The sequence below is a fragment of the Flavobacterium sp. MK4S-17 genome (assembly GCF_009848495.1).
Taxonomy (GTDB): domain Bacteria; phylum Bacteroidota; class Bacteroidia; order Flavobacteriales; family Flavobacteriaceae; genus Flavobacterium.
Genome location: NZ_WWEP01000001.1, coordinates 57,295 through 279,915, shown reverse-complemented (window position 1 = coordinate 279,915; position 222,621 = coordinate 57,295). Strand labels below are relative to the sequence as shown.

At 38.8% G+C, this 222,621-nt stretch carries 221 protein-coding genes and 2 pseudogenes (1 of these 223 only partly in view); 93 read left to right on the top strand and 130 right to left on the bottom strand.

Going from position 1 to position 222,621, the window contains the following annotated elements:
- From GSF09_RS01400 to rlmD, 12 genes are all read right to left on the bottom strand, one after another.
- Nucleotides 1-773: DNA translocase FtsK 4TM domain-containing protein (locus GSF09_RS01400; RefSeq protein WP_201309308.1), on the bottom strand; the 773-nt coding region annotated here is incomplete at its 3' end.
- 28 nt (nucleotides 774-801) lie between these two features.
- Complete coding sequence (locus tag GSF09_RS01395) at nucleotides 802-1,179, bottom strand: diacylglycerol kinase family protein (protein ID WP_159799134.1); 378 nt, start codon at nucleotides 1,177-1,179, stop codon at nucleotides 802-804.
- Nucleotides 1,180-1,183: 4 nt separating this feature from the next.
- Entirely contained in the window at nucleotides 1,184-1,684 is a 501-nt protein-coding gene (tpx, locus tag GSF09_RS01390; protein WP_159799133.1) for a thiol peroxidase, read from the bottom strand.
- Nucleotides 1,685-1,793: 109 nt separating this feature from the next.
- Nucleotides 1,794-3,194, bottom strand: coding sequence for a hypothetical protein (locus tag GSF09_RS01385; RefSeq protein ID WP_159799132.1), 1,401 nt, complete (start codon nucleotides 3,192-3,194; stop codon nucleotides 1,794-1,796).
- Entirely contained in the window at nucleotides 3,145-3,657 is a 513-nt protein-coding gene (locus tag GSF09_RS01380; protein ID WP_159799131.1) for a hypothetical protein, read from the bottom strand. The genes GSF09_RS01385 and GSF09_RS01380 overlap by 50 nt, the downstream gene beginning before the upstream one ends.
- Nucleotides 3,658-3,784: 127 nt before the next feature.
- Entirely contained in the window at nucleotides 3,785-4,045 is a 261-nt protein-coding gene (locus GSF09_RS01375) for a hypothetical protein (protein ID WP_159799130.1), read from the bottom strand.
- Complete coding sequence (locus tag GSF09_RS01370; protein ID WP_159799129.1) at nucleotides 4,026-4,340, bottom strand: co-chaperone YbbN; 315 nt, start codon at nucleotides 4,338-4,340, stop codon at nucleotides 4,026-4,028. The genes GSF09_RS01375 and GSF09_RS01370 overlap by 20 nt, the downstream gene beginning before the upstream one ends.
- Nucleotides 4,341-4,359: 19 nt before the next feature.
- A complete protein-coding gene (locus tag GSF09_RS01365) occupies nucleotides 4,360-4,998 on the bottom strand; it encodes a peroxiredoxin (RefSeq protein ID WP_159799128.1) in 639 nt (212 codons plus the stop codon).
- Between the two features lie 159 nt (nucleotides 4,999-5,157).
- Complete coding sequence (gene nhaC, locus GSF09_RS01360; RefSeq protein ID WP_159799127.1) at nucleotides 5,158-6,615, bottom strand: Na+/H+ antiporter NhaC; 1,458 nt, start codon at nucleotides 6,613-6,615, stop codon at nucleotides 5,158-5,160.
- Between the two features lie 125 nt (nucleotides 6,616-6,740).
- A complete protein-coding gene (locus tag GSF09_RS01355) occupies nucleotides 6,741-7,466 on the bottom strand; it encodes a DUF6048 family protein (protein ID WP_159799126.1) in 726 nt (241 codons plus the stop codon).
- Nucleotides 7,438-7,992, bottom strand: coding sequence for a DUF6452 family protein (locus GSF09_RS01350; protein ID WP_159799125.1), 555 nt, complete (start codon nucleotides 7,990-7,992; stop codon nucleotides 7,438-7,440). The genes GSF09_RS01355 and GSF09_RS01350 overlap by 29 nt, the downstream gene beginning before the upstream one ends.
- 11 nt (nucleotides 7,993-8,003) lie before the next feature.
- A complete protein-coding gene (gene rlmD, locus GSF09_RS01345; protein ID WP_159799124.1) occupies nucleotides 8,004-9,416 on the bottom strand; it encodes a 23S rRNA (uracil(1939)-C(5))-methyltransferase RlmD in 1,413 nt (470 codons plus the stop codon).
- A 99-nt stretch (nucleotides 9,417-9,515) separates the two neighbouring features.
- Between rlmD and GSF09_RS01340 the strand changes: the two genes are divergently transcribed.
- From GSF09_RS01340 to GSF09_RS01310, 7 genes are all read left to right on the top strand, one after another.
- A complete protein-coding gene (locus GSF09_RS01340) occupies nucleotides 9,516-10,067 on the top strand; it encodes a DUF1697 domain-containing protein (protein ID WP_159799123.1) in 552 nt (183 codons plus the stop codon).
- 107 nt (nucleotides 10,068-10,174) lie between these two features.
- Nucleotides 10,175-10,591 carry an OsmC family peroxiredoxin gene (locus tag GSF09_RS01335; RefSeq protein ID WP_159799122.1) on the top strand — a complete coding sequence of 139 codons (417 nt, stop codon included), beginning with the start codon at nucleotides 10,175-10,177 and terminating at the stop codon, nucleotides 10,589-10,591.
- Between the two features lie 83 nt (nucleotides 10,592-10,674).
- The gene (locus tag GSF09_RS01330; protein WP_159799121.1) at nucleotides 10,675-11,646 is read left to right on the top strand and encodes a YafY family protein; all 972 of its coding nucleotides are present in this window, start codon (nucleotides 10,675-10,677) and stop codon (nucleotides 11,644-11,646) included.
- A gap of 103 nt (nucleotides 11,647-11,749) precedes the next feature.
- Entirely contained in the window at nucleotides 11,750-12,994 is a 1,245-nt protein-coding gene (rocD, locus tag GSF09_RS01325; protein ID WP_159799120.1) for an ornithine--oxo-acid transaminase, read from the top strand.
- Nucleotides 12,995-13,032: 38 nt separating this feature from the next.
- Nucleotides 13,033-13,491 carry a hypothetical protein gene (locus GSF09_RS01320; RefSeq protein WP_159799119.1) on the top strand — a complete coding sequence of 153 codons (459 nt, stop codon included), beginning with the start codon at nucleotides 13,033-13,035 and terminating at the stop codon, nucleotides 13,489-13,491.
- A gap of 75 nt (nucleotides 13,492-13,566) precedes the next feature.
- A complete protein-coding gene (locus GSF09_RS01315; RefSeq protein WP_159799118.1) occupies nucleotides 13,567-13,749 on the top strand; it encodes a hypothetical protein in 183 nt (60 codons plus the stop codon).
- Nucleotides 13,739-14,296: a Smr/MutS family protein gene (locus GSF09_RS01310; protein WP_159799117.1), complete on the top strand. Its 558-nt coding sequence runs from the start codon at nucleotides 13,739-13,741 to the stop codon at nucleotides 14,294-14,296. The genes GSF09_RS01315 and GSF09_RS01310 overlap by 11 nt, the downstream gene beginning before the upstream one ends.
- 49 nt (nucleotides 14,297-14,345) lie before the next feature.
- Here the strand turns inward: GSF09_RS01310 and GSF09_RS01305 are convergent, their stop codons facing one another.
- Nucleotides 14,346-15,287, bottom strand: coding sequence for a hypothetical protein (locus GSF09_RS01305; RefSeq protein WP_159799116.1), 942 nt, complete (start codon nucleotides 15,285-15,287; stop codon nucleotides 14,346-14,348).
- Nucleotides 15,288-15,384: 97 nt separating this feature from the next.
- Here GSF09_RS01305 and GSF09_RS01300 point away from each other — a divergent pair, with 97 nt between their 5' ends.
- Nucleotides 15,385-16,521: a cysteine desulfurase family protein gene (locus tag GSF09_RS01300; RefSeq protein ID WP_159799115.1), complete on the top strand. Its 1,137-nt coding sequence runs from the start codon at nucleotides 15,385-15,387 to the stop codon at nucleotides 16,519-16,521.
- 50 nt (nucleotides 16,522-16,571) lie between these two features.
- Here the strand turns inward: GSF09_RS01300 and GSF09_RS01295 are convergent, their stop codons facing one another.
- The 4 genes from GSF09_RS01295 to GSF09_RS01280 all read right to left on the bottom strand — a co-directional run bounded on the left by GSF09_RS01295 (nucleotide 16,572) and on the right by GSF09_RS01280 (nucleotide 20,062).
- Nucleotides 16,572-17,258 carry an OmpW family protein gene (locus tag GSF09_RS01295; RefSeq protein WP_159799114.1) on the bottom strand — a complete coding sequence of 229 codons (687 nt, stop codon included), beginning with the start codon at nucleotides 17,256-17,258 and terminating at the stop codon, nucleotides 16,572-16,574.
- A 133-nt stretch (nucleotides 17,259-17,391) separates the two neighbouring features.
- Nucleotides 17,392-18,096, bottom strand: coding sequence for a 7-cyano-7-deazaguanine synthase (locus GSF09_RS01290; protein ID WP_159799113.1), 705 nt, complete (start codon nucleotides 18,094-18,096; stop codon nucleotides 17,392-17,394).
- Nucleotides 18,097-18,165: 69 nt separating this feature from the next.
- Complete coding sequence (locus GSF09_RS01285; protein ID WP_159799112.1) at nucleotides 18,166-18,732, bottom strand: hypothetical protein; 567 nt, start codon at nucleotides 18,730-18,732, stop codon at nucleotides 18,166-18,168.
- A gap of 124 nt (nucleotides 18,733-18,856) precedes the next feature.
- Nucleotides 18,857-20,062: an aminotransferase class I/II-fold pyridoxal phosphate-dependent enzyme gene (locus GSF09_RS01280; protein ID WP_159799111.1), complete on the bottom strand. Its 1,206-nt coding sequence runs from the start codon at nucleotides 20,060-20,062 to the stop codon at nucleotides 18,857-18,859.
- 160 nt (nucleotides 20,063-20,222) lie between these two features.
- On the opposite strand from GSF09_RS01280, the gene GSF09_RS01275 reads away from it, so the two are divergent.
- From GSF09_RS01275 to GSF09_RS01250, 6 genes are all read left to right on the top strand, one after another.
- Nucleotides 20,223-20,681 (top strand): Lrp/AsnC family transcriptional regulator, encoded by a 459-nt coding sequence (locus GSF09_RS01275; RefSeq protein WP_159799110.1) that lies wholly within the window; start codon nucleotides 20,223-20,225, stop codon nucleotides 20,679-20,681.
- A gap of 36 nt (nucleotides 20,682-20,717) precedes the next feature.
- Nucleotides 20,718-22,325 (top strand): carboxylesterase/lipase family protein, encoded by a 1,608-nt coding sequence (locus GSF09_RS01270; protein WP_159799109.1) that lies wholly within the window; start codon nucleotides 20,718-20,720, stop codon nucleotides 22,323-22,325.
- 103 nt (nucleotides 22,326-22,428) lie between these two features.
- Nucleotides 22,429-23,835, top strand: a complete 1,407-nt coding sequence (gene lpdA, locus GSF09_RS01265; RefSeq protein WP_159799108.1) for a dihydrolipoyl dehydrogenase — start codon at nucleotides 22,429-22,431, stop codon at nucleotides 23,833-23,835.
- 69 nt (nucleotides 23,836-23,904) lie between these two features.
- Entirely contained in the window at nucleotides 23,905-25,212 is a 1,308-nt protein-coding gene (locus tag GSF09_RS01260; protein ID WP_159799107.1) for an anthranilate synthase component I family protein, read from the top strand.
- Nucleotides 25,213-25,247: 35 nt separating this feature from the next.
- Entirely contained in the window at nucleotides 25,248-26,558 is a 1,311-nt protein-coding gene (tilS, locus tag GSF09_RS01255) for a tRNA lysidine(34) synthetase TilS (protein ID WP_159799106.1), read from the top strand.
- Complete coding sequence (locus tag GSF09_RS01250) at nucleotides 26,558-28,522, top strand: protein-disulfide reductase DsbD (RefSeq protein WP_159799105.1); 1,965 nt, start codon at nucleotides 26,558-26,560, stop codon at nucleotides 28,520-28,522. Before tilS ends, GSF09_RS01250 begins: the two co-directional genes overlap by 1 nt.
- A gap of 13 nt (nucleotides 28,523-28,535) precedes the next feature.
- Here the strand turns inward: GSF09_RS01250 and GSF09_RS01245 are convergent, their stop codons facing one another.
- From GSF09_RS01245 to GSF09_RS13720, 9 genes are all read right to left on the bottom strand, one after another.
- Nucleotides 28,536-30,254: an ATP-binding protein gene (locus GSF09_RS01245; protein WP_159799104.1), complete on the bottom strand. Its 1,719-nt coding sequence runs from the start codon at nucleotides 30,252-30,254 to the stop codon at nucleotides 28,536-28,538.
- Nucleotides 30,255-30,257: 3 nt separating this feature from the next.
- On the bottom strand, nucleotides 30,258-31,379 hold the full coding sequence (locus GSF09_RS01240; RefSeq protein ID WP_159799103.1) for a sensor protein KdpD: 1,122 nt from the start codon (nucleotides 31,377-31,379) through the stop codon (nucleotides 30,258-30,260).
- Nucleotides 31,379-32,482, bottom strand: coding sequence for a porin (locus GSF09_RS01235; protein WP_159799102.1), 1,104 nt, complete (start codon nucleotides 32,480-32,482; stop codon nucleotides 31,379-31,381). Before GSF09_RS01235 ends, GSF09_RS01240 begins: the two co-directional genes overlap by 1 nt.
- Nucleotides 32,479-33,039, bottom strand: a complete 561-nt coding sequence (locus tag GSF09_RS01230; RefSeq protein WP_159799101.1) for a K(+)-transporting ATPase subunit C — start codon at nucleotides 33,037-33,039, stop codon at nucleotides 32,479-32,481. Before GSF09_RS01230 ends, GSF09_RS01235 begins: the two co-directional genes overlap by 4 nt.
- Before the next feature lie 11 nt (nucleotides 33,040-33,050).
- On the bottom strand, nucleotides 33,051-35,090 hold the full coding sequence (gene kdpB, locus GSF09_RS01225) for a potassium-transporting ATPase subunit KdpB (RefSeq protein WP_159799100.1): 2,040 nt from the start codon (nucleotides 35,088-35,090) through the stop codon (nucleotides 33,051-33,053).
- A gap of 18 nt (nucleotides 35,091-35,108) precedes the next feature.
- Nucleotides 35,109-36,806 (bottom strand): potassium-transporting ATPase subunit KdpA, encoded by a 1,698-nt coding sequence (kdpA, locus tag GSF09_RS01220; RefSeq protein WP_159799099.1) that lies wholly within the window; start codon nucleotides 36,804-36,806, stop codon nucleotides 35,109-35,111.
- Nucleotides 36,807-36,809: 3 nt separating this feature from the next.
- A complete protein-coding gene (locus GSF09_RS01215) occupies nucleotides 36,810-36,887 on the bottom strand; it encodes a potassium-transporting ATPase subunit F (protein ID WP_159799142.1) in 78 nt (25 codons plus the stop codon).
- 2 nt (nucleotides 36,888-36,889) lie between these two features.
- On the bottom strand, nucleotides 36,890-37,222 hold the full coding sequence (locus tag GSF09_RS01210) for a hypothetical protein (RefSeq protein ID WP_159799098.1): 333 nt from the start codon (nucleotides 37,220-37,222) through the stop codon (nucleotides 36,890-36,892).
- A gap of 175 nt (nucleotides 37,223-37,397) precedes the next feature.
- On the bottom strand, nucleotides 37,398-37,766 hold the full coding sequence (locus tag GSF09_RS13720) for a hypothetical protein (protein ID WP_201309307.1): 369 nt from the start codon (nucleotides 37,764-37,766) through the stop codon (nucleotides 37,398-37,400).
- Nucleotides 37,767-38,165: 399 nt separating this feature from the next.
- Here GSF09_RS13720 and GSF09_RS01200 point away from each other — a divergent pair, with 399 nt between their 5' ends.
- Nucleotides 38,166-38,537, top strand: coding sequence for a hypothetical protein (locus tag GSF09_RS01200; RefSeq protein WP_159799097.1), 372 nt, complete (start codon nucleotides 38,166-38,168; stop codon nucleotides 38,535-38,537).
- A gap of 110 nt (nucleotides 38,538-38,647) precedes the next feature.
- On the top strand, nucleotides 38,648-39,667 hold the full coding sequence (locus GSF09_RS01195) for a TQO small subunit DoxD (RefSeq protein ID WP_159799096.1): 1,020 nt from the start codon (nucleotides 38,648-38,650) through the stop codon (nucleotides 39,665-39,667).
- 66 nt (nucleotides 39,668-39,733) lie between these two features.
- On the opposite strand, the gene GSF09_RS01190 is transcribed toward GSF09_RS01195, so the two are convergent.
- The 4 genes from GSF09_RS01190 to GSF09_RS01175 all read right to left on the bottom strand — a co-directional run bounded on the left by GSF09_RS01190 (nucleotide 39,734) and on the right by GSF09_RS01175 (nucleotide 44,788).
- Nucleotides 39,734-41,419: a T9SS-dependent choice-of-anchor J family protein gene (locus GSF09_RS01190; protein WP_159799095.1), complete on the bottom strand. Its 1,686-nt coding sequence runs from the start codon at nucleotides 41,417-41,419 to the stop codon at nucleotides 39,734-39,736.
- Nucleotides 41,420-41,588: 169 nt separating this feature from the next.
- Entirely contained in the window at nucleotides 41,589-42,503 is a 915-nt protein-coding gene (locus GSF09_RS01185) for a T9SS type A sorting domain-containing protein (RefSeq protein ID WP_159799094.1), read from the bottom strand.
- Nucleotides 42,504-42,588: 85 nt separating this feature from the next.
- Nucleotides 42,589-43,653 (bottom strand): S9 family peptidase, encoded by a 1,065-nt coding sequence (locus GSF09_RS01180; protein ID WP_236564830.1) that lies wholly within the window; start codon nucleotides 43,651-43,653, stop codon nucleotides 42,589-42,591.
- A gap of 46 nt (nucleotides 43,654-43,699) precedes the next feature.
- Nucleotides 43,700-44,788: a M42 family metallopeptidase gene (locus tag GSF09_RS01175; RefSeq protein WP_159799093.1), complete on the bottom strand. Its 1,089-nt coding sequence runs from the start codon at nucleotides 44,786-44,788 to the stop codon at nucleotides 43,700-43,702.
- Nucleotides 44,789-44,868: 80 nt separating this feature from the next.
- Between GSF09_RS01175 and GSF09_RS01170 the strand changes: the two genes are divergently transcribed.
- The 3 genes from GSF09_RS01170 (at nucleotide 44,869) to GSF09_RS01160 (ending at nucleotide 48,408) form a co-directional block, all read left to right on the top strand.
- On the top strand, nucleotides 44,869-45,522 hold the full coding sequence (locus GSF09_RS01170; RefSeq protein WP_236564829.1) for a DUF4294 domain-containing protein: 654 nt from the start codon (nucleotides 44,869-44,871) through the stop codon (nucleotides 45,520-45,522).
- Between the two features lie 74 nt (nucleotides 45,523-45,596).
- Complete coding sequence (locus GSF09_RS01165; RefSeq protein ID WP_159799091.1) at nucleotides 45,597-45,956, top strand: hypothetical protein; 360 nt, start codon at nucleotides 45,597-45,599, stop codon at nucleotides 45,954-45,956.
- Between the two features lie 85 nt (nucleotides 45,957-46,041).
- Nucleotides 46,042-48,408 (top strand): T9SS type A sorting domain-containing protein, encoded by a 2,367-nt coding sequence (locus GSF09_RS01160; RefSeq protein ID WP_159799090.1) that lies wholly within the window; start codon nucleotides 46,042-46,044, stop codon nucleotides 48,406-48,408.
- 127 nt (nucleotides 48,409-48,535) lie between these two features.
- Here the strand turns inward: GSF09_RS01160 and GSF09_RS01155 are convergent, their stop codons facing one another.
- From GSF09_RS01155 to GSF09_RS01145, 3 genes are read right to left on the bottom strand one after another with little or no spacing between them, the layout of a single operon-like run.
- Nucleotides 48,536-49,300 (bottom strand): TIGR02757 family protein, encoded by a 765-nt coding sequence (locus GSF09_RS01155; RefSeq protein WP_159799140.1) that lies wholly within the window; start codon nucleotides 49,298-49,300, stop codon nucleotides 48,536-48,538.
- A gap of 25 nt (nucleotides 49,301-49,325) precedes the next feature.
- Complete coding sequence (locus tag GSF09_RS01150) at nucleotides 49,326-50,948, bottom strand: hypothetical protein (RefSeq protein ID WP_159799089.1); 1,623 nt, start codon at nucleotides 50,946-50,948, stop codon at nucleotides 49,326-49,328.
- A 4-nt stretch (nucleotides 50,949-50,952) separates the two neighbouring features.
- Nucleotides 50,953-51,612, bottom strand: coding sequence for an ABC transporter ATP-binding protein (locus GSF09_RS01145; RefSeq protein WP_159799088.1), 660 nt, complete (start codon nucleotides 51,610-51,612; stop codon nucleotides 50,953-50,955).
- A 256-nt stretch (nucleotides 51,613-51,868) separates the two neighbouring features.
- Between GSF09_RS01145 and msrA the strand changes: the two genes are divergently transcribed.
- A complete protein-coding gene (gene msrA / locus GSF09_RS01140) occupies nucleotides 51,869-52,414 on the top strand; it encodes a peptide-methionine (S)-S-oxide reductase MsrA (RefSeq protein WP_159799139.1) in 546 nt (181 codons plus the stop codon).
- Nucleotides 52,415-52,469: 55 nt separating this feature from the next.
- Here the strand turns inward: msrA and GSF09_RS01135 are convergent, their stop codons facing one another.
- The 5 genes from GSF09_RS01135 to GSF09_RS01115 all read right to left on the bottom strand — a co-directional run bounded on the left by GSF09_RS01135 (nucleotide 52,470) and on the right by GSF09_RS01115 (nucleotide 56,512).
- Nucleotides 52,470-52,775, bottom strand: a complete 306-nt coding sequence (locus GSF09_RS01135; RefSeq protein WP_159799087.1) for a DUF6787 family protein — start codon at nucleotides 52,773-52,775, stop codon at nucleotides 52,470-52,472.
- 29 nt (nucleotides 52,776-52,804) lie between these two features.
- On the bottom strand, nucleotides 52,805-53,248 hold the full coding sequence (locus GSF09_RS01130) for a DUF6146 family protein (RefSeq protein ID WP_159799086.1): 444 nt from the start codon (nucleotides 53,246-53,248) through the stop codon (nucleotides 52,805-52,807).
- Between the two features lie 78 nt (nucleotides 53,249-53,326).
- Nucleotides 53,327-54,289, bottom strand: coding sequence for a D-2-hydroxyacid dehydrogenase (locus tag GSF09_RS01125; protein ID WP_159799085.1), 963 nt, complete (start codon nucleotides 54,287-54,289; stop codon nucleotides 53,327-53,329).
- A 16-nt stretch (nucleotides 54,290-54,305) separates the two neighbouring features.
- Nucleotides 54,306-55,379: a 3-phosphoserine/phosphohydroxythreonine transaminase gene (gene serC, locus GSF09_RS01120; RefSeq protein ID WP_159799084.1), complete on the bottom strand. Its 1,074-nt coding sequence runs from the start codon at nucleotides 55,377-55,379 to the stop codon at nucleotides 54,306-54,308.
- A 74-nt stretch (nucleotides 55,380-55,453) separates the two neighbouring features.
- On the bottom strand, nucleotides 55,454-56,512 hold the full coding sequence (locus GSF09_RS01115; protein ID WP_159799083.1) for an acyl-CoA reductase: 1,059 nt from the start codon (nucleotides 56,510-56,512) through the stop codon (nucleotides 55,454-55,456).
- 72 nt (nucleotides 56,513-56,584) lie between these two features.
- Here GSF09_RS01115 and GSF09_RS01110 point away from each other — a divergent pair, with 72 nt between their 5' ends.
- Complete coding sequence (locus GSF09_RS01110) at nucleotides 56,585-56,935, top strand: 4Fe-4S dicluster domain-containing protein (protein ID WP_159799082.1); 351 nt, start codon at nucleotides 56,585-56,587, stop codon at nucleotides 56,933-56,935.
- A gap of 72 nt (nucleotides 56,936-57,007) precedes the next feature.
- Here GSF09_RS01110 and GSF09_RS01105 read toward each other — a convergent pair whose 3' ends face one another.
- Nucleotides 57,008-57,541, bottom strand: coding sequence for a hypothetical protein (locus GSF09_RS01105; protein WP_159799081.1), 534 nt, complete (start codon nucleotides 57,539-57,541; stop codon nucleotides 57,008-57,010).
- Between the two features lie 158 nt (nucleotides 57,542-57,699).
- On the opposite strand from GSF09_RS01105, the gene ychF reads away from it, so the two are divergent.
- A complete protein-coding gene (ychF, locus tag GSF09_RS01100) occupies nucleotides 57,700-58,794 on the top strand; it encodes a redox-regulated ATPase YchF (protein ID WP_159799080.1) in 1,095 nt (364 codons plus the stop codon).
- A gap of 29 nt (nucleotides 58,795-58,823) precedes the next feature.
- Here ychF and GSF09_RS01095 read toward each other — a convergent pair whose 3' ends face one another.
- A complete protein-coding gene (locus GSF09_RS01095; RefSeq protein WP_159799079.1) occupies nucleotides 58,824-59,378 on the bottom strand; it encodes an AAA family ATPase in 555 nt (184 codons plus the stop codon).
- Between the two features lie 105 nt (nucleotides 59,379-59,483).
- Between GSF09_RS01095 and GSF09_RS01090 the strand changes: the two genes are divergently transcribed.
- The 5 genes from GSF09_RS01090 (at nucleotide 59,484) to GSF09_RS01070 (ending at nucleotide 66,342) form a co-directional block, all read left to right on the top strand.
- Entirely contained in the window at nucleotides 59,484-60,026 is a 543-nt protein-coding gene (locus GSF09_RS01090) for an NADPH-dependent FMN reductase (RefSeq protein ID WP_159799078.1), read from the top strand.
- Nucleotides 60,007-60,693 (top strand): TIGR02117 family protein, encoded by a 687-nt coding sequence (locus GSF09_RS01085; protein WP_159799077.1) that lies wholly within the window; start codon nucleotides 60,007-60,009, stop codon nucleotides 60,691-60,693. Before GSF09_RS01090 ends, GSF09_RS01085 begins: the two co-directional genes overlap by 20 nt.
- A gap of 45 nt (nucleotides 60,694-60,738) precedes the next feature.
- Nucleotides 60,739-61,710 (top strand): transglutaminase domain-containing protein, encoded by a 972-nt coding sequence (locus GSF09_RS01080; protein WP_159799076.1) that lies wholly within the window; start codon nucleotides 60,739-60,741, stop codon nucleotides 61,708-61,710.
- Between the two features lie 114 nt (nucleotides 61,711-61,824).
- A complete protein-coding gene (locus GSF09_RS01075) occupies nucleotides 61,825-63,678 on the top strand; it encodes a DNA topoisomerase IV subunit B (RefSeq protein ID WP_159799075.1) in 1,854 nt (617 codons plus the stop codon).
- A gap of 27 nt (nucleotides 63,679-63,705) precedes the next feature.
- Nucleotides 63,706-66,342: a DNA gyrase/topoisomerase IV subunit A gene (locus tag GSF09_RS01070; protein ID WP_159799074.1), complete on the top strand. Its 2,637-nt coding sequence runs from the start codon at nucleotides 63,706-63,708 to the stop codon at nucleotides 66,340-66,342.
- A gap of 46 nt (nucleotides 66,343-66,388) precedes the next feature.
- Here the strand turns inward: GSF09_RS01070 and GSF09_RS01065 are convergent, their stop codons facing one another.
- From GSF09_RS01065 to GSF09_RS01040, 6 genes are read right to left on the bottom strand one after another with little or no spacing between them, the layout of a single operon-like run.
- Nucleotides 66,389-67,165: a TerC family protein gene (locus GSF09_RS01065; RefSeq protein WP_159799073.1), complete on the bottom strand. Its 777-nt coding sequence runs from the start codon at nucleotides 67,163-67,165 to the stop codon at nucleotides 66,389-66,391.
- An 8-nt stretch (nucleotides 67,166-67,173) separates the two neighbouring features.
- A complete protein-coding gene (locus GSF09_RS01060; protein ID WP_159799072.1) occupies nucleotides 67,174-67,551 on the bottom strand; it encodes a DNA topoisomerase IV in 378 nt (125 codons plus the stop codon).
- Nucleotides 67,541-67,768: a DUF6095 family protein gene (locus GSF09_RS01055; RefSeq protein WP_159799071.1), complete on the bottom strand. Its 228-nt coding sequence runs from the start codon at nucleotides 67,766-67,768 to the stop codon at nucleotides 67,541-67,543. Before GSF09_RS01055 ends, GSF09_RS01060 begins: the two co-directional genes overlap by 11 nt.
- On the bottom strand, nucleotides 67,755-68,570 hold the full coding sequence (gene murQ / locus GSF09_RS01050; protein ID WP_159799070.1) for an N-acetylmuramic acid 6-phosphate etherase: 816 nt from the start codon (nucleotides 68,568-68,570) through the stop codon (nucleotides 67,755-67,757). The genes GSF09_RS01055 and murQ overlap by 14 nt, the downstream gene beginning before the upstream one ends.
- A 20-nt stretch (nucleotides 68,571-68,590) precedes the next feature.
- Nucleotides 68,591-69,310 carry a ZIP family metal transporter gene (locus GSF09_RS01045; protein WP_159799069.1) on the bottom strand — a complete coding sequence of 240 codons (720 nt, stop codon included), beginning with the start codon at nucleotides 69,308-69,310 and terminating at the stop codon, nucleotides 68,591-68,593.
- A gap of 4 nt (nucleotides 69,311-69,314) precedes the next feature.
- Nucleotides 69,315-70,046, bottom strand: a complete 732-nt coding sequence (locus GSF09_RS01040) for a cyclopropane-fatty-acyl-phospholipid synthase family protein (protein WP_159799068.1) — start codon at nucleotides 70,044-70,046, stop codon at nucleotides 69,315-69,317.
- Nucleotides 70,047-70,181: 135 nt separating this feature from the next.
- On the opposite strand from GSF09_RS01040, the gene GSF09_RS01035 reads away from it, so the two are divergent.
- Together GSF09_RS01035 and GSF09_RS01030 are read left to right on the top strand one after the other, a co-directional pair.
- Entirely contained in the window at nucleotides 70,182-71,324 is a 1,143-nt protein-coding gene (locus tag GSF09_RS01035) for a THUMP domain-containing protein (RefSeq protein ID WP_201309309.1), read from the top strand.
- 11 nt (nucleotides 71,325-71,335) lie between these two features.
- Nucleotides 71,336-71,569: a hypothetical protein gene (locus GSF09_RS01030; protein ID WP_159799066.1), complete on the top strand. Its 234-nt coding sequence runs from the start codon at nucleotides 71,336-71,338 to the stop codon at nucleotides 71,567-71,569.
- 51 nt (nucleotides 71,570-71,620) lie between these two features.
- On the opposite strand, the gene GSF09_RS01025 is transcribed toward GSF09_RS01030, so the two are convergent.
- Entirely contained in the window at nucleotides 71,621-72,148 is a 528-nt protein-coding gene (locus GSF09_RS01025) for a hypothetical protein (protein ID WP_159799065.1), read from the bottom strand.
- Between the two features lie 98 nt (nucleotides 72,149-72,246).
- Here GSF09_RS01025 and GSF09_RS01020 point away from each other — a divergent pair, with 98 nt between their 5' ends.
- A complete protein-coding gene (locus GSF09_RS01020) occupies nucleotides 72,247-73,302 on the top strand; it encodes an oxidoreductase (protein ID WP_159799064.1) in 1,056 nt (351 codons plus the stop codon).
- 51 nt (nucleotides 73,303-73,353) lie between these two features.
- Here the strand turns inward: GSF09_RS01020 and GSF09_RS01015 are convergent, their stop codons facing one another.
- From GSF09_RS01015 to GSF09_RS01005, 3 genes are read right to left on the bottom strand one after another with little or no spacing between them, the layout of a single operon-like run.
- Nucleotides 73,354-73,800 carry a sensor of ECF-type sigma factor gene (locus GSF09_RS01015; protein ID WP_159799063.1) on the bottom strand — a complete coding sequence of 149 codons (447 nt, stop codon included), beginning with the start codon at nucleotides 73,798-73,800 and terminating at the stop codon, nucleotides 73,354-73,356.
- 4 nt (nucleotides 73,801-73,804) lie between these two features.
- A complete protein-coding gene (locus tag GSF09_RS01010) occupies nucleotides 73,805-74,218 on the bottom strand; it encodes a hypothetical protein (RefSeq protein ID WP_159799062.1) in 414 nt (137 codons plus the stop codon).
- A 30-nt stretch (nucleotides 74,219-74,248) separates the two neighbouring features.
- The gene (locus GSF09_RS01005) at nucleotides 74,249-74,791 is read right to left on the bottom strand and encodes an RNA polymerase sigma factor (RefSeq protein ID WP_159799061.1); all 543 of its coding nucleotides are present in this window, start codon (nucleotides 74,789-74,791) and stop codon (nucleotides 74,249-74,251) included.
- Nucleotides 74,792-74,943: 152 nt separating this feature from the next.
- Between GSF09_RS01005 and GSF09_RS01000 the strand changes: the two genes are divergently transcribed.
- From GSF09_RS01000 to GSF09_RS00990, 3 genes are all read left to right on the top strand, one after another.
- Nucleotides 74,944-75,261, top strand: a complete 318-nt coding sequence (locus tag GSF09_RS01000) for a four-helix bundle copper-binding protein (RefSeq protein WP_159799060.1) — start codon at nucleotides 74,944-74,946, stop codon at nucleotides 75,259-75,261.
- A gap of 72 nt (nucleotides 75,262-75,333) precedes the next feature.
- Nucleotides 75,334-75,990, top strand: a complete 657-nt coding sequence (locus tag GSF09_RS00995; RefSeq protein ID WP_159799059.1) for an HAD family phosphatase — start codon at nucleotides 75,334-75,336, stop codon at nucleotides 75,988-75,990.
- An 8-nt stretch (nucleotides 75,991-75,998) separates the two neighbouring features.
- The gene (locus tag GSF09_RS00990) at nucleotides 75,999-76,658 is read left to right on the top strand and encodes an HAD family phosphatase (protein ID WP_159799058.1); all 660 of its coding nucleotides are present in this window, start codon (nucleotides 75,999-76,001) and stop codon (nucleotides 76,656-76,658) included.
- Here the strand turns inward: GSF09_RS00990 and GSF09_RS00985 are convergent.
- Nucleotides 76,655-77,938, bottom strand: a complete 1,284-nt coding sequence (locus GSF09_RS00985) for a deoxyribodipyrimidine photo-lyase (RefSeq protein WP_159799057.1) — start codon at nucleotides 77,936-77,938, stop codon at nucleotides 76,655-76,657. The two genes, GSF09_RS00990 and GSF09_RS00985, sit on opposite strands and share 4 nt — an antisense overlap.
- A 7-nt stretch (nucleotides 77,939-77,945) precedes the next feature.
- On the bottom strand, nucleotides 77,946-78,407 hold the full coding sequence (locus GSF09_RS00980; protein ID WP_159799056.1) for an SRPBCC family protein: 462 nt from the start codon (nucleotides 78,405-78,407) through the stop codon (nucleotides 77,946-77,948).
- A gap of 151 nt (nucleotides 78,408-78,558) precedes the next feature.
- Here GSF09_RS00980 and GSF09_RS00975 point away from each other — a divergent pair, with 151 nt between their 5' ends.
- Nucleotides 78,559-79,413 (top strand): DUF2911 domain-containing protein, encoded by an 855-nt coding sequence (locus GSF09_RS00975; protein ID WP_159799055.1) that lies wholly within the window; start codon nucleotides 78,559-78,561, stop codon nucleotides 79,411-79,413.
- A 46-nt stretch (nucleotides 79,414-79,459) separates the two neighbouring features.
- Here the strand turns inward: GSF09_RS00975 and GSF09_RS00970 are convergent, their stop codons facing one another.
- The 9 genes from GSF09_RS00970 to GSF09_RS00930 all read right to left on the bottom strand — a co-directional run bounded on the left by GSF09_RS00970 (nucleotide 79,460) and on the right by GSF09_RS00930 (nucleotide 89,700).
- Complete coding sequence (locus tag GSF09_RS00970; protein ID WP_159799054.1) at nucleotides 79,460-81,160, bottom strand: sodium:solute symporter; 1,701 nt, start codon at nucleotides 81,158-81,160, stop codon at nucleotides 79,460-79,462.
- Nucleotides 81,161-81,331: 171 nt separating this feature from the next.
- Nucleotides 81,332-83,818 carry a PIG-L family deacetylase gene (locus GSF09_RS00965; RefSeq protein ID WP_159799053.1) on the bottom strand — a complete coding sequence of 829 codons (2,487 nt, stop codon included), beginning with the start codon at nucleotides 83,816-83,818 and terminating at the stop codon, nucleotides 81,332-81,334.
- A 16-nt stretch (nucleotides 83,819-83,834) separates the two neighbouring features.
- Nucleotides 83,835-84,362 carry a mechanosensitive ion channel domain-containing protein gene (locus GSF09_RS00960; protein WP_159799052.1) on the bottom strand — a complete coding sequence of 176 codons (528 nt, stop codon included), beginning with the start codon at nucleotides 84,360-84,362 and terminating at the stop codon, nucleotides 83,835-83,837.
- Nucleotides 84,359-84,949, bottom strand: a complete 591-nt coding sequence (locus GSF09_RS00955) for a Maf-like protein (protein ID WP_159799051.1) — start codon at nucleotides 84,947-84,949, stop codon at nucleotides 84,359-84,361. Before GSF09_RS00955 ends, GSF09_RS00960 begins: the two co-directional genes overlap by 4 nt.
- Complete coding sequence (locus GSF09_RS00950) at nucleotides 84,942-85,829, bottom strand: prenyltransferase (protein ID WP_159799050.1); 888 nt, start codon at nucleotides 85,827-85,829, stop codon at nucleotides 84,942-84,944. Before GSF09_RS00950 ends, GSF09_RS00955 begins: the two co-directional genes overlap by 8 nt.
- An 18-nt stretch (nucleotides 85,830-85,847) precedes the next feature.
- Nucleotides 85,848-86,375 carry an HAD family hydrolase gene (locus GSF09_RS00945; protein ID WP_159799049.1) on the bottom strand — a complete coding sequence of 176 codons (528 nt, stop codon included), beginning with the start codon at nucleotides 86,373-86,375 and terminating at the stop codon, nucleotides 85,848-85,850.
- A complete protein-coding gene (locus GSF09_RS00940) occupies nucleotides 86,359-87,120 on the bottom strand; it encodes a Rossmann-like and DUF2520 domain-containing protein (RefSeq protein WP_159799048.1) in 762 nt (253 codons plus the stop codon). Before GSF09_RS00940 ends, GSF09_RS00945 begins: the two co-directional genes overlap by 17 nt.
- A gap of 53 nt (nucleotides 87,121-87,173) precedes the next feature.
- Nucleotides 87,174-89,099, bottom strand: coding sequence for a M1 family metallopeptidase (locus tag GSF09_RS00935; protein WP_159799047.1), 1,926 nt, complete (start codon nucleotides 89,097-89,099; stop codon nucleotides 87,174-87,176).
- Between the two features lie 10 nt (nucleotides 89,100-89,109).
- Nucleotides 89,110-89,700, bottom strand: coding sequence for a hypothetical protein (locus tag GSF09_RS00930; protein WP_159799046.1), 591 nt, complete (start codon nucleotides 89,698-89,700; stop codon nucleotides 89,110-89,112).
- A 212-nt stretch (nucleotides 89,701-89,912) separates the two neighbouring features.
- Here GSF09_RS00930 and ccsA point away from each other — a divergent pair, with 212 nt between their 5' ends.
- The 4 genes from ccsA to GSF09_RS00910 are packed head-to-tail and all read left to right on the top strand — an operon-like array spanning nucleotide 89,913 to nucleotide 96,186.
- A complete protein-coding gene (ccsA, locus tag GSF09_RS00925) occupies nucleotides 89,913-93,038 on the top strand; it encodes a cytochrome c biogenesis protein CcsA (protein WP_159799045.1) in 3,126 nt (1,041 codons plus the stop codon).
- 27 nt (nucleotides 93,039-93,065) lie between these two features.
- Nucleotides 93,066-93,650: a glutathione peroxidase gene (locus GSF09_RS00920; RefSeq protein ID WP_159799044.1), complete on the top strand. Its 585-nt coding sequence runs from the start codon at nucleotides 93,066-93,068 to the stop codon at nucleotides 93,648-93,650.
- Between the two features lie 10 nt (nucleotides 93,651-93,660).
- Nucleotides 93,661-95,316 carry a 2-succinyl-5-enolpyruvyl-6-hydroxy-3-cyclohexene-1-carboxylic-acid synthase gene (gene menD / locus GSF09_RS00915; protein WP_159799043.1) on the top strand — a complete coding sequence of 552 codons (1,656 nt, stop codon included), beginning with the start codon at nucleotides 93,661-93,663 and terminating at the stop codon, nucleotides 95,314-95,316.
- Between the two features lie 39 nt (nucleotides 95,317-95,355).
- The gene (locus tag GSF09_RS00910; RefSeq protein ID WP_159799042.1) at nucleotides 95,356-96,186 is read left to right on the top strand and encodes a S1 RNA-binding domain-containing protein; all 831 of its coding nucleotides are present in this window, start codon (nucleotides 95,356-95,358) and stop codon (nucleotides 96,184-96,186) included.
- A gap of 20 nt (nucleotides 96,187-96,206) precedes the next feature.
- Here the strand turns inward: GSF09_RS00910 and GSF09_RS00905 are convergent, their stop codons facing one another.
- Nucleotides 96,207-97,406 (bottom strand): serine hydrolase, encoded by a 1,200-nt coding sequence (locus GSF09_RS00905; RefSeq protein WP_159799041.1) that lies wholly within the window; start codon nucleotides 97,404-97,406, stop codon nucleotides 96,207-96,209.
- Between the two features lie 214 nt (nucleotides 97,407-97,620).
- Here GSF09_RS00905 and GSF09_RS00900 point away from each other — a divergent pair, with 214 nt between their 5' ends.
- The 7 genes and pseudogenes from GSF09_RS00900 (at nucleotide 97,621) to GSF09_RS00875 (ending at nucleotide 103,168) form a co-directional block, all read left to right on the top strand.
- Nucleotides 97,621-98,463, top strand: a complete 843-nt coding sequence (locus GSF09_RS00900; protein WP_201309306.1) for a 1,4-dihydroxy-2-naphthoyl-CoA synthase — start codon at nucleotides 97,621-97,623, stop codon at nucleotides 98,461-98,463.
- Complete coding sequence (locus GSF09_RS00895) at nucleotides 98,451-99,014, top strand: PH domain-containing protein (protein ID WP_236564828.1); 564 nt, start codon at nucleotides 98,451-98,453, stop codon at nucleotides 99,012-99,014. Before GSF09_RS00900 ends, GSF09_RS00895 begins: the two co-directional genes overlap by 13 nt.
- A pseudogene (locus GSF09_RS00890) lies at nucleotides 98,986-100,419 on the top strand (PH domain-containing protein); the annotation flags it as partial. The gene GSF09_RS00895 and the pseudogene GSF09_RS00890, both read left to right, overlap by 29 nt.
- Nucleotides 100,407-100,496: pseudogene (locus GSF09_RS13820) on the top strand (hypothetical protein); the annotation flags it as partial. The pseudogenes GSF09_RS00890 and GSF09_RS13820, both read left to right, overlap by 13 nt.
- A gap of 25 nt (nucleotides 100,497-100,521) precedes the next feature.
- Nucleotides 100,522-101,430: a 1,4-dihydroxy-2-naphthoate octaprenyltransferase gene (gene menA, locus GSF09_RS00885; protein ID WP_159799039.1), complete on the top strand. Its 909-nt coding sequence runs from the start codon at nucleotides 100,522-100,524 to the stop codon at nucleotides 101,428-101,430.
- 23 nt (nucleotides 101,431-101,453) lie between these two features.
- Complete coding sequence (locus tag GSF09_RS00880) at nucleotides 101,454-102,131, top strand: metal-dependent hydrolase (protein WP_159799038.1); 678 nt, start codon at nucleotides 101,454-101,456, stop codon at nucleotides 102,129-102,131.
- A complete protein-coding gene (locus tag GSF09_RS00875) occupies nucleotides 102,131-103,168 on the top strand; it encodes an o-succinylbenzoate synthase (protein ID WP_159799037.1) in 1,038 nt (345 codons plus the stop codon). The genes GSF09_RS00880 and GSF09_RS00875 overlap by 1 nt, the downstream gene beginning before the upstream one ends.
- A 2-nt stretch (nucleotides 103,169-103,170) precedes the next feature.
- Here GSF09_RS00875 and GSF09_RS00870 read toward each other — a convergent pair whose 3' ends face one another.
- Nucleotides 103,171-105,474, bottom strand: a complete 2,304-nt coding sequence (locus tag GSF09_RS00870) for an acyl-CoA dehydrogenase (protein ID WP_159799036.1) — start codon at nucleotides 105,472-105,474, stop codon at nucleotides 103,171-103,173.
- A 199-nt stretch (nucleotides 105,475-105,673) separates the two neighbouring features.
- On the opposite strand from GSF09_RS00870, the gene GSF09_RS00865 reads away from it, so the two are divergent.
- The 3 genes from GSF09_RS00865 (at nucleotide 105,674) to GSF09_RS00855 (ending at nucleotide 107,299) form a co-directional block, all read left to right on the top strand.
- Nucleotides 105,674-105,865 carry a hypothetical protein gene (locus GSF09_RS00865; RefSeq protein WP_159799035.1) on the top strand — a complete coding sequence of 64 codons (192 nt, stop codon included), beginning with the start codon at nucleotides 105,674-105,676 and terminating at the stop codon, nucleotides 105,863-105,865.
- A gap of 11 nt (nucleotides 105,866-105,876) precedes the next feature.
- Nucleotides 105,877-106,293, top strand: a complete 417-nt coding sequence (locus tag GSF09_RS00860; RefSeq protein WP_159799034.1) for a hypothetical protein — start codon at nucleotides 105,877-105,879, stop codon at nucleotides 106,291-106,293.
- Nucleotides 106,294-106,357: 64 nt separating this feature from the next.
- A complete protein-coding gene (locus tag GSF09_RS00855; protein WP_159799033.1) occupies nucleotides 106,358-107,299 on the top strand; it encodes a cation diffusion facilitator family transporter in 942 nt (313 codons plus the stop codon).
- On the opposite strand, the gene GSF09_RS00850 is transcribed toward GSF09_RS00855, so the two are convergent.
- Nucleotides 107,300-108,136 carry an MsnO8 family LLM class oxidoreductase gene (locus GSF09_RS00850; RefSeq protein ID WP_201309305.1) on the bottom strand — a complete coding sequence of 279 codons (837 nt, stop codon included), beginning with the start codon at nucleotides 108,134-108,136 and terminating at the stop codon, nucleotides 107,300-107,302.
- On the bottom strand, nucleotides 108,093-108,293 hold the full coding sequence (locus GSF09_RS13715) for an LLM class flavin-dependent oxidoreductase (RefSeq protein ID WP_201309304.1): 201 nt from the start codon (nucleotides 108,291-108,293) through the stop codon (nucleotides 108,093-108,095). The genes GSF09_RS00850 and GSF09_RS13715 overlap by 44 nt, the downstream gene beginning before the upstream one ends.
- A gap of 146 nt (nucleotides 108,294-108,439) precedes the next feature.
- On the opposite strand from GSF09_RS13715, the gene GSF09_RS00845 reads away from it, so the two are divergent.
- Entirely contained in the window at nucleotides 108,440-108,832 is a 393-nt protein-coding gene (locus GSF09_RS00845) for an acyl-CoA thioesterase (RefSeq protein ID WP_159799032.1), read from the top strand.
- Here GSF09_RS00845 and GSF09_RS00840 read toward each other — a convergent pair.
- From GSF09_RS00840 to nfi, 4 genes are all read right to left on the bottom strand, one after another.
- On the bottom strand, nucleotides 108,829-110,073 hold the full coding sequence (locus GSF09_RS00840) for a mechanosensitive ion channel family protein (protein WP_159799031.1): 1,245 nt from the start codon (nucleotides 110,071-110,073) through the stop codon (nucleotides 108,829-108,831). The two genes, GSF09_RS00845 and GSF09_RS00840, sit on opposite strands and share 4 nt — an antisense overlap.
- A gap of 5 nt (nucleotides 110,074-110,078) precedes the next feature.
- Nucleotides 110,079-110,363 carry a DUF3817 domain-containing protein gene (locus GSF09_RS00835; protein WP_159799030.1) on the bottom strand — a complete coding sequence of 95 codons (285 nt, stop codon included), beginning with the start codon at nucleotides 110,361-110,363 and terminating at the stop codon, nucleotides 110,079-110,081.
- A 118-nt stretch (nucleotides 110,364-110,481) separates the two neighbouring features.
- Entirely contained in the window at nucleotides 110,482-110,853 is a 372-nt protein-coding gene (locus GSF09_RS00830) for a hypothetical protein (RefSeq protein ID WP_159799029.1), read from the bottom strand.
- An 89-nt stretch (nucleotides 110,854-110,942) separates the two neighbouring features.
- Nucleotides 110,943-111,656, bottom strand: coding sequence for a deoxyribonuclease V (gene nfi, locus GSF09_RS00825; protein WP_159799028.1), 714 nt, complete (start codon nucleotides 111,654-111,656; stop codon nucleotides 110,943-110,945).
- A gap of 165 nt (nucleotides 111,657-111,821) precedes the next feature.
- Here nfi and GSF09_RS00820 point away from each other — a divergent pair, with 165 nt between their 5' ends.
- On the top strand, nucleotides 111,822-113,372 hold the full coding sequence (locus tag GSF09_RS00820) for a DEAD/DEAH box helicase (protein WP_159799027.1): 1,551 nt from the start codon (nucleotides 111,822-111,824) through the stop codon (nucleotides 113,370-113,372).
- Here the strand turns inward: GSF09_RS00820 and GSF09_RS00815 are convergent.
- The 3 genes from GSF09_RS00815 to GSF09_RS00805 form a co-directional block, all read right to left on the bottom strand.
- Nucleotides 113,358-114,569, bottom strand: coding sequence for a DUF763 domain-containing protein (locus GSF09_RS00815; protein ID WP_159799026.1), 1,212 nt, complete (start codon nucleotides 114,567-114,569; stop codon nucleotides 113,358-113,360). The genes GSF09_RS00820 and GSF09_RS00815 overlap by 15 nt on opposite strands.
- Before the next feature lie 75 nt (nucleotides 114,570-114,644).
- Entirely contained in the window at nucleotides 114,645-115,232 is a 588-nt protein-coding gene (gene nudK, locus GSF09_RS00810) for a GDP-mannose pyrophosphatase NudK (RefSeq protein ID WP_159799025.1), read from the bottom strand.
- A gap of 109 nt (nucleotides 115,233-115,341) precedes the next feature.
- Nucleotides 115,342-115,845 carry a DUF2911 domain-containing protein gene (locus tag GSF09_RS00805; protein WP_159799024.1) on the bottom strand — a complete coding sequence of 168 codons (504 nt, stop codon included), beginning with the start codon at nucleotides 115,843-115,845 and terminating at the stop codon, nucleotides 115,342-115,344.
- A gap of 142 nt (nucleotides 115,846-115,987) precedes the next feature.
- Between GSF09_RS00805 and GSF09_RS00800 the strand changes: the two genes are divergently transcribed.
- Together GSF09_RS00800 and GSF09_RS00795 are read left to right on the top strand one after the other, a co-directional pair.
- Complete coding sequence (locus GSF09_RS00800) at nucleotides 115,988-117,907, top strand: DUF294 nucleotidyltransferase-like domain-containing protein (protein ID WP_159799023.1); 1,920 nt, start codon at nucleotides 115,988-115,990, stop codon at nucleotides 117,905-117,907.
- Between the two features lie 3 nt (nucleotides 117,908-117,910).
- Nucleotides 117,911-118,516, top strand: coding sequence for a PolC-type DNA polymerase III (locus tag GSF09_RS00795; protein WP_159799022.1), 606 nt, complete (start codon nucleotides 117,911-117,913; stop codon nucleotides 118,514-118,516).
- Between the two features lie 3 nt (nucleotides 118,517-118,519).
- On the opposite strand, the gene GSF09_RS00790 is transcribed toward GSF09_RS00795, so the two are convergent.
- From GSF09_RS00790 to GSF09_RS00780, 3 genes are all read right to left on the bottom strand, one after another.
- Entirely contained in the window at nucleotides 118,520-118,966 is a 447-nt protein-coding gene (locus GSF09_RS00790) for a DinB family protein (protein ID WP_159799021.1), read from the bottom strand.
- 37 nt (nucleotides 118,967-119,003) lie between these two features.
- Nucleotides 119,004-120,911 (bottom strand): acetate--CoA ligase, encoded by a 1,908-nt coding sequence (gene acs / locus GSF09_RS00785; RefSeq protein ID WP_159799020.1) that lies wholly within the window; start codon nucleotides 120,909-120,911, stop codon nucleotides 119,004-119,006.
- A 169-nt stretch (nucleotides 120,912-121,080) separates the two neighbouring features.
- Nucleotides 121,081-123,057 (bottom strand): thiamine pyrophosphate-dependent enzyme, encoded by a 1,977-nt coding sequence (locus GSF09_RS00780; RefSeq protein WP_159799019.1) that lies wholly within the window; start codon nucleotides 123,055-123,057, stop codon nucleotides 121,081-121,083.
- A 208-nt stretch (nucleotides 123,058-123,265) separates the two neighbouring features.
- On the opposite strand from GSF09_RS00780, the gene GSF09_RS00775 reads away from it, so the two are divergent.
- From GSF09_RS00775 to GSF09_RS00745, 7 genes are all read left to right on the top strand, one after another.
- Entirely contained in the window at nucleotides 123,266-124,201 is a 936-nt protein-coding gene (locus GSF09_RS00775; protein ID WP_159799018.1) for an AraC family transcriptional regulator, read from the top strand.
- A gap of 108 nt (nucleotides 124,202-124,309) precedes the next feature.
- The gene (locus tag GSF09_RS00770) at nucleotides 124,310-125,074 is read left to right on the top strand and encodes an SDR family NAD(P)-dependent oxidoreductase (protein WP_159799017.1); all 765 of its coding nucleotides are present in this window, start codon (nucleotides 124,310-124,312) and stop codon (nucleotides 125,072-125,074) included.
- Between the two features lie 112 nt (nucleotides 125,075-125,186).
- Nucleotides 125,187-126,137 (top strand): isopenicillin N synthase family oxygenase, encoded by a 951-nt coding sequence (locus GSF09_RS00765; RefSeq protein WP_159799016.1) that lies wholly within the window; start codon nucleotides 125,187-125,189, stop codon nucleotides 126,135-126,137.
- Nucleotides 126,138-126,207: 70 nt separating this feature from the next.
- Nucleotides 126,208-126,558 carry a translation initiation factor gene (locus GSF09_RS00760; RefSeq protein ID WP_159799015.1) on the top strand — a complete coding sequence of 117 codons (351 nt, stop codon included), beginning with the start codon at nucleotides 126,208-126,210 and terminating at the stop codon, nucleotides 126,556-126,558.
- A 32-nt stretch (nucleotides 126,559-126,590) separates the two neighbouring features.
- Entirely contained in the window at nucleotides 126,591-127,463 is an 873-nt protein-coding gene (locus tag GSF09_RS00755) for a nucleoside phosphorylase (RefSeq protein ID WP_159799014.1), read from the top strand.
- A gap of 110 nt (nucleotides 127,464-127,573) precedes the next feature.
- A complete protein-coding gene (locus GSF09_RS00750) occupies nucleotides 127,574-128,419 on the top strand; it encodes a substrate-binding domain-containing protein (RefSeq protein WP_159799013.1) in 846 nt (281 codons plus the stop codon).
- Nucleotides 128,420-128,446: 27 nt separating this feature from the next.
- The gene (locus GSF09_RS00745; protein ID WP_159799012.1) at nucleotides 128,447-129,379 is read left to right on the top strand and encodes a transglutaminase domain-containing protein; all 933 of its coding nucleotides are present in this window, start codon (nucleotides 128,447-128,449) and stop codon (nucleotides 129,377-129,379) included.
- Between the two features lie 2 nt (nucleotides 129,380-129,381).
- Here the strand turns inward: GSF09_RS00745 and ung are convergent, their stop codons facing one another.
- Nucleotides 129,382-130,047, bottom strand: coding sequence for a uracil-DNA glycosylase (gene ung / locus GSF09_RS00740; RefSeq protein ID WP_159799011.1), 666 nt, complete (start codon nucleotides 130,045-130,047; stop codon nucleotides 129,382-129,384).
- Between the two features lie 108 nt (nucleotides 130,048-130,155).
- Between ung and GSF09_RS00735 the strand changes: the two genes are divergently transcribed.
- From GSF09_RS00735 to GSF09_RS00725, 3 genes are read left to right on the top strand one after another with little or no spacing between them, the layout of a single operon-like run.
- Nucleotides 130,156-132,321, top strand: a complete 2,166-nt coding sequence (locus GSF09_RS00735) for a DNA mismatch repair protein MutS (protein WP_159799010.1) — start codon at nucleotides 130,156-130,158, stop codon at nucleotides 132,319-132,321.
- Between the two features lie 4 nt (nucleotides 132,322-132,325).
- Nucleotides 132,326-132,739: a thiol-disulfide oxidoreductase DCC family protein gene (locus tag GSF09_RS00730; protein ID WP_159799009.1), complete on the top strand. Its 414-nt coding sequence runs from the start codon at nucleotides 132,326-132,328 to the stop codon at nucleotides 132,737-132,739.
- 22 nt (nucleotides 132,740-132,761) lie between these two features.
- Entirely contained in the window at nucleotides 132,762-133,370 is a 609-nt protein-coding gene (locus GSF09_RS00725; protein ID WP_159799008.1) for a DNA alkylation repair protein, read from the top strand.
- Between the two features lie 116 nt (nucleotides 133,371-133,486).
- On the opposite strand, the gene GSF09_RS00720 is transcribed toward GSF09_RS00725, so the two are convergent.
- On the bottom strand, nucleotides 133,487-135,013 hold the full coding sequence (locus GSF09_RS00720; RefSeq protein ID WP_159799007.1) for a T9SS type A sorting domain-containing protein: 1,527 nt from the start codon (nucleotides 135,011-135,013) through the stop codon (nucleotides 133,487-133,489).
- A gap of 95 nt (nucleotides 135,014-135,108) precedes the next feature.
- The gene (gene aroC, locus GSF09_RS00715; protein WP_159799006.1) at nucleotides 135,109-136,161 is read right to left on the bottom strand and encodes a chorismate synthase; all 1,053 of its coding nucleotides are present in this window, start codon (nucleotides 136,159-136,161) and stop codon (nucleotides 135,109-135,111) included.
- Between the two features lie 135 nt (nucleotides 136,162-136,296).
- Between aroC and GSF09_RS00710 the strand changes: the two genes are divergently transcribed.
- A complete protein-coding gene (locus tag GSF09_RS00710) occupies nucleotides 136,297-137,142 on the top strand; it encodes a UDP-2,3-diacylglucosamine diphosphatase (protein WP_159799005.1) in 846 nt (281 codons plus the stop codon).
- Between the two features lie 128 nt (nucleotides 137,143-137,270).
- Nucleotides 137,271-137,768, top strand: coding sequence for a hypothetical protein (locus GSF09_RS00705; RefSeq protein ID WP_159799004.1), 498 nt, complete (start codon nucleotides 137,271-137,273; stop codon nucleotides 137,766-137,768).
- Between the two features lie 55 nt (nucleotides 137,769-137,823).
- Here the strand turns inward: GSF09_RS00705 and ettA are convergent, their stop codons facing one another.
- The 3 genes from ettA to holA all read right to left on the bottom strand — a co-directional run bounded on the left by ettA (nucleotide 137,824) and on the right by holA (nucleotide 140,822).
- Entirely contained in the window at nucleotides 137,824-139,518 is a 1,695-nt protein-coding gene (ettA, locus tag GSF09_RS00700) for an energy-dependent translational throttle protein EttA (RefSeq protein WP_159799003.1), read from the bottom strand.
- A 31-nt stretch (nucleotides 139,519-139,549) separates the two neighbouring features.
- Nucleotides 139,550-139,729: a CAL67264 family membrane protein gene (locus tag GSF09_RS00695; RefSeq protein WP_159799002.1), complete on the bottom strand. Its 180-nt coding sequence runs from the start codon at nucleotides 139,727-139,729 to the stop codon at nucleotides 139,550-139,552.
- A gap of 88 nt (nucleotides 139,730-139,817) precedes the next feature.
- Nucleotides 139,818-140,822, bottom strand: a complete 1,005-nt coding sequence (gene holA / locus GSF09_RS00690) for a DNA polymerase III subunit delta (protein WP_159799001.1) — start codon at nucleotides 140,820-140,822, stop codon at nucleotides 139,818-139,820.
- A gap of 36 nt (nucleotides 140,823-140,858) precedes the next feature.
- Here holA and GSF09_RS00685 point away from each other — a divergent pair, with 36 nt between their 5' ends.
- From GSF09_RS00685 to GSF09_RS00675, 3 genes are all read left to right on the top strand, one after another.
- Nucleotides 140,859-141,311 carry a type I restriction enzyme HsdR N-terminal domain-containing protein gene (locus tag GSF09_RS00685; protein ID WP_159799000.1) on the top strand — a complete coding sequence of 151 codons (453 nt, stop codon included), beginning with the start codon at nucleotides 140,859-140,861 and terminating at the stop codon, nucleotides 141,309-141,311.
- Nucleotides 141,308-142,315 carry a glycosyltransferase family 2 protein gene (locus GSF09_RS00680; protein ID WP_159798999.1) on the top strand — a complete coding sequence of 336 codons (1,008 nt, stop codon included), beginning with the start codon at nucleotides 141,308-141,310 and terminating at the stop codon, nucleotides 142,313-142,315. Before GSF09_RS00685 ends, GSF09_RS00680 begins: the two co-directional genes overlap by 4 nt.
- A 63-nt stretch (nucleotides 142,316-142,378) precedes the next feature.
- Nucleotides 142,379-143,212, top strand: a complete 834-nt coding sequence (locus GSF09_RS00675) for an OmpA family protein (protein WP_159798998.1) — start codon at nucleotides 142,379-142,381, stop codon at nucleotides 143,210-143,212.
- 45 nt (nucleotides 143,213-143,257) lie between these two features.
- On the opposite strand, the gene GSF09_RS00670 is transcribed toward GSF09_RS00675, so the two are convergent.
- The 3 genes from GSF09_RS00670 to GSF09_RS00660 all read right to left on the bottom strand — a co-directional run bounded on the left by GSF09_RS00670 (nucleotide 143,258) and on the right by GSF09_RS00660 (nucleotide 145,297).
- Nucleotides 143,258-143,527, bottom strand: coding sequence for a hypothetical protein (locus GSF09_RS00670; protein WP_159798997.1), 270 nt, complete (start codon nucleotides 143,525-143,527; stop codon nucleotides 143,258-143,260).
- A 475-nt stretch (nucleotides 143,528-144,002) separates the two neighbouring features.
- Nucleotides 144,003-144,467 carry a hypothetical protein gene (locus GSF09_RS00665; protein WP_159798996.1) on the bottom strand — a complete coding sequence of 155 codons (465 nt, stop codon included), beginning with the start codon at nucleotides 144,465-144,467 and terminating at the stop codon, nucleotides 144,003-144,005.
- Between the two features lie 341 nt (nucleotides 144,468-144,808).
- The gene (locus GSF09_RS00660) at nucleotides 144,809-145,297 is read right to left on the bottom strand and encodes a DNA-deoxyinosine glycosylase (RefSeq protein ID WP_159798995.1); all 489 of its coding nucleotides are present in this window, start codon (nucleotides 145,295-145,297) and stop codon (nucleotides 144,809-144,811) included.
- Nucleotides 145,298-145,481: 184 nt separating this feature from the next.
- On the opposite strand from GSF09_RS00660, the gene GSF09_RS00655 reads away from it, so the two are divergent.
- The 3 genes from GSF09_RS00655 (at nucleotide 145,482) to ligD (ending at nucleotide 149,602) form a co-directional block, all read left to right on the top strand.
- Nucleotides 145,482-146,093, top strand: a complete 612-nt coding sequence (locus tag GSF09_RS00655; RefSeq protein ID WP_159798994.1) for a ferritin-like domain-containing protein — start codon at nucleotides 145,482-145,484, stop codon at nucleotides 146,091-146,093.
- A gap of 134 nt (nucleotides 146,094-146,227) precedes the next feature.
- Nucleotides 146,228-147,007, top strand: coding sequence for a Ku protein (locus GSF09_RS00650; RefSeq protein WP_159798993.1), 780 nt, complete (start codon nucleotides 146,228-146,230; stop codon nucleotides 147,005-147,007).
- A gap of 3 nt (nucleotides 147,008-147,010) precedes the next feature.
- On the top strand, nucleotides 147,011-149,602 hold the full coding sequence (gene ligD / locus GSF09_RS00645) for a DNA ligase D (RefSeq protein ID WP_159798992.1): 2,592 nt from the start codon (nucleotides 147,011-147,013) through the stop codon (nucleotides 149,600-149,602).
- On the opposite strand, the gene GSF09_RS00640 is transcribed toward ligD, so the two are convergent.
- Nucleotides 149,599-150,213, bottom strand: a complete 615-nt coding sequence (locus tag GSF09_RS00640; protein WP_159798991.1) for a deoxynucleoside kinase — start codon at nucleotides 150,211-150,213, stop codon at nucleotides 149,599-149,601. The genes ligD and GSF09_RS00640 overlap by 4 nt on opposite strands.
- Complete coding sequence (locus GSF09_RS00635) at nucleotides 150,213-151,025, bottom strand: hypothetical protein (protein ID WP_159798990.1); 813 nt, start codon at nucleotides 151,023-151,025, stop codon at nucleotides 150,213-150,215. The genes GSF09_RS00640 and GSF09_RS00635 overlap by 1 nt, the downstream gene beginning before the upstream one ends.
- Nucleotides 151,026-151,107: 82 nt before the next feature.
- On the opposite strand from GSF09_RS00635, the gene GSF09_RS00630 reads away from it, so the two are divergent.
- Entirely contained in the window at nucleotides 151,108-152,298 is a 1,191-nt protein-coding gene (locus tag GSF09_RS00630; RefSeq protein ID WP_159798989.1) for a S41 family peptidase, read from the top strand.
- Nucleotides 152,299-152,343: 45 nt separating this feature from the next.
- Here GSF09_RS00630 and sucD read toward each other — a convergent pair whose 3' ends face one another.
- The 8 genes from sucD to GSF09_RS00590 all read right to left on the bottom strand — a co-directional run bounded on the left by sucD (nucleotide 152,344) and on the right by GSF09_RS00590 (nucleotide 159,840).
- Nucleotides 152,344-153,216, bottom strand: a complete 873-nt coding sequence (gene sucD, locus GSF09_RS00625; protein ID WP_159798988.1) for a succinate--CoA ligase subunit alpha — start codon at nucleotides 153,214-153,216, stop codon at nucleotides 152,344-152,346.
- A 191-nt stretch (nucleotides 153,217-153,407) separates the two neighbouring features.
- Entirely contained in the window at nucleotides 153,408-153,770 is a 363-nt protein-coding gene (locus GSF09_RS00620; RefSeq protein WP_159798987.1) for a nuclear transport factor 2 family protein, read from the bottom strand.
- A gap of 2 nt (nucleotides 153,771-153,772) precedes the next feature.
- Nucleotides 153,773-154,705 (bottom strand): UDP-3-O-(3-hydroxymyristoyl)glucosamine N-acyltransferase, encoded by a 933-nt coding sequence (gene lpxD / locus GSF09_RS00615; protein WP_159798986.1) that lies wholly within the window; start codon nucleotides 154,703-154,705, stop codon nucleotides 153,773-153,775.
- A gap of 47 nt (nucleotides 154,706-154,752) precedes the next feature.
- Entirely contained in the window at nucleotides 154,753-155,319 is a 567-nt protein-coding gene (gene efp / locus GSF09_RS00610; protein WP_159798985.1) for an elongation factor P, read from the bottom strand.
- Between the two features lie 34 nt (nucleotides 155,320-155,353).
- Entirely contained in the window at nucleotides 155,354-156,139 is a 786-nt protein-coding gene (gene lpxA / locus GSF09_RS00605) for an acyl-ACP--UDP-N-acetylglucosamine O-acyltransferase (RefSeq protein WP_159798984.1), read from the bottom strand.
- 11 nt (nucleotides 156,140-156,150) lie between these two features.
- A complete protein-coding gene (locus tag GSF09_RS00600) occupies nucleotides 156,151-157,539 on the bottom strand; it encodes a bifunctional UDP-3-O-[3-hydroxymyristoyl] N-acetylglucosamine deacetylase/3-hydroxyacyl-ACP dehydratase (RefSeq protein WP_159798983.1) in 1,389 nt (462 codons plus the stop codon).
- A gap of 10 nt (nucleotides 157,540-157,549) precedes the next feature.
- A complete protein-coding gene (gene lpxD, locus GSF09_RS00595; RefSeq protein ID WP_159798982.1) occupies nucleotides 157,550-158,572 on the bottom strand; it encodes a UDP-3-O-(3-hydroxymyristoyl)glucosamine N-acyltransferase in 1,023 nt (340 codons plus the stop codon).
- Between the two features lie 23 nt (nucleotides 158,573-158,595).
- A complete protein-coding gene (locus GSF09_RS00590; protein WP_159798981.1) occupies nucleotides 158,596-159,840 on the bottom strand; it encodes an HD domain-containing protein in 1,245 nt (414 codons plus the stop codon).
- Between the two features lie 438 nt (nucleotides 159,841-160,278).
- On the opposite strand from GSF09_RS00590, the gene GSF09_RS00585 reads away from it, so the two are divergent.
- Genes GSF09_RS00585 through GSF09_RS00570 form a run of 4 tightly spaced genes read left to right on the top strand, consistent with a single transcriptional unit; the run spans nucleotide 160,279 to nucleotide 164,337 of the window.
- A complete protein-coding gene (locus GSF09_RS00585) occupies nucleotides 160,279-161,832 on the top strand; it encodes a bifunctional response regulator/alkaline phosphatase family protein (protein ID WP_159798980.1) in 1,554 nt (517 codons plus the stop codon).
- Nucleotides 161,833-161,843: 11 nt separating this feature from the next.
- A complete protein-coding gene (gene tsaE, locus GSF09_RS00580) occupies nucleotides 161,844-162,251 on the top strand; it encodes a tRNA (adenosine(37)-N6)-threonylcarbamoyltransferase complex ATPase subunit type 1 TsaE (RefSeq protein ID WP_159798979.1) in 408 nt (135 codons plus the stop codon).
- Nucleotides 162,252-162,305: 54 nt separating this feature from the next.
- Entirely contained in the window at nucleotides 162,306-163,499 is a 1,194-nt protein-coding gene (locus GSF09_RS00575; RefSeq protein WP_159798978.1) for an alanine dehydrogenase, read from the top strand.
- 13 nt (nucleotides 163,500-163,512) lie between these two features.
- Entirely contained in the window at nucleotides 163,513-164,337 is an 825-nt protein-coding gene (locus GSF09_RS00570) for a sulfite exporter TauE/SafE family protein (RefSeq protein WP_159798977.1), read from the top strand.
- Between the two features lie 50 nt (nucleotides 164,338-164,387).
- Here GSF09_RS00570 and GSF09_RS00565 read toward each other — a convergent pair whose 3' ends face one another.
- The 3 genes from GSF09_RS00565 to GSF09_RS00555 all read right to left on the bottom strand — a co-directional run bounded on the left by GSF09_RS00565 (nucleotide 164,388) and on the right by GSF09_RS00555 (nucleotide 166,922).
- A complete protein-coding gene (locus tag GSF09_RS00565) occupies nucleotides 164,388-164,777 on the bottom strand; it encodes an ankyrin repeat domain-containing protein (protein WP_159798976.1) in 390 nt (129 codons plus the stop codon).
- A 190-nt stretch (nucleotides 164,778-164,967) separates the two neighbouring features.
- The gene (locus GSF09_RS00560) at nucleotides 164,968-165,915 is read right to left on the bottom strand and encodes a phosphoribosylaminoimidazolesuccinocarboxamide synthase (RefSeq protein WP_159798975.1); all 948 of its coding nucleotides are present in this window, start codon (nucleotides 165,913-165,915) and stop codon (nucleotides 164,968-164,970) included.
- 59 nt (nucleotides 165,916-165,974) lie between these two features.
- Nucleotides 165,975-166,922 carry a PhoH family protein gene (locus tag GSF09_RS00555; protein WP_159798974.1) on the bottom strand — a complete coding sequence of 316 codons (948 nt, stop codon included), beginning with the start codon at nucleotides 166,920-166,922 and terminating at the stop codon, nucleotides 165,975-165,977.
- A 103-nt stretch (nucleotides 166,923-167,025) separates the two neighbouring features.
- Here GSF09_RS00555 and GSF09_RS00550 point away from each other — a divergent pair, with 103 nt between their 5' ends.
- The 5 genes from GSF09_RS00550 to dnaN all read left to right on the top strand — a co-directional run bounded on the left by GSF09_RS00550 (nucleotide 167,026) and on the right by dnaN (nucleotide 171,806).
- A complete protein-coding gene (locus GSF09_RS00550; protein ID WP_159798973.1) occupies nucleotides 167,026-167,862 on the top strand; it encodes an S-adenosyl-l-methionine hydroxide adenosyltransferase family protein in 837 nt (278 codons plus the stop codon).
- A gap of 9 nt (nucleotides 167,863-167,871) precedes the next feature.
- A complete protein-coding gene (locus GSF09_RS00545; protein WP_159798972.1) occupies nucleotides 167,872-168,168 on the top strand; it encodes a putative quinol monooxygenase in 297 nt (98 codons plus the stop codon).
- A gap of 35 nt (nucleotides 168,169-168,203) precedes the next feature.
- The gene (gene gldF, locus GSF09_RS00540; RefSeq protein WP_159798971.1) at nucleotides 168,204-168,929 is read left to right on the top strand and encodes a gliding motility-associated ABC transporter permease subunit GldF; all 726 of its coding nucleotides are present in this window, start codon (nucleotides 168,204-168,206) and stop codon (nucleotides 168,927-168,929) included.
- The gene (gene gldG, locus GSF09_RS00535) at nucleotides 168,929-170,593 is read left to right on the top strand and encodes a gliding motility-associated ABC transporter substrate-binding protein GldG (protein ID WP_159798970.1); all 1,665 of its coding nucleotides are present in this window, start codon (nucleotides 168,929-168,931) and stop codon (nucleotides 170,591-170,593) included. Before gldF ends, gldG begins: the two co-directional genes overlap by 1 nt.
- Nucleotides 170,594-170,687: 94 nt before the next feature.
- Nucleotides 170,688-171,806 carry a DNA polymerase III subunit beta gene (gene dnaN, locus GSF09_RS00530; RefSeq protein WP_159798969.1) on the top strand — a complete coding sequence of 373 codons (1,119 nt, stop codon included), beginning with the start codon at nucleotides 170,688-170,690 and terminating at the stop codon, nucleotides 171,804-171,806.
- Between the two features lie 75 nt (nucleotides 171,807-171,881).
- Here the strand turns inward: dnaN and GSF09_RS00525 are convergent, their stop codons facing one another.
- The 10 genes from GSF09_RS00525 to GSF09_RS00480 all read right to left on the bottom strand — a co-directional run bounded on the left by GSF09_RS00525 (nucleotide 171,882) and on the right by GSF09_RS00480 (nucleotide 185,344).
- A complete protein-coding gene (locus GSF09_RS00525; RefSeq protein ID WP_159798968.1) occupies nucleotides 171,882-172,730 on the bottom strand; it encodes an alpha/beta fold hydrolase in 849 nt (282 codons plus the stop codon).
- 109 nt (nucleotides 172,731-172,839) lie between these two features.
- Nucleotides 172,840-174,612 carry a DNA mismatch repair protein gene (locus tag GSF09_RS00520; protein ID WP_159798967.1) on the bottom strand — a complete coding sequence of 591 codons (1,773 nt, stop codon included), beginning with the start codon at nucleotides 174,610-174,612 and terminating at the stop codon, nucleotides 172,840-172,842.
- A 78-nt stretch (nucleotides 174,613-174,690) separates the two neighbouring features.
- Nucleotides 174,691-175,254: a DUF1573 domain-containing protein gene (locus GSF09_RS00515; RefSeq protein WP_159798966.1), complete on the bottom strand. Its 564-nt coding sequence runs from the start codon at nucleotides 175,252-175,254 to the stop codon at nucleotides 174,691-174,693.
- Between the two features lie 13 nt (nucleotides 175,255-175,267).
- Entirely contained in the window at nucleotides 175,268-177,394 is a 2,127-nt protein-coding gene (locus GSF09_RS00510) for a DUF4838 domain-containing protein (RefSeq protein ID WP_159798965.1), read from the bottom strand.
- A gap of 1 nt (nucleotide 177,395) precedes the next feature.
- A complete protein-coding gene (locus GSF09_RS00505) occupies nucleotides 177,396-180,269 on the bottom strand; it encodes a tetratricopeptide repeat protein (RefSeq protein ID WP_159798964.1) in 2,874 nt (957 codons plus the stop codon).
- On the bottom strand, nucleotides 180,262-181,716 hold the full coding sequence (locus GSF09_RS00500; protein WP_159798963.1) for a glycosyltransferase: 1,455 nt from the start codon (nucleotides 181,714-181,716) through the stop codon (nucleotides 180,262-180,264). The genes GSF09_RS00505 and GSF09_RS00500 overlap by 8 nt, the downstream gene beginning before the upstream one ends.
- A gap of 35 nt (nucleotides 181,717-181,751) precedes the next feature.
- Entirely contained in the window at nucleotides 181,752-182,984 is a 1,233-nt protein-coding gene (locus GSF09_RS00495) for a HEAT repeat domain-containing protein (RefSeq protein ID WP_159798962.1), read from the bottom strand.
- 139 nt (nucleotides 182,985-183,123) lie between these two features.
- Complete coding sequence (locus GSF09_RS00490) at nucleotides 183,124-183,336, bottom strand: hypothetical protein (protein WP_159798961.1); 213 nt, start codon at nucleotides 183,334-183,336, stop codon at nucleotides 183,124-183,126.
- Nucleotides 183,337-183,443: 107 nt separating this feature from the next.
- Nucleotides 183,444-184,295, bottom strand: coding sequence for a hypothetical protein (locus GSF09_RS00485; RefSeq protein WP_159798960.1), 852 nt, complete (start codon nucleotides 184,293-184,295; stop codon nucleotides 183,444-183,446).
- Nucleotides 184,296-184,510: 215 nt separating this feature from the next.
- The gene (locus GSF09_RS00480) at nucleotides 184,511-185,344 is read right to left on the bottom strand and encodes a universal stress protein (RefSeq protein WP_159798959.1); all 834 of its coding nucleotides are present in this window, start codon (nucleotides 185,342-185,344) and stop codon (nucleotides 184,511-184,513) included.
- Nucleotides 185,345-185,511: 167 nt separating this feature from the next.
- Here GSF09_RS00480 and mnmE point away from each other — a divergent pair, with 167 nt between their 5' ends.
- The 3 genes from mnmE (at nucleotide 185,512) to GSF09_RS00465 (ending at nucleotide 188,864) form a co-directional block, all read left to right on the top strand.
- On the top strand, nucleotides 185,512-186,909 hold the full coding sequence (gene mnmE / locus GSF09_RS00475; RefSeq protein WP_159798958.1) for a tRNA uridine-5-carboxymethylaminomethyl(34) synthesis GTPase MnmE: 1,398 nt from the start codon (nucleotides 185,512-185,514) through the stop codon (nucleotides 186,907-186,909).
- Between the two features lie 426 nt (nucleotides 186,910-187,335).
- Complete coding sequence (locus GSF09_RS13765) at nucleotides 187,336-187,695, top strand: helix-turn-helix domain-containing protein (protein ID WP_236564827.1); 360 nt, start codon at nucleotides 187,336-187,338, stop codon at nucleotides 187,693-187,695.
- Between the two features lie 2 nt (nucleotides 187,696-187,697).
- Nucleotides 187,698-188,864 (top strand): site-specific integrase, encoded by a 1,167-nt coding sequence (locus tag GSF09_RS00465; protein ID WP_159798956.1) that lies wholly within the window; start codon nucleotides 187,698-187,700, stop codon nucleotides 188,862-188,864.
- On the opposite strand, the gene GSF09_RS00460 is transcribed toward GSF09_RS00465, so the two are convergent.
- The 18 genes from GSF09_RS00460 to GSF09_RS00375 form a co-directional block, all read right to left on the bottom strand.
- Nucleotides 188,851-189,177 carry a helix-turn-helix domain-containing protein gene (locus GSF09_RS00460; protein ID WP_159798955.1) on the bottom strand — a complete coding sequence of 109 codons (327 nt, stop codon included), beginning with the start codon at nucleotides 189,175-189,177 and terminating at the stop codon, nucleotides 188,851-188,853. The genes GSF09_RS00465 and GSF09_RS00460 overlap by 14 nt on opposite strands.
- Before the next feature lie 9 nt (nucleotides 189,178-189,186).
- Complete coding sequence (locus GSF09_RS00455; RefSeq protein ID WP_159798954.1) at nucleotides 189,187-189,471, bottom strand: hypothetical protein; 285 nt, start codon at nucleotides 189,469-189,471, stop codon at nucleotides 189,187-189,189.
- A 2-nt stretch (nucleotides 189,472-189,473) separates the two neighbouring features.
- Nucleotides 189,474-190,271 (bottom strand): hypothetical protein, encoded by a 798-nt coding sequence (locus tag GSF09_RS00450; protein WP_159798953.1) that lies wholly within the window; start codon nucleotides 190,269-190,271, stop codon nucleotides 189,474-189,476.
- A 15-nt stretch (nucleotides 190,272-190,286) separates the two neighbouring features.
- A complete protein-coding gene (gene traN / locus GSF09_RS00445; RefSeq protein ID WP_159798952.1) occupies nucleotides 190,287-191,117 on the bottom strand; it encodes a conjugative transposon protein TraN in 831 nt (276 codons plus the stop codon).
- A 16-nt stretch (nucleotides 191,118-191,133) separates the two neighbouring features.
- Complete coding sequence (gene traM / locus GSF09_RS00440) at nucleotides 191,134-192,390, bottom strand: conjugative transposon protein TraM (RefSeq protein ID WP_159798951.1); 1,257 nt, start codon at nucleotides 192,388-192,390, stop codon at nucleotides 191,134-191,136.
- The gene (locus tag GSF09_RS00435) at nucleotides 192,377-192,844 is read right to left on the bottom strand and encodes a hypothetical protein (RefSeq protein WP_159798950.1); all 468 of its coding nucleotides are present in this window, start codon (nucleotides 192,842-192,844) and stop codon (nucleotides 192,377-192,379) included. Before GSF09_RS00435 ends, traM begins: the two co-directional genes overlap by 14 nt.
- A 2-nt stretch (nucleotides 192,845-192,846) precedes the next feature.
- Nucleotides 192,847-193,467, bottom strand: coding sequence for a conjugative transposon protein TraK (gene traK, locus GSF09_RS00430; protein WP_159798949.1), 621 nt, complete (start codon nucleotides 193,465-193,467; stop codon nucleotides 192,847-192,849).
- A gap of 2 nt (nucleotides 193,468-193,469) precedes the next feature.
- Nucleotides 193,470-194,672, bottom strand: coding sequence for a conjugative transposon protein TraJ (gene traJ, locus GSF09_RS00425; protein WP_159798948.1), 1,203 nt, complete (start codon nucleotides 194,670-194,672; stop codon nucleotides 193,470-193,472).
- Between the two features lie 10 nt (nucleotides 194,673-194,682).
- A complete protein-coding gene (locus GSF09_RS00420; protein WP_159798947.1) occupies nucleotides 194,683-195,318 on the bottom strand; it encodes a TerB family tellurite resistance protein in 636 nt (211 codons plus the stop codon).
- Nucleotides 195,315-195,932 (bottom strand): hypothetical protein, encoded by a 618-nt coding sequence (locus tag GSF09_RS00415; protein WP_159798946.1) that lies wholly within the window; start codon nucleotides 195,930-195,932, stop codon nucleotides 195,315-195,317. The genes GSF09_RS00420 and GSF09_RS00415 overlap by 4 nt, the downstream gene beginning before the upstream one ends.
- A 12-nt stretch (nucleotides 195,933-195,944) precedes the next feature.
- Complete coding sequence (locus GSF09_RS00410; RefSeq protein WP_159798945.1) at nucleotides 195,945-196,628, bottom strand: conjugal transfer protein TraI; 684 nt, start codon at nucleotides 196,626-196,628, stop codon at nucleotides 195,945-195,947.
- 5 nt (nucleotides 196,629-196,633) lie between these two features.
- Nucleotides 196,634-199,108 (bottom strand): TraG family conjugative transposon ATPase, encoded by a 2,475-nt coding sequence (locus tag GSF09_RS00405; RefSeq protein ID WP_159798944.1) that lies wholly within the window; start codon nucleotides 199,106-199,108, stop codon nucleotides 196,634-196,636.
- A gap of 4 nt (nucleotides 199,109-199,112) precedes the next feature.
- Nucleotides 199,113-199,433, bottom strand: coding sequence for a DUF4133 domain-containing protein (locus tag GSF09_RS00400; RefSeq protein WP_159798943.1), 321 nt, complete (start codon nucleotides 199,431-199,433; stop codon nucleotides 199,113-199,115).
- A gap of 2 nt (nucleotides 199,434-199,435) precedes the next feature.
- Nucleotides 199,436-199,726, bottom strand: coding sequence for a DUF4134 domain-containing protein (locus tag GSF09_RS00395; RefSeq protein WP_236564832.1), 291 nt, complete (start codon nucleotides 199,724-199,726; stop codon nucleotides 199,436-199,438).
- 141 nt (nucleotides 199,727-199,867) lie between these two features.
- Nucleotides 199,868-200,344: a hypothetical protein gene (locus tag GSF09_RS00390; protein WP_159798941.1), complete on the bottom strand. Its 477-nt coding sequence runs from the start codon at nucleotides 200,342-200,344 to the stop codon at nucleotides 199,868-199,870.
- 135 nt (nucleotides 200,345-200,479) lie between these two features.
- On the bottom strand, nucleotides 200,480-201,184 hold the full coding sequence (locus tag GSF09_RS00385; RefSeq protein ID WP_159798940.1) for a hypothetical protein: 705 nt from the start codon (nucleotides 201,182-201,184) through the stop codon (nucleotides 200,480-200,482).
- A 2-nt stretch (nucleotides 201,185-201,186) separates the two neighbouring features.
- Complete coding sequence (locus GSF09_RS00380; RefSeq protein ID WP_159798939.1) at nucleotides 201,187-202,038, bottom strand: helix-turn-helix domain-containing protein; 852 nt, start codon at nucleotides 202,036-202,038, stop codon at nucleotides 201,187-201,189.
- 52 nt (nucleotides 202,039-202,090) lie between these two features.
- Entirely contained in the window at nucleotides 202,091-202,792 is a 702-nt protein-coding gene (locus tag GSF09_RS00375) for a hypothetical protein (RefSeq protein ID WP_159798938.1), read from the bottom strand.
- 514 nt (nucleotides 202,793-203,306) lie between these two features.
- On the opposite strand from GSF09_RS00375, the gene GSF09_RS00370 reads away from it, so the two are divergent.
- The 8 genes from GSF09_RS00370 (at nucleotide 203,307) to GSF09_RS00335 (ending at nucleotide 213,002) form a co-directional block, all read left to right on the top strand.
- Entirely contained in the window at nucleotides 203,307-204,767 is a 1,461-nt protein-coding gene (locus GSF09_RS00370) for a helix-turn-helix domain-containing protein (protein WP_159798937.1), read from the top strand.
- Nucleotides 204,768-204,872: 105 nt separating this feature from the next.
- Nucleotides 204,873-205,778, top strand: a complete 906-nt coding sequence (locus GSF09_RS00365) for a DUF4007 family protein (RefSeq protein ID WP_159798936.1) — start codon at nucleotides 204,873-204,875, stop codon at nucleotides 205,776-205,778.
- The gene (locus tag GSF09_RS00360) at nucleotides 205,762-208,998 is read left to right on the top strand and encodes an AAA family ATPase (protein ID WP_159798935.1); all 3,237 of its coding nucleotides are present in this window, start codon (nucleotides 205,762-205,764) and stop codon (nucleotides 208,996-208,998) included. The genes GSF09_RS00365 and GSF09_RS00360 overlap by 17 nt, the downstream gene beginning before the upstream one ends.
- Complete coding sequence (locus GSF09_RS00355) at nucleotides 208,995-210,101, top strand: phosphoadenosine phosphosulfate reductase family protein (protein WP_159798934.1); 1,107 nt, start codon at nucleotides 208,995-208,997, stop codon at nucleotides 210,099-210,101. The genes GSF09_RS00360 and GSF09_RS00355 overlap by 4 nt, the downstream gene beginning before the upstream one ends.
- A 2-nt stretch (nucleotides 210,102-210,103) precedes the next feature.
- On the top strand, nucleotides 210,104-210,514 hold the full coding sequence (locus GSF09_RS00350) for a nucleoside 2-deoxyribosyltransferase domain-containing protein (protein ID WP_159798933.1): 411 nt from the start codon (nucleotides 210,104-210,106) through the stop codon (nucleotides 210,512-210,514).
- Complete coding sequence (locus GSF09_RS00345; RefSeq protein WP_159798932.1) at nucleotides 210,492-211,106, top strand: hypothetical protein; 615 nt, start codon at nucleotides 210,492-210,494, stop codon at nucleotides 211,104-211,106. Before GSF09_RS00350 ends, GSF09_RS00345 begins: the two co-directional genes overlap by 23 nt.
- A 5-nt stretch (nucleotides 211,107-211,111) precedes the next feature.
- Nucleotides 211,112-212,161 (top strand): DUF262 domain-containing protein, encoded by a 1,050-nt coding sequence (locus GSF09_RS00340; protein WP_159798931.1) that lies wholly within the window; start codon nucleotides 211,112-211,114, stop codon nucleotides 212,159-212,161.
- A gap of 7 nt (nucleotides 212,162-212,168) precedes the next feature.
- The gene (locus GSF09_RS00335) at nucleotides 212,169-213,002 is read left to right on the top strand and encodes an SIR2 family protein (protein WP_159798930.1); all 834 of its coding nucleotides are present in this window, start codon (nucleotides 212,169-212,171) and stop codon (nucleotides 213,000-213,002) included.
- Between the two features lie 16 nt (nucleotides 213,003-213,018).
- Here GSF09_RS00335 and GSF09_RS00330 read toward each other — a convergent pair whose 3' ends face one another.
- From GSF09_RS00330 to GSF09_RS00310, 5 genes are all read right to left on the bottom strand, one after another.
- Nucleotides 213,019-215,430: a hypothetical protein gene (locus GSF09_RS00330; RefSeq protein ID WP_159798929.1), complete on the bottom strand. Its 2,412-nt coding sequence runs from the start codon at nucleotides 215,428-215,430 to the stop codon at nucleotides 213,019-213,021.
- Nucleotides 215,431-215,434: 4 nt separating this feature from the next.
- On the bottom strand, nucleotides 215,435-216,562 hold the full coding sequence (locus tag GSF09_RS00325) for a cysteine desulfurase family protein (protein WP_159798928.1): 1,128 nt from the start codon (nucleotides 216,560-216,562) through the stop codon (nucleotides 215,435-215,437).
- Between the two features lie 62 nt (nucleotides 216,563-216,624).
- Nucleotides 216,625-217,497: a hypothetical protein gene (locus GSF09_RS00320; protein ID WP_159798927.1), complete on the bottom strand. Its 873-nt coding sequence runs from the start codon at nucleotides 217,495-217,497 to the stop codon at nucleotides 216,625-216,627.
- 16 nt (nucleotides 217,498-217,513) lie between these two features.
- Entirely contained in the window at nucleotides 217,514-218,554 is a 1,041-nt protein-coding gene (locus tag GSF09_RS00315; RefSeq protein WP_159798926.1) for a hypothetical protein, read from the bottom strand.
- Nucleotides 218,555-218,677: 123 nt separating this feature from the next.
- A complete protein-coding gene (locus GSF09_RS00310; RefSeq protein ID WP_159798925.1) occupies nucleotides 218,678-218,926 on the bottom strand; it encodes a helix-turn-helix transcriptional regulator in 249 nt (82 codons plus the stop codon).
- A 626-nt stretch (nucleotides 218,927-219,552) separates the two neighbouring features.
- On the opposite strand from GSF09_RS00310, the gene GSF09_RS00305 reads away from it, so the two are divergent.
- Nucleotides 219,553-222,564 (top strand): SusC/RagA family TonB-linked outer membrane protein, encoded by a 3,012-nt coding sequence (locus GSF09_RS00305; RefSeq protein ID WP_159798924.1) that lies wholly within the window; start codon nucleotides 219,553-219,555, stop codon nucleotides 222,562-222,564.
- A 10-nt stretch (nucleotides 222,565-222,574) separates the two neighbouring features.
- Nucleotides 222,575-222,621, top strand: partial view of a RagB/SusD family nutrient uptake outer membrane protein gene (locus GSF09_RS00300; protein WP_159798923.1) — the beginning only. 1,348 nt of this gene lie beyond the right edge of the window; 47 of the gene's 1,395 nt are visible here — the first part of the coding sequence; the start codon lies at nucleotides 222,575-222,577; its stop codon lies beyond the right edge, outside the window.

The following is a 222,621-nucleotide window of genomic DNA, read 5'->3' as shown; positions in this document are numbered from 1 at the left end:
TGTTTTAATTCAATATTTTGCCAGTTATCGTCTTCCTCATCAGCAAACACATCCTTTTCATTATCAGTATCATCATTTACAGGCCGGGTGATAGGGGAGGTAATAATAGCTGCGTCATTGGCATTCGCTTCAGCCGCAGCCGCTGCGGCTTCTGCTTTTTCTTTTCTTTCCTGCTGTTTTTTCTCGAAAAAGTTTTTAATGGCATCAGGCGATATCTTTATCCTGAAAAGCAGGAATATAAATAAACCGAAAATCAACACAAGTAATGTGCCTGCCTTGCCTAAATAATCCTGCATGAACAGGTTTATTTCATAACCTATTACACCACCAAGCTCCGGCAGGTACGGATTGAAAAAACCACAAAGTACAGATACAATTATGATCAGGAATAAATCCCAGAAAAGTGTTTTCTTCAGTTTTTTAAGCGGTAAGTCAAGCACGAAGTAGGCTCCTGATAAAAAGAAAAAGCGTATCAAAATAAATGAAGCAACGCCAAAGCCCCTGTACAGGAAAAAATGCGCCAGTGATGCGCCAAACTTGCCCAGCCAGTTATATACTTTTTCCTCACGGCTGCCAAATGCAGAAACTTCGCTCTGGTCAAAATCACCATAGAGAAAGTAGGAAATAAATGACAGGAGCATGGCCAGGGCAAAGAGGAAACACAATATGCCCAGCAATACTTTATGCCTGCGGGACAGTCCGCGCTTTTTTTTCACCTCCCCATCCTGTGGGGTAGTTTTGGTTTTGTTTTCCTTTTTCGTGCTTTTTGCCATTTAATACAAAATCATGTTTAAGGTAAAATTAATGAATTGCTAAAACAATTTTAGGATAATATATAATTGCCCCTATGCATAAAGCCGCCATCGCGGCAAAAAATACTGCACCCGCAGCTATATCTTTAATAAAGCCTATGCGCTCATGGTATTGAGGGTGTATAAAATCGGCTATTTTCTCTACTGCTGTATTAAGGCCTTCAATACCTAATACCAGGCCTATCGCAAGAATTTGCAGCATCCATTCGGTAGCGGTAATTTTAAAATAAAATCCGGCAATGGTAACCAGTATCCCTATAAAGAACTGAACCATTACACTATGCTCGGTAGTTATCAGCTTAAAGGCTCCCTGAAAAGCATACACCATGCTTTTCATCCTTCCGCTTACAAATCTGTTATCTTTCATTAAATTACTGTAAAGCTGCTATGGCTTTTTCATAATCAGGCTCATCAGCTATTTCGCTAACCTGTTGTGTGTATATTACTTCGCCATTTTCATTTACAACCACTACTGCACGTGAATGAAGGCCCTGTAATGGCCCGTTTGCAATAGTGAGGCCGTAGTTGCTGCCAAAGCTTCCATCCCTGAAGTCAGAAAGTGAAATTACATTTTCGATGCCCTCAGCACCACAAAAGCGGTTTTGGGCAAAAGGAAGGTCGCGGGATATACATAAAACTTTTGTGTTTTCCAGCCCTGCAGCCTTTTCATTAAACTTTCTTACCGATGCAGCACACGTTCCCGTATCAACACTGGGAAAGATATTTAGTACCAGCCTGCTGCCTTTAAAATCTTCAAGCGAAGCGGTAGATAAATCAGTTTTAACTAACGTAAAACCAGGCGCAGCAGTACCTTTTTCAGGAAGCTCGCCAATAGTTTTTACAGGATTGCCTTTTAATGTTATTTCAGCCATTTTATTAGTTCTTTAAACAGCAAAAGTAAGAAAATTAATTGTACGCCTTTTACAGTAATAATAAAAAAGCTCCATATTTAATGGAGCTTTATAGGCTGCTTAAAAATTGCTATAGCATTGATTTTACACTTTTAATATTTTGTTTAATCCCTTTGGTAAGGTTAAAGGTTAGTGCCATAAAAACACCTAGTTTATACCTGTCGGAAATAAAGCTGTCAATATCACTGCCATTGCCACTTACTATACTGTTTTCTTTGTAGCCGGATTTGAGCCTGCCAACATTCCTGAAAGATGCACCTGCTGTTAATACCAGCCTTTCATACCTGCCAAATATAACACTGGGCCCGGCAAAAAAATTGCTAAGCTGAATTTTACCATTAACCACATCAATACCAAGGCCTGCACTTGCGCCAAATGTAATATAATGCGAACTCCTGTAAGACATTGTAGCCATTCCAACTAACGATGGTACAATAAGTTCATTTGATTTTCTTTTAATGCGTATCACTGAAGTGTTGCCTGAATCTGCGCCACCTGCAGGTACTCCGCTATCTTCTACAGATAGCTCATATACCGGGGTGTTATCGAAATAGCTTGCTGCAAGGCCAAGGCCAAAATCTATCCGGGTGCCACCGTATGTAAACTCGCGATGTACAAATTTACGCTCATTAAATATTTTTTTGGTAGTAGGTTCTTTTTTCTTCAGGTCAACCTCAAAAATAACTACATCACCAGTGGGCACAAATGGTGCTGAAACCCAGTTATAGGTGTCTTCATCATACATGGATTTAATTGCCACATAAATAGCATTAAGGTCTTTTTGGAGTTGGTTTCCATCAAAATTCCTGTTCATATTCTCTGCACGTGTTTTAAGCCCATCGGCATATTCATAAAACTTCTCTGTCCCTGCTTCTTTTAAAACGGAATTGAGCTTGTAGTTATTCTTTAATTTTTCATACTGTAAAGTAAAATCATAGTATAATGTTTTAAAATCGGATACATCTTTCCTTAAAGCCCCTATCTCATTAAATATGCTGTCGCATTTTAACTTAGAGTGTTTATTGAATTTATCAATAGTATTTATTTGTGGATCATTTGTTACATCAAATATAAAATTGTTATACTGTGTAATTTTATTTAGTGACCTGTAGGTCTTCCTGAAATTGCTGAATATCCTCTGCAATTTTTCAAGATCTTCCGTGTACTGTACCAGGTATGATTCTGTGTTCTTTATTTGCTGCAACTCTTTTTTTAGATTCTTGGCAGCCTCCTGCTTTAAAGCAATGTCTTCTAATAATGAATTGTAATGTTGTATTTCATACTTTACAGGTAAAGATTCATAAATATTTTTTCCTATTTTATCATGTTTTTGTATTGTTAGCAACACCTCATTATTTAAAGAATCCTTTATATTGTTTATTATACTGCCTATTTTTTTATTTAATTCATTTATTTCATCTTCATATGCTATTATTTTGTTTACTATATGCAGGTGCCTGCAGTATGTCATTAAAAATCTTAACCAAATCACCTTTTCCTATTTTTTCGGTATTGGCTATATCCGATTCTTCAATTTTTGCAGGTGAAGTATCAGGTATATTTTTTTCGTCATCTACCTGTTTTGGCTCTTCCTTTTTTGAAATTTCGGGCAAGTCGTTAAATGAGTAGGAGTAGGCTAATACCGAGTCTTTTAGTTTAACCTTAATTTCATAAGCATACCTGTTTATATTGCTTATTTTATATACAACAGGATTATCTACTTTAGGATTAATATTATTTTTTTTATACAATCCCTGTTTAAAATCATATTCAACCACATAGTTATTAGTAAGTTCGGTTACACCCACATTTTGCGGTGCTTTGCTGTCGGCCTCATCCTGGTTATTTTCCATAAGCTGAGCGGCATCTTTCGTTAATGAGCATCCTGTCAGGATAAACAACCCCAAAACCAGGAAAAATAATTTTGTTCTCATAATATAAGGTTTAAGTTACATAGCTAATGTATATACTATATTTAGTAAATTAAATACCTAATAATGAGTATTTTACATATAAAAAAACCGCCCTGTTGAGGGCGGTTTCCAAGTCATGAAAAATAACTTAATTTTTATCTATTGCACCAAGAACACGCATCATAAAACTATTTAGCGCTTCTTTTTTATTCATGCCGTCTTTAATCATTTTGTTTACCTCAAGGGCACCATACATGTTAGATATAAGCTCGCCCACCACATCAAGTTCTTCGTCTTTAAGCGAAGGTACTTCTGTTAATGCTTCAAGCACTTCAAGGGCTTCAATAACATAGTCCTGGTCATTTTCCTCTATAAACTCTGTAAGATGTTTAATTACTGGTAACTTCATTGACTAAATCGGTTAAAATTTCAAGTTTATTTGTTTGTACCTGATTTACAAGATTTCCATTTTTGAAAGTAGCAAAGGTGGGTAGGTTATCCACTTTGGCCAGCTTTCTCGATTCCGGGAAATTCTCTGCATCAGCGATAACAAATGTTACATTTTCATGCTCCGAAGCCAGCTTTTTAAATTTTGGCTTCATTATCCTGCAGTTGCCGCACCACCCGGCCGAATATTGTACTACTACAACCGGCTCTGCTGATACAACTTCTGCAAGGTTATCCTTTTCAAGTTCCTGTAACATAATGTTCTTTTTTAGGTTATTAGTTATTGCTAAGGTAGCTTGCCACACCTTTACGGTCAGCCGTCATAGCTTCTTTGCCTTCTTCCCAGTTAGCAGGGCAAACCTCGCCTTTTTCCTGTACATGCGTGTAAGCATCAATCAGCCTTAAATATTCATTTACATTCCTTCCTAACGGCATATCATTTACGCTTTCATGGAATATTTTACCATCCTCATCTACAAGGTATGTAGCACGGTATGTAACGTTAGAGCCTTCCAGTATTACAGTATCTGTTTCTTCATTATAGCTTGAAGATTCAATATCAAGAATACCAAGTATGTTGGCAAGGTTCCTGTTAGTATCGGCAAGTATAGGGTAGGTAACACCTTCTATACCACCGTTATCTTTAGAAGTGTTAAGCCATGCAAAGTGCACTTCGTTAGTATCGCATGAAGCACCAATTACCATGGTGTTCCTTTTTTCAAACTCGCCCAAAGCTGCTTGGAAAGCATGAAGTTCTGTAGGGCAAACAAAAGTAAAATCTTTAGGATACCAGAAAAGCAACACTTTCTTTTTATTGTTTACAGCCTCCTCATAAATGTTTATTTTCAAATTATCACCCATTTCTGAGATTGCATCTACACTGATGTTGGGGAATTTTTTTCCTACTAATGCCATGATTTAATATTTTTAATGGTTATTAATTTTTCTATTGCAAATTTAAAAACAATAGTTTTTTACTATTAATGACGTTTATCATATTTCCCTATGATACTATAGAATTTTCTTATATATAGAAGATAAACAAAATTAATTTAAATCAAAACTTTTTATGTTTCAACTTTTTACCAATTGTTTTATTTTTATGTGGAATGCAGCAAAAATTAATGTCATAACCGGGCTGATGATATTAAAAAAAGCATAAGGAAGATATGATAATGTATCTACACCCAACACGCCCGACTGGTATGCCCCGCACGTATTCCAGGGGATAAGTACAGAAGTAACAGTTCCGGAGTCCTCAAGTGTGCGGCTCAGGTTTTCGGGGGCAAGCCCTTTTTCCCTATAGGCCTCGGCAAACATTTTACCGGGAACCACTATAGCCAGGTATTGGTCAGACGCCGTAATATTGAGGGCAAGACAGCTTGCTACCGTGCTTGCAAAAAGGCCGAATACACCTTTGGCAATCTTAAGCAATGCATTGCTTATAACTTTTAGCGCACCTATGCCTTCCATGACACCTCCAAATACCATGGCGCATATAATAAGCCATATGGTACCCATCATTTTTTGCATACCGCCTGATACAAAAAGGCCGCTAAGGGTTTCATTTGTAGTTTCTATTTTAGTTTCTACCGTTATGGCATTCATAACCCCTTTATACCCAGAAATAAAATCAAGCGTATCAGAACCTCCTATTTTAGCTACAAGCCCGGGCTGGAACAGTATGGCAAATAAACCGCCCAAAAGTGTGCCTAAAAGTAGTGCCACCAGTGGTTCAGTTTTTTTTACGATAAGTACTATAACAATAGCAGGCACTAAAAACAGCCAGCCGTTAATGGTGAAACTTTCCTTTAAGGCTAAAAGCGTTTCGGCAGTATCGGTAGAACCTGTTGTATTTTGTGACAGCCCTAATATTATAAATAAAGCAATAGTAATTAAAAGTGTTGGCACCGTTGTAAGTGCCATATACCTTATGTGCGTAAAAAGGTCGGTTCCTGCCATTGCAGGGGCAAGGTTGGTTGTATCGGAAAGCGGTGACATTTTATCTCCAAAATATGCGCCTGATATGACTGCGCCGGCTACCATGCCGGAGTTCATACCCATAGCATCGCCAATGCCAACAAGGGCTATACCTACCGTTGCAGAGGTTGTCCAGGAACTGCCTGTTGCTACAGATATAAGTGAACAGATGATAACACACGCAGGTAAAAATATTTCGGGGTGCAGTATTTGAAGCCCGTAATAAATCATGGCAGGTATAATACCGCTTATAAGCCAAGTGCCCGATAATGCACCAACAAGGAGTAGTATTAAAATAGCACCGGCAGTAGCTTTAATATTCTTGGAAACCTTTTCCAGCATTTTATGGTAAGGCACTTTGTTAAAAAAGCCTACAATTGCAGCTATAGCACCTCCAATAAGCAGTACAAACTGGTTAGAGCCGCTAAGGGCGCTATCGCCATATACGTAAACATTAAATGCTAATATTGTTACTAATAAAATTACGGGAATAAGCGCCTCAAAAAGGCTTAACTGCCTTTTTTGGCCAGTAGTTTGTGGTGTGTTATCCATTTACCGGTTAAAATTTTAATAACGCAATTTACTAAAATTATGCTAAGCGGTAGCAGGATTTGATTTTGCTTGAAATATTTGGCTATATAATTTCTAATAGTATAAAAATAAAAGCAATAGCCTTGTTATTTCTTGGTTTTAGCTTTAGCTTTTTTATAGATGGGTATAAAATAAGAAAGTGTATAGTTAAACCCTGCGCCAAAACTTCCGTCATAAGTACGGTTAAACCCCGGCAGGTATAAATTATCAAAGTTATCGGGCTTTTTATCTGTAATAAGGAAGTTCAACCTGACACTAAAACCCAAATAAAGGTTATTAAAAAGCTCTGCCTTTACACCACCCACAAGTTCAACCCAGTGTGCACTCAGGCTGCTGTATTCCCTGTTTACAGTTACCCTGTTTTCGGGGAAATAGCCTGAATCATCATAAATAATATAAGAATTAAGGTTTTGGCTGAAACTGGCAACACCATAGCGAACCCCGGCATATATCATGTTTTCCATGTCAAGCCAGTTCTCATAAGCATTATAATCAAACCCTATTTTAAAATAGCTCCCTTTCGTGGTAAAGTTTACCTGGTCGTCATCAATAGTAAAATCAACATTCCCCAGCTCACCCGCAGCATAAAATTTGTGTGTAAGCCTGTAATCGCCCACAATTTCAAAGCCCCTGTAGCCATCCTGGTAAAACGAACGGGCCAGGCTGTGTAAATCTGCACCCACCCTTATGCCGTAACGCTCTGTTTTTGCAGTTGCTAAACTGTCCTGCTGTGCAGGCTGTTGCTGTGCCATTGCCGGGATGAAAGCCAGCAGCAGTAAAAAACTATAAGTATATTTTAATGTGCGTTTCATCTTCGTTTTCTATAGTGTTGTTAGCTACTATTATGTCTTTAATCCATAAACCCATAACAGTATTGTATTCTCCGGCTTCTGTATTGTCAGTTAATGCCACAGGGTTTAGGTTATCCAGGAAAAATTGTGATTTGTAGCCGCACGCCCTTGATACATAAAGCTGGGCTGTTGTATAATTAAAAGTAATAAAATCAGTATTATAAAGATAGCCGCCCCCGGTTTGCGGGCTGCTGCTTACAAGGGCCCATGTTGTGGTTTGCCCATCGGTTTGCAGTGGCAATTCAATACGTGAAACAGCTGGTGGTATTCCATCTGTTTCAGGCAGTAACTTTTCGTTCCCCAAAGCATAGTACCTAAAGTTAGTTAACGGCCTTAGGGTAGAAGGATTGTCAAGATAATAAAACTCCACTATAACGCTTGGGGTAGTGGGTGTGCCTTCTGCACAAATATCATCCTTTTCACAGCCGTTAAAAATAAAAGCTGTAAATAATACTGCCAGTAAGGTTACTGCTGATTTTCTTTTCATAGCAAGCCTAATTATCTTTTTTCCAAAAGTACAACATTTTCCACATGGTGTGTCTGCGGGAACATATCCACAGGGCGCACACGGGTTACTTTATATTTTTCATCCATAAGTGCCAGGTCGCGTGCCTGTGTAGCGGAGTTACAGCTAACATATACCACGCGTTCAGGGTTTATCCTTAATATCTGCTCTACCACATCTTTATGCATGCCATCGCGTGGCGGGTCGGTTATAATAACATCGGGACTTCCGTGGCGTGTAATGAATTCCTCGTTAAACACATCTTTCATATCGCCCGTAAAAAAGTCGCAGTTAGTAATATTGTTTCGCTTTGCATTTTCTTTTGCATCTGCTATTGCTTCGGGTACAGCTTCAACACCAATAACTTTTTTCGCATTTTTAGATACAAACTGCGCTATTGTCCCTGTACCTGTATAAAGGTCATATACCAGTTCATTACCTGTAAGGCCAGCAAATTCCCTTGTGATTTTATACAGTTCATATGCCTGTGCAGAATTTGTCTGGTAAAAAGATTTGGCATTGATGCTGAAATGCAGCCCTTCCATTTCTTCCAGGATATAATCCCTGCCTTTGTACAATATTATTTTTTGGTCATATAAGGTATCGTTGGCTTTTTGGTTTACTACATATTGCAGTGAAGTAATTTCAGGAAAACGGTTAGCGAGAAAATTTAATACCATTTCCCTTTTCTCCCTGTCATCATCAAAAAATTGTATCAATACCATTATTTCGCCCGTAGATGCCGTGCGTATCATTAAAGTGCGCAGCAGGCCGGAATGTTCCCGCGGGTTAAAAAAGCTCAACCCGTTGGCATTGGCAAAATTCCTTAGTTCATTGCGTATGGCGTTGCTTGGGTCTTCCTGCAGGCTGCAATGGTTTATATCCAGTATTTTATCCCACATGCGGGGTATATGGAAACCAAGCGCATTAGCATTGTCTAGCTGCTCACCGCTTTGAATTTCAGCTTCTGTCATCCAGCGGCTGTTGGAAAAGGAAAATTCCATTTTATTGCGGTAAAAAAACTGCTTATCACTGCCAAGTATCGGCTCAAATTCCGGAAGTTCTATTTTACCTATTCGTTTTAGGTTGTTATAAACCTCCTGGTTTTTATAAAAAAGCTGCCGGCTGTAGCTCATGTTTTGCCATTTACAGCCACCGCATGATCCAAAATGGCTGCATACGGGCTCTGTCCTGTAATCAGACAGTTCATGAAACTTTAAAGCCCTTCCTTCATAATAGGCTTTTCGCTTTTTCATGGTTTGCACATCAACCACATCGCCCGGCACTACATTCGGAATAAAAATAACCTTTCCATCCGGTGCTTTAGCTACCGATACTCCTTTAGCACCGGCATCAAGTACCTTTACATTTTCGAATACGATCTTTTCTGACCTTCTTTTTCCCATGCGGCAAAAATAAAGTTTTAGGATTAAATAATGTAAAATAAATTTTTTAAGTGTAAGGCTATAAAGTATATTCGTAAAAATATGATACACTAACGCAATATGCCAGTATATCTTGCCCTTTTACGCGGAATTAATGTAAGTGGCCAAAAACTTATTAAAATGGCTGACCTGAGAATGCACATGGAAGCAGGTGGGTATAAAAATGTGCAGACTTACATTCAAAGCGGTAATATAGTTTTTAAAAGTGAGAGTGTTTCTTCACAATCAGTTGCTAAAAATATAGAAAGGCTTATAAAGGCCCAGTATGGTTTTGATGTTACTGTGTTTGTTTACAATAAAGAAGAAATTGAAAAAGCGGTTGATAGCAATCCTTTTATAACAGGCAGGGCACCTGAACCTGCCGGAGCCAAAAAGCTTTACGTTACATTTTTAAATGCTGCACCTTTAGCTGAGGATGTTGATAAACTAAAGCAAGCCCCAATAGGCAATGACAGGATAGCAGTTTCAGGCAATATACTATATTTTAAGCTTGCCGAGAGTGCTGCTACTTCAAAACTATCCAATAACCTTATAGAAAATAAACTCAGGCTTCGTGCCACCACCCGAAACTGGAATACAACTTTAAAGCTGCTATACATGCTTTCACAATAACTAACACTTTAATGTTTTGTTAAAATAATAATCAGCGTTTTTATTGCGTCAAACCAATTAGTAAATTTAATGGATAAAATATTAAACAATACTATAAACAACTGATTATGAAAAGACATGCAACAGCCGTTTGGGCAGGATCTCTTAAGGAAGGTAATGGTAAAATCACTACGCAAAGCAATGTGCTTAGCAATACCCAATATTCTTTTAAAACCCGCTTTGAAGATGGTAACGGTACCAACCCCGAAGAACTTATTGCAGCCGCACATTCAGGGTGTTTTACCATGCAGCTAACCGCATACCTTAATGAGGCAGGTTACAGGGTAGCATCAATAGAAACCAAGTGTGATATTGATTTTCAAAATGGCAGTGTGGTAAGCTCGCACCTTTCGGTAATTGCCCGTATAGATGATATTGAAACCAATGAGTTTCAGCAACTGGTAAAAAAAGCGGAAACCAACTGCCCAATATCAAAACTGCTTAATACACAGATTAGCTCTAATGCAACACTTGTAAGAAGTTAAAAAAATATACATACATTTATAAATGAAAAGCTGCTTTGGTAAAGTGGCTTTTTTGTTTTTATATATTTGGATAAAAAAACAGTATGAACCGCTTCGACAGGATAACAGCATTACTTATTCAGCTGCAAACGAGAAGAGTAGTTAAAGCACAGGATATTGCTGAAAGGTTTGATATAAGCCTGCGTACTGTTTACAGGGATATCCGCACATTGGAAGAGGCAGGTGTACCTTTATATGGCGAAGCCGGTGTAGGCTATTCTTTGGTAGAGGGCTACAGGCTTCCGCCGGTTATGTTTACGCGGGAAGAAGCTATTGCTTTTTTAACTGCCGAAAAGCTCATGGAAAAATTTACCGATAATGTGCTGCAAAAAAACTATACATCGGCTATGTATAAAATTAAAGCTGTACTTCGCGGTACTGAAAAAGACCTTGTAGAAAACCTTGAGCGTAATATTGTAGTAAAAGAGCAAAAGCGGGATAAAAAACCGCCGGAAAACGTGCTGGATATTTTATTAAAATCTATTGCCGATAAAAAAGCGGCACAAATGGTTTATAAAGCCTTTGGTAATGATGACATAAGTGAAAGGCTTGTTGAACCTATTGGTGTTTTCCATGAATTTGAACACTGGTACACAATAGCCTATTGCCATTTGCGTGAAACATACAGGCAATTTAGGCTGGACAGGATACTTGATTTAAAACTTACCGCTATTGCACAACAGGAACATACCAGCCTGAAGGAATATAATGATTACCGGGAAAGCAGTAAAAAGCTGTGTCCCGTTCAAAAAGCTGTTATACGTGTAGATAAGGAAATGGTTCCTTACCTGGAAGAGCGCAGGCATTACATGGGTTTTGTGTCAGAAACAATACATAAGGACTATGTAGATATGACCTTTTTATCTCCCTATGAAGATGGGTTGGCAAGGTGGTTTATCATGTTTTGCGACAAAGCCGAAATTATTGAGCCGCAATCTTTAAAAGATACTGTTGAATTACTTATTGAAAAAATGCTTAAGCGCAGTGCAGGCAATAATGCTTTGCGTTTAATTTAAATTAATGGGGAAATAATTTTATTTTTAGTAATTTGCACCTGTGCCGGATGATTTCTCTCCGTTAAGAAGGAATTGCTAAAAAAGAAACACAAACTAAATTACAATGTCAGTTTTAGAAAAGTTGAGTTCGGCAGATGCCATTGCACTGGAAGATAAATATGGGGCGCATAATTACCACCCGCTGCCCGTAGTACTAAGCAGGGGTAAAGGCGTACACGTATGGGATGTAGAAGGAAAAAAGTATTATGATTTCCTTTCGGCTTATTCAGCAGTGAACCAGGGGCACTGCCACCCAAAAATTATAAATGCAATGGTGCAGCAGGCACAAACCCTCACTTTAACCTCAAGAGCTTTTTATAATGACCAGCTGGGAAGGTATGAGGAGTTTGTAACCAACTATTTTGGTTTTGATAAAATACTGCCCATGAATACAGGGGCCGAGGCTGTGGAAACAGCTATAAAAATATGCCGTAAATGGGCTTATGAAAAAAGGGGTATTCCTGAAAATGAAGCTAAAATAGTGGTATGTGAAAATAACTTTCATGGCAGGACTACTACCATAATTTCGTTTTCTAACGATGAAAATGCGAGAAAGAATTTTGGCCCCTATACAGATGGTTTTTATAAAATTCCTTATGATGATACCGAAGCACTTGAAGCGGTAATAAAGCAGGATAAAAATATTGCGGGTTTCCTGGTAGAGCCTATACAGGGGGAGGCCGGGGTATATGTACCTGCTGAAGGCTATCTTGCAAAAGCAAAGGAAATTTGCGAAAAAAACAATATACTTTTTATAGCCGATGAGGTACAAACAGGTATAGCGCGTACAGGTAAACTGCTGGCAGTTCAGCATGAAAATGTAAAACCGGATGTACTTATATTAGGCAAGGCCATATCGGGTGGGGCTTATCCTGTTTCGGCTGTACTGGCAGGCAATGATGTTATGGATGTAATAAAGCCGGGCCAACATGGTTCTACATTTGGTGGTAATCCTGTGGCTGCTGCTGTGGCAATAGCGGCGCTTGAAGTAGTTGAGGATGAAAAGCTGGCCGAAAATGCAGAAAGGCTGGGGCGTATTTTCCGTGAAAAAATGGATGAATACATAAAAGGCAGCAATATTGCAAAGCTGGTTAGGGGCAAAGGCCTTTTAAACGCAGTGGTTATTAATGATACCGAAGAAAGCTCTACCGCATGGGATATTTGCATGGCCATGAAGGAAAACGGGCTTTTGGCCAAACCTACCCATGGCAATATTATAAGGTTTGCACCGCCTTTGGTAATGACGGAGGAGCAGCTGCTGGATTGTGTAAGCATTATTACAAAAACACTGCAACAGTTTGAAAATTAAATAACCATAATAATTTATCAACCAATTAATTTATAACTATGGAAAACAATTCTCCTTTTGATTCTTTTGAACTTCAGTTTAGCCCGGTAGCGCAGAGCTTTTTTAGGGAAACGGCCAAATGGGCAAAATTTATTTCAATTGTAGGTTTTATATTTATAGGGCTATATGTGCTTATTGCCCTTATGATGATTGCTGCCGGAAGCACTATTGGCGCTATGAGTGGCAACCCAATGATGGGTGCTATGGGCGGAACTACTTTGGGTATAATTTACCTTGTTGGCGCACTTTTATATTTTTTCCCGATACGTTACCTGTACCTGTTTTCATCAAAAGCGTTAACAGCTTTGGAAAGCAAAAGCACAGACTACCTTACTGATAGCCTTGAAAATTTAAAATCCCACTATAAATTCATGGGTATTTTAATGATTGTTGTAATAGGATTAATGATTCTAGGCTTTATTTTTGGTATTGCAGGAGCTTTTGCTGCTACTATGTAAAAAAGCATTATTTATTCAAAAAAAGCACCTGCAAAGGGTGCTTTTTTTATTTGTTATTATTGCTACTTTTGAAAAATGAAAACTGTCTATATAATATTGATGTTTGTTGCTGCTTTTGTGGCACTTTTTGAACAGTCTAAAAAAGAACCCAATGTAATCCTTATGGTTGTAGCCATAATTGTGTTTATGCTTGGTTTAATGAGGCTTATGTCAAAAGTGCCGGGCAAAGGAGAAAAAGATAATAATAATGAAGTTTAATAAAGGTGATGAAGTAGCGGTACTGGATGATTCTTTTACAGGCAGGGTAAAAGGTTATAAAAACGGACGTGTGGTTATTGAAACTTCCGAAGGTTTTGAACTTGATTTTTCAGATAACGAACTGGTTAAAATAAATAGCCAGGCAGAAATGAAATCGGTATTTTCAGGGAGGGATATTACTAATGTACTAAAAGAAAAGGAAGTACCTAAAAGAACAAGCCAGGTAAAGGAAAAACGTTCTAAAAAAGAGGGGTTTGTACTTGAAGTTGACCTACATATAGAAAAACTTGTGCCTAACAAAAAAGGCATGTCTAACTACGATATTTTAACACTGCAAACAGAAACTGCAAAAAGGCAGCTTGATTTTGCCATAAAAAACAGGATGCCTAAAGTAGTGTTTATACACGGGGTGGGAGAGGGTGTGCTAAAAGCCGAACTTGACTTCCTATTGGGGCGTTATGATAATATAAATTTTCAGGATGCCGATTACCAGAAATATGGGCTTGGTGCAACAGAGGTTTATATAAAGCAAAACCCAAACCGATAAAATAAAAAAGACAGCTTATAGCTGTCTTTTTTATTTATTACTTCAAAAATTAATTTGTGTATAACCCAAAGAAATAATCCTCTGTATCTCCTATAAGTATTGTTTCTCCATTATTATTTTGGAAAACGGTATTTGCAAAATATATTTTATGCAGCACCCCGCCCGAAACCGGGTCATTTTCGGTAATAACCTTTAACGTTCCCGAAACGGCATACCAGCGGTTGATAACCACCGGAGTTATCGGTTTAACAACATCACATATATTGCCTGTGGTAACACTGCCGTTATATTTATCAAAAATAATTTCATTATTATCAGTGGTTATACTTAAATCAACTTCATAAGGGCCGCCCACACCGTTATTAAATATGCTGAGGTCAATATCCACCATTAAGGCTTCTGACTGGTTTATTTTATAAATCATCATATTTTGGCTGCACCTTTGTACAGGTGTGGGGTTGGCATCATCATTAAAATTAAATGTATAGCCAAGAGGAGAGTTTACCTCACCGAAAGAATTATCAACAATGCGTATGGTTTCACCATCTTTATTAAAGCTTACGTCCACAAGGCGTATAGTGTGTATATAAGCACTCAGCTTGCCGTCAGTAAATTTAGGTGTGGTTATAATATTTACAGTGCCATCACCTTTCCACTCATCCCTCACAGTGGGGCTGGAGGGGGGTAGCTCGCTGCATATTGTATTGCTGCTCAAACTGCTGCTATAATTCCTGTACACTATTTTATTGGTTCCGGTTGTTGTAATGGTAACAACCCTTGGGCTGCCTTCGGGAGTGGGTATATTAACAAGGTAGGAAGGGTCAATATCAAGAATAAGTACTTCAGTACCGTTTATTTTATAGATAAGGTTGTTGTCGGAACATCGCTGTGCATTTGCACCACTAAAGTCAAATGTTTTAAAGGTCATTTCGCCATCATCACACCCCGATAAAAATGCCATTGCGGCTATCAGTAAAAAAATCTTTTTCATATAGGTATTTTTCACAAAAATAATGTTTTTTGGCTGTTACTTGAAGCTGTGCCTGCCAAAATAAATTTACACTGAGTTTTTCTGTAATTTTGCACCAATGGAAAAAGTATATCTTGATAACGCATCTACCACAGCAATCCGCCCGGAAGTAATTTCGGAAATGGCAGCAGTAATGGGTGGAATTTATGGAAACCCTTCTTCTACACACAGTTTTGGGCGCAGTGCCAAAGTAGTACTGGAAACTTCCCGAAAAACTATTGCTGGTCTTCTGAATGCCGAAGCACGCGAAATTATTTTTACTTCAGGTGGAACAGAGGGTATTAACCTTATTATACGCAGCGCGGTAAGGGATTTAAAGGTGCAGCGCATAATAACCAGCCGTATTGAGCATCATGCGGTATTAAATACAGCCCTTGCCATGAATGCCGAATATGGTACAGCGGTTAATTTTGTAAACTTAAATGCAAACGGCAGTATAGATTTTTCGCACCTGGAATTATTACTTAAAGAAGATGTGCCAACACTTGTTAGCCTTATGCACGTGAATAACGAAACAGGGCATGTATTGGATATTGCCGCAGTAGGGAATTTATGCAGGGAGTATAAAGCATTTTTTCAGAGTGACACAGTACAGTCTGTAGGGAAAACAGGTATAGACCTGCAAAATTTACCGGTTGATTTTATTACGGCGAGTGCCCATAAATTTCATGGGCCTAAAGGCACAGGTTTTATTTATATAAGGAAAAATATAACCTTGCATCCTGTTATTTACGGTGGCGAACAGGAAAAAGGCGTAAGGGCCGGTACTGAAGCAGTGCACCAGGTAGCAGGAATGGCTAAAGCCTTGCAGTTATCTTATCAAAATCTTGAAATGGAGCAAAAACATATATCGGATTTAAAAAGCTACCTCGTAGAAAAGCTTGATGCGTGCCTGCCGGGATATAGCATTAATGGGGCAGGAAGTGAGCCTGACAAATTGTTTTATAATATACTGAATGTATTGCTGCCTTTACCCGAAGAGAAAACGGCAATGATACTTTTTCATCTGGATATGAAGGGGGTGGCAGTATCAAGGGGAAGCGCATGCCAGTCTGGAAGTATAAAGCCTTCGCACGTGTTAAAGGAAATCCTGAATGAAAGTGATATTAAAAAGCCGTCACTCCGCATTTCTTTCAGCCATTATAATACAAAGCAGGATATAGATGTTTTAGTTGACGCACTAAAAACAATATAAAAAAGCCGCTATCACTAGCGGCTCTTCTCTCTAAAAACTAAAATGAAGGCTTAAAATTTCATTCCCACGCCAAAGCCAATAAGTAGTGGGTTAATATCAACTTCGGCAGGAATGCTTAATCCCGGTGCAAGGTTAGATGCATTTACTGTAACATCTGTTTTAAGGAACAGTTTTTTGGCATCAACGTTTATAAAGAATTTGTCGTTAAGCATCAGGTCAAAACCTGCCTGTACTGCATACCCGAATGCATTGTCATATTCAACATCCTTAACGGTGCTTCCTGCATCAACATTATAAAAAATAGTGTAGTTAATACCTGCACCTATATAAGGTTTAAATACTTTTTCGGCAAATGGGTAAAAATGGTATTGTACGGTAAGTGTTGGAGGCAATAAATATACACTGCCTAAATCCACATCTGCACTTGTAGGACCTCCTACAGCCGAGATATCTGAAGCAACTGTATGTACATCATGCTTTGTAGTACCCAGTATAAGCTCGGCAGCAATATTTTTAGTAAAGAAATAAGTAAAGTCAAGTTCCGGTATAAATGTGTTGGAAATATTTACATCGCCGCCAATAGTTTTTATATCAGCACTTTCATCGGGTATTACACCAACACCACGAAGCCTAACCTGCCATTTTTTAAAGTCGTTAGATGTAGTTTCTTCCTGTGCGTTTGCAAAATTTATGCTGAAAAGGGATAAAGCCATTACAGCAAGAGCTATTTTCTTCATTGTTTTGTGTTTTGAATTACACTTCAAAAGTAGGTAACACATAATGCACAAAACCTGACTAAAATCATGGTTTGAAAACTATTTTCGCTTTAATTAAAAAAGAAGCGGGATAATTAATCCCGCTGTAGCCTGTTTATTTTTTTCCTTTGATTTTCCTCTTTATTATTTTAATATATCCTAATGTGCGCCTGAAAAGCGGTATGCGCCTTGCCATGCCTTCCTCAATAGTATAGCGGCAGGGATTGCACTTTCCACAGGGATTGTTTTTTTTTGGCTTATGGCAAAACCATGTCATTTCCATTATGTTATCCCATCCTTGTTCTTTAGAGGTTTCCTGCATTTTTAACTTGCTCACACCCATAAGCGGGAATGTATAGTAGCCGAATATCTTCTGCTCGTCAGTACCCTCTTCATTTTTATTGCGCAAAATATTGGCTTTATCATCCTTGTGAATGCCAAGCTGTATATTTTTAATATTAAACTGTGAAAGATACCTGGCCAGCCATTCATACTGGATGCCCATAAATGTATTTTTGGTAAGCCTTTTAAAAGCTTCGCTTATATCACTATCAGGCGCAATTTCAGAAACCCTGTAATATTCTGTAGGAAGCAATAAATCCTTTGTATAGGGATACAGCTCATTTAGCTTTTGCCTGATCTTGTCCATGGCAATAATTTCCGCTTTATGAGATGCCCTGTTGTCATCAATAAGATAATACGGCTGTACAGGTTTTTTTTCAAAAAGCAGCAGCCTTAAAAGCTGGAATGTAGAGTCCCAGCCACTCGTCCACAGCAGTTTAACGGGCTCTTTAGCACCCGTATCAGTAGTTAATACCATTATTAATTAATTGTTGTTTTATGCACCAAATATATAGTAAAACCAATTACAATCACCTTTTGCCAAAGGTTATTTTTGGAGTTCCGGCCTTAATATATCGTTCCATAATCCGCTGTATTTTTTTCTGTATTTTTCTTCCGTTTCCTTTTCTATAAGTATGAGTGTATAATCTTTAATGTACTCATCCTTAAGGTAGTCATACATCTTGCGGAATACCTCTATAATATCGCGGCGTATAAGCTCACAATTTTTTCCTTCATTACATTCTTTAAATCTTTTGCCAAGCCTTTTAATAACCTCTTCTTTTAATTCCGTGCTTGCCACTCCTATTTTCCATACCGACTGCAGGGCATACCTGGCTGTTTTAAAAAAATCATCTTCTGTGACCCGCATAAAACTGTTTAGCGAGTTCATCATCCTGTCAGGATCGCTTTTAGCTAAAGAGCTTAACAACTGCGCCCCTATGGCGCGCTGGTGGTTATCACCGTGCAATAATGCCAGTAAATCATCCCATGCCAGTTTTACCCACAATACAGGTTCCCTGGTTTCATCCTGCAGGTACCTGAAGGATGCATACCTTACCTCTGCATTTTTACTGTATAGATTATCCAGGTGTTTCCTAATAGTGCTGTCCATGTTACAATAGGTTGTTATTGTGGCTGTTATTGCTACCTAAATATAATGTATTTATTTTATAATAAAAAAATCCGCCTGAAATTTTCAGGCGGATTTAGCAGTTATGCAGTAATAATAGTTTTTACTATTGGGTTAAAATTCCTAATTCAACCATACAGTCCTTCATCATGTTATAAGTCCTTTCAATATCATTATCAAGGCCTATTGAAAAACGTATAAGCCCGTCTGTAAGCCCCATTTCCTTTTGTTCTTCCAGCGGTATTTCGCTTGATGTTGAAGTTCCGGGTGCACTGAACAAGGTTTTATAAAAGCCCAAGCTTACAGCAAGGTAGCCCAGGTTACGGTTTTGCATTAGTTCCATCAGCTCATTGGCTTTGTCTAAAGAACCTACATCTATTGTCAGCATACCGCCGAAACCGTATTCTTTATTAATCATGTTTTTATAAAGTTCGTGGCTTGGGTGGCTTTGCAGCCCCGGGTAAACGGTTTTTAACCCATCTTTTTCAAACCGTTCGGCAAGGTATAAAGCGTTATGGCTGTGCTGCTTCATCCTTATGTGCAATGTGCGCAGGTTTTTAAGTACACTGGCAGCACGAAGGCTGTCCATAGTGGGGCCTAGCAGCATACTGGCGCCATCATTTACATTGCGCAGGCTGTCTATAAACTCCTGTGTACCGCAAACTACTCCGCCCACAGTATCGCTGCTGCCGTTTATAAATTTGGTTAAGCTGTGTATTACTACATCGGCTCCCATTTTTACAGGCGCTACAGAAAGGGGTGAGAAAGTATTATCAACCACCAGTTTTATATTGTGCTTTTTTGCTATTTTGGCAAGGCTTTCAATATCTGCTACCTCAAGCAGCGGATTACTTACCGTTTCGCAATACAGCACTTTGGTTTGCGGTGTTATGGCAGCCTCTACAACATCCAGTTTTGTAATATCTACAAATGAAGTTTTAATATCCAGCCTTGGCAAAAAGTTTTTCATGAATGCATAGGTTCCGCCATAAATAGTACGGCTGGAAACTATATGGTCTCCCGACTGGCAAAGTTGCAGTAATACAGGAGTTATTGCGCCCATGCCGGAAGCAGCAACATTTGCTGTTTCGGTACCTTCCATGGCAGCCAATGCCTGCCCCAGGTACAGGTTACTGGGTGAGGAATGCCGGGAATATAAATAGCACCCTTCGGCATTGCCTTCAAACGTGTCGAACATTGTTTTGGCAGAAAGGAATGTGTAAGTTGAAGAGTCAGAAATAGAAGGGTTTACTCCTCCAAATTCACCAAAATATTGTAAATCCTGAATTTTGTCAGCGGGATTAAATTTCATGTTGTTTTAATTTAGATTGTGTGCCCAAAATGAATAAAATTTAGTTTTAAAATCAATGTTAGCATATTTATTCAGATGTTATAACTATTTACAGGGTAAAATATAGTTTTATTTTCATTACTTTGTTTATATGTAAACCTGATACAGAAAATTTTTCACAATGAATTTAGATGCAACAGATAAAAAACTCCTGATGCTATTGCAAACGGATAGCCGGCGTACCACTAAAGAGCTGTCGCTGAAGCTTAACCTTTCGGTTACGGCTGTTTATGAGCGTGTAAAAAAACTGGAACGCGAGGGGATAATTGATAAATATGTTGCCCTGCTGAATAATAAAAAGGTACAAAAGGCATTTATAGTGTTTTGCCATATTAAGCTGGTTCAGCATATAAAGGAATACCTCACGCGTTTTGAAGAGGAAGTTAAAAAACTGGACGAAGTACTGGAATGTTACCATGTGAGTGGCGATTATGATTATATCCTTAAAATTTATGTACAGGATATGGAAGCCTACAGGGAATTTATGGTAACAAAGCTTACCACGTTGCAGCACATAGGAAGCACACACAGTACATTTGTAATTTCTGAAGTAAAAAACACTAACATTATCACCATATAAGCCATAATTGTATATTTGGGCAAAATACTACTATAAATGAAAAAATCATATTTATTACTGCTGTTAGCCCTAACAGCAATGGCGCAAAAAGCCCCGCAGGTTAAAATTGCTCAGGGTATGCTGGAAGGTGTAACAGAAACTTCTGGGGTAAATGTTTACAAAGGCGTGCCCTTTGCACAACCGCCGGTAGGCAATTTAAGGTGGAAGGAGCCACAGCCCCCTGCCAAATGGAAAAAGGTGTATAAAGCTACCGCTTTTGGAAATTCACCTATGCAGAAAAGGGTTTTTGGAGATATGAATTTCAGGTCGCCGAGTATGAGTGAGGACTGCCTGTACCTTAATGTATGGACACCTGCAAAGAATGCTGACGAAAAGCTGCCGGTACTGGTTTATTTTTATGGCGGGGGCTTTATAGCCGGAGATGGTTCTGAATACCGCTATGACGGGGAAAACCTTGCAAAAAAGGGAATAGTTGTGGTAACAGTAAATTACAGGCTAGGAATATTCGGGTTCTTTTCGCACCCAGAACTTACAAAAGAGTCGCCCAATTCATCTTCGGGAAATTATGGTATGCTGGACCAGCATGCAGCCCTAGTGTGGGTAAAAAACAATATAGCTGCATTTGGCGGTAATCCTGATAAAATAACAATAGGGGGTGAGTCGGCAGGCTCTATCTCTGTTTCAGCACACATGGCTTCACCGCTTTCAAAAAAACTCATTACAGGTGCAATAGGGCAAAGCGGTGCTATGATTAAGCCGACCTATGAAGCCATCCCTATTAATGAGGCTGAAAATAACGGGGTAATTTTTATGGAAAAATCACAGATTAACTCATTTAAAAAGCTAAGGGAACTACCTGCTGAAAAGTTATTGGAAATCGATACCCTTTGGGGCAGGGCAAGGGCAACTATTGATGGATATTTTTTACAAAACACGCCAGTAGAAACCTTTAAAGAGGGGAGCCAGGCCGAAGTACCGCTTTTAACAGGATGGACATCTACTGAGCTGCCATATACAGCATTTATGCAGGGCCAATATCCAAGCCCTGAAAATTACAGGCATTTGGTGGAAGAAAATTTCGGCAGCAATGCCGATGAAATATTAAAGTTTTATCCCGGAAATACGGAAGAAGAAGTTATACAGTCAGCAACAGAACTGGTAAGCGATAGGTTTATGGTATATGGCACAAGGAAATGGGCACTGCTGCACGCACAGGCAAAACATCCTGTGTATGTTTACTGCTTCTCTAAACCAAGGCCGGATATGAAACCCGAACTGGGCGATGCCAAGGCAGGGCTTGCAGGCGGTATAATTAAAGGAGGTAAAACAGAGGAGCCTGTAATGCCGAAACCGGTAAAAGGCGCAGCTCATGCCTCGGATATTGAATATGCCTTTGGTAATTTGAGCACTAATAAAGTTTATGAGTGGGATAAGGATGATTACAAGGCTTCTGAAAATATGCTGAACTATTTTGCCAATTTTATTAAAACCGGCAATCCTAACGGTGAGGGGCAGTATGGCTGGCCGGTAGTGAGGACTGACAGCGAGCTGATACTAATGGATATTAATGCCACCAGCCGTGAACGGGCAGAGCAAAATACAGAACGGTATAAATTCCTGGATAAAATTTATACAGAAAAGTAATAACTGCAAAAAGAGGAATTAAATTCCTCTTTTTTATTTAGCCCGATATAAATGATATTGCCTAAATTTGCTTACAAAATTTAAACACACAAAAAACTATAATATGAGTTCATTTGACGTTGTCGTTATAGGTTCAGGCCCCGGAGGATATGTAGCTGCCATACGCAGTGCACAATTAGGCTTTAATACAGCCATTATAGAAAAATATCCTACGCTTGGTGGTACCTGCCTTAATGTGGGCTGTATTCCATCAAAGGCCCTGCTTGATTCTTCTCACCATTATCATGATGCCATTACCCATTTTAAAGAGCACGGTATTGAAATACCCGGCGAGGTTAAGGTAAATTTTGAGCAGATGATAGCCCGCAAACAGGGAGTTGTAGAGCAAAATGTGAGCGGCATTAAATATCTTATGGGTAAAAACAAAATAACTGTTTTTGAAGGTACCGGCTCTTTTGAGGATGCAACTCATATTAAAATTATTAAAAATGACGGTTCTGATGAAACCATCGAGGCAAAATATACTATTATAGCCACAGGCTCAAAACCATCTACACTGCCTTTTATTAAAATCGATAAAGAAAGGGTAATAACTTCTACAGAGGCTTTAAAGCTTAAAGAGGTTCCTAAGCACCTTATAGTTATAGGCGGTGGGGTAATAGGGCTGGAGCTTGGGCAGGTGTACCTGCGTTTAGGTGCTGAGGTATCGGTTGTTGAGTATCTTGACAGGATTATTCCCGGTATGGATGCGGCCTTATCTAAAGAGCTTACAAAGGTACTTAAAAAGCAGGGCATGAAATTTTACACTTCACACAAGGTAAAGTCTGTAGAAAATAATGGCAAAGGCGTTAAAGTGGAAGCCGACAATGCAAAAGGCGAAACTATTACACTTGAAGGCGATTATGCACTTGTATCGGTAGGCAGGCGCCCGTTTACTGAAGGGCTGAATGCTGATAAGGCAGGTGTAAAAGTTACTGAAAGGGGACAGATAGAGGTTAATGAGCATTTACAGACTAATGTATCTAATATTTATGCTATTGGTGATGTGGTGCGTGGTGCCATGCTTGCCCATAAAGCTGAAGAAGAAGGTGTGTTTGTAGCTGAAACAATAGCCGGCCAAAAACCGCATATTGATTATAACCTTATTCCGGGTGTTGTATATACATGGCCGGAAGTAGCTGCTGTAGGCAAAACCGAGGAGCAGCTTAAAGAAGCCGGTATTGAGTATAAATCAGGCAGCTTTCCTTTTAAAGCACTGGGCCGTTCCCGCGCCAGTATGGATACTGACGGTTTTGTGAAGATACTTGCTGATGCAAAAACAGATGAGGTGCTGGGTGTGCACATGATTGGTGCACGTACTGCCGACCTTATAGCCGAAGCGGTTACCGCTATGGAGTTTAAAGCATCTGCTGAGGATATATCAAGAATGAGCCATGCACACCCAACCTATGCCGAGGCGGTTAAGGAAGCAGCACTGGTCGCTACCGACAACAGGCCGTTACACATGTAATAACTAAAAAAAACAGCCTGCCTTTACAGCCGGCTGTTTTTTTATGCTTCTTTTATAATTTTGCTTTGTATGCGAAAGTCAGTAAATATAACTGTTAATGATAAGGATATTAAAAGCCGCCTCTTAGCTTGGGCGCAGCAATACAGGGAAATTGTTTTCCTGGACAGCAATTATTATAATCAAAAATACAGTTCTTTTGATGCTGTACTCGCAGTGGATGCATTTACTTCTATAAAGACAGATTACCATAATGCTTTTGAAGATTTAAATACATACCAGCAAATTACCGGGGACTGGATATTTGGTTATCTATCCTATGACCTGAAAAATGATACTGAAAAACTTACTTCCAGAAATTTTGACGGACTTGAGTTTCCCGACCTTTATTTTTTTCAGCCTAAGAAATTGTTTTTGCTTAAAAATAATAATTTAAAAATTTTATATCTTTCTGTTTGTGAGGATGAAATGGATTATGATTTAAATGAAATAATTAATTATAAAACAGAAGAAAATAACGATACCATTGTAGGTGATATTACTATAAAACAGCGAATTTCCAGACATGATTATTTGGATAAGGCAGGACAGATGCTTTCGCATATTTACAGGGGCGATATTTATGAAGCAAACTTTTGCATGGAGTTTTATGCAGAGAATGCTGCTATAAATACTTTGCATATATATAATGACCTGAACAAAATTTCCGAACCTCCTTTTGCTGCTTATTTTAAAAATTATAACCATTACCTTATGTGTGCTTCGCCTGAAAGGTATATAAGGAAAGAAGATGGTAAAATAATATCACAGCCTATAAAAGGTACGGCGAGAAGAAGTAAAGATGAAACAGAGGACAGCATTATAAAGGATACATTACAGCATAATGAAAAAGAGCGTTCGGAAAATATAATGATTGTCGACCTGGTGCGTAATGACCTGTCGCGCACTGCAGCTAAAGCCACTGTTGACGTAGAGGAGCTATGCGGAGCCTATACCTTTAAACAGGTACACCATTTAATTTCTACCGTAGTATCTCAAATAGCAGAAGGGCACACACCTGTAGATGTAATTAAAGCTGCTTTCCCTATGGGCAGCATGACCGGTGCGCCTAAAATATCGGCAATGCATATTATAGAAAAACTGGAGGAAACAAAACGCGGCCTTTATAGCGGTGCCATAGGGTATTTTACACCGCAGGGCGATTTTGATTTTAATGTAGTAATCAGGAGTATTTTATATAACAGCGATAAAAAATACCTGTCTTTTTCGGTAGGCAGTGCCATTACGGCCAAGGCCAGCCCGGAACAGGAATATGACGAATGCCTTCTTAAAGCGGCAGCCATGTTTAAGGTGCTTTCCGGTAATGGCAATTTGCAATAAAAAGGGTAACTTTACAGTCCTGTTTTCCTTAGTTAATGGAGTTACAATTAAAAGAGCATCTGGATAGAGATTTTCCTTTTTTAAAGGGCAGTACATTGCTGTTAGCTGTTAGCGGTGGTGTTGACAGTATGGTTTTGTGCCATTTACTTAAATCCCTTAATTATGATATTGCCATAGCACACTGCAATTTTAATTTAAGGGGAGAGGAAAGTGATGGCGATGAAAAATTTGTAAAGGAATATACTGAAAAAGAAACTTTAAAATTTCACGTAACAGTTTTTGATACAATACGTTTTGCTTCCGATTCTAAACTTTCAGTTCAGGTAGCGGCAAGGCAGTTACGTTATATATGGTTTAATGAAGTAATGGCTGATTTTGGCTATAAATATTTATTAACCGCCCACCACCTTGATGACAACATTGAAACTTTACTTATAAATTTTACACGTGGTACCGGGTTGGAGGGTTTAACGGGAATACCACAGCAAAATGGAAATATTATACGTCCGCTTTTGCCTTTTACAAGGCATGAGATTGAAGATTATGCCAAACAGAATAATATAAACTGGCGGGAGGACAGCAGTAATGCTACTGATAAATACCTGCGTAACAAACTGCGGCATACAGTTATCCCTGTTTTAAAAGAGCTTAATACGTCTTTTACCGATTCCTTTAAAAATACTATTAACCATTTGCAACAGGCACAGTCTTTGGTAGAAGATGCATCTGTAATAGTATATAAACAGGTGGTAGAAGAAAAGGAGGGGCAGAAGCACTTTAATATCAGTCAGTTTAAAAGGTTGCCTAATTATAAGGCTTATTTGTACCAGTGGCTGCATCCGTTTGGCTTTACCGCATGGGATGATGTATATAGCCTTGCCGAGGCACAATCAGGCAAACAGGTGGTTTCCGGAAGCCACAGGCTCATTAAAAACAGGAATGTGCTTATACTTGAGCCTATAAAGGAAAATGATACAGCGGTTTATATACTGAATAAAGATGGAATTATGGACTACCCGATAAGGCTATCTGCAAATAAAGTTGATACCCTTCCTAAAGATTTGATTAAAACTGCTGTTTATGTAGACAATGAGCATATTAAATTTCCGTTATTTGTAAGGAAATGGCAGGAGGGAGATTATTTTTACCCAATAGGTATGGGAGGGCAGAAGAAAAAGGTTTCCAAATATTTTAAGGATGAAAAAATGTCCTTGCCTGAAAAGGAAGATATATGGCTGCTTTGTTCAGCAGAAGCTATTATATGGATAATCGGCAGGCGTGCCGACGAACGTTTTAAAGTAACCGAAGAAACAACACAAATATTAAAAATAGAAGTTTTACCGTAATGAAAAAACTGCATTATATTTTATTACTATGCCTGGTATTTTTTACTTCTCAGGCGCAGATACTTGATCCTGTTAAATGGACTTCAAAAATCGAAAAAACATCAGATAAAGAATATATACTGACTTTTAATGGCAGTATAGAAGACGAATGGCATGTTTATTCCCAATTTACCAATGAAGGCGGTGCACTCCCGCTTGACGTTATATTACATAACAATAAAGGAAAATATGAAGCTGTAGGGAAAGCGGAAGAAAGTAAAACAGAAACAGCCTTTAACGATATTTTTGGCGTTGATGAAACATTTTTCAGTAAAACAGCCGAATTAAAACAAAAAGTAAAGGTTACTGGCCAGCAGGTCGGAATATTACAGGTTGAACTATATTACCAGGTATGCAAAGAGGTATGCATACAGCAAAACAAATATTTTGAATTCGACACCAAAACATTAACATCAAAGGAAGTTAGTGACTTTGAGGAAGTTGCTGCGCCTGTTACAAAAAAAGCAGAAGTAAAAAGAGCCCCAACAGATAATAAAGATGAACAAAAAGGGCTTTTTACAATATTTATAATAGCATTTTTCTCAGGGTTTGCAGCATTGCTTACACCTTGTGTATTCCCTATGATACCTATGACGGTTAGCTTTTTTACTAAACAAAGCAAAACAAGGGCTGCAGGGATACGTAATGCTATTTTTTACGGTATTTCCATTATAATAATATATGTTATTTTAGGTTCTCTGGTAACTGCTGTTTTTGGTGCAGACTCACTCAACGCATTATCTACCAACGTAATATTTAACCTTGTATTTTTTGTATTACTGGTAGTTTTTGCTTTTTCGTTTTTGGGAGCTTTTGAAATAATGCTGCCAAATTCCTGGGCAAATAAAGTGGACAGGCAAGCCGATAGGGGAGGTATAATAGGTATCCTTTTTATGGCGCTTGCACTGGCTATTGTTTCATTTTCATGTACAGGCCCCATTGTGGGTACCCTGCTTGTAGAAGCAGCCTCAAAAGGTGGAATAGCACCTATAGTTGGCATGCTTGGCTTTTCATCGGCACTTGCATTACCTTTTATGCTTTTTGCTATGTTTCCTGGCTGGCTTAATTCATTGCCTAAATCCGGTGGGTGGCTTAATACTGTAAAAGTTTTTCTTGGCTTCCTGGAACTTGCACTTGCATTTAAATTTCTTTCAAATGCCGATCTTGTATTGCAATTGCATATTTTGGAAAGGGAAACTTTTCTTGCTATATGGATAGCTATTTTCGGAGTGCTTGCTTTGTATCTCTTTGGTAAAATCACCTTGCCGCATGACAGCCCGTTACAATCAATATCGGTAGGAAGATTATCATTAGGGCTCTTAGTATTATCATTTACTATTTATCTTATACCCGGTTTATGGGGAGCGCCTTTAAAGCTGGTAAGCGGTTTTCCGCCCCCATCCAATTATAGTGAATCACCGTTTGGTTTTGGTGGGTCTGGTAAAACGTTAACTGATGGGCAGCCCCTGCCTGATGGGGCTAAACTTGCAGTGCATGGAATTGTTGCTTTTGAAGATTATGATACTGGGCTTGCTTATGCTAAGTCTATAGGTAAACCGGTTTTACTTGACTTTACAGGGTATGCCTGTGTTAATTGCAGGAAAATGGAAGACTATGTATGGTCAGATGAAAGGATTCTCTCAATCCTGAAAAATGATGTGGTTTTAATATCCTTGTATGTGGATTATAAAGAAACATTGCCTGAAGATGAGCAATACATATCTGAAACTACCGGAAAGAAAATAAAAACCATAGGAAATAAATGGAGTGATTTCCAGATAACAAGATATAAGGCAAATGCACAACCATATTACGTACTGATGGATTTAAACGAGCAAAACCTTAATGAGCCTGTAGGCTACACTCCGGATATTGAGGAATATGAACAGTGGTTAAAGGAAGGAATTGCTAATTTTAAAAAATAAAGTTTTATAATTATTATTCCGTGATAAGGAATGCAGTTAAAAACTCACTTCCTTCACCTAAATGGCTATAAACGGTTATAGTTCCTCCCATAGCTTCTATAAATTCTTTGCTTATGGCAAGCCCAAGCCCTGTGCCTTCTTTTTCTGTGCCCGGAACCCTGAAATACTTGTCAAATATGCGCGGCAGGTATTTTGGGTCTATTCCAATGCCACTATCTTTAACAGATACTGTTAGCTTATTTTCAAGTATAAAGGTTTTTATATCAATTTCGGTATTATCATAAGAATACCGTATAGCATTAGAAATAAGGTTGGAAATTATCCAGGTTGCTTTTTCTTTATCTACAGAAATATAAGGATGGTCTTTACTTTCAAAATTTATAACAATAGATTTTTGCCCTGCCAGTTTCCTGTTGTTTTCTATAGCATTATTAATTATGGTGTTAACATCGGCAGCCTCCATTATTAACTTGGTTTTTCCGGTTTCCACCTGCGATATATTCAGCAGTTCCCCGGTTGTCCTTAAAAGCCTGTCGGTATCATCCTTAATACTTTCCAGCAAGTTTTTTTGTTCTTCGTTTAAATCCCCGGTCTGTTGGTTATCCAATAGCTGAAGGCTCATTTTCATTGAGGCTATAGGCGTTTTAAATTCGTGGGATACTGTTGCAATAAAGTTGGTTTTAGCAAAATCCAGTTCTTTATAAGGAGTAATATTCCTTAAAATAATAAAAGAGCCTATCTCTGTTTGTTTTTCCTCACCGGTGGGTACAATACTGATAGGTACTAACTGTTTTTCAAAATAGCTTTCTTTATTATCAGCATAAATTTTTAATGAGTTGTCCTTATTTTCCTTAACTGCCATTTTCTGAAGCAGTGAACGTATAAGGTCATTCGTTACGGCAACTTCTTCAGCCTGCCTGCCTATTGCATCCTCTCTTTTGAGCCCTGATATTTTTAAGGCCTGCTCATTTATAAAAAGTATCCTGTTTTTTTCATCAAGCCCCAGTACCGGGTCAAAAAGATTATTAATAAGCGTTTCAATCCTCTTTTTTTCCATCATTAATTTAGCAATATTGCTGTCACTGTACTCCTGTAGCTTTTCAGCCATTGTATTGAATGACCCGGCTAATGATGAAAACTCGTCATGCCCTTTAAAGTAAAGCCGCTGTGAATAGTTTTTTGCTGCTATCTGCTTTATACTGTCCGTTAGGTTTTTAATAGGGTTGGCTATATAACCGGGAAGGTTAACCAGTAAAGTAAAACCCATTATAAAACAAAACGCACTTGCCACAGAAATCCATAAAATAGAGTTATCTGCGGTTTGCCCTGCCGTATCACTCTTTCTAAGGATAGCATCCATGTTTAGTTTCATTATATCATTTAAATCTCTCCTTAAATTGGAAATAAAAACATTATTATCAGGCTGTGATTTTAATGCATTGAAATGGTTTTGCAATTCTTCGGTAAGTTCCCGTTCACCAATCTCAGTAATATTAGCATTTTGTTTTTTTAGTAAATTTTCAAACTCCGCAAGGTCTTCGGCGGTTATTAAGGGTTTATCTATCAGCTTATGCATATTCCTTGTATAGTCCAGCGAAATATAATTAGCCTCCAAAATATTTTTTGTGTCTTTTGAGAGTAAATGCACCTGCCTTATAGCCAATGCGGATAAAAGGGCGATAAAAAAGAAAAGTATACCAACGGCCAGCCTTAATTTTGTTTTTATTTTCATGTGTTATGAAAGTATGATAAGGTCAATATTACTCGAAGTTAATTTATTTAATAAAGATTTAAAGATATTGGTGGATAAAATTACCTTGAACAGGTTTATATGGGGCTTGCCTATACAAATAGTAGTTATTTTCCTTGCCTCTGCCTGTTGGATGATGGCAGTGGAAACCTTGCTGTTTTTTACCCTGATAATTTCTGCCCCCAGTTCAGTAGCCAGCCTGAAGTTGTTGATAAGATGCCGTTGCTTATCCAATGCAATTTTATCGCCTCGTTCTTTAGGTGTTTCCACGTAAAGTACATACCATTTACTGTGGTAATAATTAGCGAGTCGTGCAGTTTTTCGCAGTACCGTTTTCGCTGTAATATGGTTACTGCTAATACAGGCTAAAAACCGTTCCTGCTTAAGGCTGCTTCCTGTTATCTCGGTTTCTACTTTGCGCTCAACCTGGCTTGCCACTTCCTTCAGCGCCAGTTCGCGAAGTTGTAAAATATGCTGTGGCTTAAAAAAATTACCAAGCGCCGACTGGATTTTATCCTGTGTATATATTTTTCCCTCTTTAAGGCGGGTAATAAGTTCATCGGCAGTTAAATCAATGTTTACAACTTCATCAGCCGCTTTTAGAACACTGTCAGGAATGCGTTCTTTAACTTCAATACCGGTAATTTCCTTAATATCATCGTTAAGGCTTTCAATATGCTGAATATTTACTGCACTGATAACGTTAATTCCAGCATCAAGTATATCAATTACATCCTGCCAGCGTTTCTCATTTTTACTGCCTTCTATATTGGTGTGCGCCAGTTCATCTACAATAACAACTTCAGGGCGGAGGTTTATAATGGCCTGCACATCCATTTCTTCAAGGTATTTTCCTTTATAGTAAAGCGAACGTTTCGGTACAACGGGCAACCCTTCTAAAAGCGCATGTGTTTCTAAACGGTTGTGCGTTTCTATAAAACCTATTTTAACATCAATGCCGTTACGAAGCAGCGTATGTGCTTCCTGCAGCATACGGAAAGTTTTGCCCACACCGGCACTCATGCCGATGTAGACCTTAAACTTACCTCTCCTTGATTTTTGTATCAGGTCGAGAAACCGTTTTGCATTTATATCTTTTTCTGTCATTAAAATGAAATGGCTAATGCTGTGGTAATAAAAGTATTATTGTTAACGGCTTCATCTCCTTTCAGGAAAATAGCATCTTTGCTGTTAAGGCTTCTTGCCTCAAGCCGCCAAACCACATTTTCAAAAATGGCATAATCAAAATTAGCTGAATATCCCAGGGTTTTAAACCCGTTCTCTGTGCCTGTCGATACTATAACCTCGTCCTCGTCGCTATAATATTCGCCGCGCACGGCTATTGCCATTTTATCATTCAACCGGTATTGGGCAATAACAACAGGGGAGTACCAAATATTATAGCTTTCGCTTCCTTTGTTTTTTTGTTCTGCACCAATATCAAATCCTGTAATTAATCCAAACTTATCACTAAACTGAAACTGCCCGTACAGGTTATGGAAATAACGCATGCGTTTTTCAGTGTCAGGTTTATCATTACCCACAAAAGAACTGCTGTTTAAGGTAATCCTGGCATTGGGCCTGTAGGTAAGCTGATGGCCGAAAGCCAATGTTTTATTACCATCGGGCCTTTGTATGCGCTGCCAGCCGTTAAGCACCAACCCGCTAACAAACCATTTACCTGAAGGGCTCGTATAGGATATTTTTGCACCGCTTTCGTAGTACGGGGAATTGTCGGCAAGCATGCTGCGTGTTACTGTCCAGCAATCTTTACCTACTGCACTTTCAAAACCAATGTGCGATGCAAATATACCTGCATCTATCCACATGCTGGCTGTTTTTGAAAGTTTTACACCTGCATTCGCTTCATAAACATTTTTAAGTACTCCTTCTTCTGCTGCAAGGTTTGCGTTGGCATAACTACCCGCCATAAGCGCCAGGTTAGCCCTTACAGAGCCATTATCATAAGCTGCTTTTATAAAACCTAAATTAAGTGCAACTTCATTGTGCCGGTTGTGTGAATAGAAAAAGGAGGGACGTGTGTTACTTTCAGGTTCATTAAAGTCGTATGCATAATAAGTTTCAACATATCCGCTTATCGTAAGGTTTGGATTAATTTTTACCGGAAGTATTTTAAGCGAATCTTCCTGGGCATAGGCATTTAATCCTATTAAAGTTAAAAAAGCTGCTATTGTTTGTTTGGTATTCATTTCAAATTATTTAATGCTAAGTTAAGCTGTAATACATTTATTTTTTCTGTACCTAAAAATCCTAATAAAGGTTTTTCAGTATTGTCTTTTATAATGCTTGTAATTTTTTGTTCTGGGAGGTTTCGCGCTTTTGCAATGCGCTTTACCTGAATTTTTGCTGCTGCAACACTAATATGCGGATCAAGGCCGCTTCCGGAAGAAGTAACCATTTCAGAAGGTATATCTTTACGGTCAATCCCCGGATTTTTTAACAGAAAACTATCAATACGTGCTTCTACTTCAGCTAAGTAATCAGGGTTGGATGGCCCTTTGTTGCTTCCGCCTGAGCCGGCACCGTTATAATCAACCGCAGAAGGTCGCGGCCAAAAATAACTGTCCTGCGTAAAGTTTTGCGCTACATTTATATGATGGATTTTTCCTTCAGCAGAAACTATTTCCCCTTTTCCTTTATTGGGTGCAAACTGTGCTATGCCAAGGATACTAAGCGTATAAAAACCGCAAAAGAAAACAGCACAGAATAATGTTAGCCTTATGGCTGGTACTATATGGTTTTTCATTTTTATAATATTTAAATAAACAATGCTACAAAAAGGTCTATTAGTTTTATGCCTATAAAAGGGGCTATAACACCACCAAGCCCATACACAAGCAGATTTCGCCTTAACAGGGCAGAAGCACCTATTGGCTTGTAGGCAACACCTTTTAATGCTAACGGGATAAGCAAGGGTATAATGACAGCATTAAATATTACAGCCGATAGTATGGCACTTTCAGGGCTGTGCAGGTTCATTACATTTAAGCCCTGCAGGGCAGGTATGGCAGCAATAAACAATGCAGGAATAATAGCAAAATATTTGGCTACGTCATTAGCTATGCTAAAGGTAGTAAGTGTTCCCCTTGTCATTAAAAGCTGTTTGCCTATTTCCACTATCTCAATAAGCTTAGTGGGGTCGTTGTCAAGGTCAACCATATTTCCTGCCTCTTTAGCAGCCTGTGTACCACTGTTCATGGCAACCCCTACATCTGCCTGTGCAAGGGCAGGGGCGTCATTGGTTCCATCGCCCATCATGGCTACCAACTTGCCTTGCTGCTGCTCATTTTTTATGTAGTTCATTTTATCTTCAGGCTTTGCTTCTGCAATAAAGTCGTCAACTCCTGCTTTTTCAGCTATGTATTTTGCCGTTAATGGATTATCTCCGGTAACCATAACCGTTTTAACTCCCATTTTGCGTAATCTTTCAAAGCGTTCCTTTATTCCTGTCTTGATAATATCCTGCAGCTCAATAACTCCCAGTACTTTTTCATTTTCGCAAACCACAAGCGGGGTACCGCCATTGGCCGATATTTTATGTACTATTTCAGTTATGTATTCAGGAAAAATATTTCCTGATTGCTCCACCAGGTTTTTAATAGCATCATAAGCCCCTTTCCTTATTCGGGTTTGACCAAAATCAATCCCTGAGCTTCTGGTTTCAGCCGTAAACTTTATAAACCTTGGGTTCTCAATCTTAACCGTATGAGCGTCAATACCGGATAATTCAATAATTGACTTGCCTTCGGGCGTTTCATCTGCCAGCGAACTTAATACAGCGGCTTTTATAAAAATTTTTTCATCAACTGCCTGTGCAGTATGGAAATGGGTGGCTTTACGGTTGCCGATGGTTATGGTACCGGTTTTATCCAGAAGCAGTACATCAATATCACCTGCAGTTTCAACCGCCTTACCTGATTTGGTTATTACATTGGCTCTTAATGCCCTGTCCATACCCGCTATGCCTATTGCAGAAAGCAGCCCGCCGATTGTGGTAGGGATAAGGCATATAAATAGGGATATAAAAGCAGCTATTGTTATGGGCACATCAGCATAATCTGCAAAAGGTTTAAGGGTTACACAAACAATTATAAAAACAAGCGTAAATCCTGCCAGGAGTATTGTAAGCGCTATCTCATTGGGTGTTTTTTGACGGGATGCACCCTCTACCAGTGCAATCATCTTGTCAAGAAAACTTTCACCCTGCTGCGTGGTTACTTGTACTGTTATTTTATCGGACAATACTTTTGTACCACCTGTAACAGAACTTTTATCGCCACCCGCCTCACGGATTACCGGGGCGCTTTCACCTGTAATGGCGCTCTCATCAATAGTGGCAAGTCCTTCAATTATTTCCCCGTCAGCAGGGATAATATCACCTGCTTCACAGATAAAATAATCTCCTTTTTTAAGGCTTGAGGATGGTACTATGTTAACTTCATTTACATACAGTTCCCCAACCGCCTCAATTTTCTTTGCAGGTGTTTCCTCCCTTGTTTTCCTCAAGCTGTCAGCCTGCGATTTGCCACGTGCTTCGGCTATTGCCTCGGCAAAATTGGCAAACAGGAGTGTTAGCAGCAACAGCATAAATAATGTAAAGTTATAGGCAAAACTACCTTGTGACTGTTCGCCTGCCAAAATCCAGATGCAGACACATAATATTACCGCAGTTCCCACTTCCACAGTAAACATAACCGGGTTTTTTATGAGTGTTAACGGGTTAAGTTTTATAAAAGATTGTTTTAAGGACTGTTTTACAATGCCTCCCTGAAACAATGATGTATTTTGAGATTTCATTTTTTAATTGTTTTTATTTCACATTGAAAAATATTCAGCGATTGGGCCAAGTGTTAGGGCAGGGAAAAAGGATAGTGCAGCCACGATAAATATTACCGCAAAAACCATAAACCCAAATGTGGCTGTATCCGTTTTAAGCGTACCCGAACTTTCAGGAACGTATTTTTTTGAAGCCAGTATTCCGGCTATGGCAACAGGCCCTATAATAGGCAGGTATCTTGCCAACAGCATTACAACCCCGCAGGCATAATTCCAGAAAGGGGTATTGTCGCCCAGTCCTTCAAAACCACTACCATTATTGGCTGAGGAAGAGGTAAACTCATATAACATTTCGCTGAAACCATGATATCCCGGATTAGCCAGCCAGCCAGCATATTCCTGCGGATTGCCGGCATAAATATAGCTTGCCAGCGCAGTACCTGCTAAAATTAAAAAGGGATGTAAAAGAGCCACCATCATTGCAATTTTCATTTCGCGGGCTTCAATTTTCTTACCTAAAAATTCAGGAGTGCGCCCTACCATTAACCCGCTTATAAAAACAGCCAGTATAATAAATATGTAAAAATTAAGGAAGCCGACACCAACACCACCGTAAAAACAATTTACCATCATTCCCAACAGCGTAGTGGCTCCTGTTATTGGTGTCATACTATCGTGCATGGCATTTACCGACCCGTTACTGGTACATGTTGTATAAGTTGCCCAGTTAGCGGATGCTGCTGCGCCAAACCTAACTTCTTTACCTTCCATACTTCCCATTTGTTGTGAAATGCCCATTTCGCCTATAGCAGCGTTGCCGTTCATCTCACTTATTACAGAGGGAATGAGCAATAATAAAAATCCCATTGTCATGACTCCGTAAATAGTCCAGGCCATTTTCCTGCGTTTTAAAACATAGCCTAAAGCAAAAACAAGCGCAATGGGGATAAGGAATATGGATACCGTTTCCACTATATTAGTTAAGTAGGTAGGGTTTTCCATAGGATTAGAGGAGTTAGGCCCATAAAAGCCTCCTCCGTTTGTGCCTAACTGCTTGATGGCAACAAAAGCGGCTACGGGGCCACGGCTTATCTCCTGTTGCTCACCTTCAAGGGTTGTAATACTATCTTTGCCTTCAAATGTCATAGGTGTACCGTTAAAGGCAAGTATAATTGCAACAATAACAGCAAGCGGAAATAGGATCCTTGTTGCTGAACGCACAAAATAGCTGTAAAAGTTACCCAACGTATTTGCTGTTTTTGCTTTCATGGCCTTAAATACCACAGCACAAATAGCAATGCCGGTTGCAGCACTTATAAACTGCCATAACATGAGTGTAAGCTGCCCTAAATAGGACAAGGCAGTTTCTCCTGAATAATGCTGCAGGTTAGTATTTGTTACGAAGCTTACCGAGGTATTAAAAGCCAGGTCTAAACTCATAGACGGGTTTTCATCGGGGTTGAGAGGAAGCCATGCCATATTGGTAAGAACCAGCATAGATAATATAAACCAGGTAAGATTAATAGTCAGTAAAGCAACCAAGTGTTCCTTCCAGGTCATTTCTTTACCGGTATTAATACCTCCTATCTTAAAGAACAGCCTGTCTAAAGGGTTAAAAACCTTATCGAGCCATGTATTTTCATAAGTGAATACTTTTCCTATATACCTGCCTAATGGTATGGCAAATAATAATACTAACCCATACGTTACAATTATGCCTAATATTTCACTGTCCATAGTTTAAAATTTTTCAGGTTTAATTAATACATAGGCTATATAGGCAAAAACAGCCAGTGCCAGGATAAATAGTGCTGCCATAATTATAATTCTATAAGGGTTTTAATAAATGCTTCTTTAAGCGGGGATGGCATGTAGTTGATATATTCCCTAAGGGGGAGGGCAGGGGAGTTTTCTATAAAGTTGCAGATAAATTCGTTTTCTATACAGTGCCGGGTATAGGCATGCCCTTCCTGATACAGCATGTTGATTACTTTGAAAACTTCTGTAACTTTTTCTTTATTGCCGGCAGCATTAAGCAGGCAATATTCAGATACCGAACGAAGCATATCATAATCGTTTACAGTATCACTGCTCAGCGTGCCCACGGCTTCCGGCAGCCATTCGTCAATTGTTTTTTTAATTTTGGTTTCCATAAGGATAAATTTGTTTTATCCTGTTATGCCAAAACCTGTACCTGAAATATTAAAATTACTTAAATAATTGATATTAAGGGGTGTAATTAATTTGTAAAAAAGTAAACCCTATCAAAATGATAGGGCATATACTTTTATAATGATAGGTACGACTGGAGTTACTAAAGTCAAGGCATCAATCACAATTTACAGCGCTTAGCGTTTTAGTGCCATTTTCATCTACTATATATTCAAAACCATTATTTAGGAGGTCATTTACATCTTTCCTGCCGTTAAAATGCCATAATAAATGTCCATACTTGCATCTGTCTATAGTTCCGTAAAGCAGTTCTTGTTTCATTAAAACTTTCAACTCTTCCCAGTATACCTTCGGTGCATGAACCATTAATATATAAGGGTTAAATTCTTCTCCAAATTCTTTTTGGGAATATAATTCAAGTCTTTCTCTGGAAGGAAAACCATATTTCTTTGTCAGTTGAATAATTCTTTTTGTATGCAAATCATCAAAATAGTTGATATAGTTTTTGAAAATGTATTTTGACAAGGTATCAGACTTAAATTTATGCTCAACAATATATTTCCGTGTGAGGCCTGATTCCAAGTTTTCTATACTGTCTGTTTTTTTTTGTCAAATGTTTTAAATAAACTATATTCCCTCATCGCTTGGTCATAGTCATACATAAATTGAATCTCCTCCAGTACTATATCTATATCTTTTTTTAAAAGAGAATCTTTTTCTATTTTTTGTGCTATTGTAAAACTGTAACAAAAGGTAAAGGCTAGTAACAGTAAATTTTTTATGGAATAAGTAATAATTATAATTAAGATACAACGTAAAAATATTTAATTAGTATTAACTTTTATTTTATTTGCATATTAAAAATAGTTGTTACAATCTCCAAATGGTAATTTACTTCTATTTTAGATTTTATAAATTTGCGGCATGAATGGTAAAAACACAAGGTTGACAAGTAACATACTTCCAATTTTGCTTTTGGCTTTACTGCTGTTGATTTCTCCTTGTAAAGTCAGGAAATCCATTCAGTCAGGGCTTGGTATTCCCCAAACAGAGGTTACGAATAAAAGTCAAACTACCTTAAGCAGCACTTGTAGTGATTTTGAAGTTACCAAAACCACTTCTGTTAAAGAAAAATCCGCAGGCAAATATTTGTCTGTAATCTTTTCAGGTAAGAAATGGTTTTTTCATTTGCCTTATTTTTCTAAACAGCCTGCTTTGGCATATAGCCCACTGAGCAGTCAGGCTGCCAAAATCCCACTTTATATATTATACCAAAATTTTAAGGAATATCTGTAAACCTTTATTATCACGTATTTTGGGTTAGAAACTCAAAATTTGATTCAGGGATATATTAAATTCAAACAGTCACCACATTCTTTTGGTGATAATTAAGCATATAAAATAGTATGGAAAAAATAAATATAAAAAATGACGCAGGGCTTTTGGCTTTAGCGATACGGTTAGTAGTAGGGTGGACTTACTTTTCAGCGTTTTGGAGGCGCCTTATTTTAGAGAATAAGCTTGACCCGGAAGCTCCGGGTTATATTGGTGAAAAATTCAATCATTTTTTACCGAATGCTTTAGGCATAAAACCGCTGATTCAGTATATGGTAGAAAATCCCGAAGTACTTTGGTATAACATGGTAATTTTTACAGTAATTGAAGGTATAGTAGGCTTGTTCATAATGTTAGGGTTGTTTACAAGAATGATGAGTGCAGGGATATTTCTCTTAGCACTGGGTATACTTTTAGGTTCAGGCTGGATAGGCACTACCTGCCTTGATGAATGGCAGATTGGTGTTTTGGGTATGGCAGCAGGTTTTGTTTTATTCCTTTCAGGAAGCGGTAAATATTCATTAGATAATTATTTAATAAAGAATAACTTCAGGATAGCTAAAAGTAAATGGTTTGCCTATTTAGGTTCTGGTGCTTTACCACTAAAAGAAAATGTTTTTCCTAAAATTGTTTTGGGAGGCTCTTTGCTTATCTTTTTTATAACTTTACTTACTAACCAGGTTTTTCATGGTGGGCTTTGGGGTGAACTTCACAACAAATCGGTAAAGCCGAAACTTGAAATTACCAACGGCAATATAACGCAAGACATGCTCTCGTTTGATATGTTCAGGACAGAAGGTGCCGATGTTTACGGTTCTTGGGTAATAGGTATAGAACTGTTGGATGAAAGTAACAATACAATTATGGAATATATCCAAAACGAATTGGCATCACTTTCAAAAGAAAGTATAAATAACTATTATATCGCCAAAATTAAACCGGGTAAACACAGCCTTGTTGTTCCATTAGGGGCAAAGGCTACTTTTAATTTATTTAATGATAATCTGGTAAATCTGCCTACAGGGGATTACACTTTAAAAATAACAGATATAAGTGGTGCCTATTGGGAACACGTTATAAAAATAAATTAATGGGGTAGGAGGTAATAAACAAAAATGGCAGCTATAGCTGCCATTTTTGTTTATATGAATCGGTAATTATTCTTTTATAAATTTCTTACTTCTGTTACCTATTTTTAAAATATAAACACCGGCAGGAAATGCACTTACATTAACTTTATCTTCGGTTAAATTCTTGGCCATTATTTGCCTTCCTGTCAGGTCATATATTTCAATGGTATTATTATATGTAATATCCATATTTTCAATATTCAGAATGTCCTTCACTGGGTTAGGGTAAATTGACCAATGGTCTACAAAATCAGGATTTTTCGTATTGCTTAATGTAGAAAATTCAAATGTGGCACTTACCGGCAGGTGCCCGGAAGTTGTATTGTAATAATTGCTGATGGTTTGCGGTATTGTAATTTCCTGCTTGGCACTGTTGCTTATATAATTATCTGCCAGTTCATTGGAAATTATAAAATGCTCTATTAAAGGGCGCACGCCCCAGCTTGTATCTACATCATTTATATATTTGGTGATGCCACTGTAATTGCTTGTATCATCCATAAAGTTTTTATAAGGTGATACACCGCAATTGCACGCGTAGTTGTTTGTGCCAATAAGGTAATCATTAAAATCACCAACTATTACAAGGTTTTTTGTGTTGTAGTTTGTACCGTCAAGTATTGTTTTTAAAGCCTGCGAAGCACCTGCCCTGCGGGTATGGCTCATAGCTTCATTGTCTTCGGCTTTGGCATGTATGTTTATAATGGTAAGGGGTACGGATGCATTACCTGAAATTAGGTTTACATTATATAATGCAGGAAAACGCCCGCTTGACCAGTTGTAATAGTAAGAATTGCCCAGTGCGGCATTACCGTTATTCAGTTCCATAGCACTTACAAACTGTACCCTTGATTTTTTATAAATGATACCCTGCCTTTGGTTGCAGTCGCCGGTGTTGGAAGGTACTATAGAGCCTCCCCATTCATCGCTCCCCAATAGTGAAACAATAGTTGCTATTGATGGGCTTGATACAGTATTAGAAACTTCCTGCAGGCAGTAAATATCAGCATTCATAGTAAGCATGGCACTCACAACATTATTAATTTGCTGGTTTTCATTACTTGGGCCAAACGTATCGCAGCCAAGCCACTCTGTATTCCAGTTTGTAATTTTAAAAACACCGCCTGAACCGGGATTGGTACCCTGGTAATCACCTGTAACTTTTACATTCTTAATTTCCCAGGTTGCACTTTGGGATGCCGAACTGATATAGCGGAATGCAATTCGGGAATTTTGCGATTTTGCAGCCTGGGGAATAGTAATATTTCCCGAAGATATATACTGCCAGGCAGAAGTAATATTTTGATTTACCCCCTGAAGCTCAATCCACTGGGTAGTTAGCGGGTCGCCCGTATATGCTGCGGTTGCATACACTTTATACCAGCCCTGCTCAACACCCACGTTCATTACTGCGGCATTGCCACGGGCATGGCTGAAAGATAATTGTGCATTATCCACTTCAGATAAATTCATAACAGGGCTAACCAGCCAGTCTTCATTTTCATAGCTTTGCCCGCCTGAATAGCCGCTGCAGACAGCACCGTAAGAGGAACTAAAATACCAGTTTTGATAACCCGTTACACTAACCGGTGTAAAAGTAGTAAAGCTTTCCTGCGTTAGTAAAGTTTCGTCAAGGATTGTGGTTTGTGCATGTAAGTTTAAAGTTGCGCCTATAAAAGCCAACACAACAAACAGGTTGTTTAATTTTTGCATTTGATGTTTTAAGTAATGTTTTCCTTATATATAGGATAAATTTTGTTTAGCTGCTAACCTACAAATAAAATGATTTATTTAGTATTAAGCATAAATTATTTTTACATCAAATTATAACAAAATAAAAAGCCCTGCTTAAACAGGGCTTTTTATTATAGGTAAATGGATGTTAGCTTTTAATAATCTTTTTTGTGTAAACGGCATTATTACCTGTAACCTTAATAAAATAAGTTCCTGCGCTAAGGCTGCTGATATCTATATTTTGAGTATTTGCGGTTGTCAAAACTTTTTGCCTGGTAATGTTATAAATGGCTACAGAATCAACAATTGTGCTATTTGGTAAATTTACAGATACGTTATTATTTGCAGGATTTGGAAAAACAGTAATGCTTTCAGTGTGTATCGGCTTTTCAGTACTTAAATTCCCTGTAGTGATTACAACATTATCATAATAACCATCACCACCGTAATTATTGTGCAGCATATTGAAACCTTCAATATTCAGCTGGCTAAAGTTGGGAATTGTAGCCTCAAGCACATTATTTATATAATATTTTATTTCTTCGGTAGTAACTTCAATTTTTACATTTGTCCACTGGTTTGCATCCCACTCGGCCTGTGCATAATCAAAACCGTAATTTTCATCTTTAATCAGGTATATATAGCCCCGGTTTTCAATTCCTACCCCCGCAACCGGTGTAAATTCCTCTGAAGCATCAACAGCATAAAGTGTAAATTCAAAGTCAGCACCCATTTTTTCGGTTACCATAACATCATAAGATATGGTGAAGCTGCTATAGTCTGCCGGCTCATCAAAAGCTTTTGCAGCCCCAAAAATAGGAAACCACTGAAAATCAAAATCAGGTTCATAGGCATTTTTAAAAGAGAAATTACCATCGGAAGCAGCTTCATTGCTGATAACCTGGTTTTCTATAATACCATCGGAGCCTTCGGTAACTTCCCAGCCATTTTGCTGATGCAAAGTGCCTAACTGATAACCTTCGCCTGCCTCAAAAGAAATGGTTTGCTGCGCAAAGGTTGCAAATGATAAAGAAACAAATAATAAAGAATAAATTTTTTTCATAGCTTTCAAATATTAATATCAACAAATATACATATTTAGGAGCTTTTTAGAAGTTAATAAAATTCAAAACCCTTGTTAATACTGGCTATTTCGTAATTTCAACAATCCAGTTTTTAATTATTTTCAACACTTCAGGTGATAGGGTTTGCTCTATGTTTGCATATTCATTTGGCAAGCCGGTTTTACTCTCCTGGAATAAATGGTTAAGGTTAGGCATTTCAATAGCCTTAACTTTGGTATTGCCATTTTTTTTCAGTTCTTCTTCAATAGCATTAAGGTTGGAAGGCACAACCTGCAGGTCATTAGAGCCGTTTAAAGCTAAAACAGGGCATTTGATTTTTGCAAGTACTTCAGATGGATTGTACTTGATAAGATCTGAAAACCAAGGGAAAGACAACTGGCTTACAAGCCCTTCAATCTGTTGTTTAGGCAGTGCCATACCGTAAATAGCGGTAAGGTAGTTTGTTAATTTCAGTTTCTTGGCTTCATCATCAAGCTCCGGGTTGCGTATTATTTTATATGCCATGCCAATTTGCTGTTGCCCAATGGTTATGGAAGCATCACTACCGCCTAATTTGCGTTCTATAACTTCCTTTTGCAGCAGCATTAATTTATCTCCGTCAATACCGGGGCTGGCCATAAGCACAATAAAAGCAACATCATTTGTTTTGGCAGCGGCAACCTGCGCAACTATGCCGCCCAGGCTATGCCCTATTAACCCGATTTGCGATTTATTTATTTCTTTCCTGCTTTTCAAATAGTTTATAGCATATAAAGCATCTTCAGTAAATTCTTTTACACCGGCCTCATTATACACGCCTCCCGATTGGCCTTCATCTCGGTCGTCCATTCGTAAAACAGCAATGCCGTTTCTGGTGAGGTAATCAGCAAGCACTAAAAAAGGCTTATGCCCCAAAAGCTCGGAATTCCTGTCCTGCGCACCACTACCGCTAAGTAGTAGTACTACAGGAAAATTGTTTCCCTTTTCAGGTAGTGTTAATGTGCCGGCAAGTTTTATGCTGTCGGATTTATTTTCAATATATACTTCTTCGGTATGGTAAGGGTAGGGCGGCAGAGGCTCCTGTGGTTTTTGACTATAACATTTTAGCGCAGTACCTAGTAAAAAGAGGATAGAAATACATTTCATCATATAGCTATATTAATTTTAAACCCTGCATCGGGCAGGGTTTAAAGGATTATTTAAAGTAAGAAAAGGTTTCTTCGTTTTGTATTTTTTGCAGTGTTTCATAAATAAGCCTGATAACGTTTTCAACATCATCACGATGCACCATTTCCACAGTAGTGTGCATATAGCGCAAAGGCAAGGATATCAAGGCACTTGCCACACCACCGTTGCTATAGGCAAAAGCATCGGTATCGGTACCTGTAACACGCGAAGACGCAAGCCTTTGAAAAGGTATGTTATTATGCTGTGCCGTATCCAGTATATGTTCACGTAAATTGTTTTGTACAGCAGGGGCATAGGTTATAACCGGGCCTTTGCCAATTTGTGTATCGCCCTCAATACGTTTGTCTATCATTGGGGTAGTGGTATCATGGCAAACATCGGTAACAATAGCTACATTAGGGCGTATTGTTTTAGTAATCATTTCGGCACCGCGCAAACCAACTTCCTCCTGAACAGAATTGGTTATGTATAAGCCAAAGGGCAGTTTCTTTTTGTTTTGGTGTAGAAGCCTTGCCACTTCAGCTATCATAAATCCACCGATACGGTTATCAATGGCACGGCACACAAATTTATTGTCGTTTAAAACCATAAACTCATCGGGGTAGGTAACAACACAGCCCACATGCACTCCCATTTTTTCCACTTCCTCTTTATTACTGCATCCTAAGTCGATAAAATTGGTTTCAAGCTTTGCCGGCTCTTCTTTGCCACGGTTGCGGGTATGGATTGCCGGCCAACCGAAAACGCCCTTAACTACACCCTGTTTCGTGTGTATGTTTACCCTTTTGGAAGGAGCAATCATATGGTCGGAACCTCCGTTGCGAATTACGTGCAGCAGGCCGTTATCAGTTATATAGTTTACATACCATGATATTTCGTCTGAATGGCCTTCAATTACCACCTTATAAGGTGCATCCGGGTTAATAACGCCCACAGCAGTTCCATAAGTATCGGTTATAAAAGTATCTACATAAGGCTTTACATACTCCATCCATATTTTTTGCCCGCCGGCTTCATAGCCTGTAGGCGAGGCATTGTTAAGGTATTTTTCAAGAAAGTTTAGGGATGATGAATTCAGTATGGATTTTGATGACATAATTATATTTTTCAGCTAAAATATAAATTTGATTACAGAGTTATATATAAATGCATAATTTTGGTATAAAATTCAGCTTAGTGAAAACAAGGGTTTATTTAATTTTTATCCTGCTGGCATCGTTATCATCACGTGCCCAGGTAATTACCGATACCATTAAAAACGGTATGGAAAACGACTCTATTGTTTTTAATATTGAAATGGAGGAAATTGTAATTTCCAATGTTAAAAGTACACTTTCGGAAGAGGAAAGAAAAAAATTGCTTATTTTAAGGAGAAGGGTACTTAAAGTTTACCCCTACGCCAAAATTGCCGCCGAAAGGCTTACAGTGCTTAATGCCAACATGGCAAAGCTGAAAACAGAAAGGGAAAAGAAAAAATACTCCAAAATAGTGGAGAAATACCTTGAAACTGAATTTGAAGACCAGTTGAAAAAACTTTCAAGAAAAGACGGCCAAATTTTGGTAAAGCTTATATACAGGCAAACGGGGCAATCAACTTTTGACCTGATAAAGGAACATAAAAGCGGCTGGAAAGCCTTTTGGGCTAACCGGATGGCAAAGCTTTTCAGCATAAATATTAAGGAAAAATACAATCCTGCAACAGTGCCCGAAGATTACTATATTGAAGGCTTTTTATTGCAGGCTTTTGCCGAGAGGCGCCTAATAAGGCAGGAACCAGCCTTTGAAATTGATTATGCTGCCATAACCCAGAAGTGGATGGATAAACAGTAATAATTAATAAATATTTACATTAACCTTAATATGCATTTAGCAATTAAAAGAGAACTTTGCCGAAAAAGCAAGGTATGGAAACTATAACTGCAACACTTAAAAGAAAAAAAGCCAAACCGGCAGGCAGGGCTGCTACTAATGAGCTTGAATTAAAATCGCTTTTAAAGGCAAGGAATATAAACACTAATAAGTTTGAACCTATAGGAGCAGGCTTTTACCACCAGTATGAAGACTGTTTTGATGCATCGGTTATATGTATTGACAAGGAAAAATTTATTGCAGGGCAGCCTTACCTGGTAAAAATTATACTAGAAGATTTTACCAATGAGGAATATGTTTTATTCCGTAAAAAATTTGAGGTGATTATTAACCCTGAATACAGGAGTTATTATAACCTGAACATAAATGAGGTAATGCTCCACAGCCAGGTTTAAAATTTATTTCATCATATTTTGATGTTTAGCATAGGGCATTTGTATAATTAATTGTTATACTTGCAGTTAAACAAATCAATCGATTATGATGAAAAAATTACTTATTGCCACAATTGTGCTCTTTACAGGAATTAATGCATTTTCGCAGGCTGTTGCCTATCCTGTTAATGATATAAATCAGTGTAACAATGAGGTTTTTGACCTGACCGTGCAAATACCTGCCGTATTGGGCGACCAAAACCCAGCAGATTTTAATGTTTCGTTCTTTGAAACAGAACAGAACGCTGAGGATAATGAGCAATCTATAACTAATCCTACTTTTTATATACCAAATTTACAGAGTCAGGAAATTTATATCAGGGTTACAAATATGGGTGATGCAAGCTATGCAATAACTTCATTTATTGTTACATGGGGTGGTATATGGATACCTTCCCAGCCTAATGTAACAGTTTGCAGCAGTTATGTATTACCACCATTAAATGTAGATTTTAGTAATTATTATACAGGTCCTAACGGCACGGGTACAATGTTGTTGCCCGGCGATATGATAACTGTTTCAATAACACTTTATATTTATGGAGAATTGAGTGGCTGTACTGATGAAACAAGTTTTACAATTACTGTACTACCCACCCCGGTTATAAATATTCCTGAATCGATAGTAGAATGTGAAAGTTATACATTGCCACCACTTAGTGTGGGTACTTATTTTACACAGCCCGGCGGTGGCGGTGTTGTTTTACCGGCAGGTACTGTAATAACCTCATCACAGGTAATTTATGTTTATGCAGCCAGTAATACAACTCCAAGCTGCAGTAATGAGAAAATGGTGAGTATTGCTATCATTGAATCTTTTGATGAGCTAACAGTAACCCTTAATTCCTGTAATGAAGCTAATGTTGCAGTTTTTGACCTTACACAGGCTATAGAGTTTGCCGGAGATTTACTTATAAGTTATTATGAAACTGAAGATGATGCGGAAAATCAGGATAATGCTATCCAAAATCCTTCTTCATATTATATTGCTGAAAACCAAAAAACCGTTTATGCCAGGATTAGCAATACCACAGGTGGCTGCTATGCTATATTAACTATAGACCTTGTGGGTTGTACAAATAATACAATTTCAGGGAAAGTAACTTATGATATTGATGGCGATGGCTGTTCAGCGTCCGACCAGCCTGCACCAAATGTCAGTATGTACAATATTGCAGGAAATACGGTTTACCAGACATTTACAGATGAAAACGGCTATTATATTTTTACCAATATGCCTGCTGGCAGTAGTGTGGTAACGGTAGTACAAAATAATATGTCATTAAATACCACTCCCGGGGGTTATAGTATTAGTATGCCCGGAGATGGCATGCATAAAGATTTTTGTATTTCAGCCCCAACACCTGTAAGCGATGTTACAGTGAACCTTGTTCCGCTTGGCACTCCGCGCCCGGGTTTTAATATTTCTTATTCCTTAGTGTATTCAAATAATGGTACATATCCTGTAAGCGGTACTGCAACCGTATATTATGAAAGCGGAAAAATGACATTTAACGGTTCAAATAACAGTTCGGTTACACAATCGCCCAATGCCGTTATTTTAAATTATACCAATTTACAGCCAATGGAAAGCAAATCGGTTATACTAAACTTTACTGTACTAACACCGCCTACAGTAAATGCAGGAGATGTTATTACTATTGGTGCCAATATACTGCCGGTAGATGATGATAACGCTTCTAATAATACTGATGTATTATCACAAACGGTTGTGAATTCTTATGACCCTAATGATATACTGGTGCGCGAAGGTGAATATATTACAGAAGTACAGGCGGAAGCATACCTGCATTATACTATCCGTTTTCAGAATACAGGAACTGCCCATGCCGTAAATGTGAGGCTTGAAACGCTGCTTGATGCCAACCTTGACTGGGAAACTTTTCAGCCAATAGGGGCAAGCCATGGCTACCGTGTAGAGCGCAGCAACGGTAATCTCCAGTTTTTCTTTGATAACATTAATCTTGCCTATACCGCGTTAGATGAGCCTGCAAGCCATGGTTTTGTAAGCTATAAAATAAAGCCGAAAGCAAGTGTATCTTTAGGTGATTCAATGTCGGCTACCGCAGCCATTTATTTTGATTTTAATGAGGCTATTATAACCAACACTGTAACCACTACAGTACAAAATGTGGCAGGCAATAAAGATTTTGCTGCCGGTATTTTCACGGTTTATCCCAATCCTGCTTCAGGCACAGTTACCCTTAATTTTAATAATGAGGTTACTAATGCCAATGTTACTGTGCATGATGTTATGGGTAAAAAAGTACTTTCGGCATCTGTAACAGGAAATCAGGATAGTATTAATATATCTGCATTAACTTCAGGTATATATTTTATATCTGCCGAATCAAACGGAAAATCAGTAACTAAAAAGCTGGTTGTAAAGTAAAAAATAAAGAGTGGTTTCAAAAATGTCATTCTGAATGAAGTGAAGAATCTTAAATAACTTGTTTAGATTCCCCTTGTCGTCAGAATGACAAAATGCTTTAGCACTTTTGAAACCACTCTTTTTTATTTTAAAAACCTTCAAATACACCCAACCCGAATAAGGCAAAGTCATATTTTACCGGGTCATTTTTATCCAGTAGGCGCAGTTGCTCATCGAGTTCCTGCAATGCCCTGGCATCATTTTGTTTACGGGTTAAAAGCCCGAGCTTTCGGGCAACGTTTCCGGAATGAACATCAAGCGGGCAGGAGAGGAGCGAGGGCGTAATGTTTTTCCATATACCAAAATCAACTCCCACATTATCCCGGCGCACCATCCACCTTAAAAACATATTTATTCTTTTTGCTGCAGAACCCGTTAAAGGATCAGAAATATGCTTCCGGCTTCGCTGAAGGTGCTCAATTTCAAAAAATATACTTTTAAAACGGCTTATCCCGCCCTGTAAGGAATTTTCCCCTTTATGCAAGGTAAATATACCTTCAAGCCCTTCATGCTTTGTATAAATGTTTCTCAGTGCTTTTATAAATGTCCTGAAATCATCGGCATTAAATGTGCGGTGTACAAAACCTTCTAATTTCTCAAGGTCATCTTCATGGTGAAACATTATAAAGTCGTACGGGCTATTACCCATTAAGGCAACCATTTTTTTGGCATTGTTTATTATCATTTTCCTGTTGCCCCAGGCAATAGTGGCAGCCAGGAAGCCTGCTATTTCAATATCTTCTTTTACTTTAAAGAGATGCGGTATTTGTATGGGGTCGGTTTCAATAAAATTTGGGTTGTTGTATTGCAGTACCTTATCGTCAAGAAAGGACTTCAGTTCTTCATTATTCATTTTCATCATGCAAAGATACTGTTGTTTACTTTTTTACAGAAATAAATCCTCCGCTTAATGGAGCATCGGTTTTTTCATTACGCAGTTGCGGTATATAACCTGTTTTCTGTTTAATATAATCTAACTGCTTTTTATTAAGGCAGGGCAAGGGGCCGTTTCCCGTATAATAAATAAAATCTTTTTCAGGTGAATAGTAGTTAAGGTTGCCTGTAGCGGTTTTAGTATAATTTATCTTTTCATTACCATTGTTTTTTTCGGGTACCAACAGATAACTTAAACTAAATTGGTTACTGTTTTTAATGATATTATTTTCAGGTAATAAACCTGTAAAGGCAAAAATACAGCCTATACTCCCTAATGTTATTGTTATATCTCTGTACTTTAATAAAGCACCGCTAAATATTACATGCAATATATAAGCTGAAAAAAATAAAATTGCGGGCAGGAAAAAGCGGAATTGCGGAGAAGTTAAAAGCAATAGGACAAACTGAAAAAGTAATGCTGTATAAATAAGCATTAGGTTTTTATTTTTCCTAAATATGCCAATACAAGGCATTATAATAAAAAGTATAACGGCTGTTTTATTAAAAAAACCGTCTATACCGGGAACTAAAAACCAGTTTGTTATTTTTTGTGTCCAGCTTGCATTAACCGGGGCATTATATACAAAACTGTTGGAAATACTGCCTATTGATGTAATTATTTCCTGCGGTATTTTCCAGTCAGTATTTACTGATAGGATAGTTAATGGGAATATTGGATACCCGGTAATTATTATATTTTTAATTATCCATATTGAGCCCGTTATTATAAAGCCTGATGTAAAAAGTAAGATGTTGTTTCTGTTTTTTAAAAAAAGTATCAAGAAGATAACTCCCAGCGGTGCTATAGTTATTTTTACAAAGGCGATGAAAAGAAAAAGTATATAGGAAACCTTATAATTTTCCTTTAAAAATAAATGCAGGATTATGGGGGTAAGTACAAGCAAAGGCAAATCAGGTGAAGGAGCGTCAAGAAATGGAAAAAATAATAAGCTGAAAAACGGCATAAAACCAATCCATGAATTTTTATTTTTAACTGACTCGGTAAAATAATACAGTATTCCCAATATAAAGATAAAGCCGTTAATATCATTTATCCTGTTGGTTAAAAAACTGAAATTGAGACCTGCCTGTAAAACATGCCAGGGTGAAGCCTGTCCAAAAAACAAATGTAAATTAGCCAGGCCTTTTACAAATCCATATTCATTTATCCATTTAATTGACTGTATATAATAACTATAATTATCAATTAGTTGAGGTGGTAGTGAAAATTTTAAAGATACTGCTGCCAGCACTATTAGAATTATAAATTTTGTAGTTGCTGTTAGTGTAAATAATGATTTTTTTAAAGCTCCTATTGCAGCTTTTAATTTGCTGTTTTGTAAAAAATAAAGTGTAGAAGCAAAAACACACGTAATAATAAATACAATAGTATTCAGGGGAAAGAAAAAAGCAATTATAGAATATGTCACCGCAAGAAAAAACATTCCTAAAACGGGAAATAACAAAGCATTTTTAATTTCCAGCTTTAAAATCCCTGCAGATAATATACCATAGGGGAGCGTAAGGAAAAAGAGAAAAAGCCAGTATGCCAGTACAATTGCCATGGCTTTACATTATGCGCCCGTCACTCATTACCAGTTTCCTGTCGGCCATATCGGCAAGCTCTGTATTATGGGTTACAATTACAAAAGTCTGCCCCATTTCATCCCTTAGCCTGAAAAACAGCTTGTGCAGGTTTTCGGCTGAAGCAGTATCAAGGTTGCCTGATGGTTCGTCGGCAAATATTACGGCAGGATTGTTTATAAGTGCCCTGGCTACGGCTACACGCTGCTGTTCGCCCCCGGAAAGCTCTCCCGGTTTATGGCTTGCCCTTTGTGCCAAACCCAGGTAATCCAATAGCCTTTCCGCTTCTTTTTCAGTTTCCTGTTTGGATTTGCCTGCAATAAAAGCTGGTATGCATACATTTTCAAGTGCTGTAAATTCAGGCAGTAACTGGTGAAACTGAAAAATAAATCCCAGTTCCTTGTTACGGAAGGCTGATAATGCCTTATCCTTCAGGTTTAGTATATCAGTATTGTTTATTGTAAGCGATGTGCCGCTTTCAGCAGCAGGGTTGTCCAATGTTCCCAATATCTGCAATAGCGTTGTTTTGCCGGCACCCGATGCACCCACTACAGAAACTATTTCACCTTTTTTTATATGCAGGTCAACCCCTTTTAAAACGTGGAGCTTATCATAATATTTATGTATGTTTTTTGCCTGTATCATGTATTGCATTTTTACAAAGAAACGAACAATTTAAAAAATAGTAAATGTTTTTTGGCACAATATTTCGTATATAAATATTGTAAAGTTTAGTTAACTGTTGCCTTTTTGGCGTAACGATGATTAATTTTAAATTTATATGAAAAAGTTTATAACAATTGCCCTTGCTATTGTGTCGGTTTCCTGCCAGTCTAAAAATAAAGGGCAGGGTATAACGGCAAGTGAAAATTTACAGGCAAATAAAGAAGGACAAACAACTATGGATAACAGAAAAACAGAAACCGCTATTTTTGCAGGCGGATGCTTTTGGTGTACAGAAGCTTTTTTTACTGACCTTAAAGGTGTTGAAAAGGTAGTTTCAGGATATATAGGGGGGAAGACCGAAAACCCTACTTATAAGGAAGTTTGCAGTGGTTATACAGGCCATGCCGAAGCCATTAAAATAACCTTTAACCCGGAGGAGGTAGCCTATGAAGACCTGCTGGAGATATTTTTTGCCACACATGACCCTACTACGCTTAACAGGCAGGGGGCAGACGTAGGTACACAATACAGGAGTGAGATTTTTTATACTACTGAAGGCCAAAAAGCTGCGGCTGAGAATTTTATTAAATTACTTACTGACCAGAACATTTATGAACGAAAAATAGTTACCAAAGTAACAAAGGCTTCAACATTTTATCCTGCCGAAGATTATCATCAGGACTATTACGCGCAAAACCCTAACCAGCCTTATTGTGCAGCAGTAATAACACCGAAACTTGAAAAACTTAAAAAAAATTATAAGTCTAAGCTAAAGCAGTAATAACCAGTATTGATAAGAAGAAGAACTTTTGACTACGTGTCAGGAGTTCTTTTTTTTATGATTTAAAAAGAAAGCCCAATCCTACCATTTTAAGCATACGCTTTTCAAATGCCCAGAAGAATTTAAACTGCCCTGATATAAAGCCAAAAAAAACAAGCAGTACCTGGTAAATAGGGAATATCAAAATTATATATAATGGCGCATAAACCCAAAGCGGCAGGGTTTCTTTAGTAACGCCCATCCATGCAAGTACCGGCTTGGAAAGGTAGGCTGAAGTAGAACCGGTTACGGCAAAAACTATAAATATAACAACAAGTTGAAAGTTGCTTGTAATTCCCCAGCGTTTCTTTAATTTTTCCATGCCTACAGTAATACCGCAAATATACTGCTTTAATTTTGTGGCACAACACCGCCAAGCTTTTGCCTGTTGGTTAATTGAAAATATACAAGATAATTATAAATAAGGTAATTTACCTCATAACCATAATCAATAGAAGGGTCATAGTCAATCCGCATCTGGTAAAGGTCACCATAGCGTTGGGGCTGTATAACACGTGAATTCCATTCGTTTATCCATATACGGTTTTTAGTTTCAAAATAGGCCTGGGAATAATAACCCCTCGGCCTTGCCCTTGAGGCCAGCCATCCGGTAAATCCGGGATCTATTATTATAACTTCATATTCCAGTTCATCGTTGGCAATGCGAACTGTATCATTAGCAACGGTGTTAGTGTCAGTAGAAGTTTGACTGCCGCTTTGCGGTAGTTGTTTCTGGGTGTTGCAGGCAAGTACAACAAGGAATGAGATACATATAGCCAATATAAATTTTTTCATAGCATGAATTTTAGCTGTTAAGTTAAAAATAAAAAAGCACCTACAGGTGCTTTTTGTTGTATTTAACGGTGTATTAAACTATGCGTTCTCTGTTTTCAATATGCTGATTATCTGTTCTGCAAGCTCTGTCCCAATCCTGTCCTGTGCCTCAAGGGTGGCAGCACCTATGTGAGGGGTTAAAGATATTTTAGGATGCATTAAAACCTGTATGGCAGGCTTTGGTTCCTCTTCAAAAACATCAAGCCCGGCAAAAGCTACCTTTCCTGAGTCCAGCGCTTCAATAAGCGCAACTTCATCTATAATACCGCCTCGGGCAGCATTAACAATGCCTACACCGTCTTTCATTGCCTGGAGTTCTTCCCTGCCTATAACATAGCCGTCCTGTGCAGGAACATGAAGGGTGATAAAATCTGCATGCTTAAATATATCTTCAATAGGCTCTGTTTGTATCTCTACGTTAATAAACTGGTCGTTATAAAAATCAACCCTTATTTCTGCATTGCCTACAAATTTGTCGGAGGCGATAACACGCATGCCAAGCCCAAGTGCTATACGGGCTACAGATTTACCTATCTTACCAAAACCTATAATACCAATTGTTTTTCCACGAAGTTCTATGCCGTTGGCGTATGCTTTTTTCAGGCTGTCAAATTTACTGTCGCCTTCCAGGGGCATATTGCGGTTGGCATCATGCAGGAATCGGGCCCCAGTAAATAAGTGGGCAAAAACAAGCTCAGCAACAGAATCTGAAGATGAGGCGGGCGTGTTTATAACATGTATGCCTTTTTCACGTGCATATTCCACATCTATATTATCCATACCTACACCGCCACGTCCAATTATTTTTAAACCCGGGCAATTGTCTATAATATCTTTGCGCACTTTGGTTGCACTACGTACAAGGAGCACACTTATATTATTTTTATTGATATAATTTTCAACCTGCTCCTGAGCCACTTTGGTAGTGATTACCTCAAAGCCACCATTTTCCAGTGCCTTAATTCCGCTTTGGGAAATACCATCGTTTGCTAATACTTTCATTTTAATAAATTATAGTTTACAATACTTTTTTCTCAAATTCCTGCATTATATCTACGAGCAGTTGAACACTTTCAACCGGCATCGCATTATATATGGAAGCACGGTACCCGCCAACAGAACGGTGCCCGTTTAAGCCGCTTATCCCTGCTTCTTTCCATAATCTGTCAAACTGCTCTGTATGGGCTTCATCTTTTAAAAGGAAGGTAACATTCATTTTAGAGCGGTCTTCCGTATGTGCTGTACCTGTAAACAACGGGTTTCGGTCTATTTCATTATAAAGCAGTGCTGCCTTTTTATCATTAAGCTTTTCCATTGCAGCTATGCCGCCTTTATTTTTAAGCCATTGCAATGTAAGCAGGGAAGTATATACAGCAAACACAGGCGGTGTGTTATACATGCTTTCTTTTGCTATATGCTGGGCATAATCCAGTATGCCCGGAATTTCACGTCCTGTTTTCCCCAGTATGTCTTCTTTTACTACTACCAATGTGGTACCCGCAGGCCCCATGTTTTTTTGTGCGCCCGCATATATAAGGCTGAATTTTGAAAAATCAAGCTCCCTTGAAAATATATCAGAACTCATGTCGCACACAACAGGCACATCTGTTTCAGGAAAAGAGTGCATCTGCGTACCAAAAATAGTGTTGTTGCTGGTGCAGTGAAAATAATCGGCATTTGCGGGAATGCTGTAATCCTTTGGTATATAGGTATAATTATCAGCTTTAGATGAAGCTATAACATTGGTTTCGCCAAAGCGTTTTGCTTCCTTAATGGCTCCTGCAGCCCATGTGCCGGTGTCAAGATAAGCCGCTTTACCGTTTTCCGTAAGTAAATTATAAGGAACCCTTACAAACTCAAGGCTTGCCCCACCCGAAAGGAATAATGCCTGGTAACCTTTGCCTTGTAACCCTAAAAGTTCAAGCGCAAGTATGCGGGCTTCCTCCATAACAGCAACAAAATCCTTACTGCGGTGCGAAATTTCTAATATGGACAATCCTGAATTATTAAAATCAAGAACAGCCTGTGATGCTTTTTCAAATACTTCCTGTGGCAGGATTGATGGGCCTGCACTGAAATTGTGCTTTTTCATTGTGTTGTAAAATAGATAGTGCAAATTTCAAAAATAGCCTTAAAAAACACTAAATATTATCTGCAATTATTTTATCATATTTTTGATAAAAATGAAATTGTATCCACATTATCGGCATAATCCCACAATGCAGGTTTTTGGGTTTGCCCGAAGCGCACATTACCTTTATCAGTGTCATTGCATACAATGCACTGTATTTGCTCATGTTCTTCCGCCAGCCTTTTCCAAACCTCATCAATATTTTCATAATACTCGTAAAAAAGGCTTGAAATAGGGGAGGCGTACCCTTTATCTTCCTTAAGCGTAAGGAAACCGTTATCGAGTATTTTATAATTACTCATAAGAAAAACTGCTTTATTATAATCGTAGTTATTGGCATATTTCTCATAATGTATAATATCGGCATACTCATACATTGCTTCAAAAAACAGTTTGAAATCATAGTCCTTCGGCACAAATAATTTTGAAACATTACGGCATCCCAAACCAAAATAGCGGAATATATCCTCACCTAAAGCTATCAATTCCTCTTTGGTTTCCCTGCCGTTAAGTACGGCTGTTGAATTACGGTTTTTTCTTATAATGCTTGGCTTATCTTTAAAATAATATTCAAAATAGCGCGAGGTATTGTTGCTTCCCGTTGCTATTACTGCATCAAAGCCTTCCAGTTTCCCTTCGGTAAACTGTATCCTGTTTTCCAGTTGCGGCGCAACAGCAGTCAGGTATTTAGCAAGGAAAGGTAATATTAACTGGTCGTTAGACGATGTTTTAATTAAAGCATTATGCCCTGTAATAAGTACCGATAAAAAATCATGAAATCCTACTAATGGTATGTTTCCTGCCAGTACAAGCCCTACAGTTTTAGGTGTAGTATATTCAATAGCATAATTAGCCAGCCATTTATCCAGGTTTGCAGGAGTTAAAGCTTCCGCCCATGATTGTACTGCAAAATATACCTGCTCCTCGGTAAACCAGCGGTTGTGTGACTGAGAATTATTTATCAGATTCTGGAAGCTGTCAAAAAACGGGTCATTATAAAGTACATCTTCATTTTTGATAGATGCTTCCGGCTGAAACTGGCCAAGGAATTTACCTAATTCTGCAAAAGCATTTTTTGTTTCTGTTAACGTCATTATGTTTGCGTATGAATGGATTTGGGCGTAATTTTGTACAAATTTACAGTATTAAATATTAAAAATACAGCTATGGCTATCATTATAACAGACGAATGTATAAACTGCGGGGCTTGTGAGCCCGAGTGCCCTAATACCGCCATATATGAGGGTGCAGATGATTGGAGGTATAAAGACGGTACCAAACTGAAGGGCAGGGTAGTGCTTCCTTCGGGAGATGAAGTTGATGCCGATGAGCCGCACACACCGTTATCAGACGATATATATTATATAGTACCCGGCAAATGCACCGAGTGTAAAGGTTTTCATGAAGAACCGCAATGCGCTGCTGTATGCCCGGTGGACTGTTGTGTGCCGGATGATAACCATGTTGAAAGTGAGGAAACACTTTTAAACAGGCAGGCATTCCTGCACAATGAGTAACATCAAATAAAAAAAATAAAAAAGCCTGAAAATTATTTTCAGGCTTTTTTCATAGCAATTTATCTAACAAATTTATTGTTGTTTAAGGGAGTAAGTTTCAACAGTTACCCCGTCAGTATTATCATTATAGGTTTCAACTACAAAATCACCGTTATCCTTAAAATATCCTATAGAGGTTTTGTCTTTGGTTTTATAAATGTAATTGTCGTTAGATGTTTTTCTTAAAACACCATACTTTTTATCTTTCTCAGTAGCAATCCTGTAACCCATCCTATCGGTTATAAAAACATAATCCTGCCCATCCATAGTGTAGTATGTGGTAGAGCCTAATTGCTGTGTAGGTATGCCATCACCCGAAATAGTAGTTGACTTTGTTACTGCCACAGGAGTTTCCTTTATATCCTTGTTCAGTTTTTTACTTTCTGCATCTTTAAGCTCTATATCCTGAACAGCATCAGTACTTTCCTGTTTTACCAGCTTTTTCTTTTCCTGCCCGTTATTTACTGTAACTGTAGTAGTTTTTGTTTCCTTCGTTACATTTTTATTTACCTGTGCATTCAGGCTCAGCCCTAACGCCAGCATTAGTGTTAATGCTATATTTTTCATAATTTCTGTTTTTAGGTTTAACTATTTACAAAATTATTTTTGCAATGTTAAAAACCCTGATAAAGAAAGCATAAAGTATTTATAAAATCAGTTTTACAAAAGCAAGGTGCTTTTAAATTCAAAAACTTATATTTGCACCCTTAAAATAACAGTTACTGATGAAAGCAGGAATAGTAGGATTGCCAAATGTTGGTAAATCAACCCTTTTCAATTGTTTGTCTAATGCCAAGGCGCAAAGTGCCAACTTCCCATTTTGTACTATAGAGCCAAATGTGGGCGTGGTGAATGTGCCCGACCCAAGGCTTGAAAAACTGGAAGAACTGGTAAAGCCGGAGCGTGTTGTTCCTGCCACAGTGGAAATTGTGGATATTGCAGGACTTGTAAAAGGAGCCAGTAAGGGCGAAGGGCTTGGCAACCAGTTTTTAGGCAACATAAGGGAGTGTAATGCTATTATACACGTGCTTCGCTGTTTTGATAATGATAATATAGTACACGTTGATGGTAATGTAAACCCGATAAGGGATAAGGAAACTATTGATATAGAGCTACAGCTAAAAGACCTTGAAACGATTGAAAAGCGCCTTGAAAAAGCCAAAAAAGCTGCCAAAACAGGTAATAAAGATGCGCAGGCAGAGGTAAGCCTTTTAGAAAGGATACAACAGGCATTGCTGCAGGCAAAATCGGCGAGGACGGTTATACCGCAAAATGACGATGAAGAAAAGCTGATGGAAAGCTTTCAGCTTATTACAACCAAACCTGTATTATATGTTTGCAATGTAGATGAGGGTGCCGCGGCAACAGGTAATAAATATGTTGAGCAGGTGCGCGAACTGGTAAAAGATGAAAACGCCGAAGTTTTATTTTTGGCAGTAGGCACAGAGGCTGATATTACCGAGTTGGAAACCTATGAAGAGCGCCAGATGTTCCTGGAAGATTTAGGCCTAAAAGAACCGGGTGCTTCCGCACTGATACGTTCTGCCTATAAACTGTTAAACCTGCAAACCTATTTTACTGCCGGTGTTAAGGAAGTGCGTGCGTGGACTATACACATAGGCGATACTGCACCACAGGCTGCGGGCGTTATACATACCGATTTTGAAAAAGGATTTATACGTGCCGAAGTTATAGCGTATGATGATTATGTAAATTATGGCAGCGAGGCAAAAGTAAAAGAAGCCGGAAAGCTAAGGGTAGAAGGCAAGGAATACATTGTAAAAGATGGTGATGTAATGCATTTCCGTTTTAATGTGTAATTAGTATAGAAATATAAATATTAATCCCGCTATTTGGCGGGATTTTTTATTTGGTTGAGTAGGAATTGACACCTGTTTTTTATATCAGCTTTTGGTACTTCAATTATTTTGTATCCAAGGGCAGTATACGTTTCTTTCATAAGTTTATAAGTTAAAACAGCTTCTTCCCAATCCTGCTTTCTTTCATTATCAGTAGTATAAATTTCAGGCCATGGTGGTAGTATAAAAACTTTTTTACTATACCTGTACATTTGTGCAGCGAGTTCCACTCCTTTGGTAGTTGATTTTATTATTTTTGAGTAGCACAAAGTATCGGGTATTCCCCTGTCAAAAAATGTTATATTATTTCTTTCAGCATGTAAGTAATCTGCAACAGATTGTTTAAGCATCAGTTCTGTATATTCCAGCTTGTTTTTCCATGGTAAGGCTTTACCGTTATTTTTAACCTCTTCCATTATAATTTTCCGTGCTGCTTCATCAATACAGTTATACCCCATGTTTTTTAATTCCTTAATCAATGTTGTTTTCCCCGAGCCGGGACCGCCTGTTACTACATAAAAATTGTTGTTAATTATAGTTTCCATATTATCCAATGTTTTTAAATCTGACATTAAACTGTTGCTAAGGTTTTATAAAAGAGCTTTATCTTGTTGGTTATAATTTGTAACTTCACAAAAACAGAAAAATTTATGAAAATAGTAGCCTTTGCAGGAAGCAGCAGTAATAACTCAATCAATAAAAAATTTGCCACCTATGCGGCTAAGCTTTTTAATGCGGAAGAAACAGAGGTATTAGACCTTAACGATTATGAACTACCGCTTTACAGTGTAGACAAGGAAAAATTAGTAGGGAAGCCGCCGGTAGCGCAAAAATTCCTGGAGAAGATGGAATCGGCAGATGTGTTGGTACTTTCGGTAGCCGAGCATAACGCCGGGCTTACGGCCGCCTTTAAAAATATTTACGACTGGGCATCAAGGCAAAAAAAGCTGGTTTTTGATAATAAGCCTATGCTGCTTCTTTCTACCTCACCCGGCAAGCATGGTGGCAAAAATGCGCTTGAAGCAGCAAAGATAAGCCTTAAATGGTATGGAGGCAATATACGCGATACTTTTTCCCTGCCGTTATTTGATGAAAATTTTGATACAGAGGCTGGTAAGATATCCAATAAAGAGCTTGACGATGCGTTAAGGGATATTATACGCAACTTCGACTATGAAACAAAAACATCTTAAAAGAGGTGTACATATACTTAAAAAGTTTTTTCTGGGCATAGCAGCTTTTATATTACTGTATGTAGCGGCAGTATTTGTGTTATCCCATATTACGGTAAACAGTAAAGTCAGGCCCGGTAAAGATGTAACTATATATGTACGTACTAATGGTGTGCATACAGATATTGTTGTTCCTGTAAAAAACAAGGTAAAAGACTGGAGCAGCGAAATACTTTTTGCACATACCGCCTCAAAAGACAGCCTTGCAGAGTATATTGCCTTTGGCTGGGGAGATAAGGGTTTTTACCTTAATACCCCAAAGTGGAGCGACCTGAAGCTAAGTACTGCTGTCAAGGCAGCTTTGCATTTGGGTACATCGGCAATGCATACTCATTTTTATAAAGATATACAGCAAGATGCTGATTGCCTAAAGCTAACGTTAAGTAATGCCGATTATAAAAGGCTTGTGCAATACATATCCGCGAGTTTTCAGTTAGATGCGAGTAATAAAGTGCAATGCATTAAAAACAGGGGCTATGGCGGTTATGATGCATTTTATGAAGCCCACTATAAATACAGCCTGTTTTATACCTGCAATACATGGGCAAATAATGCGCTTACGGCAGCCAACCAAAAAGCAGCATTATGGACAGTATATGACAAAGGGATATTTTTGCATTACCGGTAATGTGCATTAACATTTTATGGCAGGATTATTGGTTTTAAGTACATCATGAAAAATATCCTTCTGAAAATCAATTTAATTTTACTGTTAGTTTCCTTTACTGCGTTTGGGCAGGACTATGCAAAAGCAGATGAAATTGTAAGGGATTATCCTAAATCTTTTTCTGATACAGATAAACTGGCCGGGCTTATAAATAAAGACTTTAAACGTGATGATGAAAAAGCGCGGGCTATATTTACCTGGATTGCCACCAATGTAAAATATGATTTGGCTGCTTATGGCGTTAATGAAAGGCCGGTGGGCTTTTCTTATTCCACACAGCAGGAAAAAATTGAAAAACAAAAGAAATTAGAATATGACCTTGCCTTAAAAACATTGCGTAGCAGGCGGGGCGTGTGCCAGGGATACTCTACACTTTACAAGATTCTGGCTGAGAAAACAGGTTTGGAAGCTGTTATTGTTACCGGTACATCCAAATCGCATCCTGCACATATAGGCAAAATGCCGGGAGCCAGTGACCATGCCTGGAATGCAGTTAAAATTGACGGGCAGTGGAAGCTTTTGGATGTTACTTTTGGGGCTGGTGCAGTATCGGGAAATCCTCCTGTATTCCAGTTCAGGTTCAATGATAAATATTTTTTTACCGATCCGAAAGTGTTTTTCCTGAACCATTACCCTGATGATGAAAAATGGTTATTTACGCAAGCTACCGCAGGAGATTTTGCAAACCTGCCATTATACTACGGCAATTACCACATGGGCGGTTATGAATTTTTAACTCCTGCTATGGGTACTTATACAGCCAAGCCAAGTGTGCTTACCTTTAAGGTAAAAAATTTAAAACCTGAAGATAGGCTTGCCTATGCCTTTAGCAGGGAAAGAATATTCAGGGAAATAGTCCCTGTGAGGAATGGCGACACAGCTGAATTCCAGGTGCCACTTTCGGCAGTATCTGCGGGTACTTTAACCATATATGTCAATCAAAAATCGGCGGTTGCCTACCGTATAGAAAAACCGTAGAAAAAATTTAATATATAACTGCCGGATGTTTAAGATACTTTTGATAAGTTTCGCGCATCCGGCTTTCATTTTTTGTGCAGAAATAGTACATTAGCAGAAATTCCTGAAAATTTTATGCTGGAGCAGAATCAGTACACTGAAGATAACATCCGTTCACTTGACTGGAAGGAGCATATCCGTATGCGCCCCGGTATGTATATCGGTAAGCTTGGCGACGGTTCTTCGCCCGATGACGGTATCTATATATTGCTTAAAGAAGTGATAGATAACTCCATTGACGAGTTTGTAATGGGTACCGGAAAAACCATAGAAGTTACCGTAAAAGATAAAACCGTAACCGTACGCGATTACGGGCGGGGTATTCCGCTGGGTAAAGTGGTTGATGTGGTTTCCAAAATGAATACGGGTGGTAAATATGACTCACGTGCGTTTAAAAAATCAGTGGGTTTAAATGGTGTAGGTACCAAGGCGGTAAATGCATTGTCTAATTACTTCCGTGTAGAATCGGTAAGGGATAACCAGCAAAAAGCTGCTGAATTTTCGGCAGGCGAAATAACGCTTGAGGAAGACATAATTGAAACAACCAAGCGCAAGGGTACCAAGGTTACTTTTGTGGCTGATGATACCATATTTAAAAATTACAAATACCGTAATGAGTATATTGTAAAAATGCTAAAAAATTATTGCTACCTCAATACAGGGCTGACAATAATTTATAACGGCGAAAAATTTTACAGTGAAGACGGGTTAAAAGACCTGCTTTCAGAAAACATTAGTGAAGAAGACCGTATTTATGATATTATACATCTTAAGGATGATGATATTGAAATTGCGATGACACATAGTAAAACGCAGTACAGCGAGGAGTATTATTCGTTTGTAAACGGGCAGAATACTACACAGGGCGGTACACACCTTGGTGCCTTTCGTGAAGCTATTGTAAAAACAATTAAAGAGTTTTATAACAAGAACTTTGAAGCTGCCGATATACGCAAATCTATAGTAAGTGCTATCAGCATAAAGGTAGAGGAACCTGTATTTGAGTCACAGACCAAAACAAAGCTGGGTTCTACTGAAATGGGGCCTAACCTTGCCACGGTACGTACCTTTGTAAACGACTTTATAAAAAACAAGCTTGATAATTTTCTGCACCGCAATCCTGAAACTGCCGATGCACTGCTTAAAAAGATATTACAGGCAGAGCGTGAACGTAAGGAACTTTCAGGAATACGCAAACTGGCACGCGACAGAGCCAAGAAAGCCAGCCTGCATAATAAAAAATTGCGTGATTGCAGGGTGCATTTAACAGATGCCAAAAATCCACGCAGTTTGGAAAGCACGCTTTTTATTACAGAGGGAGATTCGGCTTCGGGTTCTATTACCAAATCCAGGGATGTAAATACACAGGCGGTATTCAGCCTTAGGGGTAAGCCGCTTAACTGCTACGGCATGAGCAAGAAAATTGTGTATGAAAATGAGGAGTTCAACCTGTTGCAGGCTGCACTGGATATAGAGGAGGAAATGGAAAACCTGCGTTATAATAATATTGTTATAGCCACAGATGCCGATGTGGACGGCATGCACATACGCCTGCTTTTAATAACTTTCTTTCTACAGTTTTTCCCGGAACTGATAAAGGAGGGGCATTTATATATACTGCAAACCCCGCTTTTCAGGGTTAGGAATAAAAAAGAAACTATATACTGTTATAGCGAAGAGGAAAGGAAAGCTGCTATTGAAAAACTAAAAGGCAAACCTGAAATTACACGATTTAAGGGACTGGGTGAAATATCGCCCGATGAGTTTAAACATTTTATAGGAGAAAATATACGCCTTGATCCTGTAATGCTTGATAAAGCAACTTCAATAGAAAATATGCTGGAGTTTTATATGGGTAAAAATACACCTGACAGGCAGGATTTTATTATAAATAACCTGAAGGTTGAACTGGATGTGGTGGAGGAGTAATAATTTAAGCCAGGATTTAGGAAACAGATGAGTGAAGATAATTTTGAACCTACGGAGGGGGAGCTATATGAAGGGAATATAAGCCCGGAACAGCAGGATACCATAATAAAGGTAACCGGCATGTATAAGGACTGGTTTCTGGATTATGCTTCTTATGTTATACTGGAACGCGCTGTACCCGCCATTGAAGATGGGTTTAAGCCGGTACAGCGGCGCATTATGCATTCCCTTAAAGAACTGGATGATGGGCGCTATAATAAGGTGGCCAATGTAGTGGGGCACACCATGCAGTATCACCCGCATGGCGATGCCAGTATTGGCGATGCTATGGTACAGATAGGGCAGAAGGACTTGCTTATTGATACACAGGGGAACTGGGGTAATATATTAACAGGTGATGGCGCTGCTGCCTCACGTTATATTGAGGCACGCCTTTCTAAATTTGCCCTTGAGGTTTTATACAGCCCTAAGATAACTACATGGCAGCTGTCTTATGACGGGCGAAAAAATGAACCGGTACACTTGCCCGTTAAGTTTCCGTTGCTATTGGCACAGGGCGCTGAGGGGATTGCTGTAGGGCTTTCTACAAAAGTATTGCCTCATAATTTTAACGAACTTGTAGATGCTTCCATTAAAATTTTAAAGAATAAGCCTTTTACAATTTACCCCGATTTCCCAACCGGGGGTGTTGCCGATGTTTCCGGATATAACGACGGTATGCGTGGCGGCAGGGTGCGTGTGCGGGCTAAAGTGAGCCAGCTTGACAAGAGTACGCTTGTTATTACACAAATACCTTTCAGTACCAATACTTCCAGCCTTATAGACAGTATTCTTAAGGCTAATGAAAAGGGCAAAATAAAAATCAAAAAAATAGAGGATAATACCGCAGCGGACGTTGAGATATTAATTCACCTGCCGCCCGGGGTATCGCCTGATAAAACTATTGATGCACTGTTTGCCTTTACAGCATGTGAAACCTCTATTGCACCACTGGGTTGTGTTATTGAAGACCATAAGCCTTACTTTGTGGGTGTAAGCGATATGCTGAAAATATCTACTCACCGAACGGTACAACTGCTTAAAAACGAGCTTGAAATTCAGCTTGATGAACTGGAGGAACAATGGCATTTCCTGTCGCTTGAGCGCATTTTTATTGAGAACAGGATATACCGCCTTATTGAGGAGGAAGAAACATGGGAAGGGGTTATAAATGCTATAGATGAAGGCTTGAAACCTTTTACTAAACATCTTAAGCGTGCCGTAACTGAAGAAGATATTGTAAGGCTTACCGAAATACGTATTAAGCGTATTTCTAAATTTGATATTGATAAGGCACAGGAAAAGATTGAAGTCCTGGAAGGCGAAATAGCACAGGTTAAACATAACCTGGAGCATATTATTGAATTTGCCATATCTTATTTCCAAAACCTTAAGGATAAATATGGTAAAGGGCGTGAACGAAAAACCGAATTGCGAAGCTTTGACAATATAGAAGCTACAAAGGTTGTATTGCGTAATACCAAATTATATGTAAACCGTGAGGAAGGCTTTATTGGTACCGGGCTTAAAAAGGATGAATATGTCGCCGATTGCAGTGATATTGATGATGTAATTGTTTTCCTTAGGGATGGCAACATGATGGTTACAAAAGTTGATGTAAAAACATTTGTGGGCAAGGATATTCTCCATGTGGCTGTTTTTGATAAAAATGACAAGCGTACTATTTACAATATGATTTACCGTGACGGGAAGTCGGGGCCATCTTTTGTAAAGCGCTTTAATGTATCGGGCGTTACAAGGGATAAACTGTATGACCTTACACAAGGCACAAAAGGATCTCAGGTGCTGTATTTTTCTGCCAATCCTAATGGTGAGGCAGAGGTGGTTACCGTGCTTTTACGCCAGGTAGGAAGTATTAAAAAGCTGAAATTTGACCTTGACTTTGCGGCTATTGCAATAAAAGGCCGCGCATCGCGTGGTAATACCGTTAGCAAGTATCCTATTAAAAAGATTGAGCTGAAGGAAAAAGGAATCTCTACATTAAAGCCACGGCGTATTTGGTTTGACGATACCGTGCACCGCCTTAATGTGGATGGCAGGGGAGAGCTTTTAGGTGAATTCCGTCCTAATGACAGGTTGCTTATTATTAACCAATCGGGTAAAATTAAAACCATTATCCCGGAACTTTCCACGCATTTTGATGAAGGAATGATTGTACTGGAAAAATGGGTACCGAAAAAACCTGTTTCGGCCATTTATTATGACGGTGAAAAAGAACGCTATTTCGTAAAACGTTTTCTGGTTGAAAATGAAAATAAGGAAGAGGTTTTTATTACGGAACATCCTAATTCGCAGCTTGAAATAGTGTCAACAGATTACAGGCCGGTGGCAGAAATAATTTTTTCTAAAGTTAAAGGTGTGCAGAAGGAAAACCTTACTGTTGACCTTGAAAATTTTATAGCAGTAAAAGGCATAAAGGCTTTAGGAAACCAGCTTACCACAGATAAAGTGAGGCAGATAAACCTGCTTGAACCTTTACCTTTTGAAGCACCGGAGGAAGAAATACCTGAAGAAATGGAAGTAAAAGGCGAAGTTGACCTTACTGATGACAGTACAACAATAACGCTTGATGATGACGGGCAGATAACATTAAGCCTTGATTAAAATAAAAAAGCAGCCATTGGCTGCTTTTTTATTTTAAGAGTTCTTCTTAAACTGTTTTTTTCTTCCTCATTTTCATATTCAGGAATTCTACACCCAGCGAAAAAGCAATGGCAAAATACAGGTAGCCTTTAGGTACGGCACCAATATGCTGCCCTGCCAACTGCGCTTCCGAAAGGTGCATGCTTTCTGTAATCAGCATAAAGCCGATAAGGATAAGGAAAGCAAGTCCCAATATCTGTATGGAAGGATTAGCATTAACAAAATTTCCTACAGGTACGGCAAAAAGCATCATGACTCCTACAGATATTACAACTGCGGTTATCATAATATATAACGCTCCCTCAAGGCCGTTTGTCATACCTACCGCAGTTAAAATTGAATCTACTGAGAATATAAGGTCGATAAGCAATATTTGCATTATAACATTGCTAAATGATTTTTTTGCAACGCTGCCAAGGTTTTTTTCTTCCTCTCCTTTATGGTCAACCTTTTCATGTATTTCCTTGGTACTTTTATATATAAGGAATAACCCCCCGGCAAATAAAACTAGTGCCTGCCCTGTAAAGCTACCGCTAAACCAGCCCCAGTCCACACTAAACAAGGGTGCTTTCATGGCTATAAGCAGCGTTATCCCGAATAATAACCCAATCCGCATAAACATGGCGAGGAAAAGCCCTATGCGTGTGGCTTTTTTACGGTCTTCCACAGGTAGTTTTCCTGTAACAATAGAGATGAAAATAATGTTGTCTATACCCAGTACAATTTCAAGAAATGTCAGGGTAAGCAGTGCAATCCATGCATCGGGGTTGGTTAAAAATTCCATTTATAGTTTTAGTTAACTTTAGTTACTTTTCCTTTTTGTTTATTGCTATCGCCCACTATTGAAAACTCAAAAATATATGAATTTTCTTCAGTGGTAAGTATTTTCATGTGTACTGCCTTTTTTTCCTGCATATTTTTCGGATTTATTTTCCGCAATATATATTCGCAGTCATTAATCCAGCGTATGGATGAAGTATCTGTTTTTCCTTCAAAAGTTTCAATTTCATATTCATTGTTTCTTTCAAAGTAAGTTACTTTTTTTTCTCCATTTATTTCATGTTCAAATTTAAATTTTCCGGTTTTAAATTCGGTGCAGTTACGTTCTGTATTATAGCAGGACGTTAAAAAGAATATAAATAAAATAAAGAATATATATTTAATTTTCATTTTCAAAAAGGCTTTTCATTATTGTCCTGATACCTAAAAACATATACCATATTCCCGAAAGGCATATAATAATTCCTATCCCTAAGACAGGAATATATAACGGGTGCCCCTGGTTCTTAAATGAACTGTGTATAACTACCGGGCCTATAAAAAACATGGGCAATGCCCAGCCCAGATATTTTAGCCCCCTTACCAGTATTTTTTTATCTGTTGCCATAACTCTCAATCGCTTTTCTAACATTTTTATGTTTATCAAGCAGGGCAGAGGCTTCTTCCTGCGATATTTCAAGTTCATCCATTATCATTCGCACGCCCCTGTCAACAAGCTTATGATTGCTTAGTTGCATATCCACCATTTTGTTTCCTTTTATATGCCCTAACTGTATCATTACCGTGGTGGAAATCATATTAAGTACCAGCTTTTGCGCCGTACCGGCTTTCATCCTTGAGCTGCCTGTAACAAATTCCGGCCCTACTACCACTTCTACAGGATATTGCGCTGTTTTAGCAAGGGGGCTGCCTGCATTGCAGGTAATGCATCCTGTGGCTATATTGTTTTTATTACATTCCTGTAAACCGCCTATAACATAAGGTGTTGTGCCCGATGCCGCTATTCCCACAACAGTATCATTCTCATTTATATTGTAAGCCGAAAGGTCTTTCCACGCCTGCGTTGTATCATCTTCGGCAAATTCAACCGCTTTTCGTATTGCTGAATCTCCGCCTGCAATAATTCCAATCACCAAATCAAAAGGAACGCCAAAGGTTGGAGGGCATTCTGAAGCATCAACAATGCCCAGCCTTCCGCTGGTTCCTGCACCAATATAAAAAAGCCTTCCGCCATTCCTCATCCGTTTTGCAGCAACTTCTGCCAGTATTTCTATTTGAGGGAGGCCTTTTTCAACAGCCAGCGGAACGGTTTTGTCCTCATTGTTAATATTACGGAGCAACTCTGCAACTGTCATTTTTTCAAGATGGTTGTAGTGTGATGCCTGCTCTGTTGTTTTGGTGAAAGACATGGTGTTCTTTTTGCGTAAATTTAAAGAAAATAAGCCATTATAACTCCCAATATTATAACAAGCAGCTTCGCAAGGTTAAATTTGTGCCCTTCGCTGCTCTCAAAAATAATAGTTGATGATATATGGAAAAGTATACCAATAACAACAGCCGATATTTCGGTATAATAGTGGCTTATAAAATGCAGTTGTTCAGAAAGCAATGTGCCAAGCGGCGTCATAACGGCAAATGCCATCATGAACAGCAGTACAGCAGTTTTATTTAAGCCTGAATTAATGAAAAATGCTGTAAGTATAATAGCGATAGGAAGATGGTGTATAGCAATACCCCAGGCAAGGTGGTTGTGGTGGCTTACAGGGAAACCCTCCAGCAGTGCATGGATACAAAGGCTTATAAATAATAGCCACGGCATTGCGTTAGAGTGTTCATGTCCATGCGTGTGTACATGGCCGTGTTCTGCACCCTTTGAAAAATACTCGAGTATAATCTGGAAAATGATACCGGTCATTATAAAGAGGCCTATAGAACTATGGGAATGGCCATGATTGTGCCCATCGTGCCCTGCATGGTTATGGAGGCTGGCTTCATACACATCAGGCAGTAAATGTAAAACCGTGAGTGATAAAAGGAAAGACCCACTGAATGCAAGTAACAGTTTAAGGTTTTTCCTGTTGGAAGGCTTTAGCAATAAAGCTATTGCATAACCCAGAATTACCGATAGTAAGGGTAATAAATATATCATTGGCTTATTTAAAAATCATTATTAACCGCTCTGAATCTTCCGGATGGAATTTACGGAGCCTGTAATCCCCAAATATATCAAGCAGGTAAATACCGGCCTCCTGCATTAACTTTTCAAAATCCTCCAGTGTAAGGGCACGTACCTTTTCTGTAAAATGGTGTTCTTTGCCTTTATCATTAAAAGTAATCTCTTTGTAAATATAGTTTTCTTTTATATACCTTTTTATCCTGAACTCTATGCCCTCCACCTGTTTTACTTCTTCTTTTACAAGATTTTTTACAACATGAGGAACATTCATAAAGTCAATTACGGCAAACCCGTCATCTTTCAGGCTTTTGCATATTGCTTTTAAAGTCCTGAGATTATCCTCTTCATTTTCAAAATAACCGAAGCTGGTGAACAGGTTAAAAACAGCATCAAATTTTTCATTAAAAGGCTCGCGCATATCATGAACCTTAAAATGCAGTGTGTCGTTACTGTATTTAGATGCCTGTGCAATACTGTTTTCCGAAAGGTCAGCACCGGTAACATTATAGCCAAGTTTGTTAAGATATATGGAATGTCGGCCTTTGCCACAGGCTAAATCCAGTATTTTAGCATCTTCCGGCAGGTTAAGGTAATTGGTGAGATTATCCATAAAAAGCTGTGCTTCTGCATAATCCCTGTCTTTGTATAGTATATGGTAATAAGGCGTGTCAAACCAGCAAGCATACCATTTGTTATCTTCCTGCAGCATATTTTTTGTAAAGTGGCAGTTATTAGCTGGCAAATTTACTAATAAAATTGGCTTACCTGATATAGTTTAAAGAAACTTCACATTGAAAATGCTTACTTTTGCCTGGTATATAATTAAGGGATGGAAAATTTTAAAATGATTGCCAAAACTTTTTTTGGCTTTGAGGAAATACTGGCAAAAGAGTTAACACTGCTTGGTGCACAAAATGTACAGCAAGGGGTAAGGATGGTTAGTTTTGTGGGGGATAAAGGCTTTATGTATAAGGCCAACCTTGCATTGCGCACCGCCCTTAAAATTCTTAAGCCCATACATTCCTTAAGGGTTTATAACGAGCAGTCATTATACAAAGGGATACAGTCAATCAACTGGCAGGAATATATTAATGTAAACCAGTCTTTTGTAGTAGATGTTACATTAAATTCCGACCATTTTAACCACTCGCAGTTTGTAGCCTTAAAAACAAAAGATGCCATTGTTGACCAGTTCAGGGAAAAAACAGGCAAAAGGCCGGATATTGACAAGGATTTTCCTGACCTTAGGATAAATATCCATATTCATAAAGAAGAGTGTTCGGTAGCCTTAGATACTTCAGGCAGTTCATTACACCACAGGGGATACCGTACAGCTACAAATATAGCTCCGATAAATGAAGTTCTTGCCGCAGGTATGCTGCTTCTTTCCGGCTGGGATGGGCAGGGAGATTTTTTAGACCCGATGTGCGGGAGTGGCACCATACTGGCAGAAGCCGCAATGATAGCCTGTAATATTCCTGCCAATATAAACCGCAAAGAGTTTGCTTTTGAAAAATGGAACGACTGGGATAACAGCCTTTTTGAAACCATAATGGAATCATTAATGAAAAAAACAAAGGAATTTCATTACACCATTAAAGGTTATGACAAAGCCCCTTCGGCAGTAGCAAAAGCAAAGGATAACATAAGGAATGCCAACCTTGATGATTATGTAACTATAGAGCAGCAAAACTTTTTTGAAACAGAAAAGCAAAATAAAGGGCCACTGCACATTTTATTTAACCCACCCTATGGAGAAAGGCTTGATATTGATATGGAGAGGTTTTACAGGGAAATTGGCGATACGCTTAAACAGGGTTATCCCAACACTAATGCCTGGTTTATAACCGCTAATATTGAAGCCCTGAAATATGTAGGCTTAAAACCGTCAAGAAAAATAAAACTTTTTAATGGTAAACTGGAAGCCAGGCTGGTAAAGTATGAAATGTATGAAGGAAGTAAAAAGGCGAAATTTCAACAAAATTAAATTACAATAGCATGAGTAAAAAAGTAAAAGCATTTTTATATAATTTCATCTGTTTTGCAATTTTTTTTTCAATTATATATTTTCTTGTAGTAAGGTTTACCGGTTTAACAGGCTTATGGATACCTTTTACCTCCGGAATTTCAGCATCATTGCTTACTCCTAAATTCCAAGCAATAAATTATATGGGCCAGGAAAAAATTTTTATGAAATGGATGTTTATTAAAGGTGTTAAGGAAGTAAAATAAAAAGGGCAGCTTTTTAAGCTGCCCTTTTTATTTTTATTATTGTAATGTATATTACTCCTGCCACAGGCCTGAAACCTCATTTTTTAAATAGGCAATACCAACGCTGCTTGGGCTTTGCTTATCAAAAAGGTCGGTAAGTATAACTTCACGCAATTTATTGGCATTTTCCACCTTTTCGCTCATATTCGACTTACGGATAAGCTGTATTGTAGCATTTTTTGCAGTAGTTATTATATCCCAGCTTTCAGATGAAACATAAATCTGCTGCGAAAGGTTGTGTTCATACTCCTGCTCAATCTGTGCAATAAGGTATTCTTCATAGTCATGCTTATTGGAAGACTGTGGGGCAATCCTTATCAGCAGTCGTGATGGTGTAATCCTTTCAAGGAAAAGTGTAAGCCTTTCATAAGCCTGCAGGCGCAAAGGCAAAGCATTTTTCTGAGCCTCCTTATGGATAAGATACCTGCGGCGGCCTTCCTCATTTTTTGTATGCATATTAAAAAAATAATAGGCAATTAATGCTGTTATTATGGCAGGTAGTGTGTAAAATAAAAGTTCTAAAGCTTTGTCGGCTGTCATTTGTTGTAGTTTATGTTACAGATATAACGGTGATAGTACAAATTAATTATGCAGGGCTAAAATAGGAATAAAGTTTCAGTATATTAGCCTAAAAAAACATGAAAAGCATACTTTTTCTGTTATTGCCCGTGCTTTTTATTTCCTGCAATACCAAGGTGAATAAGCAGGAGGAATATAAACCTTCGTTTAAAAGTATAGAGGGCGATACATTGCTGGAAAGTAAAATAAATATTCGTGCCCTTATTATTGACGGTGATAAAGCCTGGTATGCCGGCAGCAATGGCAAATATGGGTGGGTATCTTTATCTGGCGGGAAAAACTTTTCGGGAGTAATTGTAAAAGATTCGCTTGTGCCCGAATTCAGGGCTATAGCCCAAACATCTTCAGATATTTTTATATTAAATGCAGGCAGCCCTGCCTTGCTTTATAAAATTTCAAAAGACGGTAAAATTGCGAGGCTTGTTTATACAGAAAATGGGGAAAAGGTATTTTATGACAGCATGCAGTTTTACAATGATAAGCAAGGTATGGCAATGGGTGACCCTACGGATGGCTGTATTTCTGTAATTACTACCAATGATGGTGGCGAAACATGGAAGAAAATACCGTGCGAGGGCTTACCGGCCACCAGTGAAGGTGAGGCTGCTTTTGCGGCCAGCAATACAAACCTTGTTATAAAAGAAGGTTATACATGGATAGTAACAGGGGGTAAAAAATCGAGGGTATTATTTTCTCCTGATAAAGGGAAAACATGGGAAGCCCATAACACACCGATAGTACAGGGAAGTGAAATGACCGGTATTTTTTCTGCTGATTTTTATGACAGGAACAATGGTTTTGCCGTAGGGGGCAATTATGAGAAACAGGCACAAAATACAGGAAATAAAATTATAACTGAAGATGGTGGCAAAACATGGCAATTAGAGGGGCAGGCTGTTGGGTTTGGTTATGCATCATGTGTGCAGTATGTTCCTGGAAGCAATGCCAACGAACTGTTTACAGCCGGGCCTTCGGGAATTTACTATTCTTATGACAAAGGGAAGAACTGGAAAAAAGTATATGAAGATACAACCCTGCATACACTTCGGTTTGCAGATACCAAAACAATTATAGCAGCAGGGCAGGGCAAAATTATAAGGCTTAAACTTAAATAAAAAAGCACAGGTGTGGCAATTCCGGTGCTTTAAAATACTACTTGTGCTTTTTTAATTTTTCCTGCGGTCTTTATATTGGGAAAGCAGTTTGCGGTTAAAATCATCTTCCGCTTTTTTCAACTTCAATACCCTTACAGGGCCTATAACAGGTTTCAGGTCGGCTATCAGCTTTTTTCTTAAATTGAGTAATTCCTCTTCAGCGTCTTCTATCTGTTCGAGGTAAGCCAATGCTTCTTTTTCCGAAATTTTGTCGATGTCTGCCTTATCTATACTTCTTAATACCGCTTTGATTTTACCATGCCTTATTTCAAACTGTTTCTGGTCAGATGTGTTATATATGGGCCAAAATTTAGCCGATTCATCAGCAGTAAGCTTTAATTCAGTAGTAAGAAAAGATACTTTAAGTGCCTTAATTTTATCCCTTTTCTCTTTATGCCCCTGTGCGGAAATACTTAAAGTGAAAAGTAATATAAACAGAGTTAAAATTTTTATTTTCATACTATTAATTATTAAAATAATATTCATAATTACCTTCCTTGATAAAATAGTCTTCAATAGCTTCATTACTTATTGCGAGGGATTGCTGCAGTTCTTCCACGTCATCGCTGTCAAGATTTTGAATTATATCATAAGAGTTCAGGTTGGCCTTATCCACGAGATAACTTTCAATAGCGGCATCATCTGGCAAAGCAACAGCTTCAGTGCGCATAAATATTGATATACCCAATGCAATTATAAATACACTAGCTATTGCTGAAATCCATAAAGTTTTCTTCTGGTGCAGCGGTATAACCTTTACCCGCTTATTATTTACATGTAATTGTAATAAGCGTTCCTCCAAACTGTCAAAATAATCGACAGGAGTTTTAAACCCTGTCTTTATTTTTTCTTCTTCCTCAAGCTTAAACTTTTTCATGGTAGTATGACTCAATTTAGTATTAATGGTTTAATTGGCATTAATATATTCTTCTATTTTTTTAACAGCATGATGGTAAGATGCTTTTAAAGCGCCAACCGAAGTGCCGAGTATGGCAGACATATCCTCATATGTTATTTCCTCAAAATATTTCATTTTAAAAACAAGCTGCTGTTTTTGGGGCAAAGCGGCAATGGCCTGTTGCAGTTTTAACTGCAGTTCATCACCTTCAAAATAGTCATCAGCCTTTAAATTCTGAACCGCTTTTTGCTGCAATTCAAGGTTTGCTATTCCCTGCTTTTTAGCACGCTGGTTAATAAAAGTTATTGCCTCATTTGTGGCTATGCGGTACATCCATGTAAAAAGCCTGCTTTCTCCTTTAAAATTTTTAATATTCTGGAAAACTTTAATAAAGGTATTCTGCAAAACATCGTCAGCATCATCATGGTTAAGCACTATAGTACGGATATGGCTATAAAGCGGCCTGCTGTAAACAGATACAAGCTGCCTGAAAGCGGTTTGCTGAGTTTCAGTGTCCAACAGATCTTTTATAAAAGCCTTCTCGTCCTGCAAGTGCGCGTTATTTATTTGCTTTGACTAAATATACAGCAAAAGGTTTAAATTTTCTCTTATAATTTTATTGTAAAACGTTTAACAGGGCTTTAAAATACTAAGAGTTTTAGGAATACTATCTTTATAGTAGTTATAATTAAAAAATTAATACTATGAAAAATCAATCAATGATAGATGCCTGTTTGGATTGTTTTGCAGCGTGTGAATATTGTGCAACAGAATGTATAAAAATGGCAGATGAAAATCATCTTCGCTGTATTTCGCTTTGCAGGGACTGTGCAGATATTTGCGCACAATGTGTAAAATTTGACAGCCGTAGTTCGGAGTTCAGTAAGCAATTAATGCAGCTTTGTGCAGCTATATGCAATGCCTGTGCCGATGAATGCGAGAAATTTGCTAAGGAGCATGACCATTGCAGGGAATGTGCGGAAGCGTGCAGGAAATGTGCGGAAGAATGCATGGCTTATTAATTAACACGTGGTTAATGCTGCATGCTTTTAGCTTACAAAAGTAAATGGTACTTTTGCACTTTGAATTAAGTTATGGTTAACACTGTTATTTTTGACATGGACGGGGTTATTGTTGATACTGAACCTGTTCATTATTTTGCCTACATGCAGCATTTTAAACATCTTAATATTGATGTTACCGATGAAATGTATGCCACCTTTACAGGAAATTCTACAAAAAATACTTACCAGAAGCTGAAAGAAACTTTCAGCCTTTTAGATGAAGTGGACGGGTTGGTTGATTACAAAAGGGAACTTTTTAATAATGCTTTCGACCAGAAAGAAGACCTTGAGCTGCTGCCGGGTGTAAAAGCCCTCATAGAAGATTTATATAATAACGGGATGCAGCTTGTATTGGCATCGTCTTCTGCAAAAGCTACTATCGGCAGGGTTTTTAAAAGGTTCGGCCTTCATAAATATTTTTCACATATAGTGAGTGGTGAAGATTTTCCGCAATCCAAGCCCCATCCAGCCATATTTATAAAGGCGGCGGAATTATCAGGCACGCCAAAGGAAGAGTGCATTGTTATTGAAGACAGTACCAACGGCATTAAGGCAGCAAATGCTGCAGGCATTTTTTGTATAGGCTATAAAAGTGAAAACTCAAGGCTACAGGACCTTACGCTTGCTGATAAGGTTATAAACCACTTTGATGAATTAAGCTTTGAGAAAATAAAGAATTTAAAATAACAGCATTAATGATAAACTGTGTAATATTTGACATGGATGGGGTAGTGGTTAATACAGAGCCTATAGGCTACCGTGCCAACCAGGAAATGTATAAAGCACTTAACATAACTGTACCTGATGATGTGTATGCCACATTTATGGGAAATTCTGATAAGAATATTGTACAAAAGTTAAAGGATATATACAAACTTAAGCTAACCCACGAAGAATTGCTTGAGGAAAAATATAAATATTATTTTGACGCTTTCGACAAAGCAGAAGACCTTGACCTGATGCCCGGTGTAAAACAACTCATTATGGAACTCCATAATAAAGGAATGAAATTAATACTGGCATCATCGGCTTCCAAAAGGAAAATTGAAAAAGTGTTTACACGTTTTGAGCTTCATCCTTACTTTTATGCCAAAATAAGCGGTGAGGATTTTGAATACAGCAAGCCGCATCCTGCCATATTTAATGAAGCTGCTGAAAAATCAGGCTTCCCTAAAGAGCAGTGTATTGTTATAGAAGACAGTACAAATGGTATTAAAGCCGCAAAAGCCGCCGGTATTTACTGTATTGGGTACAAAAGCGGCCATACCATTTTACAGGATACATCCGAAGCTGATAGGGTAATAACCGATTTTAGCCAGCTCAACTTTGATATAATCAGGAATATAAACAATTAGCTGACTGCCTCTTTATAAACTTTCAGGGCACGTTCCCTTGCCTCTTTATGTTCTACTATGGGGCGGTAGTCCAGTTCCTCAAATTCAGGAACCCATTTTTTAATATATTTCAGGTCTTTATCAAACTTCTTTGCCTGCTCCATAGGGTTAAAAATACGAAAGTAAGGCGCAGCATCAGTGCCACTGCCTGCTGCCCATTGCCAGTTGCCCACATTACTGGACTGTTCATAATCAAATAATTTTTGCGCAAAATAAGTTTCGCCCCATCGCCAGTCAATTAATAAATGTTTGCACAAAAAGCTTGAAACTACAAGCCTTACCCTGTTGTGCATGTAGCCGGTATTGTTAAGCTCACGCATACCTGCATCTACAAAGGCATAACCGGTTTTCCCTTCGCACCAGGCCTTAAATTCCGTTTCGTTATTTCTCCATTTAATAGTATCATATTGGGGACGGAAACTTTTATTTACGGTTTCAGGATAGTGCCATAATATCTGCATAAAGAACTCCCTCCAGATAAGCTCATTAAGAAAAGTTTCGTTTTTGCTTTCCATAGCGTTTTTAACCATTTCCCTTATGCTTACAGCACCAAAACGAAGATAAGGGCTAAGCCTTGAAGTACCCTGTGTGGCGGGGAAATTACGGTTATCCTCATAATCATCAATAAGGCTTTTGGAAATATCGTAATGTTCAGGCTGTAAGGAAGCTTCCTTAAAACCTATATCGTCAAGTTTAAGAAAAGGGTAGGAGTGTGCTGCAATATTTTTTAGTTTATTTTCAGGGTGGTGCTGCCTTACATCTGCTTTTTTAAAATTTTCCTTCCATTTTTTCATGTAAGGTGTATATACTACATAAGGCGAGCCATCATCTTTGGTTACTTCGTCTTTTTCAAAAATAACCTGGTCTTTATAGGTGTGAAAATCTATGTTGTTTTCTTTAAGCAAACTGCCAATTTTTTTATCCCGTTTTATGGCATAAGGTTCGTAATCATGGTTGGTATATACCGCTTTAATAGCATTCTCTTCAATAAGCTTTTTAAATACATTTTGTGGAGTATCAAAAAAAACAGCAAGCGATTTATTGTGTTTTTTCAGTTCAGTATTTACATCCTGCAATAATTTATGTATAAATGTTATCCTTGCATCATCCTTTGGCAGTTCCTGCAGTATATTTTTATCGAATATAAATATTGGTAAAACCTCTGTACTATCATTAAGCGCATGGTAAAGCGCAGTATTATCCTCAATCCTTAAATCCCTCCTGAACCAAAATATAACCATAATATACTTATTTCATTTCGCCAAAAAGCGCAACCAGTTTTTTATGCCTGTACTCAAAAATTTCCTCCAGCTTTGGGCGAACCAAAAGCGGATGCATAAACCTTCCTAAAAAACCATAAGGCAGCTTGTAATGTACAATATCTTCCATCTCAGTACCTCCTGGAATTTCTTTTAAAAAATGTTTGTGGTGCCAAAACTTATAAGGGCCGTATCGCTGTTCATCAACAAAAAAAGCTTTATCCACAACATGGGTAATCTCTGTAACCCATTGTAGCTTTATTCCTAAAATCGGGGTAACGGTATAATGTATAATCTGCCCCGGATACATTTTCCTTTCGTCGCCCGATAAGGTTTTAAAACCCATACTGTCAGGTGTAATTACAGCAAGGTTTTTAGGGTTTGATATAAAATCCCATGCCTGTTCCAAAGAAATAGGCAATTTTTGTTTTGTGTGAAGCGAATACAGCATATAGTACGGTTATTTGTAATGTGAAATTAAGAAACGCAATACGATAATACTGTAACTTATGTAAGGTTTTTAATGTTTTTTAACAATTGTAAGGACTATTATTTTTAACTTCGTGCAGTAATTTTATCCAAAAAATAAAACACAAGAGTATATGAAAAAATTATTGATTACAGGTGCCTTTTTACTGGCATTAACTTTTAGTGAGGCCCAGATACGCACACCACAGGCAAGCCCTTCAGCACATATTGAGCAGACAGTAGGGTTAACAGATGTTAAAATAGAATATTCCCGCCCAAGTGCAAGGGGTAGGTCGGTATATGGAGAGTTGGTTCCTTTCGGCAGATTATGGAGAACCGGCGCTAACGCCAATACTGTAATTTCTTTTAGCGATGATGTGGTAATTGGCGGGAAAACGCTTAAAGCAGGTAAATATGCTTTATATACACAGCCTAAAGCAGACAGTTGGGATGTAATATTTTATACGGATACCAACAATTGGGGCCTTCCTGAAAAATGGGATGATAAAAAAGAGGCTTTAAGGACAACAGTAAAGCCTGAATTCCTTTCAAGGAATGTAGAAACGCTCACAATTGGGGTTAATAACCTTGATTATGATTATGGTTACCTTGAAATTGCATGGGAAAAAACAATGGTAGCTGTAAAATTTGAAGTGCCTACTAAAGCTATGGCATTAAAAAGTATTGAAGAAGCCATGTCTGGCCCTACAGGGAATGAATATTTTGCTGCAGCACAGTATTACTACCAATCAAACGGTGATTTAAATAAGGCGTTAAACTGGATGAATACTGCTATTGAAAGGATACCTAAAGGACAGGATGTACCGTTTTATTACCTAAGACAAAAATCGCTTATACAGGCTAAAATGGGTGATAAAAAAGGAGCTATTGAAACAGCTAAACTATCTTTGGCTGCTTCTGAAAAAGCAAATAACGCCGATTATGTGAAAATGAATAAAGACTCTATACAGGAGTGGAGCAAGAAATAATTTATCTTCAGCTTATAAAAAAAGCCAGCTATTTAGCTGGCTTTTTTTATGCTGTTTTTAACTTTCCTCCTGAACCGTTAATAAACATTTGTAAAAGCATGGATAGCAAAATAGCCAGTACCGCACCTATAATATTAAGCCATAAAAAGCTGACAATATCAATCATATATATATAAATAACTGCTACCTGTGTAATCAGGGCTCCCCAAAACATTGCCTGTGCTTTTACATATTTTATATAAAAAGCAACCAGGAAAACGCCAAGGACTGTACCGTAAAATATTGAACCTATTATATTCACAAGCTGGATAAGGTTTTCAAAAAGTGTACCCACGCAGGCAAACAATATGGCAATAATACCCCAAAGCAGGGTAAAGGCTTTGGTGGCATTTACATAGTGCTTTTCTGATTTAGGTGTTTTTATATTTCTTCTGTAAATATCAATAGTCGTGGTAGATGCCAGCGCATTTAAGCCAGATGCCGATGATGACATGGCTGCCGAGAATATTACTGCCAAAAGCAGCCCGACTAAGCCTTTAGGTAAAAAATTAATTATAAAGTAAAGGAATACATAATCCTTATCATTCGTTTCGGCATTGCTGTCCACTTTGTTTATCAGGTCTTTTGCCTTGTCCCTTAAATCCTTTTCCCTTGTATTAAGGGCTACCATTCGGTTATGTAGCTCCTTATTATCATAATCCTGGTGCAGCTGGTTAACATAAAGCATGCTGATTTCCTTTTTTTCTTCGGCAACGGCAGCAAGCTGTTTTTCCAGTACATCATAATCGGCTTTGTAAACCGAACTGTTTACAGATTTTACATTATTAGGATTAAAATGCAGCGGCGCAGAATGGAACTGAAAAAATATAAATACCATTACGCCTATAAGCAATATAAAGAACTGCATCGGTACCTTTAAAAGCCCGTTCATTATTAACCCCATCTGGCTTTCTTTTACTGACCTGCCCGAAAGGTAACGCTGCACCTGAGATTGGTCGGTGCCAAAATAGGCAAGGGCAAGAAAAAAGCCACCGGCAATACCGCTCCATATCGTATATCGCTTTTCGGGGTCAAAAGAAAAGTCAAGTATATTAAGCTTATCATTCGCGCCTGCTATATGCAAAACATTATTAAAACTCAATTCATCAGGCAGGTAACTCAGTATAAGGAAAAAAGTAATGAACATACCACTCATAATAACAAACATTTGCTGCTTGTGTGTAACGTTAACTGCCCTCGTGCCCCCTGAAACCGTATAAATAATAATAAGTACCCCAATCATGAGGTTCATAAAATTAAGGTTCCACCCTAATAGCGAGGAAAGTATTATTGAGGGTGCATATATGGTAAGCCCTGTGCCCAGTCCCCGTTGTATAAGAAATATAAGGGAGGCAAGTGTACGGGTTTTTATATCGAATCGCTGTTCTAAAAACTCATAGGCCGTAAAAACCTTTAACTTGTGGAATATGGGTATAAATGTTATACAAATCAGTATCATTGCCAGTGGCAGCCCAAAATAAAACTGAACAAAGCCCATACCGTCATGGTATGCCTGCCCCGGAGTTGAAAGAAAGGTAATAGCACTGGCCTGTGTAGCCATAACCGAAAGCCCTACCGTCCACCAGGGGGTTTCGTTATTACCCAGTATAAATTCTTCAACGTTTTTACTGCCTCTTGTTTTTATTGCGCCATAGCCTACTATAAATAGTAGGGTTACGCATAATATTATCCAGTCTAATGCCTGCATATCAGGTATATATTTGCATTATGAAATAAAACAGCACTATATACAGGATATTTAGCAGCAATACCAGCGAATAGCTTTTTTTCCATTTTCCGGGATTGTCTTTCATCTGCGTGTGTTTTATTATGTTATTAAATAGGACTTTAAAAATCCTCTTTTGTTACATTGACAAGGCTATTTACCAATACCTATAAGGTTAGCCATAAGCCTGTAGGCACCAGAAACTCCTTCGGGCAGTTCCCTGAAAAAGCTCAACCCGGTATAAATATAATAACCTTTGCCATATCTGGCTACCAGTATAGCCCCTTTTTTAGGAGATTCGCCTTTATCGTTAGATGCTATAACCGGCGTAAACTCTTTTCCCCATTCATCAGGGTAATATAAACCCTGTTCCTGTACCCATCCCTGAAAATCCTTTTGCGATATTTTATTTGGATAATTTAACACGGGGTGTGTGGGGTTTAAAAAGGTAACTTTTGCATCTTCTTCCGTTACCCTGTCGCGTGAAATCCTTAGAGGGTAAGGCGCAATATCCCTTGTTGCCAAATGTCCTGTTGTATTATATTGTACTATAAGGTTGCCGCCGTTTTCCACATAATTAAACAGGATGTGTTGTTTTAAGGCAAGCGCATCAAGAACGTTATAAGCCCTTACACCCATAATTACAGCATCAAAGCCGTTAAGTGTTTCGGCAGAAATGGCTTCGGGGGTTAATAGTGCCACTTCATATCCCATTTGCTTAAGGCTTTCGGGAACGTTATCGCCGGCTCCCATTATATAGGCTATTTTTTCACCTTTAATTTTTAAATCTGCCTTAGTAAACCGGGCTATTGATGGCAGTAACACCTGCTGCATGTTTATGTGGGGGTAATCTATTATAACCTGCTCGCGGTCATACTGCCTGTTATCTATTATAGCTATGCTTTTGGCTGTAGCTTCGGCAGGGTGGGGTGGAGGGGTAACTTCAAAACTCACTACGGTTTCACTTCCCTTTCTGTCGAGCTCAAAAGGAATGAATGAAGGAGAAACTTTCCATCCATCAGGCAATTCAAAAAACAGGTTGCCTTTGCAATTGTCTTTACCTGCCGTTATTTTTACAAGAGCAGTCTGCGGTTTGTTATCCTTAAACAACTGCACTTTATTAAGTATCCTGGTTGTTACCTGTGGCACTATGTCAAGCGGCTGATAGGTTTCCCCTTTAACGGGATCATTAAGTTTATGGGTTAAAAGCCGGGTAAATGATATTGGCGTTCCATTTATTTCAACTGTAAAAACAGCTTCGGTTTCCCTTATAACATCAGGTTTGCCTATTTTTTGCAGGTCGTTTACAATATACATCCCCGAAGTACCTTTTTCCTGAAGCCAGTAAGGGGAGGTGTATTGCGCATCTACAGGTATAGTTATTTCCGCAACATCTTCTTTTCCTGCATTATCCTTTAAAGGCAGGTTTAATTCAATAGTACGGTTTTGTGGCAAAATTGTAATAGATTTTAATGTCATTTCCACATTGCTGCGGTTTATGGCTTCCCAGTGCATTTTTACACTGCCGCCGGGGGTAACCGACTGGCTTTCGCTGTAGGCTTCCATATATAGGCCTGCGCAGGCAGCAATTATAGTTTTTAACTCCTCCAGCTTTACATTTTTCCAGTATCCGTTTTCCAGGCTGTTAATCTGGTTATAAACATCTATAAGCCCCGGAAGCGCAGCAGAAGGATTTTTAAAATCATATGTTTTAATTATAGCTGAAATGGCCTCACCAATGGCTGCGCCGTTTTTTACGCGGTTCCATGTGGTATCAATACCTTCAAAAAGGTTTTGTTTGTCCTTTAAATTATCCCCTTTTATAAGCTCCAGGTATTCCATATCATCACCCCGCGCACCCGATGTGCCAAAACCCTGCGATTTATGCTTGCTTCGGCTTAATGCTGCAATTTCCTGATTGGAGAGCCCAAGCATAGGGTAGTAAGTACCTGTGCTTAAATTTATGTATTTAGATTTATCGGCTTTTTCAAAATTTTCCCTGCCTCCAAAAAACCACCACGAAACATTAAACAATACCCTTTTAGGCTGCCATACGGTTGTATATTTTAACTGCTGTGGTTCATAATTTGGATCATTAGCCAGGTAATATGCCTCCTGTGTAAGCATGGCCGAAGATGTATGGTGCCCATGGGTTGAGCCGGGAGTCCTGTGGTCAAAACGGTTTATAATAACATCCGGCCTGAACTTACGGATAATCCAAACCATATCCTGCAATACTTTTTCCTTATCCCATATTTCAAGCGTTTCATCCGGTATTTTAGAGTACCCGAAATCATTTGCCCTGCTGAAAAACTGTTCACCTCCGTCAACTTTTCGCGCCTCGATAAGTTCCTGCGTGCGTATTACACCCAACAGTTCCCTTAGTTCCAAACCTATAAGGTTTTGACCTCCATCGCCACGGGTTAGTGACAGGTAACCAGTCCGTGCCATTTCTTCATTAGCCAAAAAAGAAATTAAGCGTGTATTTTCATCGTCAGGGTGTGCAGCTATATAAAGTGCCGAACCTAAAAAGTTAAGCTTTTGCAGCTTATGGTATATTTCAACAGATGAAGGCTTTTCCGGTTGCGAAAAGGCTTGTAAAAAACATAAGGTAAAAAAACAGGCAAATAATTTTTGCATGGCTTATTAATGTATTTTAATCGTAAAATTCTTTTTCTTCCTGCTTTGTAGGCACAATGGTTACACTTTTTTGCAGCAACAGGCTGTTTGGATAAGTAATCAGTTCTCCTTCCGACGTTCGTAATATGGTGTGAAATGCTTTTATATCCTCAATCTGTGCCTCAATAGGAAAATCTTTATCGTGTATCTTTATAGTATCACCTATTCGGAAGGGAAATGAAAAAAATAAGATAATGCCTGAAGTGATATTGCTGAGTATAGACCATTGTGCAAAGAATGCAACGCCTATTACAGCAAATGTTGCTGAGAATAATGCATAAAGCTGCTCTGTTTTTACGCCCCATATAGCAAAAATTACTATGCACAGCAGTATGGTCATTAAAATATCTATATACTTTGATATCAGGTTTGTCCTGTGCTCGGATAAATGGGAGATGCGCGCATACCTGCCTGTAAACTTTTTTATAAGGATGCTGAGCAACCCAAAAAAAGCCAAAGCGATTATGGTGCTTACTGCCGGGGTAAAATATTCTTGGCTCATCATATACCGAAAGCTATTTCTTTTAAATGGTGATATAATTTATCTATCGGCAGCCCTACCACATTGGCATACGAGCCTTGTATTTCAGCTATGGCAACAAGCCCTATCCATTCCTGTATGCCATAGGCACCCGCCTTGTCAAAAGGCTTATAATTATCAAGGTAATATTTTATTTCCTCTTCACTTAACGTATTAAATGTAACACTGGTTGTTTCGTTAAAAACTACAGTGTTATTTATGGTTTTTAAACAAACGGATGTAATTACTTTATGCGTATTACCCGAAAGGGCAGTAAGCATGGCCAACGCATCGTCATAATCCTTCGGTTTCCCTAAAGCTCTATTGTTGTACCATACAATAGTATCACTGGTAATTACTATATCATTACCTGCAATATCCGTTAAAGCAGAAGCTTTTAACAGGGCCAGGAAATCGGTAATTTCCGCACCTCTAAGTGTTTCGGGATAAATCTCCTCAACATCTTTAAGCCTTACTTCAAAGTCTATGTCAAGTTCCTTTAAATACTGCTGCCTTCTTGGCGAGCCCGAAGCCAGTATTACATTGTACCCTTTAAGTTTTTCCCTAAGCATGCATGTTAATATTTAAAGTTACCACCATTGCCGATAAAACCGTAAATAATAAAACCAGCTTCAGTATAATTATAAGGTGTGTAAAATCTTTACTTGTTTTTGCTCCCCATATTTTTATCATAAAATAAATAAGAGGCCCTGCAATGCATAAAAGCCCATAACCTAAAGCCCATATAAGGTTTGTAATATATTTATCGGCATAATAAAAAAGCAGGCCTAACGGCAGTAATGTTAAAAAGAAAGCAATTTTTGCAGTACGCTCCTTACCCGCTACAATAGGCAGGGTAGTGTTGCCCGAATTATAATCGGCATCTGTATTGCGAAGGTTGTATACCAGCGTGAGTATTATACTGATTATAAAGATAAACAGTGTATAATCCAGCATTAAATCAAATATTGTAGCCAGGTATATTTTATTATCAGGCATAATGACAGGGTACAGGTTATAAATGCCTATAACTATAATTACCATTGCTATTGCAGTGGCAATAATAAGATTGCTTATTAACAGTACCTGCTTTAAACTTGTGGCATATAAATATATAATAGCTGCAGCTATTACATAAACAGCCACTATAATAGGTTTATTTACAATGGTGCCTAAATAATAACCCAAGCCGACACCGGCAAGCGTAAAAAGAGAATAAATATTATAAATTTTTCCTTCACTGTAACCGTGTTCATTGGAGGCGAGCACATTATTTATAAAAAATCCCCCGGCGGCAACCAGTAAAGTTGCCAGTACCATTAATAAATATTGCCATGTGTTCAATGCGAGCGGAAGCCCGGGCTGCAAATCAAGAAAACCAAAGCGGAGCACAATTAACGCAAAAGCAATTAATATAAGATTGTTATAACTGATTAACTTAAGTAGTTTCATTTAATTTTTGTTAATTGATTAATCATAGCGGGCATTAAAGTGTTCCATCCACCTGCCCTGAACCTTCATCACCTGTTCTATTACATCCCTAACGCAGCCTGTACCACCTTTTTTATGAGATATATATTTGCTTATTTCCTTAATTTCAGGTGCAGCATCCTGCGGGCATACCGGCAGCCCTACCAGTTGCATTACATGATAATCAGGAATGTCGTCGCCCATATATAACACCTGTTCAGGTTTTATATTATATATGTCGGTAAACTCATTAAATGTTTCTACTTTGTTAGGTACTCCAAGGTGTATATCGGTAATTCCCAGGTTACGTAGTCTTATCCGCACACCTTCATTACTTCCGCCCGAAATTATACATACCGTATAACCATTTTCAACAGCGGCTTTCATGGCATAACCATCGCGTATATTCATATTGCGCAGCATCTCGCCGTTAGGGGTTACATGTATAGTGCCGTCTGTAAGTACACCGTCCACATCAAAAATAAATGTGGTAATGTCATTCATTAATTCTTTATAGCTTTTTGCCATTTTCCTGTATGGATTGAGATAATGTTTTGTATATAAGTTTATATGTTTCGTTTTTAAGGGATGCCATGTGCTTTTCCATTGTTTTAATATCGTTGCGTATTGCCGGGCCGGTTTGTGCTTCCTGTGGCGGGAGTTGCTGTATTTTATTAGCTGTTTCGGCGATAAGGGGTTTCAGTACATCAAAAGGCACATTGTTTTCACGGCACAGGTTATAACCAATGGTGTACATATGATTAACAAAATTGCTTACAAAAACTGCCGACACATGTAAAGACTGCCTTTGTATGGAATTGATGGTATATACTTTATCAGAAACAGATTTTGCAAGCGTTTCCAGTATTTTATAGTCTTCTGTATCTTCACTTTCAAGGCAAAGCGGAATATTTTTAAAATCCACATCCTTATTCTTGGAAAATGTTTGCAACGGGTAAAAAACAGCCCTTCGGTTTTTAGCATCAAGCTGCTCTAAAGCTACACTGCCCGAAGTATGGGCAACAAGCCTGTTGTTAAAGGGCAGGGCAGAGGACACTTCTGCCACAGCACCGTCAGTTATTGAAATAATATAAATATCAGCAGGCTTAAGTTCCTTTAGGGAAGCTGTTATACTATCCGTAGGTAATAGATGGGCCAGTTTTTCGGGTGTGCGGGCATAAGCCTGGATAAGGGTAACGGCAGGCAAGGCACTAAATACCTTAATAAGGTGCTGTGCCACATTACCCGAACCTAAAACAACCACTTTTAGCATGCCGCTAAATTATTAAAAATTAAGCCGGCTAAAAAGTGCCGGCCTGTTAATCATTACTCATCCCTTATCCAGGAGTTATCACTTCCATTAATGTCAGGGGTGTACCTGCCGGGGTCTATATCTATAACTTTTATTTTTTTAGGAGATTTTACAAGATAATCCCATTCATTCTGGCGCTGCCATACCTCCACAGGCAAAGTCCTTGTTTCTTGTGTATCATCTTCAAATATTATTTTAAACACCACAGGCATAGGCATTTCACCTTTATTGGTAAATGTTATAATAGTTGAATCACTATTATCAGTTACCTTGCTTATTCCCAAGTCTATATTTGCATTTGAAATAAACCACCCCCTCCAGAACCAGTTCAGGTTTTCCCCGGCCACATTTTCCATGCAGTTATAAAAATCTGTTGGCTGCGGGTGTTTATAGGCCCACGCTTTTATATATGCCCTGAAAGCATTATCAAAACGCTCGTGCCCCAGTATATATTCCCTTAGCATTATTAAACCCGTTGCGGGTTTGTAGTATGCCGTATAAGCAAGGTTCATGCCTTGTGCCACATCAGGGTAGGTAGAAATACTTTCCCTGCCACGCCATTTAAACCACATTACCCTGTTACGGCTTTTGGCAATATCAGTGGGATATTCACCATTATTAAAAGCAAGCGTGCTGTAATAGTTTATAAATGTATTAAAGCCTTCATCCATCCATGCGTGGCGGCGTTCATTGGAGCCTACAATCATGGGGAACCAATTGTGCCCAAATTCATGGTCGGTAACATCCCAAAGCCCTGCCCCTTTAGAGTCGGCATGGCAAAATGAAACCCCGGGATATTCCATTCCCCCAACGTTTGAAGCTACATTAACCGCATTGGGGTAAGGGTATTCAAACCACATTTTTGAATAATGCTCTATTGATGCCTTGGTGTATTCCGTAGAGCGAGACCATGCCTTTACGCCATCGCTTTCGGCGGGATAAACAGATTGTGCCATTGATTTTTTACCACCTGGCAGGTTAATACGTGCCGCATCCCAGATAAAAGCTGTGGAGGAGGCAAAAGCCACATCGCGGGTATTTTTCATTTTAAAATGCCAGGTTAGCTTGCCGTTTTGCACCGGCCTTGTAAGGCTGGTATTGCCCACTTCCTCCGGAGCAATAAGATATACGGTTTTATCGCTTTCCTGTGCTTTTTCCCACCGATTTAAAAGCTCTTTAGTAAGCACATCTTTTGCGTTTACCAGCTCTCCCGAGCCTACAACAATATGATTATAGGGTACGGTAATTTTATAATCAAAGTTGCCGTATTCAACATAAAATTCACCTGCACCAAGATAAGGTTCTGTATTCCAGCCGGTAACATCGTCAAAAACAGCAACTCTTGGATACCATTGCGCCAGGGAGTATATAGTGCCTTTATTGGTTTTGTATTGCCCCATCCTGTCCATTCCTTCTTCGGGTATTTTAAACTCGAAATTCATGGAAACGGTAGCTTTACCGCCTTTTGCCTTAATAGGCTCATTAAAAAACACCTGCATCCTTGTATCCGAAATAAGGTATTTTGATGAAGGCTTGCCTTTACTTTTGGCTGAAAGGCCTGTTATTGTTATGCCTCCATCCGTATCGCCTGAGTACCTGTTTCCCATTATGGGGGTGGTAAGCGTTCCCCTGGAATCTTCCGTAAAACGGTTTTGCTCAAGGTACATCCATATATAATCCAGCTTTTCGGGGCTGTTATTATAATAGGTCATGGTAAACCTGCCTTTTATTGTATTGGCTTTATCGTCCAGTTCAGCTTCTATTTCATAATCAGCCCGGTTTTGCCAGTACTCAGGGCCGGGCACACCTGAAGCAGAGCGGTACACATTGCCCCTGCGGTAGGTTATATCATCAAATAACGGCTGGTTATTTTGTTTTACTTCCTGTGCAAACGCGGTAGCACCCAGCAGGAACAACAATAGTATTTTCCTTATTCTCATTATAATTCAATTACATATCAGTTATACATTTAACAGTATTTATAAAAAGGGAAGCCTCAGCGTCTGTAAAAACAAATTCCTGTGTGTCAGTCGCAAGTTTGCCGTTTTTAGTTTCTGTAAAATCTATAGTAAGTTTTTTTATTTTTTTAGTCCTTATTTTATCAAGGCTGGCAGCATTTCCTAAATCCTTGCCCAAAAATACCACAAAATTGCCTTCACAATCCAACTCTTTCATGTGCGTTAGCCCTGCTGTAGTGCCATCGGCAAATACAATATTCATTTTAGCATCTTCCTTAACGCATTTTACTGCCCTGTCGGCCGGCCCGAATGATAAAATTAAAGCAGATGAACCTTTTAAAACAAGTATAGACAAACCGTTGTTTTTCCCGTTATTATTAATCTGTATATTTTCTTTGGACGATACGGAAGTTTTACCGTTATCGTAGGTTTTGGTTTTTATATACCGGCCGCAATCGGCATAAATCCATGTACCGTCACTGTTAAGCAATACACTTTTACCATCTTTGGTTGTGGCTTCAGTTTGTGCTAAAGCGTTAACAGATAATGCCAATACAGCGGCTAATAAATAAATTTTCTTCATGTGTTTTGGTTATAGGTTGTAAATTCAAATATAACAGTTGGTTTTAATATTTACACTATAGCTGTAAATTTTATAAAATGAATTTCTATTTACTGTGTTTTTGTTAAAAGAATGGTTAGAATAGCATTGCTTATTATTTAATTTTTAAAAAGGCTTTTAAAAGTGAAGTTTTAAGTATTTTTGCAGGAATATAAAATTACTTCCGTAACCTTATGGACAAAATAATTTCCTTTTTATCCTCCACACGTTTAATGGCCATACTTTTTATTGTTTTTGCACTTGCAATGGGTATAGGTACCTTTGTGGAAGATGCTTACAATACTGATACTGCACGTATATATATTTACAACGCATGGTGGTTTGAGGCCATAATGCTGTTTTTCATGATTAATTTTATTGGTAATATAAAGCGTTACAGCCTTCATAAAAAAGAAAAATGGGCTACTTTATTACTTCACCTTTCATTTATATTAATAATTTTCGGGGCTTTTATTACAAGGTATATAAGTTACGAAGGCAGGATGCCCATAAGGGAGGGTGCTGAAGAAAGCCGTTTTTATTCAGACGGGACATACCTTACTGTTTTGGTTGACGGGGAATACCAGGGGCAAATGCGCCGCCGTACCTTTGAAAAACATTTATTATTATCTCCTGTAGCCAATAATGATTTTTCATTATCGGGCAAGTTCAACGAAATACCCTTTGAGGTAGAATACAAAGATTTTAAACTTGGAGCTAAGGAAGTAATAAAAGAAGATCCTGCCGGGGTACATTATATAAAACTTGTTGAAGCCGGAGATGGCGGCCGCCATGAGCATTACTTAAAGGAAGGTGAGGTGCAGAGCATCCATAATATACTTTTTGCTTTTAATAAACCTACCGAAGGAGCCATTAATATAGGGATGGATGGAGACAGCTATACAATCTCTTCTCCCTTTGAAGGTGATTTTATGCGTATGGCCGACCAGTTTAAAGGCAATGTAGTAAAAGATTCGGTACAGCCATTAATGCTGCGTTCACTTTATAATATGGCGGGTACCCGTTTTGTTTTTCCTGAACCGGCTATTAAAGGCAGGATGGATTATGAGTCTAATAACGATTACAAAACAAGGGAAGATGCAGCCCTGACCGTTACAGTACGTTCTGAAGGGCAGGAGCGGGATGTAACTCTGTTGGGGAATAAGGGAAAAATGGGAATTCCGCAGTCGTTTAAATTAGGGAATTTAGAATATACGCTTTTATATGGCAGTAAAGTATATGAACTTCCTTTCGCAATAAAGCTTAATGACTTTATTGCGGAAAAATATCCCGGAACGGAAAAAAGCTATGTCTCCTTTGAGAGCCAGGTAACAGTTACAGATGCGGAAAACAATGAAAGTTTTGATGCGCGTATTTATATGAACCACGTACTGGATTATAAAGGATATCGTTTTTTCCAGTCCTCTTTTGATGATGATGAAAAGGGTACTGTGCTTTCTGTTAACCATGATTTCTGGGGAACCTGGATTACCTACATAGGGTACTTCCTTTTATATATCGGCCTTATGGCAATACTTTTTGATAAAAATACCCGCTTTGGCGACCTGAAGCAAAAACTGAAAAAAGTAAGAGAAAAGAAAGCAGCCATAATTACTTTTTTACTGTTATTCCTAAGTATTGGCGGCTATGCACAACACTCGCATGAAAAGCCTTCTCAAAAGCAACTCGATTCGCTTATACATAAATATAAGGTAAGTGAGGAACATGCTGCAAAATTCGGACGTGTTATTATACAGGATGCAGGGGGCAGGATGAAACCTGTAAATACTTTTGCTTCAGAACTGCTGCGCAAGGTAAGCAAGAGCGATACCTACAAGGATATGAATGCCGACCAGGTGTTCTTATCCATGTCTATGCTGGACCAGGCATGGTTCAATATACCTGTAATTTACCTTAAAAGGGGTAATGACAGCCTGAGGATAATTGCAGGGATTGAAAAGGATGCAAAATATGCTGCCCTATCTGATTTTTTTGATGATAAGGGAAATTATAAACTCTCCGACAAGTTAGACAAAGCCTACAGGGAGGCAGTACCCACGCAATTCCAGAAAGATTATATGGATATTGGCAGGCGTATAGACCTTTTATATTCGGCATTAACAGGGCAGATATTAAAGGTTTTCCCTGTACCGGGGGATAAGAATAACAAATGGGTTTCCTACCTTGAAGTAAACCAGCCCACCAATACTGCACTGGATACCATTAAAAATGTGGTGCCATTTTATATACAATCGCTGGCTAAGGCATCGGAAACTAATGATTATACTACCGCCAACAGCTTGCTGGAGGGGCTTAAAAACTACCAGCATAAGTATGGTGCTGAAGTCATGCCCAAAGATGATAAGGTAGAGGCAGAAATACTATACAACAAGTATGATATATTTAAAAAGCTGTTTTCATGGTATATGTATGCCGGTTTGCTTATGTTGCTTTTTGTTATAATCAACATTTTTAATAAGAGAAAGGAAATTGGTATTGCCGTAAAAACCTTTCATGTAATTATAGCTATCCTGTTTGCACTGCATACTGCAGGACTTATTGTACGTTGGTACATATCAGGCCACGCACCTTGGAGTAATGCTTATGAGTCGGTTATTTATGTAGGTTGGGCTACTATGTTCTTCGGGCTTGCATTTGGCAGGAAATCGCAGCTAACAGTTGCTGCCTCTGCCTTTGTAGCCTCTATTGTGCTTATGGTGGCACACTGGAACTGGACAGATCCTGAAATTGGCAATCTTGTACCGGTACTTAATTCCTACTGGCTGATGATACACGTAGCTGTTATTGTGGCCAGCTATGGCCCGTTTACACTCGGTATGATATTGGGGCTTGTGGCTATGTTGTTAATGCTGTTTACCAATAGCAGGAATAAGGTAAAAATGGACTTGAATATAAAAGAGATTACCTATATAAATGAAATGGCACTTACAGTAGGGCTTGTTATGCTTACTATTGGTAACTTCCTCGGCGGGCAGTGGGCCAACGAAAGCTGGGGGCGTTATTGGGGCTGGGACCCTAAAGAAACCTGGGCTCTTGTAAGTATAATGGTTTATGCCTTTGTTATACACATGCGCCTTGTACCTGCACTGCGTGGTTCATGGTTGTTCAACTTTTTTAGCGTGATGGCATTTGCATCAATATTAATGACATATTTCGGGGTTAACTTTTACCTTACAGGTCTTCATTCTTACGCCAGTGGCGAAGTCAGGACACCAATGTATTTTTTCTGGATGGCACTGGGGGTAGTTATACTGGGTATAATATCTTTTATGCAATACAGGAAATATCTTAAAAAGTAATTTGTAACTTTAAATTATATAAAGCTTATGAAAAGTGTACTGTTATTAACCTGCGGACTCTTGTTATTAAGTTGCCAGAACCAGGCACAAAATAAACAGGAAAACAAAACTCAAAAAATTAAGCCGATGGCCAAACAAACCATATACCAGTTTAAAGTGAAAGACCTGTATGGAAATGATTTTGATTTTTCCACACTTAAAGGCAAAAAAATAATAATAGTAAATACAGCGTCCAAATGTGGGCTAACTCCACAGTATAAAGACCTTGAAGCCATTTACAAAGAATATAAAGATAAAGGGCTGGTTATTGTAGGTTTCCCGGCTAATAATTTCGCAGGGCAGGAGCCAGGTACAAATGAAGAAATAGCTTCATTTTGTGAAATGAACTATGGCGTTACTTTCCCTATGATGGAGAAAATATCTGTAAAAGGAAATGATATGTCGCCGGTATATAAATTCCTGACGCAAAAAAGCCTGAATGGCCTACAGGATAGCGAGGTAGAGTGGAATTTTCAAAAATACCTGATTAATGAAAATGGCGAGCTTGAAAAAGTAATAAGTCCGCGTACCTTACCTACAGATGATGAAATTGTAAGCTGGATTAAATCCTGATAATTGAAAAATGACCTATCCTGAAATTCCTTTAGCGCAAAGCATTATACAGATTTGCCTTGCCAAAGGCGTTACCGATATTGTAATATCACCCGGATCGCGAAATGCACCTTTAACCATTGGTTTTGCAAGTAACCCTGCCTTTAAATGCTATAGCATAGCCGATGAGCGCTGCGCAGCTTTTTTTGCAACAGGTATGGCGCAACAATTACAAAAGCCGGTTGCTGTGGTTTGTACATCCGGTTCGGCTTTGCTTAATTATTACCCAGCTGTAGCAGAAGCTTTTTACAGCCAGGTGCCTTTGGTGGTGATTTCTGCTGACAGGCCGCATGATAAAATTGATATTGGGGATGGGCAAACTATACGACAGGAAAATGTATATGCCAATCATATACTGTTTTCTGCCAACCTTACAGAAGGTGCTTCTGCCGTAAACGACCATAAAATAAGTGAAGCGATAGATACTGCTGTAAGCCAAAAAGGGCCTGTACACATTAACGCCCCTTTTGAGGAGCCTTTATATCAGACAGTCGATAACTTGACTGTAAAGACTGAAATTCCTGATAGTACTGTTAAAGCGGAAAAAGCAGAAGAAAATTTAGAGCCTTATATTTCTGAATGGAATAAAGCCGAAAAAAAATTACTGATGGTCGGGGTTAATAATCCAGACACCATTGATATAGATGTTATCAACAGGCTTGCTCAGGATCCTTCTGTAGTTGTGATGACAGAAACTACTTCCAATCTGCATCACCAATCTTTTATAAGTAATATTGATACCGTTATTACCCCTTTTACAGAAGAAGATTTTAAGGCATGGCAGCCGGAAATATTGCTCACTTTTGGGGGTATGGTAGTTTCAAAAAGGGTAAAAGCATGGTTGCGCAACTATAAGCCTGCAAATCATTGGCATATTGATAAGCTTAGGGCGTATGATACCTACGGCGCCCTCACAAAACAATTTAAGGAAACCCCAAATCATTTCCTTAAAAGATTTTTACCTTTAACAGAAGCCAAAAACAGTAATTACAGCCGTATGGCTGAAACAGTAAAGGAATACAGAAAGGTAAAGCAAGAAGCCTACCTGCAAAAAACGCCTTTTTCTGACCTGAAGGCTTTTGATATGTTACTGCCTGAAATCCCCGATTATTCGCAACTTCATATCAGTAACAGTTCGCCTATACGCTATGCACAGTTATTTTCAATTAAACCAGGCATAGAAGTATTTTGCAACCGTGGCACAAGTGGCATTGATGGCTGTACATCAACAGCAATTGGTGCGGCTGTTGCAACCGAAAAGGAAACGTTTTTAATAACGGGTGATGTAAGTTTCCTATATGACAGCAATGCTTTGTGGAACAATTATATACCTGACAATTTTAAAATAATCGTAATAAATAATGGTGGTGGCGGTATTTTCAGAATATTGCCCGGACACAGGGAAAATGCCGTATTCAATACTTATTTTGAAACTGCCCATACTTTAAACGCATCACATTTGGCAGCAATGTATGGTTTTGAATACATAAAAGCAGATGATGAAAACAGCTTAAGTTCCGGTATAGCAGTATTAAAACAATCATCTGTAAAAGCTATATTGGAAATTTTTACACCAATGCTGGTAAATGATGAAATATTGAAGCAGTATTTCAAGGAATTGATATAATATCAGTTCAAAACCGTATCTTTAATTAACTGTAATATAATGATTGAAATAGGTAAATACAATACACTAAAAATAGACCGCACTACTTCTGTAGGGCTTTTTCTTACAGATGGTAAAACAGATGTTTTACTTCCAAAAAAATATGTACCCCGTACTTTTGAAATTGGAGACGAAATAGATGTCTTTATATACCTTGACCAGGAAGAACGTCCTGTGGCTACAACATTAAAACCGTATATCAGACTTAATGAATTCGCATTATTAAGAGTAAGTTACATTAATAAGTTCGGCGCATTTGTTGACTGGGGGCTTGAAAAAGATCTTTTTGTGCCATTTCGTGAGCAGGCAAGGCCAATGGAAGAAGGCAAGCGATATATTATATATATGTATCTGGATGAAAAGAGCAACAGGTTGGCAGGTTCAAGCAAAATAAGCCAATTCCTGGATAATGAGGAATTAACTGTTGAAACAGGAGAAGAGGTTGACCTGCTGGTTTCGCATATTACGGATATGGGCATTAATGTTATTATCAATCAAAAGCATAAGGGGCTTTTGTATAAAGATGATGTTTATAAGGAATTGAGGACGGGTGATAAATTAAAAGGTTATATAAAGAATATACGCCCTGATAATAAAATTGATGTTACATTACAAAAACAGGGGTATGAAGGCATAGAACCCAATGCTGAAAAAATACTTGATGAACTGCGCTCTGGCAGGGGTTTTTTAAGGCTTAATGACAACAGCCATCCTGAAGATATAAAAACAGTGCTGCAAATGAGCAAGAAAACATTTAAAAAAGCAATAGGCAGCCTCTACAAACAAAAACTTATTGATATAAAAGAGGATGGCATTTATCTTTTAAAGTAATAAGGTTTAAGGCAAATTAATTATTCAGGCGCATCATCCTTTTCGCCTTCAATGGGGTAGGAGCCAAAAAGGGTTGCCATTTTCCATATTTTATAAGGCTTGTAGGAAAACTTATTAGATAACGCTATCATAACTACAGTGTCTTTTTTTAGGGTAACATAGGACGATGTATTGCCATGCCACCAGCCATTATGGTAAAATAATTTTTCGCCGGTTTTCCATTCGTGCAGCCTTATGCCGAGCCCATAATTCTTTACACCTTTGTGCTCATAACTGTATCCCCTGAATACTTTTTTAACCAGGTCGGGGTCAAGAAAGTTATTACAATAGTTGGCAAGGTCAAATTTTAATAAATCACGGGGAGTTGAGTATATATTTTTATCTCCGTAAACATCATCAAGAAAATCAAAACCATATAATACATTATTGCCTTTATAAGAACGGCTTGCAGTAGCTTTATGTTTTTCATAATCAAAAACATAGGTGTTTTTCATGCCTAAAGGTTCAAATAACATTTTTTGCATTGCATCGCGGTAGTTATTCCCGGTAATTTTTTCTATAACCAAGGCAAGCATGGCGTAGTTAGTATTGCAATAGCCGAATTTCCTGTCAGGTTTAAAATACAGGTTGAATTTATGCTTTGCCAGCAGGTTCAGTATATCCTGGTTGTGCAGCATGCTGCGGTTCCATATTTTGCGGTCGTCGCAAAAATAGGCATAGTTAGGAAGCCCGCTCCGGTGGTTAAGAAGCATTTTTATAGTTATTTCCTTGTAGGGGAATGTAGGCAATATAGTGTTTACCTTCTGGTCTAACTCAAGCTTGCCGCCATCTATAAGTTTCATAATTGCTGCTGCTGTAAATACCTTACTTACAGAGGCTATATGCAAAGGTGTATCAGCGGTAATCTCTTCTTTAGTGGAGCGGTTGGCATAGCCGCCATATGTTTCATAAATAACCTGTCCGTTTTTAGCAACCAGGAAACCGCCGCTCAAATCATCCTTAGGCCAGTTCTTTTCATAAAAGCTTTTTATGCTTTCTTCTTTAAGTTTTTTTTCGGGGCTTTTAAGCTTTTTCAGTGTTACCTGTAAGTTATTAAACTGAAAAACAGTATCTTCTGGATTTTTAATCTCCACTTTATGTTCAGCCAGCAAAGGCTTTTCTTTTTTACAGGATATAACTGAGAGTGCTAATATATAGGGTAAAATTTTTGAAATCTTCATTTTTTAATATGCATGAAAAGCAAATATAAACATCACAATTTTTTTAGGCAGGTATTATTTTACAGTTTAACACTAAAAAATATAATTTTATTGCTGGCAGATGATTTAATGTTTTGAACAAAAGAAGTTTAGGGGCTGTATGATAAATACACATGCAGGCTGTTATTGAAAAATACTAAAAATGGCTTATTTTTACGCTAAATAACTTTACAACATGAGTACTATTAACTGGAAAACAGTAAAAGAATTTGAAGATATAACATATAAAAAATGCGATGGTGTAGCACGTATAGCCTTTAACAGACCCGATGTGCGCAATGCATTCCGTCCCAAAACAACAAGCGAACTTTTTGAAGCTTTCCTTGATGCAAGGGAAGATACTTCTATAGGTGTTGTCTTGCTTTCGGCTGAAGGCCCCTCATCTAAAGACGGCATATATTCATTTTGCAGCGGTGGCGACCAAAAAGCGCGCGGGCAACAGGGTTATGTTGGGGATGATGGCATGCACCGCTTAAATATACTTGAAGTGCAAAGGCTGATACGCTTTATGCCAAAAGTGGTTATTGCCGTAGTGCCCGGCTGGGCAGTGGGCGGGGGGCACAGCCTGCATGTAGTGTGCGACCTTACCCTTGCCAGCAAAGAACATGCTATATTCAAACAAACGGATGCGGATGTTACCAGTTTTGACGGAGGCTACGGCTCGGCTTACCTGGCTAAAATGGTAGGGCAGAAACGTGCAAGGGAAATATTCTTTTTAGGGCGCAACTATTCAGCACAGGAAGCCTATGAAATGGGTATGGTTAACGCCGTTATACCGCACAATGAACTTGAAGATACTGCTTATGAATGGGCACAGGAAATATTGGCAAAATCGCCAACATCTATCAAAATGCTCAAATTTGCTTTTAACCTTACTGATGACGGTATGGTAGGGCAGCAGGTTTTTGCAGGTGAGGCAACAAGGCTTACTTATATGACAGAGGAGGCTAAAGAAGGGCGTGATGCTTTCCTTGAAAAAAGAAAACCTAACTTTAAAGACATTAAGTGGATACCCTAATGGATTTTACCAACAACACAGTTGATTTAAACGAACTGCCAAAGTTTGAAGATGCAAATCTGACAAAGATCCATCCATCCTATTTAAAAATAGTAATGTTTAACATTGCTTTGTTTTATGGGATTTTTGCCATAGCCGCAGGATTAGCGTTTTACTACTTTCCGGAGATAAGGCCTTATTGGCTTTTGGTTTCTCTTGTTTATGCTTTTTTGGTTATAGTATCTATAACCGTTTCATATATAAGTTTTAAAAATAAAAGTTTTGCTTTCCGTACACATGATGTAATTTACCGTACCGGGGCTATAGCCATAACCACTACTATTATACCCTATAACCGTGTGCAGCATGCTGCCATTCATGAGGGTTTTTTATCGCGCAGGTTTGGTTTGGCCAAGGTGGAAATTTTTACTGCCGGGGGTGTGAGCAGCGATATAAAAATACCGGGGCTTGAAAAAGGACTTGCCGAAAAAGTAAGGTACCTTGTAATGGGTAAAATAGATAACAGTAAGGAAGAGGAAAAAAATGCAGGACAGCCCGAAGAACAACTTTAGCCATCCGCAGCGGCAATCGCTTGTGGGTGTTGTGGTAATGTTTGCCGATACCATACAGCAAACAGCGCGTGCGCTTTGGCCTATACTTATTGTATGGATTTTGCGTATTGATGAAATGAATAAAATATATTTACTGGCTACAGCCATAGCTGTTTTTGTTTTAGTAAGTATTATAGCCTATTTAAAGTACCGCAACTTTACCTTTTTTCTTGATGAAGAGAATGAAGAATTTATTGTAAACACCGGTATTATAAATAAAAGCCGCCTTGCCATTCCTTTAGATAAGATACAGCAGGTAAATATTAACCAGTCATTAATCCAGAAGTTTATAGGTGTGCATGAGCTTCAGGTTGATACGGCAGGAAGCAGCGAAAAGGAAGTTTCTATTAAGGCAATAACCCACGAGCTTGCAAGCGAGCTTAAAACCCGGCTTTTGGAAGGCAGTAAAAACAGCACAAAACAGGTTTTGGAAGCTGATAGTGCCAAAACTTTAAACCAGAAGGAATCCATCCCTTTTATAAAAATAAGCCTTGCCAGCCTTTTTAAAACCGGTATAACATCAAATTACGCTCGCAGTTTTGCGCTGTTGTTTGCTTTTTTTATCACTGTTTTCCAGTATGTAGAGGATTTTGTGGAAGCGACAGGATATGAAGATGACCCTTTTGATACTATTAATACTGAACTGGTACTTAAATTTTTTGTTTTAATCATACTATTTATAGTTGTGCTCACGCTGCTGGTTAACCTTTCGCGTACCATCCTTAAATATTATAATTACCAAATAACAAAGCAGCAAAATGGTTTACTGCTATCTTTTGGACTTTTAAACACAAGGAACACAATAATAAAACCTGAAAGGGTACAGTCTGTAATTGTAGGAGGGAATTTCTTTCAGAAAAAAATGAATATTAATGACCTGAAAGTAAGGCAGGCCTCGCATTTACAAACTACTTCTAAAGAACAGCAGAAATCGGCAATAGAGATACCGGGATGCAGTAACAGCGAAACCAATGCATTATTAAAGATACTGTTGGAACAAATACCGGAAAGGGGAGTAATGCTAAAGCCAAATTTCAGGAAATTACTTATGAAGGTTATTTTTACCCTCATAATCCCATTGGGTATTTATTTTTCACTGGCATATACTGTAGCTTCAGATTTAAAGGAATATTTTATTTCATTACCCTTTTATGTAATTTTTGTACTACTTATTATCGCTTTTAGTTTCAGGAATTACAGGCTGTTTGTAAATGATGAATTTATTATAAAGCAAAGCGGTGCCTGGGATGTTGATGTAGAATATCTTGCCCCGCATAAAATACAAACCATCAGCCTTACACAGTATTTTTGGCATAAGTCGTTAAATATTGGTATTGTTACCATACATACTGCCGCCGGTGCATTAAGCTTTGGCCTCGCCGATTACTCAAGGCTAAAGCAGTTTGTAAATTATTGGCTGTACCAGGTAGAAACTACCAATAAAAACTGGATGTAATAGTTATTTAAAATGTTAAAAGCAAAAGCTTGGCTTTCAGCCGCACGGTTACGTACATTGCCGCTTTCGGTCTCAGGTATATTAGTAGGCAGTTTTTATGCCTATTCGCTGCAAAAAGAAATTTTTAATTGGGATATTTTTGCACTTGCATTACTAACCACACTTGGGCTGCAGGTACTTTCAAATTTTGCCAATGATTATGGCGATGGTATAAAAGGTACTGATAATGAAAATCGTATCGGCCCGCAAAGGGCAGTGCAAAGCGGCTCAATAACAGTAGGTGAAATGAAGAACGGAATAATACTCACTTCAATACTTACCCTTGCTGCCTCTGTTATGCTTATTTATGTATCATTTGGTAAGGAAAACTTCGCTTATTCTTTATTTTTCTTTTTTCTGGGATTAGCCGCTATAGCTTCTGCCATCAAATATACAGTTGGAAGCTCTGCCTATGGCTACAGGGGGCTGGGAGATTTTTTTGTATTTATATTTTTTGGGCTGGTAAGTGTTTTAGGCTGCAGTTTTTTATATACTAAAAGTGTTGATGCGCTTTTAGTGCTCCCCGCTATATCTGTAGGTTTATTGAGTGTGGCTGTTTTAAACCTGAACAATATGCGTGACCAGGTTTCGGATGCTATGGCAGGAAAAAATACGCTGGTAGTAAAAATGGGGCCTGCAAAAGCCAAAATATATCATTATACAATAATTATAACAGCCTTGCTTTTAACGTTGCTGTTTGCTATATTGTATGGTTTTAAGCCGATACAATATATATTTTGTGCAGCTTATGTGCCTTTTTTCATTCATATTAAAACAGTTACAGCAAATAAAATTCCACGGGATTTAGACCCCGAACTCAAAAAAGTGGCACTAAGTACTTTTTTACTTTCGGTGTTATTAAGCATAGCATTACAATTATAGGTAACAACTTAAACAACTATATCATGAAAATAACATTTTACGGCCATGCCAGCCTGGGAATAGAAGTGGGAGGAAAAAATATTATTGTTGACCCCTATATTTCAGCAAATGAGCAGGCTAAACATATAAACATCAATGAGCTTAAAGCCGATTACGTGCTTATTACACATGCCCACGGCGACCATATACTGGATGTGGATGCCATTGTGCAGAATACCGGAGCTACAATAGTTTCCAACGCTGAGATTGCAGGCTATTATGAGAAAAAAGGTTATAAAGTACACCCAATGAACCATGGCGGAAGCTGGAATTTTGATTTTGGAAAAGTAAAATATGTTGTTGCGCACCATTCAAGTTCTTTTCCTGATGGAACCTATGGCGGCAATCAGGGTGGATTTGTAATTGAAGGCGAGCATAAAAATATTTATATAGCAGGAGATACGGCACTTACCTATGATATGAAACTGATACCGCTGCGCACTAAGCTAGATTTAGCTATACTGCCCATAGGCAGCAATTTTACAATGGATGTGGAAGATGCGATTATAGCCTCCGACTTTTTAGAATGTGATAAAGTGCTGGGGTATCATTATGATACCTTCGGTTATATAAAAATTAACCATGAAGAGGCTAAAAAGAAGTTTTATGATAAAGATAAAGACCTGATGCTTCTTGAAATAGGAAAATCGCTTGAACTGTAATGAAAGCCAAGTATTTAAAATACATACTCAATTTTAAACGCCCCAGCGGAACATCGCGGGGCGTTCTTACTGAAAAAGAAACCTGGTTTATTATTATAGAAGATAATGGTAAAAAGGGGGTAGGCGAATGTGGCATTTTGCGTTCATTAAGTATTGATGACAGGCCGGATTATGAAGATAAGCTTAAATGGGCCTGTAATAATATCCATTTGGGTGAAGATGTGCTATGGGAAGAATTAAAAGAATTTCCGTCTATACAGTTCGGCATTGAAATGGCATTTGCCTCTTTAAACGCTAAAAATCCTTTCCTGCTTTTTCCTTCTGGTTTTACACAGGGTGAAAAAAATATACCTATTAACGGCCTGGTGTGGATGGGCGATGAAGCTTATATGAAGCAACAGATTGATGAAAAACTGGTACAGGGTTTTAATTGCATAAAGCTGAAAATAGGTGCTATTGATTTTGAAAAAGAAATAGGGCTTTTAAAATTTATACGTTCCAATTACAGTGCTGATGAAATTGAAATAAGAGTTGATGCAAACGGCGCTTTTAATGAACATGAAGCTTTAAATAAACTAATTCAACTATCAAAATATCAAATACATAGTATTGAACAGCCTATAAAGCAGGGAAAAATTAATGATATGGCCGATTTGTGTAAAGGCACACCTTTACCCATAGCACTTGACGAGGAGTTGATAGGCATATTTGGTTATAAAGCAAAAAAAGATTTACTGGAGCAAATAAAGCCGCAGTATATTATTTTAAAACCAAGCCTTATAGGCGGATTTCGTGGTAGCCTGGAATGGATACAACTTGCAGAATCACTGGGAATCGGATGGTGGGTAACATCTGCGCTTGAAAGTAATGTGGGGCTTAATGCTATTGCACAGTGGACGTTCCTTCAAAATAACATGATGCCACAGGGCCTGGGTACAGGAGGATTATATACAAACAACTTTAACTGCCCGCTTGTGGTTAAAAACGGGCAGTTGTGTTATGATAGCAATAAAAATTGGCAGGTAAATATATTTTAAAATCAGGCTTCCGCACTGCGGTTGGTAACAATAGGGGCAAGGCAGCTGTCAGGAATATTAAAAGCATTTACTAACGGCACTGCATCCTGCCTTATCTCCCAACATAGCTGGCTCACCATTTTCCTTATAGCTTTGGTTTTTACACCTTCCATATAGCCCTGCTCTAGGTACCATGCTTTATTTTCCTCTATTTTGTTTAATGCAAACAGGCAGCAAAGCCTTTGCATTACCTGATTAATTGCTTCATCGTTAATTATATCCAACTGTAACTGGAATTGCTCAAGCATAACCCTGTCAAGATATGCCTCTGCCAGTTGCAGCATATGCGGATGCACTATATTGGCAGCATCAAAAGTATCAAGCCCGCTGTCAACAAGTTTTTTAAAACGCCTCGCTGCAGAACTTACCAATTCCCTTTCCCTGTAATAAAATGCATTTATATGGAATTCACTGCTCTTTAGGTGTTCTTCATCTGTATTGCGTATAGTAAAAGGATTTTTTTCGGTAATGCCTGTTTTTGCCTGGCTTATTACATAATTAAATATAGTGGCTGCATTCATTTCTCCAAACTGCTTACGGAATTCACCCAGCCTGTTTTTGGCTACGAGTTGCATTAAAACCGTGTTATCACCTTCAAAAGTGGTATATATTTCAGTATCGTTTTTTAAATCGTCTATGCGGTTTTCAGATATGTAACCTTTACCGCCGCATGCCTCACGGCATTCCTGTAATGTATTTCGGGTATTCCAGGTAGAATAGGCTTTCATTCCTGCTGCCATTGCCTCAATTTCCTGCATTTCATCTTCGGTTCGGTTAATAAAACGCTGTGTAAGGTACTGCAGCCCGAAATGTATGGCATAGGCATTGGCAAGGTAAGGCATAAGCCTAAGCTGGTGCATCCTGTAGTTAAGAATGGGTACTTCGTGCCCTCCTTCAGGGCCGAACTGCCTGCGCTTATCACCATATTTTACAGCTATAGCCAATCCTGTTTTTGCTGCTGCCAGAGCGGAGCGCGGTATCCCGATACGCCCTCCCACAAGTGTACCCAGCATGGTAAAAAACCGCCTGTTATCACTTGGTATAGGGCTTTCAAATTCTCCGTTTTCGTTTACCCCGGCAAACTTGTCAAGCATATTGTCATAAGGTACCACAACGTTATTAAAAGACAATATGCCGTTATCAACTCCGTTTAATCCCATTTTTACGCCACAATCCTCAATAGTAATACCTGGCAGTACGTTTTGCTGTTTATCCCGTATTGGGACAATAAATGTATTAACCCCGTAATCTTTACCATCTATTATAAGTTTTGCAAAAACGGTAGCCATTTCACCATGTTGCGCAGCATTTCCTATATATTCCTTACGGGCATATTTTTCGGGTGTATTAATAGTGAAAGTCCTGTTACTGTGGTTATAGGTGGCTGTGGTTTCAATACCTTTTACATTTGAGCCGTGGTGGGTTTCCGTCATGGCAAAACAGCCGGGCAGTTCAAGCGAGCCTACCTGCGGTAGATATTTCCTGTAATGCTTTTCTGTACCCAGTGATAAAATGCTCATTCCCCAAAGGCCAAACTGCACACCGAATTTTATAACAAGGCTTAAATCGTGATAACTTAATGTTTCCATTATGGAAAAATAACCTTCAATATCATCTTTGCCTCCCTGTTCTTCAGGATAAGCATAAGAACCTAACCCTTCATCAGCCAGTATTTTGCACCACTCCATTACATGTTCACGGTATTTGTTGACATCCGTATATTTGGCAAGTGCAAACTCAGGCGAAGCAATGATGTTTTTTACTTTGTTTATTATTTCAGCCTGGCTGCCATCAAGAATTTTAGTCACTTCTGCCACATCAAAACTTTCTACAGTATTGTGCCTGTGTGTTATTGTATTACGGCTTTGCAGCAAAGAATCAATTATCTCCTTACTTATAATTCCAAGCTTCGTTTCCATTTTTGTAAAGGCAGGGGCTATTTTTTCAATATCTTCCCCCTTTAATGCCGGCCTTTCGCTGTTGGCAATCAAAACACCTAAACCTAAAAGGTTTTCAGGCCTGACAGTGCTTTCAAGCGTTTTTTTTATTTTTTCCCGCCATTGGTATAATTCTGAGCGGGTTGGGGGCGCTTTAAGGTTTATCTTAGATTTTAAAAACTCCTTTTCCTCTTTTGTTATTTCCTGTACATCTATAAACTCATCTATTGCCTTAAATTCTTCATTTGTAAGTATGTCGTCTTCCCATGCTAAGAAAAGAACAGGGATAAGGATAGATAATTTGGGGTTGTTATAAAATGTTATGTCCATATTTAATAATGCATTTAACTTTTAAAAATAGGCATTTACCTACAGTTAGTTTTTAAAATTGTGTTAATTATGGGTAAATGTTAAAATTGGCATTTATTTAATATTCTGTTATAGAATTATTAGCATAACGTGCCTATAAAGTTTGTAATTTAGGGGAAAGAAAGCTACACAAATTAAAATACATTAAACCGGCTAAGCTATGGAAAGATTTACTACAAACAGGGAAAGTAACAATGCGGTAAATGCACTGCAGTTTGAACAGGCTGCCGCAGAGTTTGAGCAGGAGGCAAAAGCAGAAGTTTTATCCTGCAATCAGTTATTAAAAAATCTTTTAAAAACAAACCTTAAGCTTTTAAAGCTAAATGAGCTTGGTACAATGCTTTTATTTTAACAAAAAATGCTATGGAAAACGAGAATAAAAATAACGGAAACGAAAACCCCGCAAAACTATCAACACATAGAACAGATAATTCCGGTAGTGACTGGTTAAATGAAAAACGCCCTGACAGCGGAAATAGTAAAGAGGGATTTGAAAAAGAAAACGGTATTGCAGAAGATACCGATAAATATCTTGCTATGGAGCAGCCGGGTGTAACCTATACCAATGATGATGATACCGTAAGATTATCTGACAGCGATAATTTTGATGAAAACAGGGGGAATGAGAAATGGAACAGGGAAGGTGATAACAGTGAGTACTCCGATGCTTTTAACCAGGACGATTACATACTTCAGGATAATGTAGACCTTGACGAAGACCAAAACCAGTCATTGTCAAGTGATGATGATGATTTTGAGGAAACTAATGAAAGATATTAGGCTTTAGCCTGCTTATATATAACCATCCCCGGTACTTATGTATTGGGGATTTTTCTTAATGCACATGACAGGAAGTTCAAAAATAGCCATTTATGGCGCCCTGGCGGCTAACTTATGCATTGCTGCTGTTAAATTTATTGCAGCATCTGTAACGGGTAGTTCAGCCATGATATCCGAGGGTATCCACAGTACGGTAGATAGTGGTAATTCGCTGCTGCTATTGCTTGGCATGAAAAGGAGCCAGCGCCCTCCTGACAGGGACCATCCTTTCGGCCATGGAAAAGAAATATATTTTTGGGCATTAATTGTGGCAATACTGGTATTCTCGCTTGGTGGCGGCATGTCGGTATATGAGGGTATTACACACCTGCAGCATCCTGTTGAACTCCGCGACCCTTTCTGGAATTATATTGTGCTTGGTTCATCCATAATTTTTGAAGGGGCTTCGCTGGTATATGCCGTAAAGCAGTTTAATAAAAGCAGGGGTTCACTTGGATTTTGGAAAGAGTTAAGCATGAGTAAAGACCCCGGGCTTTTTGCGGTAATATATGAAGAAAGTGCTGCCATTGCGGGGCTGCTTATAGCTTTGGCCGGTGTATTTTTAGGGCACTATTTTCAAAACCCTGTATATGATGCTGTTGCGTCTATTTTAATTGGGCTTGTTTTGGTAACGGTAGCCATAACAATGGTAAAGGAAAGTAAAGGCCTCCTTGTTGGGGAAAGTGCTAAAAATGAAATAGTAAAAGGTATATATGAAATGGTTAATAATGAGGAAAGGGTAAAAACATTATACTTTCCGCTAACCATGCACCTGGCACCAAACGAAATACTGCTTGCACTCGACGTTGAGTTTCAGAAAGAGATGACGGTGGGAGAGCTTTTTACAGCAATAAACCAGCTTGAAGACAGTATAAAATTAAAATTCCCGAGTGTTAAAAAGATTTATATTGAGGCTAAAAATTTTGGGGGCAGGCAGGAGCCCTGGAAACAATATCCGGGAGAATAATTACCTGAACATTTCTGCAATAAGTTCATACGATTTTTTCCTGTCTTCAAAATCTTCTGCCATAGTAGCAATCATTATTTCATCTATGTTATAGTCGTTTGCAAACTGGGTTAGCTTTTTATAAACTACATCTGGAGTACCTGCAATAAATCTGCCCCTGTTGTAGGCAATGCGTGCACGCTGGTGCATATTGTACTGCATAGCTTTAATTTCTTCAAGAGAGGGTAAATCACCCGTTGCGCCCATTTCTATATGCAGCATCCTGTAATCAAATTCAGTAACCCAGTCGGCCACCTTTTGTTCATCCTCACTGCAAAAGGCAAAAATACCTGCGTTCACTTTTGGTTCCTGCAACTCTGCCGAAGGTTTAAAACTATCCCTGTATACAGCAACTACCTCCGGCCCTCCAACAGGGTTTATAAAATGTGCAAAGGACAGTGCCATACCAAAATGTGCGGCAAATTGGGCACTCCCTCCGCTGGAAGTTAAAATCCATAATTCAGGCAAAATTTCAGCAAGGGGATATGCCTTTACCTTTTCATGAACAGTTTCCGGTGTTTCATCTCCCTTTAAATATTCCTTTAAATCTATAAGCTGCTGATAAAAGTCTTTCTCGCTAAACGTATTGGAAGGATTAAGCAAATGTGCAGAAAGCCTGTCTCCACCCGGTGCACGCCCTATCCCCAAATCAATACGCCCGGGAAAAAGTGTTGCCAGCAATCCAAAATTTTCAGCAGCCTTAAGAGTGCTGTGATTAGGCAGCATAATACCTCCTGAACCAACCCTTATCCTTTTAGAATGGGACGCAAATAAGGACTTCGGGAGATGTTCCTGCAACGAATTTAAAGTTATGGTGCTCACTAACCCAATACCTTTCAAAGCCGAGTTCATCAGCAATTTTTACCAATTTGCCTGAGTTTGCCAAAGCCTGTGCTGCGCTGCCATTACGGCTAACCTGGCTTTGATCTAAAACACTAATTTTAATATTTGCCATACTGCAAATTTACGGTTAAAAGAGAGGGGGAAGTAATTTTTAACATTGATACAATACATGGCACAATAAAGAAAAACTCTAGCAGGAGATACAAAGCTCTCTCCTTATTTAATAATTTTGTAGTGATTAATTTAAATATAAATACAATGAGATTTCATACCCGAAAATGGGTAAAGCCGGAAGACCTCAATCCAAATGGTACTCTATTTGGTGGTAAACTGCTTGCTTGGATTGATGAGGAAGCGGCTTTATATTCTATAATACAACTGGAAAATCAGCGAGTAGTAACAAAGCACATGTCTGAAATTAATTTCATGGCTTCTGCCAGGCAGGGCGATATAATAGAAATTGGTATAGATGTGGTACGGTTTGGTACAACTTCAATTGTGCTTCGCTCTGAGGTTCGCAATAAAATGACACAGGAAAAAATTATCACCGTAGATAATATAACTATGGTTAACCTTGATAGTTTTGGAAGGCCGTCAGCACATGGAAAAACAAAGATAGAGTATGTGAAAGACAGGATTTTAAAACCTTAGGCTTCAATGAATGCTTTATCTGAAGGGAGTTCGAAAATTTCAAGCCCGAAATAAGGCACAGCAGCAATTATATGGTCAAACATATCGGCCATTATATACTCATAATTTGTCCACCTTTTATCTGACGTAAAAGCATATATTTCTATAGGTATTCCCTTTTCTGTAGGCTGCAGGTGGCGGCACATCATGGTTAAATCCTTATTAATGGCGGGATGGGTTTCAATATAGTGGCTTATGTATTTCCTGAACAGCCCTAAATTTGTAAGGTTACGCCCATTTACCAGCAGCGATTTATCGGCAGAGTTTTGCTGGTTATATTTATCAATATCCGCCTGCCTGTGGTCAATATAAGATACCAAAGCCTGTATTTTCCTGTATTCCTGTAATTCTTCCGCTGTAACAAAATGTACGCTTCCAGCCTTAATAAGTAAGTGGCGCTTTATCCGCCTGCCACCGGAATTAACCATTCCCCTCCAGTTTTTAAACGAATCTGAAATAAGGCTGTAAGTGGGCAGGGTAGTGGTAGTATTGTCAAAGTTCCGCACTTTAACCGTGGCAAGGTTAATCTCTATAACATCACCGTCAGCACCATATTTTTCCATGGTTATCCAGTCGCCAATGCGCACCATGTCATTCACGCTAACCTGTATGCTGGCAACAAAGCCAAGTATTGTATCTTTAAATATAAGCAAAACAATGGCTGATATAGCCCCAAATGTTCCCAGTAATGTACCTATATCCACATTAAAGAGAAGCATAATCATACCTGTACCGCCAAAAATCCACAGCACTATCATTATTACCTGGATATAGCTGTCAATAGGCTTATCGTTATAATTAGGCTGTATTTTCAAATAATCCTTAACAGCGTGCAGTATACTGCGTACCGTCCATAAAATAAGGAAAATAACAAATATGTTGATGCATTTACTAAATACGGCTTCCCAATAAAGAAAATCTTTAAGTGCAAGAGGTACAGTATGATAAACAAATAAAAGGGGCACTAAATGTGCCATGTATTTTGATGTTTTGTTTTCAACAAGCAAATCATCAAAAGATGTTTTGGTGCGTTTGGCAAAAAGCCCAAATGCAACTACAAGTAATTTTTTTGATATAAAATCCAGTATATAGGCTACCAGGCATATCATTAAAATATTAACCGCGAGGTTGCCGTATAAGGCTTCGGTATGGCTAAAATTTAAATCCTTTAATAACTTATATGCCCAGTTTAATATATCCATATTTTTTAATTAGTGCGCGTTTTAAAATATTTTGCTTCAATATAAAAAGTACCGAATGGAATTACGGAAGCAATACATATTATAAAATACTTTTTCCAGGGCCAGTTAAGTTCACTTTTCATTAAAGTTGCCAGCACTATATATGCTATAAAAAGCAAGCCGTGTGCCATACCCACAGTCCTTACATATTCGGGCATATCATAAAAATATTTTAAGGGCATTGCAATAAACAGTAGTGCTAAAAGTGAAACCCCTTCTAAGGTGGCTATTATTTTAAAAAAACGTATCATGGGTAATTAATTAAATAGTTGTGCAAAGGTAGCAATACCTGTGGTTTTATTAAAACTAATAATAAAAAGAAAGCTGTTTGTTTCCAAACAGCCTGCCAATTATATAACCGTATAATTATTAAAATTCCAGAAAAGCTTTGTTGTACTCCCTTAAGTCTGAAATATTGTTCTTGTTTTTCAGGTCGGTGAAAAGCGATATTAAATATTCAAGGCTTTCAAGATTATTTTCGTTTGAAATTTTATTTTCAGATACTACTTCTTCTTCGCCATCAATGGGTTCATCATCAGGAATTGGTATAAGGAAAGCGCCATTTTCTTCAAGATGTTCATAAGTAAGGCGCAATGCTTTTGTGAGTACAGGATTTTTTTCATCCATAGAGTATTCACGCAATTTTTTAAGGTCGGCAATCAGTGTTTCCGCATCAAAACCTTTTTTAAACAAATCAACCTGTATTTTATTGATCAGTTTTTGTGCATTCGGATTTTCCACAGTGTAAATATTTGAACTTATTAAGGATTGCAAAAATACTATTTTATACCATTTTTCACCATCCTTTTCTATATTTTTTACAGGTATTATTAAAAAAGTGTACCCTGTATATCTGCTTTATAAAATCCTGCCGACAGCCTGCCCACCCGCAGCAGGTTTACTTTTTCATGTGCCAGCCTTGTAGGTTCGGGTATTCTGTGTTTCATAACACAATTTTTCATTATAGGCAGGCTGTCGGCAACCGATACTTTGTGGGCCGGTGATATAAAAACCGGTTTTACATCTTTTTTTGTGCGTAACGCATAGCCAATAGTTTTTTCTTCTTTATTTACTATAGCACTAGTGCTGAATTTATCAGGCGCTAAAGGCCTGTAATTACCAAACAGCATATTTTTAGCACACCCTATAGATGGGGTGTCTGCCAGTAAACCAAAATGTGAGGCTATACCCATTTGGCGGGGGTGTGTTATTCCCTGGCCGTCCAGTATCATTAAGTCCGGTTTTTCATGCATCTGTTGCCATGCAAGAAGTAGTGCAGGTACTTCCCTAAAACCAAGATAGCCGGGTATATAGGGAAATTTTGTTTTTGATTCTATAAGCGAGTAGGAGAGTACTGTCATTTCCGGGTAACTAAGCACTACTATACCCGCATATACAGTATCAGAACCTTTATTATGGGAAATATCACCGCCGGCTATGGTTTTTACAGTATTTGGCAACCTTGTTTCCAATATCAGTTGCTGCCGCAATTCAATCTGCAGCTTTGTTGCCTCAATAATGGAAACAGAATCATAATTAAGCATGGTAATTACTTGATGTAACTTCCAAAAATACGAAATAACATGAGCTTCAGTTATATACAAATACTAATGTTTCGCTAAAATTAAGCATGTGGGAATAATTATGATTTTGTAAACAAATAAATGTAGTGAAATACATATTTTTGAAAAATATCCACTTCTTTATACATGAGCACCAAAGGAAATAACGACGAAAAAAAAGAGCTGTACCACTACCAGAAGGAAGATATTGATGCAATATTTGACAAATTTGAAGGCAAAGCCGATAATTATCATTTATTGTACCAGCTTCCAACAGGAGGTGGTAAAACCGTTATTTTTTCTGAAATAGCGCGCAGATATATAGAAAAGTACAATAAAAAGGTTCTTGTACTAACCCACAGAATTGAGCTTAGCAAGCAGACATCGCAAATGCTGGAAGGCTTTGGTGTTAAAAATAAGGTTATTGACAGCAATATTAAAGAGCTAAATGACCATAAAGAATACAGTTGCTATGTTGCTATGGTTGAAACGCTGAATAACAGGCTGAAGGATAAAAAATTCCATATGGATTATATAGGGCTTGTTATAGTTGATGAAGCGCATTACAATTCATTCAGGAAACTGTTTACATTTTTTAAAAATTCACTTTTTCTTGGTGTTACTGCTACACCGCTTAGCTCAAACATTGAGTTACCTATGTATGAAACCTATAATGAACTGATAGTAGGGGAACCTATACAATCACTCATTAATAAAGGATATTTGGCAAAGGCAAGGATGTTTGATTATGATGTGGAACTTACTTCATTAAAGCTTGGGATAAACGGTGATTACACAGTTAGCTCGTCTGATGAACTGTATTCGCGTGCTGCCATGCAGGACTTGCTTTTGCAGGCTTATGAACTACGCTCCAAAGGAAAAAAAACACTTATTTTTAATAATGGTATTTATACCTCATTATATGTTTATGAAACATTTAGGGCGGCAGGTTATCCCATAAAGCATCTTGATAATAAAACTCCTGAAAACGAACGGAGGGAAATACTGGACTGGTTCAGTAAAACGCCCGATGCCATTGTAACCTCGGTTTCTATATTAACTACCGGTTTTGATGAGCCCACAGTGGAAACTATTATACTTAACCGGGCTACACGGTCGTTAACACTGTACTTTCAAATGATTGGACGTGGTTCCAGGAAGCTGCCCGATAAGGATACTTTTACTGTAATCGACTTAGGCAATAATGCAAAACGTTTTGGGTTATGGAGCGACCCGGTTGACTGGCAGTATATTTTCAGCCATCCTGAAAGATACCTTGAAAATATAAGGACAGATGCCGATATTGAAAGCCATCAGGTGTACGTTATGCCGGATGAAGTAAGGGCAAAATTTGAAAAAACCCTGGACGTGGGTTTTGATATAGAAGAAGAGTTCCGCCAGGCTGCGGAGCAGAAGCTAAAGCCAAAAACGGTTATCGAAAAATCTATCAGGCAGCATGCATTTATGTGTATAGAAAATAGTGAAACCGCATCTGAAGCGCGTAAACTTGCCAAAGAGCTTGAGCCTGATATTGAATACCGTGTAAAGCAATATGCAAAACTACTGGCAAAAACTACAAAAAATTACCGTGAATGGCTTATTGAAGATTACAAGCAACGCCTGAGTGTACTTATAGGGCGCATATTTACAAAATACCATGTAGAGGATAATGAACCAATCCAGTTAAAAAAGCTTTAACTGCCCGTTGTTTTTATCTTCGGAAGGTTTTGCCTTTCCAAATATTGTACGCCCCCCATATTTATAAGATTCATCACGTTCCTTTTGTATAAGGGCATTAAAATTAGTGTTAGGAGTAAAGTCTTTTTCAGCATTACGTGCTATTTCAGACAGCTTATTAATTGCCTGAATTTTATCAGAATTTCCAATTTTAGCCCTGTTTATGGCTGTTTGAAGCGTAGTAATAGTTTCATCATAAACTTTTATAGGTACAGGAAACGGATGCCCGTCCTTGCCGCCATGCGCAAAAGAAAACCGTGCAGGGTCTTCAAATCGGGTAGGGGTGCCATATATTACTTCACTAACCAAAGCTAATGACTGTAAAGCGCGGGGGCCCATTCCCCTGAGCATTAAAAGGCTTTCAAAATCTTCCGGTTTGTTTTCATGCGCCACCCAAAGCATTGCGCCTAAGCGTTTCATGTTAACATCTTTCATTTTTACATCATGATGCCCGGGCATTACCAAATGGTTTATTTCCTTTATAATCCTATCGGGAGATTCATTAACTATAAGTAAGGATTTTTCCCTTGCAGGTGCCGCATTTCCCGCGGTAAAATTTATTATCTGCCCCTGATTTTCACCATAAATAAATGTATGAGGCTCGTTAGTAAGAGACCGTAAATTTTCTGAATGCCAGTGATAACGCCGCGCTGTGCTGCTTTGATTGTTCATACCCTGTTGAATAACACACCATTCACCTTTTGTATTAACAATAAAATTATGCTGGTATAATTGAAATCCGTCCTGAATAGCTGTATTATCAACCTTTGCGGTCAGTTTGCTGAAACCAGATAACTCCAGCCCGTTTAGTCCGGTTTTATTGCCCACTTCTATTAATTCCTTTGGTGTTTGTAAGGAGTGTTTTCCTTTACCGCCACAAATGTAAATGCCCAAATCTTTTGCATGCGGATTTACAGCACGCTTTAATGCACCAAGCACTGAGGTTGTAATGCCTGACGAATGCCAGTCCATACCCATAACAGCCCCGAAACTTTGAAACCAAAAAGGATTGGCAAGCTTTGCTATAACTTCTGATGTAGAAAATTCCATAGCAATAGTTTCAACAATTGCAAGTCCAAGCTTTGCCATGCGTTCAGCCAGCCAAATGGGGACATGGCCGTTGTGCAGCGGTAAGTCAGCAGAGCCGGATCTTTTCATATTGATTTAAATTTCGGAAGGAAGAAATGAACTGCAAAGATAAGCATAAACAACTCTTTAAAATTTAATAAGCCCTTATAATTCAATAAGTTTATTGATAAAGGCATATTGTAGTAATATTATAGTTTTGGCATCTTTTATTTCACCGGTTTTTATCATTTCCAGAGATTTTTCAAAAGGTATTTCTAAAACTTCAATATTTTCCTGCTCATTATCGGCACCGCCACCTTTCCCGATTTTCATATCATCAGTATATTGTCCGGTAAAAAAATATAATATTTCAGTTACAGAGCCTGGCGACATATAATTTTCCATAACTTTTTCTACCTTGAAAATTGTATATCCGGTTTCTTCCTGGACTTCTTTTCTTATACAATCCTCAGGATTATCTTTATCAAGCATACCTGCACAGGCTTCAATCATCATACCGCTGGTGTTGCCATTAAACCATGTTGCAATACGTAATTGCCTTGTTAATACTACAGTTTTTTTAGAGTTGTTGTATAATAAAATTACAGCTCCGTCACCACGGTCATAAACTTCTCGTTGCTGAATTTCAACCTGACCGTTATTTCTATATTCATATTTTACATTATCGAGTTTTGCCCAGCCATGGGAGAGTTTTTCTTTAGACAATAGCTTAATTTCATGAGTGTTCTGCATATGTATTTTTTGTTTTAAAGGTATTATTAATTTGTGTATATTTTGAAATATAATATATATTATGTAAAATAATAAATAAAATAAGGCACTTTTATGTGCCTCGTAATACTTACTTAACTTTTAAAGATATGTCTGTATATTCCCAACTTAAGGTTATACTATTTTTATTTATAGTATAAACCAGCCTTTCAGTTAGCTGCTTCGATTTTTTGGTTTTTACTTTTACCCTTAATGCATCCAGTTCTTCATTATATTTATTAAAACCTACAGAAGGATCTTTCCCAAAAATTACTGTCGCGCTGTCTTTTTCAGGAATAACATAAACAGCATATTTTCCGGCAGGAAGTTCTTTGCCTTCAATTTTTAGGGTTTTATCTGTTTCAAGTGTTGTCGGTGCATTTGCGCCAGCACGCCATATTTTGCCGTAAGGAACAAGTTCACCATAAATTGTACGCCCTTTTACTCCAGGGCTGCTGTAGTTAATAGTAATATTAGCTCCATTTATTTTTCCTGTTGTTGTTGCAGCAGGGCTTGCCGGTTTTTTATCCTGTGCAAATGTTGCAGTTGTTGCTATTAAAGCAAATAATAAAAAAAGTGTCTTTGTAATTTTCATGATTATATTTATTTAATAGGCCTAAAATTAATTTGTGTGAAGTTAACAAACATAATTTTAACAAACCTTTAAGTTAGTTTTGTAATCTCGTACTTCATGCACTGAAAAAAAAGGTATATATTTAATTGTTAATTGTATCAATATGAAAAACGCTGTAGCTGAGCATGTTGCTGATTTTTTAAGACGCTTCCCTCCTTTCAGTAATCTTTCTTATGCTGACCTCCATAATATTTCCCAGTATTGTGAAATAATCTATCTCGAAAAGAATCAAATACTTTTTAAAGGCGGAGATGCAGTACATGAACGTTTTTATATAGTGAAAGATGGTGCAATAGGGCTTTCCCTTACCTCAGATGCAGAAGAAATGCTTATTGATAAATGTGATGAGGGCGATATATTAGGACTTCGCCCCTTCTTTGCAAAAAATAATTATTTAATGACAGCTAAAGCACGCGAAGAAGCAGTGATTTATGCTGTACCTATTGCTATTTTCCAGCCGTTTGTTAACTCAAATACCAAAGTCATGGAGTTTTTGCTGGAAAGTTTTGCTTCTCAAACACGCAATCCTTATGACAAGGGACACTCAGGCAAACTGATAGCTGAAAATACAGTATTTAAAGAACAGGTTGCAGATATTCAGTATTTCCAGCCCATACGTTACACTAAAAACCCTATAACGGCAAATCCTGATGACTTAGTAAAATTTATAGCCAAAACTATGTCAAACAGTGCCATAGGCAGCGTTATTATACAGGAAAATCAATTACCTAAAGGTATTATAACCGATTGGGACCTGCGCTCTAAAATAGCCACAGGCCTCTATCCTATTGATGTAGAGGTAAAAAATGTAATGACAAGCCCTGTTGTTACCGTTCCGGAAAATATTTCGGTTGCTGAAGCGCAGATGATGATGCTTAAACACAATGTAGGACACTTATGCGTTACACGTGATGGTACTGACGAAACGGCTGTAACAGGTATAATTTCTGAACATGACGTTGTAGCAGCGCAGGCAAATACACCCGGCGTGCTTTTAAAGCAAACAAGAAAAGCTGCCGGAGCAAGGGAATTAAAGCACGTGAGGGAGAAACTTACTGACCTTATACAAAATTCAATAGATAAAAATATCCCGGTTTCGCATATTTCCAATATTGTTGCAGAAATTAATATCGCTGTAACACGCCGTGCCATTGAGCTGGCTGTAGAGCAAACCGGCGTGCACCCTCCTGCAAGATTTGTATGGATAAATATAGGCAGCCAGGGGCGTAAAGAGCAACTTTTACCTACCGGGCAAAATAATGCACTTATTTTTGAAGATGTTAATGCAGAACAATACAGTACTGTTAAAACTTATTTTACCGAACTGGCAGAAAATGTAAATGAAATACTGGAAAAAACAGGTTATGGCTATTCCCAGGAAAATATCCTGGCAGGTAATGCTCAATGGTGCAAATCTCTTCCCGACTGGATTAACCAGTACAATACATGGATTGCCACACCTGCAGAGCAAGGTATCGAAATGAGTACTACGTTTTTTGACCTTGATTTTATATATGGTGTTCCTGAAATAGAAGATGCTTTGATTAATCATATTAAACAGGCCATACATCGCAACAAAAAGTTTTTTGCCTACCTTGCTGCCGATGCTTTAAAAAATCCGCCACCTCTGGGGTTTTTCAGGCAGTTCTTGGTAGAAAGCGACGGAGAACACAAAGACAGTTTTAATATTAAGGACAGGGCGATTGAACCTTTGGTTGATGCCGGAAGATTATTGGCTTTGAACCAAAATTTAACTGAAATAACAAATACATACGGACGTTTTAAAAAGCTTGCCGAACAGGAACCGCAATATGCCGACTTGTATGATGATTGTGCAGAGGCATTCAATACCCTCATGAAGTTTAGAACAGAAGAAGGACTGCTTAATAATTCAGATGGTAAGTATTTAAATTTAAATGACTTATCAAAGTCAGATAAAGTAAAGCTTAAGAACTGCTTTCCTCCCATAAGTGAGTTGCAGGATATGATAAAAAACAGATTTTCAATTGCTTCAATTAATTAAGTTATGCTGGATTGGCTCACTGGAAATAACCTGCCGCAATTTTGGAAAAACTACACTGCTTTGTTTGATGGCGATGAAAAAGCCAATGAAGAAAAACGCTATGTGGTTTTTGATATGGAAACTACAGGAACAGACTGGAAAGAAGATACTATAACAGCTATTGGTGCCATGGGCATAAAAGGGAACGCAATTCAGGTTGCTGATTTTTTTGAGGTTTACATTAATCAGGAGAAAGTCACAAAAGCCGCTCCCATAAGTAATAAAACATTTAGGGCAGAAACGTTAGAAACAGTTGTTGAAGCTGAAGCCCTTATAAGGTTTATAAATTTTATTCAGGATGCAACGCTGGTTAGCCATAATATTAACCTTGATATAGAAATGCTTAACCAGGCTTTAAAGCGATTGGATTTAGGGCGTATTAAAAACCAAATTATGGATACGGGAGTATTATATAAAAAATGGAAAGGCCTGCCTGATGACAACAATTCTACCTTAGATGAAATATGTAATGCATTAAAAATAAGCAAAAGCGACAGGCATACAGCTTCAGGTAATGCCTTCACGGCTGCGCTTGCGTTTTTAAAATTAAAACGCAAGCTGGATATATAGCAGTTACTCCCTTTTGTAAAAAATATAATCTGTAACCAGTGGCGTTATGCCATTTTCTTTGCTGTCAGTTGCTATTTGCCCCCGGTGATAAGTTGAATGGTTTACAATGTGAAACAGTATATCCTGCAATGTATTTTGAAACGAATCACCTTTACTGTTTGTATAATTAATAACAGTATCAAGCCCATAATTGTCTAAAATAGTTAGTGACTTATTATAGTTGGCTTTATTAATATCAGCTAAGCTTTCATAAGGGTGCACTTCCCAAATACCGGTAGTACAGGTCTCTCCCAATATTCTTGCGTTCCATACTTCATGGGCATTAATGGTATGGTTTAGTAGTTTCACAGCTTTTTCAGGCATTGCTGCATTACTGTTTTTCAAGGAATTTATAACCTTGTCATTAAAGTTAAAAGTATAGCCAAATAGTTCTTTAAAAAAAGTTTTCATAATATTAAAAAATATGAGCGGCAAAAGCCGCTCATTATTAAAGTTTTCCCTGTTTTATTTCCTCTACAATTTCAGGATTTAAAAGTGTTGTGGTATCACCAAAATTGCTGTAATCGCCTTCAGCTATTTTGCGTAATATCCTCCTCATAATTTTTCCTGAACGGGTTTTTGGAAGCCCTGATACAAATTGTATTTTGTCCAGTTTCGCAATTGGCCCGATATGGCTGGAAATATGTTCATTAATTTCTTTTCTAAGGTTATCCCTGTCACGTCCCTCTCCTGATTCTTTCAGTATTATAAAACCATATAATGCATTTCCTTTTACATCATGCGGGAAACCAACTATTGCTGATTCCGCAACAGCAGGGTGTTCATTAATAGCATCTTCTATAGGTGCAGTACCAAGGTTATGGCCCGAAACTATAACCACATCATCCACACGGCCTGTAATACGGTAATACCCTACTTCATCACGAAGCGCACCATCTCCTGTAAAATATTTGCCGGGAAATGTTGAAAAATATGTTTCCTTAAACCTTTGGTGGTCTCCCCATATGCTGCGTGCCATACCCGGCCAGGGGAATTTAATACAAAGGCTTCCCACAACCTGGTTGCCTTCTATTTCATTACGTTTTTCATCCATAAGTACAGGCTGTACTCCCGGTAAAGGCAATGTGGCATAAGTAGGCTTTGTAGGGGTAACAAAAGGTATTGGAGATATCATTATACCGCCTGTTTCAGTTTGCCACCAGGTATCAACCACAGGCGATTTCTTTTTGCCCACGTGGTCATTATACCAGTGCCATGCCTCTTCATTTATAGGTTCACCAACAGAGCCGATAACTTTTAAAGTAGAAAGGTCATATTTATCTACCCATTCCCAGTTTTCTTTTGCAAGGGAGCGTATGGCTGTTGGTGCGGTGTAAAACTGGGTTACCTTATGCTTGTCAATCACTTCCCAAAAACGCCCGAAATCAGGGTAAGAAGGTACACCTTCAAACAATACGGTTGTACCACCATTAAGCAAAGGCCCGTAAACTATATAGGAGTGGCCTGTAATCCAGCCTATATCTGCGGTACACCAGTACACATCATTTTCCTCGTAGGCAAAAATATTTTTGAATGTATAAGCAGAATATACCATATAACCTGCCGTGGTATGCAGCATGCCTTTTGGTTTGCCTGTAGAGCCGGAGGTATAAAGAATAAACAACGGGTCTTCAGCATCCATAATTTCGGCAACATTATTAGCCTGGGCTTCCTCCAAAAGCGGCTGCAGCCACTGGTCGCGCCCCTCTTTCATATTGATGGTTGTATTTGTCCTTTTAACTACAAGTACATTTTCAACACTTGGGCATTTTTCCAGTGCCTCATCAATTATACCTTTCAGGTCAATTGTTTTGTTGCCACGAAAACCACCGTCAGCGGTAATAACCATGCGGCACCCTGAATCATTAACACGCGAAGCTACGGCAGAGGCAGAAAACCCGGCAAACACTACAGAGTGTATTGCACCTATCCTTGCGCACGCTAATACGGCTACTGCAAGTTCAGGTATCATGGGCAGGTATATACAAACCCTGTCGCCTTTTTTTATTCCCTGGTCACGCAAAACATTAGCCATTTTGCAAACCCTGTCATACAGTTCATTATAAGTTATATTCTGGGCTTCTTCGTTAGGGTCGTTAGGTTCAAAAATAATAGCTGTTTTATCGCCTCTTTTGGCAAGGTGCCTGTCAATACAGTTTTTAGTTATGTTCACTTTGGCATTCAGGAACCACTTAATATCAGCTTCCTGCATATCAAACTCTACTACCTTATCCCATTTTTGGTACCAGGTGAAGTTTTCATCTGCTATTTTATCCCAAAATTTTCTTGGTTCGCGTATGGATTTATTATAGTGCTTAAAATATTGTTCGAGACTTTTTACCTGATAGTAACTCATAATATACCTTTTTATATTCTTTTTTAAACGGGTATGTAAATATATCAAGGTTAATTTTTTATTCCTATATCTTTTTATAAAAAAATATAAGGAATTGTGCTACAAAAAATAAAGCCCCTTCAAGGGGCTTATCATATATTTTGCAGTGCTGAATATTATAAATAGTTGATTAGTACTGCATAAGTTCGTGTAAAGCATTTTCAAACCTTTGTTTGGGCAGGTATTGCTCCTCAAGTGCTTTTGTAAAAGGTATTGCGCTTTCAAGGCTGCCTACCCGTTTTACAGGGCCATCAAGATATTCAAAACACTCTTCCATTATCATTGCTGCAATATCATTGGCCACACCCCCAAACATTGTATCTTCCTGCAACACTATTGCCTTGCCTGTTTTTCTAACCGATGTAAATATTGCTTCTGTATCAAGAGGCTGTAAGGTTCTCAGGTCAATTAAATCGGCACTGATATCCTTGTTCCTTTCTAATGTTTCCAAAGCCCAGTGCACCCCTGCACCAAAGGTAATAATTGTAATATCTTCTCCCTCCTTAAGCAAAGAAGCCTTGCCGAAAGGAAGTGTGTAATAATCCTTTGGTACTTCCTGATATACACTACGGTACAATGCCTTATGCTCAAAAAACATTACCGGGTTCGGGTCGTTTATTGCTGTAGCCAAAAGCCCTTTGGCATCATACGGAAATGCAGGGTAAACCACTTTAAGCCCGGGAGTTTTGGTAAACCAAGCCTCATTGGTTTGGGAGTGGAAAGGCCCAGCCTGCACTCCTGCGCCGCAAGGCATGCGCACCACTACATCCGCTTTTTCATTCCAGCGGTAATGTACTTTTGCGAGGTAGTTTACTATAGGATTAAAACCGGTTGAAACAAAGTCGGCAAACTGCATTTCAATAACCGATTTATAACCGTTAATACTTAAGCCCATACCTGCCGACACAACCGCCGACTCACATATTGGTGTATTACGCACACGCCCTTTGCCGAACTGCGCTACAAATCCATCTGTAATTTTAAAGGCACCGCCATATTCGGCAATGTCCTGCCCCATAACCACAAGGTTGTCATGCCGTTCCATAGATTGCCTTAAACCCTGCGAAATAGCATCAATCATGCGTACATTCTCCTTTTCGCTGCCGGGGGCTGTTTCTTTATATTCATAAGGGGCATATACATCATTAAGCTCCCCTTCCACTGTCGGTTCAATGGCAGGTTCTGCCGAAGCGCGCTGATAATGTTCATCAATCTCCTTTTTCAGTTCTTTACGCAATTCATTATCCTTTTCTTCCGTAAGCACGCCTTCGGTAATAAGGTATTTCCTGTAATTATCCACTGGGTCTTTCGCAGCCCACATATCCATAAGTTCCTGCGGCACATATTTGGTACCGCTGGCTTCCTCATGCCCGCGCATCCTGAATGTTTTAAATTCTGCAAGTACCGGCCTTGGGTTTTTACGCATTGAGCTTACTAAATCATTCAGTTTAGTATAAACCTCAAGTATATTATTGCCATCTATAATATGGCTTTCCATACCGTAGCCAATACCTTTATCCGCAATATTTTCACAGCGGTACTGTTCGTTGGTTGGCGTACTAAGCCCATACCCATTGTTTTCCACAACAAAAAGTACAGGCAGTTCCCATACGGCAGCTATATTAAGTGCTTCATGAAAATCGCCCTCGCTGGTTGCGCCTTCGCCTGTAAAAACGGCTGTTACCCTGCCTTCCTTACGCAGTTTATGAGCCAAAGCAATACCATCGGCCACACCAAGCTGCGGGCCCAGGTGCGAAATCATCCCTATAATTTTATATTCCTGCGTACCAAAGTGAAACGAACGGTCGCGCCCTTTGGTAAACCCGTTGGCTTTACCCTGCCATTGTGAAACAAGCCTGTAAAGCGGGATATCACGCCCGGTAAAAACGCCCAGGTTGCGGTGCATAGGTAAAATATATTCGTCTTTGCGGAGTACAGCGGTTACTCCTACCGATATAGCTTCCTGCCCTATACCGCTAAACCATTTCGAAACTTTTCCCTGTCGGATAAGGATAAGCATCTTCTCCTCAATGAGGCGCGGTTTTAATAATTTCGTATATAAATCAAGTAATTCTTGGTTAGTCAGCGTTTTTCTGTCGAAATTCATACAGCTTTTTGAATAATCGTTATTGTTAGCCCAAATGTAATAAAATAACAGGATGCTGCTGAATTGTTAGAAAAATTTTATTCACTATAAATTTTAATAGATACTATAAAGCAAATTGCATCAGGTAAGCGTTTCACTTTAGTTTTCTATTATAATTAATCAAAATAACCTTACCTTTGAATTTTACAAATAAAAGCATTTTTCAAAAATGGATATAGGCACTACAAGCTTGGAGCAATTTTATAAGGAAGCGGCAGCTTACACAGGCAACGAAGTTACTACCCTGCTCCCGCCCGGCATTACAAAGGAGATTGGGCACTTTAATATATTCGACATTTTTGAAACAATGCAGGAAGTAAAGCGCAAAAAGGTAATGCCTTATAACCGCCGCGCATACTATAAAATAAGCCTTATCCGTGGGCGCAACCGTGCCGAATATGCCGATAAAGTTATTGAAATTGAGAAAAATGCATTGCTGTTTGCCACACCCAAAGTTCCATACCACTGGGTGCCGCAGGATGAAAACCAGTCAGGGTGTTTTTGCGTATTTACAGATGAATTCATGGTTAAAAACAAAAGCGGTGTTTCGCTGGATGATTTATCCCTATTCAAATCAGGTGGGTATCCCATATTCGAAATAAGTGATGAAGAAGCGGAGGAATTAATGCTGATATTCAAAAAGATGAAGAAAGAAATTGCCTCTGATTACGAATTTAAATATGACCTGCTCCGTAACTATGTAGTAGAGTTAATCCACCAGGGACAAAAGTTACAGCCTGCCTCTGCCTTGCACTCCACCCAAAATGCATCGGCAAGGATAATTTCGTTGTTCATTGAGTTATTGGAAAGGCAATTCCCGATTGAAACCCCTGTCCAAAAATTGCAACTTCGTTCTGCCAAGGAATATGCTGATAGACTCTCAGTACACGTAAATCACTTAAACAAAGTATTAAAGGAAAATACCGGTAAAACCACTACCGAAATAATTTCAGGAAGAATGTTGCAGGAGGCCAAAATATTACTGAAACAAACCGACTGGAATGTATCAGAAATAGCCAACAGTTTAGGTTTTGAAGAAGTAGCGCATTTTTCCAACTTCTTTAAAAAGCAGACTTCTGTTACCCCTTTGGCTTTTCGTTCTTAATTCCATATTTGAATTTTGCAAATAATAGATTGATGTTTGCAAACTACCTACCCTATCCTATCCCGAACTTTGTACCATCTGATTTTTGATAACTAAAAATTTAAAATGATGGAAACAAAAAACAAAACAGCATTAGTAACCGGCGGCAGCCGTGGCTTGGGCAGGGATATGGTTTTAAACCTTGCTAAAAAAGGTATAGATGTAGTTTTTACGTACAACAGCAATAAAGCTGCTGCCGACGAAGTTGTAGCAGAAATTCAATCGCTTGGGCAAAAAGCCATAGCCTTTCAGTTAGACACCAGTAATATAGCAGCTTTTGATAATTTCTATAAAGAAGTTACCTCATACTTAAAGGAAAAAACAGGCAGCCCTAACTTCGATTTTTTAATTAATAATGCCGGGACAGCATTATATGCCCCTTTTTCAGAAACTACAGAAGAGCAATTTTATGATGTTATCAATATTCATTATAAAGGTGTTTTTTTCCTAACACAAAAGGCATTGCCTTACATTAATGACGGTGGGCGTATAATTAATATCTCATCAGGGTTGGCACGCTTTTCATTTGAAGGTTCTTCAGCCTATGGTGCAACTAAAGCAGCAATTGAATCGTTAACACGTTATCTTGCCAAAGAATTAGGTTCCCGCGGCATAGCTGCCAATGTAGTAGCGCCCGGCGCAATTGAAACAGATTTTGGCGGTGGCCATGTGCGGGATAATAAAGAAGTCAACAGCCAAATTGCCGGTTCTACAGCCTTAGGCCGCGTAGGGCTTCCGCAGGATATTGGCGGGGTGGTAGCATTTTTATGTACAGAAGAAGCACGATGGATTAACGGGCAACGTATTGAAGTATCAGGAGGGATATTCCTGTAATACTCAAACATGTTGTTGTTAATAACTTACATAAGTATATCCAAAAAAATATACTTATGTTTGTATTTACAAGGTTTTACGCCTTTAAAAGTTATTAACAAAAAAAGTTTTTATGCAAAACATTCCGAGTGTTGACCTGCGTGATTTCCTTTCGGACGACCCGAAACGCAAACAAAAATTTGTAAATGAAATCGGTAAAGCCTATGAAGATATAGGGTTTGTTGCACTTAAAGGGCATTTTCTTGACGACAGGCTTGTTGACGAGTTATATACCGAAGTGCGAAACTTTTTTAACCTTCCGCTTGAAGTAAAAGAGCAGTATGAAATTCCCGGTATTGGCGGGCAGCGTGGTTATGTATCCTTTGGTAAGGAGCATGCCAAGGGCCGTAAAGAGGGCGACCTGAAGGAATTTTGGCATTTTGGCCAGTATCTTGATGAAAACTCAAAATACAAAGATGAATATCCTGAAAATGTTGAAGTAAAGGAATTACCCGACTTTAATAAAGTGGGCAAGGAAGCCTACCAGATGCTTGAAAAAACAGGTGTTTATGTACTCCGTGCCCTTGCACTGTATTTAGGTCTTGACGAGTTTTATTTTGACAATTATGTAAAAGAAGGCAATAGTATTTTGCGCCCTATACACTATCCTCCTATTACCCAGGAGCCTGAAAATGCAGTGCGTGCCGCAGCGCATGGCGATATTAACCTTATTACGCTTTTAATGGGTGCGCAGGGCAAGGGATTACAGGTGCAAAACCATAAAGGGGAATGGATAGATGCCATTGCAGAACCGGATGAATTGGTAATTAACGTGGGCGATATGCTTAGCCGCCACACAAACAATAAGCTGAAAAGCACCATACACCAAGTGGTAAACCCGCCGCGTGAACTATGGGGCACTTCACGTTATTCTATTCCGTTTTTCATGCACCCTGTGAGCGAAATGAAGCTGGACTGCCTTAAAAATTGTATTGATGAACAGCACCCAAAATTATATGATGATATAACTGCCGGCGATTTCCTTCATGAAAGGCTGGTTGATTTGGGGCTGATTAAAAAATAATTCATAAATTTATACCATCAAAAAGGCATTGGGCATTTCCCGATGTCTTTTTGCTTTTTACTAATTTATTATGGCAAAGAAAATAAACAGCCTTGAAGACCTTGGCGGATTTGTATTCTCTACAAATAAGGATTTTGAGTTTAGTAATAATGAAGAGCAGGCTAAAACACTGCCAAACAGCGAGCAACGCCTTGAAGCGCACTTGGACAAAAAGAACCGGGGCGGAAAAGTTGCCACAGTAATTAAAGGTTTTCAGGGTAATGATGATGATTTAAAAACACTGGCCAAATCACTTAAAACGCTTTGTGGTGTTGGTGGCGCTGCAAAAAACGGTGAAATTATTGTACAGGGTAACTTTAGGGATAAGATAATGGATTACCTGATAAAAGAAGGCTATAAAGTAAAACGCGTTGGCGGATAAATAAAAAACATACCAATCAAAAACAAAACATAATGAGCATACAGGCATCAGAATTAATATTAAATCCGGACGGTAGTGTTTACCACTTAAACCTTAAGCCGGAGAATATAGCACATAATATAATTTTTGTAGGCGACCAGGACAGGGTTGAAAAAATAACCCGGCACTTTGATTCTGTTGAATTTTCGACACAAAAAAGAGAATTTAAAACGCAAACAGGGATTTATAAAGGCAAGCGCATAACCGTAATGTCAACAGGCATTGGCCCTGATAATATTGACATTGTAATGAACGAGCTTGATGCGCTTGTTAATATTAACCTTGAAACCAGGCAGGTAAAGGAGGAACTTACGTCGCTAAATATTATACGTATGGGTACATCGGGTTCTTTGCAGGCCAATATTCCTGTTGACAGTTTTGTAATGTCGGAATATGGTTTGGGGCTTGATAATATGATAAGGTCATACCTGATTGATACAGTATGTGAGAAAGAGATTGAAGAAGCCTTTATCAATCACACACAATGGGATTTGCGCAAAGGCAAGCCATATATTGTTAAAGGCAGCCAAAAGCTTATGGAGTTAATGAACAGCAATGCCATACATAAAGGGCTTACAGCTACCGCAGGCGGATTTTACGGCCCACAGGGGCGCATTTTAAGGCTGGACATTCAGGACAGGGAACTTAACTCTAAAATGGATAACTTTAATTTTAACGGGCACAGGATAACCAACCTTGAAATGGAAACGGCCGCTATTTACAGCCTTGCCAAACTGCTGGGCCATGAAGCTTTATCGCTAAACGCTATAATAGCCAACCGTGCCAACGGTACTTTCAGCACCGATCCTTATGCGGCAGTAAATAACCTTATTGCCTATGCGCTGGATAAACTGGCAGATTTATAACAATAAGCCATAAACATACTTGCTCCCTGCCGAAAGGCAGGGATTTTTGTTTATAACAATGTAGGCTTAATAAATTTCTCTTACTACCTTTATGCATTAATTAGAATTTAATGGGTACTATAAAAATAGCCGGCGTGCCGGAACACTTTAACCTGCCATGGCATTTGTGCATTGAAAATAAAAAACTTGAAAAGGAAAATATAAACCTTATCTGGACTGATGTACCTGAAGGTACAGGTAAACTGTGCCAGATGTTACGTAATGGTGAAACAGATATTGCAGTTATTTTAACCGAAGGCATAATTAAAGACATTGCTGCCGGCAATGAAAGCACAATAGTTCAGGTTTATGTAAAATCTCCCTTGATATGGGGTATTCATGTAGCTGCTGATTCTAATTATAATTCAATTCAGGATGTAAAAAACGGCAAGGCAGCTATAAGCCGTTATGGTTCCGGCTCTCATTTAATGGCTATAGTTAATGCAAAATACCAGGGTTGGGAAATAAGCGCATTAAAATTTGAAACTGTAAACACACTTGATGGTGCCGTTAAAGCCCTTACAGAAAAAGAAGCTGATTATTTTATGTGGGAAAGGTTTATGACCAAACCAATAGTTGACAAAGGGGTTTTCAGGAGGATTGGGGACTGCCCTACCCCCTGGCCAAGTTTTGTTATTGCAGTAAGAAATGAGTTTTTAAATGCCAATAAAGAAACGGTTGGAACGGTTTTAGATGTAATAAACCAAATGACATCCACTTTTAAAGAAATTCCCGATATTGATAAAATGCTTTCAGAAAGGTATGGGCAAAAAAGGGAAGATATAAAAGAATGGCTTTCGCTTACACAGTGGTCTCAGCAAAAGCTGGATGAGCATACATTCAATAATGTTCAGGAACAATTAAGCGAACTGGGAATAATTGAGCATAAAACATCTTTTGAAATTGCAGCGGGATAAAACTTTTTTGTTTTACCGGATTATATAATGGCAGAACCAAATTCAATAAACTTTAAAAAAATAAAGGAAAACCTACAGGTAAAAAAACCTTGGGATTCCATTATTATCTTTTTATTGAATATACTTATTGCCATTCCGCTTTTTATTATCCTCCACCAAAACCTTATAGACCCTGAGTGGCCTTTACATATTGACAGGATTTTAATTTTTATTACACTTATAGTTGCCATACAATTAATTTTACGGCTGCTTAAAACCGTACTTATAATTTGCATACTGCTTTATTTAATTGCTTTACTATATGGTTCACTTTTTGGTGAATATGGTTTTAACGCTGTTTATGAAGATTACAGGTCAATGGTATATTCTATGGCAGAAGACCCAAATCCGCAGGATTTGATAATTTCCAAACTCCTCCCCTTTCCCAACAAAGCAAAAATTATAGATGCTGTTGAGTATGATAATCCAAGAGTGCGGAATTTTGCCGTTATGGCAACAACCAAACATTTTAAAAATATAAAAGGTTACAGAGAGCAGCGCAACATGATTCAGTGTTTTGCAGTTTTTAAGGAAATAAGGAACAGGTGGAATTATGTTGATGACCCAAAAGGCAGGGATTACATCGCCTCGGCAGTGGAATCATTACAGCACTTTTCCGGTGATTGTGATGACCACGCCATATTAATGGCGGCAGCAATACGGTCTATAGGCGGCACGCCACGAATAATACATACCGGAGGGCATTTATATCCTGAAATGCTTATTGGCAATAAGGCAGACCTTGAAACGGCCAACTACCTGATTAAGGAGGTTTTGTTCCCTGACGAAAGCCGCGGCAAGGAAATACATTACCATATTGATGAGCGTAAACAGATTTGGCTTAACCTTGATTATACCGCAACATACCCCGGAGGACCTTTTATGAGCGAAGAGATTTTAGGTGCGCTAACCTTTAATTAAGATTACCAGTCTATTGGCTTTTTACCTTTTGCTTTTAAAAACTCATTAGCTTTGCTAAAATGTTTATTTCCAAACCAATGTCCTTTATTCGCACTTAATGGCGATGGGTGCCCTGACTCCAAAACATCATGCTTACTTCGGTTTACCCTTGCCCCTTTCTTTTTGGCAAAACCTCCCCAAAGCATAAAAACTATATCTTTCTTTTCATCCGATATTTTTTGTATAACCGCATCGGTAAAAGTTTCCCATCCTTTACCCTGATGGCTTCCCGCCTGGCCTTTTCTTACCGTAAGTGTAGCATTAAGTAGTAATACACCCTGGTTTGCCCACCGTTCCAAATTACCTGATTGCGGTACCGGCTTACCCAAATCATCCTTAATTTCCCTGAAAATATTTTCCAGTGAAGGCGGCTTTGGTATGCCGTCATTTACTGAAAAGCAAAGACCGTTAGCCTGCCCCGGCCCATGATAGGGGTCCTGCCCAATAATAACAACCTCCACTTTATCAAAAGGGCAATGGTCAAACGCTGCAAAAATCTGTTTGCCCGGTGGATAGCATGTATGTTCTTTATATTCTTCCTTTACAAATGCTATCAGGTTTTTAAAATAAGGCTTACTGAATTCCTCTTGCAATTGTTCCTTCCAGGACGGGTGTATATTAACCTCCATGAGTAATATATTTAAACAGGTTATTAAGTTTATTAAAGTATTGGCAAGTTAATGTATAGCTACCTAATTATGTAGTATTTTTGCATAATATTTGATTAATGATAATTGATGATAAGTATAACAGAAAAAACATTACAGGATTTAGAATTCAGTACCATACTTTCCACAGTATCGGAATCTTGCGTTACCGAAACGGGGAAAGAGCAGGCAATGCATATTACGCCTTTTAAAAATAAAGAAGCCTTAATGCAGTCATTACTGCAAACATCAGAATATGTATCGTCATTTGACAATAACAATGCCCTGCCTAACCATAGCTTTGAGACTATCACCAACGAAATAAAGTTCCTGGCTATTGAAGATAGTTACCTTGAAGCAGCCGCATTCAGGAAAATTGCTGTAATATCTGACACTGCCAATACACTTATTAAATTCCTTGAAAAATTCAGTGACTATTACCCTACCCTTTTAAAAAGGGCGCTTGAAGTAGAATACACAAAGGAAATAGTAAAAAATATAGAAAAGGTAGTTGATAAATATGGTGAGATAAAAGATGATGCATCGCCGGAGCTTCAGTTTATCCGCAGGGAGATGAATGATGTAAAAAGTAAGATAAACCAAAGTTTTGCTTCTGCTTTAAGCCATAATAACGGTTTGGGCTATCTTGATGACATTAAGGAAAGCGTTATAGAAAACAGGCGTGTACTTGCTGTACTTGCAATGTACAGGCGCAAGGTAAAAGGCTCCATACTCGGCAGCTCAAAAACAGGAAGTATTACTTACATAGAACCCGAAGCCACACTTAAATATTCGCGGGAGCTTAATAACCTTGAATATGAGGAAAAGGAGGAGGTAAAAAAAATATTAAAACAGCTTAGTAATGCTATAAGGCCTTTTGTTCCGTTGTTAGAAGATTACCAGCAATTCCTTACTGATATAGATGTTATTTCCGGAAAAGCGAAGTATGCTAAACGCATCAATGGTTTACTGCCTAAAATAACTAATAAAAAAAGGTTGTTTTTAAGGGACGCCTATCATCCTATACTTTATCTTAACAATAAGCGTAAGCAGCAGGAAACTTATCCTCAAACTATTGAGCTGACCCAGGAAAACCGCATAATAGTTATTTCGGGGCCTAATGCCGGAGGTAAAAGTATAACGCTTAAAACAATAGGACTGCTCCAGCTAATGCTGCAATGCGGACTTTTAATACCAGTGCATGAACGCAGTGAAACTTTTTTATTTGACAGGATACTTACTGATATTGGTGATAACCAGTCTATTGAAAATCATTTAAGTACTTATAGCTATCGCCTTAAAAACATGAATTACTTTTTAAGAAAGTGCAATGATAAAACACTTTTCTTGATTGATGAGTTTGGTACAGGTTCAGACCCTGAACTTGGAGGTGCGTTGGCAGAAACCTTTCTTGAAGAGTTTTACCACAGGGAGGCCTTTGGTATAATTACAACGCATTATACCAACCTTAAAATGCTGGCTAATGAGTTGCCTTTTGCCACCAATGCTAATATGCTTTTTGATGAAAAATCGTTAGAACCGATGTATAAGCTTATTTTAGGCCAGGCGGGCAGCTCCTTTACTTTTGAAGTAGCGCAAAAAAACGGTATTCCCTTCGGGCTTATTAACAGGGCAAAAAAGAAAATAGAAAAAGGGAAAGTGCGGTTTGATAAAACAATTGCCACATTGCAAAAAGAACGCTCTAAACTCGAAAAAACATCACAGATTTTAAAAGAGGAAGAAAGCAAGGCACGCGAAGAAAGCAAAAAGATGGAAACCATTAATACAAGGATTCAGCAAAAACTTGAAAGCTACCAAGAGCTGTATGATGCTAACCAGCGCCTCATTTATCTGGGACAAAAACTGGACGATATAAGTGAGAAATATTTTAGTAATAAAAATAAGAAGGAACTGATAGGTGAGTTTCTTAAAATGGTAGAAATTGAAAATTCTAAACGTAAAAAGCTTACTCCTAAAGAGAAGAAAGTAAAAGAAGTACAGCAAAAACAAATAGTTGAAGAAGTAAAAGAAAAGGTTGAGGAAATACGCAAGGAAAAGAAAGAGAAAAAAATAAAAGAAAAAACTGTAGAAAAACCGAAGGCAGTATTAAAAATTGGCGACCGTGTGCGAATGACAGATGGTAAAGCAGTAGGCACACTTGATGCTATAGAGAAAAATAAAGCTACAGTAAATTATGGTATTTTTACTTCTAAGGTAAATATAGAATCTCTTGAGCTTGTTGAAGCTAAAAAATAATGTTATGGAAAAACTGCCTGTAAATAAAAAGATAATATTGTTTGATGGCGTATGCAATTTATGTGATGCCACAGTGCAGTTCATTATCAAAAAAGATAAGAACGATGTTTTCCGTTTTGTACAATTACAGTCCGAATTAGGAAAAGAAATTATAAGTTATATAGGAGTTGATACCTCAAAAACAGATTCTATAATATTATATGAGCCAGGAAAAGCATATTACTATAAAGCTGAAGCTGCTATAAATATTGCCAAAGAACTGGGAGGTGTATATACAGCGATGGCTATATTTTCATTACTTCCCAAAAAAATAACTAATAGTGTATATGACTATGTTGCCAAAAACCGCTATAAATGGTATGGGAAAAAAAATGAGTGCATGATACCAACTCCGGAAATGAAAGCTAAATTTTTATAAAACATCAAGCTTTACTTTAACCATGACAGCCGTAAAAAAGTTATTAGATAAAATTACAGGTATTGAACACGGATTTAACCACATTATAGATGCAGGCGAAATAATCCTGAAAGATTCTGTTTTGAAACCTATGGAATTGGCTCAGACTTTTATTGAACCGCAACAACCCTATCAAATCCGCATGTTGGGAACCTATTTATTTGGAGCATTAGCGGCTAATAATTCTGAAGCCTTGCATATCCTTGAAGAAACCATTTCAAATGACAAAAATTGGCGCGTACAGGAAATGTTGGCCAAAGCTTTTGATAATTACTGTAAAATAAAAGGTTATGAAAATTCTCTCCCAAAAATAAAGTTTTGGCTGGCCCACAATAATACCAACGTAAAAAGGGCAGTAACCGAAGGCTTGCGCATTTGGACCGGTAGGGATTATTTTAAGGAGAATCCAGCGGAAGCAGTTAGCCTTATCAACAGTAACAAACATACTGACAGCATATATCTGGCTAAATCAATAGGAAATTCGCTGCGTGATATTCATAAGAAGCACAAAGAAATTGTAGATGCAGAAGTATCAAATTGGGATTTAAGTGAGAAAGGTTTAGCATTCATCCACAAATTAATTTATAAATAAGCTTGTAAGTTTAACAAGGCATAGTGTTCTTTTTCAACTATTGCTTAAAACTTTAATAATTAAAATAAAAAAGGCTCCCTTTTTGGGAGCCTTTTTTTATATGCTGTAAGCTTTAATTATTGCTTAACAATTTTCTTAGTAACAGAACCTTTGTCCGAAGATATGTTCATCATGTAAACACCTGCAGAAAGGTCAGAAACATTAACCTGAGCTTCAGCAACGCCATCAAACTTAATTGTTTTAACTGTACGTCCGTTTAAGTCAATTATTTCGATACCCTCAACAAGTATATTGTTGCTGTTAGTAATATTGATTACGTTAGAAGTAGGATTAGGGAATACTGACAACTGAGATGAAAGGAAATCATTAGTTCCTGCCGGAGCCTGTATAAACTCAATTGTATCTAAAAATATTGCTGTTGAGGTTGAATTCATTGGTGAATTATTGTGGAAACCAAAATAATAAACACCTGTTGTTGGCGCTGTCCATGTTGCAGTATGTGCTGTATATGATGCAGTTCCTGTAAGCGACTTAGACTGGATAACAGTAGTTTGAGCAGCTACAGATTGTGCAGTACCTACAGTAAGGTCCATAGTCATTGGAGCTGCAATACCTGAAGCAAATAGCCTTGTTTTGTAATTGATTGTTACCTGAGTACCTGCAGCTACCTGGATACCTCTTGAAAAGCCCCACTCATCAGATGCTGCTGTTGCACTGTTAAATGAATATACAACACCACCTGCTCCACCATCAGCATAGTTAGCTGGATTTGATGTACCAGATGCAACAAATAAATTAAAATCACCTATAAAACCATTTTCATAGTTATCTGCCGCATTAAATGTATGCGTAAAACTACCTGTTTTTGCAAGGTAACCATAAAAAGGCCCTTGCCAGCCACTGGATGACATAGCACTACAAGTAGCTCTTACATAATACCTGAAGTTAGAAGAAGCCGGTAATCCTGATAAAGGAGCCACAGCATAATCAAGATTGCCTGCCGGAACGCTTACAATAGTACCTGTACCAGGAGCTGCTGCTAAATCAGTACTCCAGTCAACTTCATAATTAGCAGGTGAACCTATAGACTGATCCCAGTATAGGCTTGCACCTGTTGTACTGTATGAGTCCGGTAAGTAGAAGTCAAAATTACCTGGTCTTACACATGAAACTGCATTAAAGTTAAATGTAAATTGAAAACCCATTGTAGAAGGTATCTTCCAATAGTTATCCCACTGTATCCAGTAAGTTTGCCCTGCTTCAACAGGAAAAGTTAATGTGCTTAGGTAATTTGTTGCACTTACGTCATCATTTGTACCTATACAAGCCTCAAGGGTTGAACATGTAGCTCCTCTTAATACGGAAACCCTTGTGTCATTCGTATATAAAGTACCATTATTTACTGGAAGGTCACTTGAAATAGTAACTTCTCCGTTAGTAGTTGCAGTGTATGTATACCATATAGCTTTAATGTTTGTCCTGGAATCTAAACAGTAAGCACCAAATGTACCATTTATACTTGATGCTGTTTTAGTTCCATTAGTTGTAATCGGTATAGCTGTTGCACAGGAAGCACCGGTTTGCGCTTTCGTGGCAAAAATAGAGCCTAAAATAAAAGCTCCTAAAAGTAATTGTTTTTTCATGATGATAGTTTTAAAATTATCCCAAAAATAATAAAAATATATTACCTTAGGTTTATTTGCGAAAAATTTTATACAATTTAATTGTTTCGTTAAATTTAAGAATGTAATAAATAATAATTAACTAATACCAAAGCGGCCATTGCTTCAACAATAGGCACCGCCCTTGGTACAACACAAGGGTCGTGCCTACCCTTTCCCTGCATTTCTACTATTTTATTTTCACTATTTATTGTTTGCTGCGGCTGCATAATTGTGGCAACAGGCTTAAAAGCCACTCTAAAATATATATCCATCCCGTTACTAATACCTCCCTGTATCCCTCCTGACAAATTGGTTTTTGTACTGCCGTCCTCATTAAAAAGGTCGTTATGCTCACTGCCTTTCATTTTTGCGCCGCAAAAGCCGCTACCATATTCAAAGCCCTTTACTGCATTTATTGAAAGCATTGCTTTTCCTAATTCAGCATGAAGTTTATCAAATACAGGCTCGCCCAGCCCTGCGGGTACATTTTGTATAACACAGGTTATTGTACCACCAACAGTATCGCCTTCTTTCCTTACCTGTTTTATATACTCTTCCATTTTTTTTGCAGTTGCCGGGTCAGGGCATCGCACAGCATTACTTTCTGTCAGCGAAAAATCCAGTGCCTGATAGGGTTTATCTATAAAGATATCTCCAACAGATGATACAAATGCATTTATTTTTATATCAGGCAACACCTGTTTTGCAACAGCACCGCCTACTACCCTGCTTACAGTTTCCCGGGCAGAACTCCTTCCCCCGCCCCTGTAATCCCTTATACCATATTTCTTTTCGTAGGTATAATCGGCATGCGAAGGCCTGTAAACATCTTTAATATGGGAATAATCTTTTGGTTTCTGGTTTTCATTCCTGACTATAAATCCTATGGGGGCGCCTGTTGTTTTACCTTCAAATACACCTGAAAGTATTTCTACCTTATCATCTTCCCTTCGTTGTGATACTATAGCTGACTGTCCTGGTTTACGCCTGTCAAGCTCTTTTTGTATCAGTTCAATATCTAATAAAATACCGGCAGGGCAGCCGTCTATCACACCTCCTACTGCTTCACCGTGCGATTCTCCAAAAGTTGTCAGTCTAAATCTGTTACCAAGTGTATTTCCGCCCATATGTTATGTTTTAAACAAATGTAAACCATATCCTTTACTTTTAAAATTAATATTATGCCCTGTTTTTAAACTATAACTTAATAATTTATTAAATGCCTGTTTATATGTATGGTTGTATTTTGCAGAAAACATCTCATGAAAAAAAAGATTATTGATCTTGTAGTCCTGTCAGATGTTCATTTAGGAACTTACGGCTGCCACGCAAAAGAACTTCTTGCTTACCTTTCTACCATCAAACCTAAAACTTTAATCCTTAATGGCGATATTATAGATATATGGCAATTCAGGAAGTCCTATTTCCCTAAATCACATATGAAGGTTGTAAAAAAGCTTCTTGATTTTGCATCAAAGGGTACTAAAGTTTACTATATAACCGGCAACCATGACGAAATGCTCAGAAAATTCAGCGATACCCATATGGGCAACTTTTCGATAGTTGACAAAGTTGTACTGGAACTTGACGGTAAAAAAGCATGGTTTTTCCATGGTGATGTGTTTGATAGTTCTGTAAACCATGCAAAGTGGATTGCAAAACTTGGCAGTATTGGGTATGACTATCTTATTTTGTTAAACAGGTTCATCAATTGGGTACTGGTAAAAATGGGAAAAGAGCCTTACTCGCTTTCAAAAAGGATAAAGGCAAGCGTAAAAAAGGCAGTAAAGTTTATCTCTGATTTTGAGAATACGGCTGCCGACCTTGCCATTGAGAATAATTATGACTATGTAGTCTGCGGGCATATACATGAGCCTGTTATTACCCGGAAAGAAAACAAGAAAGGCGCAGTAACCTATTTAAATTCGGGCGACTGGATAGAAAATCTTACCGCGTTGGAATACAATAAAAAACGCTGGAAGCTTTACAGGTATGTACATGAAAAAACCGTAAATGAAGAGGAAGAATATTTTGAAATGGAGACATTGATAGGGCAGCAATTTATAACTGCGCTAATGAAAAAACATAACATAGATACTAATCAGTAGTTTACCAATTATAAATGATTTTCTTACGGCTGCACGCACTGTAAAGATGTTAAATATTTGAAAATATGTTATTTTCAAAAAAATCAAGGCTATATCTTTGCTTAAGACAATAACCAAAAAAATCATTTATGAAGAAATTATTTTTATCAGCTTTTATGCTTTTGGCCATTGCCTTAACCGCTAACGCACAGGAAGGCAGAAGAAATGCACTGGGACTACGTTTGGGTGATAACGACGGTTTTGGTGGCGAAGTATCATACCAACGCCTTCTTTCAGATAATAACAGGCTGGAAGTTGATTTAGGATGGCGCGACTCTGACCACTATGATGCTTTTAAACTTACAGGTCTTTACCAATGGGTATGGAATATTGAAGGTGGCTTTAACTGGTATGCCGGTGTAGGTGGAGGTTTAGGTACCTGGAGCTTTGATGATGATTTTCCTCACTCGGATGACGATGACAGCGGTACTTTTGTATTCATTGCCGGTAATATTGGTATAGAATATAATTTTGATATTCCATTACAATTATCGTTAGACTTCAGGCCGGAAATTTATTTTGGGGAAGATTTCCGTGAGGATGATTTCGGACCGGATATTGCCTTAGGTATCCGCTATAAGTTTTAATCATATAGTTAATTGATATAAAAAATAAAACCCGCTTTAAGCGGGTTTTATTTTTTTAGCCTCTTATCAGCTTTTTATATTTAATGCGTTTAGGAGTAATATCGGTACCCAAACGTTTTTTCCTGTTTTCCTCATATTCTGAGAAACTACCTTCAAAGAAATATACTTCCGAATCGCCTTCAAATGCCAGGATGTGTGTGCAAACCCTGTCTAAAAACCATCGGTCGTGGCTGATTATAACCGCACAGCCTGCAAAATTATCCAATCCCTCTTCCAGCGCACGCAGCGTGTTCACGTCAAGGTCGTTTGTTGGCTCATCCAGCAGCAATACGTTCCCCTCTTCTTTTAAGGTCATGGCAAGGTGAAGCCTGTTGCGTTCACCACCTGATAATGTGCTTACTTTTTTATTTTGGTCACTTCCGCTAAAGTTAAAACGGCTAAGGTAGGCACGGCTGTTTACCTGCCTGCCCCCCATCATAATTAGCTCCTGCCCGTCGCAAAAGTTTTCCCAAATAGATTTGTTAGGGTCAATATCAGAATGGCTTTGGTCAACATATGCTATTTTCACGGTATCCCCTACTTCAAACTCACCTTTATCCGGCTGCTCTTCACCCATTATCATACGGAATATTGTAGTTTTACCAGCTCCATTTGGTCCTATAATTCCTACTATCCCTGCCTGTGGCAAAGTAAAATTAAGATTGTCATACAGTAATTTATCTCCAAATGCTTTGGCAACACCTTTTGCCTCAATAACATTTGTGCCCAGCCTTGGCCCATTAGGAATATACAGTTCCAGTTTTTCTTCAAGTTGTTTCTGGTCTTCATTCAAAAGCCTGTCATAGCTTTGCAAACGTGCTTTTTGCTTAGTTTGGCGTCCTTTAGCACCCTGCCTTACCCACTCAAGCTCACGCTCTAAAGTTTTCCTGCGTTTGGAAGCTGTTTTTTCCTCCTGCTCAAGGCGTTTCGCTTTCTGGTCAAGCCATGATGAATAATTTCCTTTCCAAGGTATGCCTTCGCCCCTGTCCAGTTCCAGTATCCAGCCTGCTACATTATCAAGAAAATAACGGTCATGCGTTACGGCTATAACCGTTCCCTGATATTGCTGCAAATGCTGCTCCAGCCATAGTACGCTTTCGGCATCAAGGTGGTTGGTAGGCTCATCCAGCAATAACACATCCGGTTGCTGCAATAATAAACGGCACAATGCAACGCGGCGTTTTTCACCACCCGAAAGTACTTTTATAGGAGTATCCGGCTCCGGTGTGCGCAGGGCATCCATTGCAATTTCAAGTTTTGTATCAAGTTCCCATGCACCGGAAGCGTCAATTTTATCCTGCAATTCAGCCTGGCGGTCCATAAGCTTTTGCATTTTATCTGCATCCTCATAAACCTCCGGCAGGCCGAACATATCGTTTATTTTATTAAACTCGTCCAGTATGGCCACAGTTTCGGCAACACCTTCCCGAACTACTTCAATAACTGTTTTGTTTTCATCAAGCTGTGGTTCCTGCTCAAGGTAGCCTACAGTGTAGCCGGGTGAAAATACAACATCGCCCTGGTAGCTTTTATCTACACCGGCAATAATTTTCAGCAATGTAGATTTACCCGAACCATTTAAACCAAGAATACCAATTTTAGCCCCATAGAAAAAGCTTAAATAAATATCCTTAAGTACCTGTTTATTTGTGCCCTGATAGGTTTTACTAACCCGGGACATTGAAAATATTACTTTCTTATCGTCAGACATGTAAATTATGTTTTGGTAAGTTAATTAATAATTACACCCTTCCCTTAAGGGCATTAAATGCCCAGGAAATAGCAAAAAAACCTATGCCGGCTACTGAAAAGCCAATAGCATAATCTTTATATTTTAAAACGCCCAGCAGTATTAACGCTGCGCCAATAAGAAACATAAAAAAAGAGGCCCACCCAAAGATGGTATTTTTATTCATTGCCATAATTTCTAGCTCTGTTTGATTTAGCCTGCAAATATCGTGATTATATGTTGAATAAAAAATGTTTGGCTTCTTAGTGTTTACTTAAAACTCAGGCAAAAATTTTCACCAGCATTTCTTTAAGCAGGTAGCCCTGTGAAATTGAGTTTGCCCCCACACCTTTGCTTTTAACATCTATATCCCTTAGCGCGGAAACTATTGCACTTACTTTTTTCATAGGGTAATTGCGTAATGCAATATCATAGTCTTTAAGGAAAAAGGGATTAACCTTTAATACTTTTGCCGCATTGCCGGGGCTTTTATCCTTTAATCCATGGTATAATAAAAGCTGGGAGAAAAAGCCGAATACCAGTCCTGTAGTAACTACGAGCGGGTTATCTTTAGGGTTCTGGGTAAAATAGTCGGCTATTTTATAAGCTTTAAGCTGGTCTTTTTCGCCTATGGCTTTTCGCAGTTCAAATACATTATAATCTTTACTGATACCTATATTATCTTCAATATGTTTTGGGGTAATAGTGCTGCCTTCCGGCAGAATAATAGCCAGCTTATCCAGTTCATTACTTATCCGGCTAAGGTCATTGCCTAAAAATTCAACTAACATGGCGGATGCTTTAGGCTCTATATTATATTTCTTGCCGGAAAGCACCCTCCTTATCCAGTCGGCCACCTGGTTTTCATAAAGCTTTTTGCTTTCATATACCACACCACTTTTCTCTATCAGCTTGGTAACTTTTTTACGCTTATCAAGTGTTTTGTACTTGTAGGCGAATACAAGCACTGTAGTGGGCTGCGGGTTTTCAGCATAACTTTCAAGCCTGTCTATTGTGCGCGAAAGTTCCTGTGCCTCTTTTACAATTACCACCTGCCTTTCAGCCATCATTGGATAGCGCCTTGCGCTTGAAATTACTTCTTCAACCGTTACATCCTTCCCATAAATCACCATTTGGTTAAATCCTTTTTCTTCTTCAGGCAGTATGTTGTCTTCAATAAATTCGGTCAGCTTATCAATATAATAAGGTTCTTCACCCATTAAAAAATATATTGGCTTAATATCGCCCTGTTTTATATTGTTAACTATCCTTACTACTTCGTCCACTTTAGCGTTGCAATTATTTTATATTAAATTTGCCTGATGCAAAAACTGAATTTTCCACAGTACACATTCCGTTTCAAAAATAGTGAAAATAAGGTGGCTATTTTTGATGCCGTCCGTAAAAAATTTATCCTCCTTACTCCCGAAGAATGGGTGAGGCAGCACGTTGTACAGTTTTTGTTAACAGAAAAAAAATATCCTAAGCAACACATTAATGTGGAAAAAATTATTAAAATAAATGGTTTAATAAAAAGATATGATGTTGTTGTTTATCAACCTGATGGAAAAATATTGTTACTTGTAGAATGTAAAGCTCCGGGGGTAACCATATCCCAAAATACATTTGACCAGATAGCGCGATATAACATGACGCTTAATGCTGCTTATATGATGGTAACAAACGGGCTAAATCATTACTTTTGCCAAATGGACCATGAGCAGGAAAGGTATCAATTTTTGCCGGACCTGCCTGAATACAAACCTGCCCCATGAAAAGCATTGCCGTAGTAATATTAAACTGGAATGGAAAACAATTGCTGGAACAATTTTTACCATTTGTTATCAGATATTCTGATGGAGCAGCCATATATGTAGCGGATAACGCCTCAACAGATGATTCCGTAACATTTGTTGCCTCAGCTTTTCCTGAAGTAAAAATTATAAGAAACAGCAAAAATTATGGCTTTGCCAAAGGCTATAATGAATGCCTTAAAGAGGTAGAAGAAGATATATATGTGCTTTTAAATTCGGATGTGGAAGTTACAGAAAACTGGCTGGAGCCGTTACTGGGCCTATTTGAAAGTGATGAAGAGATTGCAATAGCACAACCAAAAATACTGGACTATTATAACCGGAGCCATTTTGAATATGCCGGGGCGGCAGGCGGCTTTATTGATAAGTACGGCTTCCCATTTTGCAGGGGCAGGATATTTGAAACTATTGAACAGGATATGGGCCAGTATGATGACGATGCAGATATATTCTGGGCATCAGGTGCTTGTTTCTTTATAAGGAAAAAAGTGTTTTGGGAACTGGGTGGTTTTGATGAAGACTTTTTTGCACACCAGGAAGAAATTGACCTGTGTTGGCGTGCATTCAATACCAATTACAAGGTGAGGTATTGTGGAAAATCACACATTTTCCACATGGGTGGTGCTACCCTTGCCACCAGCAGCCCCAGGAAAACTTATCTTAATTTCAGGAATTCATTGTGGATGATGGTTAAAAATGTGCCGGCAAAACAAGCTTTTGCTACATTTTTTGTAAGGCTTGCCTTTGACGGCGCTGCGGCATTCCGATTCCTTACCCAAGGAAAGCTAAACCACATATGGGCCATCTTAAAAGCGCACTATTACTTTTATTTGAAAATATTTTATTTCATAAATAAAAGACAATCAAAACAATACAAAAATTACTACAAAATAAAGAGTATTATATGGCTGTATTATGCTAAAAATGGCAAACTATTTGCAAGTATTTTTAACAATAGTTTATAGCTTTAGCCGTTAATATTTGTACTAATAATCCGTAATTTTGTTAAAAATTTTAAATTGATGCTTATGAAAAGAACCATTCTAACATTAACTCTTGCTGCTATTACCCTTACATCATGCGGGTCTAAAAAGAAGATAGCAGAACTTGAAGCAAAGAACAAGGAAATACAGGATTTGCTTAACACTGCAACAGTAAAGCTTAATAACTGCCTTACTGAAAAAGACATGCTGACCACCCAGGTTGCTGACCTTAGAAAAGATAAGAATGAGCTTATGAACACCATGGGCAATATAACTACCTTATCATCAAAAGGAGCTGAAAACCTTGAAAAATCTTTGGAAAGCCTTAAAGAAAAAGACCTGAAGATTACAAGACTGCAGGATGCGCTTACACGTAAAGATTCGGTTACTCTAGCACTTGTTACCAGCATAAAAAGGGCTGTAGGAATAAATGACCCGGATATTCAGGTTAATGTAGAGAAAGGTGTAGTATATATCTCAATAGCCGATAAACTTTTATTTAAAAGCGGCAGCTATGAGGTTAGCGACAGGGCTAAAGAAATTTTAGGAAAAGTTGCTGCCATAGTTAAGGACAAACCGGATTTTGAATGCATGGTAGAAGGCCACACTGATAATGTGCCTATTAAAAACCCTGTATTACAGGATAACTGGGATTTAAGTGTTAAACGTGCCACATCTATAGTAAGGATACTTCAAAAAGACTTTAATATAGACCCTAAGCGCCTTGTTGCTGCAGGAAGGGGCGAATATGTACCGCTTGCTGAAAACACTTCAGCTGATGGAAGGGCAAGAAACAGAAGGACAAGAATACTTATTCTTCCTAAAATTGACCAGTTTTATGATATGATTGAAAAAGAAATGAAAAACCAGTCGAAATAATATCGCGGTTTAATATAAAAAAAGAGGCTTTAAAAGCCTCTTTTTTTATTCTATACCAAAATCAGTATCCTGTTCATCTTTCAATTTTCTCCTGTTTTTTTCTTCTACAGGTAGGCTATCTGCCCTGCCCTGCTCTTTACTTGTTAATGATTCAGTACTTTCTTTCGGAGATTCTGACTGTGTTATACTGTTTTGTTTTGACTGACGGATATTGTTTTGGCGCTCGTCATTATCAGCCATATGCTTAGTGGCTGTTTTGTTACGCTGCTGCTCCTGCAGTTCCTCATCTCTTTTATTTCCAAACGGCTTTTCCATAATAAACAATTTTAAGTTTATTATAAAAGTAACTGTTTAAACAGCAATCGTTTAAAAATATTAGTTAATGTTTACTGTAGCTTATCTTAAATTTATTGTGTATCCTGTTGTAAACCGGCATGTTTATTATTATGCCTGTAACACAAATCATCAATAAAATTATAAGCAGTGAAAAGTACACAAAACCATTAAGGCTGTTTAAAACAGGAAAGTCAGTTATCAAAAAAAATAATGTAACTAAAAAGGTAACGATTGATAAAATCAGACTGAATATTCTCATAATCCCGGGTTTTTTAATTGATTGACTACTTGTGTGATTTAAAGGACTATGAAGCCCTTTTTTATAAAACGCTGTTTTCCATAGTAAAATAAATTATAATGCAACTATTAAAATAGTTGATTTTCAATGAAGTAAAGGTACAAAAAATAATTGAACAATTGTTAAGTTAAATAAAATATAACGTTATCAATTAAATTAAAGTTTATTTTTATACAAAGTGGCGAGTGTAAACAGCTTATTAAAATAGCTGTCCAAGCAATTAAGTGCAGTAATTGTTTCTTTATCAGATTTTAAAGTTTTCCTTTCAGAAGTATAGTGTTTTATATTCACTTTTTCACGCTCGGTGTACTGGATATTATATACAGTAACACGATATTTCCCTTCGGCCAGTTCTATTTCAAAATCAAAATTCAACTCATTTGTCATATAGGAAGGGCTATCCTGGCAGGTATGTTTTATTTCGAACCCACGGCCTTTATAAACTGCCCCGGTTGAAGATACAATTTTTAGCTTAGGGTGTTGGGTAATCAGTTCAGGTATATTTTTCTGGTCGGTTATAAACACATTTTCCCATACTACATCATCATTCTTCAGTACAAAGTTATTAACCTGCGCCAGGCAGTTAACGGAAAAAAGCAACAATAACAAAACTTTTTTCATCTCTTATTTTTTAGTTGTGTATATAACTTTCAAATATAGAATATTTGATTACAAAATTTATCACAAATATTTACAATTAAAAACGATTTTGTTATAACATTCCGCAACTGTTAAAACTCATTTATTAATGAAGTTTTAATAAAAGTTTAAAACTTTTCCATTTAAAAATAACCAACTTGCACCATGCAACTAAACCATAATATTATGAAGAGTAATATCTTAAAAAACAAGCTGAAACAGTTAGTAAAAACAACACTGAAAAGTTACAGGCAACGAAAGCTTAAAAGATATTTTATGTCATAACATATATTGTTTTAAGCTGATTTTTGCCACTGTTACATTTAATGGAGCAGTGGCAAAATTTTTTGTCCCCAAATCAGCATTTTTTCACTTAACGGTTTAGTAGCGTTTGCTCCGCTGGGTGAAGGGAGCACATCATAAGTTAAATGAGGTTTGCGTTTAACATACTTATCATAATAGGCTGCTGCATTTTTACTTGAAAAAAGTACATACTTTATGTTTTTATATTTATCATAAAAGGCATCAAAATCATTAGGCAGTTCATTTTTAATATTGCTGTCCAGGCTGCCTGTCCTTTCGCAAAATTGCAGTACATCCCATAAAGCTATACCGTTTTTCTTAAGAAGGAGCTTGCGGTCGTTATATTCCATGCTGAAGGGTTCATTTAATATACTGAAAAGTATTTTCCAGAACTGGTTTCCCCTGTTTCCGTAATACTGCTGTAACTGCAAAGATTTTTCTCCCGGCATTGTGCCGAGTATAAGGAGCCTGCTGTTTTCATCTATAATTGGGTCAAAAGCTTTTTTCATAAACACAAAGCTAAGTCTGATTGTTTTAGCAATTAATTTACAAGGAGTTAATTATTTGTTAGAGTACTGTTTTTTAGGATATAATTAATATCCCCGCGTTATTCAATGGCTAAATTTGTTAGTGTAGTTACAAATTAAAAAACACTTTTTATAAATACAATTTCCAACTTAAATTCTATTAATTATGAAAACAGCAACAAAAACTTCTAACAAAAGTACAAGCAAAACAAGTTCGTCTTCTTCAAAATCTTCCACAACAGGCGGAAGAAAAGTTAAGGCAAAATCAACCGCCGCTGAAGGCCTTAAAGAATTATATATTGACTGCCTTAAAGACATATACTGGGCTGAAAAGGCTTTATTGAAAGCTCTACCAAAAATGGCTAAAAATGCATCTTCTGAAAGTCTTGTAAGTGCTATTGAAGAACATATTACAGTTACAGAAGAACAGGTTTCAAGGCTTGAAAAAGTATTTGAACTTGCAGGTAAAAAAGCTTCAGGAAAAAAATGCGATGCCATGGATGGTTTAATCAAGGAAGGTGAAGACATATTAAAAAGCACAGAACCCGGCCCGGTAAGGGATGCAGGTATTATAGCCGCTTCACAAAAAATTGAGCATTATGAAATTGCTACCTACGGTACTATTTGTGCATTTGCTAAAACTTTGGGACAGGATGAAGCGGCAGAATTACTGCACCAAACCCTTGAAGAAGAAAAACAGGCTGACATGACTTTAACTGAAAATGCGTACAATGACATTAATTTTGAAGCGCATGAAGAAGATGACAGCGAAGAATAAAAACTGAAAAGTTTAATAAAAAAAGCACACTGAAAGGTGTGCTTTTTTTATTTGCCGACTGTGAAAGTAGTATTAAAATAATAGGTTGTAAAACAATTGCTTGCTAAATTTAGTAGGCATAAAATGTTTTAATTATGAAAGCTATCTGGAAAGGCAGTATAAGTTTTGGGCTAGTAAACATACCTATAAAATTATACAGTGGTGCTACAGCCCACCGTATCGACCTGGATATGATAAGGCAAAAGGATAAATGCCCTATACAGTATGTGCGGGTTTGTAAAAAAGATGGCAAAGAAGTGCCCTGGGATGATATAGCAAAAGGATACCGGAAAGAAAACGGTGATTATGTTATTTTGGATAAAAGCGACTTTGCTGCAATAGCACCTGAAAAAACACAGACTGTTGATATTTTTGAATTTGTAAAAGAGGAAGAAATCCCTCCCCAATATCTTGAAAAACCTTATATAACGGAGCCTGCAAAAGAAGCCAAAAAAGTATATGCACTGCTTAGGGATGCACTTAAAAAATCGGGCAAGGTAGGGCTATGCCGCTTTGTAATGCGCACTACACAGCATTTAGGCATTTTAAAGGTTGAAGAAGATGCCATATTACTCATACAGATACGTTTTAATGATGAGTTAAGGGATACAGGCGAGGTAAACCTTCCTTCAGATATTAAAATATCCAAGAAAGAACTGGATATGGCAACCAGTATTATAGAACAGCTTACAGGCAAATTTGAACCTGAAAAGTATAAAGACACCTATAAGGAAGAGCTGGTAAAGATGATTAAAAAGAAAGCGGCGGCTAAAAAAGGTGAAAAACCGGCTCCCGTTAAGCGCAGGAAAAAAACCACAGATAAAGATGACCTGCTGGAACAATTAAAGGCAAGCCTTGCTGCTGTAAAAAGTTAAAGTATGAAGTTGTCAGAATATAAGAAGAAAAGGGATTTTACAAAAACAGCAGAACCTGAAGGCAAAGTAAAAAAAGCCGGAAAGGAACTGCGCTTTGTAGTCCAGAAGCATGATGCTTCAAGGCTTCACTATGATTTCAGGATAGAAATTGGCGGTGTGCTTGTAAGCTGGGCAGTACCTAAAGGCCCTTCGGCTGATACTTCGGTAAAAAGGCTGGCAATGCATGTGGAAGACCACCCTATGGATTATATAGATTTTGAAGGCACCATACCAAAAGGGCAGTATGGTGGCGGTACCGTTATGGTTTGGGATACAGGAACCTACCTGGCTGAAGGTATTGATGATTATACCGAAAGCGAAAAAATACTTAAAAAAATGTACCGTGAGGGTAATATAAAAATGACACTAAATGGCGAAAAGCTTAAAGGTTCCTATCATCTTGTACATATGAAAGGCAAGGAAAACCAATGGCTGCTCATGAAGGGTAAGGATGAATATGCAGGAAAAGATAAATTCAAACAGGAATCTGTACTAACGGGGCGTACGTTGGATGAAATTGAAAACGATAAAAAATCAGCAACCTGGCAAAGCAACAGGAAAGAAACCAGGTCTGTAGCTAAAGACAATACCAAAAGTGAAACAAAAAATGAACCTGTAACCTTTACCCCTGATGATGTTGCCGGAGCAAAAAAGCTTACTAAATTCCCTTCCGGCTGGAAGCCTCAATTAGCCACACTTACTGATGAAATATTTAATGATGATGAGTGGCTCTTTGAAAATAAGTATGATGGTTACAGGGCACTTATACAAATCAATAAAGGCAAAATTAATCTTGTATCGAGGAACGGGCTGTCATTTAATGCCAAGTATGCGGACTTAGTTAAGGCTTTTGAAATTATTGGTGATGATGTAATACTGGATGGTGAAATTGTTGTTGAAAATGAAAAAGGGCAAAGTAAATTTCAATGGCTGCAGTATTACAATGAAAACCCCGAAAGAGGCCAGCTAAAATGCTACGTTTTTGATATATTATATTTTAATGGTTTTGACCTTACCCCTCTTGAACTGGTGCAGAGAAAACGCATACTGAACGCACTGCTATCTCAAAGTGATGAAATTATTTATTCCGGCCATGTTATTGGTAAAGGTACTGAAGCACTTAAAAAAGCTGAAAAAGAAGGGGCTGAAGGTTTGATTGCTAAAAAAGCTTCTTCAAAATACCATGTAAACAAGCGTAGCAAGGAGTGGCTTAAGATCAAAGTTACTAAAGAACAGGAAATGGTTATTGGCGGCTATACCGACCCCCAGGGCTCGCGCACAGGCTTTGGTTCCCTGATGCTGGGATATTATGAAAATGATGAATTAATATATTCGGGGAAAGTTGGCACCGGCTTTAATGAAGATTCATTAAAAGACATGCATGCAAGACTACAAAAATTAGAAAGGAAAACAAGCCCTTTCCAAAACGTACCAAAAGAAAAAAATGCGCATTGGGTTACCCCTGCCCTTGTAGCCCAGATAAAATATACCGAATGGACTGAAACAGGAAGCCTTCGGCATCCCGTATTTATAGCACTGCGTAATGATAAAAATCCTAAAGAGGTAATTCGCGAAAAAGCTGCGGAATTAAGCCCTGAAAATAAAAATGTGAAGAAATCAAATACCGAATCAAAAAAAACGGCTAAGCCAAAAGCTATGAAAAAAGGTTTTGATACAGATAAAGTAGAAATATCTAACCCTGATAAAGTCTTTTGGCCAAAAGAAGGGTATACCAAAGGCGATGTTATAGCTTATTATGACCAGATGGCAGAATATGTATTGCCTTATATAATTGACAGGCCCCAATCATTAAGAAGGACACCTGATGGAATAAAAAAAGAAGGCTTTTTCCAAAAAAATGTAGCGGGCATGGTGCCTGACTGGATAAAAACCAAGAAAATAAAATCTAAGTCAAAAGGAGATACTATAGAATATTTAGTGTGTAATGATAAAGAAACGCTTATATTTCTTGCCAACTGGGGCTGTATAGAAATAAACCCCTGGAGCAGCCGCGTAGGCAGCATTAACAATCCCGATTATATAATTTTTGACCTTGATCCCAACAAGGCTTCTTTAAAAGACCTTGTTACTACAGCTAAAAAAGTCAAAGAAATACTGGATAGCCTTAACATCAATGGCTACCTTAAAACATCAGGAGGAAAAGGGCTGCATGTATTCATACCGGTACAACCTAAATACACTTACACCCAAACACGTAGTTTTTCTGAAATTATAAGCCAGGCTGTACATAAGGCTTTGCCTGATATAACCAGCCTGGAACGAAGCCCGTCTAAAAGGGTTGGAAAAGTGTACCTTGATTATTTACAAAACGGTAAGGGGAAAACAATGGCCTGCGCCTATTCCCTCCGCCCACGGGAAGGGGCAACTGCCAGTACCCCGCTTAACTGGGATGAACTTGATGATAAAAATTTTGATATTAAAAACTACACTATTAAAACACTGCCGGAAAGGGTGAAACAAAAAGGCGACCTGTGGAAAAATTTCTTTAAGGACGCCATTGATTTAAATGAGGTTTTAAGCAAGCTGTCAGGCTAAAACAACCCGTGTATTTCGGCATTAATACGGTTTATTATATCGCCTAAATCTTCAGGGTTATCTACAAAATCCAGTTTGTCAACATCAAGTATAAGCAGTTTTCCCTTGTCATACCCCTGCACCCAGGCTTCATAACGCTCGTTAAGCCTGCTAAGGTAATCTATGGATATAGAGTTTTCATAGTCCCTGCCACGCTTGTGTATCTGCTTAACAAGGTTTGGTATTGAACTGCGCAGGTATATCAGCAGGTCAGGCGCTGCCACAAAGCTTTCCATAAGTTCAAACAGCGATTTATAATTATTAAAATCCCTGTTGCTCATAAGCCCCATAGCGTGCAGGTTGGGTGCAAATATATGGGAGTCTTCATATATAGTCCTGTCCTGTATAATTTTTTTACCACTCTCCCTTATCTGCAATATCTGGTTAAAGCGGCTGTTCAGGAAGTATATCTGCAGGTTGAATGACCAACGCTCCATCTGGTGGTAAAAGTCATCCAGGTAAGGGTTATCTACCACATCTTCATAGTGTGGCTCCCATTTAAAATGTTTAGCTAATAATCCTGTTAATGTGGTTTTTCCGGCGCCTATATTCCCGGCTACAGCTATATGCATTATTCTGGTAGTGTTATTTTATACTGGATGATTTCGTTGTTTGTAAAAATAGATAAAATTTGTGCTGCATAATGAAAACTTTTAAATGATTTTTCAACCGTTTCAACCTGCATTACCTTTTCTTCTGCCATGTTGTATAAATAAACAGCATTGCCTTTTTTAAATAATATTCTTTCCCCTCCCGGTATAATTTGCAACTGTTCAAACTCAGGTACAGTACCCAGGTAATTAACCTTGCCAAAAAGGTTTACCGCATAGCAATCGTTTCGCGAATCTATCCAGTAAAAATAATTGTAATCACTCTGGAAATATTTAAGGCTTTCATTAAAAGGCGGTGTAAGGGTTTTAAAAGTTTTTTGTGCCGGGCTATAAAGTCCTATCTGCTGTGTAGCCATATCATAAAGCCATAGGCGGTTTTGCGATGCCAGCCCTGCCGCTTCGGCAAGTATGGGCTGTGGGTTATCAGTCCTTGGCTGGTCGGTAAAATTAATTCTCGCAGTTTCATTTAACTGGTTGTCCAGTAAAACTACAGTATTGAATTTTTTATAAAATAACACTATCTGCAACGGATTGTATATATCTGCTGAGTGTAACGTGCCTAATGCAACCGCTTTATATTGCAGCATAATTCCGTCTTTACTTTTCCTGAATTCATTATTAAGAGTGGTATATTTCCACCCAAAGGCATCAGTGCCTATATATCTTTCAGGGCCAGCCTTTACATTAGAAAGTACTTTAACAGGTATGGTTAGTTCCTGTGCCTGGCACGTAAATGCAAAAAAGGTAAATAAATATAATAAAGCGGTTTTCATTAAATTTCTTTCAGCTTATAAAAATATGAAATTTGGCTGGTTATTAGTTTATATTAGCAGTTACAACTTTAACTGTTTAATTATGCAAAATATAAAACCCGCACTATTTTTTTTACTGCTTACTTTAAGTTTAAAGGGGCAATCTATATACAGGGAAGACTTCATTGAATTCTGGAATGACTACAACAATAATTTTGCCTATTTTAAAGAGCAGCAGGTTGACTGGAATAAAGTAAAAGAAATTTACCTGCCTGCTACAGACACCATTAAAAACAATTATGAATTTACACTATTGCTGGAAAATGTAATAAATGAACTGCATAATGGGCATATATCGCTAACATCAGGATATGATACATCTAACAGAATTATACCAAGCGGTGCCGATGTATATGCCGAAAAGCGGGAAAACAGTTTTTTTATTACTGATGTACGCAAAAATTCAGCCGCTGAAAAAGCCGGGATTAAACCCGGTATGGAAATACTATCCTTCAATAAAAAAGATGTTGCAGCGCAACTGCAAAAATTCCTGCCTAAGTCAGCTGAAAAATATACTCCTGCAATGTATAGCTATGCCGTTAATATGCTACTTGCAGGGACATATGCTATGAAAAGGGAATTCACACTGAAACAAGATGGAAAAATATATAATTATTTCCCGGATACTATTGTAAATGAACAACCAAAAACTTTATTAGAATATAAAATATTGCCTGGTAATACCGGGTACATTAAAATTAATAACTCCCTTGACAACTATGATTTAATACCTGCTTTTGATAAAGCCGTTGATAGCCTGATGAGTACAAAAAGCATAATACTTGACCTGACAGAAACACCCGGTGGTGGAAATACAACTGTTGCACGTGCTATTATGGGGCGGTTTATTGACAAAGATATGCCCTACCAAAAACACCTCATTAATGAAAAGGAATATGGTACAGTACGCTCGTGGATAGAATATGTAGTACCCAGAAAAAAAACATATAAAGGCAGGCTGGTAATTATGGCAGGACACTGGACAGGAAGCATGGGCGAAGGAATAGTTATAGGTTTTGATGCCATGAAAAGGGCAAAAATTACAGGTACAAAAATGGCAGGGCTGATAGGTGCCATATATACTTTTAAAATGAAAAATACACAAATAGGCTACCAGATACCTGCTGAAAAAATGTACCATATAGATGGTACTCCACGGGAAAGTTTCATACCGCCTTATAATACTGCCAACAGTATCGAAACCTATAAACAGGCCCTAAAGCTTGCTAAATAAAAAAGCCCCTTTTAAAGGGGCTTTTCATTATCTTATAATTAAGGTTTATCCTAAAACCTCTTTTACTTTTTTACCAATTTCAGCAGGAGAATCCACTACGTGTATTCCGTTTTCCCTCATGATGCGTTTTTTAGCTTCAGCCGTGTCGTCAGCACCACCTACAATAGCACCGGCGTGGCCCATAGTACGTCCTTTAGGAGCAGTTTCACCGGCAATAAAGCCCACAACAGGTTTCCTGTTGCCGTCTTCCTTAATCCAGCGTGCAGCGTCAGCTTCAAGCTGTCCGCCTATCTCCCCTATCATTACAATACATTTTGTTTCAGGGTCGTTCATAAGCAGTTCTACTGCCTCCCTTGTAGTTGTACCGATAATCGGGTCACCACCTATACCAATAGCGGTTGTGATACCAAGCCCCTGTTTTACCACCTGGTCAGCAGCTTCATAAGTTAATGTTCCTGATTTTGAAACTATGCCTACAGTTCCTTTTTTAAACACAAAGCCCGGCATAATCCCCACTTTAGCTTCTTCCGGTGTTATAACGCCCGGGCAGTTAGGGCCAATCAGGCGGCAATCCTTATCTTTAATATAATCATAAGCTTTAATCATATCCGCAACAGGAATACCTTCAGTAATTGCTATAATTACTTTAATACCTGCCTCGGCAGCTTCCATAATTGCATCAGCAGCAAATGCCGGCGGAACAAAAATGATTGAAGTATCTGCACCTGCAATTTCCACTGCATCTTTTACAGTATTAAAAACAGGGCGGTCTAAGTGTGTGGTTCCACCTTTACCAGGTGTTACACCGCCTACTACGTTAGTGCCATATTCAATCATCTGGGTGGCGTGAAAAGTACCCTCGCTACCTGTAAATCCCTGAACAATTATTTTGGAATCTTTATTTACTAAAACACTCATGATATAGTTTTTTATTATTTTAATAGTGATGCAAAAATAGGTTTTTACTTAAAATATATAAAGCTTTTTTTATTATTTATATATCAATTTTTCAAAAGGAACTAACCAATTTCCAATTGTATTATCAAATCAATAATAAAGCATTATCAGTTTTAATCCCTGTAAGTTTTTATGCCCGAAATAAATAAAACCTAACCCAACTGGCTCATTAAAAAACCTTTATACAGCTTATTATCTTTTATTTCCCAAACAAGGATAAAGTGGGCAAGGATAGTTTCTTCAGCAGGGTTTTCAAACGCATGTACATAATGAGTATAGCGCACGCATACAGAGTTGCCTTCTGCAATAAGATGGCTTATTTCCACCCTGGCATCAGAATAGGATTTCTGCATTTCGGAAACAAGGGCAACAAGGTCGTTTTTTTCCAGTTGTAAAAAACCTTTTGAGCTGTGCCATTGCAGCAACAAATCATCATGTATAAAGCCCTGCATTACTTTTGCATCTTTATACGCACCCTTCTCATAATATTCTCTTACAAGCTCCTTTGCATCCATAATTATTGCTTTAATTTCTCTAAAATTTCAGGTATGCGTTTCACGTTGGCAAGCTGTTTCAACTTATCTCTTGATTCTTCAGCCGGAGTACCAAAATATATCTTACCGCCTTGAAGCGATTTGCTAACTCCTGATTGCGCCAATATTATTGCCTTACTTCCAATAGTTACTCCGCTTGTTGTACCAACCTGTCCCCAAATGGTAACTTCATCTTCAATAACAACGCATCCTGCAATACCTGTTTGGGCTGCAATAAGGCATTTTTTACCAATTATGGTATCATGCCCAACGTGCACCTGGTTGTCTATTTTAGAACCTTCGCCTATAGTTGTATCTCCTGTAACGCCTTTATCAATAGTACAGGCAGCACCTATGCCAACATTATCTTTAATAACAACCCTTCCGCCCGATAACAACTGGTCAAACCCTTCAGGGCGCTTTTTGTAATAAAAAGCATCGGCACCAAGTACAGTGCCAGCATGTATAATTACATTATCTCCTATTACAGTATTATCATAAATACTCACATTAGGATGAATAAGGCAGTTTTTGCCAATTTTTACATTATTGCCAATAAAACTGTTAGGCTGTATTACAGTCCCCTCGCCTATTTCAGCAGAATCGGAAATTGAAGCAGCGGAAGACCTAAATGGCATAAAATGCCTTGTGAGTTTATTAAAATCCCTGAATGGATCGTCTGAAATTAATAAAGCCTTACCATCGGGGCAGTCAACTTTTTTGTTGATAAGCACAATGGTAGCCGCCGATTGTAAAGCTTTATCATAATATTTTGGGTGGTCAACAAATACAATATCCCCCGGTTCCACCACATGAATTTCATTCATGCCATGCACTGGAAAATCTTCATTTCCTACAAACTCACTGTCAATTATTGCTGCTATCTCCTTTAAAGGATAAACTTTAGGAAATTTCATATTTGCTGGTTTAAAATATGGGCCTGCATAAACAGGCCCATTAACTATTATTCTTTTACACGCTCAACATAAGCGCCTGTAGCTGTATCAATTTTAATTTTATCACCTTCATTAATAAATAAAGGTACATTAACCGAAGCCCCTGTTTCAACAGTAGCAGGCTTGGTGGCATTTGTGGCAGTATTGCCTTTTACGCCCGGCTCGGCATAAGTTACTTCAAGCACTACAGAGGCAGGCATATCTACTGACAATGGCGAATCTGTTTCGGTGTTCCATATAACCATTACGTTTTCGCCTTCCTTTAAAAGCTCGGCAGCATCAAGTATATTTTTGTTTAATGAAATCTGCTCATAGTTTTCAGCATGCATAAAATGATACAGGTCGCCCTCAGGGTAAAGGAATTGATATTTGTGTGTTTCAACCCTTACGTCATCAATTTTGTGCCCCGCAGAAAAAGTATTATCAAGCACCTTGCCTGTAGTAAGGCTTTTTAATTTAGTCCTTACAAAAGCTGGGCCTTTACCCGGCTTTACATGAAGGAATTCAATAATTTTATAAATATCGTTATTAAACTTAATACATAACCCGTTCCTGATGTCAGATGTACTTGCCATTATTTGAATTTGTTTATTTGTTGCCTTTAATTTATTAATATATGCCGGTGTAGCCTTTCATTACACCCCTTGATGAATTCCTTATAAACAGTATTATTTCATCACGCTCCGGGGTAGCCTCCATTTCAGCTTCAATTATACTTAAAGCCTGTGTGGTGTTATAATTTTTTTGGTACAGTATTCGGTAAATGTCCTGTATCTCCCTGATTTTTTCAGTAGTAAAGCCCCTCCTCCTTAAACCTATAGAGTTAATACCCACATAAGATAAAGGTTCTTTGGCCGCTTTTGTAAAAGGCGGCACATCTTTACGCACCAACGACCCGCCGGATATCATAGCATGGTCGCCAATACTTATAAACTGGTGTACTGCCGCAAGCCCGCCTATAATAGCATAATTACCAACAGTAACATGCCCTGCAAGGGCAACACCGTTTACAATAATCGCATTATCACCAATATGGCAGTCATGGGCTATATGGGCGGTAGCCATAACAAGGCAGTTTTTACCGAGTTTGGTTTGGCCTGATGCAATGGTACCCCTGTTAATGGTAACACACTCACGTATAGTGGAGTTATCCCCTATTATTGCAAGTGAATCTTCACCTCCAAATTTTAAATCCTGTGGTACTGCGGAGATTACAGCACCGGGAAAAATATTACAGTTTTTGCCAATCCTGGCACCTTCCATAATAGTAACATTTGAGCCAATCCAGGTACCTTCTCCTATTTCCACATTATTGTGAATAGTAGTAAAAGGCTCAATTACCACATTTTTGGCAATTTTTGCTCCGGGATGTACATATGCTAAAGGTTGATTCATAAAATGTTCTTTTAGTTGTTTTTGACAATCTGTGCCATTAGTTCGGCCTCTGCAACCAGTCTGCCATTAGCATAGGCATTAGCCTGCATGTGGCATATACCCCTCCTGATAGGAGAGATAAGGTCGCATTTAAACACCAGTGTATCGCCCGGCAATACTTTTTGTTTAAACTTAACGTTGTCAATTTTCATAAAGTAAGTAAGGTAGTTTTCAGGATCGGGAACGGAACTTAAAATAAGTATCCCTCCTGTTTGCGCCATAGCCTCAACTATAAGTACCCCCGGCATTACCGGAGCGCCGGGAAAATGGCCTACAAAAAAGCTTTCGTTCATGGTAACATTTTTCAATCCTACCACATGGCTGTCCGACATTTCCAGTATTTTATCCACCAAAAGAAAAGGCGGGCGGTGTGGCAGCATGCTCATGATTTTGTTTACATCCATAAGCGGCTCCTGGTTAAGGTCATATACCGGAACCTGGTTGCGCTGCTCTATCTTTATAATTTTAGATAGTTTTTTAGCAAATTGCGTATTTACAAAATGACCGGGTTTATTGGCGATTACCTTACCTTTTATCCTTGTACCTATCAAAGCAAGGTCACCAATAACATCAAGCAGTTTATGGCGGGCTGCCTCATTAGGATAGTGCAGTGTAAGATTATCTAATATACCGTTTGGCTTAATGGCTATACTTTCCTTGCCAAAAGCAACCTTAAGGCTTTCCATAGTTTCCGGGGATATTTCCTTATCAACATATACTATGGCATTATTAAGGTCGCCACCTTTAATAAGCCCATTATTCAAAAGGGTTTCCAGTTCATGCAAAAAGCTGAAAGTCCTTGAATCTGCTATTTCAGTCTTAAAATCTTTTATATTTTTAAGTGTTGCATTTTGTGTACCCAATACCTTGGTACCAAAATCAACCATTGCAGTTACTTGGTAATCATCCGCAGGCATTACAATTATTTCACTGCCTGTAGCCTCATCGGTATAAGAAATTACCTCTTTAACCACATATACATTGCGTTCTGCATCCTGTTCAACCAGCCCCACTTTTTCTATAGCCTCTACAAAGAATTTTGAAGAGCCATCCATAATAGGCGGTTCAGATGCATCAAGCTCTATAATTACATTATCAACATCGCAGCCTACAAGTGCTGCCAGCACGTGTTCAGAAGTTTGTATCTTAACCCCTTTCTTCTCAAGGTTTGTACCTCTCTGTGTGTTAACTACATAATTGGCATCGGCCTCAACTACCGGCTGGCCTTCAAGGTCTACCCTTACAAAAGTAAATCCGTTATTTATTGGGGCGGGCTTAAACGTCATGGTAACATCCTTACCTGTATGAAGCCCTACACCTTTTAATGAAATTTCGCTTTTAATGGTGGTTTGTTTAACCATCTTTACTTATTTATTGTTTATTTTGATGTTTAAGCTCTTCTATGTCGGCAACAATTTTTGGGAAGTTTTTAAAATAAACATACGATTTATTAAAATCGGCATACGCTAAGGCAGGAGATCCCTGTACAGCCTCGCCATCTGCCACATTTCTTGCTACACCCGATTGTGCCTGTATGCGTACATTATTGCCAATAGTAATATGCCCTACTATGCCTACCTGCCCCCCAATAATGCAGTTTTTGCCTATTTTGGTTGAACCGGCAACGCCTGTTTGTGAAGCTATAACCGTATTTTCCCCTATAACTACATTGTGGGCTATCTGTATCTGGTTATCAAGTTTTACGCCCTTTTTAATTACCGTTGAACCCAGTGTTGCCCTGTCTATAGTAGTGCAGGCGCCCACATCTACATTATCTTCAATAATTACATTCCCAATCTGCGGTACCTTACTGTAAATACCCTCTTCGTTAGGTGCAAATCCAAAACCGTCTGAACCTATAATGGAGCCTGAATGTATAGTACAGTTTTTTCCTATTTCTGTTTCAGAATATATACGGACACCCGCAAAAAGTATAGTATTGTTGCCTATGGTTACATTATCCCCTACAAAGCTGTTGGGATAAATTTTTACATTATCGCCAATTTTTACATTTTTCCCGATATAGCAAAAACTGCCCAAATACAGGTTTTCACCATATTCAACACCTTCCGAAATAAAAGAAGGCTGCTCAATACCTGATTTCATTAACTTAACCTGGTTATAATATTCCAGTAGTTTTGAAAATGATTTATAGGCATCGTCAACCTTTATAAGTGTAGTGTTTATTTCTGCCTCAGGCTCAAAGCTTTTGTTAACTATTGTAACACTTGCTTTTGTAGAATATATATATTGCAGGTACTTAGGGTTTGCCAAAAAGGTAAGGGAGCCATCTGTGCCCTCCTCTATTTTGGCAAGCTTATAGACTTCTGCGTTGGGGTTGCCCACAACTTCTCCCTCCAATATGCCTGCTATCTGTTCTGCTGTAAATTTCATCCCGACAAAAATATAAAATTATATCAAATACCTGCTTTTTCCAAAATTACTTTTGGAAAACACATATAATACTTGGTTACAGGTTTTGATAATGCTTTAAGATTCAACTGGTCTGAAGCTTCTATAACATCTTCCATCGTTTTGTCCTTTTTTAAAATGCGTATCGGTTCCCCGGCTTTGTTATAAGCCTGGTTTTTTATTTTACCTTTAAAAACAAAGTAGGATGCCTCTTTTTCAGTAATACTGTAATATTCCATTACTACAGCTTTAAGCCTTTCCACCTCTTCCTTATCTACTTTTGCGGAGCGCAGCCTTATTTTTAAAAGGTCGCGGTTAATAATCATCCTGCACAGTTCTCTTAGAACAAAATCATCATTAAACTGCCATTCCTTTAAAGCTGATACAATGTCAAAATCATCAAGCTGCGAAAAAGTTTTAAGCACCTCGTCATTAAAATCTTCAAAACTGATTTTATTCTTAAGGAAATACTGCAAAGGCCTGCTGCAATTCAGCTCCTTGCCCAAATGAGTAAGTTCCTTCGCCCGTTTTAATATTTTAGTTAATATCAGTTCGGCAGCAACACTTGTTTTGTGCAGGTAGGCCTGCCAGTACATAAGCCTGCGCGCTACCAGGAATTTCTCTACGGAGTAAATTCCTTTTTCTTCAATTACAAGTACATCATCCTCAACATTCAGCATCTGTATAAGCCTTTCAGAATTTATATTTCCTTCGGCAACGCCTGAATAAAAGCTGTCTCTTTTAAGGTAATCCATCCTGTCCATATCCAGTTGGCTGGATATAAGCTGCAGCATAAACTTCCGGTGGTATTCTCCTTTAAATATTTTTATGGCAAGTGTAAGCTTTCCATTCATTTCCTGGTTTAGCCTGTCCATAAATAAAAGTGAAATACACTCATGGTTTACATCTTCCACAATACTGTGCTCCATAGCGTGTGAAAAAGGCCCGTGGCCTATATCGTGCAGTAGTATGGCAATGCATAAAGCATTCTCTTCTTCTTCCGATATCTGGACTCCTTTAAATTTTAATATCTGTATAGTACGCTGCATTAAATGCATACAGCCCAGTGCATGATGAAAACGCGTATGGTGTGCACCTGGATATACCAGGTAAGACATTCCCATTTGGGAAATGCGCCTTAACCTCTGGAAGTACGGATGCTGTATAAGGTCGTATAATAGCGGATTGGTAATTGATATAAACCCGTAAACGGGGTCATTTAGTATTTTCAGCTTGTTTATCTGGCTCACAAATTAAATTTTAAACAAATATAGCAATAAACAAAGTGGCAGGCAGGTTTACAAAACAGCTTTTTTAACACGAATAACAACTGTATTAACGCGGTTTTATTAATATTAGTTAAACCTAGGTTAATATGCTTTAATCGCTTTTACGGCTACAAACATATAAGTAATTTTATACCCGGATATTATGATTTTTTAAAATATACATGCTGCTAAAGCTGTAAATTAGGCAACACATCAACAACCAAAGAAACTTCAACACACCGTAGGACATTAATAACGTTATTTTTTGTTACTTAGGTTATTGAAGGAGGGCCTGCAAAAATAAATTTTGCGGGCCTTTTTTATTTATGCCATTAGAGTTTTTATAAAAAAATTAGGATTAAAATCCTTAATATACCTTAAATTGCAGTGCTTTTTTTAATAAAAAATTACTCATAAAATATGAATGAGATAAAGATACTTTGGGTTGACGATGAGATTGATATGCTGAAACCCCACATACTTTTTCTTGAAAAAAAGAATTATAAGGTTACCACTGCCAATAACGGGCAGGACGCTATAGACCTTTTTGAGAATGAAAATTTTGACATTGTTTTTCTCGATGAAAACATGCCGGGATTAAGCGGGCTGGAAACCCTTTCTGAAATAAAAGAAAAAAAATCCTCTGTACCGGTAATAATGATTACAAAAAGCGAGGAAGAATACATAATGGAAGAAGCCATAGGCTCTAAAATAGCCGACTACCTTATTAAGCCTGTAAACCCAAACCAGATATTGCTTTCCCTTAAAAAGAATCTTGATAACTCCAGGCTGGTATCCGAAAAAACAACCCTCGACTACCAAAAGGAATTTCGTAAAATATCCATGGATATGGCTATGGTAAACAGTTGGGAAGACTGGATAGACCTTTATAAAAGGTTACTGTTTTGGGAGCTTGAGCTTGAAACCATAGAAAGCCAGAGTATGGTGGAAATACTGGAATCGCAAAAACTGGAAGCAAATTCACAGTTTGGCAAATTCATTGAAAAGAATTATGAAGACTGGTTTGAGCAGAAAGCTGATAAACCCGTATTGTCGCACAATCTTTTTCGCGAACTTGTTGTGCCTGAAATCCAGAAGAAACAACCTATATTATTTGTTGTTATAGATAATTTGCGGTATGACCAGTGGAAGGCTTTTGAAGGTGTTATTTCCAACCATTACAAACTGGAAAAGGAAACGGCTTATTATTCCATATTGCCTACGGCTACACAATATGCACGCAATGCCATATTTTCAGGGCTTACTCCGCTTGAAATGGAAAAAAAATATCCGCAGTACTGGAAAAACGATGTGGATGAAGGAGGCAAAAATTTATATGAGTGTGAATTTTTAACAGAACAGCTACGCCGCCTTGGGCTTAGCAACCTGAAACAGGAATACTACAAAATAACCAACTATAAAGACGGTAAAAAACTTGTTGATAGCTTTAAAGGGCTTAAAAATAACGACCTTACTACTGTGGTATATAATTTTGTGGATATGCTTTCGCATGCTAAAACCGAAATGGAAGTGGTGAAAGAACTTGCCAGCAATGATAAGGCTTACCGTTCCTTAACTTTAAGCTGGTTCAGGAATTCTCCTTTACTGGAAATTATCCAACAGGCACAGGTTATGGGCTTTAAATTAATTCTTACCACCGACCACGGTACTATAAATGTAAAAAACCCAAGTAAAGTTATTGGCGACAGGAACACCAGCCTTAATTTAAGATATAAAACAGGGCGCAGCCTTACTTTTGAGGAAAAGGATGTATATCATGTAAAAGACCCTAAAAAAGTACAGCTCCCTACTATAAATATGAGCAGTTCTTTTATTTTTGCCAAAAATGATTTGTTCCTGGCTTATGTAAATAACTTTAATCATTATGTAAGTTATTACAGGAATACTTATCAGCATGGTGGTATTTCGCTGGAAGAAATGATTATACCGTTTTTAGTTTTTAACCCAAAATAGCTTTCGGTTATATGGAAATAACTTTTTCCCTGGAGGAAATAGATAAAACTGCCCAACAAATTTTAAATGGCGGTTTAAAAAATATAGTGCTTTTTCATGGCAAAATGGGAGCGGGAAAAACAACCCTGATAAAAGCTATTGCTAAAAAACTGGGAGTTAAGGATATGGCTTCCAGCCCTACCTTTTCATTGGTTAATGAATATGCAACTGAAGAAGGACAGGTTATTTACCATTTTGACCTTTACAGGCTTAACAGTGAGGAAGAAGCATATGATATGGGTATCGACGAATATTTTTATTCCAGCAACCTGTGCCTTATTGAATGGCCGGAAAAAACCCCAAACCTTATTCCGCTTGACCATACCGCTATTACCATTAGGCAGCTACAGGATGATAAAAGGCAAGTTATAGTAAAATAGTTATTAACATCTGTTCATTTTTTGTAATTTAGAAGCAATTTATCATAACCAGCCATGTCAATTACACCTTTTACAAAACAGCAGTTGCTCCCGCAGGAAGAAAAACTTGAAGTAGCAAGAGAGCGCAGCGATTTATTTATAGGCATACCTAAAGAAACTTCTTACCAGGAACGGAGGATTTGCCTTACGCCTGATGCTGTAAACTCACTTACTGCACATGGGCATCGTGTAATGATTGAAGCAGGCGCCGGAGACAGTGCCAGTTATTGTGATAAAGAATACAGCGATGCAGGTGCTGAAATTACACAGGATACCAAAAAGGTTTTTAGCTGCCCTGTTATTTTAAAAGTTGAACCGCCAACTTTAGGCGAAATAGAAATGATGAACCATAAAACGTTGCTCATTTCTGCCATACAATTAAAAACCCAAAAAAAAGAATATTTTGAGGCACTGGCTGCCAAAAAAATTACGGCACTTGCCTTTGAGTTTATTAAGGATGAGGACGGCTCCTACCCTGCCGTAAAATCGTTAAGTGAAATTGCGGGTACAGCCTCGGTACTTATAGCTGCCGAACTGATGATTAGTGAAAAACTGGGTAAAGGGCTTTTACTGGGTAATATTACTGGTGTGCCACCTACAGAAGTAGTGATAATTGGTGCAGGTACAGTAGCAGAATTTGCAGCTAAAACAGCTATTGGGCTTGGTGCCAATGTAAAGGTTTTTGATAATTCCATAACCAAGCTGCGTAGGCTGCAGAATAATTTAAACCAGCGCATATTTACTTCAACCATACAGGAAAAAAACTTACTAAAGGCATTAATGCGCTGCGATGTGGCAATAGGTGCTATGCGCGGTAAAAACAGGACACCTATTATTGTTACCGAAACAATGGTTGAGCATATGAAAAGAGGTGCCGTAGTGGTAGATGTATGTATAGATACAGGAGGCTGCTTTGAAACATCTGAAATTACAACACATGAAAAGCCCACTTTTGTAAAAAACAATGTAACGCATTATTGCGTGCCTAACATTCCTTCCCGCTATTCTAAAACCGCATCAATATCCATAAGTAATATAATCAGTCCTTTTTTACTTCAAATGGCTGAAGATGGCGGGCTGGAAAGCTCAATACATTGTAATACCGGTTTAAAGCATGGCGTGTATGCCTACCACGGGCTTTTAACAAACAGGCTTATTGCCGACTGGTTTTCCCTGTCTTACAGGGATATTAATTTATTAATATTTTAAAGAATACCTTTAATTGGAAAATAGTTTTGTTCTTGTTTTGGTGGGATTGGTTATAGGCGCTTTCGGCACTTTAATAGGTGCAGGGGGCGGTTTTATTTTAGTGCCGCTGCTTATTATATTTTACCCTGACCTTACTCCTGAATTAATAACCGCAATATCCATGGCAGTTGTTTCGGTCAATGCCGTTTCCGGTACTTTTGCCTATGCAAAATCAGGCCGTATAGATTACCGTGCCGGTATTACTTTTGCGCTTTTTACCATACCTGGCTCTATATTGGGAGTATTTACCGTACAATACATACCTGAAAAGCTTTTCAATATCATTTTTGGTATCTTACTTATACTACTGTCTATTTACCTTTTTTATAAAAACAGGAATGTCCTGCCCGATGTAAAGCCGATAATTAAAAAAGGTTACACACACCATATTGTTACCGATAATAAAGGTGTAACCTATGAATACAGCTATAATCAGGTAAAAGGCAATATAGTTAGTATTTTGGTTGGCTATATTTCCCCTTTGCTGGGTATAGGCGGCGGTATAATCCATGTGCCTGCCATGGCGCACTGGCTAAAATTCCCGGTGCACATTGCTACTGCAACATCACATTTTATCCTTGCTGTTATGGCAACAGTAACCGTTATTACGCATGCTGTAAATGGCAGTTACAATGATCCTGCTATTGTAAAAATGGTTTTAATGCTTGCCCTTGGCGTAGTACCCGGAGCACAGATTGGGGCTTATTTTTCCCATAGGCTGAAAAGCAATGTTATCATCCAGTTTTTGGCAGGATGCCTTATATTGGTAGGCATCAGGATACTGTTAAGCGTTACATAAAATAAAAAAGCACCTCATTAAGGTGCTTTTTATAATCGTGCTAACAACGGTTAGGCATTCATAGCTTTTTTCAAAACTTCGGCAGCCTGTGTAGCATTAGAAAGCTCTGCATATTTAACAGCAGTGAAACCCTTTTCATCAGCTTCTTTAACATTGGCACCGTTCTCAATTAAAAGATTAACAATTTCAACATTGTTATAACGGGCTGCCAGCATTAATGGTGTTAAACCGTTAGATTTTTGATTTACATCAACACCGTACTGAATGAATTTTTTAACGGCGTCAACATCGCCTTTAAGGATTGCAGCACAAAGCGGGGTAGTATTTTTATACTCCCTTACTAACTCAATTTTTTTTGTGTCTGTTACTGTGTTTTCTGCAATTGCTGCATTACTGAAAGCTACAAGTGCAAGTCCTAAATAAATGATCGTTTTTTTCATGATGATTTTGATTTTTAATGATGATTGATTTTACTTTGATTGTTTAATTAATAGACGCATACAAATTACAATCGTTACTCAAAAACATTATTTTAACATAATTTTTAACAAATTTATTTATCTGCCTTTATTGCAATAAAATAAAAAAACCGCCACTATTGGGCGGTTTACGTTAATATTGAAAGTTTTTTTATTTACTCAAAAAAGCTGTTACATTATTTTCAATTCTCTTATGAATATCCGAGATGTCAGCTTTAGCAAATTTTTCTCCAATAATATTTTCATAAAGTTCAATATATCTTTCAGAGACGCTGGCAATATATTCGTCAGTCATTTCCGGAATCTGCTGACCTTCCTTACCCTGAAAGCCGTTAGCAATCAGCCACTGCCTTACAAACTCCTTACTTAGCTGCTTTTGTTGCTCTCCCCTGTTTTGTCGCTGCTCATAACCTTCGGCATAAAAATATCGTGAAGAGTCCGGTGTATGTATTTCGTCAATCAAAACTATTTTGCCGTCTTTGTTCCGTCCAAATTCGTATTTGGTATCCACCAGTATCAAGCCCCTTGAAGCAGCAATTTCACTGCCGCGCTTAAACAAAGCTCTTGTGTATTGCTCCAGTACTTTATAATCCTGTTCAGATACTATACCTTTCGTTATAATATCCTGGCGGGATATATCGGTATCATGTTCGCCATTATCGGCTTTGGTAGTTGGTGTAATTATAGGCGAAGGAAATTTATCGTTTTCCCTCATGCCTTCAGGAAGTTCTACCCCGCATAAAATTCTTTTCCCTGCGGCATACTCCCGTGCAGCATGGCCGGAAAGATAACCGCGTATAACCATTTCCACCTTAAACGGTTCACAAAGCATACCAACAGCTACATTTGGGTCGGGTGTGTCTATAAGCCAGTTCGGGACAATATCTTCGGTAAGGCGCATAAACTTAGTGGCAATTTGGTTCAGTATCTGCCCTTTGTAGGGTATGCCTTTGGGCATTACCACATCGAAAGCCGAAAGCCTGTCGGTAGCTACCATTACAAGCAGGTCGTCATTAATAGTATATACATCCCTCACCTTACCGCGGTACACATTTTTTTGCCCCGGAAAATGAAAATCAGTTTTGGTTATAGTGCTCATTGTTGTTGTGTTGTTATTAAGGCACGAAGATAGTAAGAATACTTACAGTTTACTGAAAATTAATCATGGTTTTCAATAGCCTTGTAAGCATCAATAATTTTCTTAACAAGCCTGTGGCGCACAATATCCTTATCGTCAAGGTACAAAATGCCAACACCGTCCACGTCCTTTAATATAAGTAATGCTTCCTTAAGTCCCGAGATAGTCCGGCGCGGCAGGTCAACCTGCCCCGGGTCGCCTGTAATCATGAATTTGGCATTACGGCCCATACGGGTTAAAAACATTTTCATTTGGGAGTGTGTGGTATTTTGTGCCTCATCAAGAATTACAAAAGCATTGTCAAGCGTGCGCCCCCGCATAAATGCAAGCGGTGCTATCTGTATAATACCTTTTAAAATATAATCCTCCAGTTTTTCAGGCGGAATCATATCCCTTAGTGCATCATAAAGCGGCTGCATATAAGGGTCAAGTTTTTCCTTCATGTCGCCCGGTAAAAAGCCGAGGTTCTCTCCTGCCTCAACCGCAGGTCGGGTTAGTATAATGCGTTTAACCTGCTTTTCCTTTAATGCCTTAACAGCAAGGGCTACACCGGTATATGTTTTCCCCGTTCCTGCCGGGCCAACAGCAAATACCATATCATTTTTATACATTGACTCTACCAGTTTCTGCTGGTTGGGTGTCATTGCCTTTATCAGCTTGCCGCCTACGCCGTGCACCAGTATCTTATCATCTGGGTTCATGTGCTCTACCTGCTGGTCGCTTTGTATAACCCTTTCAATTACATTATCATCAATATTATTGTAGCGGGAAAAATGCAGCATTAACCTTTTAAAACGCTTTTCAAACTCGTCCAGCATTTCTTTTTCCCCAAAAGCCTTCAGCGTGGTGCCCCTGGCTACTATTTTAAGCTTGGGATAGTATTTTTTAATAGTTTCAAGATGTGAGTCCTGCGCACCCCAAAAATCTTTAGGGGCTATATCGGTCAGTTCAATAGTCCTTTCGTTCAAAAGCAGTTCATTTTAATTAGAGATAGTAGCTATTTAATTATTAGCTTTGCATTCAAATTTAGTGAAATTTTAATCGCACTTTCTAAAAGTTTTACACAATTTTATGTCAATAATTACCCTTACTACCGACTTTGGCCTCAAAGACCATTTTGTGGGCGCTTTGAAAGGGAAAATTATATCAGAATACCGCGAAGCCACAATTATTGATATATCGCACCACGTAGATTTATTTAATATACCCGAAGCCAGTTATATAATTGGCTGTGCGTATAAAAGCTTCCCTAAAGGAACCGTGCATATTATTGGTGTTGACGCTGAACTTACAGTAGAAAGCAGGCATATTGCCATGCAGTGGAACGAGCAGTATTTTATTTGTGCCGATAACGGTATACTGAGTATGCTTACGCAAAAGATAGTACCACAAAAAATAGTGGAAATAAATATACATGACAGGCTGCCTGAAGGCTCAACCGAAATGGATGTATTTGCCAAAGTAGCCTGCCACATAGCACGTGGCGGCCTGCTGAATGTTATAGGCCGGGAAACTGCAAAAATTAAGGAAGTTAACGAGCTTCAGCCGGTAATACCGGGCGATAAAGCAAGCATTAAAGGCTATGTGGTTTATATAGACCATTTTGGCAATTGTGTTACCAATATAACAAGGCAAATGTTTAAAGATGTGGGACGCGGCAGGGATTATGAAATTGTTTTTAGCAATAAGACAATAAAAAATATAAAGGCAGGGTATTCGGACTTTAGGATAAGCGAAAATTCATCCCTAAAAAATTATGAGGGCGAAAGGCTTGCTATTTTTAATGAGGTAGGCTTTTTAGAAATCGCCATTTACCGCAGCAACCCCTCTTCAGTAGGTTCGGCTAAAACATTATTAGGGTTAAAATACCGTGATATGGTGAGTATTGTATTTAAAAACGAGCAATAAATAATCAGAATGTTTATAAGAATTGTAAAAATGCATTTCAGGGAAGGGACAACCGATGCTTTCCTTTCTAATTTTGATGAAGTGAAACAGCACATACGAAATTTTCCCGGAAACCGTTTTCTAGAACTATACAGGGACAAGCAGGATGCTACAGTGTTTTTTACCTATAGCTACTGGGAAACAGAACAAGACCTTGAAAATTACCGCAATTCGGATTTATTTAAGGAGGTTTGGGCATTTACAAAGCAGCTTTTCAGCGAAAAAGCGCAGGCATGGAGTGTTGACAGGCTTGTTACACTGGATTAAAAAAATACATACTTTAACAAATAAGTATAAACTAAATGAAAGCATTACTAAGTAGGGAAATTAAATCTTTTTTCGGTTCGCCGACAGGGTATTTGGTTATTGCCATTTTCCTTTTGTTAAACGGACTTTTCCTTTGGGTTTTTGAAGGCGATTTTAATATACTGGACAGCGGCTTTGCCGACCTTACCCCCTTCTTTACCCTTGCCCCGTGGATATTATTGTTTCTTATTCCTGCCGTAACCATGCGCAGTTTTTCCGACGAGAAAAAGCAGGGCACAATCGAATTATTATTTACCAAGCCTTTAAGCACATGGGAAATTGTAAACGGTAAATTTTTTGGTGCATTTATTTTAATACTGCTTGCTTTGCTGCCAACATTAGTATATGTATTTGTGCTTTCGGCTCTTGGCAACCCGGAAGGGAATATTGATATGGGCAGTACTCTCGGCTCCTATTTCGGGCTGCTTTTTTTAATTGCAGGTTATACGGCGATAGGAATATTTACTTCTGCCCTGTCCGATAACCAGATTGTTGCCTTTATAATTTCAGTATTTCTTTGTTTTATATTTTATTTTGGTTTTGAGGGTATTTCCGGCATTATGGGACAGTCCGGCAGATTAATAGCTGCTTTGGGCATGGACTACCATTTTAAAAGTATGAGCCGCGGGGTTTTAGATACACGTGATATTATATACTTTTTTAGTATTGCTGCTTTATTTTTGGCGTTAACTGTTTATAAACTTAAATCGCTGAAATGGTAATGGAAAGAATAAAGAAAAAAAGCATATTAAAACTAGTTGTTGTTATTTTTGCCATTGTATTTATTAACATACTGGCGCATTTTCTATATATCCGTTTTGACCTTACTACAGATAAACGTTATACATTATCTTTAACTACTACTGAGCTTATCGAAAAAGTATCAGAACCTTTATATATTGATGTTTTCCTCGGAGGGGAATTACCTCCAGAATTTAGAAGACTGCAAAAGGAAACACGTAGCCTTTTGGAAGAGTACCAACTTAGGAATCCAAACATCATATTCAACTTTAATGATCCGCTTGAAGATGAAACTACTGCTGAACAGTATATGCAGGAACTTTATGCACTTGGTTTTACTCCTACTAATATCAATATCAATAAAAAAGGTAAAAAATCTATAGTACAGATATTCCCTTGGGCTATAGCTAATATCGGTCAAAAATCGGTAAAAGTGCCTCTATTGGTGAATAGCTATGGCCATACAGCCGAGGCAAACATTAATAAATCAGTAGAATTACTAGAATATGCATTTACTGATGCAATATATAAGCTGACTACTACCGACAAAAAGAAAATAGCGGTACTTAAAGGCAATGGAGAACTGGAAGATAAATATATGGCCGATTTTCTTAGAAACCTTAGCGCATATTATTTATTGGGAGAGTTTAATATCGACTCATTGCAAAACGACAGGAAAAAAACCTTGGAAAACTTAAACCGTTTTGACCTTGCAATTGTTGCCAAACCCACCACAACTTTTACAGATGATGAAAAATATGTCTTTGACCAGTATATAATGTCAGGCGGAAAAAGCATTTGGATGATTGATAAAGTCAGTATCGATCTTGATAGTCTTAGAAATAAAAATCAGACCTCGCTTGCATTTCCTAACAACCTGAACCTTGATGATATGTTTTTCAAATATGGAATTCGTATTAACGACAGGCTTATACAAGATTTGTTTTCGACACCCATAACCGTGCAGTCACCAAACGGCCCTGCACCTGTTGATTGGTTATACTCCCCTATAGTACAGTCAGAAGAAAATCATCCTGTAAATAAAAATATCAACTTAGTAAAACTTGAATTTGCCAATTCAATAGACACTCTTGCTAATAATATCAAAAAAACAATACTATTAAGAAGCTCATCTGAATCGCGAACAGTTGGCACACCCCAGGAAGTTAGCTTAGGGCAGTTTATGGATAACCTTAATCCTGGAGAATATACTCAGGGAAATATACCAATTGCAGTATTACTGGAAGGAAAATTTACATCGGCATTTAAAAACAGAGTGAAACCCTTTGAACTTAAAAACAATATCGATGAAGGTAAGGAAAATAAAATGATTGTTATTGCTGATGGCGATATTATCAACTATACCTATGTAAATAAAAAACCACTTGACGGCGGTATTGATCCATGGACACAACAGATATATAGCAATAAAGATTTTCTGCTAAACTGCGTAAACTATCTTATGAATGACTCCAGTCTGATTAACATAAGGAGCAAGAGAATTGACCTTAAATTTTTAGATAATGTAAAAGTAGAGGAAAATTACACTACTGTGCAGTTGGTTACAATAGGGATACCGTTACTTATATTGCTGATTGCAGGATTGTTATTCACTTACCTCAGAAGGCGTAAATATTCACGATAAGTGTTAATAAAAAATGTTTCAGTATTCAATTTGATTACGATATATTTGTGAAATGTAAAATGCAACGGTTTTACGCATAAATAAACAAAACAAGATGAAATTTATAGTATCCAGTTCATATTTGCTAAAGCAGCTACAGGTATTGGGAAGCGTTATAAACAGCAGCAATACCCTGCCTATTTTAGATAATTTCCTTTTTGAATTAGACAACAAGCAACTAACAGTTTCAGCATCAGACCTGGAAACTACCATGTCTGCAACCCTGGATATTGATTCTGAGAGCCAGGGAAGCGTGGCTGTACCTGCCAAACTGCTTTTGGAAACATTAAAAACTTTCCCTGAGCAGCCGCTTACATTTACAGTTGAAGACAATAATACTATAGAAATCAGCTCTAATTCGGGTAAATATGCCTTAGCCTATGCTTCGGGTGATGAATTTCCTAAAGCGGTAACCTTAGAAGACCCGTCTTCTACTATTGTTCCTGCCGAAGTGCTTGCCACAGCAATAAGTAAAACTATATTTGCCGCAGGTAATGATGATTTGCGCCCGGTTATGTCGGGTGTGTTTTTCCAGTTTTCGCCGGAAGGGCTTATTTTTGTAGCTACCGATGCACATAAGCTTGTAAAATATGCAAGAGCCGATGTAAAGGCATCTCAGGTTGCTGATTTTATCATGCCTAAAAAGCCTTTAAATATTTTAAAAGGAATACTTTCTACTTCTGACGCGGAAGTGAAGATTGATTATAACGATTCCAACGCTACTTTCTCTTTTGATAATTATGTATTGACCTGCCGACTTATTGATGGTAAATACCCTAATTATGAAGCAGTAATACCTAAAGAGAACCCTAACAAGCTATTAATAAACCGTACACAGTTTTTAAGTTCTGTGCGCCGTGTGGCCATATTTTCTAACAAAACTACACACCAGATACGCCTGAAAATTGCTGGTACCGAACTTAATATTTCTGCCGAGGATATTGACTACTCTAACAAGGCTGAAGAAAGGCTTACCTGCGACTATCAGGGTGATGATATGCAGATTGGCTTTAATTCACGTTTCCTTACCGAGATGCTGAATAACCTGCATAGTGATGAAATTATGCTTGAAATGTCGCTGCCTAACCGTGCAGGGATACTTACACCCGTTGACGGGCTTGATGAAGGCGAAACCGTTACCATGCTTGTAATGCCGGTAATGCTTAACAGCTAAAAAAGCTATTTAACTAACCTTAACCATAAAAAATACCGCCTTTACGGGCGGTATTTTTGTTATTCATAATTATGTTTAGGAATTTATGAAGTTGATAATATCTTCATTAAACTTATTTTTATGTGTATAGAATAAGCCGTGTGGTGCATCATCATATACTATATATGCTGCGTGTGGTACTAACTTAACCGTTTCTTCTGCCGAAGCACTGATGGGCACAGTTTCGTCTGCTTTACCATGTATAACAAGCAGTGGTATTTTAATTTTAGTAAGGTCGTCCCTGAAATCTGTAGATGACCATGCCTGCATGGATTTGATAGTAGCATAACCTGCCGAGTTGAGTGTGAGCATTAAATCCCTGTGCAGGAAGTCATCGCTTACAGGCTGGCTGAATAAATGCACGCCATAAAATGATTTACTGAAAGAAGCCAAAAATTTTGGCCTATCATCCTCAAGCTGCTCACGTATGCCGTCAAACTCTTCCTGAAGCATGCCATTTGGGTTATTATCAGTCTTTAGCAGGTAAGGTGTAACAGCACTTACAAGGGCAGCACGTGTTACCCTGCCATCAGTATTATATTTGGAAAGATAACGGGCTACCTCTCCCCCGCCCATGGAGAAGCCTACAAGTGTTACATCTGTTAAGTCAAGTTCTTCCAGTACAAGTTTAAGGTCAGATGCAAAAGTATCATAATCATACCCGTCCCAGGGGCGTGATGATTTACCAAACCCTCTCCTGTCATAACTAATAACCCGTATATTGTGCTTTGGCAATTCATTATACTGGTATTCCCACATTTCATTATTAAGTGGCCAGCCATGTATAAGTACTACAGGTTTACCACGGCCGATATCCTGGTAAAATATTTTAACTTGTTCTGAACTTCCTGATAAACTAACTGAGTTGGTTGTAATAAAAGGCATAGTAATTTTATTTTAAATTAATATTCAATGAAATTACTAAAACCCAAACAGGCATTTACCTAATTAAGAATTCTTTAGGTGTTAATTTAAGGCTAAAAGAAACCGGCAGTTATATAACATCCATTTTTTCCATTAAAAAAGTTGCACTCTTATTGCGGCATACGCCATTCCGCAGTTTATAATCAAAGTAAAGCTCACCTTTGTTAATTTCTACCTCAAAGCAGCGGTTTATCAAAGCATGAGGGAAATCGGCTGCAATGTTGCATACTTCAATATCATGTGTGGCAATCGCGCCTAAAGCATTTTTTTCTACCATTTTTTTTATTACACCAATAGTTCCTGCACGCTTATCGTCAGAATTGGTGCCCCGCAGTATTTCATCCAGCAAAACAAAGCATTGCTTTTTATCAAGCTTTTCCATTATTTCCTTCAACCTTTTCACTTCTGCAAAAAAGTAGGATTCGCTATCGGAAAGTGAATCGGAAAGGCGCATGGAAACAAGTATAGGTAAAGGATGCACCACTGCTGAGGAAGCACACACAGGCGCACCAATACCTGCAAGCACCATATTAACCCCTAAACTGCGTAAAAATGTACTTTTACCTGACATATTGGAACCCGTGAGGATTGTAAAATGCGGTTCAAAATCTATATCATTGCCTATCCTGGTATCAGGATTTAGTAATGGGTGTGCAAGGTTTTTAAAAGATATTTTATTTTGTGTGTTCAGTTGTGGAAATACAAACCCTTTATTGTTATAATAAAAGTTCCCCAAACTGCTTAAAGCTTCAACTTCAGCAATAACATTAAGCCAGCCTTCAATATTCTTTGCATTTTTCTCTTTCCAGCCTTGCAGGGATTTTAAAGTATGGATATGGAAAAGGAACAAGCCGTTAAATAGTACGGCTGCAAAGAGGTTACCTATAGAGTCCATTCTTGAAAATAGTTCAGCCAGTTTTTTTATCCGCCTACTGGCAGGTATTGTTTCCTGATACAACTGGTTCTTTAATTTATTGAGTTTTGCGGAGTTAAATTTTTCATTTTCTATTGATTTGATTATCAAACTATAGTTATGAATTATCTCATCTATTTCTGTAATATAATTTACCTCTGCCTTAATACTTTTAGAAACAGTTGAAAGGCATATAAGGTTAAATACAAAAAGGTAGCCGCACGCAGAAAAAAACGCTGTATTATCTGTAATAAGGTAAGTAACAAAACAGGCTACTAATATAAATGGTGAAACCACGGCAATTATATTTTGAAGAAATGTAACAGCTTTACTCCTGCTGTTACTCCAGTCTATCAACTTATTATAAATAGCCTTGTCATCTTTTTTTATCCTGCCCAAAGCTGTTATTTCCTGCCGCCAGTCTGTTTTATCTGCAAGTTCCTTTATGGCTTCCTGGTTGTCAGTTATCTGTTCCTGTGGCAGGACTTTTTTAAACAGCGAAGCTAAAACATCTTTTCCTTTCCACGTTTCTGTACGGTTAATATGCTGAAATAAGGAATGGGTGCCAAAAATATCCAGGTCATACAAGTAAGAATGCTTGTGGTCAGTATATTCTGCTCCATTATCAAAAGTGTTCTTTTCCCTTTTTAAAAAGTTTATCTCATCATCATTAATAGCAACAATAGTGGCTGCATGCAATTTGCGCCTTGCAAGTACAGAATGGTAACGCATTACGTAAATAAAAGCAATTATACACAATGCCATGGCGGTTAAATATAAAATATTGCTGCCGGGCTGAAGGTAATAATAACCGGATATAAAGCATAACACTATTAATAACAGGCGGAGAATGCTTATTTGGTTATACTTTATTTTTAAAGCTGAAAGTTGTGCTTCAAACTTTTGCTTGCGTGAGGTATAGTATTGCATTGTGATATTGATGAAAAGCAAAGATACATCTGCAAATAAAAAATCCCGCCGAAGCGGGAATATTTGTGTAGTAGTTGTTTATTTAAATTTTCTTACCCCTGTAGAGTCAACTATATACCCCCTTTGGTTTGTTTCGCCATCAACCATTTTCTGTATACCAAGCCCTTTTTCCTTTTCCATCTCTATCTGGTAAAGTTCTTCATAATCTTTAGTGTAAAGCGCATCGGGCACTACATAAAGGTCAAAAAATATGGTATGAGATTTTATTTTGGTATTTGCTATTATGGTAGTGTAAATACCTACATAGCCAATATTTTTGGTACTGTTATATTCCATTTCAATAAGCCCGTAGTTATCGGGCGCAATTGCGTTTTTTGGAAATTTGGCAAGTGTGCATCCGCAGGAAGGCAGCACATTAAAAATTTTAAGGGGCTCATCTCCGGTATTGGTAATCTTTACTACTATATTTTGCTTCTGCCCCTGTATTATAGGATAATAATGCCTCAATGGGTCTTCAATTTCTATAGTAGTAGGTTCCAGTAATGCATTCTCTCCATCTCCACCACAGCCTGCAAGCATAAGGGCAAAAAAACATGTATATGCAATGCCTAAATATTTTCTGCTGAAATTAAAATTTTTCATACCTCCCTTTACTCTATTTAAAAATAATTTCATCGCAGGCTATTGATTTACTTTTAAAATCATTTTGCTTAATAACTTTTATAATAACCTCCCTGCTGTCTGTATTAACCTGTAACGGCATTACAGCTTTGTGTTTATATATCCTGTCTCTGTTGTTATCAAAAGCTAATACAGTTTCATATTTTTTACCGTCAACAGTAACTTCAAGCTTTTGGGGTAAATATATATTATGGCGCACATCGCTTAAAAAATTCATTTCCAGTTCATGGGCCCCGGCGATATCAGATGCATTTATTTTTACCGAAAAGGCGTCAACTGTATTCAAAACCCAGTTATTATAATAATCATGAAAGCCTATTGCGCCATCGTTCAGCATGTTCATATCTGTATAATCTTCATCCTGAGCAGAAAGCAACGTAAAATTTTTACCATACAACAGGTTTTTATAACCCGGTTTTACAATTTCGTCCCTCCACAAGCCTATGTAATCATTTATGGAAAAGCCTGCTTCTTTAAATGATTCAATACCTGTTGATTTCTGCAATTTTGTCAACCTTTCCAGTAATTCCTCTACTTCAGTATTCAATTTTGCTGTTGCTGTAGCACTATCAAAATTGGCATATCCATTTTTTCCAATACTATTGGTACGCATTAATTCCAGTTTTTGGAATGTTAAGGCCAGCAATAAAGGATTTAGTTCCCTATATTCATTATTATCTGCCCTTTGAATGATATTGGAATAAAAGGTATTAAATTCATCAGTGTTTAAATATTTTTTCTTCGCCTGTTTCAGTCCGCCATAAATATCAAGCACTTTGTTTGATTCCAGCGAAAGATGGTCAATTTTAAGATAATAATCGGTTAGTATTTCGCTGAATTCAGGGTATTGTTGTTTAAAATAATAAGCAACGGCAGTATCAATATCAATACCTACATTCGAGAGTAGCTGTGCATAAACATAACATTTAAGATCTCCAAAAGCACAGTAAGCATCCTCCCTGCCATGCATAAAAACACCCTTTGCCCCGGCATTTTTATAAAATTTCAGGTTTTCCTGCGTTATGGATAATGTTGGGTAGGACTGGAAATAATTATCAAAGTTTACTGCATAATCCCAAATATAAATTTTGTCGGTTACTTTTTTCCAATCTGAAAAAATTGCGGCAATTTTCTCTTTTTTATTCGATTTGCTAATTACCACTCCCTTAGGAAAATCCATTGTGCTTATCATTACCCCTGCATTGTCAGCCAGTTTAAATGCGGGCGGGTGCTGTGTAGTAATATAAGCAGTGCTAAAAAACTGCTTATATGGAAACTTAACAGAAAGTTTATTTAGTAAAGAAAAAACAGCAGGGCTTGCATTTGTTTTTGTATTGCCTTTTGCAATACACTTGCTGCATTGGCAAACAATTGCGTTATCGTTGGGCATTATCATAAATTTATCATGCCCTGGGTTATCCTGCTCCTGCCTGTTTATGTGATTAATAATAGCTTTTTCAAGTTCGGGGCTGGAAAAACAGAATTGCTCCTCATTTTTTTCGCCATTTATTTCAGCCATCATTTCGGCGGTAGGTTTTATAACCTTTGCAATATTATGCCCCCACAACCCCCAATGTTCATCAAGCGTATTAGTTTTATTCCACTTTCGGAATTCAGCATTATAATTATCTGTAAAAAAAGGTTCCCTGTATTCAAAATCAGGTATAAAGGTATAATCCAAATCCTGGGGAAATTTTATTGTATCAGTTAAACTGTTATTCCTGTAAACATTAAACTGGCTTATCCCTGCATATTCAGATAAAAAGTGCCTACAGCCATAATACAAACTTTCTTTACCGGCAGCAGTAATATGTAATGCATCATTATCCCATTTAATATTGAAATAACCTTTGTTGTCTTTACTAAAGCCTATTTTAATATAATGTTTTTCTGTACCAATTTTATTGAGAATCTGTAACCTTGCTCCGGTAGCCTTTTCAAACAAATCCCTGAAATCAACAGCAACAGAAGCTGCACCCATATCTTCAACTACTATAACAGGAGCTATCTTTCCTTTTTGGTAGAATATAACATCTTTGGAAGCACCACTACACCCTGTGCAAAAAAAGATAAATATATATATGGTTAATTTATTAAGCATATTAAAACCTTGTCCTGATGGTTAAGAATAAATTATACTGGTTGATATAGCTGTTCTCAGTAACCCGGTAATTATACCAGTTGCCCATTATACCCACACTTGTCCTGTGACTGGTGTAGTGAAAATAGCCACCGCCTACCATAGTATTTACATAAGACAGGAAAGTATTGGTCTGGAAATCGAGTTTCTGGTCTTCGGGTGCTGTACCGGCCGATGCCATGGCTATAACATAATTCCTTTCGTTACGCATGTAAAACCTTGCCTGTAAAAGGATATTATTATATACATCTTCCTCATCCCTCATTAATGAAACCCTTGCGTTAAGCCATACACGGTCAAATGCGCGTTCCAGTCCCAAAATACCTGATATAAGGTTCCTGTCGTCCTGCAAGGCTGTGTAGCGTATGCCCAACTCACTTTGCCATACTTTTTTATACGGCTGGAAATAAGACAACCCTACTTTGTATTTTGAAAAAAACTGGTTGGCAATACCAGCATTGGCCAAAAAGCTTGATTTATTTTTAAACGTATGGTACCAGTCAACCTCACCCTGCACACCTACTCCGGTATTCCTTGCAGCATAGTTCATACGGCCTACGTATGTATTGTTCTTTTCAAACCTCAAATACTCAACAGTAGCCACAGAGGTATTAATAGGTATGGAATCGGTAGTAGCACTAAGATAGCTTATATTAACCTGGTTTTTAAAGGTCTTGGCTTCAAGGTAATCCAGGTGATCCATGTGCTCATCATATTTATAATAAGGCGGCACATATTTCTTTTGAAAGGCCAAAGCCCTTTTATAATCGCCCATTGCTTCATAAATCTGGCCTTTTTTATATAAAAGTTCATTGTTATCCTTATTAAGCTCAAGGCTGCGGTCAACAATTACCATCGCTTCTACATATTCCTGCCTCTTTATGTAAATATTGGCAAGTTTAAGTGCTGCAAGCGTATCATTAGGCTTTATTGCCAGAATTTCATGATAAACATCTTTGGCATGGAAAAAATCATCATCATCTTCCCTTTGCTTGGCAAGCAGAAACATTTCTTCAATCAGGGCACCCCTCATAGTATTATTGTAAGGATACTTTTCAGATAATGCCTTTAATGAGGCAACAGCCTTTTCATGTTCACCCAAGGCTGAATAAACACCTGCTTCTTTAAGCTTCATTTCTTTTGAATCTGGAAAGCGTTCCAGCGCTGCCTGTATAAGCTGCATAGCTTCCTGGTTTTCGCCCATGGAAATTCTTGCGCCTATACCATACTGATAAGCCTGCATATTATAAGGGTCGGTTTCCAGAAGTTCATCTGCTATAACCTTAATAGTAGCATAGCCTTCCCTTTCATTAAGGTATTTAATATATTCAATAGAAAGGTCTTTTACCATATACCCATACTCAGGATAATCAGGATACCTGTCCCTGTACTCCCGTGCCATTTCATATGCGTTTTCATAATCCTGCATTGTGGCCAGCAAATCTATTTTTTTAAGTACTAACTGGTGTTCCCCGGGATTTTCATTTATAAGAGTGTCAATTAAATCCATAGCCTTGCTGTATGACTTTTGCGCAAGGTAAATGGAATAGATATAATTATTGGCTGACCTGCCATATTCCGGATGACTTGATAGCCTTACAAATACAGGAAGTGCTGCTTTATAATCCTGTTCCATAAAACGCATTTTGGCATTCTGGTATGATAAAGCATCATATTTGGCACGTATATCTGCATCCTGCGGATACAGGGCATACAACTTTTCGATAGTACTGTTTGCCCCCTGTATATTCTGTTGGCTTTCGTATAAATAGAGCTGCTTAGACAACAACTCTTTTGAATTGGGATTTGATTTTAAATCCTGCGTAAGCATCTGTTGTGCATCATAATAATACCCCCTGCTTAAAGCAGTACTTAACAGGTAATCGTGTGCTTCAGTATTGCCTTTATCCCTTTCATACAACTGCCCGTATAATATATATGGGTCAGAATTTTTATAATACCTTGCTGCTTCGGCAGTGAGGTAAATTAATAATTCGCTGTAATAGGCTGACGGTCCTTTTTTAAGCTGTTTTTGTACCAAATCAATAGCTTGCTGGTATTGCCCCTGCTCCTGTAAAATCCCGATCTTTTTATTTAATATTTCCCTGTTGTTGGGCAGGTAAAACAATCCCCTGTCAGCCATGTTAAGCGCAGCATTTGTATTGCCTAACTTTAAATACAGGTTTATAAGGTTTAAATATAAATTGGCATCATCTTTAGTCACCTTAAGGGCTTCTTCATATTGTTTAACTGCGCTGGTAAGGTCGCCTTCCTTATTCATTTTAAGGGCATCTTCCTTAAGCACATTATTGTACATTATCCTTATTTCCGCATCATCAGGGAAAATCTGGTACAGGCGGCGCGTTTCCCTGTTGGCTTCCATCCTGTTGTTCATAAGGTTATACAGGTTTATTTTACGCATCCACAGTGTTTTGCTGTAGGGGGTAATTTCAAGCAGTTCGTTAGCATAGCAAACCGCGCTGGAATACCTTTTTTCCTGAGTTTCTATATTTAAAAGGTAATGGCGGGCATCAACCCTTTTAGGGCTGCGCTGCAAAACCTCAAGCAAAACAATGCGTGCCTTTTCAAGCTGGCCCATTTCCATATAACATTTACCCAGATATTCCTTAATATCCATATCAAACGGTGCCTGCTTTAGTGCTTTTTCACAGTAATCGGCTGCCTTGGCAAAATTCTTTTTCTCGTTCCCTTCTACTTTTGCCATTGCATAATATTCATCCGATGATATGCTTTGCGCATGCAAAGCCCACTGAACATTAAATAATAATATGCAGATAAAAAGCCTGAAAAAACCCGGGGTTAAACTCTTATCCATTATCCTGTGAATCAGTATTTATTTTGGGTTGCTTATTTGTATTTTCATATCCCTGCCGGGTCATAGTTCCCCACTCCATTTGCCTGGAGGTGTAAAAATTAAAGTATCCTTTTAAAGAAAAATAAATCAGTAAAGGGTGGTATAAAAACGGTTCTAAAAATACTACCAGCCACAGCTTCATGGTTTCCCTTGCTGTTTTATATTGCCTTTTAACAAAGTTATCAAGAAAAATAACCATAGTACCGAACATTATAGCAAGCGAATAGGAATAAAGGAAAATATAACCTGCCATCTGCCAGTTTACATCCCCTTTAAGTACAAGGAATATGAAGTAAACAATACCTATTGCTTCAATAATCGGTGCAAGGAATTCATAAATTAACTGGAATGGGAAAGTTACAAGTCCTAATTTTTTATATGTAGGGTTTAGCAATATTTTCCTGTGCACAAAAAATATCTGGGCAAGGCCTGTAGCCCAACGCACACGCTGCCTGCCCAAAATCCTTACGTTAGGCGGGCCTTCCGTCCAGCAGCAGGAAACCGGTATGTAGCCTATTTTATATTTTTGGTGGTTATTAATCATATAAGCTGCCATCTTCACCATAATATCCATATCCTCGGCATGCGAAGCACCATCATATCCACCGGCATTTACAGCCACTTCCTTATCAAATAGCCCTAGACCGCCCGACACGTTCGGCACACAGTTTATAAGGCTCCACCCCATTTTACCAAAAAGGTAGGCACGCAGATATTCCAGTTCCTGAAATCTTGGGATTAATCTTTTTGGCGGCTTTACACGCTCAATTACACCTTCATCAATTTCGCAACTATTAGACATTCTTAACGTTGCGCCTACAGCAATTACTTTAACCTTAGAGTTAAGGATGGGCTTAATCATGCGCAGCATCGTGTTCCTGTCTAATATACAATCCACATCGGTACAAACAAAATAAGGATATTGCGAGGCATTGATACCTGCATTGGATGCATCTGCCTTAGTACCGCCATTTACTTTATCTACAACCGTAAGTTTAGAATATTTTGGATTGGTAGACTTAAATATCCTTTTAAACGGCTTTGTTTTTATCCTTTCAACATAAGCATAGGGTGTTTCCTCAAGATCAAATTCCTCAATTAAAAGATCCAGTGTTTTATCTTTACTACCGTCATTCACAATAATTACCTCAAACAACGGATAATTTAAAGTCAGCAGCGATTTTACGTTTACAATTATGGTTTTTTCTTCATTATAAGCCGGAGCCACAACCGAGATACCCGGTGTTAGCGGAGAGTCAATTAAAAACTGGTCATCAAGCCTTGAATTGTAAGTACGGTATCGGGTTATATTCAGTATTGAAAGCACACCCAGCACCAGATACACAAAAAACATTGAAGATGCGTAAAAGAAGACAAAGTATTCAAAAAAGTCAAAGGTTGCCCCCATGTAATAGTTTTTTTAATATGATTATCATATTAATATTAGTATCCTGCCTTGGAAATTATTTTGCTTTTAATTGATGCAGGTTTATCGGATGTAGTTTCTTCAGTTTGCTGTTTTAATTTTTCGTGATACACTTTTAGTGCCGAAGGTATTAAAGGGTTTTGAACGTGCTTTAATATAAGTAGGTTAAACTCCTCCTCCACTTTAAGAAGTTCATTAAAATAAGCCCTGCCGGCATCTCCGTATAAATAGATAACTTCAGCAATAAGTTTTTTAGAATCGCTGTTATTAACCGAATGATAGGCTTCTGTTAAAAATTCAAGTGATTCCCCCGAATTTATATATGATATAGCCTCAATTATTGCATTTTGACAAACCAAAGGCTGTGTAAAATACATTTGGATAAACCTTTTTTCCACTTCTTTTACCCTCATCCTGCCCAAGCCTAAAATGGCTTCTTTTCGCACTATATGGTCTTCATGCACTAAAAGTTCTTTCACTGTGTTTATGGCAGATGATTGTTTAAAATAGGCTGCCATTTTAATAAAAAACCTTATTTGTGCAGTATCTTTAGAGTATTTAATCCATTTACTAAAGTTGGGCAGGTTATCTTTATGGTGCAGTAAAAACTGCTGCATAAGGCTTATCTGGTCCCAGTCGTTAAGGTCATTTTCCTGGTCGAAAAATTTAAACGGGTCATTATTACTTACACCTACGTATGAAGCCCTCGATTCTTTACGCAAAGATGAGTTCTTGGCGTAAGTATGTGGTAATATTTTTGAGTCTGAAATTGTAAGTTCAAGCCTTGATAATGACTGAAAGGCTCTTAAACGTACACGTGTATTGGAAAAATCAAGTCGTTTTTCAAGGTACTCGTCAATTTTTAATGAATTTACAATATTCATATAATTGTTATAATTCAATTGGTGTTTTTCCTGCTTAAAAACATCTTCGAGCGTAGGTATCAGTGATACATATACCTTTTTAGTAAGTTCGCCAAAATTTTCTACAAATGAATTAAGGATTTCTTCTTCCGTATATTCGTCTTTGGATATTACAATGTTCCTTAAAAATGTAAACATCCTGGGCCTTAACTCCTTTACAATCTTTTCTTTAATTGCTTTTGTCCTGCGCACAGCAAATACAATAATCATAAAAGACATAGTTGCTAAACAGCTAAAAAGTATAAAAAATATTGCTATTTGTATAACAAATGGAAATGAGCTTAATGATATCCAAAAATGCTCTATATAATCAAAAATGAATCTCATAACGAATTAGTTTTTTTCCTATTATCTGAACTATCTATACAGAAGTTCACAAATAAATAATTGGTTAAAATTATAAATCTTAATTATGATAGTATGAGCAGTAAGGCTCTTATCAATTTCCGGAATTAATCTGCTTGGTTTAGCAAATTTTACTAATTGATGAAAAACCATGTACCATAGTAACCATAACTGCAACTACATAAGCAACAGCAGCATAAAAAACTACAGATACATCTTTTTTGTTTAATTTGATTACGGCAGGTTTTAAACCTGGTAATGGCAACAACCAAAGTTGTAAGGCATTGCCTACAAGCCTTAATAAAGGCACGGGAGGTAAAATTAATTTAAACATATTTACGATATTTTGGGCACCGCAAATATATAAATTATCATCTTATTAAGATAAAATTAACGAATAAAAAGCTGTAGAATTAATTCTACAGCTTTTATAGTAATTAGTTAGTTGATGTTCAAAGACAAAATTCCTAAAAGCATTGATTTCCACCTGTTCTTCTTCTTCCAGTTATTGTACATCACAAATTCGGCAGCCACATCGTTAAATACGGCTTTCTCTTTGTAATCTTCAAGAATAGGTTTTTCAGGAAGTTCCATTAACTCAGCCAGTTCATATTCGGCTTCATTAAAGGTTAATTTAGAAAGTATTTTATCATTAATATCAGTTTCGTCATTATATTCCTTACAGTTATAAATATCGACTACTCCCCATATTCTTTTATATTTATGCACATCAAAGTTAAAAGTAGTGCCTGTACCCTTCTCTGCTGATGCTTTTGCAATGTTGAAATCAAAATATGAAGCAACAATTAAATACTGGTTATCAAGCAATTCTGAAAAAACAAAATCTTTAAAGCAGTATATTGGCTTATTTAAAAATTCTTTAACCGTAACCTTCCAATGTTTATTCTTGAGAAAATCATTCTCATTACTATTCAGCAGATTATCTGACTGGATAACATTAACAACAAAAGACTTACCGGTATCAAAATTTAAAGCTTTGTATACGTTATAATTAATAACATAACTTATACCGTCAGATGACTTATAGTTTTTCTCAAAAAAATTGTAAGTAAGCAAAAGTCCGTTTTGAAAACGGTGTACCACGTGAATCTCTTCCGAAAGCTCATTTCCATCTAAATCCAGCAAAGTATAAAATACACTGTCGCTGCATTTTGCCAATACATAGTTATCTCCAAAATATGAAACTTCAACAAATCTTGTCTGTTTCACTTGTCCGTCTTTGTACACAAATAACAACCTGTTATTATATGACAGTCTTGTTCTAAAATTCATGCCACTATTATTTTATTATTATAAAATAAACAGCACAACCTTTTTAGGGGTTATTTTAGAAAATCAATATGTAGGTAATCTTTTTAGGGGTGGATGCAATACAATATTATGAATTTTCCTTATAAAAAACAAATTTGAAATGACTTATATAAAATAAATTAACAACAAATTAAAATTATAAATTATTTAAAAGTTAAATAATTAAACATAACTCACTAATTATGAAATATTAAGATTGGCACTTTTGTATGGTAGGCCATTTTCTTTGTTAAGCTTCTGTGAAATAAACCTTCAAAAAAACCTCTTTTGTGTGTTCTCATTACAAGCATGTCAACCTTTTGGTTTTCTATAAAATCCAGTATGGTCTGCTCAATATGGTCGCCGGCTATATTAAAAAAGTCAATATTCTTATCCTTGTAATAAATTTTCCAGTCATTAATACGCTCATCAATATCCTCAGGATCATCAGGATTCTTTATATACAGGCAGGCAATACCGGCATCAAATTTATCCGCTATTTCCAAAGCCCGTTTTAAAGCATCATTATCTTTATCCTTATACTGCGTAGTAAAAGCTATAGTTTTAATATCATTAAAATCAGCCTCTGCAGGTATCCCTAAAACAGGCACAGTAACATTTGCTATGACAGAAGCAGTTACAGAACCTATAAAAGTTTCCTTTAAACCTGTAGCACCTTTAGTACCCATTATTACCATATCAACCCCTTCCTCCTCACAAACTTTATTGATATTATAAATAAGGTCACCATACAGTAGCACGCTTCTCATTTTAACATGTCCAAGGCCTTTGCTTTCCGCAAGGGTATGAAGTTCGGGAAGCTGCTCCCTGAAACTTTCAAACTGGTTCATCTCCACAATGTCAAAAATTTCTTTCGTGGTTTCCGGCATTGGAGGCGTTTCAACAATTGGCAGGTCATACACGTGCAGTATAATTACTTCCGCGTTAAATGAATCGGCAAACTTTAAAGCATATACATATGCTGTTTTGGCAGCCTCAGAAAAGTCGGTTGGAAAAAGAATCCGTTTCATGGTACTAATTATTTCTCATTAAAGATATAAAAAAATGCGGATAATTCCTACTTTTAAATTTACTTAACACAATAATAATAACCTATAACAAATCATAATTTTAAAGAACGTTAAACTGCCTGAAATGGCTACTTTAAAAGGTTTATCTTTGTAAAAAATAAACGATAATGATACCGCAGGACACTATAGTAGCTTTAGCTACCCCTTCCGGCGCAGGGGCAATTGCCATTATACGCCTTTCAGGAAACAATGCCTTTACAATAGCATCGCAAATATTCCAGTCAGTTTCGGGCAAAGATATCTCAACCCAAAAAACACACACCATCCACTTAGGAAATATCGTTGAAAACAATAAAATTTTCGACCAGGTGCTGGTTTCGCTATTCAGGGGCCCCAATTCCTATACAGGCGAGGATGTTATTGAAATTTCCTGCCACGGTTCGGTTTATATACAACAGCAAATCATACAGTTATTGTTGCGTAAGGGTTGCCGTATGGCAAACGCTGGCGAATTTACACTGCGTGCTTTTTTAAACGGCAAACTGGATTTAAGCCAGGCGGAAGCCGTTGCCGACCTTATAGCATCAGATAATGAAGCATCTCATCAGGTAGCCATGCAGCAAATGCGTGGCGGTTTTAGTACCGAAATAGCAAAACTGCGTGAAGAGCTATTGAATTTTGCCTCTCTGATTGAACTGGAACTTGATTTTTCGGAAGAAGATGTGGAGTTTGCCGACAGGACACAGTTTTATGATTTATTAGAAAGGATTGAATTTGTGCTAAAACGCCTTATAGACTCCTTTGCTATTGGCAATGTTATTAAAAACGGCATACCTGTAACTATTGTAGGTGAGCCGAATGTAGGAAAATCTACACTGTTGAATGCATTATTAAATGAGGAAAGAGCTATAGTATCGGACATAGCAGGTACAACACGCGATACTATAGAAGATGAGTTGGTTATCAACGGTATCGGATTTCGCTTTATTGATACGGCAGGAATACGCGAAACACAGGATATTGTTGAAAGCATAGGCATAAAAAAAACCTTTGAAAAAATAGAACAGGCAAAAGTTGTTATTTACCTGGTTGACACATTACAGATAAATAGTAAAGCTTCATTCATTGAAACGATAAATATTGAAATTGAAAAGATTAAAAACCGTTTCCCGCAAAAACCGCTTTTAATAATAGGCAATAAAGCTGATGCCCTTACAGAGGAACAAAAGGATATGCTGTTATATTCTGTTGAGGATATATTTTTAATATCTGCAAAACAACATTCAGGTATTGAAATTTTGAAAGAAAAACTCCTATCGTTTGTTAATACAGGCGCCCTGCGCAATAATGAAACTATAGTTACAAATACACGGCATTATGATTCCCTTTTAAAAGCACTGGAGGAAATCCAAAAGGTCAAATTTGGTTTAAATTCGGGCGTATCAGCCGACTTAATGGCAATAGATATACGCCAGGCACTTTTTTACTTCGGAGAAATTACAGGGCAAGTTACAAATGATGAGTTGCTTGGTAATATATTTGCTAATTTCTGTATCGGTAAGTAGCAGCACATAATATCGCAAAACAAAACAAACTAAACCAGTTAAATTGTTATAAAACAGCAATTTAACTGGTTTTTATTTTTCTGTTACTTTATTTTAGTTATAGATATTTTGCTCCGTTTTGTACCCCATTTGTACCCCGAGATCAACAATGATTGGAGGTACAAAATCAGGGGAAATTATGGCACACAGAGGCACACATAGACACAATGGGACACAAACAGTCACATTATGAGCTCTAATTTAAAGATTCCGAAGATCTGCGAATTCTGTAAAAATGAATTTATCGCAAGGACTACCCGCACAAGGTACTGCTCGCACAAATGCAACAGTCGTGCGTACAAAGATGTTGAAAGACAGGCCAAAGTCCTGAAAACCGCGGCCGAAACAGAACTTATTTTAACCGGGGACCTTACCCGTGTCAAGGCTATGGAGTTCTTAAACGTCGACCAGGCAGCGCTGCTTTTTGGCATCAGCCGCAGGACAATTTACAGGTTAATTAACCGGGGATGTCTGAATATTGCCAAATTTGGCAACCGTACCGTACTTAAAAGGGCAGACATGGAAAGCTTCTTCATAGCTCCGATTACCACCGAAATTGACCCGCCGGTTCAGGAGTTTCCCGGTATTGAGAGTTGCTATACCATCACCGAAGTACAGCAGCGATTCAATGTTTCCTCTGCCGCGCTATATAACCTGATCCAGCAGTTCGGGATTGCAAAGTATGCAATCGGCAGGTTTACCTATGTCTCAAAAAAAGATATTAACCTTCTCTTCAATGCCGCATGATTATGAAAAAGATAAAAGTTACACTTCGCAAGAAATCGATATCAAAAGGAAGGCTGTCACTGTACCTTGATTTCTATCCTCCTTACTTTAATGCGCAAACAGGGGAATATTCAAGGCGCGAATTTCTAAGGTTGCACCTCATAGCCAAGCCAAAGAGCCAGGCGGACAAGATTATTAACCATGAAAATTGGCATATAGCGGAACTGATCTGCGCTAAGCGGCAGAACGAGGTAAACAAGGACCACATTTATACGCCCTTTGAAATAGAACAGCTCAAAAAGCAGAAAGTGATGGAAGCCTCTTTTTTAGATTATTTCAGGAAGCAGGCAGATTTAAAGGAAGGCAACAACAGGATAATATGGGATAGCTCAATAGCCCATTTCGAGATGTTTCGCGCAGGAAAACCTACCGTTTTTAGTGATATGACCGTAGAGCTGGCAGAAGGGTTCAAGGCCTATCTCCTGAGCGCTAAAAGCCTTAGGGAGAACGGAAAACCATTATCAAGGAATACTGCCCTCTCCTATTTCAATAAGCTAAAAGCTACACTGCGTAAAGCCTACAAGCAGCAGATGTTGCAAAATGATGTTAATGCAGCTGTTGACAGTATTCCGGAATACGAGGCGAAAAGGGATTTCCTGACCCGTGAAGAAGCAATCGCATTGTTCCATGCACCCTGTAAAAAAGAGATTGTCAAACGAATTTCGCTTTTCTCGATCTTGACAGGCCTGCGTTACTCTGATATAGCTAAGTTATCTTGGGGCGAGGTGCACTACAGTAAAAGTACGGGTGCAGGTATAAGCTTCCGGCAGGAAAAGACCGAGGGATGGGAACTCCTGCCAATATCTGAAGAGGCGTATATGCTGCTGGGTGAAAGAAAGGATGATAAGGAAAAAGTATTCTCCGGACTAAAGAAGTGGGATGTTGACCGCATACTGCCTGTATGGGTAGCCGAGGCAGGAATTAAGAAGCATATTACCTTTCACTGCTTTCGCCATACATATGCAACACTGCAGGTCTCAGCAGGTACCGATATTTTTACGGTATCGAAAATGCTTGGCCATAAAAATGTAAGGACAACGCAGGTATATGCGAAGCTTGTAGATGAGAAGAAAAGGGCAGCTGCGGGAAAGATAACATTTGTTTCGGAAAACAAAATCAGCGGTTATTAAGGCGCTTCTCAACATCGCTGTGTATTTCCTCGATAGTTTTAACCTTCCCGGACTTTATCCAGAATAGTAATTCTGATTTGTAAAAATAAAGCCGCTTGCCTTTTTTACAGACAGGTATCTCGTTCCGGCTGACCTTAGAATATACTGTCGGCACGGATAAATTAAGCAGTTTAGCAGCTTCAGTGATGTTCAGCAATTCCTCCTGCTGCTTTGACTCAGGAGAAAGCGTCTTCAACAGGAGCTCAATCCGCTCCATCTTGTCAAATAGCTTTCCTATCAGCTTTGGTATCTGGTCAAAGGTATAAGGCTTCATAATGTTTGATTATTCAGGGAAGTAGATGGTACTCGGCTTATTTTTCTTTTTCGACGGCTCATATTTGATGTATCCGTAGTTGCTCAGGTCCTTAAGGCAACGGCAATAGGTTTTAATAGCGGAGATTTTCGCCAGCGGCATGATATCATGGCTGTACGCCTGTATGGGGTTGGAAAAGCCCCTTTCCTGCCTGTACTTAAGCAGCGCTGCAAAAATTCCGATATGTGTACTGCTGATACGCATATCGTCGCGCGCCTTATCAAAAAAAGCAAAAAGGGGCTTACTGGTACTCATCTCTACAATTTTTGTGCTTTACGCCGCTGCTTCTTTTCCTGTTGCTCACCCGGGCCGTCCTCCTCACCGTTTGACTGCTTAGCTTTTATATCCTGCTTCTTGGAGGTTTCGCTGCTCTGGGATTGTTGCTGCTCTTTAGCCTGGCGGGTATCAAGGCGCCTTTGGTCAGCATCATAGATCGTGAGTGTTTTGAACTGTGGCGTGGCCTCTATATATTGCTTCACTTCCTGGCCGTCTTTGATGAAGGTCGCGGATTGCCGGTTGCCTTTTTTCAGTGAATTCAGCAGGTCATCTTTATGGGATGGGTTATCCAGTTCCTTTATAGGGTGCCTGGAGACTACAGCCTCCAGGTCGTATCCGTAGTTCTCATGGTAATGCTTCTGGCGGAAATTACCGTTAGCGTCGGCATCTTTGAAGTCGAGCTGTACCCATGCATTATACTCCTGCCCCTCCTTATTGGTGAGGTTTTTGTTGACGGCCCTGCCTTCCATCAGGTTATAAGCCTCCTTTAGGGTTATATTGTTTCCCCTGTTGATGTAAAACGTCTGTTCCAGCGATTCCGGCCTCCCCTCTTTTTGTAAAGTAACTTTATAGGAGTTGAAAAAGTAAAGGTCCGTCTGGTCCGATTTCTTGAAATGGAGTTCCGCAGAAACTTTATCATCACCATAAAAGGTATCATGTTTCAGGCTGAAGGTAGCCTGCTGCTGCTCAATATTCTGCCTGAGCTCTCCCTCAAGCGCCTCGCCAAAACCGGTATACTTTACCTGGTCTTTCAGGTAATCAAAATTCTTCTCGTTCATGATAGTATAATTTAATTATTTGCTGAATGTGGGCAGCGGCACTACATCGTCCCTCTTGCTGTTCCTTACCTTCATCTGCAGGTGCCTGCCGCCCGATTTTTCAGTTAGCTGCAGATGGAGATTCTTCTTGTTTGGAATTGTAAATTTCGGAAGCACGGCTACAAAAGTTTTTATCCCTTTAGCGGGTACTTTTTCTATGTGCATCCAGTAGGTTAAGGGTGCGATTTCCACTTCCTGCGACGCGGTTCTCCTGCTTCTTTTCTGGTCTTTAACAAAGAAGCGCAGCTGGTCAATATCGTAGCTGATGTTGCTGTCATTCGCAATTGTTATCCTGTAAAAGAAGTAATCATCCGCCACAAACATCCCGGTGATGGATAAGGTAATGCCGTAGTCGCTTTCCTTTAGGCTGATGCGGTTGCGGTCGTGGTAGGCTGCGGAAGCCAAAGCATTGATACTGTCAGCTTTCTCAAAGTCGGTGAGTGATACGACAGCCTGTTTGTCGCCGTTGCTGAAATCATAGGCAAGCGCTGCCGGCTCGTTAGTATAGCATACCTGGAAATTGTAAAGCTTACCGTCTGTAGTGACAACTGTAAGGTTAGATTGCATAAACTGTTCTTGTGCCGCCTTAATCTGCAGCACATTTTCTACACCTTTTGGCTTTTGTGCCAGTATGTCCTGGCTTCCCCTGTCCACACTTGCAATGGGATAGGGAAAAAGGAGGCTCGTAGTCTGCTGGTCAGTAATGTCGATCGATCGTGTTACGGGTAGCGCTGTACCTGCAGATTGTGAAAGGACAGGCCACGGCAGCGCCAGAAGTAGAATTTTAATAATGGTTCGGATTTTCATGGTATTAGATTTAAGGTTATTCTTTCTGCTTTTCGTCTTTCAGTAAAATATTGTAACCGGCCTTAAGGGTAACTTTGACAAGCTTCACTTTCTTACTGAATAGCCCTTTGGCCGCTTCGATGCCGGCTCCTGCAGCCTGGGCGCCCCAGGAATCGCTTAATGTGGTGACCCCAAGGGTTTGCACGGATCGGTCGGCTGATGATTTAGCCACTTCACGGTTAATGGCCCCGGGTATGTAAATACCATCCAGCCCGTCAAGGTCATATACCTTGAGTTCTACCGGGAATAGTGAATTGCCGTGCCTGATATTGGTTATTGCTATTGTCAACCGTTCGCCTTTCAGTGAGGCAGTCCCATACACATAGGTATTTTTAGGGATCTTTTTACCATTGATATAGATGTCCTGGCCCAATTGCATTTTGACAGTAGAGCCGTTGACGACAACCTGTGTTTCCGCAACCACTGCCTGTACGGCATTTTCTTTTGACTGCTCATTGCTTTGCTCGAGGGAAAAAAAGCCGTTGTGCGTGCTACCGTTGCTGAATGTGCTGCTGACCGATAGCTGCTGACCATCGAGCGTTGTTATTACATTAGTTTCTTTAGTGGTGGCTACAGGATAGACCCTGCCCCTCTCTGCGCTGGAAGCTGCCTTGAGCTTCTGCTCCATACGCTCAGGGTACTGTATATCGAGTATGCTTTCCAGCATCCCCCCTATCTGTTCCAGCTCTGGATCGCACTCTGATGGTGCGCCCATGGACTGCATCATCTCCTCCAGTTTTGCTGCCTGCGGGGCAAAATGGGCATCCGGTTGTTGAATTACAGGAGCGCTTTCAGCTATTGATGCCTTTGCAGGCAGGGGCGAGCTGACAGCGCGCTGTAATGCTTCCAGCCGCTCATAAACCTGCTTTTCCTGTGGGCTTTGGAAGCGGCTTACGGCAAGGCCGCCATACTTTCGCTGAAGTGCGGCAGAATCACTGGCTATTTCCAGTGAATCATGCCGGTAATTAGGATCCTTTTTGCGCAGTTCCGCTACTTTTGACGAATCGAGTGCTGCCTGATCATAATAATTGAGCTTGTCCAGGCCCTCATCATTATTTACCTTGGCAGAAGGCAGTTTGAGGTTAAACCCTTTCGCAGTGGTGCCTTCGGACTGCGCTGCCCCGCCTCCCCCCATTGCCCAAAAGAATAAGGTAGCAAAAGGAAGGGCTAAAAGCGGAAGGAGCCAGAGCAGTTTCCTCCTCCTGTCTTTTCTTGATTGTTCATTGCTTTTCATACGTATTTGTTTTTCGATTTTTAATTAATGATTCGGCCATTCTTATGCTATCAATAAGGCCGGGCCGGGCGGATACTATGCTGTCACGAATCCTTCGCCCTGACGGTGAGCGGGCAAGGCTGTCCATATACTTGCGGAACCTGCGCACACGGGTTTCCAACAGGGAATCATTTACTACAGCGGCAGGGCTTTCTACCGCTGCCTTCACTTTACTTATCGGTACAGGCGCTAAATCCATTGTACCAAGGTTACGGGTAGCGCCCAATAGCAATAGCAGGCAACAGCAGGAAGAGACCGTGACAAACAACACCAGGGCAATATACTGCCCGCGCCGTGCCAACCGTCTGGATCTGTGGTCCATCCACTCTGCCCACGCCAGCTTTAGCCGTAAATACAGCGCGTTAAGGTGCTGCGGCAGGGTTGCCTTATGGATCGCATCTTTGTCTTTTTTCATGGTTACTTGCGGTTTTCAGTTCTGATGTCTTTATTCTCAATAGTCCTCCAGCGCTCGATAAGGAATCCGTGCGGATTGTTGTCGCTCCGCGATACATTCCTGAGGTTGCCTTCCGTGATCAGACTCCTGGTGAGGATGCTTGTAGGCCGTACGATTTGCTGCTTTGCATAACACCGGAAATAGTACGGATAGCTGGCGACGGAAATTTGTATACTGTCGATACTAATGCCCTGGCTGATATTGCCGGAGATAATACCGGAGTAATAGCCGCCCTCCTTCAGGTCATCGTATACCCTTTTAGCTGTGTTGTCGGCCAAATACAATGCCTTTGAAACGTTCTGGCGGATGACCTTCTCATCAGGGTCAAGGGTAAAAAAATAGTGATGGAAATTCCGCACATGGTCGCGCGCCTCAACCGCTATGTTGTCCCTTCGGTCGGAAGCATAGGCTTCTATGGCTTTGCCATTGGCCAAAACATATATTTTATCCTGCATGCGGTTCACCGTCTTGAAGCTTTGATAGAGTGCGAATATGCTGACCAGCGCGCTTGCTATTACAACTACCAGGGTAAAGGCCCTGACATGGCGGAAAGCGGTGTCGATGTTATTGAGTTTCTTAAACATGGTTATCCATTTCCTTTTAGTTTATCCTTCATATAGTTATCCTTGTCATCATCAAAGTACTGCGAGCTACGGGCATGGCTGGAGAAGCTTCCGGTAACCCTGCTCACGGCATCCCCCAAGCCGTCTGCCGCCATGCCTGCACCCGTGGAAGCGGAGCTTACCGCAGATGTGGTGGTGGTGTTGAAAATGGTCGTGACCTTCTGGCTCAACGCACCGCCGCCGCCCGCATGGACAATGTAATTGGCAACGGAAGGCACTGTGAAATAACCCACGATACCGATGATCATAAAGACCAGGTAGGCCATGTCGGTCCTGCTGAAGAAGGTATCGCCATATTCGTTGACCTGCGCAATATCGACCTGCAGCATTTTCTCCTGGATCTTGCCGATGATGCTGCCAAAGATGTTGGCGACAGGGAGCCACAGGAAGATATTGATATACCGTGCCAGCCAGACCGTCAGCGTATGCTGGAAGCCGTCAAAAACGGCGAGGCCGAAGACCAGCGGGCCTAAGATGGACAGCACTACGAGCTGGAACGTGCGCAGGGTATCAATGCATAGTGAGGCTGCTTCAAAAAGCACCCGAAGCACTTCGCTCATCCACTCCTTGACCGAATTCCTGAAGCTGTAGGACGCTTTTGCCATCGCGAATTTGATATCGTTGCCAATGCCTTCGATAAGCCCCTCACCGGAAGGCTCCTCCCCGTCATGGGTGTATTTGTACCAACGGTCCCGGTCGCCGCTGCCGTCCTCGCCCACATACATCTGCCAGGCATCAGTGGTCTTGATGGCTTCCTCTTTCTGGCGGAGCAGCTCCTCGATCGCCTGGTTCGAATTTTCTACCATAGCGCCTGTGGCTGTAACCGTGGGCTTCATAATGCCATTGATCATGGCAAGTACCAAGGGAAATGAAACAATGCAAAAGCCTATCACAAAGGGACGGAACAACGGATAAAAGTCTATGGGCTCCGCATTGGCCAGGTGCCTCCATACCCGTGAAGCGATATAGAACAACGCGGCGAAGCCCGCAATTCCCTGCGAGATACCGATAAGGTCACTGCAAAGGGGCATCATCTCATCATACAGCTGTTCAAGTATCCCATGAAGGCCATTCATCTCTTCAGCCAGTGACTGGCCGAATCCGGCGACGGGCAAAAGAAGGGCCGCGGCTGCGTATAGGGCAGCCTTAAAATTGATTTTAATCATAACATTTTGATTAAGGGTTGGTGCCGGTAAGCAGCCGTATCGCCTCCACATCGCGGGCTTCCTTAGCCCGCTGGACCGCTAAAACCGAAGTTTCCGAGTTGAAATCACGCACGAACAGCATCTTGTCCTGCATCGCCATGTAGATCCTGTCAATGGCAGCAAGGCGCTCCTCATCCGACATCCGCATTTTTCCGGCCGTAAGCACGTCAGTCAGTTCATCCAGATTTCTTAAGCTTTCTTCAAAGACCTTATCATAAACCCCTGAAAAATAGAGTAGCTCTTCCGCCGCGAAAAGCCCGCTCGAATGGAGTTTGTTGCGGTGCCTCCCGCAATCCTGCACGATCCTTACCTGATAGTCAATGATGTCCCCTACCCGCTTATAGTTCCGGACTGCAGGGCTAACCTGCAGGAGTGCATCCAAAAATGTTTTGTGCAGGTCAAAGTTTCCCTGTGTAAGGTCTTTTACCATATTATAGCCCTTGGTCAGGATTTGGTAACCTTCTTTCATGTCCTTCAAAATGGCCCTGAACTGGGTGAGCTTCTCAATATTCAGCGCAAGCTGCTTCAGTTCCTGCACCTGCGCAGTAGCTTTTGGTGAAAGGGCGGTAAAAGCAACGAGAAGCATCAGGTATTGTATTTTTTTCATGGGAGTTCGTTTAGGTTAAGTAATTCTCTTGACTGCCTGATTCCCGAGCATTCCTGCTGCCGCGCAGCGGCCAGCGTTACGCATGCATTATGGTATGCCCGGCTGAAAATATACCTGTCTTCCATGCCGTCATATAAAGCATCTATCCTCTCCAGCCTTTGTGCGTCATCCATCACTAAGCTGCTTTGTGACAGCAGCGAGTTCAGCGCGTCTATATCATCTGCACAACCTTCCAGTACGCGCGCCACCACCCTTCGGATATAATCCTTCTCATTGCCATGGAACAGGTCAGTGGCCAGTTGGGCGGACAGTTTTTCGTGGAGTTCTCCTATCCGGTTGTTCAGTTCGAGGATTGCTCCTGCTTTGGGATATTGCCTGACAAAGGAGCCAACATTTTTAAGCCCATCAAAAAACAGCGTATGCAGGCTGAGTTCGCCATCTTTAACGCTGCCGATAAAGGCAAGGCCGTCTTTGGCAATACGGTAGCCTTTCTTGATATAGCTGCCATAGGTCTTAAGGGCAGCGATCTGCTGCAACATGACCCTGTCCTGGCCGGATTGGGCCGAAACAGTAAGGGCTGCCAGCAGCGCAAGTGTCGTAAAGATATTTTTCATATTGCAAAGGTTTTAGTTGGCGATACCATAGAGGCGCCTCATCTGCTCCACTTCTTTTTTGCCCTTGGCGCGTTGCAGTGTCAGCAGTACATTTTGCCGGTTAAACAATCGCAGGTCGTCATAGTTTTGGTCGATCCTGTCCGCAGCCTTGTTGATAAGTGCAAGGCGCTCCGCATCGCTCATGCTGGTCGAATAGGATTCGATGACGTGGAAGATCTGTTCCATATTGTTGAGGCTTTCCTGAAGTATACCATTATAAACCCGTTCCATATAGGATAGCTCTTCAGGGGTAAAATGGTCATCCTGCTGGAAGAGCTGCCGGAAGCGTTGGTATTCCGACAGCAGCCGCGCCTGCTTCTGTGTTATGTCACGGATGCGCTGGTACTGGCTGACTATGGCCTTCACCTGTTTGAGCTCATCATAATATTCCTTGTATAGCTCCTTTTGCTTATTGGCCCAGTCGGATATCTCATCCAGCTTTACTTTCGAGAGCGTGTTCTCAAGTTCCTTCTGCGCGTTTTGCAGCCATATCGTCTTGTTCTGGAGCTTCTGTATCTTCAGGTCCATCGCTTTAATGGCCTTGACGATTGCGGCGCGGACGATTCCGAAGATCGGTGGCGCAGCCGCTTCTGGCCTTGCCTCGATGCTGCTGAGCAGCATAAAGCATAGTATTGTTTTTAATGCAAGTGCTTTCATAACTGTTATTTTTTAGAATTGTCCTGTAGGTCCTGAGCCAGGGCCGCAATGCCTTTGCGGATGTCGCCCCCGAAGCGGGCAGCGTATTCCTGGACTTTTACTTTTTCGCTCTCTTCCGTGGTATAGGCCAGGTATTCCTCAGGCGAAACCTCTGTGCGGTACACTTTTGATAGTACGCCGCCCAGGGAGATAAATACTTCTTTATATTTTTTGTCGGGGTCGTTAGCCTTATTCACAGACAGCACAAGCGCCTTTTCCTTTTCGGTCAGCCCCAGGAGCTCCTGTATCTGGTTAAACTTGTTCTGGTACTTGCGCTGGTCGAGAAGGATCTTGCAGTCGCTGTTATTGATGATGGCCTGCTTGACCACGGGAGAAGAAATGATGTCCTCCACTTCCTGGGTTACCACAATGGCTTCCCCGAAAAACTTGCGCACGGTCTTGAACAAATATTTGATGTATTCGGCCATGCCTTCCTTGGCAATGGCTTTCCATGCTTCCTCGATAAGGATCATTTTGCGTATGCCCTTCAGTTTGCGCATCTTGCTGATGAATACTTCCATGATGATGATGGTCACCACCGGGAACAATATCGGGTGGTCCTTGATGTTGTCCAGCTCAAAAACGATCAACCGCTCCTGCAGGAGCTCAAGGTTTTCCGTCGCGTTGAGCAGGTAATCGAATTCACCGCCGCTGTAGTACGGCCTGAGCACATATAAGAAGTTGCTGACATCAAAATCCCTGTCCTTTACCTTATCAGATTCCAGCACTTTTGTAAAATCATCCCGCAGGAACTCATAGAAGGTATCAAAGCCCGGGAATAGCGCTGCATCAGTATCCAGTTTTTCGTAGTACAGCTGCAACGCATTGGAAAGCGCCACATATTCGCTGCGCCTGAAGGTCTCATTGTCCTTTTTCCACAGCGCCAGCAGCAAGGTTTTGATGCTTTCCTTTTTCTCGGTATCCAGCCTGTCACCCTCGCCGATGTAAAAGGGGTTGAAGCGGATGGGATTGCTTTCTTCATAGGTAAAGTAATAGCCACCCACCATATCGCAAAGCCCCTTGTAGCTGTGGCCGACATCGACCAGTACCACATGCGTGCCCTGCTCATAATAACTTCGTACCATATGGTTGGTAAAAAAGGACTTTCCACTGCCCGAGGGGCCGAGGATGAACTTGTTGCGGTTGGTGCAAATGCCCATTTTCATAGGCTCATCACTAATATCCACATGCACAGGCCTGCCCGTAAGGCGATCACCGAGCCGTATGCCGACTGGGCTTAAGGAGCTGCGGTAACCCGTTTCAAGGTTGAGGAAACAGGTTGCCTGCTCAGCAAAAGTGTCAAAAGTATCGTTCATGGGAAAGTCGGCAGCATTGCCCGGTATTCCCGCCCAATAGATCTGGGCGGCACCCACCGTTTCCTGCTTGGCAGAAGCATCCATCTGCGCCAGCGCTGAGGATACCATGTTCTTCAGGTCATTAAGGTCATCCTTCCTGTCCGACCAGACGAGAATGTTAAAGTGGGCCCTCACTGGCAGGCGCTGCCTGCTGATGGCTTCATTAAGGAAATCGTTGGTAGCATCCCTGGCAATAAGGTTCTCCCTGCTGTACGCCGACAGGGACTGGAGGCGCAGCCGCTTGCTCTCCATACGCTGCAGGGTTTTAGCGGCATCTTCTATGAAGATGTACTGGCTGTAAATGTGGTTGCAGGGAAGTAGCTGCCCCAGCGGTGAAGCAAATCCCACGCTGAAACTGGTCCGGTCGGTCGAATAACGGTCATAGGTGATCCGCGGCCCGCATAGTGAGGGAAGGTTGGCAGCATCAGCGAGGGTGTAGAGCTGCACATATTTTCCGTTAACCAGCAGTGCATCATCAAAGACAAGGTCCCCAAAAACGTGCTCCCCTTCTTTATCACTCAGGGTGCAGTATCGTTCCAATAGCCCTGCTTTTACTTTATCGCTATAAATGTCAGCATCCCCTAAAAGTCCTGCCTTGACAAAGCCGCTGTCCTCCAATATCCTTTGGAACTGGCCTGCCGCATCCCTGAAATCCTGCAATTCCTGCGGGCCCAATGTTTCCCTGGGTAGCAATGATGGCCTGGCAAGGCTCGAGAACAAGGATGTCGCCGCTTTCCTTCCCGAAGGCTTTTTAGTAAGGAACAGGTAGCTGCTGTGGTCCAAATAGGGGCGCTCATTAAAAAAGCGGTCGCTGCTGCGGTCCAGGAAGCTGGTAGTGCCTTTTGAGAAGTCAGGCCGGTGCCCGGCCCTGATGAACCAGTCCTGCTTATACAGCACCGTATGCTTTGGCAGCACGCGGATGGCTTTCAGCCATGCCTGGTGGAACGCTTCATATTCCGTATCCGATAGGGTAAAGATCTCCGGCAATTCCAGCCGGTAGGCCAGGGTGGCATCCCCCTGCCTCGATACGATGACTCCCTGCTGGACATCCAGTACCGGCAACATTTTTTCCAGTGTCTTTTCCATAAACTCATAATTTTCCGTTTCGCATAAACACCTTACGGCTGTAGCACTTCAGGGCTTTAGGCAGCTGTTTTTTAGCCAGGGCTTTCATCATGCCATGCTCCCCGTATTTGCGGCTGAGCCCGTATATATTCACAACCAGAAGCGTCCCCAGCACTCCTATCAGGCCTACGCAAACGAGCGAGGGCAGCCCGATGATGAACAGGGCGGCGAACAGGATCATCAGTATGATTATGCCCCCGCCGAGGTACCAGATGTACTGCGCCTTCAGCCCCTTGAACTCGATGCTTTTGTTGATGCCCTTATTGACCTTGTATACTGTCCCCATAGCTATATGCCAAAGAATGACTGGATCACAGTGGCCACAACGACGAGGAACACGCAGCTGCCAAACCAGGCGGCGGCAACTTTTCCGGTATCAGGGTCTCCGGCATTCCATTTCTGGTAAACCTTAACGGCTCCTATCAGCCCCAGTATCGCACCGACAGCATACATAAGGTCAGTCCCGGCGTCAAAATAGCTCCTCACCTGCTGGTTGGCCTCGTTGATGCCGGCGAGCCCGTCCTGGGCATTGGCTACCAAGGGCAATGCCAGCAAAAGGGCAAATGCCACTACGTGCATCGCCTTGCTTACAGTATTTTTCATGATGTCCTTTGATTTAAGTTATAGAATAGCGAAGGCTGGCCGCCGTTGCGCTCCCCCCTCCTTCTGTCACCTTCTTCTCACTGCTGCAGGATGAACAGGGGCCTGGCCTTCGCTGTATTATGTAGTCTTCCAGAATTGTTCCGCTACTTCTTCCGTTATGGAAACAAAGCCGTGCTGCTGGCTTTCAGTGGCGATAAATTCATTAATGGAGGGCCTGAAATTCGATCTGGAAAGTAACGGGTAATCATTGACAATCGCTTTCAGCTGTACGATGGTCTTGTCTTCACCTTGCTCGTTAGTGACAGCTTCTTTTAAAGCGCCCTTAACCCTATCAACCATCTCCTCAATGATTTCGTAATCACTGTAACCGGGTTCATTGAATTCTCCGGCGGGTACAAGGTTACCTTGTTCTCCCATAATGCCTGTAGCGTGATTTACTTCAGTAGTGCGGGATTGGCTGAAGGCCATGCTTCCGTTTGAAATCGATGTCCTGATCTGGGGGAAATAAAGTTTAAGCAGCAATAAAGTGTAGTAGATGAAAAGTGCGGCGGCTGTAACCTTCAGGTAGGTAGCCCAGGTAATTTCGGTAAACATAAGCTTTAATTTTTTCGTTCAACATTAATCGGCATCATTGCGGCAGTACCGCTCAACTCATTTTTACATTGACGAAGTTACCTTCTTGGTTTATGCTGTAAAAGCACAACTTAAAGTTGTGCCCCAAATTGTTCCCTAGTAGCTTTGGATTTTCCGGATGATAGCCTGCAGGGCGGAAATTGCCGCTTCACGGTCGGCCTCCTCAGGATTATAGGCCTTGCTGCGGATGGAATCAGGCGAGAGATGTTCCCTGTGCTCGGTGGACAGGAAAGGGACAATGCTTTTAAAGACGGCATTCATGGAGCGGGCTTTTAGTAGCTGCGCCTCATCAGCCCCTCTTAGTATCAGGGCGATCTGGTCGCCGGAAAGCGTGCACAGGATCTTCTGCTTATGATCCGGTTGCCTTTCTTTTTGGCCTGGCGGGATATCCGCCGGAATGGCTGCATCAGCATTTTTGATTTCTGCACCGATGTAGTAGCCAAAGCGCCTTTTTATGAAAGTTAGCAGGTCATCAAGGCAGGCAGCTATTTTTGTATCGAGCCCGTTAAGTTGTGGGGCATTAAATGTAGCGTCATTCCGGTACTCTGCCAAAAGCCCCTGCAATGATAGCAAGGCTTCATGATACTTTTTGACGAGGTGCTGCACCTGGCTGTCCTTGTTCAGGGCAAATACTTTGTCGATCAGCTCAGACCGGACCTGCAGCACTTCTTCGGGAAGCTGTTCTGCAAGGGACGCAATGTCTGCTGCGCGGAGCCTGCTGCGATAGGGCTTGTGAGGGTTAAGTGTCACGGACACCAGCGAATCAAGCCATTCCAGGGAATAGGTGCGGACGGTTTTCATGACTATCGCGTGTTTCTGTTACGGTACTCATTGGGAGTGCTGCCTGTTTGCGTGCGAAAGAAATTAATAAATGCTGACGAGGATTTGAAATTAAGTTCTTCAGCTACCAAATAAACGGGCAAAAGGCTGTTATCCAGCAGCTCTTTCGCCATACGGGTAAGAATTTCTTCAAGTAGCGCCTTGGGTGGCCTGCCCGTGACTTCCTTTACTATTTTTGTCAGGTTCCCCTGGGTCATGCAAAGCATCCCGGCATAATAATGCACATCATGATGCACTTGGGCTTCCTTTTCTGCGAGCCTTAGGAATTCCACTGTTATATATTCCTTCCTCTTTAGGGCCGCTTTGAACTCCGGGGCGGCAGAGACGGTCAGTTCTTTCAGCAAGCTTATCAACAGGTTAATGCTAAGCCTGCATATGACCTGTGAATTTGCCGATTCACTGTATGACTGATGCTTGTTGAGCAACTGTAGCAGCTGTTTTATCACCTTGAAGCTGGAGGGGCCTGCTTCCAGATAGTGCACCGCACCACTTCGGGGCTGGGTTAAAAAGTCATTGTTTCCGCTGTACATGGCGGTTGCTGCATAGCGTTCGGTTATCCTGACCATCCAGAAGGCGGCATCACAGCCGGCAGCTGGCCGTAGATAGCAATGGGAAGGCAAAAGGCAGATCCCTGAAGGTTTAATCTTTACGATGCTTTCTCCCACAGTAAGTTCTGCCTCGCCATTTGTTACTGCAATTAAATTATACCTGTAATGGTTTAAGCTATAAAGGAATGCAATGGAAAATGATGAAGCAGCCAAGCGGAGAAGGTTAACCTGTAGCCCTGCATGTCCGGAGTCGTTTTGTAGATCCATAAACACTCGTATAAAAAATAATCCCGAAAAAGGCTTTCGGGATTATGCTGTTCTAATACACGTCAGTCGCAAAGCAAGCCATAATAGCCTGTGGTTTGGAGTCCAGGGTCGCATTGGCAGTGGCTGCGATATTACCGATCATCCATTCCCAATCCCTGTCACGCCGCCTTGGCTTGCCGCCTTTATGAAGGGCGTTGCGTACTATTGATATAGTGGTGAGTACCACAGCGCGGTCAGCTTCAGATAGCTCTTCCGAATGGATGGCGAGATCTTCAATCGCGATAAGTGCAGCGCGGATTTCGGAGTATGGGGCATCAGCCTGTAGTAGCGGTTCCAGTGTATTGGTGACAGACTGGTAAATTTCAACGGCTTCAAGGCCATACCGCTGGTCAAGCAGCGCAGAAATATTACCTTCAACGTCAAGGTAAGGTTGGATTTCTTCAGCAGTTACCGGAACATAAGGCTCATTTTTCAGCAGCGTCAGAAAGGCCTGATCCTGCATCAGGAGTGCTTCTCCCCCGGAAATTACCTGTTCAAGGGTTAGGTTTTGGTGGGGTATGGCATAGTAACTGTCAAGCAGGTTCCTATAGATGGAGCCAATGTGGTCGTAGGGGTTGGCGGGATTTGACGGTGAAACAGCACCTTGTTTATTATAAGCGGCCTGCTCAATTGTTGTCATATCCGACACAGTATCTTCAGGGCTGCAGGCAGCCATCAGGGATAACAAAACGATAGATGAAGTAATTGCCTTCATAGTTGGATAGTTTAAAAAATGTTACTGAATCTTTTCTTCAGTTCCATTCGCCCGGGGAGCAGAACAAGGAAATTTTTTCACGATTCCCTCAGTTGTGAATTCAGGACAAAACTATTTTACAACCTCTTGCAAAACAAAGGAATACCTGTGGCGTTCCGGTATAGCAGCTGTGTAATTCCGGAATTACAGAGTGTAACTTTATCGGAGTGTTAAGTTTTCTTTAACGGACTTTAAATTAAATTTGGGATAGTAAGTCTCCCAAACAGTATGATAACCGCCTATTGCTTTGCTATCACTCAAAGCCATACAAAAGATTGCCATGAAAGTAAAATTTTTGGGAGCCCTCCTGTATATCGTTTTGCCGTCTGTCATGACTGCTCAGCAGAATATCCCGGAAGGATCACCGTACGATAGCCTTATTGAACGTATAGGAATGTACCAGGGCACGCCGAAGGTCTGGCAGTACCTGGATGCCTATCTGGCGAAAACGAAAAAGGAAAAGGACTGGGCGCAAATGGTTGCAGCGTATCAGGAGATCATGCATGAGTGCGATGAAAGCAAACGCCTGGTGTATGCGGACAGCATGATAATGGCCGCCAAAAAAGCTGAAGACAATGACCTGATAGGGTCTGCATACCTGTCAAAGGGAGTGGTTTACTACCAGCGCAAGCAGCACCGCCTTGCCCTTGACAATTACCTTACTGCTAACCGTTACCTTGTTGGGACACGGGATCAATATCTTATTCACAAAGTAAAATACAGTATCGCGCAGATCAAATACTACCTGGGCTACTATAACGAGGCCATAGCGTTATTCCGGCAGTGTGTGGATTATTACGGGGATACTGAACCCCTGCCCTACCTCATTTCACTCCACAGCCTGAGCTTATGCTACACTTACACTGATGCCCTCGATCTTGCTGAGGCTACAAGCGTGCTGGCGCTGGAAGAGAGCCGGCGCCTTGGGATCAGGTTGCTGCTGCCTTATATTGAATTGGCAGATGGGATCACCAATTACAAGCGGCAGCGGTTTGACCGGGCCATTACCCACCTTCGCTACTCGCTGCCGGAACTGCGCAAGGCAGACGACTTTGCCAATGAGGCTGTTGCCCACTTTTATTTGGGAAAATCCTACGCTGCAAAGGCCGATACGGCTAAAGCGGTACACTACTTTATCAAAGTGGACAGTACGTTCACTGCGAGGCAGTACATCCGGCCCGACCTGCGGGAAAGCTATGAATTCCTCATCCGGCATTATCATAGAAAAGGGAATACAACTGAACAGCTAAAGTATGTGGACCGGCTGTTACAGGCGGACAGCATCCTGAACCTGAGGTTCCGGTACCTGTTAACGAAAGTCCACAAGGAATACGATACGGCAGACCTGCAGGCAGAAAAAAAGAAGTTGCAGGACGACCTATCAAGGAGCAGGTGGTCAGGCTGGCTCTTTAAGGCTTTGCTGGTAGTGATGCTGATTGCGGTTACATTAATTGTCAGAAGATACCTGGGCTTGCGAAGGCGCTATAAGGAACGTTTTGAGACCCTCTTAAAAAAAGATATGCGTCAGCAGCCTGAGCCTGTACGTCCCACTAATGGTGAACTGGATATCAATCCTGAAATAGTGCAGCACATAATTTCAAAGCTGCAGGATTTTGAGAAAAAGAACGGCTTTTTAAAAAAGGAAATTACCGCCACAAAATTAGCGGAAAGCTTTAATACCAATTATAAATACCTGTCCAAAGTGATACGCCATCAAAAGCAAAAGAGCTTTGTCAATTATATCAACGACCTGCGGATTGATTATATCGTAGAGCGGTTAAAGGCGGAACCGCTATTGCGCAAATATACCAATGGCGCCCTGGCAGATGAGGCGGGGTTTAGCACGGCACAGCATTTCACGACGGCTTTTAAGAAGAGGACAGAGATTTCGCCTGGGTATTTTGTGGAGGAAATTAAGAAAATAAACCAATCATAACCTTCCTAAAATCAAGCAATTGGTTAATAAATTGTTAGCAACTGTATAGCAGCTTAGAAGAAAATCTACAATTTTTTCGTTAATTTACAGTCAAATTGATTTGAGATGATGATTACGAATTTAGAAAAGCAAAGGTTACATTTTTCCGGTCATGAGACTTTTGCTTGCAAACAATTTTGGCTTAAAAAAGGATATGATTTTGTTGTTGCCAATAAGTCATTTAACGATACTTCAGCTGTTGTGGATTTAGGGGTTGGTAAAAATATGGTTGCTTCTATAAGATATTGGATGAAATCTTTTGACCTTATTGATGAAGAGCACGAAAACCCGACCGATTTTGCTGATAATTTTTTTTCTAATGCTGGGTTTGATCCATATATTGAGGACATTGGTACATTATGGCTTTTACATTACCATCTAATAAAAAGAAATAAGGCGTCAATATATTCTTTAATGTTTAATGAATTTCGTAAAGAAAGAGTTGATTTTACAAAGGAACAACTTCATTCGTATCTTAAAAGGAAGTGTGACGACGATGATTCAAATATACGTTATAATGAAAATACGATAAATACAGATATAAATGTATTGCTAAGAAGTTATAACAGGCCTGAGAAAAAAAGCAAACTTGAAATTGAAGAATCCTTTGCAAATATGTTCCTGGATTTGGAACTGATAGTTCCATATCAGAAACGTAATATTGATGGAACATTAACTGACTGGTTCAAAATTGAGGCAGGTATTCGTAGGAATTTACCTTTTGAAATTGTCTTTTATCAAATCCTTGATAACTATGAAGATCAACAATCAATTAGTTTCAGGCAGCTTTTAGCAGGAGTTAATTCTCCGGGTAATGTATTTGCCTTGAGCGCACAAGGCCTTTACGAACAAATTATTAAAATAACCAACAAATTCGAAGGACTGGTTTACAACGAAACGGCAGGTAATCAAACATTACAGATTAAAAAGACTTTCGATAAATGGCAAATATTAAATGAATATTACAGATAATACATATAAGGCGTTCTCACCTTCAGTCAATATTATTAGAGATCAGAATGTTGACTTGAACTATATTGTTACCCCTAACTCACTACAGGTTTATAAACAAATAGTTAAAGACTATAAAATTGGTACTAGGGCATTTAATCTTGTTGGAGCATACGGAACTGGAAAGTCCGCTTTTTTAAAAGCGCTTTTAAGCGATTTAGAAAATTCCACTAATTATTTTCAAAACAAATTTACTACCTCAATAAATTCTTTCGATGTAATAAAATTTGTCGGAACCCATGGTTCCTTGACCAATGTATTTGCAAAACATTTTGGAATTAGTTCTTCCAATACTGAAGATATTCTCAAATGCCTAACCAAGCTATACAAGGAATCCGAGGAAAAGAACAAGGGTATAATTATAGTAATTGATGAATTTGGAAAGTTTCTTGAGTTTGCAGCAAAAAATAATCCTGATACTGAATTATATTTTATTCAACAACTTGCTGAATATGTAAATGACCCGGCTAAAAATATTTTGTTGATTAGTACGTTACATCAGGATTTCAGCCAGTATGCGTATACTTTAAATAAAACACAGCAGAATGAATGGGATAAAGTAAAAGGGCGTCTTAAGGAAATAACTTTCAATGAACCGGTCGAACAACTACTCTTCCTAGCAGCGAAAAGGACCGCTCAGCTTTCTTTTAACAAAGATTCTGAAAATGCCAATGAACTTTTTAAAGCAATTAATAAAAGTAGGCTTTTTCCTTTACGTGATTATTTTACTGAAGAAATTGCAAAAGAGCTAGTACCTTTCGACTTACTATCAGCGGCAGCACTTACACTAGCCCTACAAAATTATGGACAAAACGAGCGGTCACTATTTTCGTTCCTGGAATCTAATGATCCATATGGTATTTCATCGTTTGACTTAGAAAATAATAAATATTTTAACCTATCAAATGTTTATGATTATCTAATTCACAACTATTATACTTTTCTGACAAGTAAGTTTAATCCTCATTTTGCACAGTGGACAAACATTAGGGTAGCCATTGAGCGTATTGAGGGTTTTTATAGCGGAGAAAAAGCTAACGCAATTAATATTGTAAAAACCATAGGTTTATTAAATATATTTTCGTCTGCCTCAGGACATATAGACCCAGACTTCCTTGATAAGTACGCTCGATATACCTTTTCCTTCTCAAATACTGCTAAAGTATTGGAAGAACTGACCGTTCTTCGCGTAATTAGATATGTTGAATTCTCTAGCCGTTATAAAATATGGGAAGGTACGGATCTTGATATCGAGAAAGAACTGCTGGATGCTGCCGTTCATGTAGAAGCACCGCGCTCGCTAATACCCTACCTGTCAGAATTTTTTAATTTTCATCATTTGTCCGCTAAATCTGTATTCCATGAGAAAGGCACGCCTCGTATTTTTTCTTTTCAATTAGTTGACAGACCGGTTACACTTACTCCGGAAGGTGAGATAGACGGTTACATCCAACTTATATTCGATACGGACAGTACATTAGAAGATGTAATTAATTTATCCGAAAACTGTAACGAAGCAATTATTTTCGTACTGTACAAGAATACTTCCAAAATCCAAAATGCAATATATGAAATCCTTAAAATAAGGAAAGTTAAGGCAGACCATATTGATGATAAGATAGCAACAGAAGAGTTGACTCTCATAGAGGATCACCATATCATGATGCTTAACAAATTAGTTTTAGAAGATCTTTATTCAAATGAACATTCTGTAGATTGGATCATTCAGGGGCAACGTAGAGAGATAAATGGCATGAGAGATTTAAATAGGTGGTTATCCAGGCTTTCGGATAATATATATCATGCTGTTCCTATTTATAAAAATGAGATGGTAAATAAAACAAAAATATCATCTGCAATATCTACAGCGCGAAAAATGATGATGAGACACCTTACGGGCAACTGGAATTCGCCACAAATAGGCTATCTTCCCAACACATTCCCACCAGATAAAACAATTTATTTGAGTTTAATTTCTCAAACCGGAATACACTATGAGAATAATAACGGTAGCTTTGATTTAGGTGAACCGAATGACCCTAGCTTTGCCCCATTATGGCATTTGGGAATTGATTTCTTGAATTCAGCCAAACATAGTAAGAGAAACCTTGGCGATTTTGTACAACAAATGTCGACAAAGCCATTTAAACTAAAACAGGGATTTATTGATTTTTGGATTCCAATATTTCTCTATATTAACAGAAATGATTTTGCATTATTTAGTAATGATATCTATATTCCTGAGCTGACAGATGAGACATTAGAATTGGTTTCAAGGGACCCACAGAAATTCGAAGTGAAAGCGTTTGATGTACAAGGAATCAGACTAGCCTTATTTAATCAATATCGAAAACTCCTTCAGCAATCTGAAAAGGAAAAGCTTAGCAATCAAAGTTTCATTGAAACAATCAAGCCATTCTTGAAATTTTATGCAAAGGATATAAATTATTACTCAAAGAACACTGAACGTATTAGTTTGCAATCAATACGGTTGCGAGCTGCTATTGCCCAATCAACGGATCCAGAAAAAGCCTTCTTTGAGGATTTTCCTGCTGCTATGGGTTATAGTCTTACTCAGCTACAGAAAGATGAAAAATTACTGGGCAACTATGTTACTGACCTACAATTGAGTATTAAAGAAATAAGGTTCAGTTACACCCACCTGATCGAAAGGTTTGAGAATTTCTTGGCAGAAGACATTTTGGGCAAATCAAATGATTTTGAAACATATAAGTCGGAATTGCAAAACAGGTTTTCAGCAATAAAACGACATTTTCTCAAACCGGAACAAAAAGCGTTCATCCAAAGAATTAACTCGCCGCTTGACGACAGGATAGCATGGCTAAATTCTTTGGTGCAGGTGTGTTTAGGTAAAACGCTTGAGAACATTTCGGACGATGAGGAAATTAGACTGTATAGCTTATTTACTGAAATGATTCGTGAATTGGATAACCTTTGTGATTTAAGTAAACAGGATTTTGACGAAGCAAACGAGAACGTCTTTCAGATTGAAATTACGTCTTTTGTAGATGGATTAAAGAAAAATTTGGTACGTTTACCAAAGAATAAAAACAAAGAAGTTGAAAACAAAGAGGCTGAGCTTAAATTAGCTTTAAGTAAAGATAGCAGGGTGAATATAGCAGTTTTAACCAGCTTACTGCAGAAAGAACTGAAAAAATGAAGAAAGTAAGGCACGTGATGGGTATATCGGGCGGTAAGGATAGCGGTGCACTTGCTATTTACCTCTATGACAAATATCCGGATCTTGATATAGAATATTACTTTACAGATACAGGTAAAGAACTTCAGGAAACTTATGACCTGATAAAAGGCATTGAAGTATACACCGGAAAAACCGTAGCGCGTATTGAAGCGGCTCCCGGTAGCCATGAGGAACCTTTTGATCATTTTTTGAATCTGTTTGGTGGATACCTACCTTCATCTAATGCTCGCTGGTGTACCAAAAAATTAAAACTTGAACCTTTTGAGAAATGGATTGGTAATGATCCTGTCATATCTTATGTCGGCATTAGAGGAGACGAGAATCGTGAAGGATATATTTCAAAAAAAAATAACATCCAATCAATATTTCCTTTTAGAAAAAACATTTGGAGTGAAGATGTCATAAAAAAAGTGCTTAAGAATAGTAACATTGATCAACTTAAGAACTTGTATGCTGATACTATAGAACAACACCACTTAAGTAGAGTAAATGAAATTTTGGAAGAGCGTATATCAGCGAAATATGATATGCATTCAAAACTTCAGGATTTGTTGGAAATTAGTACTAAGTCTTTTAATAAGGTTGTATTCCAATATATAAAGACAACAGAGTATCCGCTATCGCATTGCGATGATTTTCAGTTGTTAGAAAATGAAGATAATCTCGTACGTGAAGATATTTTTAACCTGTTGCGGAATAGTGGTGTAGGCGTTCCGAAGTATTATGAAAAAGTGCCCTACGAAATTAATGGAGAAACTGGAGCTTATGCCCGCAGTAGATCAGGCTGCTATTTCTGCTTTTTTCAACAGAAAATAGAATGGATTTGGCTATATGAACAGCATCCCGATAAGTTTGCTTTAGCTATGGAGTATGAAAAGTCAGGATATACTTGGATGCAGGAAGAAAGCCTTGAAGATATTATTAAACCTGAACGTATGGCAAGAATAAAACAAGACCATATAGCAAAAACTTTAAAATCAACACAAGATAAAAAATCCCCTTACCTCTTGGATATCCTGGACGATACTGAAGAGGAAGGTTGCGCGTCTTGTTTTATATGAACATGAAAACAAAAGTATATTTAGCTGGTGGAATGAATCAATCAAACTGGCAAAAAAATGTAATTGAATCTATTAACTCTGAAAATTTTATTTTTTACAATCCAAGAGAGCACTCCCTGACAGATAGCACGGAATATACTTTCTGGGATTTATTTTACGTAAAGCAATCTGACATTCTATTTGCCTATATGCAAAGTGACAATCCTTCCGGTATTGGACTAACTTTGGAGGTCGGGTATGCTAGAGCTATGGATAAATCAATAATATTAATTGACGAAAAATCCAAAGTAGACAAAAATTTTGCCGCAAGATTTGAAATTGTTCGTGAAAGCGCTACTATTGTATTTGATAATCTAGAAGACGGTATAAATTTTTTAAAAAAAATAATGAATGGTATCACTTTGCCTAAATAATGTGATAAATAACTTCAATGAACCAAGCAAAATTCCTTTGGATTGGTTGTCATATGTTAAAGATCTTGGTCCTATAATTATAGGGTTATTAGCTTTATGGTTTTCTTATATTCAGATAATGAAAACATTGAAAGCTAAGAAAGAAGATGAGGAAAGAGCAGAAATTAGGAAAAAATTAGACGAATTATATGGGCCGCTCCTACAACTTCGAAAAAAGAGTAACTTACTATATGAAAAGTTTACAGAGAAATATAGAGTTAATGATGCAAATTTTTCAACTTTAATTTATCTTCTTAATGGGCATGTATTTTCTGGAAACGACAAAATTCTTCTAGATGAAATTATAAAAATAGGTGAATTAACAGAAAAGTTAATCCACGATAAAGCGGGATTAATTGATGATACAAACTTAAGAACTGTAACTTTACCTCTAGCAACAACCCATTTTTTAATACTGAGATTGGCCTACGATGGAGCTTTAACTGGAGACATAAGCAGATTTACTAATTTAACATTTCCTAGAAATCTCGATCAATTACTAGAACAAAGAAAATTTGAACTTGAACAACGTTTAACCAAACTTAACAGGTAGCGGCTATGCAAATTAAAAGTGAGACTTGGTCCATTAAAGAACTTATCCAGCTAAAAAATAAAATAAATCCAAAACCTCAATATCAACGAACATCAGTTTGGAATCCCCAGAAAAAAAAGCTTTTAATTGACTCGATATTAAGAGGTTACGATATTCCAAAATTTTATCTACGAGAGACGCCTGCAGATCTAAGCTATAAGTATGAAGTAACTGATGGTCAGCAACGTATTAGAGCTATTTGGGAATTTGTAGACGATAATGATAGCGTAAATTATACCTTGAATGATGCATTAATAAATGGTTTTAATACCAAAGGGGTAAAGTTTAAAAGTCTAAAATCAAATAATGATAAAACACTACTTAACCACTTTCTTAATTATAAACTTCATGTATCCATTATTGACAACACTACACCTGAAGAAATAAGATCGCTTTTTGCTAGACTACAAATGGGCGAGAGATTGAATCCTGTAGAGTTACGACATGCCTTAGCTAGTAACATTGGAACAGCTATAAATTCAATAGTTGAAAATCATCCCTTTTTTGATAATGACTGTAAAATATCTAATTCAAGATATAAACATCAAGATTATCTAGATAATGTGGTGTGTCTTTGTAACTACGATGGTAAGCGTAGCATAAAGGCAGTTGATATGCGACAATTGTATATTGACAAGGCAAACTCTACATTAGCGGAGTTACAACCTTTAATGAAAAAGACTAATGATGTTTTGGACACATTAAAAAAAATCAACAGTTACAAAAAAGGAATTTTTAAAAATAAATGGGCTTTCGTCGATATGTTTTACTTGTTATATAATAATTATGATAAAATTAAAACAATAAAAGCCTCTAAAATTGCAGATGACTTTGTAAAATTTGAGAATTTAAGGAGAAAATATAATGCTCAACCAGAACAACTAATTGAAGATAAAACTAGTCTAATTTATGATAAAGACCTTTATGATTATATAATTGCATTTAAAACTAGTGGTGCTGAAATAAACAACATCAAAATTAGACATAGAGTTTTTACTAATAAGTTTTTAAATTAAAATTATCATGGAAGTAATCCCTAAACTTCGCGAAGCCTATGTAAAAGGTGCATTCGGTATATATATTGGAGCGGGAATATCTAGGTCTTCTGGGTTACCAAACTGGAAAGATTTATTAATTGAAATGATTAACTTAGCGTATAGTAATACTTTAATTACGAACGATAAAAGGGAAGAACTTATTCAATTAACGGATGATTCCAATAATTTTCTTCTCGTAGCGGAAGATTTGAAAGATATTTTAGGATCCGATTTACCTAAGTTTTTTAAGAAGAGATTTGACGATAAGTCTTTGGTCCCATCCGATACGTTGTGTGATATCATAAAAATAAAAAATAGATTTATAATCACTACTAACTATGATACTTTAATTGAAAAAGCATACGCTAAAGTATATCACGAAAGCAAAAATCCCTTAACTTATAAGAATGCTAGTGCCGTAAATTACAATATTCTGACTAATGAACATTTTCTACTCAAGGCTCATGGTGATGCAGGTAGTGCAGCCAATGAAATTATTTTAACTGAGAAAGATTACCGAAATATTATTTTTAAGGAAAAAGGATACCAAAGTGTCTTACATGTTTTATTTTCGACCTGTAATGTTTTATTCTTTGGTGCATCCTTGAAAGACCCAGAACTAAAACTACTTTTAGGGTATATTCATAATATATTCCACGGCGGATCTCCAGATCACTTCGCATTAATGAATAAAAATGAAATAACGAATACAGAGGTTAGTAGATGGAGAAAAGATTATAACATTAATATAATCCCTTTTGATCCACGTGACAATTATATAGAAATACAAGAGTATGTTGCAGAAATAATAAAAATCTAGATTCTGCTAATTAATGCTATTCTTCCAATACATTCATCAATTGCTCCATTCCAAAATTCAATAGAAAGTCGGAGTAATAGTTATCAAAGATATCTTTTATGTATTCATCAATACTAATTGGATTGGTACCTGTTTCACTTTCTACCGAAATTGAATACTTTCTTCTTTTGGTAATCATGTATAAGAATAAAGTGTGAAAATAGACTGATGTGATATACTTTTTCTCTGCGGTTAGTATTTGCTGCTCACTTTTTAGTTTTGATCTGTGATTAAGAAAGACTTGACTATCCAGATTGACAAATATATCCTGAAGCTGGTCCCCTTCCGCGATAAGATTCATAACCGTACGGTGGTTCATTTCAATACTATTTTGTTCTAAGGCTTTCCAGTTTTCTTCTTTAACTCTATGAAGTTTCGGTAACCCGATAGAATCGTCATCTTCTGTATCATCAGGTACCTTCTCTTTAACAGCCTCTTTATCCGCTACTCGTACCAATACAATCTCTTCGAATGTTGTTCCCGGAGCAGACAGTGATGCTTTAACCTCTATTTCATCTCCAACATTTATCTCTTCCGTTGGTTCAATAGAAAGTTTAATTGTGCCCTCATGTGGGCTACTTTTCGCAATATTTAAAGTTCCGGAAATGTTAGTGCCATTTCCTGGTTCATCACCTCCATTCGAAGAATTTCTTTTTATTGATAGTATACTTATTTCTAAATCGCCGGGATTATCGCTACGATCAAAATAGTTATTCTCTACATCCGTGGCGAATCTTACAGTACGCTCACCGTTTTTAGGTAAGGTTATAATATTAATCCCATCTTTTTTACTGTAAAGTTGAAAGAAGGTAGGGAAACGTTGTGGTAAAAACGGTTTTGGTTCAGGCTTTGTTTTAGGTTCAGATGGCTTTTTGTTTGCTTCCTTTTCTTTTTCTTCTTTCTTATCCTCGAGCTTCAGGGTATGCTGAAGCAATTTAAATAGTTCACTGTTCTTAGGTAGATTCTTGGCAAAGGACTTGATCAATTCTGTAGTATCTTCATTCTCAAGGCCAATACTATCTTTACGGTGTCTGTTTATCTCATCAAGATAACTTTTTCTCAATTTTTTGCCTAAGTATTCCCGTAGTGCCAAAGCTTCATCGCCATCGCGCAGGCGATCTCTTGAGGCCATAAATAATTCTTCTCTGAAATCCGGATTCATGTTGGTACAATCCACATGGATCAGCAAATAGTCCTTAAGTAGATTAAATTTTAATGTTCTTGTGATAAACTCCGAAGTGTAGCTAGCGTGCACCTGGCCATTTATTGAAAACATAACAGACATATTATTCTTGAAGAATCTACTTCTGATAATTTCTTTGCTTTTTTTTACATCATGTTTTTCAGCCTTGGATTTAAAAACGTAACAGGTAACTTTTGCCTTCCCAAAAAGTTCGTCCACATATTCCTCTGAAAAATAGTCTTCTATGTAATCACTATTTGTTTCCTCCAGCCGCCTTTTTAAACCAAACAAGTCAAGTTCAAGGACTTTGTTATTTGGATACCTTTCTTTTTTATCAACCGTAAGCAATGGGAGAACGGGCTCAAATAAGAATTCATTCAGAGACTGATTTAAATCTTGCGCAAAACCCGAATAACCTGAAGGAAACTGATATGAATATAGTTTAATAATTGTACCTGTTAAGAACTTCCTATTATATAATTTTAAATCAAGCTCATGTATCGCGAAGCTTGGAATGGCACCATTGATTTTTAAATATTCAAAATGGCTGGAACGTCTGTTGGTTCCTGCTTCACTAATTTTCTTTTGACGTATTAGGGTGAATCCAAATTCGCCTGTATTGTCATATCGTTTTGAACCAATTAATTGGAATCTCTTTTTACCGCAAAAAACCAGTGCTCCACTTCCACCCATATTATATTTTCCCTGTACAAACTGGATATTAATCTTATTCCCTCTTACTAGGGAAAGAAAAGTTGTCTCAAACTTTTCAGGATGCTGCCCTTCGCCATTATCATAAATAATGACCGAGGTATTACGTGGCGTTCCATCTGCCACAATTTGAATATCCTCAGATTGTTTGCGCCTTGCCTGCTTCAAATCCCAATTTTTATAATTGGGGTAAAAAGTTCTTATAGCATCTTCCATTGATTGAGGTGCATCACTAGAATCGGGTTGAATTCCCTTTATAAGACATTCCTTTGTTAAAATAGCATCGATTGAATTAGTTACTTTTTCTACTAATGCGGCAATGGGACTTGACTGCTGATTTCTTACGATACCAAACATATTTTCATTCCCCCCTAGCGGAGCCCAGTTATCGTCGTTAAAAATGGTTGGAAATTTCTGAAGGAGTACTTCTACGTCCTCCTCAGTTCCGCTAAAATACAGCGCTTTAAACAGTTCCTCATTAGTAATTTCAAACATAGAATTATCCAATTAGTTCTTTTATTCTGGTTATAACTTGTAATATTTCTTCCTTTGTATTGTACTTCCCTAAACTGAACCGTATTGAAGAGAATGAAATATTATCATCTTTACCCATTGCTTTAAGGACATGTGATGGTTCAATTATATTTGAGGTGCAAGCAGAACCATTTGAAACACAAATATTATCAAGTTTTTTTATTAGTACTGATGCTTCAATATTGGGGAAATATATATTTGTTATATTATAAACTCGACGCTCAGATGAACCATTTATAAAACTACCATGTATTTGTAGAAGTTCTGATTCAAGTAAGTTGCGCAGATCGGAAATAAATTTCAGATTTTCCTCCATAGAATCTTGTGCTTTTTGCGAAGCAACTCCCATTCCAATTATACTTGGAACATTGAGTGTACCACTTCTCTTACCCTTTTCATGGTTTCCACCATGTATAAGTGGAGAAAAGACGTTTACTCCTTTTTTAGTAAAAAGTCCTCCTACCCCTTTTGGCCCATAATATTTATGGGCTGAAAACGCCATGAAGTCAACGTCTAAATAACTGACATCAATCGGTAATTTTCCAACCGACTGAGTGGCATCTGTCATCATTAGAGCTCCAGCTTTGTGAACAAGCTGTGTTATTTCCTTAATAGGCTGGACTACTCCGGTTTCATTGTTAACCATCATAACACAGACAAGTAAAGTGTCTTCATCTAAATTTTTTTCCAAAAGTGAAAGGTCGATAAGCCCATCACTATTAACCGGTAAATAAACAACTTCAACACCCTGTTCTTCGAGAAATCTGCACGTGTCGAGTACAGCAGAATGTTCAGTTTCAACAGTTATAATTTTCTCTCTATTACTTTTATTTTTAGAAACAACACCTTTTAGGATAGTATTTATCGATTCAGTAGCTCCTGAGGTAAATGTAATCTCCTCCGCATCAGCGCCAATTAAACTGGCAACCATCATTCTTGCTTTTTCTACATCCTGTCCTATTCTTTCACCAAATTGATGTGAACTACTTGCATTACCATAATTTTGCGACATTGCAAGTGACATCGCATTTATAACGTCATCATCCGGCCTGGTTGTTGAAGCATTATCAAGGTATATTATTTTTTCGTCCATACATCAAATTTAATGAAATTAGCCACTTTAAAATTCGGGAATAAATTATTTTGCTAATAGGTTTATTTCGAATTAAGTTCAGACAAGATTGAGTCTATTATGTCATATGGGATAATTTGATTAGTGAAATACCGAGGCGAGTCATTTTCATAAATAATGTTAGTAAATATAGAAACATGATTATGATCGGTCCTCAAATGACCTGTCTCTTTTGTAATATAGGAAATTGCTTCCTTCAACTCAGGTTCGAATAGTTGCATAATTTTCTGCCATAATTCGGTTAAAATCGGAAACATATCATTGGTTACTTCAAATACGGAGAATTTATCCATCTTCTTTAAATCAGATTTTACAGGACCCCATTCGGCATAATTTGCTAACAATTCTCTTGCATCGAATTCAACTTTATATTCAGGTCTGAATGAATTTTCGCCAACCTTTGTCACAGATAGCTCTATGTCATCAATTGGAAGTCCACAATGCAAAGAATAATTTCTTAGCTTATACAAAAATCTGTACGCAAAATATGAATCGTATAGATAACCAGTGATTTTTTTAAATTCTTGAATTTTATAAGATTCCTTTCCATATCTACGTTTTGTGTTTGTTTCAATGTGATCCAAAAAACTACGTATCGAACTTAGATAGTTTAAAAATTTACGGTTCATATTAAGGTGATGCACATAGTAAGCTCTTTTGTCGCCTGTAAAAGAAAGAGAGTTATGTACTAAGTCTTTCCCAGTGTTAGCTAAATCGGTTAGCTCATTGTTATTAAGAATTATCATTTCCAACAATCTCAAATTACTCTCATAAAAATGAAGTTCCGATATTGCTTTAAGTAACTTTTCGTGCTCGCTACTACTAATTTCCTTATCTAATTCTATATATGCTCCTCTATCCGTTTGGGCAATTGTTCCCAATTTAATTTCTATCATTGTTACTTTTGGTTTACTATAAAGCTACAGCTAAATAATCAAACTCAACTTTCAGGTTTTGTTTTATAAAATTTATATACTTTAAATCAATTTCTGTCGGCGGATATTGCCCAACAACAATATGTTTTTTCGGCCTTGAATCTGTATCATTGATGGAATATAGTAGTATTTGACCTAATGCCTGTTTCACACATTCGGCAGCAAAAGATGCTGATTTTACTTCATAAAAACAGATGAAATTAAGATGAAACAATTTTATATCTACCCTATTTTGCTCCATAATTACATTTTCTTCCCCATGTTCAGCCACAAGTCTGCTGTAAAGCTTTTGTTGGATTATGTTGTGTTTTTGTTCAGCTGTATAGGGTTTAGAAGATCCTCGCTCCTGCCGATTAGTATTTCTATCTTTTGTGCCACCCTTTCCTTGAGCCTTTCCCGTAGTGCTTACTATCTCATCGTCCAGTTCTAGTCCAAATCTTTTATAAAGCAGCCACATATATTCATAGACGTTTAGCTCAGCCGGCTTATTATTAATCATTAGCTCTTGGATTTCTGATATTTTGGTCCTTCTCGTAGTAATCATACCAAAATGTCTTGCAATCTTAAACAGCACTTCACGTTTATAAATTGGAATGAGTCTTTCATTTGAATACAAAAAGGCGATTTTCCATTTAAACATATCTGGTAAACGGATGTCATCAATATCCCTAAACTCACCTTTGAAAGATAAATTTATTATTTTAACCACGTCCTCTCTTGCTGTTTTAAAAGCAATTTCTGCATTATCTCCATAGGCTTTTATCCAAGAATATCTGTTATCTCCTTTGTAATTTTTCGGCTTTTTTGAGGGATCTTTTCGTTCATAGATACCAAATTTAATAGAGCCCGGACGCCCCTTTATACTACCAAGAGATCTTGTTTTAGTCTCAACCCATTGACAAAATGTATCTTTATTACCCACGCCAACAAATTGGTCTATTGACATTACCTCTACAACCGCTAGAGTCCACAACCCAAGGAATTCGTTCAAAAGCTTTCTTGAATCTTCTACTGCCATTTAAAACATATTTCTTCTAGTCGAAAATAATAATCCTAATTGTAATTAATACAAGTAAAAACACCTGCAGAGAAAAAACAGGTGTTTCTACGAGAAAATAATAGCTGCCAAATGGCAGCTATTCTATTTGAATATTGGAGAATCAAAAAACTCTTTAAGTGTTATTCCCAAAGCATTACAAACTCTATTAATTGAATAAATTGACATACCACGATTAGTATCTAACTTTTCCCAAGCTTGAAAATTTTGTCTATCAATATCAACATTTTGAGAAACACCTGCTTTAGTCTTTCCGTGTGTTTCTCTTAACTCTTTTAGTCTTAACTTAATATTATCCCTCAGTATTTCGTCCTCTTTTCTCAATGTTGCCATATGGCAATTTCATGTTTTTAAATATTTTTTAAGTAATGCATATGCATTACTTAAAAAATTCACTATATTTGATTAGTTTTAATAAATTTGCGATACTTCTATTAAGATAATTGAAGCATTCGCTTGGAATCTCGCCTTCAAAAACTGGTAATTTTAGCGCGCGGGACGATAAGTGTAAATGCTCACGCCATATGGCGTGGGCTCACTTATTTGCGCGCGGGTATACCAGTACCTTGAAGGCAGTAAGCTGAGTTGAAACCCACGCCTCCTTTTTTGGGATGGTTTTCTATTTTATTTTTATTCAGCTTACTTCTCAGCAATGTTTCCCAGGTGTCGCGCTAAGCAATACTACATGATGGGTGCGTGTTTGAAAATTCATTGTTTTTCTTTCTCTGGTCCTTATTCTTTGGACCCCACCACTCATGCCGCAATACCCGGAGAAGGCTCCGGAACTATTGGAAAGAGAATAACTAGCCTGAATACTAACCTACAAACCATTTTTTTGCCCATGACAGACCAGTAAACTATTGGACCAAACACAAATAAAAAGCCCTCTGCAATTACTTGGCGGTGCTTGCAGAAGGCCGTGATAACAAAACTTTCGTTTCATTTAACAATTCAAAATTATGAAAATAATTTCATTGGATAAGGGCTGCTTTGCCTTTATTTTAGGGCTATTGCTCTGGTGCAGCCACATGCATGCCAACTATCTTAGTCACAATATAACTATTTCCTACTGGCAGTCAGCCGTCTCGGGTACAGTATCCGACACTGCCGGTACGTTGCCCGGTGTTACCGTTTTTGTAAAAGGGAAATCTATTTCCACTATCACAGACGAAAAGGGACAGTACAGCATTAATGCAGCTCTTGGTGATACGCTGGTATTTTCCTTTGTAGGGTTTAAGGACAAGGAACTTATTGTAACGGCACCGGTGCACAACGTAACGCTGGAAGAAAACACCACGCAGCTTGGGGAAGTAGTAATCAATGCCGGCTATTACAATGTCAGGCAAAAAGAAAGTACAGGAAGCATCTCCAGGATAACAGCAAAGGAAATTGAAGGCCAGCCTGTGACCAATGTGCTGGCGACCATGCAGGGCAGGATGCCGGGGGTGCATATTGTGCAGGGGACGGGTGTTGCCGGCGGCGGCTTTGACATCAGGATTCGTGGGCAGAACAGCCTGCGGGATGGCGGCAATGCGCCGCTTTATATCATTGACGGGGTTCCGTATTCCTCCGAGAACATCGGAAACGGCCAGACCTCCACAGTGCTGCCGGCCCCTACTAGTCCGCTCAACAGCATTAACCCGTCGGAAATAGAAAGTATTGAGGTGCTCAAGGATGCGGATGCTACAGCCATCTACGGCTCGCGGGGGGCCAATGGCGTGGTGCTGATCACTACCAAAAAAGGCAAGGCTGGTAAGACCACCGTCTCGGCTACCTACTCCCGCGGCTTTGGGCGTGTAACAGGATTTATGGATATGCTGAGTACCGAGCAGTACATTCAAATGCGCGAGGAAGCCTTTGCCAATGACGGGATACCGATAGGCCCTGCGGATTTCGATGTCAACGGGACCTACGACAGGAACCGCTATACCGACTGGCAGGATGTCCTTCTAGGTGGGACTGCCGATATTACCAGCCTGCAGGCTTCGGTAAGCGGCGGGTCCGAGAAAACGCAGTTCCTGCTTACCGGTACCTACAATAAAGAAACTACCGTATTCCCGGGGGACTTCGGCTATGGCAAAGGCGGGGCAAGGCTGCAGGTCAGCCACCGCTCCGATGACGGCAGGTTTACCGCAAATGCCACCGCAGGCTACACGGCGCAGAAAAACGAGCAGCCGGGCCTCGACCCTACCCCCATTGCCGCAATGCTGGTGCCCAATGCGCCAGCACTCTATGACAGCGAGGGCAACCTGAACTGGGAAGGTAGTACCTGGATCAACCCGTTGGGGGAATTCAACGGAAAGTTCCGCACCGACACCCATGATTTCATAGCCAATACGCTCCTTTCCTATACCGTACTGGAAGGGCTTACCCTTCGTTCCAGCTTCGGCTTTACCGACACGCGCCATCTTGAGGACCGCACCATGCCCAATACTATTTATGACCCTGCCTATGGGATAGGCCCTGAGTTTTCAACACTATACCTCACCACTACCTCACGGCAGTCCTACATCATTGAGCCGCAGCTGGCCTACACGCGCCAATGGGAGAAACTAAAGCTGGAAGCATTGGCAGGTACTACTTTCCAGCAGCTCACTGGCGCGCAGCTGGCGCAGTCCGGTACTGGATTCAGCAGCAATAGCCTGATCTACAACCTTGCTGCCGCCACGTCATTGGATGTGGCTTCGCACCTCGAATCGGACTACCGCTACAATGCGGTATTTGCAAGGGTAAACCTGAACTGGGACAGGCGCTACATCGTGAACCTGACAGGGCGCAGGGATGGCTCAAGCCGGTTTGGCCCGGGCAGGCGGTTTGCCAATTTTGGCGCTGTGGGTGCTGCATGGCTGTTCTCTTCCGAGGAATTCCTCTCGGGCAGCACAGTACTGAGTTATGGAAAACTGCGCGGCAGTTACGGCACCACCGGCAATGACCAGATCGGGGATTACCAGTTCCTGGACAGTTATGCGGTATCGCCCAATACCTACGGCGGGAGCAGCGGCCTGCAGCCGACCAGGCTCTTCAATCCCGACTACGGATGGGAAACCAACCGTAAACTGGAGGTAGGCCTTGAGACTGGCTGGCTGAAGGACCGGATACTGTTTTCGGCGGGCTGGTTCCGCAACAGGTCATCAAGCCAGCTCGTAGGGGTGCCTTTACCGGCAACAACCGGCTTTACTTCCATACAGGCCAATTTAGATGCGGTGGTAGAGAACAGCGGATGGGAATTTTCCCTGACCACCGTTAATGTCCAGAAACCCGACTTTACATGGTCCACGGGCATCAACTTGACCATAGCGCGCAACAGGCTGGTAGCGTTCCCTGACCTTGAAGGCTCCTCTTACGAGAATCTGTACGTCATCGGCCAGCCCCTGAACATCCGCAAGGTTTACGAGTATACGGGAATAGATCCCCAGACCGGCCTTTACCAGTTCAGGGATTTTAACGGGGACGGCATTCTTACGGGCGAGGATGACCGCCAGGCGGTACGCGACCTGAACCCAAGGTTTTTTGGCGGCGTGAGCAACAGCCTGTCCTACAAAGGTATTACCCTGGATTTCCTTTTCCAGTTCGTAAGCCAGGACAATTACAACGAAAAAGTGTCCTCGGGGCCACCGGGGACATTTGCCAACCAGCCCGCTGCAGTGATGGACCGGTGGACATCTCCGGGAAGCGGCGGGCAGTACCAGCGCTTCACAACGGGCGCGGACTCTGAGGCTGTGACGGCATTCAACCGTTTCATGAACAGTACGGGGGTTATTTCGGATGCTTCCTTTATCCGCCTGAAGAACATAGCCCTGTCCTATACACTGCCGAAGAATGTAACGCCCAGGCTGGGCTGCAGGGTCTTCCTCGAAGGGCAGAACCTTTTGACCATTACAGGATATAAAGGCCGGGATCCCGAATTCGCGGGATTGAACTACCTGCCGCCTTTGAAAATTATTTCTACGGGGATTCAGCTAACTTTTTAAAACAAACAGGATGAAACGATTTACTATACTTAAGGCACTGCCTTTACATATGCTCGC

Bases quoted from the DNA above. Each gene is read 5' to 3' on its own strand.
- GSF09_RS00360 (WP_159798935.1), top strand. From the start codon at position 205,762: ATGAATATTACAGATAATACATATAAGGCGTTCTCACCTTCAGTCAAT.
- GSF09_RS00385 (WP_159798940.1), bottom strand. From the start codon at position 201,184: ATGAAAACCGTCCGCACCTATTCCCTGGAATGGCTTGATTCGCTGGTG.
- GSF09_RS01025 (WP_159799065.1), bottom strand. From the start codon at position 72,148: ATGACAGCCGACAAAGCTTTAGAACTTTTATTTTACACACTACCTGCC.
- GSF09_RS00550 (WP_159798973.1), top strand. From the start codon at position 167,026: ATGTCAATAATTACCCTTACTACCGACTTTGGCCTCAAAGACCATTTT.
- lpxD (WP_159798982.1), bottom strand. From the start codon at position 158,572: ATGAAATTTACAGCAGAACAGATAGCAGGCATATTGGAGGGAGAAGTT.
- GSF09_RS00945 (WP_159799049.1), bottom strand. From the start codon at position 86,375: ATGGCAAAAAGCTATAAAGAATTAATGAATGACATTACCACATTTATT.
- GSF09_RS01105 (WP_159799081.1), bottom strand. From the start codon at position 57,541: ATGAAAAATATAGCATTAACACTAATGCTGGCGTTAGGGCTGAGCCTG.
- GSF09_RS01060 (WP_159799072.1), bottom strand. From the start codon at position 67,551: ATGAAAATTAAATATATATTCTTTATTTTATTTATATTCTTTTTAACG.
- GSF09_RS01315 (WP_159799118.1), top strand. From the start codon at position 13,567: ATGAAAACTGTCTATATAATATTGATGTTTGTTGCTGCTTTTGTGGCA.
- GSF09_RS00985 (WP_159799057.1), bottom strand. From the start codon at position 77,938: ATGGTTATATTTTGGTTCAGGAGGGATTTAAGGATTGAGGATAATACT.
- GSF09_RS00395 (WP_236564832.1), bottom strand. From the start codon at position 199,726: ATGCACGTAGTGGCATTTGCCCTTTTGCTGGCATTGCCCTTGGTAGCC.
- GSF09_RS01145 (WP_159799088.1), bottom strand. From the start codon at position 51,612: ATGATACAGGCAAAAAACATACATAAATATTATGATAAGCTCCACGTT.
- GSF09_RS00520 (WP_159798967.1), bottom strand. From the start codon at position 174,612: ATGCAATACTATACCTCACGCAAGCAAAAGTTTGAAGCACAACTTTCA.
- GSF09_RS00330 (WP_159798929.1), bottom strand. From the start codon at position 215,430: ATGTTTGAAATTACTAATGAGGAACTGTTTAAAGCGCTGTATTTTAGC.
- GSF09_RS00905 (WP_159799041.1), bottom strand. From the start codon at position 97,406: ATGAAGATTTCAAAAATTTTACCCTATATATTAGCACTCTCAGTTATA.
- GSF09_RS00755 (WP_159799014.1), top strand. From the start codon at position 126,591: ATGAGCATACAGGCATCAGAATTAATATTAAATCCGGACGGTAGTGTT.
- GSF09_RS00545 (WP_159798972.1), top strand. From the start codon at position 167,872: ATGTTTATAAGAATTGTAAAAATGCATTTCAGGGAAGGGACAACCGAT.
- GSF09_RS00855 (WP_159799033.1), top strand. From the start codon at position 106,358: ATGACAGGAAGTTCAAAAATAGCCATTTATGGCGCCCTGGCGGCTAAC.
- GSF09_RS00735 (WP_159799010.1), top strand. From the start codon at position 130,156: ATGATAAGTATAACAGAAAAAACATTACAGGATTTAGAATTCAGTACC.
- GSF09_RS00845 (WP_159799032.1), top strand. From the start codon at position 108,440: ATGAGATTTCATACCCGAAAATGGGTAAAGCCGGAAGACCTCAATCCA.
- GSF09_RS01380 (WP_159799131.1), bottom strand. From the start codon at position 3,657: ATGAGAACAAAATTATTTTTCCTGGTTTTGGGGTTGTTTATCCTGACA.
- mnmE (WP_159798958.1), top strand. From the start codon at position 185,512: ATGATACCGCAGGACACTATAGTAGCTTTAGCTACCCCTTCCGGCGCA.
- nudK (WP_159799025.1), bottom strand. From the start codon at position 115,232: ATGCAGAACACTCATGAAATTAAGCTATTGTCTAAAGAAAAACTCTCC.
- GSF09_RS00980 (WP_159799056.1), bottom strand. From the start codon at position 78,407: ATGCTGTATTCGCTTCACACAAAACAAAAATTGCCTATTTCTTTGGAA.
- GSF09_RS00955 (WP_159799051.1), bottom strand. From the start codon at position 84,949: ATGCTTAGGGAAAAACTTAAAGGGTACAATGTAATACTGGCTTCGGGC.
- GSF09_RS01075 (WP_159799075.1), top strand. From the start codon at position 61,825: ATGCTGGAGCAGAATCAGTACACTGAAGATAACATCCGTTCACTTGAC.
- GSF09_RS00495 (WP_159798962.1), bottom strand. From the start codon at position 182,984: ATGAGATTCATTTTTGATTATATAGAGCATTTTTGGATATCATTAAGC.
- ychF (WP_159799080.1), top strand. From the start codon at position 57,700: ATGAAAGCAGGAATAGTAGGATTGCCAAATGTTGGTAAATCAACCCTT.
- GSF09_RS00930 (WP_159799046.1), bottom strand. From the start codon at position 89,700: ATGAAGAAAATTTATTTATTAGCCGCTGTATTGGCATTATCTGTTAAC.
- GSF09_RS00350 (WP_159798933.1), top strand. From the start codon at position 210,104: ATGAAAACAAAAGTATATTTAGCTGGTGGAATGAATCAATCAAACTGG.
- GSF09_RS00660 (WP_159798995.1), bottom strand. From the start codon at position 145,297: ATGAAAAAAGCTTTTGACCCAATTATAGATGAAAACAGCAGGCTCCTT.
- GSF09_RS00990 (WP_159799058.1), top strand. From the start codon at position 75,999: ATGATAAACTGTGTAATATTTGACATGGATGGGGTAGTGGTTAATACA.
- GSF09_RS01270 (WP_159799109.1), top strand. From the start codon at position 20,718: ATGAAAAAATCATATTTATTACTGCTGTTAGCCCTAACAGCAATGGCG.
- rocD (WP_159799120.1), top strand. From the start codon at position 11,750: ATGTCAGTTTTAGAAAAGTTGAGTTCGGCAGATGCCATTGCACTGGAA.
- GSF09_RS00795 (WP_159799022.1), top strand. From the start codon at position 117,911: ATGCTGGATTGGCTCACTGGAAATAACCTGCCGCAATTTTGGAAAAAC.
- GSF09_RS01240 (WP_159799103.1), bottom strand. From the start codon at position 31,379: ATGACAGAAAAAGATATAAATGCAAAACGGTTTCTCGACCTGATACAA.
- GSF09_RS01215 (WP_159799142.1), bottom strand. From the start codon at position 36,887: ATGGCAGCACTATTTATCCTGGCACTGGCTGTTTTTGCCTATATAGCC.
- GSF09_RS00800 (WP_159799023.1), top strand. From the start codon at position 115,988: ATGAAAAACGCTGTAGCTGAGCATGTTGCTGATTTTTTAAGACGCTTC.
- GSF09_RS00450 (WP_159798953.1), bottom strand. From the start codon at position 190,271: ATGAACGAGAAGAATTTTGATTACCTGAAAGACCAGGTAAAGTATACC.
- GSF09_RS01020 (WP_159799064.1), top strand. From the start codon at position 72,247: ATGAAAAGCATACTTTTTCTGTTATTGCCCGTGCTTTTTATTTCCTGC.
- murQ (WP_159799070.1), bottom strand. From the start codon at position 68,570: ATGTCTTTCACCAAAACAACAGAGCAGGCATCACACTACAACCATCTT.
- tpx (WP_159799133.1), bottom strand. From the start codon at position 1,684: ATGGCTGAAATAACATTAAAAGGCAATCCTGTAAAAACTATTGGCGAG.
- traK (WP_159798949.1), bottom strand. From the start codon at position 193,467: ATGTTTAAGAAACTCAATAACATCGACACCGCTTTCCGCCATGTCAGG.
- GSF09_RS13765 (WP_236564827.1), top strand. From the start codon at position 187,336: ATGGAGTTCTTAAACGTCGACCAGGCAGCGCTGCTTTTTGGCATCAGC.
- GSF09_RS01000 (WP_159799060.1), top strand. From the start codon at position 74,944: ATGAAAAATCAATCAATGATAGATGCCTGTTTGGATTGTTTTGCAGCG.
- GSF09_RS01190 (WP_159799095.1), bottom strand. From the start codon at position 41,419: ATGCAAAAATTAAACAACCTGTTTGTTGTGTTGGCTTTTATAGGCGCA.
- GSF09_RS01395 (WP_159799134.1), bottom strand. From the start codon at position 1,179: ATGAAAGATAACAGATTTGTAAGCGGAAGGATGAAAAGCATGGTGTAT.
- GSF09_RS01135 (WP_159799087.1), bottom strand. From the start codon at position 52,775: ATGGAAAAATTAAAGAAACGCTGGGGAATTACAAGCAACTTTCAACTT.
- GSF09_RS00680 (WP_159798999.1), top strand. From the start codon at position 141,308: ATGAAAAGCATTGCCGTAGTAATATTAAACTGGAATGGAAAACAATTG.
- GSF09_RS00935 (WP_159799047.1), bottom strand. From the start codon at position 89,099: ATGAGAATAAGGAAAATACTATTGTTGTTCCTGCTGGGTGCTACCGCG.
- GSF09_RS00725 (WP_159799008.1), top strand. From the start codon at position 132,762: ATGACAGCCGTAAAAAAGTTATTAGATAAAATTACAGGTATTGAACAC.
- GSF09_RS00375 (WP_159798938.1), bottom strand. From the start codon at position 202,792: ATGAAGGCAATTACTTCATCTATCGTTTTGTTATCCCTGATGGCTGCC.
- GSF09_RS00965 (WP_159799053.1), bottom strand. From the start codon at position 83,818: ATGCAAAAATTATTTGCCTGTTTTTTTACCTTATGTTTTTTACAAGCC.
- GSF09_RS00525 (WP_159798968.1), bottom strand. From the start codon at position 172,730: ATGCCTTTTATTACAACCAACTCAGTTAGTTTATCAGGAAGTTCAGAA.
- GSF09_RS01085 (WP_159799077.1), top strand. From the start codon at position 60,007: ATGAAACAAAAACATCTTAAAAGAGGTGTACATATACTTAAAAAGTTT.
- GSF09_RS00600 (WP_159798983.1), bottom strand. From the start codon at position 157,539: ATGGTTAAACAAACCACCATTAAAAGCGAAATTTCATTAAAAGGTGTA.
- GSF09_RS00380 (WP_159798939.1), bottom strand. From the start codon at position 202,038: ATGGATCTACAAAACGACTCCGGACATGCAGGGCTACAGGTTAACCTT.
- GSF09_RS00920 (WP_159799044.1), top strand. From the start codon at position 93,066: ATGAAAAGTGTACTGTTATTAACCTGCGGACTCTTGTTATTAAGTTGC.
- GSF09_RS00940 (WP_159799048.1), bottom strand. From the start codon at position 87,120: ATGCTAAAAGTGGTTGTTTTAGGTTCGGGTAATGTGGCACAGCACCTT.
- GSF09_RS00370 (WP_159798937.1), top strand. From the start codon at position 203,307: ATGGTTGCAGCGTATCAGGAGATCATGCATGAGTGCGATGAAAGCAAA.
- ccsA (WP_159799045.1), top strand. From the start codon at position 89,913: ATGGACAAAATAATTTCCTTTTTATCCTCCACACGTTTAATGGCCATA.
- efp (WP_159798985.1), bottom strand. From the start codon at position 155,319: ATGGCAAGTACATCTGACATCAGGAACGGGTTATGTATTAAGTTTAAT.
- GSF09_RS01090 (WP_159799078.1), top strand. From the start codon at position 59,484: ATGAAAATAGTAGCCTTTGCAGGAAGCAGCAGTAATAACTCAATCAAT.
- GSF09_RS00745 (WP_159799012.1), top strand. From the start codon at position 128,447: ATGGCAGAACCAAATTCAATAAACTTTAAAAAAATAAAGGAAAACCTA.
- ligD (WP_159798992.1), top strand. From the start codon at position 147,011: ATGAAGTTGTCAGAATATAAGAAGAAAAGGGATTTTACAAAAACAGCA.
- rlmD (WP_159799124.1), bottom strand. From the start codon at position 9,416: ATGGGAAAAAGAAGGTCAGAAAAGATCGTATTCGAAAATGTAAAGGTA.
- GSF09_RS00970 (WP_159799054.1), bottom strand. From the start codon at position 81,160: ATGCAGGCATTAGACTGGATAATATTATGCGTAACCCTACTATTTATA.
- GSF09_RS00650 (WP_159798993.1), top strand. From the start codon at position 146,228: ATGAAAGCTATCTGGAAAGGCAGTATAAGTTTTGGGCTAGTAAACATA.
- GSF09_RS00420 (WP_159798947.1), bottom strand. From the start codon at position 195,318: ATGAAAAAAATACAATACCTGATGCTTCTCGTTGCTTTTACCGCCCTT.
- GSF09_RS00875 (WP_159799037.1), top strand. From the start codon at position 102,131: ATGAAAGCCAAGTATTTAAAATACATACTCAATTTTAAACGCCCCAGC.
- GSF09_RS00760 (WP_159799015.1), top strand. From the start codon at position 126,208: ATGGCAAAGAAAATAAACAGCCTTGAAGACCTTGGCGGATTTGTATTC.
- GSF09_RS00665 (WP_159798996.1), bottom strand. From the start codon at position 144,467: ATGAAAAAAGTTTTGTTATTGTTGCTTTTTTCCGTTAACTGCCTGGCG.
- GSF09_RS01385 (WP_159799132.1), bottom strand. From the start codon at position 3,194: ATGACATACTGCAGGCACCTGCATATAGTAAACAAAATAATAGCATAT.
- GSF09_RS00805 (WP_159799024.1), bottom strand. From the start codon at position 115,845: ATGAAAATTACAAAGACACTTTTTTTATTATTTGCTTTAATAGCAACA.
- GSF09_RS00870 (WP_159799036.1), bottom strand. From the start codon at position 105,474: ATGGACATAACATTTTATAACAACCCCAAATTATCTATCCTTATCCCT.
- GSF09_RS01340 (WP_159799123.1), top strand. From the start codon at position 9,516: ATGCCAGTATATCTTGCCCTTTTACGCGGAATTAATGTAAGTGGCCAA.
- GSF09_RS00775 (WP_159799018.1), top strand. From the start codon at position 123,266: ATGGATATAGGCACTACAAGCTTGGAGCAATTTTATAAGGAAGCGGCA.
- GSF09_RS00750 (WP_159799013.1), top strand. From the start codon at position 127,574: ATGGGTACTATAAAAATAGCCGGCGTGCCGGAACACTTTAACCTGCCA.
- GSF09_RS00670 (WP_159798997.1), bottom strand. From the start codon at position 143,527: ATGGAAAAGCCGTTTGGAAATAAAAGAGATGAGGAACTGCAGGAGCAG.
- GSF09_RS01035 (WP_201309309.1), top strand. From the start codon at position 70,182: ATGATTGCCAAAACTTTTTTTGGCTTTGAGGAAATACTGGCAAAAGAG.
- nfi (WP_159799028.1), bottom strand. From the start codon at position 111,656: ATGCTTAATTATGATTCTGTTTCCATTATTGAGGCAACAAAGCTGCAG.
- GSF09_RS00340 (WP_159798931.1), top strand. From the start codon at position 211,112: ATGCAAATTAAAAGTGAGACTTGGTCCATTAAAGAACTTATCCAGCTA.
- serC (WP_159799084.1), bottom strand. From the start codon at position 55,379: ATGAAAAAGCACAATTTCAGTGCAGGCCCATCAATCCTGCCACAGGAA.
- GSF09_RS00400 (WP_159798943.1), bottom strand. From the start codon at position 199,433: ATGGGGACAGTATACAAGGTCAATAAGGGCATCAACAAAAGCATCGAG.
- GSF09_RS00995 (WP_159799059.1), top strand. From the start codon at position 75,334: ATGGTTAACACTGTTATTTTTGACATGGACGGGGTTATTGTTGATACT.
- GSF09_RS01310 (WP_159799117.1), top strand. From the start codon at position 13,739: ATGAAGTTTAATAAAGGTGATGAAGTAGCGGTACTGGATGATTCTTTT.
- GSF09_RS00560 (WP_159798975.1), bottom strand. From the start codon at position 165,915: ATGAGCACTATAACCAAAACTGATTTTCATTTTCCGGGGCAAAAAAAT.
- GSF09_RS13715 (WP_201309304.1), bottom strand. From the start codon at position 108,293: ATGGCAAATATTAAAATTAGTGTTTTAGATCAAAGCCAGGTTAGCCGT.
- GSF09_RS00975 (WP_159799055.1), top strand. From the start codon at position 78,559: ATGAAAAAATTATTGATTACAGGTGCCTTTTTACTGGCATTAACTTTT.
- acs (WP_159799020.1), bottom strand. From the start codon at position 120,911: ATGAGTTACTATCAGGTAAAAAGTCTCGAACAATATTTTAAGCACTAT.
- GSF09_RS01355 (WP_159799126.1), bottom strand. From the start codon at position 7,466: ATGAAACGCACATTAAAATATACTTATAGTTTTTTACTGCTGCTGGCT.
- GSF09_RS00515 (WP_159798966.1), bottom strand. From the start codon at position 175,254: ATGAAAAATTTTAATTTCAGCAGAAAATATTTAGGCATTGCATATACA.
- GSF09_RS00635 (WP_159798990.1), bottom strand. From the start codon at position 151,025: ATGAAAACCGCTTTATTATATTTATTTACCTTTTTTGCATTTACGTGC.
- GSF09_RS01365 (WP_159799128.1), bottom strand. From the start codon at position 4,998: ATGGCATTAGTAGGAAAAAAATTCCCCAACATCAGTGTAGATGCAATC.
- GSF09_RS00455 (WP_159798954.1), bottom strand. From the start codon at position 189,471: ATGAGTACCAGTAAGCCCCTTTTTGCTTTTTTTGATAAGGCGCGCGAC.
- GSF09_RS00900 (WP_201309306.1), top strand. From the start codon at position 97,621: ATGAGTACTATTAACTGGAAAACAGTAAAAGAATTTGAAGATATAACA.
- GSF09_RS00705 (WP_159799004.1), top strand. From the start codon at position 137,271: ATGAAGAAATTATTTTTATCAGCTTTTATGCTTTTGGCCATTGCCTTA.
- traM (WP_159798951.1), bottom strand. From the start codon at position 192,390: ATGAAAAGCAATGAACAATCAAGAAAAGACAGGAGGAGGAAACTGCTC.
- GSF09_RS00710 (WP_159799005.1), top strand. From the start codon at position 136,297: ATGAAAAAAAAGATTATTGATCTTGTAGTCCTGTCAGATGTTCATTTA.
- GSF09_RS01095 (WP_159799079.1), bottom strand. From the start codon at position 59,378: ATGGAAACTATAATTAACAACAATTTTTATGTAGTAACAGGCGGTCCC.
- traN (WP_159798952.1), bottom strand. From the start codon at position 191,117: ATGAAAATCCGAACCATTATTAAAATTCTACTTCTGGCGCTGCCGTGG.
- GSF09_RS01015 (WP_159799063.1), bottom strand. From the start codon at position 73,800: ATGAAAATAAAAATTTTAACTCTGTTTATATTACTTTTCACTTTAAGT.
- GSF09_RS00765 (WP_159799016.1), top strand. From the start codon at position 125,187: ATGCAAAACATTCCGAGTGTTGACCTGCGTGATTTCCTTTCGGACGAC.
- GSF09_RS00435 (WP_159798950.1), bottom strand. From the start codon at position 192,844: ATGAAAAAAGACAAAGATGCGATCCATAAGGCAACCCTGCCGCAGCAC.
- GSF09_RS01335 (WP_159799122.1), top strand. From the start codon at position 10,175: ATGAAAAGACATGCAACAGCCGTTTGGGCAGGATCTCTTAAGGAAGGT.
- GSF09_RS00820 (WP_159799027.1), top strand. From the start codon at position 111,822: ATGAGCACCAAAGGAAATAACGACGAAAAAAAAGAGCTGTACCACTAC.
- msrA (WP_159799139.1), top strand. From the start codon at position 51,869: ATGGATAACAGAAAAACAGAAACCGCTATTTTTGCAGGCGGATGCTTT.
- GSF09_RS01245 (WP_159799104.1), bottom strand. From the start codon at position 30,254: ATGAAAATAAAAACAAAATTAAGGCTGGCCGTTGGTATACTTTTCTTT.
- gldG (WP_159798970.1), top strand. From the start codon at position 168,929: ATGGAAAGAATAAAGAAAAAAAGCATATTAAAACTAGTTGTTGTTATT.
- GSF09_RS01055 (WP_159799071.1), bottom strand. From the start codon at position 67,768: ATGGCAACAGATAAAAAAATACTGGTAAGGGGGCTAAAATATCTGGGC.
- GSF09_RS00365 (WP_159798936.1), top strand. From the start codon at position 204,873: ATGATGATTACGAATTTAGAAAAGCAAAGGTTACATTTTTCCGGTCAT.
- GSF09_RS01300 (WP_159799115.1), top strand. From the start codon at position 15,385: ATGGAAAAAGTATATCTTGATAACGCATCTACCACAGCAATCCGCCCG.
- GSF09_RS01295 (WP_159799114.1), bottom strand. From the start codon at position 17,258: ATGAAGAAAATAGCTCTTGCTGTAATGGCTTTATCCCTTTTCAGCATA.
- ettA (WP_159799003.1), bottom strand. From the start codon at position 139,518: ATGTCTGACGATAAGAAAGTAATATTTTCAATGTCCCGGGTTAGTAAA.
- GSF09_RS00880 (WP_159799038.1), top strand. From the start codon at position 101,454: ATGAAAATAACATTTTACGGCCATGCCAGCCTGGGAATAGAAGTGGGA.
- GSF09_RS01305 (WP_159799116.1), bottom strand. From the start codon at position 15,287: ATGAAAAAGATTTTTTTACTGATAGCCGCAATGGCATTTTTATCGGGG.
- GSF09_RS01230 (WP_159799101.1), bottom strand. From the start codon at position 33,039: ATGAAAAACCATATAGTACCAGCCATAAGGCTAACATTATTCTGTGCT.
- GSF09_RS00410 (WP_159798945.1), bottom strand. From the start codon at position 196,628: ATGAAAGCACTTGCATTAAAAACAATACTATGCTTTATGCTGCTCAGC.
- GSF09_RS01115 (WP_159799083.1), bottom strand. From the start codon at position 56,512: ATGACGTTAACAGAAACAAAAAATGCTTTTGCAGAATTAGGTAAATTC.
- GSF09_RS01185 (WP_159799094.1), bottom strand. From the start codon at position 42,503: ATGAAAAAAATTTATTCTTTATTATTTGTTTCTTTATCATTTGCAACC.
- GSF09_RS01155 (WP_159799140.1), bottom strand. From the start codon at position 49,300: ATGAATAATGAAGAACTGAAGTCCTTTCTTGACGATAAGGTACTGCAA.
- GSF09_RS00390 (WP_159798941.1), bottom strand. From the start codon at position 200,344: ATGTTTACCGAAATTACCTGGGCTACCTACCTGAAGGTTACAGCCGCC.
- gldF (WP_159798971.1), top strand. From the start codon at position 168,204: ATGAAAGCATTACTAAGTAGGGAAATTAAATCTTTTTTCGGTTCGCCG.
- GSF09_RS00840 (WP_159799031.1), bottom strand. From the start codon at position 110,073: ATGGATATATTAAACTGGGCATATAAGTTATTAAAGGATTTAAATTTT.
- GSF09_RS01210 (WP_159799098.1), bottom strand. From the start codon at position 37,222: ATGGAAACCAAAATTAAAAAAACAATTGACGAATGGCTGCCGGAAGCC.
- GSF09_RS01180 (WP_236564830.1), bottom strand. From the start codon at position 43,653: ATGATGAAATGTATTTCTATCCTCTTTTTACTAGGTACTGCGCTAAAA.
- GSF09_RS01375 (WP_159799130.1), bottom strand. From the start codon at position 4,045: ATGAAGTTACCAGTAATTAAACATCTTACAGAGTTTATAGAGGAAAAT.
- lpxD (WP_159798986.1), bottom strand. From the start codon at position 154,705: ATGAAATTTCCTAAAGTTTATCCTTTAAAGGAGATAGCAGCAATAATT.
- GSF09_RS01045 (WP_159799069.1), bottom strand. From the start codon at position 69,310: ATGATATATTTATTACCCTTACTATCGGTAATTCTGGGTTATGCAATA.
- GSF09_RS00960 (WP_159799052.1), bottom strand. From the start codon at position 84,362: ATGATGAGCCAAGAATATTTTACCCCGGCAGTAAGCACCATAATCGCT.
- GSF09_RS00780 (WP_159799019.1), bottom strand. From the start codon at position 123,057: ATGAATTTCGACAGAAAAACGCTGACTAACCAAGAATTACTTGATTTA.
- GSF09_RS00305 (WP_159798924.1), top strand. From the start codon at position 219,553: ATGAAAATAATTTCATTGGATAAGGGCTGCTTTGCCTTTATTTTAGGG.
- GSF09_RS01125 (WP_159799085.1), bottom strand. From the start codon at position 54,289: ATGAAAGTATTAGCAAACGATGGTATTTCCCAAAGCGGAATTAAGGCA.
- GSF09_RS00770 (WP_159799017.1), top strand. From the start codon at position 124,310: ATGGAAACAAAAAACAAAACAGCATTAGTAACCGGCGGCAGCCGTGGC.
- GSF09_RS01150 (WP_159799089.1), bottom strand. From the start codon at position 50,948: ATGGCAATTGTACTGGCATACTGGCTTTTTCTCTTTTTCCTTACGCTC.
- traJ (WP_159798948.1), bottom strand. From the start codon at position 194,672: ATGATTAAAATCAATTTTAAGGCTGCCCTATACGCAGCCGCGGCCCTT.
- GSF09_RS01160 (WP_159799090.1), top strand. From the start codon at position 46,042: ATGATGAAAAAATTACTTATTGCCACAATTGTGCTCTTTACAGGAATT.
- GSF09_RS01320 (WP_159799119.1), top strand. From the start codon at position 13,033: ATGGAAAACAATTCTCCTTTTGATTCTTTTGAACTTCAGTTTAGCCCG.
- GSF09_RS01285 (WP_159799112.1), bottom strand. From the start codon at position 18,732: ATGGACAGCACTATTAGGAAACACCTGGATAATCTATACAGTAAAAAT.
- GSF09_RS01235 (WP_159799102.1), bottom strand. From the start codon at position 32,482: ATGAATACCAAACAAACAATAGCAGCTTTTTTAACTTTAATAGGATTA.
- GSF09_RS00620 (WP_159798987.1), bottom strand. From the start codon at position 153,770: ATGGATGCAAAGGAGCTTGTAAGAGAATATTATGAGAAGGGTGCGTAT.
- GSF09_RS01010 (WP_159799062.1), bottom strand. From the start codon at position 74,218: ATGAAAAAGTTTAAGCTTGAGGAAGAAGAAAAAATAAAGACAGGGTTT.
- GSF09_RS01065 (WP_159799073.1), bottom strand. From the start codon at position 67,165: ATGGAATTTTTAACCAACCCCGATGCATGGATTGCACTGCTTACCCTG.
- GSF09_RS00860 (WP_159799034.1), top strand. From the start codon at position 105,877: ATGGAAAACGAGAATAAAAATAACGGAAACGAAAACCCCGCAAAACTA.
- GSF09_RS01290 (WP_159799113.1), bottom strand. From the start codon at position 18,096: ATGGTATTAACTACTGATACGGGTGCTAAAGAGCCCGTTAAACTGCTG.
- GSF09_RS00730 (WP_159799009.1), top strand. From the start codon at position 132,326: ATGGAAAAACTGCCTGTAAATAAAAAGATAATATTGTTTGATGGCGTA.
- nhaC (WP_159799127.1), bottom strand. From the start codon at position 6,615: ATGGATAACACACCACAAACTACTGGCCAAAAAAGGCAGTTAAGCCTT.
- GSF09_RS00465 (WP_159798956.1), top strand. From the start codon at position 187,698: ATGAAAAAGATAAAAGTTACACTTCGCAAGAAATCGATATCAAAAGGA.
- GSF09_RS00585 (WP_159798980.1), top strand. From the start codon at position 160,279: ATGAATGAGATAAAGATACTTTGGGTTGACGATGAGATTGATATGCTG.
- GSF09_RS00480 (WP_159798959.1), bottom strand. From the start codon at position 185,344: ATGAAACGGATTCTTTTTCCAACCGACTTTTCTGAGGCTGCCAAAACA.
- ung (WP_159799011.1), bottom strand. From the start codon at position 130,047: ATGGAGGTTAATATACACCCGTCCTGGAAGGAACAATTGCAAGAGGAA.
- GSF09_RS00950 (WP_159799050.1), bottom strand. From the start codon at position 85,829: ATGAAACTACTTAAGTTAATCAGTTATAACAATCTTATATTAATTGCT.
- GSF09_RS00500 (WP_159798963.1), bottom strand. From the start codon at position 181,716: ATGGGGGCAACCTTTGACTTTTTTGAATACTTTGTCTTCTTTTACGCA.
- GSF09_RS01070 (WP_159799074.1), top strand. From the start codon at position 63,706: ATGAGTGAAGATAATTTTGAACCTACGGAGGGGGAGCTATATGAAGGG.
- GSF09_RS00345 (WP_159798932.1), top strand. From the start codon at position 210,492: ATGGTATCACTTTGCCTAAATAATGTGATAAATAACTTCAATGAACCA.
- GSF09_RS00460 (WP_159798955.1), bottom strand. From the start codon at position 189,177: ATGAAGCCTTATACCTTTGACCAGATACCAAAGCTGATAGGAAAGCTA.
- GSF09_RS00335 (WP_159798930.1), top strand. From the start codon at position 212,169: ATGGAAGTAATCCCTAAACTTCGCGAAGCCTATGTAAAAGGTGCATTC.
- GSF09_RS01110 (WP_159799082.1), top strand. From the start codon at position 56,585: ATGGCTATCATTATAACAGACGAATGTATAAACTGCGGGGCTTGTGAG.
- GSF09_RS01030 (WP_159799066.1), top strand. From the start codon at position 71,336: ATGAGTAAAAAAGTAAAAGCATTTTTATATAATTTCATCTGTTTTGCA.
- GSF09_RS00685 (WP_159799000.1), top strand. From the start codon at position 140,859: ATGCAAAAACTGAATTTTCCACAGTACACATTCCGTTTCAAAAATAGT.
- GSF09_RS00835 (WP_159799030.1), bottom strand. From the start codon at position 110,363: ATGATACGTTTTTTTAAAATAATAGCCACCTTAGAAGGGGTTTCACTT.
- GSF09_RS00505 (WP_159798964.1), bottom strand. From the start codon at position 180,269: ATGGATAAGAGTTTAACCCCGGGTTTTTTCAGGCTTTTTATCTGCATA.
- aroC (WP_159799006.1), bottom strand. From the start codon at position 136,161: ATGGGCGGAAATACACTTGGTAACAGATTTAGACTGACAACTTTTGGA.
- GSF09_RS00320 (WP_159798927.1), bottom strand. From the start codon at position 217,497: ATGATAGAAATTAAATTGGGAACAATTGCCCAAACGGATAGAGGAGCA.
- GSF09_RS00565 (WP_159798976.1), bottom strand. From the start codon at position 164,777: ATGAAAAAAACGATCATTTATTTAGGACTTGCACTTGTAGCTTTCAGT.
- tsaE (WP_159798979.1), top strand. From the start codon at position 161,844: ATGGAAATAACTTTTTCCCTGGAGGAAATAGATAAAACTGCCCAACAA.
- GSF09_RS00510 (WP_159798965.1), bottom strand. From the start codon at position 177,394: ATGCTTAATAAATTAACCATATATATATTTATCTTTTTTTGCACAGGG.
- GSF09_RS00695 (WP_159799002.1), bottom strand. From the start codon at position 139,729: ATGGCAATGAATAAAAATACCATCTTTGGGTGGGCCTCTTTTTTTATG.
- GSF09_RS01370 (WP_159799129.1), bottom strand. From the start codon at position 4,340: ATGTTACAGGAACTTGAAAAGGATAACCTTGCAGAAGTTGTATCAGCA.
- GSF09_RS01280 (WP_159799111.1), bottom strand. From the start codon at position 20,062: ATGAAATTTAATCCCGCTGACAAAATTCAGGATTTACAATATTTTGGT.
- GSF09_RS01175 (WP_159799093.1), bottom strand. From the start codon at position 44,788: ATGTCATCAAAATCCATACTGAATTCATCATCCCTAAACTTTCTTGAA.
- GSF09_RS00405 (WP_159798944.1), bottom strand. From the start codon at position 199,108: ATGGAAAAGACACTGGAAAAAATGTTGCCGGTACTGGATGTCCAGCAG.
- GSF09_RS01165 (WP_159799091.1), top strand. From the start codon at position 45,597: ATGGAAACTATAACTGCAACACTTAAAAGAAAAAAAGCCAAACCGGCA.
- GSF09_RS00865 (WP_159799035.1), top strand. From the start codon at position 105,674: ATGGAAAGATTTACTACAAACAGGGAAAGTAACAATGCGGTAAATGCA.
- GSF09_RS00675 (WP_159798998.1), top strand. From the start codon at position 142,379: ATGAAAAGAACCATTCTAACATTAACTCTTGCTGCTATTACCCTTACA.
- GSF09_RS01200 (WP_159799097.1), top strand. From the start codon at position 38,166: ATGAATGGTAAAAACACAAGGTTGACAAGTAACATACTTCCAATTTTG.
- GSF09_RS01260 (WP_159799107.1), top strand. From the start codon at position 23,905: ATGCGAAAGTCAGTAAATATAACTGTTAATGATAAGGATATTAAAAGC.
- GSF09_RS00315 (WP_159798926.1), bottom strand. From the start codon at position 218,554: ATGGCAGTAGAAGATTCAAGAAAGCTTTTGAACGAATTCCTTGGGTTG.
- kdpA (WP_159799099.1), bottom strand. From the start codon at position 36,806: ATGGACAGTGAAATATTAGGCATAATTGTAACGTATGGGTTAGTATTA.
- GSF09_RS00325 (WP_159798928.1), bottom strand. From the start codon at position 216,562: ATGGACGAAAAAATAATATACCTTGATAATGCTTCAACAACCAGGCCG.
- lpxA (WP_159798984.1), bottom strand. From the start codon at position 156,139: ATGAATCAACCTTTAGCATATGTACATCCCGGAGCAAAAATTGCCAAA.
- dnaN (WP_159798969.1), top strand. From the start codon at position 170,688: ATGAAATTTATAGTATCCAGTTCATATTTGCTAAAGCAGCTACAGGTA.
- GSF09_RS00485 (WP_159798960.1), bottom strand. From the start codon at position 184,295: ATGAATTTTAGAACAAGACTGTCATATAATAACAGGTTGTTATTTGTG.
- GSF09_RS00415 (WP_159798946.1), bottom strand. From the start codon at position 195,932: ATGAAAAATATCTTTACGACACTTGCGCTGCTGGCAGCCCTTACTGTT.
- GSF09_RS00910 (WP_159799042.1), top strand. From the start codon at position 95,356: ATGATTGAAATAGGTAAATACAATACACTAAAAATAGACCGCACTACT.
- tilS (WP_159799106.1), top strand. From the start codon at position 25,248: ATGGAGTTACAATTAAAAGAGCATCTGGATAGAGATTTTCCTTTTTTA.
- GSF09_RS00640 (WP_159798991.1), bottom strand. From the start codon at position 150,213: ATGCATATAGCTGTAGCCGGGAATATAGGCGCCGGAAAAACCACATTA.
- GSF09_RS00490 (WP_159798961.1), bottom strand. From the start codon at position 183,336: ATGTTTAAATTAATTTTACCTCCCGTGCCTTTATTAAGGCTTGTAGGC.
- GSF09_RS01040 (WP_159799068.1), bottom strand. From the start codon at position 70,046: ATGCTGCAGGAAGATAACAAATGGTATGCTTGCTGGTTTGACACGCCT.
- GSF09_RS01250 (WP_159799105.1), top strand. From the start codon at position 26,558: ATGAAAAAACTGCATTATATTTTATTACTATGCCTGGTATTTTTTACT.
- GSF09_RS00720 (WP_159799007.1), bottom strand. From the start codon at position 135,013: ATGAAAAAACAATTACTTTTAGGAGCTTTTATTTTAGGCTCTATTTTT.
- GSF09_RS00815 (WP_159799026.1), bottom strand. From the start codon at position 114,569: ATGAAAAGATCCGGCTCTGCTGACTTACCGCTGCACAACGGCCATGTC.
- menD (WP_159799043.1), top strand. From the start codon at position 93,661: ATGACCTATCCTGAAATTCCTTTAGCGCAAAGCATTATACAGATTTGC.
- lpdA (WP_159799108.1), top strand. From the start codon at position 22,429: ATGAGTTCATTTGACGTTGTCGTTATAGGTTCAGGCCCCGGAGGATAT.
- GSF09_RS01080 (WP_159799076.1), top strand. From the start codon at position 60,739: ATGAAAAATATCCTTCTGAAAATCAATTTAATTTTACTGTTAGTTTCC.
- sucD (WP_159798988.1), bottom strand. From the start codon at position 153,216: ATGAGTGTTTTAGTAAATAAAGATTCCAAAATAATTGTTCAGGGATTT.
- GSF09_RS00310 (WP_159798925.1), bottom strand. From the start codon at position 218,926: ATGGCAACATTGAGAAAAGAGGACGAAATACTGAGGGATAATATTAAG.
- kdpB (WP_159799100.1), bottom strand. From the start codon at position 35,090: ATGAAATCTCAAAATACATCATTGTTTCAGGGAGGCATTGTAAAACAG.
- GSF09_RS00355 (WP_159798934.1), top strand. From the start codon at position 208,995: ATGAAGAAAGTAAGGCACGTGATGGGTATATCGGGCGGTAAGGATAGC.
- GSF09_RS01195 (WP_159799096.1), top strand. From the start codon at position 38,648: ATGGAAAAAATAAATATAAAAAATGACGCAGGGCTTTTGGCTTTAGCG.
- GSF09_RS01130 (WP_159799086.1), bottom strand. From the start codon at position 53,248: ATGAAAAAATTTATATTGGCTATATGTATCTCATTCCTTGTTGTACTT.
- GSF09_RS00630 (WP_159798989.1), top strand. From the start codon at position 151,108: ATGCAAAATATAAAACCCGCACTATTTTTTTTACTGCTTACTTTAAGT.
- menA (WP_159799039.1), top strand. From the start codon at position 100,522: ATGTTAAAAGCAAAAGCTTGGCTTTCAGCCGCACGGTTACGTACATTG.
- GSF09_RS01275 (WP_159799110.1), top strand. From the start codon at position 20,223: ATGAATTTAGATGCAACAGATAAAAAACTCCTGATGCTATTGCAAACG.
- GSF09_RS00575 (WP_159798978.1), top strand. From the start codon at position 162,306: ATGTCAATTACACCTTTTACAAAACAGCAGTTGCTCCCGCAGGAAGAA.
- GSF09_RS01350 (WP_159799125.1), bottom strand. From the start codon at position 7,992: ATGAAAAGAAAATCAGCAGTAACCTTACTGGCAGTATTATTTACAGCT.
- GSF09_RS00790 (WP_159799021.1), bottom strand. From the start codon at position 118,966: ATGAAAACTTTTTTTAAAGAACTATTTGGCTATACTTTTAACTTTAAT.
- GSF09_RS00655 (WP_159798994.1), top strand. From the start codon at position 145,482: ATGAAAACAGCAACAAAAACTTCTAACAAAAGTACAAGCAAAACAAGT.
- GSF09_RS01330 (WP_159799121.1), top strand. From the start codon at position 10,675: ATGAACCGCTTCGACAGGATAACAGCATTACTTATTCAGCTGCAAACG.